This is a genomic window from Vescimonas coprocola, from assembly GCF_018408575.1.
In the GTDB taxonomy this organism is placed as follows: Bacteria; Bacillota; Clostridia; order Oscillospirales; family Oscillospiraceae; genus Vescimonas; species Vescimonas coprocola.
In genome coordinates this window covers 1198531-1425253 of sequence record NZ_AP023418.1, presented here as the reverse complement: position 1 = coordinate 1425253, position 226723 = coordinate 1198531, and the positions used below count along the sequence as shown (strand labels likewise).

The following is a 226723-nucleotide window of genomic DNA, read 5'->3' as shown; positions in this document are numbered from 1 at the left end:
ACGGCATCAAGTACCACCGCACCAAGAGGGACTATCACGAGATGCAGACGGTTTCCGACGAGCTTTGCCGGGAATACGGACTGTCGGTGATCGAGCATCCGCAGCAAGGTCAAGGCAAGCAATACGGCGAATGGCGTGCCGAGCAGGAACAGCGCCCCACTTGGCGTGGGCTGATCCGCACCGACATTGACGAGGCGATACGGCAGGCCATGACCGAGCGGCAGTTTTTTGATGCCTTGCGGAAAAAGGGCTATACGGTAAAAGTCGGCAAGGATATTTCAGTCAGGCCGCCGGGAAAGGAACGGTTCGTGCGCCTGATGCGCAATTTCGGTGAGGACTACGCTCTGGATAACATTCGCAAGCGCATTTTATCCCAAGGCCGCCCCGAACGAAGAACATCGGAGCAAAAGCCGGAGATCCTGCGGGTCAGGCTGATCGGCAGCTTGAAAACTGCCCGAAAACTGGCCGGCTTTCGGGCGCTGTATGTTCACTACTGCTATCTGCTGGGCATCTTCCCGAAGAACCGTCCGCAGCAAAGCAGAAAACGGATGCACTTTCTCTTGCGGGAGGATCTGTTGAAACTGGACGCCATCACCGCCGAAACAAGGCTGCTCATCGGGCATCGGATCGATACCGCCGAGCAGCTTTTTTGCTACCGTGACGAAGTGAGCGGGAAAAGCGAAGTTCTGACCGAGAAGCGCAAGCAGATCTATAAAGCAAAGCGGACGGCTGCGGTGAAGTCCGATCCTGAAAAGGCAGCGGAGGTCAAGACGCAGATCGCCGCACTTTCTAAAGAGCTTGCCGCACTGCGGAAGGAGGTGGTTTTATGTAACAGCATTGCCGAGCGTTCCGGCGTGATCCAAGAGAAAATCAAAGCTGTCCGTGAGGACGAGCACATCAAAGGAAAGGAGAAAACCAACCATGTACAATTCCGGTGACGCAGCGGAGCAAGTCGTGCGGATCAGCTTGGAGGGTACGGAAGTTGCCCTGAAGCTGACCGGCTCGGCGGCAAAGAATATCGCCGCCATGCTCTACGCTGTCTGGAAAAACCGAGATAAGAACAAGACCAAAGGCCACCAACGGCTCTCTGCCATGCTCAAAAGCGGCAAGGAACTGAAAGTGTTCACCGTCAGCGAGGAGCATCTGAAACAGTTTGCGTTGGAAGCCAAGCGGTACGGCGTTGTCTACTGCGCCCTGCGTGGTAAAGAGCGCTCTGCTGACGGTATGGTAGACATTATGGTGCGTGCCGAGGATGCGTCCAAGATCAACCGCATCGTGGAGCGCTTCAAGCTGGCGACGGTCGATACCGTTTCCATCAAGCGGGACATCGAGCAGACCAAGGCAGACAAAACCGCCCCGTCTGCGCCTGAACAGGAGAAGCCCGACAAGGCGGCGGACGACCGCCTGCTGGATGACCTGATGGGCGCACCCGTTCAAAAGGAGGAACGCGCATCCCCAAACCCTGCGGCGGCAAAGACGGAGAAATCCCGTCCGTCCGCGCCTACCTCCGAGAAGCAAAGCAGAACCGCCGAGGGTACTGCTAAATCTCCCGAAGAACGCCCCTCTGTCCGTGAGGAATTACGGGAAATCCGGGAGAGCAGGCAGAAAGAGGCGGCAGAGCCGAGCATTTCCGAACCCACCCCGGCGAAAGAGCCGAAAAAGCAGCCGGCCACTACCCACAAGCAGCCCTCCCGAAAGAAACCGAAAAAAGTAAAGGAGCGATAACCGATGAGCAATTTTGACGATATTTTTGAATCTGCCCCGCAGACCGACGAATTTGACAAGGAGGCGTGGGCGGCAAAGAAAAAGGCTGAGCGTGACGAGGTTTACGCTCTGGCTGACGCCACCGCCGAGGCCGTCTGCGCAGACGGCGGCAAGTTCCGTGACTATCTGGATGTGCAGGCGGCTTTCCGCAACTACTCTGCCACCAACGCCCTGTTGATCCTTGCCACGAAGCCGGGTGCCCGCAGACTGGGCGATAAAGACTTCTGGCGGGATCAGGGCGTGTATATCAAGAGGCAGGAGTTTAGCCGTCCCATCAAGATCGTCGAATCCAACGGCGAATACACCCGTGATGACGGCAGCATCGGCGTGTCCTACAACATCAAGCGGGTCTATGACATCTCGCAGACCACCGCCCGGACGAGAGCGCCGCAGGCGGCTTCCCATGATGCACGGGCACTGCTGAACGCCCTGATCTACAAGCGCCCTGCGCCGGTGCAGTCTGTGGACGAGCTGCCGAACGGCATGGATGCCGTGTATGACCGTGAACAAAACGCCGTTTTTGTCCGCCGCGGGCTTTCGGCAAACGACCTGTTCTGCGGCCTGTCCAATGCGCTGGCGCAGGCGGAGCTTGCCCGGACCGGCGAAGAATACACCGAGGAAAATGCCGGGTTCAAGGCGCATTGCGTTTCCTATATTCTCGGCAAAGAGTTCGGCGTGGATGTGAACGGTTATGCCTTTGAAGCACCTGCCGATTTTCTGCGCACCGATGACCCGCAGACGATCCGTGCCGAGCTGACCGACATCCGGGACACCGCCTATGACATTTCCGCAAGAATGATGCGGTCGCTAGAACAGAGCAAAACACCCCGCCAAAGTGAACAGGAGCGATGACCATGGGAAAACAGGAAAAGCGGGTATTGACCCTCGACCGCTATGAACACGGCGTTGTGGTCAATGCCCTCAATGAAATGCGGAACGATCTGCTGGAGGAAGAACGCCCCACCGACATTGTTGACGAAGTTCTTTTGAAGGTGATCGATGCCCCCGCAAAGAAGGTAAGGTGCCGAAGCGATGAAGAAAGAGAATAACCCTCTTGTCCTCTGCCTGTTCGGTATTCTCCCCGTGGTGTGGCTGGGGCTGCTGATCGCCCCTGCCGCCCACGGCGGCCTGCCGGAGATCGTCACCCGGTTTCCCGCAGTGATGAACGACCCGTTTCATATCGAGCTTTGCGGGGACAGTCTGAAAACTGTTCTCATTCTGCTCTGTGCCTATGGGCTTACGGTGGGTGTCATTCTGTCGTCCCGCCGCAATTACCGCCGAGGTGAGGAACACGGTTCGGCCAAGTGGGGCTCGGCCCGAACCGTCAACCGAAAATACCGGGCTGCTGCGCCGGAGGAAAACAAGATCTTCACGCAGAATGTCCGTATGGGTCTGGACGGACGGAAACACCGCCGCAATCTCAACACGGTCGTTGTCGGCGGCAGCGGCGCAGGTAAAACGAGATTTTACGCCAAACCGAATCTGTGTCAGGCCAACACGAGCTTTACCGTGCTCGACCCGAAAGGCGAGCTGCTGCGCAGTACGGGGCATCTGCTGCGGCAAAAGGGCTATGAGGTGCGGGTGCTGGATCTTCTGAACATGGAGAAAAGCCACTGCTACAACCCGTTTGTCTACCTGCGGGACGACAACGATGTGCAGCGGCTTGTGACCAATCTGTTCAAAAGCACCACGCCGAAAGGTAGCCAGTCCAACGATCCCTTTTGGGACACGGCCGCATCTATGCTCCTGCTGGCTCTCATTTTCTATCTGAAATACGAAGCACCGCCCGACGAACAGAATTTTCCGATGGTCATAGAGATGCTGCGCGCGGCGGATGTGCGGGAGGACTGCGACGAATACACCTCGCCGCTGGACGAGCTGTTTGAGCGGTTGGAGATGCGGGAGCCCGACCATATCGCCGTGAAGTATTACAAGGACTACCACTCCGGCAGTGCTAAAACGCTGAAATCCATTCAAATCACGCTGGCGGCGAGGCTCGAAAAATTCAACCTGTCCTCGCTGGCGGCATTGACCGCTACGGACGAGCTGGATCTGCCGTCCCTCGGAGAAAAGAAGGTGGCGCTTTTTGCCCTGATCCCCGACAATGACACCAGCTTTAACTTCTTGGTCAGCATTTTGTACACCCAGCTTTTTCAGCAGCTATTCTATCTGGCCGACCACAAATACGGCGGCAGTCTGCCCGTTCCCGTTCATTTCTTAATGGACGAGTTCAGCAATGTCAGCTTGCCGGAGGACTTCTCCAAGATCCTTGCGGTCATGCGTTCCCGCAATGTGTTCGTGTCGATCATTCTGCAAAATGTGGCGGCGCTCAAGGCGCTGTTTGAAAAGGAATGGGAGTCGATACTCGGCAACTGCGATGAGTTTCTTTATCTCGGCGGCAACGAAACTTCGACCCACAAGCTGATCTCGGAATCCTATCTCGGCAAATCCACCATCGACACCAACACCTACGGCAAATCATCCGGGCGCAACGGCAATTACAGCACGAACTATCAGATCAGCGGCAGAGAACTTCTGATGCCGGACGAAGTGCGTATGCTGGACAACCGATATGCTCTTTTGTTTATCCGTGGTGAGCGGCCGGTGATTGACGAGAAATACGACATTCTGAAACACCCGAACATTGCGCTGACCGAGGACGGCGGCGCAGCGCCCTATGAACACGGCGGGACGGAAAATGCCGTTGCAACGCTCTCGTTTGCAGGCGCTGCCGCCGAAACCGTATCCGCACCCAATGAACCCACACCCGATTATGAGCTTCTGTCCGACGAGGATATAGAGGCTCTTTTTTAATTCAATTCTCAAGGAGGATAAACCCATGAAGAACACCAAAAAGACCGCAAACAAGCTGCCTGTGCCCGGCAAGGTCAGAAAGGGCTTTCGTTTCTACTGCGCCGCCGTACTGTCGGTCGCCCTTGTGTTCGGCTGCTCCGTGACGGCCTTTGCCGCCAATGACCCGATCGCCGTTGTGAACAACCTGAGCGATTTCATTTTCGGTCTGATCCGTGCGGTCGGACTGATCCTGCTCGGCTGGGGCATCGTGCAGGTGGGACTTTCGTTCCAGTCCCACGATCCCAGCCAGCGAAGCAACGGCTTTCTCACCCTTGCGGGCGGCATCGTCATCACCTTTGCCAAAGAGATCCTCAACCTGATCACGGGCTGAAAAGGAGGCCGCAGATGGAAAAGTGTCAGTGCTATATCCACTCTCTGAAACAGGGAGAAACCCATGTGCTCGGTGAGGCGACGATCCTCAAACGCATCGGGGACAACGACTACCTTGCCGAATACAACGGCGTGAAGTGCCACGCCATATTCAATCCCTTTGCCGGGCGCTACTTTGTAGACGATGTGTACGGCGTGATCCGCAGTTCGCCCGACCGGGACAGCAGATAAATGATACGGCGCACGGGGCAGGTCATTTCGGCCTGCCCCCATTTGCCGGAAAGGAGGAAGCTGTGAAGAAATACAGCATTATTTACGCCGACCCGCCTTGGCGGTACAAGGTCTATTCTAAAAAGGGACTTGGGCGCTCTGCCGAATCCCACTACCCGACAATGGAGCTGGAAGATATACGGGCGCTGCCGGTCGGCACACTGGCCGCCGATGACTGCGTATTGTTTCTATGGACAACGATCCCGCTGCTGCACGACTGCTTTTCGGTCATGCGTGCATGGGGCTTTTCATATAAGACGGTGGCTTTCGTGTGGATCAAGCAGAACCGCAAGTCCGACAGTCTGTTTTGGGGTATGGGACACTGGACGAGAGCCAATGCGGAGTTCTGTATGCTTGCCACCAAAGGCCACCCGAAACGCCGCTCGGCCGGGGTGCATCAAGTCATTCTCTCCCACATTGAGGAACACAGCAAAAAGCCGGAAGAAGCAAGGCGGCGCATTGTCGAGCTGATAGGTGATCTGCCACGAATAGAGCTGTTCGCCCGTCAGAAAGCGGACGGATGGGATGTTTGGGGCAACGAGGTCGCCTGTAATGTTGCGCTGACGGGAGGTGAGCCGAATGTCGGATAACTGGGTCGTACAGAATTTGGAGAATGCGCTTGAAACATGGAATGAAAAGCTGGCAGAGATATGGCAGCTCATTACGCAGTCGCCGGAGCAATTCAAGGGCGGCACGATCTGGAATGTGATCGTCGGCATCCACGGTGCGGTGCAGGCCATCGGGCTTGCGCTGCTCGTTTTGTTCTTTGTGGTGGGCGTGATGAAAACCTGCGGCAGCTTTGCGGAACTGAAGCGGCCGGAACACGCCCTGAAAGTGTTCATCCGCTTCGTCCTCGCCAAAGCCGCCGTCACATACGGCTTGGAGCTGATGATCGCCCTGTTCAATATCGTGCAGGGGCTGATCTCTACCATCATGAACGCCGCAGGCTTCGGCACAGCGCAGGAAACCGTGCTGCCTGCCGAGATCGTGACCGCCGTGGAGAATTGCGGCTTTTTTGAAAGCATCCCATTGTGGGCAGTGACCTTGATCGGCGGGCTATTCATTACGGTCTTGTCGTTTATCATGATCATGACCGTGTATGGCAGGTTTTTCAAACTTTACCTTTACACGGCCATTGCGCCGGTCCCGCTCTCGGCCTTTGCGGGTGAGCCGTCGCAGAACATCGGCAAGAGCTTCATCAAGAGTTATGCCGCCGTCTGCTTGGAGGGTGCGATCATCGTACTGGCCTGCATCATCTTCTCCCTGTTTGCATCCAGCCCGCCCGTGGTCGATCCCGACGCTGCGGCGGTAACGCAGGTGTGGTCGTATGTGGGCGAACTGATCTTCAATATGCTGGTGCTCGTCAGTGCTGTCAAAATGGCCGACCGTGTTGTTAGAGAAATGATGGGATTGTAATCTGAAACTAGGCGTTTTCTTATGCCCAAATCATAGGAGGTATTATTTTGGAAGTAAAGATCAACAGGGAGATCCGCAATTACACGGAGTCTCTTATTTTTGGCCTGTCTTTGCGTCAGTGTGTTTTTTCGGCGCTGGCTATCGGCGTGGCTATTGTATTGTACTTTGTACTGAAACCCCATGTGGAAACGGAAACCGTATCCTGGATGTGTATTCTGGGAGTGGCACCCTTTGCGGCTATGGGCTTTATCCGTTACCATGGCATGAACTGTGAACAGTTTCTGTGGGCATGGTTCCGCTCTGAAATTCTGGAACCGAAGCGGCTTTCTTTCAGGCCGACCAATTATTACTATGAGGCGCTGAAAGGCACCCTTGCAGAACACGAAAAAGAAATACTGTCCGGAAAGCCTGCACACAAAGCAAGGAAGCGTAAGGCTGGGAAAAAGGAGGAACACCATGCTTAAAACACTTACGACACTATTCAAGCAGGATAAAGAGCGATACACTGTGCCGCGCCGGGTGCAGGATACGATTCCCATCAGACGCATCTGGAATGATGGTATCTTTCTTGCTGGGAATCGCTACTGCCGTACCTGGCGATTTTCAGATATTAACTATCAGGTGGCCAGTGAAGAGGATAAGAAGGTCATGTTCCTGGATTATTCCGAGGTGCTGAACAGTCTGGAGGCTGGCTTGATTGCAAAGATCACGGTTAATAACCGTAGCCTGAACCAAGCAAGCTTTGAGCAGGACGTGTTGATGCCGCTGCGGAATGACAGGCGGGACGGCTACCGCATGGAGTATAACGGCGTCATTTCGGCAGCGGCTGCCGGAGGAAATGGAATTGTGCAGGAAAAATACATCACGATTTCCGTTTGCAAAAAGAGCATCGAAGAAGCCAGAAGCTATTTTGGCCGTGTCGGAGCAGACTTGAAAGCGCATTATACGGCCTTGGGTTCTAAATGTGTGGAGTTGGATGCCACGGAGAAGCTGCGTGTGCTCCATGACTTCTATCGCCAGGGGGAGGAGGCGGATTTCCATTTTGATGCACAGGATATGATGCGCAAAGGCCATGATTTCAGAGACTATATCTGCCCGGACTTCATCGAGAAGCACAGCGACTATCTTATCCTGGGCGGTAAGTTCTGCAGGGTATTGTACCTCAAGGACTATGCCAACTATATCAAGGACTCTTTCATTTCGGAATTGACCGATCTGAATCGCAACATGATGCTTTCTCTGGACATCGTGCCTATTCCTATGGATGAAGCAGTGCGGGAAATCGAGAACCGTCTGCTGGGCGTAGAGACCAATATCACCCAATGGCAGCGCCGTCAGAACGCAAACAACAACTTTTCTGCGGTCATTCCCTACGATATGGAGCTGCAAAGAAGGGAAAGCAAGGAGTTTCTGGATGATCTGACGGCCCGTGACCAGCGCATGATGCTGGGCATTCTGACCATGGTGCTGACTGCCGATACCAAAGAACAGCTCGACATGGATACTGACCAGATCCTCTCTCTGGCCCGTCAGAAGATGTGCCAGATGGCAGTGCTCAAATATCAGCAGATGGATGGACTGAATACGGTCTTGCCGATTGGAACCAGAAAGATCAATACCTTTCGCACGCTTACCACGGAGTCTCAGGCGGTATTTATGCCCTTTAAGGTGCAGGAGATCCAGGACAAAGGTGGTATCTATTTCGGAGAAAATGCCATTTCGCATAACCTGATCCTCTGTAATCGAGAAAGGCTCTTGAACCAGTCCACGTTTATTCTGGGTGTCCCTGGTTCCGGCAAGTCCTTTGCGGCCAAGGAATTGATCGCTTTCCTGATTCTGAATACCGAGGATGATATTCTGATCTGCGATCCGGAATGCGAGATGGTTCCGCTGGTGGAGGCACTGGCAGGCGATATTGCAGCTATTATCCACATGAAGGCCGGCGGCAGAGATCGTTTGAATGCCATGTATATGGTAGAGGGCTACGGCGAAAACAATCCCATTGTGGAGAAATCTCAGTTTATTATGTCCTTGGTGGAGCAGATCGACAAAAGCGGCATCGGCCCTCAGCACAAGTCTATTATCGACCGATGTGTGGCCGCAGTATATCAGGAAGCAGCGGAAACCGGCATTGTGCCGACGCTCTGTACGCTCCGTGAAAAGCTGCTGGCACAGCCGGAGGAAAAGGCAAAGGAGATCGCACTGTCCCTGGAGCTTTATACAACTGGTTCTCTGGATATCTTCGGACATACCAGCACGGTGTCTCTGGATAAGCGCATTACGGTCTTTGACATTCGTGATCTGGGCGCACAGCTTAAACCCGCGGGTCTGCTGGTCATTACGGATACGATCCTCAACCGTGTTACGTTGAACTGGAAGAAGGGCAAGCGCACCCATGTATTTATTGACGAATTCCATGTGGTTTTTGAGAACGAACACAGCGGAATCTTCTTTAATTCCGCATGGCGTCAGTTCCGTAAACGCAATGCGTACCCGACGGCGATCACCCAAAACGTTGAATATCTTCTGGACTCTGTGCAGGCCAGCACCATGCTCTCCAATTCGGAGTTCATTATCATGCTGAATCAGGCGGCGTCCGACCGCAAGAAGCTGGCAAAGCTTTTGAATATTTCCAGTGAACAGATGAGCTATGTCACCAACGCAGATGCAGGCTGCGGCCTCATTAAGTATGGCAGCGCTCTGGTTCCTTTTGAAAACCATTTTCCTCACGGCACCAAGCTTTACCAGCTCATGACTACCAAGCCTGGAGAAGGTGTTTTCGGCAGCAGCGCATCTTGAAGAAAGGTGAATCAATAATGAAAAGACAATATCTGACGATCAGGGCGGCCACATGTGCCGCCCTTTTTCGTTTCTTTGTAATTTAGAGGTGCAGAACGGAGGTGAAGCCATGCCTGACATCAAAATGCGAGATGTGGTTAAGGGAACGGTAAAGGTGATCGACAAGTCGGTGGTGGCCGCCGAGCGGATGAAGGACGCCTATGTCCGCACCAAGGACAAGGCCGAGCACGACATTTTGGCGGCGGAATCCACGCCCGAAGAATACGCCGCCGACCGTACCTTGACCGGGACGGGAACAGTAGTTCACGAAGCTGCCCATGGGTTGGACAAGGCTGGCCGTAAGGGTATGAATACCACCGAGGAGAACATCTCCAAGGCAAAAGACTATTTTCGGCGGAGAAAGGCAGACTTGCCGAAAAAGCAGGCACAGGACGCCATGCGGCGGGTGCGCCGCTCGGCCAATGCCACGCAAAAGACAATCAGGATGGTAGACCGCAGCGATAGAACCATCAAGCAGACGGCAAAATCTACGGGCAAGGCGGCAGTCAAGACCACGCAGAAAACCATCAAGACCGCCGAGCAGACCGCCCAGACGACCATAAAAACGGCGCAGGCTGCGGAAAATGCGGCCAGAAAGTCCGCTCAGATGACGGTAAAAACAGCGCAGAAAGCGAAGCGTACCGCTAAAGGTACTGCAAGAGCAGCGGGCCATGGCGTAAAGGCTGCCATGAAAGCCACGGCTGCTGCAGTCAAAGCCATTATTTCCGGCACAAAGGCTTTGGTCGCTGCCATCGTTGCAGGCGGCTGGGTGGCCATTACGGTCATTCTTCTGATTTGCCTGATCGCTTTACTTTGTGGATCTGTCTTTGGAATTTTCTTTTCCAGTGAAGATGCCGGGACTGGAATGCGGATGCAGACCGCTGTGCAGGAGATCAATGCGGAATATGACGCGAAGTTAGAGGCTGCAAAAAGGTCTGCGTCCTATGACAATATGGAGATCAGCGGTGGTCGAGCCGTGTGGAAGGATGTGCTGGCGGTCTATGCGGTGAAAACCAATACCGACGAGAACGATCCCCAAGAGGTTGCCACGATGGACGAGAGCAAGAAAAAAATCCTTTCGGACATCTTCTGGGAGATGAATTCCGTATCTTCCCGCACAGAAAGTCATTCGGAAGCGGAGGTCACCGAGACGGATGACGGAAACGGCAATATCGTCCAAACGGAAACGACAGTTACAAGAACTACGTTATATATCACGGTTTCCCACTTGATGGTGGATGAAATGGCTGACCGGTATGGCTTTGATGCGGAGCAGCGGGAATACCTTGCCGAACTGCTCAAGAATGAAAATAATTCTATTTGGGCGGCAGTGCTTTACGGCATCCGGTACAGTGATGACCAGATCGTTACCGTGGCACTTTCTCAGGTGGGCAATATCGGCGGTCAGCCCTATTGGTCATGGTATGGGTTGGGGGGCGTGTAGAGTGGTGTGCCTGCTTTGTGAGTTGGTGCGCCAACGAGTGCGGCTACATCGACAGCGGTGTTATCCCGAAGTTTGCAGGCTGTGTTAGTGGCGTTCAATGGTTCAAAGATCGAGGACAGTGGTTGGATGGCTCTGCGGAACCGGTTCCTGGTATGATCATTTTCTTTGACTGGGATAATCGTGGCAGCTCCGGCCCCCAGGATGGAGAGGCTGACCATGTAGGTATCGTGGAGAAATGTGAAAACGGCATTGTCTATACCATCGAGGGGAATTCCGGTGACAGCTGCAGACAGAACCAATATCCCGTGGGCCATTATGAGATCCTCGGATATGGCGTTCCAGCGTATTAAATTTTCTGATGCAAGACACAAAGAAATATCGGTGAGCTTCCAGAAGGCGGCGGGGATACCCTTGCCGCTTTTCTATTATGCGCAGTAGATAGCAAATAAAATCAGCCACGATCAAGTGATCGTGGCTGAACAAACCTCAATTTCTTTTCGTGGAGTTTTTCACTCCACGAGTACCTATGACGATAGATACCCGTAGTAGTTTTATGTATTGTACCATGTTTCCTTTGGAAATTCAAGAGGAAACTGCCATTTTTACAGGGTTTTTCCAAAATTTTGTCGAAAGGGCACATCCAGAAAGCAAACCGAAAGCGATCAGAACCGCCATTTACTTCTTTTTACATTTTCTCCGCAGGTTTTCCGCAGTCAAATCGGCAGTCAAAATGCGAGAGGGAGCAGATAAAGCTAAAATATAACCAGCATTTAAGTGCCAGATCAAAGGAGGAAATCACAATGGCAAAAGGCGAAAATATCTTTCGACGCAAAGATGGGAGATGGGAGGCCAGATACATCAAAGGCCGTGAGCTGGATGGCAAGATTAAATATGGGTTTTGTTACGGTAAGAGCTACCGCGAGGCAAAGGAGAAAGTGACGCAGTGTAAAGCGGATGTGCTTGCCGGAAAAACGGCATCGCAATCTGCTTTACACCATCGTTTAGCATTTTACTGCGATGAGTGGCTGCGGAAGAAGAAAAAGAAAGTTCGAGAATCTACCTATATAAAATACACTACAAATTTAGAAAAACACATTAAGCCCAGGCTTGGCAACTGTTATCCACAGGGGTTCACTTCTGACAATGCAGATGACTTTACAGATGCTCTTTTGTTTGAGGACGAGCTTGCAGCAAAAACAGTCCATGATATTTTGGTGGTGCTGCATGGTGTTCTGCGGTACACAGCCACACAGCTCCCAGGTTATTCGGCAATTAATATCAACTATCCGCAGGAGATCTATACGGAAATGCGCGTCCTTTCCTGCGATGAGCAGGAACAGCTCATGAAGTATCTGCTGACGGATACAGATCCCTGTAAATTTGGGCTCCTATTTATGCTGATCACCGGTGTGCGCATCGGTGAACTGTGTGCTCTGAAATGGAGCAACATTGACTTGAAGGCGAACACGGTCCATATTGCCGCTACACTCCAGCGGCTGCATAATACGACGGCAGATGGTGGCAGCCAAACCCATATTGTGATCGGAGCGCCCAAAAGCAAGAAATCGATCCGTACCATTCCGCTGAACGATTATGACGCTGCGCTTTGCCGCAGGTTCGCTGGCAGGGACGATACATATCTCCTTACCGGAACAGAGAACTATATGGAGCCGCGCATGTTGGAGTACCGATTCCAGAAGTATACGCAGGAATGCGGCTTGGAAGGTGTTCATCCCCATACGCTTCGGCACACCTTCGCTACGAGGGCGGTGGAAGCAGGATTCGATATCAAATCACTGTCCGAGATCCTTGGTCATTCCTCGACGGCTATTACCTTGGAGCGGTATGTCCACTCCTCGCTGGCCTTGAAACGCACCAACATGGAAAAGCTGGACAAAGTGGCGGGATTTTGATCTCTCCGCAGTCAAAAAAGTGTGTCAATCTTTATGTGCGATGGCGAAAGCCCTGATGGGAAAAGGGCTTTCGCCATCTCTTTCGAGGAGTGAAAAACTCCACGAAAGTGGTGTGAACACATGGTTTCAGCCAAAGCGTGAAGGATATATTCTGAGGTTTGGAGGAACCATGCTTGCCCGGTAGCTATTATACCGCAGTTATATCAAATTTACCCAATGAGTGTAAGGAAATAGCTCTTGGGATATTTTTGGAGAAGAAAGTAAATAGGAGAAGTCTTATCCACAAAGAAAGGAACCGAATTTAATGCAGCTCAATATCACAACGGACTATGCGATCCGCATTGTCCTGTGTGTCGCCATCCAGCATCAGGCATCGGCGGCATCTGTTTGTCTGGCTATGGGTATCCCTCTGGAATACACCCGAAAGGTCGCCCACCAGCTAAAGGAAGCAAATATCCTGCATGTCGATCGTGGAAGCCATGGCGGCTATTCATTGGCCCGAAAGCCAGAGGATATTTCACTTTTCGACATCGTGGATTACATGGAAGGAACTACCCGCATCAACCGCTGTTTGGAGCCGGATCACTTCTGCTCCAGAAACGGCACGGAAACCTGCCCAGTACGCAAGTATTATGAGGAGCTGCAAAGTAAGTTTGATGAGACACTTCACTCTGTGACGATCGCACAGCTGACGGAAAGTTGTGGCTGACCGGGGCCGCTACGTTTTTTGCACTCAGCTGGTACATGACCGAGAAACGGGCGCCAAAGTTTACCGCACTGGGAACAGGTGACGCGAGCGCACAACACGGTGGCTCTACCTCCGTAAATCGAATGCTGCGAATAAGAAAGGCGGCTGACGGACTCACTTACGGGCGTGTTAGCCCAAGGTGAAAGGGGTCAGGCCATTACTCTCTTATTCTAACAGCTTCGGCTTTGAGATGGAAAAAGACGCGGCTGGCGGCCGTGCCTTAAATCTTAATTATCATTGTAGGAGGTGTTCCTATGGTGTTTGAAACTGCGTTGTTTGGATACCGAAAGACTGTTGTGGATGCGTATATGGAAAAGCTGGTTCAGCAGAGCTATGACCAGGAAGAACGCATCAGGCAGTTGGAAGAAGAACTCCATAGGGCTACTCATGAAATTTACAGCTTGCAGGATGAGATTCGGGTTCACAAGGAAATCAACAGGGCAATCTCTAAATGGAAAAATAAAGAAGACTGAACGGTAGGATTCAGAAATATGGGTAAACAAAAAACGAAAGACGTGATGCCGGTCAACTGGAGGATAGATGCCGTATGCGCTGCAGCCCAGAAAGCCGGAAAAGGATACGCAAAATTTGTTGCGGAGGATTTAAGCGCAGATCCGGATCTTTATCAAAGGATACTGGATGAATTCAGAGAGGCTTTTCTGCTCAAGCGAGAGTGGGAGGCGGAGAGAGTCAGACGCGCTGCGAAAGAAAGAGTCAAGGCCAAAGGTAAAAAGCGCGGATCCTCAACGGAAACACTTCTCTAGCAGATCCCAACTTAGCTGCAGAAAATAGCGCTCTATGTAAAATGCAAAATGGAGGATTGGATTTATGGATGAGTTCAAAAAAACAAATATTGTAAACTTTCCAAAGCAAGGGCCTGCCGAAAAGATCACTCCACTGCGTACATGCCATACGCTTCCGCAATCTGCCCGAAGTTTCTTTTTGAATATCAAGGAAATGGAAAACGGACACTTTTCCGGAGAAATCTTTAATCTGTTTTACGAAGATGCCATTCCTTTTTGTGGCTTGGATGAGGCAATCCTGCGCATGAATCAAATGATGGATGAGCTGAGTAGCCCACAGGCATCGACAGCGCTTCGCAGTTTTTGCGATAGAAAAAAGGAAGCCGAGTCAGAAGTGGCACTGTATCAAAGGCGTGAGCAGATACTGGAGCGGTACTATGAGAAGGAATTTATGCAGTCGCGGCTATCCCGTAAGCCACAGATCCAAATTGAAGTTTTGTATCGGCAGAACGCTACATGGCAAGGCAGGATCTCTTTGATGCGTCCGTTTGAACCGAGATGCAAATGCTTCCGCTCTGTGCTGGAGCTGATACACCTGATCCATTCGGTATATCAGCAATGACCGTTTGAAAACGGAGATTTGGCTATTCACATTGGAAATAGTTTTTAATAGGAAATCAGGAGGAACAGGAACATGGCACGAGGCAAATACAAACGAAAGCGGGAACGCAGCCGCATGAGGGCGACTATGATCGAAGAGCTGAACCTTCCGGCACGGATCGTGAACCGCCTGAGAGGCGCGAATATCTTTACGCTGGCTGATTTGGTTACATATTCCGAAAAAGAACTGGCCACGCTTCCCGGCGTTGGAAAGGTGGCCCTGGAGGGCATCGTGGAGGCCGTGCAGCAACACGGAGCACATCTAAAGGACGAGTAATTCGTGCTTGCGGTGTTAGATGGAGCATTTGGCGTATGAGCCATGAAAAACGAGAATGAGGAGCAACGAATATGATTTGCGGTATAGAGACTTATGATACCAATGAGTATCATTACCGGATCAAAGCTATAGAACGGTTCTGCATTCACTTTCCACGACCGCCGAACCGGCTTTTCTGTCCATCAGAACATGTGATGGAGAAGCTGTCGTGCGGCGAGGAAAGCAGCAGCTCTGCGAGAGGGTCCGCGGTGCTGCTGTGTCGGAGTCCATAGCGGACTTTCCGGTTCAGGAGACACCATCCCCAATGGGATGGATATGGTTTGTCCAATAGAAACACCAAAGAATACTTTTTAGGAGGTAATTACTATGAACAAAACTGAGCTGGTCGCCGTCGCGGCAGAAAAGACGGCACTGACCAAGAAGGACGCGGAGGCCGTCATCACGGCGGCTCTGGATGCAATCGCTGAAGCCCTGCGGGGCGGCGATGATGTGAGACTGGTAGGCTTTGGCACCTTCGGTGTGCGGGAGCGTGCTGAGCGTACTGGCAAGAACCCCCGTACCGGGGAGCTTGTAAAGATCCCTGCGGCCACGATCCCCACCTTCAAGCCCGGTAAGGCTTTGAAGGATGCCGTCGTAAAGTAAGAGGGGACTTTTGGTGTGCTGCGGTACACCGATGAAATATTGTATGAGAAAGGAAAATACAGAATGTACAAATCAAAACATAAAGAAAAAATGGCTTTGTTCTCAGGCAAGCGGATAGCGGCGTTTGTGCTGGCATTCCTGCTTTGTGTTGGAACGCTGCCCATTAACTCCTTCGCAGTCGAGGGAGACGACATGAGCCAGGATGCACCGGCGGCAGCCGATGCGACGCTAATACCCCTTGTCGGATTGGCGCTGTCCGGCGGCGGAAAGGCCAGCGCGGACATTGAAGCGGGGCAGTTCTGGTTCGAGGTGACTCAGACCGGCGGAGATCCCACTGCTGTCAGCGGCGTGCCTACGGGTCTGGTCACTACGAAGGCGGGCGTTCCCCACTGCGCGGCTGTGGACATCGAGGTCGGCACCTGGACCTTTACCAAGGTGGGTACTTATACCTTCACCGTCGTTGAACAGACGCCTCCCGCAGGCTATGCCGTGGGTGGTGATGCGACCAGGACCTTCAATGTAAAGGTGGAACAGAAGGATGGCCGGCTGTATGTCTCCGCTGATAGTACTGTGTTCCCTGAGGTCGTGTTCTTCAACACCTATACCTATCCCGATGCCGTCAAGGATACCGTTTCCGGTTCCGTGACCCTGAAGGCCGTGGATGGGAACAAGGCCTTTGGCGACGGTGACTTCTCCGTGAAAATCACTGAGAATGCCGCCAATGACACTACCGGCTATACCGGCTTTGTCGCTGGCGACAAGGACGTCTCCGCTGACGGTAGCTTCTCCTTCGACGAGATCAGCTTCAGCAAGGTGGGCACCTACAAGTTCACGGTGACGCAGAACAACAAGGGCGCTGCCGGCTACACCTATGACGATGCTTCTTATGAGGTCACCGTTACCGTTGAACTGGACACTACCACCAACACGCTGAAGAAAAATGTCACCTATACCAAGAACGGTGTTGAGGCAACGGATATCATCTTCAACAACTATACCTATCCCCCCCATGTCATGCGGGATACCACCTTTGGTTTTGTGACGCTGAAGGGCTGGGATGGGTACAAGGCCTTTGGCGACGGTGACTTCTCCGTGAAAATCACTGAGAATGCCGCCAATGACGCTACCGGCTATACCGGCTTTGTCGCTGGCGACAAGGACGTCTCCGCTGACGGCAGCTTCTCCTTCGATGAGATTAGCTTCAGCAAGGTGGGCACCTACAAGTTCACCGTGACCCAGAACGATAAGGGTGCAGCTGGCTACACCTATGACGATGCTTCTTATGAGGTCACCGTCACCGTGGAACTGCACAAGGTCCTCTTCCTGCTGCAGAAGACTGTCACCTACACCAAGAACGGCCAGCCCGTTGACAAGCTCGAGTTCAACAATACCTATACTTCTCCTGACGCCATCACGGATACCACCATCGGTTCCGTGACTCTGAAGGACGAGGACGGTAACGACAAGACCTTTAACGACGGCGACTTCTCCGTGAAGATCGTGGCCAACGATGCCAATGATACCACCGGCTATACCGGTTTCGTCGCTGGCGATAAGGATGTTGCTGCTGACGGCAGCTTCTCCTTCGACGAGATCAGCTTCAGCAAGGCAGGTACCTATAAGTTCACCGTGGCCCAGAACGATAAGGGTGCAGCTGGCTACACCTATGACGATGCTTCTTATGAGGTCACCGTTACCGTGGAGCTGGACAAGGCCACCAACACCCTGAAGAAGACCATCATCTACACCAAGGACTATGTTGATGAGGTAAGGGAGGTCGTGTTCAACAATACCTATGCGACCCCGGCTCCTTCCGACATCACCTTCAGCGGCAACAAGACGCTGAAAGAGAATGGCGTGGATAAGGCCATGGAGGAAGGTCAGTTCAGCTTCACCATCGAAGCGGACGCTTCTACCGATGCGACCGGTTACACCGGCTTTACCGCCGGAAGCCAGGATGTGGCGGCCAACGGCAGCTTCTCCTTCGGCACGGTCAGCTTCACCAAGGTTGGCGTGTATAAGTTCACCATCTCTGAGGTGGATAAGGGCGCGGCTGGTTATCACTATGATGCCAATGCTGTGACCGTGACCGTCACCGTGGAGCTGGATACTGCAACCAACACCCTGGTGGCGACTGCGACCTATGAGAAGGCCGGTGAGACTGCGGACGGCATCACTTTTGCCAATACCTACGATACCCCCGATGCTGTCGATCAGGACCTGACCGGTAATGTAAGCCTGGGTGGCGACCGCAAGACCAGCGACATCAAGGCCGGCGACTTCACCTTTAAGGTAACGCCGGATGCCGGCAACGACGAGAGCGGCTATACGCTCCCGAACACGGCGGCAGCTTCCAAGGACGGCGGCGACATCGACTTCAGCAAGATCACCTTCACCAAGGAAGGTACTTACAAATTCACTATTTCCCAGGATAACCTCGGGAAAGAGGGATACACCTATGACGACTCCACCTATGTGGTGACCGTTACGGTGACGCTGGATAAGGCTACAAACAAGCTGGTTCCGGTGATCAAGCTGGAAAAGGTCAAGGATGGCGTGACCACTGCTGTGGATGCGATCAGCTTCGCAAACAGCTATAAGAAGCCCACTCCTGCCAATCCCAGTGTTGAGCCTTCCAAGCCTTCCGACAGACCTCAGACTGGAGATACCACCAATGTGGCTGTTTGGGGCGGCCTGTTCCTGCTCAGCGCTGCCCTGCTGGTCGTGTGCTGCATCGCAGGCTGGAAGAGAAGAAAGACATCCAACACCAAGTAAGACAGAGGAACAACCCAATACCTCTATAACAAGCGGGCGGTGACGGCGATATGCCGCCTGAAAAGAGAATAGCCGATCCGGCAGCAATCTCCGTCACCGTTTTGAGGGCGCTCAGTAAGTAGTTACACTTGCTGAGTGTCCTCTTTTTTATCCTCACAAAAGCAGCTCTGTTTCATCCGCACGGCGGCAAGGTGAGAACATGAGAGAGAATGTAGGAATGCTCCAGGTGTTGAAATAGCCGAAGAGGCTCATAACAGCAAACAGTCATGGCGTTGCTGTTTCGACTGGCACAATTCAAGATACACTCTATCAAAAGTCAAGGAAAGAACTGAAAAAACGAAGCCTTTGCTTGGCTTAGCTTTCTGCGGCCTTTCAACGCTGACACAACGGCGCTGCGGAACATTTACAGGCTGTCGCAGCCCTCCGCCTGATTTGGATTTTCCAAAAATTCAAATCGAAACGGAGGGAAACACAATGGATGAAAATCATCCAAAACGAAGAAAGGACAAATATAATCCCTATACCATCGGCACGACCGAGGACGGACGCCACTGGCTGACCTTTTCGGATGGTCAGGGTGATCGGCATCATTTTGAGATCAGCGCTGCCGTATTTGCACTGTTCGATTCCTTTGAGCTGGACGATCTCTCCTATCTGAACGAGATGGATCGTCACTATGAGCAGTCAGAACTCACGGAGGCATCGTTGTATGACCGGGCAGTGCATCGTCCGGCGACGGTTGAAGAAAGTGCCTTGCAGAGCATGGAATATGCGCGGTTACATAGGGCAATTGCAAAACTGCCAGAAATACAAAAGCGGAGGTTGATCCTCTACTATTTTCAGGGATTGACCTATGAGCAGATTGCAGAAATGGAGGGATGCACCAAACGGGCAGTAAAATTCAGCGTAGACATCGCCGTGGAAAAGCTCAAAAAGTTTTTCAAAAATTTTTGAGTTCAGACTACACAAATAGCCTTTAAGTGAGGAAACAGGTGGAGAGGTACGAAAACTCTCTGCCTGTTTTCCTTTTTGGCAAACAGGTGTGATCCTTGACAACCGAATACCCATTCGTCAAGCACATTCCTATTGCCATTGCGAAAGCATGAGCCACATTAGCGGCTGCGTCACGATCCGTATTTCGGGGAGCGAGAAACAGTCGGCTATCACGGGCGGGCGGCTTCCGCCCCGGCGACGACCGGCAATAGGGCTAACGATACTCCCGTCCAGCCATAGTCCGAGCGTGATAAGCGGCATTTCGACCGTGAAGCCGTCGCAGGCAGTGGGGGCGGTCATGAGAGAACCTCGTGAGGGTGAAATTCCCGTGGAGCCGACAGCCATCGGCCGCTTGATGACTTCCCAATAGAAAATCGGGGTGTCGAGGACAAATAGATTTTCTTCAAAATACCACGGTCAAGCGACAGGACGGGTCTGACGAAACGGAGAATGTTATATCTCTCACCGACCTTGATTCTGTTCTGCCGCTTGACCTCTACATAGGCGGGAACGCCTAAATACACAAAGGAGGTCATCACAGAATGAACCACACATATTTGCGCGGCGATATGTATTACGCCGATCTGGGCCGGGGCATCGGCTCCGAGCGGGAGGGCTACCGCCCCGTCGTGATCATTCAGAACAATGTAGGGAACAAACACAGCCCCACGGTTATTATCGCTTCCATCACGAGCAAAACCGGCGTGAAAGCCAAACTTCCCACCCATTACTACATCGACGCCGAGGACGGCTTGGAGCTGCCCTCTATCGTCCTGCTGGAACAGTTGCGCACCGTCGATAAGCGCCGCTTGGGAAACTTCATCGGGCATCTGTCCGAAAAGCACATTTGCGGCATCAACCATGCACTGGCGGTCAGCATCGGTCTGATCGAAAGCGTCCCGAAAAAACTGATCCTCTGCCTTTGCAGCACCTGCGCCGATAATTTCTACGGCACGGGTGCTTATTATTTGCGCAGGATCGACCCGCTGCAGGCAGCGAAGGACACTTGCACCTACTGCAATCAGCGGAAAGGGTATGACTACGAGCTTGTGCCGAAAAGACGGTAAGGAGGCGGCCTATGGAATCACAGACAGCCTACAAGCTGCTATTTACGGATTATCCCGATGTAGTCAATGTTGAGCAAATGTGTGAAATGCTCGGCGGCATCTGCGATAAAACTGCCTATCGGCTTTTGAAGTCCGGCAAGATCAAGAGCTTTATTGTCGGTCGCCGCTATCGAATCCCGAAGCTCAACATTCTGGAATACTTGGACTTGATAGAAAAATCTACTGCGTAAAACCTCGTTTGCACATTTGGCCTGTGAAGTTCTTTCTGCTACAATGTGAATGTCAATGGCAGATGGATCTACGCTGTACCATTCAAAGGAGGTTTTATTATGGTAGCAGGACATCTGCGAGAAAAAAACGGGTACTATCATATGGTGCTGAACTATGTGGACGAATACGGTAAACGGCACACACCGTCGAAGTCCACGGGCCTAACCGTAAAGGGAAACAAAAAGCGTGCCGAAAAAATGCTTTCCGAAGCTCGTGCCGCAAAAGAAGCCGAATTAGAGGCAAGAGCAATCGAACGCAGCACAGGCAAAGCCCCCGCAGGCACAATTCTTTTTACGGCATTTCTGCTCGACTGGCTGGATATGACAAAAAAGAATGTGGAGGAAACAACTTACGGAGCGTATTCTATGACGATAAAAAGCAAAATCATTCCGTACTTTGAGGAACACCACCCCGGACTGGCTCTGTGCGAGGTCACGCCAAAGCACATACAGGATTACTACACCTATGAATTGACGGTACGGGGCGTTTCTGCCAATACGGTCATACACCGTCACGCCAATATTCGTAAAGCCTTGCAACACGCTTTCAAACTCGGCCTGATCGACTCGAATCCAGCAGATCGGATTGAACGGCCAAAAAAGGAAAAGTTCGTAGGCAGCTTCTATGAGGAGGATGAACTGAACCATCTTTTTGAAGTTGTCCGTGGCGACCCCATTGAGCTTGGCGTGATCCTCGGTGCATTTTACGGCCTGCGCCGCAGCGAGGCCGTAGGCCTGAAATGGGATGCCATCGACTTCAAGAAAAAGACCATTACGATTCGACACACCGTTACGCAGGCGACCATAGACGGCAAGAGCAAGATCATTCAAAAGGACAGGACAAAGACAAAGGCCAGCTATCGTAGCCTGCCGCTTGTGCCGCCATTTGAGGAATTGCTGCATCGTCTGAAAGCAGAACAGGAGCTGAACCGAAAGCTGTGCGGGAAATCTTATTGCAGGAAGTTTGTCGATTATATCTATGTCAATGAAATCGGTGAGCTTGTGAAGCCCGGATATATCACACAGCATTTCCCGCTGATCCTGCAAAAGAACGGTATGCGGAAGATCCGTTTCCATGATCTTCGTCATAGTTGTGCAAGTCTGTTGTATGCAAACGGTGTCAGCCTGAAAGAAATTCAGGAGTGGTTGGGTCACAGCGACATTTCGACCACCTCAAACATTTACACGCACTTGAATTTCACTTCAAAGGTTGCGTCTGCCAATGCGATTTTGGGCGTATATCCCTCCGCTTAATGTGCTATGTCCCTCCAATGTCCCTCCGAAAATCAGCCCGAAAACGGCAAATTTGCTGATGAGCGAGGGACATACATAAGAATATAGAGCATAAAGAAAAGCCCGCAAACCCAGCTATATCAAGGGTTTGCGAGCCATTCGGTGTGGTGCCGGTGGCGGGGGTCGAACCCGCACGGGTTATTAGCCCAACGGATTTTGAGTCCGCCTCGTCTGCCAATTCCAACACACCGGCATCTATTATTTTAAGTCATCTCCCGATGCCCCAACCGAGAAAACGGAGGGACATCATGGAGGGACATTAAAACCAAATTACATATTCAGTTTTGAAAAAGCCTTGCAAAATCAAGGGTTTCCGCCAAGGCGGTATGAAGCGGCGAAGTGGATTTTGAGTCCACTACGTCTACCAATTCCATCACACCGGCAGAGGAGACTCTACTATTATAGCCGAAGCGGCGGCGGATTGCAAGAGTAATTTTCCCGCCCATCACTCCGCAGCTACGGCCAACAGCTCCGGAACGGTGTCCACGATGCACCGGGCGCCGGCCTGCTCCAGCAGCGCCCGCCCCCGGAAGCCCCAGGCCACTGCCGCCAGCGGAAGTCCTGCCCGGTGAGCCATCTCCACGTCTACCTCGCTGTCGCCCACATACAGGGCGTGCTGGGCGTCCACCCCCAGCTGCTCCATGGCGCTCCACACCATCTCCGGTGCGGGCTTGGAGGGGATACCGTCTCGCTGCCCCAGTGCTGCCAACCCCGGAAAGAACCGGGCCGCCAGCGTGCGGGTGGTCTCGTCCGGCTTGTTGGATACCACCGCCAGCTTCAGCCCCCGCTGACGCAGCTGCTCCAGCAGCTCCGGGATGCCCGGATAGGGGCAGGTGCGGATGCAGTTGTGGGCCTGATAGTAGGCCCGATACTCCGCCAGCACCTTCTGCTCCTGAGGATATCCCTCCGGCAGCGCCCGGTGGATCAGCGGCCCGGCGCCGTTTCCCACGAAGCGCCGCACCTCCTCAAGGGTCCGCAGAGGCAGCCCGTGAGCCGCCAGCACGTGGTTTACGGCGTCCTGCATATCCGTCAGGGTGTCCAGCAGGGTGCCGTCCATGTCAAATAGGATCGCATGATATCTGCCCATGGCCGCCCTCACCCCCGGATCAGGGTGGCCAGACCGGCGTGGGCGGCGGCCTGCTCCGCCTCCTTCTTGCTGTGGCCCTGACCCTTCCCGATGGGCTGCCCGTTCAGCAGCACACGGGAAGTGAATACCTTGGCGTGGTCCGGACCGCTGGCGGAGACCAATTCATATTGCAGCGTCTGGTTGCTGCGCCGCTGCACCAGCTCCTGCAGCTCCGTCTTGTAGTCCCGGCGGCGCTCCTCCACATCCGTCTCCCGCTCCTTATCCAGCAGGACCCGGTGAATGAGCGCACGGGCCGCCTCCAACCCGCCGTCCAGATACACGGCGGCAAAAACGGACTCCGTGGCGTCCGCCAGTATGGACGCCCGCTGCCGGCCTCCGCCGGCCTCCTCGCCCTTGCCCAGCTTCAGATAGGATCCCAAGTCGAGACTCTGGGCCACCTCGTGCAGACTCTCCTCGCAGACCAGTGCGGCCCGGATGCGGGTCAAGTCCCCCTCCGGCAGATCCGGGTGCTTGCGGAACAGATAGTCCGCCGTCACCAGACCCAGCACGGCGTCCCCCAGAAACTCCAGCCGCTCATTGCTATGAATGCCCAAGCTGCGGTGCTCATTGGCGTAGGAGCTGTGATATAAAGCGCCTTCCAGCCGCTTCCGATCCCGGAAGGTATAGCCCAGACGCTCCTCTAAAGTACGCATTGCATAACTCCTTTCCGGCCGGAAAAGAAAGCCCCGTGGACAAACTCCAACGGGGCGTTCTTTCTTCACGGTCGTGTCAGCTCATCTTATTGTACAGATAACGAACGCAGTCACCGACGGTTTTCAGCCCGGTCAGGTCGTCCTCGTCGATCTCACCGACGTTGAATTCTTCTTCCATGGCCATTACCAGCTCCACCAGATCCACAGAGTCAGCGCCCAGATCATCCACAAAGGAGCTGTCCATGCTGATCTCGTCAGCATCAATGGCGAACTGTTCAGCGATCAAATCCTGCATCGTCTTGAAGATGTCTTCCATCGTCATAAGATGATTCCCCTCCTTTCGGGTATCGCTCTGAAAGATAATACGGCAATTACCGCCGTGTGTCAACACCTTTTCTGTGAATATTTTCTCGAAGTGGAGTTTATTCCCGTTCCACCTTCATCAGGGCCACATTTTCCTCGATATCCCTGATAATGCCGCTGCGGGCCACCTGCACCGCCTGCCCCATGGCGTTTTCGATGGCCTCGGCGTTGGAGGAGCCGTGGGCCTTGATAACCGGCCGGGAGATACCGATGAAGGCGGTACCGCCCACCTTATTGGGGTCCAGCCTGGCCTTGAAGGCGTTGAGCCCCGGCATGACGCACAGGGCCGCCAGCTTGGTCAGCAGGTTCTTCTTGAACATGGCTTTCAGAGCGCTTCCGGCGAAAGAGCCTACGCCCTCCATGGTTTTCAGCAGCACATTGCCGGAGAAGCCGTCGCAGACGATGACGTCGCACCCGCCCTTGATGGCCTCCTTGGCCTCAATGTTGCCGATGAAGTTCAGGTGTCCCGCCGTGTGGGCCTCCCGCAGCCAGCGCAGGGTCTCCTTCTGGAGATCGGTGCCCTTGCTGTCCTCGGTGCCGATGTTCAGCAGTCCCACACGGGGCCGCTCTACCCCAAGCACCCGGTGGGCGTAGTAGCTGCCCAGATAGGCGAACTGTACCAGATATTCCGGGGTACACTCGGCGTTGGCGCCGCAGTCGATGAGTACCGCCTGACCGGTGGTGGTGGGAATTACCGGGGCCATGGCCGCCCGACGGATGCCCCGGATGCGCTTGACGATGAGGGTAGCGCCGGTGAGCAGAGCGCCGGTGCTGCCGGCGGAGACCATGGCGTCGGCCCTGCCGTCCCGCAGCATGGTCAGTCCCACGCCCATGGAGGTGTCCTTCTTCCGGCGGAACACCGTGGCGGGGTCGTCACACATCTCCACCGTCTCAGTGGTGTGGACGATCTCCATGCCCTGGGGCAGCGTCTTTTCGCCGCAGGCCTCCAGCGCCTGCAAAATAGCGGTGGTGTCGCCGGTGAGGGTGACGTCCACGCCCCAGCGCTTCTGACCGGATAGCGCACCCTTGACGATTTCCAGCGGGGCATTGTCGCCGCCCATGGCGTCGATGATAAGCTTCATGACAGGATCTCCTCCCTCCGGGCTTCGATGATGGCCAGCGAGCGCTGGCTCAGCTCGGCATTCTTGTTGCGCTTGCCCTTGACCCGGTGGTCCAGCGGCGGGATGATGCCGAAGTTGATGTTCATGGGCTGGAATACCCCCACGGTCTGATTGCTGACATACAACCCCAGAGCGCCGATGGCCGTTTCCTGCGGGAAGTCGATGGGAGCCTGCCCCTTCAGGCGACGGGCCGTCTCCACGCCCACCAGAAAGCCGCTGGCGCAGGACTCCACATAGCCCTCTACGCCGGTCATCTGTCCGGCAAAAGCGATACGGGATTGGGACTTCAGCCGGTAATACCGATCCAACAGCCGGGGGGAGTCCAGATAGGTGTTGCGGTGCATGACGCCGTAGCGCAGGAACTGAGCGTCCTTCAGAGCGGGGATCATGGTGAATACCCGCTTCTGCTCCGGCCACCGCAGGTGGGTCTGGAAGCCCACCAGATTGTAAATGGTACCGTCGGCGTTGTCCCGCCGCAGCTGTACCACGGCGTAAGGCTCCTTCCCGGTCTTGGGGTCCGGCAGGCCACGGGGCTTCAGCGGCCCGAAGCGCAGGGTGTCCTCACCCCGGCGGGCCATGACCTCCACCGGCATACAGCCCTCAAAGACCTGCCCATCCTCGAAGCCGTGGACCTCCGCCTCCTGGGCGGTGGTCAGCTCCTGCCAGAAGGACAGATACTCCTCCTTGGACAGGGGGCAGTTGATGTAGTCCGGAGTACCCTTATCATAGCGGGAGGCGAAGTAGGCGCTGTCCATATCCACGCTGTCAAAGCTCACCAACGGAGCGGCAGCGTCGAAGAAGTTCAGAGTGGTCTGCTGTCCGTCTCCCAGCAGAGCCAGCAGGCGGTTCGCCAGAGTGTCGGAGGTCAGCGGCCCGGAGGCCACCACCACTTGCCCCTCCGGCAGCTCTGTCACTTCGCCGGGGACCACGGTGATGAGGGGGTGATTCCGGATCTCCTCCGTTACCATCCGGGCAAAGCCCTCCCGGTCCACCGCCAAAGCGCCTCCGGCGGGGACGGCGGTGGCATCGGCGCAGCGGAGGATCAGGCTGTCCAGTCGCCGCAGCTCCTCCTTCAGCAGGCCCACGGCATTTTCCAGCCCCGCTCCCCGTAGGGAGTTGGAGCAGCAAAGCTCGGCAAACCATGGGGTCACATGGGCGGGGGTCATCTTCTCTGGCTTCATCTCCCGCAGGGTCACGGGGATGCCCCGCCGGGCCAGCTGCCAAGCACATTCGGAGCCGGCCAGACCGGCGCCGATCACAGTTACAGGCTCCATTTATTCCTCCGTTTCAGCGTCAGCCTTCTTGGCGGCAGACGTGGTAGCTTTCTTAGTAGCGGCCTTTTTGGCCGTGGTGGTTTTCTTGGTAGTTGCGGCTTTCTTAGTGGTAGCCTTCTCGGCCGCCGCCTTTCTGGAGGCCGTCGCTTTTTTGGCTGCGGCCTTCTCCACTGCCGTGGATGCTTCGGCAGCCTCCTCCGTAGAGGGCTGTTCCGCAGCGGCCTTCGCCACGGCGGAGGCAGGCTTTTTGCTCGCCGTCTTGGCCGTGGATTTTTTGGCGGCGGTTTTGGCCGTGCCGGTTTTCTTAGCGGTGCTTTTCTTTGCCGCAGTTTTCTTGGCTGTGGCGGTTTTCTTGGCGGCGGGCTTGTCAGATGCCTCCGTTTGGACAGTTTCGGACGTCGGCTGACCGTCCGCTGCGGTACCATTTGTCCCGCTTTCCGTCCCATCGGACGCAGCAGTCCGCTTGGGATAGCCTCGCTGATCCTCCGGCAGGAAATTTTCGCACGCCGGGTTGATGCAGAAGGGACGCTTGAACCCCCGGCCGGATTTCTTGAACATGGTGTGGCCGCAGACAGGGCAGTCGTCCTTCACCGGTACGTCGAAGGTAACGAAGGAGCAGGCGGGGAACTTTTCGCAGCAGTAATAGTTATACTGCTTGCCGGATTTCTTGCTGACACCGGTGCGCTTCATGAGCCGGCCGCCGCACACAGGGCGGCGGCCCGGCATCTCCACCACCAGAGGCTTGGTGAACTTGCACTCCGGGTAGCCGGGGCAGGCCAGGAACCGGCCGAACCGGCCGGACTTGATGACCATGTTCCTGCCGCAGAGGTCACACTTCTCCTCGGTGACCTCGTCGGGGACCTTCAGATAAACACCCTCCATGTCCTTCTCCACCTGATGGAGATTGGACTCAAAGCCACCGTAGAACTGGCGCAGCAGCTGCTTCCACGGCAGCTTGCCGGACTCCACCTCATCCAGCTCCTCCTCCATGTGGGCGGTGAACTTCACGTCCACGATGTCCTTGAAGCGGTCGCACATAAGGCCGTTGACCACGTCGCCCAGCGGCGTCATTTTCAGGTACTTGCCGTCCTTGATGACGTACTCCCGGTCCAGAATGGTGGACACCGTGGGCGCATAGGTGGAGGGGCGGCCGATGCCGTTTTCCTCCATGGCCCGGATGAGAGAGGCATCGGTGAACCGGGCGGGGGGCTGGGTGAAGTGCTGGGCCGGGTCAAAGCCCGTCAGCGTCACCACCTCGCCCTGTGCCAGCGGGGGCAGGGCGGGGGCCTTTTCCTCCTTCTCGTCGTCCCGGCTCTCCTCGTATACGGCGGTATAGCCGGCGAACTTCAGGCTGCTGGCGCTGGCCCGGAAGCTGTGGGCTCCGGCGCCCAGCTCTACGCTGACGCTGTCATAGATGGCGTTGGACATCTGGCTGGCCAGAAAACGGCTCCAGATCAGGCGGTACAGCCGATACTGCTCGCTGGTAAGATCGCTCTTGACCCGCTCCGGGGTCAGATTCACGTCGCTGGGGCGGATGGCCTCGTGGGCGTCCTGCGCCCCGGCCTTGGTCTTATACTGCCGGGGGGCGGCGGGACAGTAGCCTGCGCCGTAGCGCCCGGTGACGAAGCTGCGGGCCGCTGCCTGCGCCTCGTCGGAGATCCGCAGGGAGTCAGTACGCATATAGGTGATGAGGCCCACGGTACCCTCACCGGTGATGTCCACGCCCTCATACAGCTGCTGGGCGATGGCCATGGTGCGCCGGGGAGTCATGTTCAGCTTCCGGGAGGCATCCTGCTGCATGGTGGAGGTGGTGAAGGGCGGGGCGGGGGAGCGCTGCTTATCCGTGCGCTTCACGCTCTTGACGGCGAAAGGCAGATCCTGCACCTCCGCCTGAATGGCGCTGACCTCCTCCTGAGAGACGGGCTCATATTTCTTGCCGTCCTTGCCGTAATATCTGGCCCGGAAGGGGACGCCGCCGTCGTTTTTCAGCAGGGCGTCCAGCGTCCAGTACTCCTGGGGGACGAAGTCCTTGATCTCCTTCTCCCGGTCTGCCACCAGACGCATGGCCACCGACTGCACCCGGCCTGCCGACAGGCCCCGCCGGATCTTTTTCCACAGCAGGGGGGACAGCTCATAGCCCACGATGCGGTCCAGAATACGCCGGGCCTGCTGGGCGTCCACCAGATCCTGATCGATCTCACGGGGGTGGTGGATGCTCTCGGTGACCACCTTGCGGGTGATCTCATTGAAGGTGACACGTTTGGCCTTTTCGTCGCTGAGGTCCAGCAGGTTCTTCAGGTGCCAGCTGATGGCCTCACCCTCACGGTCCGGGTCGGTGGCCAGATATACGGTGTCGCTGGCCTTGGAGAGTTTTTTCAGCTCATTGATAAGCTCCTCCTTACCCCGGATGGGGCGGTAGTTGGGCTCGAAGTCGTGCTCGACATCCACGCCCAGCTTGCTTTTGGGCAGGTCACGCAGATGTCCCATACTGGCCCTGACCTCGTAATCCGGTCCCAGATACTTGCCGATGGTCTTGGCCTTGGCAGGGGACTCCACGATCACCAGATTTCGGGCTGCTTTTTTTGCCATGTTCTTATCCTTCCTTTTTACAACCGGATCTCCACCGTGCGGACGAAGCGCCGTGCTCCGTGCTGCGTGGCATATCCGTCGATCTCTAATACCGTCAGGGCTGACAGCACCCGCCGAATGGGCAGGTCGGCCCGCTCCGCCACGTCATCGGTGAGCAGAGGGGCATCGGTGGTCAGCACCTGTAGGATGCGGATCTGATCGTCCGTCAGACCCGCCGTATCCGCCGTCAGGTCCAGTACCGGCAGGGCGGGGGGAGTTTCCTTCTTCTCCGGCTTCGCCGTGGACGATTCCTCCGCCCTTTGAGCGGGGAGACTGTCCTGCTCCGGCACCGGAGGAAGATTCTCCGGCGAGGGGCGCAGCCGGTGGGGGAACCGGCTCCGGTACCCCTCCAGAATGTCCCAGCCGCAGGTCACAAGTCCTGCGCCGTCCCGGATGAGGCGGTTGCTGCCCCGGCTGTTGGGGGCGTCGATGGGGCCGGGGACGGCGAACACGTCCCGTCCCTGTTCCAGCGCCGTATTGGCGGTGATGAGAGCGCCGCTGCGCTCCGGGGCCTCCACCACCAGCACCGCCAGACTCAGGCCGCTGAGGATGCGGTTGCGGACGGGGAAGTGGCTGCCCATAGGCTCCGTTCCCGGCGGGTACTCGCTCAGCAGCACGCCGGTGGCGGCGATGTCCTCGTAGAGCCGCCGGTTCTCCGCCGGATAGACCACGTCCACGCCGCCGCCCAGAACGGCCGCCGTAAAGCCGCCGGCCCGCAGAGCGCCCCGGTGGGAGGCACCGTCGATGCCCCTGGCAAGGCCCGACACCACCACGGCACCCTCCTTCGCCAGCTGGTAGCCCAGCTCCTCGGCGGCGGAGATGCCATAGGGGGTACACGTCCGGGTACCCACCACGGAGACGGCGGCCTCCTCATCGAACAGGGGCATCCGGCCCCGTCCGTACAGCGGCACCGGCGGGTCATAGATGTTCCGCAGCCGGTCCGGGTAGAGGGCGTCCTGCATGGTCAGCAGGAAGATATCCCCCTTGGCGCAGCGGGCCAGCACGTCCTCGGCCCGGTCTGTGGACTTGTCCGACAGCAGCGCCGCCTGAGAGGAGGACAGCCCCTCCACCGGAGGGAGATCCTCCGGCTGGGCGTAGTATATGTCCTCCGGCGAGGGGAAATGCTCCAGAAGCAGAAGCTTGCTGCGGTTGGTCAGCCCCGGCAGGGTGGTGAGCCATACCCAGTATTTCAGAGCAGCCATGTGAGATCCCTCCTTATCGCCAGCTCTCCCACAGCAGCACCGCTGCGGCAATGGCCGCATTCAGGGATTCGCAGCGGTCCGACATGGGAATACGGATGGTTTGATCGCACAGGTCCAGCACCTCCCGGCTCAGGCCACGGCCCTCGCTGCCGATGGCCAGCGTGCAGCGTGTGTAGTCCGCCTGCCGGGCGTCCACGGTGTCCTCCCGCAGGGCGGCCCCGTACAGGGGCAGGCCGCTGCGGTGCAGCAGGGCCGCCAGTTCCTCCGGTGAACCGAAATAGATGGGGCGGCGGAACACGGCCCCCATGGAGGAGCGCACCGCCTTCCAGCCGTAGGGGTCGGCGCAGCCGCCGGTAAGCAGCAGGCCGTCGGCGTCGAAGGCGTCCAGCGTCCGCAGGATGGTGCCTACGTTGCCGGGGTCCTGCACCCCGTCCAGCAGCACATACCGCCGGCCGGTGAGGGACCGGGGCAGGGGAGCCTGAGGCAGGCGGCAGGTGAAAAGCACCCCCTGAGGGGTCTTTACCGGGGAGATGGAGGCCATGACGTCCTCCGGCACCTGCACCTGTCGGATGTACTCCGGAAGCCGGGGCAGGGGGGAGATGGTCACCACGGCGGTGATCTCCGCCTGCCACAGCAGGGCCTCCTGCAGCAGCTTGGGGCTGTCACAGAGAAATTCCCCCGTCGCCCGCCGGTAGGCGGCGGAGCCGACCAGCTTGCGAATATGGCCCATGAGGGGGTTGTGACGGCTGGTGATATGCTCCATAGGGATTCCTTTCCCGGCGTTTTCATGCACCGAAGGGATGATTTGACACCTTATTCTAAAGGATTCCTTCGGCAATTTCAAGCCCTTTCTGCCGGGAAGGGCAAAAAAGAGGGAATTTTCCACGGAATATTCCCAAAAACTTCTTGACTTTTGGCGGATATCCGGTATAATAATTAGGCCTGCGTATGCAGGTAAATCCTTGCTCTCACCGCAGCGTGAGGGCCATAAGTCCAAAAGGAGGTGCAAAAAGTATGGCTAAGATTTCCGCCAACTATGAGGTCGTTTACATTCTCGACCCGGCACAGGGTGAGGAGGCTATTGCCGCCAATGTGGCAAAGTTCCAGGCTCTGGCTGAGCAGCACGGCTGCTCCGACGTGGTCGTGGATGAGTGGGGCAAGCGTCGTCTTGCTTACGCCATCGATTACAAGACCGAAGGCTACTATGTGCTGATGAGCTTCACCAGCGCACCGGAATTCCCCAAGGAGCTGGATCGTATCCTGGGCATTACCGAGGGCGTGATGCGTTCCATGATCGTCTGCAAGGACGAGTAAGGGGGAAGCACAATGCTGAACAAGATTTTCATCATGGGTCGCCTGACCAGGGACCCGGAGCTGCGGCGTACTCAGAGCGGTACGGCGGTCACCAGCTTCTCTTTGGCCGTGGATCGGGACTATAAGTCCCAGAGCGGCGAAAAGGAGACCGATTTCATCGATGTGGTGGCTTGGCGCAGCACGGCGGAGTTCGTCTCCAAGTATTTCACCAAGGGCCGCATGGCCGTGGTGGAGGGGCGGCTCCAGATCCGTGACTGGAAAGACAAGGAGGGCAACAACCGCAGAAGTGCGGAGGTGGTTGCCGACAATGTCTATTTCGGTGACAGCAGACCCGGCGGCGCCGGTGGGAATAACAGCGGTTATTCTCAGGCTCCTGCCTACGGTGCTCCCGCCGGAGGGTATTCCGCCCCGGTGGGCGGCCCGTCCGATTTTGCCGAGATCGACGAGGAGGACGGCGACCTGCCGTTCTGATGTGCCAAGGCACATGAAATCTTTATAAGGAGGAATTTTCCATGGCTATGGAACGTGAAAATAGAGCGCCCCGTGGCAACGGCCGTAAGCGCCGCAAGGTTTGCCAGTTCTGCGTGGATAAGTGCGAGCATATCGATTATAAGGATGCCGCCAAGCTGCGCCGCTTCATCAGCGAGCGCTCCAAGATCCTGCCCCGCCGTACCACCGGTACCTGCGCTATGCATCAGCGTCAGCTGACCGAGGCCATCAAGCGTGCCCGTCAGATCGCTCTGCTGCCCTTCGTTACCGAGTAAGTTGGTCATCAAAAAGAGCCTGCCAGCCGGCAGGCTCTTTTTTGTTCCAAAGTCGAAGACTTTGGAACAGAGGGGGTGATTTGGCCCGATGGGAGATCAGGACAGCAGCGCCTGAATTTCAGACAGACTCCGGGCGAAGTGGATGCCCTGTTGGCGCTCCGGGGAGGAGAGCCCGGAGGCGATCATATGGTCCAGAAGGGCTTTCAGGTGGCGATAGTAGCCGTCCAGATCGTAGAGGATGCAGGGGGCGGACAGCTGGCCCAGCGATACCTGCGACATGACCTCCGTGATCTCCTCCAGTGTGCCGGTGCCGCCGGGGAAGGCGATGAAGGCGTCCCCCAGCTGGATCATTCTGCTCTTACGCTCCGCCATGCTTCGGGTGACGATGAGTTGGGTCAGGCCGTCGTGCTGCAGGTCCTGCGCCATGAAGCACTCCGGCTCCACGCCGATGACGCTGCCCCCCTGCGCCAGTGCGCTTTGGGCCAGCAGGCCCATGAGTCCGGTTTTGGAGCCGCCGTAGACCAGTGTGTGGCCCGCGGCACCGATCCATGCTCCCAGTTCCCGGACGGCCTGCGCCAGATGGGGGTCGGTGCCGCAGCTGGCGCCCAGATATACGGTGATGTGCATAGGCGATACCTCCGTGGGTGATTTGTGTCAGTATAGCACGATATGGAGAGAAAAACAAGGACAGGCGGGAGCCTGTCCTTGTGTGAAGTGCGGGGATATCAGCCCCAGAGGGCGGTGAGCATGGGGATGATCTGCTTTTTCCGGCTCATGACCTTGGGCAGGAACAGGCTGTTGTCCTTGGGCTCGGCGGAGAAGGCATTGCGGATGACGTCGTCGCTGCCCACATACAGCAGCTGCGTACCCTCCATCAGCACGTCCGTCAGCATCAGGATCACCATGTCGTAGTGGTGCTCCGTCTGATCGTGGCGCATAGCCTCCAGAAACTCCTCCCGGCGCTGGAGCATATCCTCGGAATCCAGACAGGTGATCTGGCCCACGCCCAGATTCTGCTCGGCAATGTGGAACTCCTTGAAGTCGCTGTGCAGCAGCTCCTCGGCGGATTTACCGTCAAAGCTGCCATCGAAGAGAAGCTTGCCCAGCTCGTTGAGGGAGACGTTGGCAATGCGGGCCATGCGCTCGGCCATGGCCACATCCCGCTTGGTGCAGGTGGGGGACTTGAACATGACAGTATCGGACAGAATGGCTGCTGCCATCAGGCCTGCCATAGCCGGGGAGGGCATGACGCCGTGCTCCTGATACATTCCGGTGATGATGGTATTGGTGCTGCCCACCGGCTCGTTGCGGACCCGGATGGGCTGGGTGGTCTGGATATCCGCCAGACGGTGGTGGTCGATGATCTCCAGAATCTCCGCCTGATCCAGACCCTGTACGGCCTGCGCCCGCTCATTGTGGTCCACCAGCACCACACGCTTGCGCCGGGGGCGCAGCAGGTGATACCGGGACAGGGTACCGACGACCTTCTCGTTCTGGTCCAGCACCGGGTAGCAGCGGTAGCGGCTCTTCAGCACCACTTCCCGCACATCGTCGATGTAGTCCGACAGATGGAAGCAGACGATGTCGTCAGTGTGGCAGGGGCGGGAGATGGGGATGGCCTGATAGATGAGACGGGCCACCCGGCTGGCATCGTAGGGGCTGGAAATGATGCAGGTATTTTGAGCGTCTGCCAGCAGCGTTTGATCTACCTCCGTCTGGCACAGGATCAGGCAGCCTACATTGGTCTCCAGCGCCCGGCGGATCATGTCCGGCTGGTCGCCGCACAAGACGATATGCTCCCGACCGTTCCACAGCAGATTCTCGCAGCTCTGGGGCAGGGCAATGACCACGTCGCCGGTAACAGAGTCCACCAGATCACCGGTGTCGTTGAGCACACGGCCCTCGATGACGCTCAGAAGATTGAACAGGGGCAGTGCCTCCACGCGTGGCTCACTGATGGTGTTCATGCTGTAGGTGGCGATGTCGCCGGCGGAGAGGGTCCCATACAAGGTGCCGTCCTCGTTGACCACGGGGATGGCGGATATCCGCTGTTCCCGCATGATGTGCCATGCTCGGTCCATGGTGACGGTGGCGTTCAGGGCAGGCGGCGTATCATAATCCAGATCCGCCACCTGTGTGCGGACATTTTGGATCAGCTGGGGTGGCTGGAGACCGAAGCGATCCAGCAGACGCTGGGTCTCGTCGCTGACGTGGCCCAGATAGGCTGCCACGTAGTCCCGGTCGCCCAGAGCATTCCGCAGAGCGGCATAGGACATGGCAGCCACGATAGAATCCGTGTCGGGGTTCCGATGCCCGACCACATAGATCTCGTTCATACAATAGCTCCTTTTTTGTTCCGTGGGAGTGATTCATGTACTGATTATAATTATTATACGGCGTAAGGGAAATTTGTCAATGCGGGGATATGCCGGAAAAGAGGAGAAAAAAGGCTTCCAAATCCGGCAAAGCGGCGAAAACGTGGGAAAAGCGGCACTGTGCGTCGGTTGTATACAATGTGCGGGGATGTGTTGCTGTCTCTTGACCTTTTGAAAAAGCGGCGGTATAATAAACGGACTGTAAAGAAATTTTATCCAAAGGAGAGGGGTGCCGAATTGAAGAGCAAAAACCAGAGCATGGACATGACGCAGGGCGTCATTTGGAAGCAACTGGCGTATTTTGCCCTGCCGCTGTTTTTAGGCAATCTCTGTCAGCAGCTGTATAACACGGCGGACAGCATCATTGTAGGAAAATTTGTGGGCAAGGACGCCCTGGCGGCGGTGTCCAGCAGCGGGAACCTCATCTTTATGATGACGGGCTTTTTTATGGGCCTGTTTGTGGGGGCCGGCGTTATCATCAGCCGCTATTTCGGCGCCAAGTGCTATGATCGGCTGGAGGCGGCGGTGCATACCGATCTGGCCTTCGCCATGGTCTGCGGCGTTTTGCTGATGCTGGTGGGCATCTTCCTGACCCCCCAGATCCTGGTGTGGATGCGGACGCCGGAGGACGTGCTGCCCCAGTCCATCCAATATTTCCGATTGTACTTCATGGGCAGCCTCTTTATGATCGTCTACAACGCCTGTATGGGCATTTTGCAGGCGGTGGGCGACAGCCGCAGTCCCCTGCGCTACCTCATCATCTCCTCCATCACCAATGTGACGTTGGATCTGATCTTCGTGGGAGCGCTGAAATGGGGTGTCAACGGCGCCGCCATCGCCACGGTGGTGAGCCAGATGGTCAGTGCTGTGCTGTGCTTCCGGAAGCTGATGCAGGCGGACGGCCCCTATCGGCTGGTTCCCAAGCGCATCCGCTTCGAGCTGCCGATGCTCAAGCAGATCACGGCGCAGGGCATCCCCTCCGGTGTGCAGAACTCCATCATCGCCATCGCCAACGTGGTGGTGCAGTCCAACATCAACACCTTCGGCTCCGATGCCATGGCGGGCTGCGGCTCCTACGCCAAGGTGGAGGGCTTTGTGTTCCTGCCCATCACCTCCTTTGCCATGGCACTGACTACCTTTACGGGGCAGAATCTGGGCGCAGGGCAGTATGAACGGGCCAAGAGGGGGGCACGGGTGGGCTTCACCTGCTCCATGCTGCTGGCGGAGCTTATCGGATTGACACTACTGCTGGTGGCCCCCTATGCCATCGCCCTGTTCAATGATGACCCGGCGGTCATCGCCATCGGCGTACGGCAGACCCGGACGGAGGCGCTGTTCTACTTTGCACTGGCCTTCGCCCACAGCATCTCCGCCGTGATGCGGGGAGCGGGCCGGGCCAAGATGCCCATGTACACCATGCTGGTGTGCTGGTGCGTCATCCGTGTGACGTATATCACGCTGGCGCTGAAGGTGTGGCCGGATATTATCACCATCTTCTGGGCATACCCCATTACGTGGTGTCTCAGCTGCGTGGTGTTTCTGCTGTATTATCTGAAGGCCGACTGGGTCCATTCGTTCCAGAAGATGCACTGAAGCCTTTCACATAAGCAAAAGGGACGTCCGGATAACCGGACGTCCCTTTTGCTGTCATAAATTCTTCACCTGTAGGGCACGGATGGCATTCAGCACGGCGATGACCATGACGCCCACGTCGGCAAAGATGGCTGCCCACATATTGGCGATGCCCATGGCGCCCAGTACCAGACACAGGCCCTTGATGCCCAGCGCAAACACGATGTTCTCGTACACGATCCGCAGGCACTTGCGGGAGATGCGGATGGCCTTGGCGATCTTCAGAGGATCGTCGTCCATCAGCACCACGTCCGCCGCCTCAATGGCGGCATCGGAGCCCATGGCACCCATGGCGATGCCGATATCGGCACGGGACAGCACCGGGGCATCGTTGATGCCGTCGCCCACGAAGGCCAGCTTGCCGTCGGCGTTGCTCAGCAGGCGCTCCACCTGCGCTACCTTGTCCGCAGGCAGAAGCTCGCTGTGTACCTCGTCCACGCCCAACTCTTCGGCCACGTGGTCGGCCACCCGCCGGATATCGCCGGTGAGCATGACGGTCTTTTCCACGCCCGCCCGCTTCAGGGCGGCAATGGCCTCCTTGGCGTGGGGCTTCACCACGTCGGAAATGACGATGTGGCCGGCGTACTGACCGTCGATGGCCAGATGGATGATGGTGCCGACGCTATGGCAGTCGTGCCACGCAATGCCCAGCCGGTCCATGAGCTTGCTGTTGCCCACGGCTACGTCGGTGCCGTCCACCTTGGCGGTGATGCCATTGCCGCTGATCTCCTGCACGTCCGTGACACGGTGGCGGTCGATCTCGCCGCCGTAGGCACGCTGGAGGCTCTTGCTGATGGGATGGGAGGAGGCGCACTCCGCCAGAGCGGCGTACTCCAGAACCTTCTTCTGGGGCATGGTGTTGTGGTGAACGCCGGTGACGTCAAAGACGCCCTGGGTCAGGGTGCCGGTCTTGTCAAAGACCACCACACGGGTTTTGGAGAGGGTCTCCAGATAGTTGGAGCCCTTCACCAGCACACCGGCCCGGCTGGCACCGCCCAGTCCGGCGAAGAAGCTCAGGGGGATGCTGATGACCAGCGCACAGGGGCAGCTGATGACCAGGAAGGTCAGGGCGCGGTAGACCCAAGTGCCCCAGTCGCCGCTGAGGCCCATGACCAGCCGCACCACCGGCGGCAGCACCGCCAGCACCAGAGCGCCGATGCAGACGGCGGGGGTGTAGATGCGGGCAAATTTGGAGATGAAGTTCTCGGAGCGGGATTTGTGGGAGCTGGAGTTCTCCACCAGCTCCAGAATTTTGGAGACGGTAGATTCACCGAAGGCCTTGGTGGTGCGGATCTTCAGCACGCCCGTCATATTGACGCAGCCGCTGATGACCTCGTCGCCGACGGCGGCATCACGGGGCAGGCTCTCACCGGTGAGGGCGGCGGTATTCAGGGTAGAGCTGCCCTCCGTCACTACGCCGTCCAGCGGGATCTTCTCGCCGGGCTGCACCACGATGATGCTGCCCACAGCCACGTCATCCGGGTCCACCTGCACCAGCTTGCCGTCCTGCTCAATGTTGGCATAATCCGGGCGAATGTCCATCAGGGCGGTGATGCTGCGGCGGCTCTTGCCCACGGCGTAGCTCTGGAACAGCTCGCCGATCTGATAGAACAGCATCACGGCCACGGCCTCCAGATAGTCGCCGCTTTTCTCGTAGACGGCCAGTGCAATGGCACCCACGGTGGCCACCGCCATCAGGAAGTTCTCGTCGAACACCTGGCCCTTGATGATGCCCCGGAAGGCCTTGCGGAGAATATCATAGCCGATGATGAGATAGGCAGCCAAATACAGCACCGTCCCGGCCACGCCGCCGATGGAGAAGAGCTTCACCACGGCCACCAGCACCGCAGTGGCAATGATGCGCCAGAGGACCTTCTTCTGCTTCTTTGTCATGTCGGTCACGTCCTTTCATAAAACGTGCCGGAGGTCCTCCGGCACATTTCGCTTCTTACAGATAGATCTCGCAGTCGTCCTCGACCTTTTTGCAGTTTTTCAGTACCGCCTTCATGACGGTCTTGGGGTCGCTGCCCTCGGCAAACTCCACGATCATCTTCTGGGTCATGAAGTTCACCACGGCGTCCTGCACGCCCTCGGTCTTTTTGGTGGCCTCCTCCATGAGGTTGGCGCAGTTGGCACAGTCCACTTCGATCTGATAGGTCTTTTTCATAAAAATGCTCCTTCCGTGCGGCGGCTTTCAACCATTAAGCACTTGTTTAATCTTGATGATTGTACTATAATAGATGCCGACGAGAAAGTCAATGCGGAAAGACGCTTCCCTTCCAAACGGGCGAAAAGTCCTTCCAAACGGAACAGAAAGGCGGGAGAACCATGGGGGAACTGCCCCATCATCACGAGAACCAGCAACGGTTGGAGCGGCTGCGAAGCTTCATTCAGGAGCCGGAGAGCTTTCAGGAGGTGGCCAATCTCTGCCGCCTGCTGTCGGATAACAGCCGGGTGCGGATCTTCTGGCTGCTGTGCCACTGTGAGGAGTGCGTCATGAATCTATCGGCGCTGGTGGGTATGAGCAGCCCCGCCGCCTCCCACCATCTGCGGCAGCTGAAGGACAGCGGCCTCATCGTCAGCCGCCGGGTGGGGAAGGAGGTCTACTACCGGGCGGCGGATACGGAGGTGGCCCAGCTGCTGCACCAGATCATCGAGCGCACGGTGGAGGTGACGTGTCCCCAGTCGGACAGCCAGCTGGTGTCCGGTGCGCCCCATCTGCCACCGCTGGATCAGCACGACTACTGCGGTAGCTGTCCGGCGGAGCAGCTGGAGGTCATCCGGCAGGTCCATCGGTTCCTGACGGAGCATCTGGACAGCCGCATCACCATCGAGCAGCTGTCCCGGCAGTTTCTCATGAACCCCTCCACCATGAAGGAACTGTTCAAGGAGGTGTACGGCAGCTCCATCGCCGCCCATATCCGCCAGCACCGCATGGAGCGGGCCTCCGCTCTGCTGCTGGAGAGCGACGACAGCGTGGCTCAGGTCGCCCGGACCGTGGGCTATGAGAGCCAGAGCAAGTTCACCTCGGAGTTCAAAAAAGCATTTTCCATGTTGCCCACGGAGTATCGAAGGCTCCATAAGCAGGCGTAAAAAAGATGCGGAAGTCATATGGCTTCCGCATCTTTTTTATAGGGATCATCTCTTTTTGGCACGGGCCAGAGAGAAACCGAACACGATGCCGCAGAGACCGCCCACGATGTGGGTCATCTGGGAGATGTTGTCGCTCTCGGAGAGACCGTCCACCACCTCGTTGCCCAGATACAGGGCCACCACCAGCAGCATGGTCAGAGGGATGCCGCCCCGGCGCATCTCGGTGAAGGAGTTCAGCACGATCATCATGAACACCACACCGCTGGCTCCCAGCAGCGCCGTACCGGGGAAGAAGATGAACTGCACCAGTCCCGTCACCAGAGCCGTTACCAGAATGGTCATCAGCAGGTTGCGGCTGCCGTACTTTTCCTCCAAGCCCGGCCCCACCAGCAATAGCAGCAGCATATTGTTCATGTAGTGGCTGTAACCGGAGTGGCCCAGCACATGGCCGAAGAAGCGTACATAGGTCAGCGGGTCCGCCAGCGACGATCGGTATACACAGAAGAACCGGGTGGTGCTGACGCCGCCTGTCCAGCCGTCCAGCAGCAGGACCAGCAGGCTCAGCAGGGCAAACAGCAGCACCACCGGGGCATTGAATCGGATCACCAGTTTTTTCACGCATCATACCTCTTTCCAAATGGGAATGTTTCGATTATAATAGATTTATCCAAATTTGTAAACCGAGGGGGAAGCATTGTTGAAAAAAGCTTGGAAGATCGTGCTGGCTGTGGTGCTGGCGCTGCTGGTGGTGGTGCTGGGGTACGTGGCCTATGTGTTCATCGACTATCACCGCATCGGGAATCAGGAGCTGACGGTGGAGCGGAACGCCGCTGCCACCGTGGAGGCGGGGAAGGAGTACGGCATCCTCTCCTATAATATCGGCTTCGGCGCTTATGAGGACGATTACAGCTTCTTCATGGACGGCGGCACGGAGTCCCGTGCATGGTCTGAGGAGCGGCTTACCGCCAATATCGAGCGCATCGGGGCGTTTTTGCAGCAGCAGGATGCCGACCTGTACCTGTTGCAGGAGGTGGACCGGGACTCCACCCGCAGTTACCACGTGGATGAGGGCACCATGCTGACGGCGCAGCTGCCGGGGCTGGGTTATACCTGGGCGCAGAACTACGACTCGCCGTATCTGTTCTACCCGCTGGACCAGCCCCACGGCAAGTCCGTGTCGGGTCTGCTGACCCTCTCCTCCTTCGGCATCACCGAGACCCGGCGGGTGGAGCTGCCCATCGAGGCCGGTGTGATGAAGCTGGTGGATCTGGATCGGTGTTACAGCGTCCACCGCATCCCCGCTGCCGACGGCCGGGAGCTGGTGCTGTATAATGTCCATCTGTCCGCCTACACCTCCGACGGTACCATCGCTGTGGAGCAGCTGGAGCTGCTGCGGGCGGATATGCAGGCGGAGTATGAAAAGGGCAACTGGTGCATTGCCGGCGGCGACTTCAATAAGGATCTGCTGGGCCAGTCGGAGGAGATCTTCGGCGGTTCTGCCGAGGGCTACACCTGGGCGCAGCCCCTGCCGGAGGGTATCTGGGACGGCACCAATCTGTCGCTGGTGGCTCCGCTGGACGAGACGGACCCCGTCCCCAGCTGCCGCAACGCCGACGCTCCGTATCACGAGGGACAGTACGTGCTGACGGTGGACGGCTTCGTGGTGTCGGACAACGTCACCGTGGAGCAGGCTGTGGTGGAGGACACGGGCTTTGCGTGGTCGGATCACAATCCGGTGTCCATGCGTTTTGTGCTGAACTGAGCGAAAGAGGGAGGGCGTCTGCGCCCTCCCCCCTCGGTGGAGGAAGGCATATCAGCGGGAACGAAAATTTCCCTGAAAATTATTGCAATTAGGTGTTGACAAATGCGGACTTTTGTATTATACTGACCAAGTCAGTTGCGGTGAGCAAGCGACGCAAGTGAATATGGGGGTATAGCTCAGCTGGGAGAGCGCTTGAATGGCATTCAAGAGGTCAGCGGTTCGATCCCGCTTATCTCCACCAAAACAGGGTATTTTCGATGAAAATACCCTGTTTTTATAACTTTTTGAAGGATATTATTTTCCTAAAACTTGCGCTACTACCAATCTACTACCAATGCCCGAAACGGCTACAAAGCGTCGGTGATGCGGCGGAGACTATCCACATCCACGTCCTGATAGTGCCGGAGCATTTCGGCGGAGGTATGGCCGATGAGACGCAGCTTGTCCTTGTCGGGGGCCGGCACGTCCTTAAGCAGCGTGGCAAAGGTATGGCGGCAGCTGTGGGGCGTGTAGCGGTGACGAATGACGCCGTTGCTCTCCTCCATGGGATTGTCAAAGCCGATGGCGTCCAGAGCGGCGTAAAATGCTGTCCGGTAGTCTCGGAGACTCAGGCGTCCGCCGGAGGCGCTGACAAACACAGGCCCGGAGGTACGACCGCCCACCAGCCGGTCAATGATGGGCTGGATCTTGGGCGAGATCGTGACGATACGGCTGCGGCCCGCCTCCGTCTTAGCGCCGCCAACAAAGCTCCGCAGTCGGGGGTCGTAGTCCTCGATATCCAGCGCCAGCAGCTCCGAGGGCCGGAAGCCGAGATAGCATTGGGCCACGATGTACTCCCCGTAGGGGATAGACGCCCCGGCCTGCTGGAGGGCCTGCACGGCCTCCATGGGAAGCGCACGCTTCTCCTCGGACACGCCGCCGCCCACGATGAGATATTCCCCCAGATTCAGGGTGGCCAGATGTCGGGGGATGGCGTACTTGTAGAGCAGGCCGCAGAGGGCCTTCATGTTCTCCCTGGTGCGCTTCCCGGCGGGGCAGTCATCCATGCACTCCTGCAGGTCGTCCACGTCGATGTCGGCCAGCTGAGCACTCCAGAGGGGGCGGAAGTGCTTGATGGCGGCACGGTAACAGCCGAGGGTGGACTCACCGGCCCGGTGGGTGGGATACCACTTGTCGTACAACTCTTTGTAGGTGATGTGCCGGCTGCGCTCCTGTGCCGGAGTGACGGCCAGCAGCGGCAGATACTCCAGCGCCTCCTTTTTGGTGCGGAAGCCGGACTTGGAGCGAGTCTTGCGGTGGATGCTGCCGTCCTCGGCGGTGTACCAGCCGCAGATCCGCACGGCGATCCATGTCTTGCTGGGTAGCTGGTAGACGCTGCCGGTGCCATTGCCACGGCTCCGGGGGCGGCGGGTGATATCCTGCTTGGCCCCACAGGACAGGCAATACTTGGAGCCGTCCGGCAGGGCGGTGCGGCATTTGCGGCAGACCATAGGCGTTCCTCCTTCTATCATTTCAGCCGTTCCGGTGTTCGACCGGGGCGGCTTTTTTCATGCCCCGGCGGTGCATAGCTGCCAGTGCCGGGGAGATACTAACACTATAGGACAGCTCCGGGCATGGTGTCAAGGGCTCCGGCGGCGGGATAGGTGTAGTATATCACGATATTTTGGACTGAATCCCGGCCAAAATGGGACACAACGCCCAATATGTGCTACAATGGCGGCGGAATGAGGAAAACAATCAAAAGGGAGCGAGAGCGATTGGAACTCTCACAGCGCCAGCTGGCGGCGCTGGTAGGCGTCGGGAAAACCACCATCGGAGAGATAGAGAGGGGGGAGAGACTGCCGAACGTGGTAACGGCTATCCGCATTGCCAAGGCGCTGCACACCACCGTCGAGGAGTTATGGAGCGAGGACTATTATGGACAATAGACAGATGTGGATGGAACAGATCCTCCGGTTGTTGGAATTGGCCACGGAGGAGCAGCTACGGGTCCTTTACACGGCGGCGCTGTACATAGTGTGAGGGCGGCGGCAGAATCCCAAACGCTTGGGATTCTGGCAAGAGAGGGGCGGCGGGACCGCCCCTTTTCTTTTTGAAAAAATACGTATAAATACGTAAGAAACTATTGACATACGTGCGAATACGTGCTATAATACATAACAGAAAGGAGGTGAGACAGTGCGATATGCCGAGCTGACAAAAGAGCTTCGGGCGGCAGGTTGCTACATACTCCGACACGGAAAGCAGCACGACATATGGTATAGTCCGATTACCGGGAGACAATTTTCAGTGCCACGGCACATGAGAGAAGAAGTCCCAGCTGGAACGCTCAAGTCCATTCGGAAGAGTGCGGGGCTGTAAAAGGCCCCGCCCCCTTCCGGGGCATAATACATAGAAACAGAAGCAAGAGCAACGAGAACAAAAACCACAAGATTAGGAGGAACATTATGGCCAAATATGTGTATCCGGCAGTTTTTACACATGAGGCGGAGGGGGGCTATTCCATCACCTTCCCGGATTTGCCGGACTGCGCCACCTCGGCGGAAACGCTGGAGGAGGGAATTGAAATGGCGGCGGATGCGCTTTGCCTGATGCTGTACGACATGGAGGAGGGCGGAGCCGTTCCGCCGGAGCCCTCCGATGTAAGGAGTATCGTCTGCGCCGAAAACCAGTTGGTGACGCTAATCCGCTGCGACACCATCGAATATCGGAAGTTTTTTGACAACCGAGCGGTGAAAAAGACTCTGACCATTCCGGCGTGGCTGAACACTATGGCGGAAAGACAGGGGGTCAATTTTTCCATGATCCTGCAAAATGCACTGAAAGCGGAGCTGCATATTTAACGGATGACAAGCAAGAGAGCGGAGACCGGGCGGTCTCCGCTCTCTTTTGCTGTGCTCAGACATTCAACTGCTGCGGTAGGCGACAAGGTCCACATCTACCAGTGACACAATGCCGCCGGTGGGACAATCCACGTGCTGACTGGGGGCGGGGAAGGGCTTTCCATCGTCCTCCATATCGATCCCCACCAGGCCCATAGCATCACGGGCCATGGCAATGGCTTCCGCCAGATCTTCGCCTTGGGTATTGATCTCCAGATCCGGCACGTAGGCCATATAGCCGCCTGCCGGGTCCTCCGTAAAGATAACGGGATATACAAGTTTCATGCGATTACCTCTTTTGCCTTATCCGAGGTGCAACTGGGTACGCAGGGCATCTTGCAGCACCTGAGAAAAGTTTACATTCCGCTCCAGCGCAGCGGCATTAAGCCAAGCGGGGAGGGTGACGGTGCGGTTGACGCTGCGGTTGACCCGTGCCAAGCGGACGGAGGGCATATACACATCCACAAGGACGGCCCGTTCGCCGTCCTCCAGCTTTACATCGGCCAGAGGGGTGGGGGCGGGGATATCCTCGCCGTCCTCCTCCAGTCCGCAGAGGACGCAGCCCAGCAGTTCCCGTGCGGACAGCAGCGCATCCGTATCGTCGGTGCCGCTGGTGGCAACATCCAAATCGGGGAAGGTGACGGCGATCTCCTGATCCGGAGCATAGCTAAAGACAGCGGGATAGAAATAGCGTTCGACCTGTTTCATAAAATGACCTCCTATTCGAGTAAGTCAGGAGGTCTGGGTTACCGGAACAGTAACCCAGACTGTCGTTCAATGCTGGCGAGGGTTTTACGGGGGATGTCCTTGTCGGGGTGCTTAACAGTAACACGGCCCTTTTTGGTGGGGTGCTTGAACTGGTGGTGGCTGCCCACTACATTGACCTCGAACCAGCCATCCGCCTTCAGCAGTTGAATAACCTCCCTTGACGAGTAGCTCTTCATAAGTATTTCCTCCTGACAATGATATAATAACACATATAATTATATTTGTCAATAGGGAAAACAAATATTTTTACACACATTTGAAGCAAGAGAGCGGAGACCGGGCGGTCTCCGCTCTCTTATTTTGCGTCGGTGGGGGGCTCTTCGGGCTGCTCCTGAAGCAGCTTACGGGCCATCTCTTCCATGAGCTGCCATTGCTCCGGGGTGAGGCGGGCCAGGACGGAGACAAAGCGCCGCTGGAACTCGCTGGAGGGGTCCCGGATCACCGTGGCGGCGAAGCGCATGATCTCCTCCTCACGGGATAGGTGCATCAGCATCTCACCCTCACCGGTGCGAAGCCAGCGCTCGTTGACGCCGAACTCCCGGCAGATGTCCACGATGGTGCGGTCGCTGGGTGTTCCGTCCTTTGCGAGACGGGAAATGTGCTGCTGCGAAACGTTAATCCTTTCGGCGAATGCCGTTTTGGTAAGTCCGCTGGCCCGGATCACCTCCGCAATGCGGGTATTGATTTCGCTCATAATTCACCTCCTTGTCATCATTAAACCACGGAATATAACATCTGTCAAGAATTTTCACACTTGAGGAGTAAAATAATGATTGACAGTACGCATTAAGTGCGGTAATGTACAACTAAGGTGTGGCGCAACACACCTGCCGGGCACCTGCTACTGCTTGTGATTGCGTTTGATGCGCTGGTTGTAGAACTCCCCGACAGAGTCTGCGTGTATAAATTCCAAATACAGTTCCGGGCGGATGTTGTTGTAAGTATAGACCCGGCCGGACTTCGTGCGGACGAAAAGCTGATCCCGGAAGGGCAGATAGCCAACATGGGATATGTAGGAGGATTCTACAGCATAGAGCGTAATCACTTGCCCGTCATGGTAATAGGGGCAGGTGCTGGCCGGGTTGAGCTTGGAGGGCGGTTTCGGGTCCGGCCTGATTTTAATAGGCGGTTTGGGACCGGGCGCGGAGGATAGCTCCGGCGCAACCTTCAGAGGTTTATTCTCCGCCTTGTGCTGCAACGCAGGGCGGGGAATGGACTTCACTTCCGGAGTCGGAAGCGGCTTCGGCGGTGTGGGTTTTGGCTTGGGTTTTGGCTGATTGCGCAGGCGGCGAACGCAGAGAAATTCCGTGGGGAGCTTAACTGCGGCATAAGAAAAGATACAGCAGGCGAGGATCGAGAATATAAATTCAAATTCCGTAAAGCACGAATAGAGAATACTTGCGATTGAAATTGCCCAGCCTGCAATTTTCTTGGCATTTCCGGGGTGATTACGGACAGGATGATACCGCAAATACGCACATATTCCCCAGAACACACAATTTGTGGCGAGGACAAGCAGACACAAGCCGCCGCAACTCACAAAGAGCACATAGGAAAGGCCGACAACGGAAACGAGGTTCGCAAAAGCAACGACACCGATGATGGCGGCGTACTTTGGCGTTATGCCAAAGCGATAATTGAATCTACTGTGCGTTTTGGAGTAGTTGTCAACGAAGGGAAGACACATAATGCCGGAGATGACTGAAGCGGTGAGACATATGAAATAAAAGATTATGAGCGGACTGCCCCACACATCGGATAGAAAAGCGGGCGTGCTGTCCGAACCTGCTGAATTGCCTGGACTGCCGCTGTTCCAGCTGGTTCGATCATCGAAGTCGTAAGGGCATTTCCCGTCGGTGTGCTGATGGGCTGGGTAGCCATGGTGATAGTGATATTCCCCGGTGGAGTGGTCATAGTGGCCGCCGTTGGCGTCTGTGTCTCCGGGGTGGGCAAGGGCGACCGTGCAACAGGACAAAAGCAGGATGCAGGCGAAAATGGGAATCAGATACCGTTTTCGCATGAAAATACCTCCCTTTGACGACATCATACCACATCGGCAAGGGAGGGGGCAAGGACGAACTGAAAGGGGGGTGAGGACATGAGCGTTGGAGAGCGGATCCGGCAGCTTCGATGGAAGAAAGGGGTGAAGCTGGGGGAGCTGGGAGCGAAGGTAGGCCTGACGGCGGCGGCCATGAGCCGGTACGAGCTGGGACAGCGGAGGATATCCGTGGAGCTGGCGGCAAGGATTGCCGAGGTGCTGGGTGTGCCGATACAGGCGCTTCTTCCCACAGAGCGAGGCGGCGGGAGCGGCCAGAGGGGAGAGCGGACAATTTCCATTCTGACGGCGCTGCTGCACTACCACGAGAGCGTGGAGGCCGCCATTGCCGGAGAAGCACCGGCGGCGGGACCGGTGGATGAATACGCCGAGGCGCTGCGGGAGGCCATCCGGTGCGTCGAGGAGGTGCATAAAGCATAAAAAGACCTCCCCTGTGCAGATGTGAACCGCACCAGATTATGCGGACAGCACTAAAAGCCCCCATGTAGGATATTGAGTTTTAAGCGGAGTGGCGCAGCGACAGCGGTGCCACTCCCGTTTTTGTTTGGATGCGTTCGTGGTTATAGAAGTAAATATACCTGTCGATCAGTTCGTTTGCTTCTTGGAGCGTCTTTGGCTTGTGGCGGTAGATGCACTCTGTTTTCAGAATGGAGAAGAAATTTTCTGCCATGGCATTGTCATAAGGATTTCCTTTCCTTGACATGGACGGCGTTATGCCGTAAGATTGTGTTAGCTTGAAGTATGCTTGTGATGTGTATTGAAAGCCTTGGTCGCTGTGGAGCTGCAACTCCGCAGCGACTTTCTCTTTCTTCATTGCCAGACGAATCGTGTCCAGAACAAGATTCACAGTCTGCCGACTTGCAGTCTTGTAGGCCACAATACTGTTGTCATACAGATCTCGGATCATGGACAGATATAAAATGCCTTCTTTTGTGTGGATGTAAGAAATGTCCGTGACCCATTTCTCGTTTGGCCTGACCGCCCGGAACTGTCTGTTCAACAGATTTTCATATTTGTGTACCTGCTGACCAAGATTTACCCATTGGCGGCGTCGGCGAACCTCAGACAATAATCCATATTTTTTCATGATTCTGAGCACAGTCTTCGGATCTCTTTGAATATTTCTGCCTTTTAACCACTTCCATACACGTCGATAGCCATAGGTCTTATCTGTCCTGCGCTGACATTCCTCGATTTCCTTTGCCACAACAGCATCGCGATCCGTCTCTCCCAGACGCTTTTTAAAGCAGTAGTAACCACTTCTGGATACCCCGAAGAATTTGCACATAACAGATATTGGGTATTCTCCCCGGTGACGGTGAATGACGGCGTACTTTGCCTTTGGCCTCACTTCCTTTCTGTGGACTGCAGAAAATCCTGCAGTAATTTCACTTCCATCTTGAGCCGCTTATTCTCATACTTATATTCCTGCAGCGTCTTTGCAGGCTTCCTGCCACGAAACTTCGGCGCACCCTTGGCGGCTTTTTTGCGTTGCCGCTTCAGCAGATTGTGAACCGGACGGTCTCCCTCCAAGCCAAGTTCCGCTTCGATTTCCCTGTGGCTCTTCCCTGATTCTAACATCTTTTCTATGGTCGGTAGTAGAACCTGCATATTGGTGTATCTTCGTTTGCTCATAATGAATCCCCCCTGATGTACTTATTATCCTACATCAGGGGGGATTTTGTCTATTGTCCTGTTTTACTGGTTCTGTTCAATGCAAGGGGAGGGGGGTTACTTCTTATCGGAGGGAGATTCCCTATACTTTGGGATTTCGGTCAATTCCTCTATGCGCTTGGCGGCCTCCTCCTGACCCTGCGGATTCAGGAGCTGGTAGGCTTGACGGACCCGAAAGAGGTTGTCATCGAGCGTATCAAAGAGCGCATCGAAATTGCGAAAGAGAATACAAAAAGGAAAGAACGGCTGCTGCGAGGTCGTTGTGGAGATGGAACATACCGGGAAAAGAAAAGCCGATAACGTAACCACGCTGGTCAAACTCCACGTCATACTCCTTACCGACTTCGATCTTTCGTTAATTTGCAGCACGCAGCGCAGCCGCTGCCTATTTGCAATATAATTGTAAATCAACATCCATCCGATAATCGGGAAAAGGGCTTGCTTTTTCCGACGGCGGTGGGTATAATATTACATTGTTTTAGCGGGTCATCCCGCCGTATTTTTGTAACGTTACAAGGAGTGTGAGACAATGACCGAGGAACGAAACACCGCCGCCCCTGAGACGGAGGAGAGCAGAAACTTTATTTTGAACCTAATCGACCAGGACATCGCAGAGGGTGGTCAGTTCCAGGGACAGACCGTCCACACCCGGTTTCCGCCGGAGCCCAACGGCTATCTGCACATCGGACACTGCAAGGCCCTGTGCATCGACTTCGGCACCGCCGAGAAGTTCGGCGGTCTCTGCAACCTCCGCATGGATGACACCAACCCCGCTAAGGAGGACACCGAGTACGTGGACGCCATCCAGCAGGATATCCATTGGCTGGGCTTTGACTGGGGCGACCGCTTTTTCTACGGCTCCGACTACTTCGAGAAGGACTACGAGTATGCCGTGGAGCTCATCAAGAAGGGGCTGGCCTACGTCTGCGAGCTGACGCCAGAGGAGTTCAAGGCCAACCGGGGCGACATCGGCATCCCCGCTACCTCCCCCTATCGGGATCGGCCCATCGAGGAAAATCTGCGGCTGTTCGAAAAGATGAAGAACGGTGAGGTGGAGGAGGGAAAGATGACCCTCCGGGCCAAGATCGATCTGGCCAGCGGCAATCTGAATCTCCGTGACCCCATCATCTACCGCATCCGCTTCATCAATCACCACCGGCAGGGTACCAAGTGGTGCATCTACCCCATGTACGACTTTGCCCACCCCATTCAGGACGCTCTGGAGGGTATTACCCACAGCCTGTGCTCGCTGGAGTTCGAGTCCCACCGACCGCTGTATGACTGGGTGGTCAGCAATGTCTCCATCCCCTATCACAAGCCCCGGCAGATCGAGTTTGCCCGTCTGGGCATTGACCACACGGTGATGTCCAAGCGCAAGCTGCGTCAGCTGGTGGAGGAGAAGCTGGTCTCCGGCTGGGATGACCCCCGGATGCCCACCCTGTGCGGCCTGCGCCGCCGGGGCTACACCGCCCGCTCCATCCGCAATTTCTGCGAGCGCATCGGCGTGGCTAAGTCCCCCAACACCGTGGAGTACGGCTTTCTGGAGCATTGCCTGCGGGAGGATCTCAACGCCACGGCCCAGCGCACCATGGCGGTGCTGCACCCGGTGAAGCTCACGGTCACCAACTATCCGGAAGGACAGAGCGAGACCTTCACCGTGGAGAATAACCCCACCGATCCCACGCAGGGTACCCATGAGATCACCTTCGGCCGCCACCTGTGGATCGAGACGGAGGATTTTCTGGAGATGCCTATTCCCAAGTATAAGCGCCTGTACCCCGACGGCCCGGAGTGCCGTCTGAAGGGTGCCTACCTCATCCGCTGCACCGGCTGCGTCAAGGATGAGAACGGCCACGTGACGGAGGTGCTGTGCGAGTACGACCCCAACAGCCGGGGCGGCGACCCCGCCGACGGGCGGAAGGTCAAGGGCGCTACCCTCCACTGGGTGGATGCCGACAACTGTCTGGATGCCGAGGTGCGGCTGTACGACAACCTGTTCTCCGATCCCCAGCCCGACGGCCCGGACAAGAATTTCCTGGACTGCCTGAATCCCGACTCCCTGATGGTGCTGCGGGGCTGCAAGGTGGAACGCAGCATGGCCGCTGTGGCAGAGGAGTTCGACCGCCGGGAGAACCGTACCGGCGTCAACGCACCCACCTTCCAGTTCATGCGGACCGGCTATTTCTGCATGGATAACCGGGACTGCACGGCGGAGCATCTGGTGTTCAACCGCAGCGTTTCTCTGAAGGACAGCTTCAAGAAGTAAAGAGGAGCTGTCGGAAAACAAACAAAGGCCCGGAGGTCACAGACCTCCGGGCCTTTTGGCTAAAGCCCCTTGGGGGGTTATTTTTTCGGTTCAGCAGCCGCATCACCGTCATCACGGCACCGAACAACACACCGGACACCGTCCAGATGACACAACTCCGCTCCGGCGGCACCTCCAGCGGCTCCTTCTCCAGAAAGGCGTACTCCTTTTCGCCGCGGGACAGGAACAGCGCCACGGCCACGGCCACCAGCAGAGCGCACAGTCCGGTTGAAGTGAGATAGCATGGAGCTGCCGGGGAGTGCAGCGGTGCAGCCGTAAAGGGGCAGATGACAAACAGCGAGGGCCAACGGCCCTCGCTGCTTGTTGCTGTTTACTTTTTCTTGCCGCCGTGGGAGGCCTTCATGCGCTTTTCGTGGTTGAGGATGGTCTTGCGGATGCGGAGATTCTCCGGTGTGACCTCCAGCAGCTCGTCGTTGGCCAGAAACTCCAGACACTGCTCCAGACTCAGACGGCGGGGCGGCACCAGCCGCAGGGCATCGTCGGAGCCGGCGGCCCGCATATTGGTCATCTGCTTCTTCTTGCAGACGTTGACGGTGATGTCCTCCTGCTTGGGGCTGACACCCACCACCATGCCCTCGTAGACCTTTACGCCGGGGCCGATGAACAGGGCGCCACGGTCCTGCGCATTGAACAGACCGTAGCTGACGGACTCGCCGGTCTCGAAGGCCACCAGAGAGCCGGTGTTGCGCCGGTTCAGGTCGCCCTTATAGGGGGCGTAGCTGTCGAACACGGAGGCCATGATGCCCTCGCCACGGGTATCCGTCAGGAACTCGTTGCGGTAACCGAACAGGCCGCGGGCGGGGATCAGAAACTCCAGCTTCATGCGGCTGCCCACGGGGGTCATCTCCAGCAGATCGCCCTTCCGGGCGCCCAGCTTCTCGATGACGGCGCCCACGGACTCGCTGGGGACATCCACCACCAGCCGCTCGATGGGCTCACACTTCTTGCCGTCGATGGTCTGGTACAGCACACGGGGGGGAGAGACTTGGAACTCATAGCCCTCCCGGCGCATGGTCTCAATGAGGATGGACAGACTCATTTCGCCACGGCCCGCCACGTTGAAGGCGTCGGTGGCGCCATCCAGCTCCGTGACCCGCAGGGAGACATCCTTCAGGGTCTCACGGAACAGCCGCTCCCGCAGCTGGCGGGAGGTGACGAACTTGCCCTCACGCCCGGCATAGGGGGAGTCGTTGACGGAGAAGGTCATCTCCATGGTGGGAGCGGAGATCTTCACGAAGGGCAGAGGCTCCACACAGGAGGTGGCGCAGATGGTATCACCGATGGTGATATCGGGGATGCCGGACAGGGCGATGATGTTGCCGGCGGTGGCCTCGGTGATGGGCTTCTTGCCCAGTCCCTCGAACTCGTACATGGAGACGGCCTTGGCCTTCTTGGCGGGGGCGTCGGGGTCGTGGTAGTTGCAGACGGCGATCTCCTGATTCTGCTTCAGCACACCACGCTCGATGCGTCCAATGGCGATGCGCCCCACGAACTCGTTATAGTCGATGGAGGACACCAGCATCTGGAAGGGCTGATCCAGATCCGCCTCCGGGGCGGGGATGTAGCTGAGGATGGTGTCGAACAGGGGCTTGAGATCCGTGCCGGGGACGTCGGGGGAGTAGGAGGCCACGCCCTGACGGGCCGAGCAGAACAGCATGGGGGAATCCAGCTGCTCCGGGGTGGCGTCCAGATCCAGCAGCAGCTCCAGCACCTCGTCGATGACCTCGTGGATGCGCTGGTCGGGGCGGTCGATCTTGTTGACCACCACGATGACCCGGTGGCCCAGCTCCAGCGCACGGCTCAGCACAAAGCGGGTCTGGGGCATGGGCCCCTCAGCGGCGTCCACCAGCAGGATAACGCCGTTGACCATTTTCAGGATGCGCTCCACCTCACCGCCGAAGTCGGCATGGCCCGGCGTGTCCACGATGTTGATCTTGGTGTCGCCGTACTGGATGGCGGTGTTCTTGGCCAGAATGGTGATGCCACGCTCACGCTCCAGATCGTTGGAGTCCATGACACGCTCCACCGTCTCCTGATTCTCCCGGTACACGCCACCCTGCTTGAGCATCTGGTCCACCAGCGTGGTCTTGCCGTGGTCCACGTGGGCGATGATGGCTACGTTTCTCAGTTTTTCGTTCTGCAAAGGAAAAACCCCTTTCTTTTCGTGGGTATAGTTTTACATCAACCTTAACAGTATATGCTCTTTTGGAGCCGGATGCAAGAGGTTTTTCACGCTTTCCGGCATTTTTTGTCAGTCCAGCTTCCCTCTGGCGTGGAGGACGTCATCCTGTGTGAGGGTCATCAGGTCCTCCTTGGTGACGGTCTCCATGGCGGCCAGACGGTTATTCTGGGCCACCAGAATGTGCTCAAAGATGTTCCGCACGCCACGGGCGTTGCCGAAGGTCTCCGGGTCGCCGTTTTCCTCGGTGATGTAGTCCCGCACCAGCTCCTCCACGCCGTCCGACAACTGATAGCAGCCCTTTTTGCACTGCATCTTGAAGATATCCAGCATCTCATCGGGGGTGTAGTCCTCGAAGAGCAGGAAACGGTTGAAGCGGGATTCCAGTCCGGGATTGGAGTGGATGAACCGATCCATCAGATCGGTGTAGCCCGCCACGATGACCACCAGATCGTCCCGGTGATCCTCCATGGCCTTGAGGATGGTGTCGATGGCCTCCTGACCGAAGTCGTTCTCGCTCTTACCGTTGAGGGCATAGGCCTCGTCGATGAACAGCACGCCGCCCAGCGCCTTCTGGATGACCTTTTGGGTCTTGATGGCGGTTTGGCCCACATATCCGGCCACCAGACCGCTGCGGTCCACCTCTACCAGCTGGCCCTTGGAGAGGATGTCCAGACTCCGGTAGATACGGGCCATCATCCGGGCCATCATGGTCTTGCCGGTGCCGGGGTTGCCGGTGAACACCATGTGCAGGGACATATCCGTGGTGGGCAGGTCGTGCTGGCGGCGAAGCTTGTAGACGGAGGCCATGTTGATGAGGTTGCGGACCTCCTCCTTGACGGTGGCAAGGCCGATGTAGCTGTCCAGCTCCGCCTGCAGGTCCTTCATGTCCTCCTTGGGCAGGGGCTCCACCACCTCCGTTTTCTCAGCCTTGGCGGCAGGCTGACCGCCGGCGGTCTTGCCATCGGACGGCTGGGCGGGCATTTTGCCGTCGGCGCTGCCTACAGGCTTCCCGCCGGAGGGCGGGGCGGAGGGGGACTTGGGGGACAGGACACCCTCGAAGGGAGTGCCCCAAAAATCGTCGCCCATGCTGCGGAGGTTGCGCTCCGTCATGGTGCGGATGACCTCCAGCTGCTGGAGGATGATCTCGTCTTTTTTATCCATTGTCGATTACTCCTTTGTCGAGAGTTTGATATGGGCCATGGCCCGGAACAGCAGAGAGGAGACGAAGCCCGTAAGGGTCCCCGTCAGCAGGGAGATGCCCAGCAGGAAGGGAAGGTAGCCCAGTACGGCGGTGTTGCCCAGCGTGATGAGGGCAGCCGCCATCTGGCCCAGGTTATGGCCGGCAGCGCCGCCGATGGAGACACCGTAGATGGACAGGCATCTCAAGCGGCGCAGGAGGATCATCACCAGCATGGCGGTGAGGCCCCCCAGCAGGGAGAAGAGCATGGCGGAGGCGTTCCCGGCGAAGAGACCGCCCAGCAGGCACCGGGCCGTGAGAATGGCCAGCGCCGGGAGAGCGCCCAGCTGATACAGGGCGAACACGGTGACGATGTTGGCAAGGCCCAGCTTCACGCCGGGCAGGGGGATCAGCAGCGTCACGGGAAAGAGGTTTTCCAGCGTGCTGAGCCCCAGTGCCAGCGCCGCCAACACGGCGCACAGAGCCAGCTGTCGGGTGGAGATATGTTTCATGCGCCGCCCCCTATCCCAACACCACATCGGCATCCGATGTGCCGCCGGTGAGCTGGATGACCACCTGCTCCGGCAGGCAGACGATGCTCTGGCCAGAGCGGGTGATGCGGCCGGTGTGGACGCAGTCCTGCCCCGGACAGTCGCTGTGGACAACGCAGACGCCGCCGCTGTCCACCTGAATCTCCAGATGATAGTCGCCGTCGATGGCGACGGTTTTTGTCTCGGTCAGGCCGGTGAGGCGGATGGTCTGAACCAGAGCGCCCCGGTGGGTGATGGTGACGGTCTGGGGTGCGCCGGTGCGGCGGCCGTAGAAGCACAGAGCCGTCACGATGGCCAGAGTGGCCACCAGCGCTGCCACTGCACCGTCCCAGAGGGTGGGGCGAAGCTTAGGGGAGAATGGATGCGTATTCATAGCCGCTGCCCTCCGTGGGAGTGATTTTTTCGGAAAGACCGGGGGTGTACAGCACCTGTCCGGCGGTGGTGATCAGGATCATCTCGAAGCCGCCGTGGGTGCGCCAGAAGGCCTGCGCCCCGGCACTGCCCATCACATAAAGGGCAGTGGAGTAGGCGTCGGCCATGGTGCCGTTGTCACAGAGGATGGAGACGGACAGCAGGTCACTCTCCACGGGATAGCCGGTCTTGGGGTCCAGAATATGCTGGTAGACCGTGCCGTCCGGGGCGGTGTAGTAGCGCTGATAGCCGCCGGAGGTGACGGCGAAGGAGTCCGTCAGGGCCACGGTGACGGCGTAGCCGTCGGAGCGGGGGTCCTGAATGGCCACCACCCACGGCTGCCCGTTGGGCTTGGAGCCGCAGACGTAGACATTGCCGCCGAGGCTGATGGTGCCGGAGGTAATGCCGTGCCGGGCGAAAATGGCAGCCACCCGGTCGGAGGCGTAGCCCTTGGCGATGCCGCCCAGGTCGATGGCGCAGCCGTCGTCCAGTGTGGCGGTGTCCCCTGACAGGTGCAGATGCTCCGGCCCCACCAGTGGCAGCAACACATCGATCTCCTGTTGGGTGGGGATGCGGGGGCTGTCGGTGGTGATGCCCCATAGGGAGACCAGCGGGGCGATGGTGATATCGAAGGCGCCGTCGGTGGCGGCGGTATAGGTCTGGGCCTGAGCCAGCAGGGAGGCCGTTTCCTCGGAGACGGTAACGGCGCCGCCGGCGTTGATCTGAGAAATCTCGCTGGTGTCGATGGTGCGGGACAGGAGTCGCTCCAGACGGTTGATCTCCCGGCTGGCATCCGTCAGGGCGGCTGCTGCGTTTTCACCGTAGGCGGTGAGGTCCATCACCGTGTCCATGGCGAAAAGCTGGACGGACTCCGGCTGCTCTCCGCCGCAGGCGGTGAGGGACAGCACCATGCATAGGGCCAGCAGAAGGCAGAGCAGTCGTTTCATAGCTCCTGCCGCCCTTCCAGCGCACGGGTGAGAGTGGCGTCGTCGGCAAACTCCAGATGTCCGCCCACAGGGATGCCGTAGGCCAGACGGGTGACCTTCACGCCGAAGGGCTTCAGCAGCCGGGCCAGATACAGGGCCGTGGTCTCGCCCTCGGTGTCAGGGTTGGTGGCCATGATGACCTCCCGGATGCCGCCCTGCGCCACCCGATCTACCAGCGGCTTGATCTGGAGGTCGTCGGGACCCACATGGTTCATGGGGGACAGAACGCCATGGAGGACGTGGTAGCGGCCATGGAACTCTCTGGCCCGCTCCATGGCGATGACATCCCGTGGATCCGCCACCACGCACAGCAGACTTTCGTCCCGCTTGGGGTTGGCACAGATGGGGCAGGGACCGCCGGCGGTGAGGTTGCGGCAGATGGGACAGAGGGTCACCTTCTGCTTGGCCTCCACGATGGCGTTGGCAAATTCCTGCGCCTGCTCCATGGGCAGATTCAGCACATGGAAGGCCAGACGCTGGGCGGACTTGGAGCCGATGCCCGGCAGACGGGCGAACTGCTCCACCAGTTTTTCAAGGGGCGCAGGGAAATATTCCATAATATAATGTCCTTTTCAGTGAAGATATTGCGTAAATGCAGAGGATCAGCCACGAAGCTCCCGGATGCGGGCGGGGATGTCCTCTGCCTTATAGACGGAGGAGCCGGCCACCAGCACGTTGGCGCCACTGGCGGTGCAGAGCTTGCAGGTGACGGGGTCCACGCCGCCGTCTACCTCCAGCTCGCAGGCGGGATTCATGGCGTCGATGTAGCGGCGGATCTCCTGCACCTTGGGCATCATGTCGGCCATGAACTTCTGGCCACCGAAGCCCGGCTCCACGGTCATGACCAGGATCAGCTCCACCTCGTTGATGAAGGGCAGCACGGCGGAGGCGGGGGTCTTGGGCTTTACCACCACACCGGCCTTCTTGCCCTTGGCGTGAATTTTGACGATAGCGGAGTGAATATTCTCCTCCGTGTCCGCCTCCACATGGCAGGTGATGAGGTCACCGCCTGCATCGCAGAACTGCTCCACATACCGCACGGGACGGTCGATCATCAGGTGGACGTCCAGCGGCAGATCCGTCACCGGGCGGATGCACTTTACCACCGGGATGCCGATGGAGATATTGGGGACGAACAGGCCGTCCATGACGTCCACGTGGACATAGTCGGCGTCGGAGATGCGCTGGATGTCACGGCCCAGATGGGCGAAGTCGGCGGAGAGGATGGAGGGGGCGATCTTGATCATGATGACTGTCCTTTCTGCGGAACCGCTGGCTCCGCTGCGGCATAGGATACCATAAGCGGCGCAGGGCCGGGCGGGAGGGACGCCCCCGCCGCAGCCGCACCCACAGCGTCCGGCTGCCGCTTTTCAGATAGGGGGTCGGCGGAGCGTTCTGCCGGCCCCCGTTGTGCATAGTTCATATTCTATTATTATATCAATTTCCGTCATTGATTGCAACGCAGAAAACGGATTGTCCCGGAGAAATGCGGAAGAAAGGCGGGGCAATCATGACCAATCTGTAAATTCTGCACAAGAGGGCTTTACCTTTCCTCACTTTTCGGCTAAAATAGCATCGTCAATTTCTGAGGACGTTATCTCTTCAGAGGAAAGAGGCGAGCGTATGAGTTTCTTCCAACGGGTCGGCAACGCTATGGCCCGGTTCATGTACGGCCGCAACGGCGGAGATCGGCTGGGACTGGCCACCATCTGGACGGCCATTGTCATCGACGTGGTGTGTCTGTTCATCAAGGGGTATCAGGTGCCGTATCTGATCCTGTCCACCCTGTCTACGGCCATGGTGCTGTGGGCGCTGTGGCGGATGTTCTCCCGGAATCTGGCCAAGCGCCGGGCGGAGAATGCGTGGTTCATGAGCAAGGTGTGCTGGCCGGTAAAAAATGCCTTCGGCCTGACCCGGACCCGGATGCGGGATCGGGAGCACAAGTACATTGCCTGCCCCAAGTGCCGGACGGTATGCCGGGTTCCCCGTGGGAAGGGACGCATCGTCATTACCTGTCCCAAGTGCCGGGAGGAGATCCATACCAAGAGTTGAATAGAAGCTGCTGCAAGGCCCGTTTCCTGTGAGGGAAACGGGCCTTCTGGTGTGTTTGGGGGGCGTTCTGCCTTTGGCGGGTGGCGTTCTTCTTTTGTGTCTCCGACGGGTGCCTTTCTTTCAATAGCGAAAGAAAGGCACGAAAGAACGCCACTTGAAACCTAAGGTTTCAAAACTTCCTCTTTTGGTGTACAAGAGTTTCATCCTAAAATTTGCCGAAGCAGAGAATTGACGTATTTCTACTATCGCTGCCGCTGCATTGAAAAATTGAGGGAGTCTGCTGTCCTACCGTGGAATCCGCTCTCGGCGGTAGACCCACACGCCTCTTCGCCAGAGCGGGAGCGGCAGCGGGTCTGTTGCTAAGTCGATTCCCTTTACGACTGATAACAAACGAGGCTCTTGCGTGTAAAGGAAGTCCAGAAACCATTGGTTTCTGGCGGCTCTTTTGCCCACTTTTCCGGCTACTGGGAAAAGTGGGCTGTCGGAGACATAAATCGTAATAGCCACTACCGGCAGAAGGTTACCCGTGGGAGACAAAAAAGAAAGCTGCCTGTCGGATATAAAAAGGCAATGGAATACAAGTGAATTTCCGCAAAAGGGGGCGAACCAGACAAACGCCCGCTGCTCTGGTAAACCAGAGCAGCGGGCATTTGCACGTCACAGCACCTTGCTGAGAAAATCCTTCAGGCGGGGATCCTGGGGATGGTCAAAGAGGTCGGCGGGGGCGCCCTCCTCCAAAATTCGGCCGTCGGCCATGAACACCACCCGGCTGGCCACCTCACGGGCGAAGCCCATCTCGTGGGTCACCACCACCATGGTCATGCCGTCGGCGGCCAGCGAGCGCATGAGGTCCAGCACCTCACCCACCATCTCCGGGTCCAGCGCAGAGGTGGGTTCGTCGAACAGCAGCACCTCCGGCTCCATGGCCAAGGAGCGGACGATGGCGATGCGCTGCTTCTGTCCGCCGGAGAGCATATTGGGGTATTCATCGGCCTTATCCGCCAGACCGATGCGCTCCAAGAGGGTCATGGCCTGCTGCCGGGCCTCCTGCGGCGTTTTCTTTTTCAGGGCCACCGGGGCCATGGTGATGTTTTGCAGCACGGTCTTATGGGGAAAGAGATTGAAGTGCTGGAACACCATACCCATTTTCTGACGGTGAAGGTCGATGTTCACGGATTTGTCCGCCAGATCCGCACCGTCGAAGTAGATGGCGCCGGAGGTAGGCTGCTCCAGTAGGTTCAGGGAACGCAGGAGGGTAGATTTGCCGGAGCCGGAGGGGCCGATGATGGCCACCACCTCGCCCCGGTAGACTTCCAGATCACAGTGATCCAGAGCCACCACGCCGCGGCGGAACTCCTTGGTCAGCTGCCGGACGGAGATGAGTGCATTATTGCTTGTCGCCACGACGCATCCTCCTTTCAATGGCCTCAATGCCCTTGGAGGCCGGGTAGTTGATGCAGAAATATACCAGTGCCGCCAGCGTGTAGGGGGCCAGCGAGATGCCGGTGGAGCCGGCGATGGTCTTGGCGGCGAACATCATCTCCGCCATGCCCAGCACGGAGCAGATGGAGGACTCCTTCACCATGGTGACCATCTCGTTGGCCAGCGCAGGCAGGACGTTCTTCACCGCCTGCGGCAGCACCACCAGACGCATACTCTGCCATTGGGAGAGGCCCAGAGAACGGGCGGCCTCCGCCTGCCCCTTATCCACGGCCAGAATACCGGCACGGAAAATTTCCGCCACGTAGGCGGAGCTGTTCAGGGCCAGCGCCACCACGCCGGGGATGAAGCGGCTGATATCCACGAAGCCGAAGAGGGTCAGCCGGGGCAGGGAGATGGCGTAGAACAGGCCGTAGTAGATGATGGACAGCTGCACCAGCATGGGGGTGGAGCGGAATACGGCGATGTAGGCGCCGGAGAGCCAGCGCACCGGCTTTTTCCGGCTCAGGCGCATAAGGGCCAGCCCCAATGCCGGGAGAATGGCCAGCAGCACGGACACCACGGCCAGCAACAGGGTGTACTCGATGCCACGGACGAAAGCGGTGCCGTATTTGGGCAGGAAGGAAAAGTTGAAGAAATCGGTGGGATTCATGTCGGTGAACAGGTCGCTCCACCACATGGGCGTCATCTCCTTTCAGATGGAAGAATACCCGGCGCTGCGCCCAGTGCGGGGCACTGGGCGCAGCGGGGAGGGTGCAGTTTCGGATCAGTTGGGGTCCACGGCCTTGGCGGCCAGCTCGTTGGCGGCATCGATGAAGCTCTGCATCTTGTTCTCGCTGTTGAGCTTGGCGATAGCGGCGTTGATGCCGGGCAGCAGACCCTTGGGATCGCCCTTGGCCACGGCCACGCAGTAGGCAGATGCCTCGCCCAGTTCGCTGGAGGCACCGGCAATGACCAGATCGGGGTTGGATTCGGCATATTGCTGCGCCACGCCGCCGTCCACCACGATGGCGTCCACCTTGTCGTAGGTCAGGTCATTGATCAGATCCAGCACGGACTGGAGAGACACGGCGTTGGCACCGGGCATGGAGTCGGCGATGATATCCAGCTTGGTGGTGGCAGCCTGTGCGCCCACGGACTTGCCGGCGAAATCGGCCAGCGTCTTGAACTGGTCGGCCTTGTCAGCCTTCACCAGAATGGCCGGGGGAATATCGTTATAGTAGGGGTCGGAGAAATCGGCGTTCTCCAGACGGTCGGGGGTGGCCTCCATGGCGGCCAGCACCATGTCGAAGTCGCCCTTGCCCAGAGAGGTCAGCAGGTACTCGAAGGCCATGTTCTCCACCTGAAGGGAAAGACCCATGTCGTCGGCAATGTACTGAGCCACGGACACGTCGATGCCGGCGTAGGTCAGTTCACCCTTGTCATCGGGATACATGAATTCGAAGGGGGCGTAGTCGGCACTGGTCCCCAGGATCAGGGCGGTTTTCTTGTCGTTGCTATCGTCGTTGCTGTCGGGGTTCTTGTTGCCGCAGGCGGCCAGAGACAGGATCATGGCGGCGGCCATCAGAAGGGCCAATACTTTTTTCATTTCTCATACCTCACTTTGTATTCGTTGTGCCGCCTGTGCAGGCGGCCTTGTGGATGGAAGGCTCCGGGCGTTCCGGAGGATGTGGTTATGATACAACGGAGATGAATAAAAGTCAAGTGTAAAATGAATAAAATTACAGCAAAAACGAGAGAATCATGCAAACTGCTCGCTTCCGAACTGAATATTGCGGAAGAAAGAAGCGAATTGCACAAAGGAAATGCAGCGAAAATGAATAAAAATACGAATATACGGAGGCGAAAGAAAAAGTAAGAGAGCCGCCCGCAGGCGGCTCTCTTAGGATGTCTCTATGTGACGCTTCAGGGGAGGATGCGTCCGGCCCCCAGATAGCAGGCAGCGTAGTAGCTTTCGTAAAGGGAGTTGACCTTCACACCGCCGGAGGAGCTGGCGTGGATGAACTGACCGCCGCCCAAATAGATGCCCACGTGGCTGATGCCGCCGAAGGTATCGAAAAACACCAGATCACCAGCCTGCCGCTCCTCGGAGGAGACAGATGTGGCGGTGTAATACTGGTCGCTGGCCCCGTGGGACAGGGAGTAGCCGAACTTGGCGAATACAGCCATGGTGAAGCCGGAGCAGTCGGTACCGGAGTAGCTGGAGCCGCCGTAGACATAGGGCGTTCCCAAATAGGTGTAGGCGTAGGCGATGAGCTCCTCCCGCACGGTGTTGGTGGCGGAGGTACCCTCATAGTCGGCATAGTGGACCGGCTGGGCATACTCGGCGGGGATGTAGCCGGTGGACTGGCCGAAGGTGACCTGGTACCAGCCGTCCTGATAGTCGTTGAGGCGGGCCACCTTGCCGCTGTCGATGGTGAGGGAGGTGGCGGTGTCGTTATCGGCAGCACTGCGAAGCCGAACGGCCTCGGTGAGCTGCACGCCGTCGTACTCGCTTAGCAGGCTCTGACGGGCGGCCTCCTTGGCGGCGGCGTCAGCGGCGGCTGCGGCGGTGTCCGCCTGCTTGCGGCGGGCGGCGTCCTCCTGGGCCTGACTGGTCTTGAGGGCCTCGGTGGGCAGCTGGGAGAGGGAGATGGTCTCCTCCTCCGGCAGGCCCAACTCCAGCGCCAGAGCCAGACCCTCGCCGCTGGGCAGGACATTGCTGGAGCGGCTGGTGAGCCCGGCGGCATCCAGCGCCTCCACAGCGGCGCTGTACTGCACCTCCTGTTGTACGGTATCACGTTCATCGGCGCTGGCGATCCAGATGCTGGACACCAGCAGCGCAACGGCCAGATAGAGACAGGCAAATTTTCTGGACATATGCTTTTGCCATCCTTTCTGCGTTGGTTTTGGAAAACTACGAGAGATATCATACCACAACTCTATCAAAAAAGCTACACAAAAATTACAAATTGATAACAAAATTTTCAGAATGGTAAAAAACGCCCGGAAATTTTGGGCAGGATGCACAAGGCACTGTGACGGAAATGGGACATATAGATGGGAAAGTGTCGGGAAAAGCAAAGGGGAGCCTACGGCGGAAACGACCGTTGACTCCCATATTCTGTGAAAAAGAGGCCCGGCGGCGGGCGAAAAGGTTACAAGAGACGGCGCTGCCCCTCAGACCTTGGCGGGCCAGCGGGCCATAAGACGGCCCAGCAGCACATCATAGACGAAGAACAGGGCGACGCCCATGGCGATGGTGGCGGCCAGCAGCCAGCGGCCGGTGGCTGCGAACTCCTCTACCACGGCGGGCAGGCAGAATACATAGAGGATCAGGGCGTACAGCGCCGCCATGGAGACGGCGGCCCACAGAAGCTTCAGCGTCAGGGAGAGAAGGCGGCTGCGGAGGGCGTCCAGTCGGGGCTTCAGCAGGGGGTAGTAGCCGGTGAAGCAGAACAGCAGCGATACCTCCTTATCCGGGCACAGCAGCAGACCCAGCAGGGCGATGGCCCCATAGCAGCACCATGCGTACCGTGGGCGGGAGCGCACCGGCAGCAGGGCGATGGAGGCCAGAATGGGGCAGATATACAGGGCAAAGGGGACGATGCCCCCCAGACACAGCAGCACCACGCCCAAGGCGGTCAGTACGCCGCACAGGGCCAGCAGGCGGGTGGTTCCTTTCATGGCTTCACGTCCTTTCCCCTCTACTATAACATAGGAGCGGGCGGGGCTGCAACGGAGAAAAACGGGGGAGGTGTCCTAAAAGCTGGCGCTTCACTGCGGAAAATTTTTCCTGCGGCGCAAAAGCGGCGGCGTGACAGTCGTGCGGGATGATTGCCATGTCTGGCGGAATTTAACGCCGATGAAACCGGCGGCTGCGGCGCAAAGTAATGGTGTCGCCGGCGACGAAAACAAAAAATAAGAGGTGATCCGATGCATGAAACGCAAGCAAGGCGAGGCGTGCGGCGGGGCGCTGCCGTACTGCTGGCGATGGTGCTGGCCCTGTCGTTGGGATGGCAGCGGACGTGGGCTGATGAGGGGCGGCAGTTGATCCCCGTGGGCAAGGCCGTGGGCATCAAGCTGTTTGCCGACGGTGTACTGGTGGTATCCGTGTCGCCGGTGCAGGGAACGGAGGAGACTCGCTCCCCGGCCAAGGAGTGCGGCCTGAAAGAAGGAGATATCCTGCTGACCTTCAATGGTGAGAAGATCCGCTCCACAGAGCATTTACAGGCCATGCTGGCGGAAAACGGCGAAACGGCGGCGGAGCTGACGGTGCAGCGGGACGGGAAAACGCTGGAGGTGACGGCCAGTCCAGTGGTTTGCGAGGACGGCGGCATCCGGTTGGGTGCGTGGATCCGGGACAGCATGGCGGGTGTCGGCACGCTGACCTACTATGATCCCGCCACCGGTAGTTACGGCGCTCTGGGCCACGGTATCACGGATGTGGACACGGCGGAGCTGATGCCGCTGGCCAGCGGCTCTATTATGGAGACTATGGTGAAGGCGGTGAAGAAGGGCCAGCGGGGCGACCCCGGCGAGCTGAAGGGGGACTTTACCGTGCAGCGGGATGTAGGCACGGTGACGGTCAACAGCAACGAGGGCATCTTTGGCACGGTGGAGGATGCGGGTTTTATCTCCGGCGAGGCGGTATCGGTGGCAGAGCCGGAGGAGGTACACGCCGGGGAGGCGTCTATATTATGTACCATTTCCGGCAGCGATACCCGTGCCTATGAGGTGGAGATCCTGCGAGTGAACCCCCGGAGTCGGGACGGCCGGGATCTGTTGCTGCGGGTGACGGACCCGGAGCTGCTGGAGACCACTGGAGGCATCGTGCAGGGGATGAGCGGCAGCCCCATTTTGCAGGACGGACGGTTGGTGGGAGCCGTGACTCATGTGCTGGTGGCAAACCCGGCGGAGGGATACGGTATCTTCCTGGAGAATATGCTGACCACGGCGGGATAAGCGCCCTGTGAGACAGGAGGCCTGGAGCATCGGCTCCGGGCCTCCTGCGCCGGGTTTACCGGGATTTTCTCTGCAAAACGATTGACAGGCGGGGCGGTGGAGCTTATATTGTACCGTAAAGGATCCATAGAAGCTAAGACATAGCGGACAGAAAACACTCGATAGAAAGAGAAAAGGACGGGGAGAGCGATGAAATACGCATTTTGTGGCGGCAAGCTACTGGACGGCACACGGGAGATGCAGCCCCGTGAGGGACTGGTGCTGCGGACCGACGGCGACCGTATCACGGACATCGTACCGGAGGGGACGGATCTGACGGGCTATGAGGTGGTGGACCTGAAGGGCGGCTATCTGATGCCGGGACTCATCAATATGCACGTCCATCTGGCGGGCAGCGGCAAGCCCCAGAAGAAGCAGCGGGACAACGAGAAGCTGGTAAAGACCATCCTCTCCACGGGCCTGACCCGGAAGGTGGCCTACGGCATGGTGGCGGGCTTTGCCAAGGACGAACTGTTCTCCGGCGTCACCACCATCCGTACGGTGGGCGGTCTGGCGGACTTCGACACCCGGCTGCGGGACGATATTCGGGCCGGACGGAGGGTGGGACCCCGCATCCTGGCGGCCAACGAGGGCATCTCCGTCCCCGGCGGCCACATGGCCGGGTCTGTGGCGGTGGCGGCCCACACCATCGACGAGGCACTGGCCCAGTTGGAGAAGGGACGGCAGCAGGGCGTGGATCTGGTGAAGCTGATGATCACCGGCGGTGTGCTGGACGCCAAGGAGAAGGGCGTGCCGGGCGAGCTGAAGATGCCGCCGGAGATGGTGAAGGTGGTGTGCGAGAGGGCGCATGAGATGGGCTACACCGTGGCGGCCCATGTGGAGTCGCCGGAGGGCGTACGGGTGGCACTGGAGAACGGCGTGGACTCCATTGAGCACGGCGCCAAGCCCGATGCGGATATCCTGCGGCTGTTCCGGGAGCGGGGGGCGTTTTTGTGTACCACCATCTCCCCGGCCCTGCCCTATGCGCTGTTTGACCGGTCCGTCTCCAACGCCTCGGAGGTGGAGCAGTACAACGGCAACGTGGTGTTCGAGGGCATCATCGAATGCGCCAAGGCGGCGCTGGAGCAGGATATCCCGGTGGTGCTGGGCAACGACGTGGGCTGTCCGTGGATCACCCAGTACGACTTCTGGCGGGAACTGTACTACTTCCACAAGTATGTGGGGGTGTCCAACGCCTTCGCTCTGTACACCGCCACCGGCCGCAGCGCCCATCTGGCGGGTATCGGTCAGGAGACCGGCACGCTGGAGCCGGGAAAGGCGGCGGACCTCATCGTTACGGCGGCGGACCCACTGGCCGACCTACGGGCGCTGCGCCATGTAGAGCTGGTCATGTCCCACGGGCAGCTGCACCGTGCGCCGCAGGTGAAGCACCGGAAGAACGTGGAGGCGGAGCTGGATCGGTTCCTGTAAGGGGAGATATCTGACAGACGTCGAAAATTGAATAAAGCGTGAGTTACAATATCGCCCGGCATTGAAAGCACGCCGGGCGATATTTTTGTTGTATTTTTCATCGGCTTTAACGGGTTTTTGATATGAGATGCGTTTTTAAGAGGATTTTTCGACACAATAATCTTGAAACTATCAGATAAATATGATAAATTATACACAAGCTGCACGACAAATGGGAATGGCTGGAGAACATTTGGGGGCGGCGGAGCAAACTGTGGAAAAGGATTGGATGCGATGGAAAAAAGGACGAGAGTGCTGCTGGCGGATGCGAATGAGGAGTTTCGCATTTTGCTGAGGCAGCTGCTGGAGGAAACCGGCGAATTTGAGGTGGCGGCGTCCACCGGCGACGGGCCGATGGTCATGGAGCTGGTGCGCCGCACAAAACCGGAACTGATCCTGATGGACGTGGTACTGCCGGGGCTGGATGGCTTCGGCATCCTGCGCCAGCTGGCAGAGGAGCCGGGAGAAAGGAAGGTGATCGTCATATCCGCATTTTGCAGCCAGCAGGCCGTGAGCCGGGCGGTGGAACTGGGCGTGTATTTCTTCTTGCCCAAGCCCGTCAACGAGGAGTCTCTGCTGGAGCTGATGCGGCAGGCGGTACATCCGGAACAAGAGGAGCCCTACCACTCCCCGGCTTTAGAGGGGATGGTAACGGCCATCATTCATGAGATCGGCGTACCGGCCCATATCAAGGGCTATCAGTATCTGCGGGAGGCCATTTTGCTGGCGGTGGACGACATGGACGTCATCAACGCCGTCACCAAGGTACTGTACCCGGAGGTGGCACGGCGCTTTTCCACCACTCCCAGCCGGGTGGAGCGGGCCATTCGCCACGCCATTGAGGTAGCATGGGATCGGGGCGACCTGGAAACCCTGCAGAAGTACTTTGGATACACGGTGAATTCCGCCAAGGGCAAGCCAACCAATTCGGAGTTCATCGCCATGATCGCTGACCGACTGCAGCTGCAGCGCAAGAAGAAGCGGGCATGAGGGGCGCATAGGATAAGGAAAACAGAGTGTCCGCCTCCTGCGGTCTGCATGGGGCGGGGCTTGAGAGGGAGAGGCGCTGCCTCTCCCTCTTTTGTGGCGGCGGGGCTGTTGAAATTTCCCGAAAGCTGTGCTATATCGAGCCATCAAGTCGCATTTAGCTGCGAAGGAGTTTTTTCAATGAGCCGCATAGCTGCCGGGTCTGCGGAGGGTGCGGAGCAGGGGTACCGTCCCTACCTCTAGCCGCTCTGCTGATGAAAAGCCGTCGGGCCTACGGTAGAGAGACGAAGCAGCGGCAGTGATCCATCCGCTGCAAAAAACCGTCCCCTGTGCAAAGACAGCACAGGGGACGGTTCTTTGATATGGAAGGGGTCAGGCGGCCAGAATTTCAAACTTCAGCACGCCCTCGGCGGCGGTGATCTCGGTCATCATCTCCTCCAGCGACTCGTGCATCTCGCTGGTCTCGGCGGTGACGGTGACACCGGCGCAGCCGTTGGTGGGAATGGTCTGGTTGATGGTCAGTATATTTGCCCCGGAATTGGCAAAAATAGACAGTATGTTGGACAGTACACCCGGCGTATCCTTCAAGAGAGTATAGAAGGTGATGATGCGCCCGGCCTTCATGTTCTGGAAGGGCTGCACCGCATCCTTATATTTATAGAAGGCGCTGCGGCTGATGCCGGCCTTGCAGGCGGCCTCGCCCACGGTGTCGGCCTCGCCTACCTGAAGCATCCGCCGGGCCTCCGCCACCCGCAGGAATACCTCCGGCAGGGCGTCCGCCGCTACGATGTAAAACTTTTCATTTGCCATGATCTTACACTCCTTTTGCCGGTCCGGGGACGGGCGGGATTTCTCTCCTCTGCATCATACCATGTATTTGGAGAAAATACAACTGTTTTTATAAGAAAGAGGGGACGGTTTTGCGGGATCCGAAGCTGACGTTTCTCATCCGATGCGCCTATGGGGCGGTCTGGCTGGCGCTTATATGGCTGATGGTGCGGTATGTGCTGGTGTGGCTGCTGCCGTTCTTCATTGCACTGGCGCTGGCGGCGCTGCTGGAGCCGGCGGTGGTACTGTGCCGGAGACGGCTGCATCTGCGGCGGGGCTTTACAGCCACGGTGCTGAGTCTGGTGGTGCTGGGAACGGTGGCGGCGGGACTGGTGCTGCTGGCCATGGTGCTGCTGCGGCAGGTCTGTGAGCTGTCGGGTCGGCTGCCGGGGTATCTGGAGGCTCTGCCCCGGTGGACGGAGCTGGTACGGGGCAGGGCGCAGCAGCTGTGCGCTGCCTGCCCGGAGGGACTGCGGAGCTGGCTGGAGGCTCTGCTGGATGGGCTGTCGGCTCAGCTGGCGGAGCTGCTGGAGAGCATGGGCCAGCGGTGCCTGCGGGCGGTGACGGCGGCAGCGGCGGCGCTGCCGCAGGCGGTGCTGTTCTGCGCTACCACGCTGCTGGCGGTGCTGTTCACCGCCGGAAGCTATCCCCGTATCCGGGCGTTCCTCCGGCGGCAGCTGCCGGAGGACAGGCTGCGGCAGGCCAGGGGCGTCAAGGCGGACCTGCTGGCCACCTTGGGAAAGTGGTGCAAGGCCCAGTGCATCCTGCTGGGGGTCACCTTCTGTGAACTGCTGACGGGATTTCTCCTGCTGCGGCAGGGATATGCCCTGTTGCTGGCGGCACTGATCGCCGTCATCGACGCCCTGCCGGTGTTCGGCACGGGGACGGTGCTGGTGCCGTGGGGGGCGCTGTGCCTGCTGACAGGGAACGTCCCCAAGGGGCTGGGGCTGCTGGCCCTGTACGGCGTCATCTCGCTGGTGCGGAGCGTGCTGGAGCCTAAGATCATGGCGGCGCAGGTGGACCTGCCGCCGCTGGCGGCGCTGGCGGCCATGTATGTGGGCTTCTGCGCCTTCGGCGTGGCTGGGATGGTGCTGTGTCCCATGGCGCTGCTGTTTGTCAAGCAGCTCCATGACAGCGGGTGGCTGCGGCTATGGAAATAGTGCTTTTCACTGGGGAAAAGGTGTGATATAATGTCCCGTAAGCGATATGCTGTACGGGAGGGATGAGATATGAGCAGGCAGCGTAAAGCGGATCTGTTGCTGGTACTGGCCACCGGATTCTGGGGAGTGTCCTACTACCTGCTGGACCTGTGCCTGACGGAGCTGCCGCCGCTGACCCTGAACGCCTTTCGTTTTTTGACGGCGTTTTTCGTGCTGGGGGCCATCTTCTTCCGGAAGCTGCGGGGCATCTCCCGGCGGACGCTGCTTGCCAGCATCCCCATCGGGCTGTGCCTGGTGCTGACGTACATCGGCTGCACCTATGGTGTGCTGTATACCTCTCTCTCCAACGCAGGCTTTATCTGCGCTCTGCCGGTGGTGGTGACGCCGCTGCTGGAGTGGCTGTTTCTGCGGAAGCGGCCGGATCGGCGGCTGGCGGTGGCGCTGGTGCTGTGTACCGTGGGCATGGGGCTCATGACCCTCAACGGGGCGCTGCGCCCGGCGCTGGGAGATATCATCTGCCTGCTATGCGCCGTAGCCTACGCCGGGGATCTGGTGCTGACGGACCGGGCGGTCCACGATCCGCAGGTCAACGCCCTGCAGCTGGGCATTTTGCAGCTGGGGGTGGTGGGCTTCGTGATGCTGGGACTGGCCTTCCTGCTGGAGAAGCCCTGCCTGCCACAGACCCCTGCCGTGTGGGGAGCGGCCCTGTTTCTGGGGGTGTTCTGCTCCGGCGTGGGCTTCGTCATCCAGACGGTGCAGCAGCAGTACACCTCCGCCAGCCATGTGGGGCTGATCTTCACGCTGGAGCCGGTGTTCTCTGCCATCGTGGCGTATTTCTTTGCCCATGAGGTTTTGCAGCTGCGGGGCTACATCGGGGCGGCGCTGATGATGGTGAGCCTGCTGGTGATGGAGCTGGACTGGAAGAGCCTGCTGCGCCGGAGGGAGTAAGGGGCTTGCATCCGCCGCAGCGGCGTATTATAATGACGGGGCGCAGCATACAGCTCCGCAAGCGCTTGCCGAAAAGCAGGTTTTCGGCGGGAAATGAAGGAGGAATCTGAATATGATCCATCCCACTGTGGATATCCATACGTATCTCAAGCCCGGTGTCCGGGTCCATCTGGCGGGCATCGGCGGCGTGTCCATGTGTCCGCTGGCGGAGGTGCTGCGGGGCATGGGACTGACGGTGCAGGGCTCGGATATGTCCGAGAGCGATACCGTCCGGCACCTGCGCTCACTGGGCATCGACGTGGCCATCGGCCACTCGGCGGAGAATCTCAAGGACTGCGATCTGGTGATCCGCACCGCCGCCATCCACGACGAGAATCCGGAGATCTCCGGGGCCATCGCACGGGGCATCCCCGTATATGAGCGGGCGCAGGCCTGGGGCGCCATCATGCAGAAATACGCAAATGCCGTGTGCTTCTCCGGTACCCACGGCAAGACCACCACCACCTCCATGGCAACCCATATCTTCATGGAGGCCGGAACTGATCCCACGGTGATGATCGGCGGTACGCTGCCGCTGCTGCACTCCGGCTATCGGGTGGGGCAGGGGGACACCATCATTCTGGAGTCCTGCGAGTACTGCAACTCCTTCCTGAACTTCTTCCCCACGGTGGCGGTGATCCTTAACGTGGAGGAGGACCATCTGGACTTTTTCAAGGATCTGGCGGATATCGAGCACTCCTTCCATGCCTTTGCCGATCTGGTACCCCAGCGGGGCTACATCATCTCCAATGCCGACGACGCCGGCGCACGGGACTCTGTGAAGGGACTGCGGCACCCGGTGTTCACCTTCGCCGTGCAGGATCGGACGGCGGACTGCGTGGCGGACAACGTGTCCTTCTTCGACGGCTGCCCGGTGTTCGATGTGGTGATCCACGGGGAGGTCTATGCCCATGTGGAGCTGAAGATCCCCGGTAAGCACAACATCCTCAACACGCTGGCAGCGGCGTCGGCCGCGTATGTGCTGGGTCTGCCCGGCGAGGCGGTATCCCGTGGGCTGGAGACCTTCCACGGCGCAGGCCGCCGCATGGAGCACAAGGGGACATATCACGGGGCGGAGGTCTACGATGACTACGCCCACCATCCCGGTGAGCTCCATGCTCTGCTGACCACCGCCCGCACCATGGGCTATCAGCGGGTCATCTGTGCCTTCCAGCCCCACACCTACTCTCGCACCAAGGCGCTGTTTTCCCAGTTCGTGGAGGAGCTGAAGCTGCCGGATGTGACGGTGCTGGCGGAAATTTACGCCGCACGGGAGCAGAACGACATCGGCATCTCCTCGCAGGATCTGGCACGGGAGATCCCCGGCGCCATCTACTGCTCCAGTCTGGAGAAGGTGACGGATACGCTGGCCTCTTTGGCCCAGCCCGGCGACCTGATCCTGACGGTGGGGGCCGGAGACATTTTCCGGGCCGGGGAAAAGCTGCTGGAAAGGGCGTGAGAGCATGAACGTATCGCCTGTGTATCACGGCGCCCCGGCGGAGAGCCGGACGCCGGTGGAGGACCGCACCTATGCGGCGCTGACGGCGCTGGGCATCCCCTTTGACCGGGTGGATCACGATCCGGCGGAGGACATGGCGGACTGCGCCGTCATCTCTCAGGCGCTGGGGGCGGACATCTGCAAGAATCTGCTGCTGACGCCCCGGAACCGGTCGGCTTTTTACCTGCTGGCCATGCCGGGGGACAAGCCCTTTGTGACTAAGGACCTGTCCAAGCAGATCGGCTCCTCCCGGTTGAGCTTTGCCACGGCGGAGGATCTGGAGCAGCTGCTGGGTGTGCAGCCGGGCTCGGCGTCGGTGCTGGGACTGCTGAACGACACGGAGCATCGGGTGACGCTGGTGCTGGATCGGGCGGTGGCGGAAAGCCGGTGGTTCGGCTGCCATCCCTGCCGCAATACCAGCTCCCTGCGGCTGCGGACAGAGGATGTGCTGGAGAAATTCCTGCCCCACACCGGCCATGTGCCGCTGGTGGTGGAGCTTTGACAATGAAATTGTGCGCTGGGAGGGAACACCATGTACCCTTCTGGCGCTGATTTTTTCCACAGGCGGTGAACTTCCCCGTTGACATAATGCAATAAATGGGATATGATGATATTATCATGAGAAAAATGGGGCATGGTCGGCATTTTGTCGGTGTCCCGGCGGATATGCGGTGGTCAGATAGGGAGGAGCACCCATGGGAAAGTATGTACGGATATTGTGCGGCATGATGGCGGTGCTGGTGGCCGCCACGGCGCTGGGCCTGTGGCAACTGGCGGAGGCTCCGCAGTATGTGGCTGCGGCGGAGAGCCGGGGACAGGCCAAGCCGGTGAGCTTCGGTACGGACACGGCGCTGGTGCCGGTGCATCTGGAGAGCCAGACTCAGGAGGAGCAGCTGGTGCTGCGGGTCCTGGCAGCGGACACGGAGGAGCCGGTGCGGGGAGCGCTGTTCGTGGTGGAGCTGATAGACGGCGACGGGCAGAAAACGGTCTGTAAGGACTGGGATCTGGACGGCGTCATCACCACGGAGGCCATGCCGGAGGGGGACTATACGGCCCACCTGCGGACGCTGGCGGGCTTTCTGATGCCGGAGGACACCGTGGTGACGGTGGAGCCCATGAAGCGAGAGGTCATCGACGTGTCGGATCAGGTGGTCTCCTCCGACGAGGTGGACTCCCGCACCGAGGACGGACAGTACGGCGACAAGAAGCCGGACGATGCCGGCAGCGGCTCCAGCGAGGAGCTGCCGCCCTCCATCGACACCCCGGACCCGGAGCCGGAACCCACCCCGGAGCCGGAACCCACCCCAGACCCGAAGCCCACCCCCGATCCGGACCCGGAGCCCACACCGGAGCCCACACCGGTGAAGCGGGGCTGGCAGACGGAGGACGGCGTGAAGTACTATTATAGTGCCGCCGGTGAGCGTGTCACCGGCACGCAGGTCATCGACGGCACCGCCTATCGGTTCACCCCCGGCGGGGCGCTGATGGGCCGCATCGGCATCGATGTGTCCGAGTGGCAGGCCAATGTGGACTGGCAGAAGGTGAGGGCCTCCGGTGTGTCCTATGTGATCCTGCGGCTGGGCTTCCGGGGCTACGGCACCGGACGTCTGGTACTGGATAGCTCCTTCCGCAAGAACATCGAGGGCGCCCGTGCGGCAGGCTTGCAGGTGGGTGTTTACTTCTTCAGTCAGGCCGTCAATGAGAAGGAGGCCATTGAAGAGGCCAGTATGTGCGTGCAGTACGTGCAGGGCTATCAGGTGGATATGCCCATCTTTATCGATCTGGAGGATGTTTGGGATCCGGATGACGGCTCCGGCGGACGGGCCAACAACTTGTCCGTGACGCAGCGCACCAGCGTGGCCAGAGCGTTCTGCGATACGGTGCGAGGTGCCGGGTACAAGGCAGGCATCTATGCCAGCTATTACTATCTGCTGGATCGGATGCACATAGGCCAGCTGGAGGGGGATAACTACATCTGGATGGCCAGCTATGCCGATTCCACCGGCTATCCCCGCAGCCACGATATGTGGCAGTACACCGACAACGGTCGAGTGCCGGGCATCACCACATGGGATGGACGGGCCGCCAGCGTGGATATGAATGTGTGGTACGAGTAAGTGATTTTGAACAGAAACGGAGGCGGACGCTGCGGCGTCCGCCTCCGCCGTGCTGCTGCGTAGTGAGATTTTTTCAAAAATTTCCGCAGAAAAAGAGGAAATCACCACCCGAATGGGTATAAGAAATTAGAAGTCGTTTTTCCGACGGTCTGGGCCGGAGAACGCACGACCCTCCGGCGCACCGTGCCGGGGGAAAATTCAGCGGAGAGGAGGGAGCCGGATGCCGTTTCCCCAGAATTTTCTGGACGAGCTGCTGGCCCGCAGCGATATCGTGGATATCGTGGGCAGCTACGTCTCGCTGACGCCCAAGGGCGGCAGCTACTGGGGCTGCTGCCCCTTCCACAACGAAAAGACTCCCTCCTTCCATGTGCTGCCGGACAAGCAGTTTTACCACTGCTTCGGCTGCAAGAAGGGCGGCGGCGTCGTGAACTTCGTCATGGAGATGGAGGGACTGACCTATCCGGATGCCATCCGCTTTCTGGCCAAGCGGGCCAACCTCCCGGTACCGGAGGAGAGCAGCGACGGAACGGAAAAGCTCCGCAGCCGGATGCTGGCGCTGAACCGGGATGCCGCCCGGTACTATTACAGTGTGCTCCAGTCCCCGGAGGGGGCGGCGGTGCAGGCGTATCTGGACAAGCGCCGCATCCGCCGGGGCATTGCCGTGCGGTTCGGTATGGGGGCGGCCCCGGACAGCTGGGATGCCCTGCTGACGGCCATGACCCACAAGGGCTACACCAAGCAGGAGCTGATCTCCGCCGGTCTGGCGGTGAACGGGAAGAACGGACGGCTGTATGACAAGTTCCGCAACCGGCTGATGCTGCCGGTCATTGATGTGCGGGGCGACGTGGTGGGCTTCGGCAGCCGTGTGCTGGACAAGTCCGAGCCCAAGTATATGAACACCCCGGAAACACTTACATACAGCAAGCGCCGTATTCTGTACGGCATGAATCTGGCTAAGAAGTCCAAGCGGTCCAATATCATCCTCTGTGAGGGCAATCTGGACGTGGTGACGCTGCATCAGGCGGGCTTTGACAATGCCGTGGCCTCCATGGGTACGGCGCTGACTCAGGAGCAGCTGCGGCTCCTCAGTCGCTACACCAAGGAGCTGGTGCTGTGCTACGACAACGACAACGCCGGACAGCAGGCCACCCGCCGGGCGCTGGAGCTGCTGAACAACTCCGAGTTTTCCGTGAAGGTCCTGCAGCTGCCCCGGCGGCTGGTGGACGGGGAGTACATCAAGCAGGATGCCGACGACTTCATCAAGTTTCAAGGGCCGGCGGCCTTCGAGCGGCTTTTGACCGGCAGCGAAAATGGCGTGGAGTTCCGACTGGATCAGATCGCCGGGAAGTACGACCTGACGGATGACACCCAGCGCATCGCCTATGCGCAGGAGGTCAGCGAGGAGCTGGCCAAGCTGGAGAACGCCGTGGAGCGGGAGGTATACACCACCCGTGCCGCTCAGGCGGCGGGCCTGACGCCTGAGGCCATGCGTCTGGAGGTGGAGCGTACCCTGCGGCGAAAGCTGGGCAAGGAGCGCAAGGCCCTCCGGCGCCGGGAGCTGAATCCCGCCGTGTCGGTACAGCCCCAGGAGCGAGGTATCCGCTACACGAACGTGCGGAGCGCCATGGCGGAGGAAGGGGTGCTGCGCCTGCTGCTGAAGGACGAGAGCGTCTTTCCGGAGGAGGCGCCCCTGCGGCAGGAGGAGTTTTCCTCGCCGCTGCTGGGCCGGGTGTTTGACCGCCTGTGGCAGCTGCGGCAGGAGGGACGGCCCCTCAGCGTGGCCGGACTCAGCGGAGAGCTGTCCGGCGAGGAAATGAGTCATCTCACCGGCGTATTGCAGAAGCCGGAGGCCACGGCCTCGGCCCAGCGGGCGCTGGCGGATTATATACGCATCATCCGGGAGGAGGCGCAGAAGCGGAACGCACAGGGCGATCCCCTTCTGGCGGCTCAGGAGAAGTATAAAGAAAAAAAGGGTTACGGAGGAAAGCAAGCATGAGTGAGAAGTTGAATCAGCAGCTGGAGCAGCAGGATCTGGAGGCCATGGCCGACCAGCTTTTGGCGGAGGATGCCGCCAAGCGGGAGGAAGAGGACTCCAAATCCCGCAAGAAGCTGGACGATAAGACCATTGCCGCCCTTCCGGCGGCGACCCTCATCACCGCAAACGAGAAATTGAAGGATCTGCTGGCCAAGGGCTGCAAGACCGGGAAGCTGGACCCCGGCGAGCTGTCGGACGTGGTGGATACCATGGATCTGGACGGCGACCAGATGGACCGCATCTACGATTCGCTGGCGGATCTGGGCATCGAGGTGGGCAGCGATGAGTTCCTGACGGACCTGCCCGATGACGGGGAGCCGCCTCTGGAGGAGATCGCCGAGATCGAGGAAGAGGAGCTGGTGGACCCCAACACGCTGGTGGACAGCTTCAACATCGACGACCCCGTGCGGATGTATCTGAAGGAGATCGGTAAGGTGCCGCTGCTGACGGCGGACGAGGAGATTCGTCTGGCTACGGCCATGTCCGCCGGCAACGCCGCCAAGGAGCGTATGGCGGCAGCGGAGAAGGAGGGCGAGATCATCCCGGAGGAGGAGCTGGCCGCCCTGAAAAAGGACGTGAAGCAGGGGGAGAAGGCTAAGCAGAAGCTGGCGGAGGCCAACCTGCGTCTGGTGGTGTCTATCGCCAAGCGGTATGTGGGCCGTGGGATGCTGTTTCTGGATCTGATCCAGGAGGGCAATCTGGGCCTGATCAAGGCCGTGGAGAAGTTCGACTACACCAAGGGCTATAAGTTCTCCACCTACGCCACGTGGTGGATCCGGCAGGCCATCAGCCGGGCCATTGCCGATCAGGCCCGCACCATCCGCATCCCCGTCCACATGGTAGAGACCATCAACAAGGTCATCCGGGTGTCCCGGCAGCTGATGCAGGAGCTGGGCCACGACCCCTCGCCGGAGGAGATCTCCGAGGAGATGGGGATGCCCGTGGACAAGGTGCGGGAAATTCTGAAGATCGCACAGGAGCCGGTGTCGCTGGAGACGCCCATCGGCGAGGAGGAGGATTCCCATCTGGGAGATTTCATCCCCGACGAGGGGGTGTCCGAGCCCAGCGAGGCCGCCAGCTTCACCCTACTGAAGGAGCAGCTGGTGGATGTGCTCAGCACCCTGACGCCCCGTGAGGAGAAGGTGCTGAAGCTACGCTTCGGCATTGAGGACGGACGCACCCGCACGCTGGAGGAGGTGGGCAAGGAGTTCAACGTCACCCGTGAGCGCATCCGTCAGATCGAGGCCAAGGCTCTGCGGAAGCTCCGTCACCCCTCCCGCAGCAAGAAGCTGAAGGATTTCCTGAACTGAGGTGAGCGGGCATGATCGTTTCCTTTGATCGTCTGCCGGAGCAGCTGGTGTCCGGCTTCAAGGGCGGGGACGGTGTGGTGTCCGTCCGGGCCTATGACGATGACATGGGCCGCATTTTGCAGCTGACGGTGCCGGTGGGTGGCAGCATCGGCCCCCACACCCACACCGACAACTGCGAGGTGATGTGCATCGTCTCCGGCACGGGGCTGTGCCATGACGACGGCACGGAGGTGACCCTGACTCCCGGTATGTGGCACTACTGTCCCCAAGGCCACAGCCACAGCGTCCGCAACACCGGCGAAGAGCCGCTGGTGATCCGTGCGGTGCTGCCCAAGGGCAGATAATGGGGATTTAGACGAAATCCGGAGGAAATGCTTCGGGAATTTTGGAACAATCGGGGAAATCCCAGAAAAGACTTGACAAGAGGGGATGGGAGGGGTACAATGCCACCATCCCAAGAGTGCTTGAGGAAAGGACGGACGGCACCATGAAGAAGCTGCGTACCAACATGATGATGCTGGGGATGTGCATGGGCTCCATGTGCATGCGTCGCTGCGCCAATTCGGTCGTCTGCTTTCCGGCATCTGTTCTGTGACCCGTCACCGGGTGAACCAAGCTAACGAACAGCGGAAGGTCGCATGACCTCCCGCTGTTTTTATTTTGCCGAAAAGGAGCTGATCCCTTTGATCCTGCTGACCCAGCGAATGTGTCCTCTGGACACGGTATCTGTTATGAATCACACAGGCGAGAGGGGCCGCCGGACTGTCCCCATACAATAATCAACTATTCAAGAGAGAAGATTAAGGAGAAATCATCATGAAACATTCCGTATTTGCAAAGATCGTCACGCTGGCTCTGACGCTGGTACTGGTTCTGAGTCTGGCCGCCTGCGGCAAAAAGTCCGACAGCGGCGTGAAAATTCTGGTCCCCAACGACACCACCAACGAAGCCCGTGCGCTGCTGCTGCTGCAGGAGAACGGCATCATCACCCTGAAGGACGGCGCCGGCATCACCGCCACCAAGAACGACATTGTGGATAATCCCTACCATGTGGAGATCGTGGAGGCCGAGGCTGCTCAGCTGCCCTCCCTGCTGGCGGATGCCGAGTACGCCGTCATCAACAGCAACTACGCCATCAACGCCGGCCTGAACCCCGTGAAGGACTCCCTGCTCATCGAGGGCTCCGCCTCCGCCTATGCCAACATTCTGGCCGTGAAGGAGGGTACCGAGAACACCGATGCCGTTAAGGCGCTGAAGGCTGCTCTGGAGAGCCAGCAGGTGGTGGACTACATCAACCAGAAGTATGACGGCTCTGTGGTGTCCGTGGTCACCAATCCCACTGATGGCTATGATGCCTCTGTGAATTATGATGCGCTGAACGGCACCACCATCTCCGTCGCCGCCTCCCCCACGCCCCACGCCGAAATTCTGGAGGTCGCCAAGCAGATCTTGGCAGCCAAGGGCGTGACGCTGGACATTCAGGTCTACAACGACTATGTGGTACCCAATACCGTGGTGGATGACGGCACCGTCACCGCCAACTACTTCCAGCACCTGCCCTATCTGGAGGACTTCAACGCTCAGAACAACACCCACATCGTGTCCGTGGGCGGCATCCACGTGGAGCCCATGGGCCTGTACGGCGGCAAGCAGACCACGCTGGACGCCATCAGCGGTAAGTAAGAGAGAGGAGGGGAGACGTCTGTGATCGAATTAAAACACGTCAGTAAGACCTTTGACTCCGATTCTGGAGGGGTAGATGCGTTGAAGGACGTCTCCCTGACCATTGAGGACGGGGACATCTACGGCATCATCGGCATGAGCGGTGCCGGTAAGAGCACGCTGGTGCGGTGTATCAATCTGCTGGAAAAGCCCACGGCGGGCGAGGTGGTGGTGGACGGCCAGCGGCTGGACACCATGACTCCGGCGCAGCTGCGGGCGGCCCGTCGGGAGATCACCATGATCTTCCAGCGGTTCAACCTGCTGATGCAGCGCACCTGCCTGCAAAACGTGTGCTTCCCCATGGAACTGTCCGGGGTGAAGAAGGCGGACGCCGTCCGCCGGGCCAAGGAGCTGCTGGAGCTGGTGGGCCTGCCGGATAAGGCACAGGCCTACCCGGCGCAGCTGTCCGGCGGCCAGCAGCAGCGCATCGCCATTGCCCGTGCGCTGGCTACCCAGCCCAAGGTGCTGCTGTGCGACGAGGCCACCAGTGCTCTGGACCCCAATACCACGCACCAGATTTTGGAGCTGATCCGGGACATCAATCAGAAGTTGGGCATCACTGTGGTGGTCATCACCCACCAGATGAGCGTGGTCAAGACCATCTGTAATCATGTGGCTATTCTGGATGGCGGCGTGGTGGCGGAGAAGGGGCTGGTATCCGAAGTGTTCGCCGCTCCCAAGTCCGCCGCAGGACGGCGGCTGGTGTTCCCCGGCGGCGCCGATGCGCTGGTGTCCGACCCGCAGGCGGTGCGCCGGGTGCGGCTGACCTTCCGGGACAGCGTCACCACCGGCACGCCGCTGGTGGCGAGACTGGCCTCCGAGGAGGGCATCCTCTGCACGGTGATCTCCGCCTCCACCCAGAAGCTGTCGGAGGAGGTCTATGGCAGTATGCTGCTGGGCATCCCCAGCGGCCAGTTCCAGCGGGCCATGGATTATATCGATACCATGAGCAACATTCGGGTAGAGGAGGTAGACGGCCATGTACAGTGATCTGTTTTCGGCAAGCTCCGTGCAGGATCTGATGGCGGTGCTGCCCAGCCTGCCCTACGCCATTTGGGAGACATTCTATGTGACGGTGCTCAGCACCCTGTTGTCGCTGGTGCTGGGGCTGCCGCTGGGCGTTCTGCTGGTGGCGGGGGAGAAGAACGGCGTGCTGCCGCTGCCCCGCTGGCTGCTGCAGGTGCTCAATGTCATCATCAACCTCCTGCGCTCGGTGCCCTTCCTGATCCTGATGATCATGGTGTTCCCCCTGTCCCGGCTCATCATCGGCACGGCGGTAGGTACCACAGCCACCATCGTTCCGCTGGTGGTGGCGGCCTTCCCCTTTGTGGCCCGTCTGGTGGAGAGCAGTCTCCGTGAGGTGGACCCCAACATCATCGAGGCGGCCCAGAGCATGGGTGCTACACCCCTGCAGATCATCTGCAAGGTCATGATCCCGGAGAGTGTGCCGTCCCTGATCCAGAACGTCACCATTGCCCTGACTACCATTCTGGGCTACTCCGCCATGAGCGGTATCATCGGCGGCGGCGGTCTGGGTAAGATCGCCATCGACTACGGCTACTATCGCTACAAGTATCTGGTGATGCTGGTGGCGGTGGTGATCCTGATCCTGCTGGTGCAGCTGTTCCAGAGTCTGGGTACGTGGCTGGCCCGCCGCAGCGATAAGCGGCTGAAAAGGTGAAAAATTGCATAAAGTATGAAAAAGGCGACCGTGGTACATCGTACCACGGTCGTCTTTTTCATCATGTCGAGACATCAGCCCCGCATTTTTGCCTCGATGGCCTTGCCGGTGGGGGTGTCCGCCAGACCGCCCAGCGCTGTTTCCCGGAACTCCACGGGGATGCGGCGGCCCACCTCGCCCATGGTGTCGATGACCTCGTCCACGGGGATGCGGCTCTCAATGCCCGCCAACGCCATATCCGCCGCACTGACGGCGTTGACGGCACCGACGACATTGCGCTTGACGCAGGGAACCTCCACCAGACCTGCCACCGGGTCGCAGATCAGACCCAGCAGATTCTTCAGAGCCATGGCCACAGCGTGGCAGATCTGCTGGCCGCTGCCGCCCCGGAGGGCCACCAAAGCCCCCGCCGCCATGGCACTGGCGGTGCCGATCTCCGCCTGACAGCCGCCGGCAGCACCGGCGATACAGGCCCGATAGGCGATGACGGCACCGATACCGCTGGCTACATACAGTGCCTCCAGAATCTGGCGCTGGTTCAGCTCCTCATACTTGCACAGGGGCAGCAGCACTGCCGGCAGCACGCCGCAAGCGCCTGCCGTGGGGGCCGCTACAATGCGGCGCATACAGGCGTTGGACTCCGCCATGCTGAGGGCCTCTGCGATGACCTCGCTGACGTAGCCGCCGGACATGGCCTTGCCCCGGATGGCGTACTGCTGCATTTTCAGACCGTCGCCCCCCACCAGCCCGCTGACGCTGCGGCGGTCGCCGGTATAGCTGTCGGAGGCGTCTACCATGGCCTGCCATGTGGTGAGCATCTTGGACAGAGAGGATTCCCGGCTCACCTGCCGCTCCTCCATGTCCGCTGCCAGCACCACCTCCCAGAACTCCTTGCCCTCCTGCTCCATGCAGTGCAGGATATCCGCCATCGAATCAAGAGACATGGTCCTCGTCCTCCTTATCATAGTAGGTCACCGACAGGATGCCCGGCAGCTCCGCCAGAAAGCTCACCTGATGGGGCTTGATGTGCTGATCCGTTTCGATGACCATCAGGGCGTCACCGCCCCGCTTGTGGCGGCACAGGCTCATATTGGCCACGTTGATCCGCAGCTGGCTGAGAATGGTGGTGACGGCGGCCAGAGCACCGTTTTCATCGTGGTTGCGGACCACCAGCGTGTTGTAGTCTCCGGTGAAGCTGACGTCAATGCCGTCCAGCTTGTTCACCACGATGCGGCCGCCGCCGATGGAGGCGGCTTGCAGCTCCAGCTGTTTGCCGTGGGCGTCCCGGACCTCGATGACCGCCGTGTTGGGGTGGGCGTCCCGCAGGTCGATCTTATCCACGGTGAAGTGCAGACCCGCCTTCTCCGCCTCCTGAAAGGCGAAGGGGATCCGCATATCGTCGGGGTTCATGCCCAGCAGACCCGCCACCAGCGCCCGATCGGTGCCGTGGCCGGAGCCGGTCTCGGCAAAGGAGCCGTGGAGGTGGATCCTGGCCTCCATCGGCTCACCGCCCAGCAGTGTACGGGCCATCTTGCCGATGCGGGCCGCTCCGGCGGTGTGGGAGCTGGAGGGACCCACCATCACCGGGCCTAAAATATCGAAAATGTCCATGTAACATGGCCTCCTGTCGTGATATGTACCATACGTTCGGTATCATACCACATCCCAATGCAAAAAGCGAGAGGGTTTCAGAAAAATTTTCAGCTTTGGGCAGGGCATATCATTTTTCTTGTTTTTTCGCCCGGTACGGAGTATGATGGAGACAGTATCATGCAGAGAGGAGCACTGCCTATGAAGATCGCACTGGTGGATGATGATCCCAGGGCTCTGGCGCAGCTGGAGCAGTATCTCACCGAGCAGCTGGGTCGGGAGACGGAGATCTCCCGCTACGGCAGTGGGGAAGCGCTGCTGGCGGACTGGCGGCCCGGCGCCTTTGAGCTGGTGGTGCTGGATATCTACATGGGCGGCGCCACAGGCATGGAGGTGGCCCGGCGGCTGCGGGCTGATGACGGACAGGTGCGGCTGGCCTTCGCCACCTCCAGCAACGACTTCGCCAGCGAGAGCTATGAGGTGGGGGCCTGCTACTATCTGCGAAAGCCCTTCCGGCCGGAGGGAGTCCGGGCCATGCTGGAGCGGCTGGATCTGGAGGCGCTGGAGCGCTCCCGCCGGCTGCGGCTGCCGGACGGCAGTCAGGTGGTGCTGCGGAGCATTCGCTACGCCGCCTCCGACGGCCACCGGGTGACGCTGCACTGCAAGGATGGGGACCGTACCCTGCGGACCTCCTTTGCTGCTGTGGAGCCGCTGCTGTGCGCCTATCCGTGCTTCTGCGGCATCTGCCGGGGCGTGGTGGTGAACTTCCACGAGGTGGCCGGCCGGCAGGAGGACGTGTTCCTGCTGAAGGACGGCACCCGTCTGCCCATCAGCCGCCGGAGGTTACGGGAGGTGCAGGAGGCATACTCCGCCTTCCGCTTTGACCGGCTGCGAAAGGACGGTGTCGACTGATGCCGCCGCTGTATCGGATGCTGGAGGTCTGCGTTTATTCGCTGACGAACTTCCTGCCCTTTCTGGCCATGGCCCTCTATCCCTTCCGGCGGAGACTGCGGTTTTCTCCGGCGGTGGCGGCGGCGCTGGTGGCAGTGCTGACGCTGCTGCAAATGGGACTGGGCCTGTGCGCTGCCTTCTTCACGCCGGGGCGGGGCAGCCTTCTCAGCGCCGTCAGCACGGGGCTGTACGCCGTGTTCTACTTTCTGGCGGTGCGGGCCTATCCCGGCAAGACGCTGTTTACCCTGCTGATGATCTCTAATCTGGCCAATCTGGTGGTGATCGCCGCCAAGTGCCTGGAGGGACAGATGTTCCCGGCGCTGGCGGTGCAGTCCTACCGATGGTCCTTCGCCCTGATGATGCTGGCGGTGGAGGCGGTGCTGTTCCTGCCGCTGCTGCTGTATGTCCGGAAGGTCTATACTCCCGCCGTGGAGCAGGAGACATCGGGGCTGGCATGGCGCTATCTGTGGCTCATCCCCGCCACCTTCTATCTTATCTGGTACTACGTCATTTACGGCAACACCAACCTGACAGGGCTGGAGATCGCCCTGCGGCCCAGCAGCACCATCGTGCTGCTTTTCATCAACACCGGGGCGGCGCTGGTGTACTATGTGGTGGCCCGACTGGTGCTGGAGCAGGAGAAGCTGGTTGCCCTGCAGCAGAAGAACTATGCGCTGGCCATGCAGAGCCTGCAATACGAGAACCTGCAGGAACGTATTGCCGAGGCCCGGCAGGCCAAGCACGATGTGCGCCACCACATCGCGCTGCTGCAGGATTGCCTCCGGCGGAAGGACTACGACGCCATGCAGGCGTATCTGGATCGGTATCAGGAGACGCTGCCCGACGCCCGGCAGCTGCAATTCTGCGGCAATGCCGCCGTCAATGCCGTACTGTCCTACTTTGCCCAGCAGGCGGCGGCCCAGCAGGTGGAGTTCTCCGTGAAGGCCCAGCTGCCGGAGTATACCGGCGTCGCTGACCCGGATCTGGCGGTGCTGTTCGGCAATCTGCTTGAAAACGCCCTCACCGCCTGTATGCAGGAGGCATCGCCCCGCATTGTGGTCCGCATTACCGCCGATGCCCACACCCTCTGCGCCGCCGTGGACAACACTTTCACCGGCACAGTGCGCCGCACCACCGGTGGATTCCTCTCCACCAAGCACGCCGGACTGGGGCTGGGGACGGCCTCCGTCCGCAGCATCGCTGAGAAGTACCACGGCGTGTGCCGACTGGAGCCGAGAGACGGAATGTTCTGCGCCTCCGTGCTGCTGGAGCTGCCACAGGAGAAGCTGTGAAGAAATGCTCATGTACGGTAAGGAAGCAAGCAACCGAAAACAAGAGATAGACCGCCAGCACTACACTATTCCGAACCAAAGACCAAAAGATAAGCATTGTGGGAAAATCTAAACTTTTGGATTTTCCTACAATGCCGACTACGGCGGAATCCCTCCCACTCCTTATATCTTTCTTTCCGTATACATTGAATTTGTATTTAGTAAATGCTATAATGTCCCTATTCAAATTATAAATGTGTTGAATTAGTTACATGTACATATTTTTTGTGCCGGAGGAAGTGAAATGAAACAAAAAATTTATCTCATTACAGGCTTAATGGCTTCTGGAAAATCTACAGTTTCCGATTTACTGGCAAAATCAATAGAAAAATGCGTCCATCTTCGTGGTGATGTGTTCCGAAAAATGATTATTTCAGGCAGAGAAAATATGTCAGCTACCCCATCAGCGGAAGCAGTCCGCCAGCTGTACCTTCGATACAAATTGACTGCTGATGCGGCAAGGTCATACTTTGACAACGGCTTTTCTGTAGTGATCCAAGATAACTACTACGGTGATGAATTAAACCGAATGATAAATTATCTGCATAAATACCCTGTTGAGGTTGTCGTTCTTTGTCCAGATGTGGAAACAATAAAAGAAAGGGAACGATACAGGGAGAAAACAGGCTATTCCGGCTTTACGGTTGAAACCTTATACGATACATTTATGCAGACAACACCACGGATCGGCTTTTGGTTGGACAATTCCAACCAAACACCACAGCAGACAGCAGAAAACATTCTGAACGCTAGGAAGCCGGTATGATTGTTACATATAAGGGGAAGAAAAATTTCTTTTAGGTACTTGCTTTCCTAAAACTGATGTGATATAATAGCTTCATTCCAGAAAAGGAGTAAAAAATATGCGGCAAGGTATTCTTAAATAAAACTATAATCAAATAGTGGGAACAAAGAATTATGATAGCTCCTTTTGTGGGGGCTTGGTTTTTTGTACCCAATTTAAGAATACTTTTGCCTTATCAATTTTGACATATTCAAAAAACAGCAATCACAAATAGGTGTATGCTGTATATGTGTATGTCCGCAAATTAGAATCCCCAGTGGTAAAAGTATTTTACTGCTGGGGATTTTTATGCCCTTTGGGGCTGTAAAGGGAGGACAATCACATGAAAATAATCAATATTGGAATTCTTGCCCATGTAGACGTTGGAAAGACGACCTTGACGGAGAGCCTGCTATATGCCAGCGGAGCCATTTCAGAACCGGGGAGCGTCGAAAAAGGGACAACGAGGACGGACACCATGTTTTTGGAGCGGCAGCGTGGGATTACCATTCAAGCGGCAGTCACTTCCTTCCAGTGGCACAGATGTAAAGTTAACATTGTGGATACGCCCGGCCACATGGATTTTTTGGCGGAGGTGTACCGCTCTTTGGCTGTTTTAGATGGGGCCATCTTGGTGATCTCCGCTAAAGATGGCGTGCAGGCCCAGACCCGTATTCTGTTCCATGCCCTGCGGAAAATGAACATTCCCACCGTTATCTTTATCAACAAGATCGACCAGGCTGGCGTTGATTTGCAGAGCGTGGTTCAGTCTGTTCGGGATAAGCTCTCCGCCGATATTATCATCAAGCAGACGGTGTCGCTGTCCCCGGAAATAGTCCTGGAGGAAAATACCGACATAGAAGCATGGGATGCGGTCATCGAAAATAACGATGAATTATTGGAAAAGTATATCGCAGGAGAACCAATCAGCCGGGAAAAACTTGCGCGGGAGGAACAGCAGCGGGTTCAAGACGCCTCCCTGTTCCCAGTCTATCATGGCAGCGCCAAAAATGGCCTTGGCATTCAACCGTTGATGGATGCGGTGACAGGGCTGTTCCAACCGATTGGGGAACAGGGGGGCGCCGCCCTATGCGGCAGCGTTTTCAAGGTTGAGTACACCGATTGCGGCCAGCGGCGTGTCTATCTACGGTTATACAGCGGAACGCTGCGCCTGCGGGATACGGTGGCCCTGGCCGGGAGAGAAAAGCTGAAAATCACAGAGATGCGTATTCCATCCAAAGGGGAAATTGTTCGGACAGACACCGCTTATCAGGGTGAAATTGTTATCCTTCCCAGCGACAGCGTGAGGTTAAACGATGTATTAGGGGACCAAACCCGGCTCCCTCGTAAAAGGTGGCGCGAGGACCCCCTCCCCATGCTGCGGACGACGATTGCGCCGAAAACGGCAGCGCAAAGAGAACGGCTGCTGGACGCTCTTACGCAACTTGCGGATACTGACCCGCTTTTGCGTTGCGAAGTGGATTCCATCACCCATGAGATCATTCTTTCTTTTTTGGGCCGGGTGCAGTTGGAGGTTGTTTCCGCTTTGCTGTCGGAAAAATACAAGCTTGAAACAGTGGTAAAGGAACCCTCCGTCATTTATATGGAGCGGCCGCTCAAAGCAGCCAGCCACACCATCCATATCGAGGTGCCGCCCAACCCGTTTTGGGCATCCATAGGACTGTCTGTTACACCACTCTCGCTTGGCTCCGGTGTACAATACGAGAGCCGGGTTTCGCTGGGATACTTGAACCAGAGTTTTCAAAACGCTGTCAGGGATGGTATCCGTTACGGGCTGGAGCAGGGCTTGTTCGGCTGGAACGTAACGGACTGTAAGATTTGCTTTGAATACGGGCTTTATTACAGTCCGGTCAGCACGCCGGCGGACTTCCGCTCATTGGCCCCGATTGTATTGGAACAGGCATTGAAGGAATCGGGGACGCAGCTGCTGGAACCTTATCTCTCCTTCATCCTCTATGCGCCCCAGGAATACCTTTCCAGGGCTTATCATGATGCACCGAAATACTGTGCCACCATCGAAACGGCCCAGGTAAAAAAGGATGAAGTTGTCTTTACTGGCGAGATTCCCGCCCGCTGTATACAGGCATACCGTACTGATCTGGCCTTTTACACCAACGGGCGGAGCGTATGCCTTACAGAGCTGAAAGGATATCAGGCCGCTGTCGGTCAGCCGGTCATCCAGCCCCGCCGTCCAAACAGCCGCCTGGACAAGGTGCGCCATATGTTTCAGAAGGTAATGTAAAGATACATAATCGTCAAGACGGCAACAATCAGAAGTTATGGAGGGTAACAATGGAATATAGTAAGGAAGATTTAATGGAAGCAAAAAAGCAAATTTTGGGAGTGGGAGAGAACATGGGAACAGAGGAAAGTAAAAAAATCTGGGAGGAGAACGCACAATTTTGGGATAATGCAATGGGTGACGAATCTAATGAATTTCACAGAGAGGTAGTGCGTCCCAAAGTAACGGAACTTCTATCTCCTAATCCTGCGGATTACATTTTGGATATTGCGTGTGGCAATGGAAATTATTCTTCGTATCTTGCACAAAGAGGCGCTTCGGTTGTCGCTTTTGATTACAGCAAAAAAATGATAGAATTGGCTAAAAGACGGCAATCACAATATGCAAAACAAATTGAATTTTGTGTGGCGGATGCGACCGATAGAAAAAGTATATTAGAATTAAAAAGAAATCGAGCCTTTACGAAAGCAGTTTCTAATATGGCAATTATGGATATTACGGATATTGAACCACTTCTTATGGCTGTTTATGAACTGTTGCAGGAAAGCGGAATTTTTGTCTTTGCAACGCAACACCCTTGTTTTATCACGTTGACTGAAAAATATATGACACCGCACAGTTACTATGGTATAGCGATTGAAGGGCAACCGGAGGAGCAGATTTATTATCATCGTTCCATACAAGATATTTTTAACCTTTGTTTTAGAGCTGGATTTGTCATTGATGGATTTTATGAAGAATGTTTCAAAAACAACAAAGAAATTCCTATGGTAATGATAGTAAGGCTTAAAAAGGTAAAACGTGATAGCTTAAAATAAATTCAAGTTTGCCGGATAAATAGCAAACCTGGCCGAGCCAGTCAACGGTCAAGATGAACGGGCTTCGCCCGCCGTTGACAGCCCCGCCCGGTTTTGCAGTTAGGCAGTCAAGGAGCGACAGCCTAAAGTGCTGCCGCCCCTTACTATCATAAAAAGCAACTACTAACCAGCCACAGCCCTTTTGGGAGGAAAGGGGGATTTTCCATGACCTGTACAGAAGAATATCGGGAACATATCGAGTACACTTTCCATGCCTTTTGCAAAGTCGTTATCCGAAATGCAACGATCAACGCAGCGAGGACACGGAGCAGGAAGCACAAAAGAGAAATATCCCTTGAATACCTCACAGACGAAAAGCACTACCCTTTAGGCACGACAGATGAATATTTCCAAGCCCCGGAGCCGGACGAGGAATACATACTTACCCTTTGCGGCGATACGGTCATTTTCAGCAGCGGCTTACTTGCGGAAGCCCTGTCACGGCTGGACGAACGGGAGCGGGAAATGATTTACCTGTCCTTTTTCAAGCGTATTCCACAGCACGAAATTGGCAGACAGTACGGGCGCAGCCGCAGCACAGCGGGCTACCATATCCGAAAAGTCCTACGGCAGCTCCAAGCGGAAATGGAGGGAATGGCATATGAGAAATAATAGGCTTCTCCCCTATGAAACAATCGTCCAAGCCACCAGCGGGGAGCCGGAAGCGGTGGGAACTGTATTGCAGTATTACCGCCGCCGCATACAATGTGCCGCCCGTGTGAATGGACGGGTAGACCAAGATACAGAGGACTACATCACCCAGACGCTTCTCACAGCTATTTTCAAGTTCCGCTTTGGGAGATAGCCCTACCGCCTACAACTGAATAACCGCCGCTTCGCCGGCAACCAGAAAGCAGTAAATCTATTCAACAGATTTGCTGCTTTTTTTCGTTCCTGTTTGGCATTTTTGAAAATCCCCAGTATGAAAAAACAAAAGGGAAAATTGCCGCCGCAGTTGGCAAAATCCCTTACTTATCCGTGGAGGGTATCAAAGAAAAAAATACTGCCATTGTCCGCCTTTTTCGGCTTGCGTGGTGTTGTAGGGAATAAGGGGAAATTCTAAAAATCTCCGTCCATTTTGCTTTGCGTGGTGTTGTAGGTAGTGAAAGGAAAATTTTCAAGATATGCCGGAATAGCGGGTAGCAAAGCCCTTTTGAAACGTCTTGTTAGCGGAAAGTACGGAAGCCGGGGAACGCCGGAGTTTTTCAGAGCAAGATTCTACCGCAGTACCAAAATTCGCTTATCGCTCATTTTGCCCCTGCGGGAATCTTGTTGGGGAGTGCCTTCCCCAAACCCTGCTTATGCGGCTTACGCCGCTGGAAAATCCCTCAAAATAATTTTTCGGATTTTTCAAAAACAGTTCCGCTTTACACCCTGTTTTTCTCCTATTAGTGAGAGGACACCACGCACAGCCGAAGGAGGTTTTACCATGCGAAAACGATATAACACGCCGCACCGCAGCCGGGTAGTCAAGACACGCATGACCGAGGAAGAATACGCCGAGTTTGCGGAAAGGCTTTCTGCTTACAACATGAGCCAAGCCGAGTTTATCCGGCAAGCCATAACCGGGGCAGCCATACGCCCCATCATAACCGTTTCCCCCGTCAATGACGAGTTGCTTGCCGCTGTCGGGAAGCTGACCGCCGAATACGGCAGGATCGGCGGCAACTTAAACCAGATAGCCCGGACGCTGAACGAGTGGCACAGCCCCTACCCGCAGCTTGCCGGGGAGGTACGGGCGGCGGTTTCCGACCTTGCTGCCCTAAAGTTTGAAGTCTTGCAGAAAGTGGGTGACGCTGTTGGCAACATTCAAACATATCAGCTCTAAAAATGCGGACTATGGCGCAGCGGAAGCCTATCTCACATTTGAGCATGACGAGTTTACCATGAAGCCCACCCTTGATGAAAACGGGCGGCTGATACCGAGGGAGGATTACCGCATTTCTTCCCTCAACTGTGGGGGCGAGGATTTCGCTGTTGCCTGTATGCGGGCTAATCTCCGCTATGAGAAAAACCAAAAACGGGAAGATGTGAAAAGCCACCACTATATCATCAGCTTTGACCCACGGGACGGGACAGACAACGGCTTGACCGTAGACCGGGCGCAGGAGCTGGGCGAGCAGTTCTGTAAAGAGCATTTCCCCGGACACCAAGCCTTAGTCTGCACCCACCCGGACGGGCATAACCACAGCGGCAATATCCATGTGCATATCGTCATCAACTCCCTGCGGATTTATGAAGTCCCGCTTCTGCCCTACATGGACAGACCAGCCGACACACGGGAGGGCTGCAAGCACCGCTGCACCAACGCCGCTATGGAATATTTCAAGAGTGAAGTCATGGAGATGTGCCACCGGGAGGGGCTTTACCAAATCGACCTCCTAAGCGGCAGCAAGGAACGGATAACCGAACGGGAATACTGGGCGGCAAAGAAAGGACAGCTTGCCCTTGATAAAGAGAACGCTGTCAGAGAAGCCGCAGGACAGCCGACCAAGCCCACCAAGTTTGAAACGGACAAGGCGAAGCTGCGCCGGACGATACGGCAGGCACTTTCCCAAGCTGGCAGCTTTGACGAATTTTCTTCCCTTTTGCTGCGGGAGGGTGTGACCGTCAAGGAGAGCCGGGGGCGGCTTTCCTACCTCACGCCGGACAGGACAAAGCCTATCACAGCCCGGAAGCTGGGGGACGATTTTGACAAGGCTGCTGTCCTTGTCCTGCTTACGCAGAACGCCCACAGAGCCGCCGAACAGAGCAAAGCCATACTCGAATACCCTGCCGCGGTTAAAAAGCTGTCACAAGGGGAAAAAACCACAAAAACCACCCCGGCAGACAACACCTTGCAGCGCATGGTTGACCGGGAAGCCAAGCGAGCCGAGGGCAAGGGCGTGGGCTATGACCGCTGGGCGGCAAAGCACAACCTAAAGCAAATGGCAGCTACCGTTACCGCCTATCAGCAGTACGGCTTTTCTTCCCCGGAGGAACTGGACGAAGCCTGTTCTGCCGCCTATACCGCCATGCGGGAAAGCCTTACAGAGCTGAAGCAGATGGAAAAGACGCTGAACGGGAAAAAGGAGCTGCAACGGCAGGTGCTTGCCTATTCCAAGACCCGCCCTGTCCGGGACGGGCTGAAACAGCAGAAAAACGCCAAAGCAAAAGCAGCCTACCGTCAGAAGTACGAAAGCGACTTTATCATAGCAGACGCAGCCGCCCGCTATTTCAGGGAAAACGGCATTTCCAAGCTGCCGAGCTATAAAGCCCTGCAAGCAGAGATTGAAACCCTTATCCAAGAGAAAAACAGCGGCTACAACGATTACCGGGCAAAACGGGAGGAATACCGCCGCTTACAGACTGTCAAGGGCAATATCGACCAGATTTTACACCGGGAGCGCAAGCCTGTGAAAAGGCAGGAACAGGAACGATAAAAACCGCCCCAAAATGTACCCGAACCTATACAGAACAAGGGGGCTGCCCCGTACCCTATCCGCAAATACCAAAGGATTTTTTAACGGGCTTATAGGGCAGAAAAAACCCGAAAATGATACCGAGATGATACAGAATTACCGCCGATACCGCCACACCAGCGGAAACGGCAGAAAGGAGCGCACCCATGCCAAGAATGAGCAAGAAACGGCGGCTGGAATGGTCTTTTTTCCTGCGGCAAGTGAAAGTCGGGAATTCCACCTGCGATCGTATCACATACAATGACCTCTGCCGGGGCTGTACCCATAGCTGCAAGCAGAGCTTCCGGGCGGTTATCATACTCTGCCCCCACTACTACTCCAAACGCCGGAAAAAGGAGGACAGGGACAATGGCAGATAACCGCAAGTATTACTACCTCAAGCTGAAAGAGAACTTTTTTGACAGCGACTCCATTGTGCTGCTGGAAGATATGAAAGACGGGATTTTATACTCCAATATCCTCTTGAAGCTGTACTTAAAATCGCTGAAAAACGGCGGGAAATTGCAGCTTGACGAGCATATCCCCTACACAGCGCAGATGATAGCGACACTGACCCGCCACCAGATAGGGACGGTTGAGAGGGCTTTAGAGATTTTCCGGCAGTTGGGGCTTGTGGAGCAGCTTGACAGCGGGGCTTTCTATATGACCGACATTGAGCTGATGATAGGACAGTCCTCTACCGAAGCCGAGCGGAAACGGGCTGCAAGACTGGAAAACAAGGCACTTTTACCGCCCCGGACAAAAGGCGGACATTTGTCCGACATTCGTCCACCAGAGATAGAGATAGAGTTAGAGAAAGAGATAGAGATAGAAAAAGAGAGAGAGGGAGAAACGGGACACCCCGCCCCCGCCGCTTATGGCAGATACAACAATGTGATACTGACCGATACAGAGCTTTCCGGGCTAAAAACAGAGTTGCCCGACAAGTGGGAGTATTATATTGACCGGCTTTCCTGCCATATCGCTTCCACCGGGAAACAGTACCACAGCCATGCAGCCACCATTTACAAGTGGGCGCAGGAGGACGCTGCCAAAGGCAAGGCTGCCCCGAAACAGGGCATACCCGATTATTCATGCAAGGAGGGCGAGAGCTTATGAAAAACGGAATTGAAGCTATGATTACGGACATTACAGCCACTACCGCCGAAGCGGAGGACTACACAGGCGAGGACGGGCTTTTATACTGCGGTAAGTGCCATACGCCCAAAGAAGCCTATTTTGCAGAGGGAAAGACTTGTTTCGGGCGTGACCGCCACCCGGCAGAGTGCGACTGCCAGCGGGCAGCCCGTGAAAAGCAGCAAGCCGCCGAAAGCCGACAGAAGCACCTTGAAAAAGTGGAGGACTTGAAACGCCGGGGCTTTACCGACCCTGCTATGCGGAACTGGACATTTGAGCATGACAACGGCAGAAACCCGCAGACCGAAACCGCCCGCTTTTATGTGGAGAGCTGGGAAACCATGCAGGCTGAAAATATCGGCTACCTGTTTTGGGGCGGCGTGGGGACGGGAAAAAGCTACCTTGCCGCCTGTATCGCCAACGCCCTTATGGAAAAAGAGGTTGCCGTCTGCATGACAAACTTTGCAACGATACTGGGTGACCTTGCCGCCAGCTTTGAGGGCAGGAACGAATATATTTCCCGCCTTTGCAGCTACCCTCTGCTGATACTTGATGATTTCGGTATGGAGCGAGGAACAGAATACGGGCTGGAACAGGTTTACAGCGTGATTGACAGCCGTTACCGAAGCGGCAAGCCGCTGATCGCCACGACCAACCTCACGCTGGAGGAATTGCAGCACCCGCAGGACACGCCCCACGCCCGTATCTATGACAGGCTGACTTCCATGTGCGCCCCCGTCCGCTTCACGGGCAGCAACTTCCGAAAGGAAACCGCACAGGAAAAGCTGGAACGCTTAAAGCAACTGATGAAGCAGCGAAAGGAGAGCCTATGACAGAAACGAAACAGACAAGCACCACCAAAACAGACCGCCGCCCGGACTGTGTGACGGAAATCCGCATGGGCAACTCCGTCCTTACCGTTTCCGGCTTCTTCAAGCAGGGCGCAACCGACACCGCAGCCGACAAGATGATGAAAGTGCTGGAAGCGGAAGCTGCTACACAAAAAACGGCGATTTGACCGACCATAAAGAAGCAGATTTGACGCTTTTGCCGCTATACAGACAGCCGCCCCATGTGGTACAATCAAGGTACGGAATAGTGGGGCTGGCTGTCGGAAACGGAGGATTTTATGTTAAGACAGACCAACCAACAACCAATTACCGCCCTTTACCCAAGACTATCCCATGAGGACGAGCTGCAAGGCGAAAGCAATTCCATTTCCAATCAAGAGTTACTATGTAGAGGGTGGTTTCTCCCACCTAATACATATGACTGCGGCTCATTTGTGGTGAATGGAACAGCAGTTGTAGGAAAGGAGACAAAAAACTTATAACCGCTGCAAATCAACACAAAAAGGAGCTGAACTTTATGAAATCTCTATTTGAGGAAATGGGCGGCACTTACCGTCAGGAGGGTGATTATCTTATCCCGAACCTTGCGCTGCCGGACGAACCAGAATACCAGATCGGCAAGTACGGGCGTATGCGCCGCAACTATCTGAAAGAACATCGTCCGGTTCTCTATGCAAGCCTGCTCACAAGCGGAACGCTGCATCGGCACCTTGCCGAGATCGACCAAGCCTGCAACGAGCGTATGGCAATCATCGTTTCCGATATGGCAAGGCAGGAAGATGTGACCGAAGCGCTCAAAGCCGCCGACCAAATGGAATGGGTGCGCCGCATGAACAGCATCCGCAGCCGTGCTGAGGAAATTGTTCTGACTGAACTTGTATATAACTGATGAACGCCCGTTATTGGCTGCATGGCCGATAACGGGCGTTCTCTTATTCTTTGGGCAATACGAACCTATATTTGCCCTTGCCTTGACCGGCAACAGGTTCTATTAGTCCTGCGCTTTTGAGCTTATCTATCAATGCACCTGCCGGTGAGGAGGTTACACCCGCGAGATTCATAATATCCGCTCGTGCAAATGCAGCGTCAAAACCAAATTTATGATACAGCTTTAGCATTGTTTCCTTGGTGCTTGCTTTCGCTTTCAGCCCTAAAAGGAATGTTTCAAACAGCTGGTTTTTCTCAGAAACAACTGCTTTCTGCTCATCAAACAACTGGTTTTCATCCGAAATACTCGTTTTATCAATGGATTGCCCATAATTCAGGTTGTACAGCGTCACTTGGAATGAGGTAACATCCGAGTAGAATTTAGGCTCCAACTCAGCACGGTAGTTGTGGGCGGCATGATAGGATTCCGTGATCTTCTTAAAACCACTGCCCTGCCGCTCCATATAGCCCAATCTGCCGAAAATATCTGCAAGGACGGGATTGCGTCGTGTGGAGGAAATGCTGGACAGGTCTCGTTCCTGTATTCGCGTACCGTCGGGCATACCACCGGGAGAATAAATGGTAAGGCGGTCATCGTAAATATCAATGTGTACCTCGCTGCCCAATATCAGATAGTCGCGGTGGATCAGCGCATTGACAAGCGCCTCAAAAACGCTTCGTTCGCAGTAGTCGGGCATCTCAACACGAGAATCGGCAGTTTTCTTCCAGCGCGTTTTCATATTCCGCTTGACAAAGCTGACACCCTCATTGAGCAGGATGATCAGGCTACCGGAGAATTCTGCGCTGTCAAGTGCATCCACCATGCCGCCGCTTTTATCAAGGCCGTTCCAGCGTGTGCAGAACAGGCGGGAATGCCGGATGGGAGAATCATCTGCAAGCAAAGCGCCCGCATTGGTCAGCTTGCCGTGTTCGTCCCGCATATCGAAGGAATCGAACAGCTTTTCTTCCATGCTGTTGCCCGTCCAAGCCTTATACCGTTCGCGCAGCTTGGAAAAAAGCGTAATCCTTGAAATCATACTCGGAAACCAGTTCGTCATAAGTGCGGTGCATTCCCTTGAGAATCAGTTGGTTCAGCGCATAGGACGGGGCGATCACGCTTTCATTGCCGATGCGGATATACGCCTCCATAATGCCGTCCGCTTTGTAGTAATACGGTGTGGAGCGCCCTGCTGACACAGACAGCACAAGAATGTCCTTGCCGTCCTCCCGCTCCGGTGCGAGGACAAAACTCGGATAAGGCGTGATACGCTCTTTGATCAACCGGCTGATTGCCTCTGCATCGGTCTGTGCATCGTCTAAGCCGACAGCATTTCTGTCATTATCAATACCAAAAAACAGCGTACCGCCAATTCCGTTTGCAAACGCACTGACGCTTTTGAGCCAGCTTTTCGGCTTCTTTACCTCCAGCGCGACCTTGAAATCACATTCGGTCGCTTCTGCGATCCAGCGGTCAATCATCATTCTCACCGTCCTGCCCCTTATTTTTTTCTCTGCTCTTATAGACATTATACTGATTCTTGCAGCGGGGGACTGCAAAAATGCGGAATTGGAGCGACTGCTCAGAAACACCTTCTGGCAGTGCTTGCACAGCCGCAGGGGCTTCTCTCCATCCACCAGCAGGAAGCTGAACATCATCTGGATGCCCAGCAGCAGGGAGTGGAAAATCCCAATAGATGGTCGGCTTTGTCCAACAGCTCAATATGATAGCTGGGCGCAATGCCGCCGAAAGGCAGCCATGGCCTTTGCGATACAGATTTCCGTGTATCCTCATCGATGCAGGTCGTAGTCGTTGTAGTACAGAAATAGATGTGGTCAGCGTAAAGGCCCAGTCCTTGAACTGCTGCGCCACCCAGTCATAGGCTTCAGCATACTCTCGCTGGAAGCTCATGGTTTCTTTCGCCATGGGTTCACTCGCATGAAAGGTCATGGTCAGCGCCACCATCATGTTGTCGCCGGACACGCTCCATCTGGACTCACGCCCTTCTTGACCAGATCCAGCTGGTCAAAGGGATAGAATAGCGCCAGATAGTCCTCGGTTTCCATGGATTCTGCCTTGATGAAAGTGGTTTTTCGGCAGATAGACCGCCTCATAATCCATGAAAGGACGGCGTGGTGGGCAGCGCTGTCATCAGGCCCAGCAGACCGTAATGGGTTACAAATTCCAGAATGGCCTTCTGCACCTCGTCCTCCGGGCTGCGGTTCATCATCAGCATTCCCACATTCAGCGCATCCAGCACGATTCCCGGCGCTTCCTTCAAGGGATTATATATGTCGGGCTTGGCATTCTTCCCCGGCGTGATATACCGCTTGCCGTCTGCGGCTGTTTTCAGTTCATAGCGGTCATACCGTACCCAATGGGAACGGGACTGCTCAAAGAGATTCTTCATGGCGCTGTTCCTCTCAACTCGTAATCCAACTATATATTAACCGTATTACTATTGTATCAACCGTCCTTGTCATCGTCAAGGGCGGCTTTCTTTTTTCTCGGTTTGGTTTTGTTTTCCCGGCGGATCACGGCATCTTTGCCCATGGTTTGCAGCAGTGCTTCATATTCCTCTACGAACTCGCGCTCCCGCAGAGTAATGCTGTAGTCCCTTTCCAGCTTTTCACTCAGATGCTCATACATCCGCCTTTGCAGCTTTTTCTGAATGGTCATACGCAACTTTCGGATATTCCGGTCGGACTGCCCACGGATGGCAGCAAGCCTTGTGGTGCTGTATTGCTTGACGAACAGGTAATACAGTACCTCCTTCTGTTCATCACTGAGGGTGAAGAAGAGCTTGGAGAGAAAACGGTTTGCTGTCAGCTCATGCAGCTCGTAGGGACAGGAGAAGATGATGTCGAGAAAATTTCCCTGACAGAGCTGGCGGAACCTTGGCAGATTCATCCAGAGGGGAGCAATTCTCGGCTCTGGCACGGCCTGAAACTCCAACGGCACATCCCCGCGCAGGTTTTCGTGGTCACGCTCCCGGCGTTCCCGATTTCTGTCCAGCTTGTTCCACTCGTCTACCACAGTCAAAAAATCCGATTCCGTCCGGGCTGCTTCCTCCAGCCGCCGCACAGCCTCTGCGCGAATTTCCCGCTTGAGCCGTTTTTTCGCTGGTGGGCGCGGCTTCCTCTTCCTCGTCCTCCAGCTCGGCGGCATAGTTTCTGGGATGCTCGTCCTGCTCCAGCTCGCTTTCCAGCTCCAGCGTGCGTTCCTCTGCAAGCGCTTCCTCCAGCGATTCGTTCTCCGGCGCACCGTCCGACGCATCCTCCCAATCGGCGAAGCTATCCTCATCCATTTCAAGGTCGGCTTCCTCTATTTGCTCCTCGGTATCTTCTTCCTCATCGGAAAAATCATCATCCCACAGCAGTTCATCCTCCCATGATTCCACGACAGCTTCACCTCCTCGAAAAAATATTTTTCTTTTTCTCAAAAAACAGTTCCGATTTACACCCCGTATTTCTCCTATTAGTAGAGGAAGTAATCTTAACGCAAGTTACACAGGTTACTCTCCGAGCCATCAACGAAGAAAAGGAGGATATGGGGGCATGGAAAACCAACAGAAAGACACGGTTGGCTTACAGTCAACGGAACCGGATTTATTATATCAAAAACCAGCAAATTACGCAAGGAGGAAGCCTATGGAGCAAACGCAACAGGAACAGTTCATCATTCGGCGCATCGGCGGCACCACCTATAAGGTAAGGGTCGCATTCAGCGAAACAGCAGCGGAGACTATGGAGGAAAAGATTCTGCGGATGATCCGCAATGAGGGGGTTACAAATGACGGTACTTGTGGTATAATGGAAGCACCACAAATGAGCCGTCAGTCTGAAAGGAGCGCCGAATGCGCATGAAACAGACTGAGGAAAAGATCACCGCTCTGTATGAGCGGCTGAGCCGTGACGATGACAATGCTGGTGATAGCAACTCCATCGTGAATCAGAAAAAAATACCTCGAAAGCTATGCCCAGCAGAGAGGCTACGCCAACTGCCGCCACTATACCGATGACGGATGGAGCGGCGGTAATTTTGACCGTCCCGCATGGAAACGGCTGGTGGCGGACATCGAGGCCGGAAAGGTTGCCCATGTCATTGTCAAGGATATGAGCCGGGCCGGTCGTGATTACCTGCAAACCGGCTTTTACACGGAGGTATTCTTCCGGCAGCACGGCGTCCACTTTGTGGCGATTGCCAACGGCGTGGACAGCGACGATCAGAACAGCGATGAGTTTGCGCCCCTTCCTCAACATCATGAACGAATGGTATCTGCGCGACCTGAGCCGCAAGCAGAAAACCGCCATCCGTGTCAAGGGGGGGAATCCGGCAAGCCCACCACCAACTGCGCCATTTACGGCTACAAGAAAGATCCGGAGAACAAATACCACTGGCTGATCGACGAGGAAGCGGCTGCCGTGGTGCGGCGTATTTTCCGATTGACCATCGAGGGCAAAGGTCCCTATGACATCGCCCGCATTCTGTTCGATGACAAGATCGACACCCCTGCGGTCTACTTCGGCAAGCAAAACAAGGGCATCTGGAAAAGCAAAGAGGAATTTTCCAATCCCTATAACTGGAGCGGCTATGTCGTGGGACAGATCCTCTCCAAGCCGGAGTATATGGGGCATACGGTGAATTTCCGCTCCCACAAGCAGTCCTATAAAGATAAAAACGCCGTAATGAATCCCAAGGAGGATTGGCTGATCTTTGAAGATACCCACGAGGCCATTGTGGACAGAGAAACATGGGAGCTTGCCCAGAAGCTCCGCAAGACGCCCAAGCGCATCGACACGCTGGGGGGGAAGCGAATCCGCTGACCGGCCTTTTGTACTGCGCCGACTGCGGCGAGAAGATGTATAACCACCGCTCCAAAGGCGGCACAGAGAACAATCCCTATCCATCTGACTTCTTCGATTGTTCCTCCTATACCCTCGCCCATCAGAAAAGAACTGCCGCCTGCTGCGGCCACTATATCACGACCAAAGCTCTGCGCACCCTGATTCTGGACACCATCCGCACGGTCAGCACCTTTGCAATTTCCAATCAGGCGGCGTTTATGGAAAAGGTGCGCTCTGCCTCCCAGCTCCGGCAGGTGGAAGCGGCCAAAGATGCCAAGCGAAAGCTGAGCAAGGACAAAAAGCGTATTGCTGAGCTGGACACCATCATCAAAAAGCTCTATGAATCCTTTGCTGTCGGGCGCATTACCGATGAGCGCTTTGACAGTCTGCTGGCAGATTACGAAGCCGAGCAGAAAGCGCTGCAAGCCTCTGTCGCAGAAGCAGAAGAAAAGCTGTCCGCTTTTGCGGAGGACGCCGCCCGTGTGGAGCAGTTTCTGGAGCTGGCAAGGAAGTACACGGACTTCTCCGAGCTGACTACACCCATGATCAACGAGTTTATTGAGAAAATCATCGTCCACGCCCCGGAGCGTATCGACGGTGACCGGGTGCAGGAGGTGGAGATCCACCTTCGCTTTATCGGGCAGTTTGAGCTTCCCGCACCGGAGCTGACCGAGGAAGAAATCAAGCGGCAGGAGCAGCTCAAGCGACATCGCATTAAAAGCCGGGAACGGTATCAGAAAATCAAGGCTGGTGAACACGCTGTCGGTCAGCCTTTCATGCTGACCTGCAAGTGCTGCGGGCAGGAATTTGCATCCAAACGGACGAACACCCTGTTCTGCGGCCCCAACTGCCGGGCAAAATTCTACCGGCAGGAGGCGGCAGAAAGCCGCAGCCGGGAGTGTACCTGTGAAAACTGCGGCAAGGTGTTTCCTACGACACGAAGCAGCGTCAAATACTGCTCCGATGCTTGCCGGTATGCAGCACAGATCAAGCGGCAGGGCGCACGGAAGAAAGCCTTGCGAGAAGCCAAGAATGAGGAAGAAATCAAAACATCATAAGAAAAGACACAGACGGCGGCTTGCCCCAGATCGGGCAGGCCGCCGTTTTTGCGCAGAAATGGAGGTATCATGCGTATTTTTGAAATCGTAAAAGAAAACATCAATCTGCGGGAAGCGGCAGAGCTGTACGGGATCGATGTGAACCGATACGGCAAAGCCCTCTGCCCGTTTCACAATGACCGACATCCCAGCCTGTATGTGGCCGACGACCACTATTATTGCTTCGCCTGCGGGGAGCACGGGGATGTGATCGACTTTGTGGGCAGGCTGTTTCAGCTTTCACCCTACGATGCGGCACGGAAGCTGATGACAGATTTTCATCTCAGCCCGGACAAGCCGCCCAGCGCAGCAGCGCTTCACGCAAAACGCATCCGAACAGAAGCACAGCAGCTCATGGAAAACGAGCGGCTGTGCTTTTCTGTTCTGTCTGATTACGCCCGTGTGCTGCGGAACTGGAAGGTGCGGTATGCGCCGCAGTCACCTGATCAACCTGTTCACGCACGGTTTACGGAAGCCTGTCGCAAGCTCGATGAAACGGAATACTATCTGGATATTTTGTGCGCCGGGGATTCCCATGAACGCGCCGAAGTGGTGCAGCACCAGATGGAAGACGGCAAGCTGGACAGGCTGCGAAGAAGATTAGAGGAAATTCACAAGGAGGAATTGGAAGATGGAAATGACACCGCAGGCGTGGCCTGACTGGTACGATGGCAGGCATATCAATGAAGTGCTGTTCTGCCAGCAGTTTTTGGACAAGCACCCCATGAAATGTGTGCGCGGGCGGCTGTTCACCGTGGACGGTCTCATCGAGGACGAAGGGCAGATCGGTAATCTCATTCTGGAGGAAATCTCCGGAGTTCTGACCTCCGGACTGTCCAAAGTTGTGACAAATCTGCTTGCCAGCATCAAGCTGCAAGCGTATTCACCGCCGTTGCCCATTGAGACCGACCGTATCCATGTTTCCAACGGAACGTATTTCATAGACGGCAGCTTTACCGCCGTCAAGAGCTACTGCAACAACCGACTGACGGTTGCCTACAACCCTGACGCGCCCACTCCGAAAAAGTGGCTGCAATTCCTGTCCGAGCTGCTGCAACCGGAGGACATTCCCACCTTGCAGGAGTTTTTAGGCTACTGTCTGCTGCCAACCACCAAGGGACAGAAGATGCTCATGCTCATCGGCAAGGGCGGCGAGGGTAAAAGCCGCATCGGTCTTGTCATGCGCTCGCTGCTGGGCGACAGCATGAATACCACCAGCATCCAGAAGGTGGAGAGCAACCGGTTCAGCCGTGCGGATTTGGAAAACAAGCTCCTGATGGTAGATGACGATATGGATATGAGCGCTCTGCCCAAGACCAACTATATCAAGTCCATCGTGACCTCCGAGTGCAAGATGGATATGGAGCGCAAGGGCGTTCAGAGCTACCAAAGCCAGCTCTATGTGCGTTTTCTTTGCTTCGGCAACGGTGCGCTGACCGCCTTACACGACAAGTCCGACGGTTTCTTTCGCCGCCAGATCGTGCTGACCACCAAAGACCGGCCCGCAGGCAGAGCAGACGATCCGTTTCTGGTGGACAAGCTGCTGCGGGAAAAGGAGGGCATCTTCCTCTGGTGTCTGGAGGGGCTGCACCGGCTGATCGGGGACAACTATCAGTTCACAGTCAGCTCAAAGGCCAAAGAAAATATGGAGACGGTCAAGCGCAGCAGCAACAATGTGATTGAGTTTCTGCAATCCGAGGGCTATATCCGCTTTCGGGCAGACAGCGAGGCCAGCTCCAAGGCGATCTATGAAGCCTACACAAGATGGTGCGACGATAATGCGCAGAAGCCCATGTCTGCCAACCGGGTCAGCTCTGAGCTTGCACAAAATGAGCGGCTTTACAACGTGGAGGCCACCAACAATGTCCACGTCGGCGGCAAGCGGGTGCGTGGCTTTATGGGCATTGAGGTAGTCAATCCGCTGCCGTATTGAAAACGAGAAACGGACTTCAAAATTGCCGTACACGCCGTACACTCTGTACGGCTGTTTTTGATTCCATCCTAAAAAACCCGCTTTTGCTTGTGCGCACCGTAAAGCATTTCACGGCAGCGTGTAAAATCTGTCGCCAAATCGGCGGCCGGTACGCAAAACCGGCGTACAGAAGCGTACAGAAGGCGGGCTTGCCGTACCAAACCGTACACCGACGGCTCTATTTTGCTATTCCAAAATCAATGCTTGTGAAATCCGTGAAGATTTTTGCCGCAGGTCGAACGGACTGCACCATCCGGTGATTTACCGAAGCGCGAAGGCGCTGCACCTGACGGCGGCATATTCTGCCGTTCCGTATGCTCTCACACAGAACGATGAAGCCGATAGGGCGAAGTTGTGAACAGGGCATCACGGACGGAAATCTGAGCGGATTTGCGGCATGGCAGATTTTTCACTGCAAAGCGCACACAGTTCACTTACTCAAAAACCAATATCACGAAAAATGGAGGTAAAAAGTTGATGAAATCCAATCTGAGAAATGAGATCAAGTCGTACATCGTCCGTCAGGGCATGACCATGCAGGAGGTGGTCGATCTGCTGCGGGACGAACACGGCTGGTCTGACAGCGTATCAAACCTGTCCAATAAGCTCCAGCAGGAATCCCTGCGCTATGTCGAAGCTGTCCAGCTTGCCGACGCGCTGGGCTATGAAATCGTCTGGCAGAAACGAAGATAAGGAGGGCTTTCGCATGATGACAGATGCGGAAAAGAAACTGTTGCAGGCACAGCACCGGTTGGAAGAAGCGCAGGCGCGGGATCGGGTCAAGGAGCGCAAAGCCAGAACACGCAGGCTCATTCAGGAGGGCGCAATTCTGGAAAAGGTGCTGCCAGAAGTGCGGACGATGGAGCCGACTGTACTGGAGGATTATCTGATACAGAAGCTGCCGCAGCACGATTGAATCTGCTGGGAGGTCTCCGGGAAACCGGGGACCTTCCTCTTTTTTCTCCCAAAGGGCGCACTTACTCACCACCCCGAAGGGGCGGTGGTATGCCTGCGGCATCGTGCGCTCTCCGAGGGGGATGTCGCTTTCTGCGGAAAGCGACAGACAATGCCACAGCATTTGCGGATGCTGCTGTCATCGTCTGCGCGATTGGGCAAATACCGTCGCTTCAACCGACGCTATTTTCCAACCGCCTGCGCAAACCTGCCACCGGCAGCTTTGCCGCAGAAATGGACAGGCGTTCAGCCCGTCCATTTTCTCTTTTACAAAAGAGAAACAGAAAAAAGAAAACGAGGTGAACGAACAATGGCAATTTACCATCTGGAAGCGAAGGTGGTCAGCCGGGGTGCGGGACGCTCCGCTGTGGCCGCCTCCGCTTATCTGAGCTGCTCCCGCTTGTATAACGATTACGACGGGATACAGCATGACTACACAAAAAAACAGGGACTTGTCTGGCAGGAAGTGTTTCTGCCGGAATATGCCCCGCAGGAATGGCAAGATCGTGAAAAGCTCTGGAACGCCGTGGAGGAAGTGGAGACAGCCAAAGACAGCCGTTTGGCACGGGAATTTGTCGTTGCCTTGCCCATAGAGCTGAACCGTGAGGAGCAGATTGAGTTGCTGCAAGAATTTATCCGGGAGCAGTTTGTGGCCGATGGAATGTGCGCCGACGCAGCCATCCACGACACCGACGGTCGCAACCCTCATGCCCACATTCTCTTGACGGTGCGCCCGTTGGATGAGCAGGGACACTGGCAGTACAAGACCGAGAAGGAATATCTCTGCATGAGAAACGGTGAGGAACGAGGTTTTACTGCCGCTGAGTTTAAGGCGGCACAGAACGAGCGATGGGAGAAACAATATCCCTACAAGGTCGGCAAAAAGAAGGTGTATATGGTTCCTTCCGAGGCCGATGCGCAGGGGCTTGCCCGTGCAGATAAGCACCCCAAAAGCACCCGCTACGGCAGACAGAATCCCTATCTCCGAGCGCTGGAACAGTGAGGAGCAGCTTGCGGCATGGCGGGCTGCATGGGCGGATGTGACCAATCTCTATCTGGAGCGCGCCGGACGGGCGGAGCGAATCGACCACCGCAGCAACGCAGCCAGAGGTCTGGATGAGCAGCCTACCATCCATGAGGGAGTGACCGCACGGGCGCTGGAGCGGAAAGGGATCATCTGCTGACCGCTGCGAGATCAACCGGCAGATCAGGGCGGACAATGCGCTGCTGCGGGAGCTGAAAGCCGAAATCAAGAAGCTAGCCGCACTGGTCGCTCGTACTGTCCCCGCCATTGCGGAAGGGCTGGAAAAGCTACGCAGCCGTGTGCTGATCTTCTGTTATCAGCTCTCGCATATTCGCAGCGGCAAATCGCATATTCAAAAATCTCTCGCCGTATGGAAGCCGGAGCTGGAGCGTTACACCGGTCTGGTGCAGCAAATCAAGAAAAAGAGCAAGGAGCGCAAAGCGCTGGTTGCTGAGAAAAAGGAATTGCCAATATACCATGTGAAACGCCACAAAACGCTGGCTGTCTGCATTACCGAGCTGACAGAAGATTTGGAAGAACTCCGTTCCGAAAAGGCACTCCTTTTGCAAAGATTTGAGTATGCGGAGGATGCAGGCGCTGAGGCGTTCCGCAAGGATATTGCCACCATGGAGGCCGGTCTAAAAAAGCTGGAGGCGCAGGAGCAGAAATACTCTGCCGAGTTGGATAAGGCTTTGGATGAATACGCTGAACTGAAAGCGCAGGCTGCGGATTTTGACCCGGTAGAGCTGTACAAAGCACGGCAGGTCATTCGCCCTGCGCTGGAAAAGGCAGTCAAAAAGCAATTAGAGGACACCATGCAGGAGAAGCCATCTCTTATTGTGCTGCTCAGCGCCAAGCAGGAAGCATCGCGTCTGCTTGGAGAGGACACAGAAGAACGGCAAGTGCGACAGCTCATTATGCGGCGGCAGAAAGAACAGAGAACAGTTCCGCAAAATCAGTCCAAGAAAAAAGAGCATTGGGAGAGATAACGTCAGGCGGCGGCATCGTAGCAGTCGCCGCCCATATTATTCGATCTCCTGCTCCAACTCGGTAAACAGATTTGACGCAAAAAACTCCTGAATCGTGATACCCAAGCCATCGCATAGCTTTTTGATGGTTGAAATCGTTGCACTGTTGTTGCGTCCTCTGACAATATTATTGACAGTCGATTGCGTGACACCGCTCATGTTGCACAGTTTGTTGATGGAAATATCCCGCTCCCGACATAACTCTATAATTCTCTCTTTAACAGCTTCTCCAATATTCATAGTACTTTCTCCTTTTATAGAGAAAGCATATCCGAATGCACTTGAAAAGATTAACCCTTTTGAGTTATAATTATCTCAAAAGGGTTAATCGGGAAATTTTGGCGGCTGGCTTACAATCTATTCATTCAATGGATTGGAGGTCGGATTATGAACTATGGCTATGCGAGGGTCTCGTCAAAGGAGCAAAACGAGCAGCGTCAAATGATTGCGCTGACGGCGTTTGGGATCGCCAAAAAGAATATTTACATGGACAAGCAGTCCGGAAAAGACTTTGACCGTCCCCGATACAAGCGTCTCGTAAAAAAGCTGCACCCCGGCGATCTGCTGGTCATTCAGAGTATTGACCGGTTGGGCCGCAACTATGGGGAGATTCTGGAGCAGTGGCGAGTCATCACCAAGGAAAAGCGGGTGGACATCGTTGTTCTGGACATGCCTCTGCTGGATACGCGGGCCCGGGGCCAAGACTTGACGGGTACCTTCATCGCCGACTTGGTGCTGCAAATTCTATCCTATGTGGCGCAGACAGAGCGGGAGATGATCCGCAAGCGGCAGGCAGAGGGAATTGCAGCAGCCAAGGCCCGGGGCGTGAAGTTCGGGCGGAGGCCGCTGCCCTTGCCAGAGTCATATGAAGATGTGCGTCAAAAATGGGAAAGCGGCCAGCTCTCAGCCAGAGCCGCCGCCATCGCATTGGGCGTGTCGCACAGTACATTCTTAAAATGGACACGATACAAGTAGGGATTGGATGGAAAAGTACAAATGGTCTTCCAATGGCAGGTTCATAGGTATAATCCGCCTTTCTGCGAAAGGCACCGACGGGGTTATGAAACCGAGGGGTGCTTAAGAATCGAGTTCAAGCCTCATAAGAACAAGCGTTTGCCAGCCGCTTCTTGCACGGAAACCTCTTGGATTGCGACCATATTCCTGAAATCCGACCGATTCATACAGCCGGACAGCAGATGCGTTCTCTGCTACGACCTCCAGCTCTATTTGCAGGTATCCCGCTTGCTTCGCGCATTCGATGCACGCAAGCGTAAGAGCCTTCCCGATGCCGCGCCCCCCAGTAGGCTTTTTTCAATGGCGATGCCGAAGTCCGCACGATGGCGAATCTTTTCCTTGTCATCAATCGGATCAATGCCCGCTGTTCCGGCAATCCTGGCGTCAACGAACGCCGCAATTTCGATGGCATTTTTTGCTTTCGCTGCGCGCCTTCAAAAATTTTGCTTCCTCTTGGACGGTGAACGAATTTTCCTCCGGATAGGTCAGAAAATAGTCCGTTTCTGCATGCGTGAGATCAAAAGTGCGGAGCACTTCGGCGGCATCAGCTTCACCCGCTCCGCGAAGAAGGCATTTCGCGCCGTCCTTTAAGATAATTTCTTTTTCGTATTGCAATGGTTATTGCCTCCTGCTATCTTTTCGACGGCATCGCATGCTTGCATTTCGCTACAATCAGTTTTACAAGCCCGCCAGCGCCAGGAATTTTTTATCCGACTGAATACTCTGTGTCAGAAACTGACCGTCCCGGAACAGGGCATAGGTCGTGACCGGTGCGGGTACATTCTGTGCAGATTCTTTGTCAGTGATATGGATGGCCTTGAACGGGATACCATGTTCCTTCGCCACCTCCTGCACCCTTGGTACCCAATAATAGGTGTAGGGACACTGATCGGTGTAATACAGAACAAAACCGTTATCTTCAATCGCCGGATGCTTCGCGCATTCCCGGAACTTCGGCATCTGTGCAGTCGGTTCAATGGAAAGGTACATGAGATTGATCCCGCAGTCGGATATGTCTGCCACACGGAACCCTTTGTAGGCAAGGAATTTCGGGTCAGCAAGAAATTCCCGCTTCCTGCCCTCCGCGCACAGAATGCAAATACCTTTCTTCCCCTGCGCCTTGGCATCACGGATGCACGCCTCCAGCAGATCATTTGAGTATCCGTGTCCCTTCATGGAACCGGATACCCAGAGACAGTCAATGTAGAGATAGCCGTCTGCCTCAATAGGCACCCATGCGTTTTCAGCCGGAATGTATTCGATAAAGCATTTACCGCGTTCTTCGCTGCGATAGAAAACAAGTCCATCATCAAAGCGCTGCCGCAGCCATTCTTTTTTTGCGACGCTCTGCTTACCGGACATGGCGCAGCAGATATGTTCCTTGTCAATATTTTCTTTTGTGATCCGAATATAGTTCATCGGTTATTCCTCCAATGCCGTTGTTCTTTCGTTTTGGCGATGGCAATTCATCGAACATTGCCTCAAAGAGCTCTGTAAGAAACACTTTGCTATCAACTTCATCCACCAGCAGCATTTCTTTCGCTCCCTCATACGGGAGCTCACAGATTGCCGCAGGCATAAGTTCCAGAGCGGATCTTGTTTTCTTTACAAGCAGTCGATCATCATAGATTCCACCGACGATTTTACCTCGGTAATAGAGGATAAATTCTCCCATCATAGGACGGTAAGAAATATCGTCCAGATCGGATAGCTGTTCCAGAATGAAATGAAGATACTCTTTACCGGATGCCATTTTTTTCCTCCTGTTCAGAACAGTTGCCCCTGTCAGCTTCCGCTTTTCCTTCTTCGGAAAAGTCGCTTCAAATCGTTCAAAGCCCTCCGGGTCTTTCTCACAGACAAAATATCCCACTGGGTCTTTGTAGGTGCCGGAGATACCGTCCAAAAAACCGGGCGTCAGCTCCTTGATGAGAAAATAATCCGCTTCAGGGTCGTCGGCATAGCGGATACCCTTTATTTTGGCAGGCACAAAGCCGGACTTGCCGTAAAAGTCAATATTGCCGGTGATGGCAAGTGCTCCTGCACCCATTTCCTTGGCTTTTTCCATGGAATAGTCCAGCAGCTTCTTTCCGTAGCCCTGCCGCTTGTATGCGGGCGCAATGCCGATGGGGCCGAAGGTCATGATCGGCACCTTTCTTCCGTCATCGCAGTCGATTTCCGACCACACGTAGATGACCTGCCCGATCAGCTCGCCGTCCAGCTCCATGACGAAGTCCAGCTCCGGCACAAATGCCGGGTCATCCCGATAGCAGTGCAGCACATAGTACTCCATGCAGCCGGGGCGGTAGACATTCCAAAAGGCCTCGCGGGTCAGGTTTTCAACATTGCGATAGTCATCTTTGGTTTCCAAACGAATGGTGATCTTCTTTTCTGACATGGCGTTTCTCCTTATCTCTTGTCAATAATTTTGTCGATCAGCCCGTAAGCAAGGGCTTCCTGCGCCGACATGTAGTTGTCGCGCTCCGTATCGGCGGCAACCTGTGCAAAGGTTTTTCCCGTATTCTCGGAAAGAATGCGGGTCAGCCGCTGTTTGGTTTTCTGCATTTGTTCGGTCACGATCTGAATATCCGTGACCGGGCCGTGTACGCCGTTCCCAGCGATCAGCGGCTGGTGGATCATGTTTTCCGCATTCGGCAGTGCGATCCGCTTGCCCTTTGCGCCGCCTGCTAACAGGAAAGCGCCGAAGCTCGCGGCCAGACCGATGCAGATGGTGGACACGTCGCACTTGAGATACTGCATGGTGTCGTAAATCGCAAACCCGGCCGTGACCGAGCCTCCGGGGCTGTTGATGTAGAACTGAATATCCTTGTCTGGGTCTTGTGCTTCCAGAAACAGCATCTGCTCGACGATGGAACTGGCGGATGCGTCCGTTACTTCCTCACCGAGAAAAACAATTCGGTCGGAGAGGAGCCGGGAAAAAATGTCGTAGCTACGTTCGCCGCGACTGGTTTGTTCGATCACATAGGGAATGATGCTCATATATGTTTACTCCTTGATTTCTTTTGGTTTCATACAAAACAGGTGAATGCCAAGCGCCGCATTGAAGCCTGTTGCAGCAAACACGCTGAAACGCTCGACCACGCCGAAATACTCGGCAGGGACGATTTTCATACCCATTGCGCCCACAAGCATCATGGCCAATGCGACAGCGGCGCAGACACCATAAGAACGACAGTTTTTGCTCTTGGCTCCTGCGACGATGATCATGGTCAGTGATACGATGGACAGCAGCACCACCAAAGCGGTTGTGACCATGTGCATCACATCCTGAAAGGCCCCGGCATAGCCGCTGCTACTGAGCGGGAACATCCGATACCCGACCGCCGAGATCCACTCCATGATGGCGAACAGATAAATGCCCGAACGGAGCAGCTTGGTTTTCTGTCCTTGGATGCCGATACAGACGACGGTCGCGCAAACGACCTCGCACGCATTGTAAAGGGCGCTCAGCTGATTCCAGAGTGCCAGCGATGGCGCATTGGCGGCACTCAGGTCGCTGACAGCCTGTGCCATCCAGTTATAGCCGGGATAGGTCAGCGGCGCAAACACGACCGCCGCCGTGTACGAAAGAAAGCTGACAACGCCCAGCAGCCCTAATTTTTGAGTCAAAGATCGCTTCATTTTATCGCTCCCTGTGCTTATCAAGTTTGGCTTTCCCAAAAGCACCGATAGGGCTGAAAGCCTGCTGCCGCATAGAATTTCTGCGCCGACTCATTGAATGTCCAGACATCCAGTGTCACCTGATCAAAATCTCGATGTTTTGCTTGCGCTTTGCAAATGTCAGCAAAAGGATTGAATCGACACGGTGAGATGTGCCGCATGGGCAGCGCAAAGATCACAAGCCCGATCCACGAAAAGGATACCTTCAGATTCATAAAGCAACACCGGCTTTCACAGCAAATTCAGGCAGCTTTGCGGGCTTTCCATAAATGGCAATCAGCGCGCGGAACTCCCGGCGGAACGCCTCACGCAGCTCTGTCTCCGTCAGGTGCAGATGATCCGTATTGGCGAGAATCGCCAGTCCGTAGGTAAAGTAGATCATATCCTGATGAAAGCGGCGTGCGACGTCCTCCGCATATCCGAATTCATCGACGATCACGCCGATGACCTCCTGCATCAGAACATCGCTTTGATATGCCCCTGGCTGTTCGCCCTCCAGATAGAGCCAGCGGAACAGCTGCTTTTCCTCGGCAGCGAATTTGACGAAGCCCATGCCGTAGCTGCTGTAGCGGCTGTCGCTCCCCTCGTGGGCGCACAGAGAATCCCGCACGCGCTGTGTGTGCAGTTCGATCGCACGCTGCGTCAGCGCGGCCTTCAGTTCGTCCATGTTCTTGAATGAAAAGTAGATCGGCTGCGTGGAGCAGCCCAGTTTTTTGGCGACGCTGCGGGCGTTGATGGCAGAAAAACCGTCGTCACGCAATACCTCCACCGCAGCGTCGATGATCTGTTCCTTTGAAACTTTTCTGACTGCCGGCATAAGCACCATCCTTGTATAATAACACTGCGTTATATATAACGCAGTGTTATTATATCTTGTGGGACGTGATTTGTCAAGCAGCATGTTATTCTCCTGTTTCAATGGAGAAAACCCGGAAGTTCCACCCGGCATAGCTTGACACCGCCGCGGTAAAATGCTATAGTAACGACGGTCATCCCATGATCATAGAACATTCATTGTCCTATAAAGAATGCAGCACATGGGAGTTCAACACAAGGGAGGAATGTATAACATGAAACGAGTGATCGCACTGCTACTGACGCTGGTCATGCTGCTGGGCCTGGTGCCCACGGCTCTGGCCGCCGAAGCCGCCGCCCCCGACGGGACCGTGGTGAAGGCGGAGGAGGTCAGCGGCACCCCCCGGCTGGACGCCATGGCGGAGAACGGCTCTGCGGCGGAAACCACCCAGCCCACCGGGCATCAGCCCGATGATATGGTGACCATCCTCGTGGAGCTGGAGCGCGCTCCCGTGCTGGAGGGCTTTGCCGCGAAGAAAACGGCTTCCACCAGCTCTGCCGGTGCGGAGATCGCCGCCTATCTTGCCGGCGGCCGCGCGGAGAAACAGGATGCCGCCATTCGCCGGGATCAGAAAAAGGTCTTTGCCGAGATCCAGGCGGCCCAGCCCGCCGCTCTCCAGGCGGAGGGCACCTGCACTGCCTGTGCCCCTGAGCTGATGGAGCAGTGGACGGTGCTCTTTAACGGCATGGCCGTCCGCGCCCCCTATGGCATGCTGGATACCATCCGCAATCTGAAGGGTGTGAAGTCCGCCCATGTGCAGCATGTTTACAGTCAGCCCACCTCTCCGGCCACCAATGCCGGTGTGGCAGGCTACAGCTATGACATGGTCCACCTGCAGGAGGTCTGGAACAAGGGCTACACCGGCAAGGGAATGCTGGTGGCCGTGGTGGATTCCGGCCTGGACATGGAGTATTCCAGCTGGTGGAGCGATGAGGAGGGCGCCAACGTCACCGGTCTGCGCCGGGTCCACGAGGCCTTCCGGGACGACTCCTTCTACTCCCAGCTCAGCAACAGCGACCTGCGCTATACCAAGGAGTCCCTGCTGGCCTTCCTGAACGGCCGCCAGCTCAATGCCAATAGGCTGAGCCCCGCCTCCAACGAGGCCATGTACAAGACCCGCAAGGTCCCCTTCGCCTTTGACTACGCCGGAGACGCCGACCCCTATACCGGCGAGATCATCAGCGGCGACGTCAACGTCCGCAACAGCGGCAGCAACCACGGCACCCACGTCTCCGGCACCGTGGCGGGCTTTGTCCAGAGCCAGGAGGGCGAGGTCCTCTTTTCCGGCGTAGCCCCCGATGCCCAGCTGATGATGATGAAGGTCTTTGCCGACGGCGGCAACTCCGGCGCCACGGAAAGCGCCATTCTCAACGCCCTGGAGGACGCCATGACCCTGGGCGCCGACGCCGTGAACCTGTCTCTGGGCTCCGACAACGGCTTTGCCTATGACGACACCGCCATCCACGGCGTTTATGCCCGGCTGGAGCAGGCCGGCGTCATCCTGATGACCGCCGCCGGCAACAGCGAAAACTCCCCCGCCCAGGGCAATGAGCGGGGCGGCCTGAACCTGGCGGAGGACCCGGATATCTCCATGATGTCCTCTCCCGCCGTCTACCCCTCCAACCTGGCGGTGGCCTCCATCAACAGCACCATCAACATGCAGAGTGTGCTGAGCTGGACCGACGCCCAGGGCCAGAGCCATACCGTGCCCTTCTCCGACCCCAACGAAGTGGCCATGAAGGGGAAGTTCCCCGAGAGCCAGAGCTTCGTTGTGTATGACGCGGGCTACGGCACCTACATGGACTACTACAACGCCGGATTCAGCAACGGCTACAACGGCGGCAAGACGGGTATTGCCCTGGTCAAGCGCGGCAGCGCAGACGGCAGCACCCTCTCCTTCGCCGACAAGATCAACAATGCCAGCAGCTTCTCCGGCACCAACTACATGGGCGAGAGCTACGGCGTGCTGGCTGTGCTGGTTTATGACAGCGACCCCGCCGCCACCACGCTTATCAACATGAACACGGACAACACCTCGCTGACCTCCGCCTTTATTTCCGGCGTGGACGGCGCGGCCATGATCGATGCGCTGAACGCCGGGCAGGAGGTCCGCATCACCGTTCACCAGCAGGACCAGCTGTCCGACTGGGAGGAGGGCGGCCAGATGTCCTCCTTCACCTCCTGGGGCAGCGGCTCCGGACTGGAGCTGAAGCCCGAGATCACCGCCCCCGGCGGCAACATCTGGTCCACCGTGATGGACAGCAGCTATGTGGAGGGCGCCGGGAAGTACGATGACTATACCGGGTCCTACAGTCTGATGAGCGGCACCTCCATGGCGACGCCCCATATGGCGGGCCTGGCCGCGCTGGTGGAGCAGTATGTCAAGTCCCAGCATCCCCAGCAGGACGCCGCCGCCAGCGCCGACCTGACCAACCATCTGCTGGTGAGCACCGCCGTGCCCCAGCAGGAGAACGGCGTATACGTCTCTCCCCGCCGCCAGGGCGCCGGCCTTGTGAACGCAGCCGCGGCCATTTCCACCCCCTGCCTACATCGATGTGGACGGCAAGCTGGTGGGCAAGCTGGAGCTGGGCGACGATCCCGGCTGGAGCGGCAGCTATGATCTGGACTTCCGGGTGGAGAACCTGGGCAGCGACGCCCTGAGCTACAGCATGAAGGCCGTGCTTCTGCGGCCGGATACCGCAGAGCAGGACGGCAAGACCATGGTCCTTGCCAGCGATGTGCTGATCCGTGAGGTGGATCTGGGCAGCGTCAGCGTGCCCGCCGGCGGCACACAGGTCAGCCGGACCGTTTCCCTCACCGCTTCCGACATCGCCGCCATCCGCGACCTGTTCCCCAACGGCAGCTATGTGGAGGGCTTTGTGATCCTCACCGCCGCCGACGGCTCCGCGCCTCAGATCGGCATGCCCCTGCTGGCCTTCCTGGGCGACTGGACCTCTGCCCCCATCCTGGACCGCGCCAACTGGTTCGACGAGCCCCAGGACGGCGAAAACGTGATGAACAACGACTGTACCCTGGGCGTCAACGTGGTGGGCAGTACCATCCGCAGCGCCGGGGAAGTGGTGAACTTCCTGAACCTGGGCCAGAACATCTTTGATACCGACATTGCCGCCGAGAGCAAGCAGACAGTTTTCCACCAGGAGAACTTTGCCATCTCCCCGGACGGCAGCGGCTATTTCGACGCCATTGACGACCTTGAGCTCTATCAGCTGCGGGATGCCAAGCTCTTTGTCACCGAGGTCCGGAACAAGAACACCAACGAGCTCTATTTCCGCACCTTCAACACCTATGTGCCCCGCAGCGTCTATCAGGCCGGCTACGGCGTGGTCCTGCCCATGTCCCTTTACTACTTCACGGATGCCTGGGATGGAACGGACCTGAACGGCGACGTCCTGCCCAACGGCACCCAGTGCGTTTACACCATTACCGCCTATGGCGAGGGTGACTACGGCGACACCGTGGACAATGAGGAGCTGGGCCGCCCGGTGACGGACTTCGAGTCCTTCGTGGACGGCAAGGAGCCCACCTTCAACGGCCACAAAATGGACAAGACCGGCGACGTGCTCTCCTTCGACGTGCTGGTGGACACCCAGGCCCCCAAGCTGGAGAACAACGCCGTGACCTTCTATCAGAAGGATGGCCGCACCTATATGCAGGGCACCGTCTATGACGAGGACGGCTCCCTGGCCTCCGTGGCGGTCCACGCCCAGGTGAGCCGGACCTATACCGACTCCACCGGCCGGGAAATCACCGAGTACAACATCGATCTGCTGAATCCCCTGTATTCCCAGAGCATTTATGACGCCGATACCCACACCTTCACCTTCACCGCAGATGTGACGGAGTATCGCGGCAGCTACAACTGGACCGGCAACGTGTATCTCTCCTGCGGCGACTATGCGGCCAATGACCGCACCTATGCCATCAAGGTGGACGCCTCCCAGGGCCTGACCCTGTCCCAGACATCCGCCCGCCTGCACCCCGGCCAGAGCTTTGACCTCAGCGTGAACAACAACACCGGCTCCACGGCGCCCATCACCCGCACCTCCAGCAACCCCGAGGTGGCCACGGTGGATGAGTTCGGTCATGTGGTGGCTGTGGCTCCCGGCCAGGCCATCATCACCGTGTCCAACGGCACCTACTCCGCCCTGTGCGTCATAGCGGTGGAGGCATCCTCCACGGAGGTGAAGGACTTCAAGCTGTCCATGGACCACTTCTCCGGCCTGAAGCCCAACGGCGCCATCACCGTCCGGGTGGTGGACCTGCAGCCCGCCGATGTGGAGATCTATCAGAATCAGTGGCTGGTATATGAGGACGACGAGGACTGGGCGGGCCTGGTCAGCGTCTCCCAGAACAGCAGCGACGCGCTGGAGGGCCTTATCGACCTGAACTATCAGGCCTCCGCGGACAAGATCCCCTCCGGAACCGGCCATCTGGACGTCACCATCAACGGTGTTACCCGGACCATGACCTTTGACTGGGAGGACGTCTATCAGACCTCCGACCAGGAGGACCTGCAGTCCGACGCCTACTACAACGAGCAGACCTATTACGTCACCGCCGGTGAGACCGCCAGCCTCATCGCCCGGTACCGCCAGACCCACTCCTTCTCCGATGTGAAGCTGTACACGGCCCAGGGGTATGTTTCCGGCGGCAGCGACAATCCCACCACCGCCGCCACCGGCCTGGTGCTGGACGGCCCGGACTTTGTCCTCTCCGGCAGCGAGCCCTGGCGCGGCAGATTGGTGAACACCGAGGGCTATGCCCTGCCGGAGTCCATCCATGTGGTTTACCGCTATGATTACGGCTATGAGTATGAGCTGACGGAAAACGCCATGTACAATGGCTATACCTATGACCGTACCACCGGCGATATCGTCGTGTCCGCCCCCTACGGCTCCTCCACCACGGTGGTGATCCGGGCAGACGGCACGGAGAAGGCCGGTAATCCGGCGGGTGCCCTCTCCGGCGTCACCTATGACCGTCCCGACAGCACCTACGGTCCCTTCAACTGGACGGTGACGGAGGGCGGCGGCAAGCTGGAGACCGCCGAGGACGTCAACGTTAACGGCACCCGCAAGAACGTTGCCTATTACACCCCCTCGGAGCCCGGCGTCAGCTATCTGACCGCCACCACCAAGGACGGGCAGTATCATGTGAACTTCGCCGTGGTCTGCCTGCCGGTGCAGGCCAATACCCTGCGCCTGGATGATACCCGGGCCACCCTGCATCCCCTGGAGACTCTGGCGCTGAACGCGACGCTGACTCCTACCCCCACCCGGGCGGAGGACGCCGCGCTGACCTGGACCTCCTTCAACCCCGAGGTAGCCACCGTGGATGAAAACGGCGTTGTCACCGCCCACAAGCCCGGCTACGCTTACATCAAGGTGTCCACCGATATCAACACCAGCGTCACCGCCTACTGCGTGGTGGAGGTATTGCCTGGTCAGGGCTATACCGTGACTCTGGACGCCAACGGCGGCATGGTGAAGCCCGACTCCGTCAGCGTCCAGTACGGCATAGCTGTGGGCCAGCTGCCTGTGCCCGTCCGTGAGGGCTATACCTTCGACGGCTGGTATGACGAAAACGGTGCGCAGTACACCGAGGACACCATATATGCCATCGCCGGAGACGCCACCCTCACTGCCCGCTGGACCGCCAATATCTACGAGATCACCCTGGACGCCAACGGCGGCGTCACCGACGTGGCCCTGGTCCAGGTGACCTTCGGCCAGGCCGTGGGCGCCCTGCCCACACCTACCCGGGAGGGCTATGTGTTCCTGGGCTGGTTCGACGAGGTGGGCAGCCGCTATGATGCTTCCACCGTCTACAGCACAGCCGATGGTGTGACCCTCACCGCCCGCTGGGGTCAGGAGGACAGCACCTTCACCATTACCCTGAACGCCAATGGCGGCAAGGTGGAGCCCTCTGCTCTGGCGGTGGTATACGGTCAGGCTGTGGGCACCCTGCCCGTACCCACCCGGGAGGGCTATACCTTCGGCGGCTGGTACGACAAGGACGGCAACCGCTACGACGCCTCCAGCGTGTACAGCGTCAAGGGTGACACGACCCTGACGGCCCGCTGGATCGAAAACAGTGTCCAGACCGGCGACGGGTTCCCCATCTTCCTGCTGAGCGGCGCGATGATGGCGGCTGCCGCAGGCGCTGTGATGCTCCTGCTGAAGCGGCGGAAGCTCATGGGCGAATAAACAGACCGGAAGTGCTTCTGCACAGGCTGTTATAAAGGCTCTCCGGCACATGTGCGCCGGAGAGCCGGGAAACGAAACAAGCCAAGGCCGGCAGGTCAATGACCTGCCGGCCTTGGCTTGTCAAAAATCCTTAATGGGACATTCTCCGCTGGGGAGCGGCTCCATCAAAGCGCTGCGGACACGGGCGGAGTGAATCCGCCCTGCGGCAAGGTTTTGCTGCGCAAAACGCTTGGGACGCAGCTGCGCTGTGGGGGAAAAGCAGCGGACAAACGCCGGATGGCGAAAGTTTTACCGCTCCTCTCGGAAGTAGCTGAGGCCCAGACTTGCAGGCGGCTGCTTTTCCATGTTGTTGCGCAGGCTGGAGATCACCAGCACCACCACGGTGACCACATACGGCAGCATCTTGTACAGCTCCTTCACGGCCATCTGGCTGCCGGTGGGGATGTACAGATACAGGATGTACAGGCCGCCGAACAGGATGGAGGCCAGGACACTGACATTGGGACGCCAGATGGTGAAGATCACCAGGGCGATGGCCAGCCAGCCGCGGTCGCCGAAGGCGTTGTTGGACCACACGCCGCTGGCGTAGTCCATCACGTAGTACAGGCCGCCGAGACCGGCGATCATGCTGCCCACGCAGGTGGCCAGGTACTTATACCGGGTGACGTTGATGCCGGCGGCGTCGGCGGTGGAGGCGCTTTCACCCACGGAGCGCAGGTGCAGGCCGGGGCGGGTGTGCTTCAGGAAATAGGAGGACAGCAGGGCCAGGATAATGGCCAGATACGCCAGGAAGCCATAGGACAGGAAGATCTGGCCGAACCAGCCCAGACTCTTGGCAAAGGGCAGGGACTTGGCAAAATAGCCGCTGGTGGCGGACAGGGCAATGGAGGGGACCTCACTGCCGGTGAGCTTGATCAGGGAGCCGCCGAAGAAGTTGCCGATGCCCACGCCGAAGGTGGTCATGGTCAGACCGGTAACGTTCTGGTTGGCCCGCAGGGTCACCGTCAGGAAGCAGTACAGCAGGCCCATCAGCAGAGAGCCCAGCAGGGAGCACAGCATGGGGATCAGAATGGCCAGAAAGCCGCTCATCTGGTCGGCGGGCACGGCCTGCTCATAGAAGAACGCGCCGATGACGCCGCAGATACCGCCCACATACATGATGCCGGGGATACCCAGGTTCAGATTGCCGGACTTCTCGGTGAGGATCTCGCCGGTGCTGCCGTACAGCAGGGGGATACCCTGCATGACCGCGCGGGGGGATGAAGGATACAATATCAAAATTCATTTTCTCACGCCTCCTTCTTTCCGGAAGAACGGAACTGGACCTTGTAGTTGATGAAGAACTCGCAGCCGATGATGAAGAACAGGATGATGCCCGTCAGGATATCGGAGAAGGAGCGGTTCAGGCCGAAGGCCGTGGAGATCTCGCTGGCGCCGCGGCTGAGGACCACCAGCAGCAGGGACACGAAGATCATGATAATGGGGTTGAATTTCGCCATCCAGGACACCATAACGGCGGTGAAGCCGCGGCCGTCCACGATGGTGGTGGTCATGGTGTGGTCGGTGCTGGAGGTCAGCAGCAGACCGATGAGGCCGCACAGTGCGCCGGACAGGGCCATGGTCCGGATAATGACCCGGTCCACCTTGATACCGGCATAGCTGGCGGTGCGGCGGCTCTCGCCCACCACGGCGATCTCATAGCCCTGCTTGCTGTAGTTCAGATAAATGTACATCAGACCCGTCATCACGGCTACCACCAGAATGGCCAGCAGATACTTCTGGTTGCCGATGGTGGGCAGCCAGCCGGCCTGGGAGTCCTGGTTGATGATGCCGATCATACTGAATCATGGTGCTCATGCCTGATCATCTCCCTTCATTAAAATATAGACATACCACAGCAGCATTGCTGCCGCACATACACCTATGAGTGCAATTAGCATTTGCATAAGATTCATCCTCCTTTTTTGCTGTCCCCAATATCATAAAACCTTTCCTCTAAAAATGGCATTAGTCATCTTTTGTGCGTTTAAAGATGAAATAAAGATTACAACCAACCCAAAAGCCATGCCATAGGAAAGGCGATAACGATCGTACTGATACAGACACACGCCAAAACCAGTAAGGGCATTCCAACAAAGATGGAGATGAAGCCAAGTAGCGGATGATGCCAAATAAAGCGCTCCGCTTTTGCGTCAAATCTCTGTTCAAATCTTCTCGCCGCATTTGTAATGCTCATAATTGTTCACCTCATTTCTTTCTTGCAAGGCCATAATACCGCTTAAAGTATTAAGTGGGGAAAAGGGTCCTGCAATCGAAACTAAGACTGTATAAGTCTTTAAGAAAAAAGAGTCAGACCCGGAAGAGGACTGACTCATTCATATAATGATTTTGAAATTGTATTTTCGAGAAGAGAATACCCTTGACAAATCTCGTCTCAGAAGCGTATCCTTGAAACCTATGCAAAGCAGAACGGCTTTTCCAATCTGCGCTGGTACACGGACGACGGTTATTCTGGTGCGAACTTTCAAAGACCCGGTTTTCAAGCCATGCTTGCGGACATTGAAGCCGGAAAAGTCGGGACAGTTATCGTAAAGGATATGTCGAGGTTAGGGCGAAACTACCTGCAAGTGGGAATGTACACGGAAATGATTTTCCCACAGAAAGGTGTCCGCTTCATCGCTATCAATGACGGAGTGGACAGCGCACAGGGCGACAATGACTTTGCCCCGCTGCGGAATATCTTTAACGAATGGCTGGTGAGAGATACGAGCAAGAAAATCAAAGCAGTAAAACGCTCAAAAGGCATGAATGGCAAGCCCATCACAAGCAAGCCTGTGTATGGCTACCTCATGGACGAGGATGAAAATTTCATTATTGACGAGGAAGCTGCACCCGTAGTCAAGCAGATATACAACCTCTGTCTTGCCGGGAATGGTCCGACCAAGATAGCCCGTATGCTCACAGAGCAGCAAATCCCCACGCCGGGAACGCTTGAATACCGCAGGACGGGCAGCACCCGCCGCTACCACCCCGGCTATGAGTGCAAGTGGGCGACCAATACCGTAGTGCATATCCTTGAAAACCGGGAATACACAGGCTGTCTGGTAAATTTCAAGACAGAAAAACTTTCTTACAAAGTCAAGCACAGTGTAGAAAATCCCCCGGAAAAGCAAGTGATTTTCGAGAACCACCACGAGCCTATCATAGACACCCAAACATGGGAACGGGTGCAGGAGCTTCGCAAACAGCGCAAACGCCCAAACCGCTATGATGAAGTGGGTTTGTTCTCCGGCATACTGTTCTGTGCGGACTGCGGCAGCGTGATGTATCAGCAGCGATACCAGACGGACAAGCGCAAGCAGGACTGTTATATCTGCGGCAACTACAAGAAGCGCACCCATGACTGTACGGCGCGCTTTATCCGCACCGACCTCTTGACCGCTGGTGTACTCTCCAATCTGCGGAAAGTGACCAGCTATGCGGCAAAGCATGAAGCCCGGTTTATGAAACTCTTGATTGAGCAGAACGAGGACGGGGGCAAACGCAGGAACGCCGCCAAGAAAAAGGAACTGGAAGCCTCCGAGAAACGCATAGCCGAGTTATCCGCTATCTTCAAGCGGCTGTATGAGGACAGCGTGACCGGGCGCATATCAGACGAGCGTTTCACAGAGCTGTCGGCAGACTATGAAGCAGAGCAACGGGAGCTGAAAGAAAGAGCCGCTGCTATTCAAGCGGAGCTTTCCAAAGCACAGGAAGCCACCGTGAACGCAGAAAAGTTTATGAATGTTGTCCGGCGGCATACCAGCTTTGAAGAACTTACCCCTACTCTGCTGCGGGAGTTTGTAGAGAAAATCGTTGTGCATGAGTGCAGCTATGACGAGAACAAGACCCGCAGACAGGACATTGAGATTTATTATTCTTTTGTTGGCAAGGTGGACTTGCCCGAATAACCGCCCGACCTATCCGACACAATGCGCAAGTGCCGGATAGGAACGGCAAAATTTTTTACACTTCTATTACTTCTTTATCGCACATCAGTAAAGACCGCCGGGATGTCTTACGGAGACATCCCGGCGGTCTTTTTGTATGTCCGTTTATTCCGCCACTACCGGCGCATCCAGCCAGTAGATGACGTAGCACTCCTGCATTTCCCCCATGAAGAAGAAAATGTTCTCCCCCATCTGGATATGCTCCCCGAAGGCCAGATCCGGCACGAACAGACGGCCGCTGGTGCGGCCATGCCCCTTGATGGTGAAGCCCTCCGGTGTGGGATGCTTCCGCAGCTCGTTGGCGGCCTCCTCCAGCCCCGGAAAACGCAGCGTCCGCTCCAACTCCGCCAGCTGCGTGGCCCCATTGATGTACACCAGATTGTTTTCATCCTTGAACCAGTTGATACGCATACGTACCTCCTAAGATGTAGTGTCTCCAGTATACCACAGCTTTTTCCGCTTGTCAGCAAAAATTCCCGTCATGGGCCGTGGGCTTCTGTTCCCCTGCGTTCTGCCATGGGAAAAATTCACAAAAAATGGTAAAAAGCCATTGAAATTTTTATCGTTCGATTATATAATCAAAGAGAAATCAGGCAGAGATGCTCCGCAACGACGAAAGGAAGCGTATGAAAAATGCTGACGGACAAGGAGCTGGCCGCTGTGCCGGAGGAGCTCCTGGAGGATCTGCTGCGCTACTCGGAATACGGCTGGCGGGAGAGACGCATTGCCACGCTGCTGGCCCGCCGCTATCCGGTGGCGCTGACGGAGGCGGACGTGCGGAAGCTGCGCCGCCTGGGGCAGAAGAAGCTGCGCCAAGCCTGAATCGGCAGAGGGAGGCCCCGCAGGGCCTCCTTCTGCTGCGGATGTATAGCTGCTGAACAGGACCCCCCGGAGGGGGCGGCTGGGCCGCCTCCTCCGGGGGGGTTGCGTATGGCCTGCGTTACAGGTTCTTCTCGTAGGACTCGATCATCTTCTTGACCATCTGGCCGCCCACGGAACCGGCCTCACGGGAGGTCAGGTGGCCGTTGTAGCCCTCCTTCAGGTTCACGCCCACCTCGTTGGCAGCCTCCATCTTGAACTTATCCATGGCGGCACGGGCCTCGGGGATATTCAGCTTGTTGTTGTTCTTACTGGACATTGTGTCGTTCTCCTTTCATGTCTGATTTGCGCTTTTGCGCTGGTTGGGTATCGCACACATAGCTTTTCCCAGCGGTGGACGAATATGCGATGCGGCGGCTGGTAATTTTTGCAGGGATCGCAGAGGTATTTTCCCCTGAAAGCAAAAGAAGCGGCCAAGGGAAAGATGCTTGACCAATCGGCCATATCCAGCAATAATGACTGATATAGACAACAAAACACGAATTCAGAATAAACCGGTCCACCTTAAAGTTTGTCATTGACCGATGCTGACGGATGTGTTGTAATCGGCGCATCAAATGATGAACGGCATAGGAGTTGCCTGTGGCGCAGCGGAGGCATTGATCTGCCGGCAAGAAACGGGTCTGGCGGCCATCATATGCACCATGCAGGTGGAGGACGTGGCGGTGATCGATCTGGAGGGCAATCACATTGCCGGGTGCCTGAACGCCTTCACACGGGACATGATCTCCGGTCGTGGCTTCATCGGCATCGCCGCCCAGAGCCTTGGCACGGGCCGCCCCGTCTTGCCCCCGCAGCTGGCTGCCATGCTGCCCTGCGTCATCACCAAATCGTGGGGCTGATGCTGGCCGGTATGCGGAAAAAACACGCCAAATACACACCTCTCCGGTTCCACGGATGCGGCCCCTCGCTCCTGAAGCAAAAAGGACCCCGCAGGCACTGCCTGCGGGGTTTCGTTCTGTTGTGATTTTACGCACCTGCGTGGCGCAGGGCCAGATCGCAGACGGCGGCAGCGGATGCGGTAGGGAAGTCCGCCCGACGGGCCACCATGCTCCGGGGGTCGATGGCCCCGGAGAGGATGCCCTGCAGCATGGGCTGGAGCTCTTCGTCGCTGCTGACCGCCAGCGCACAGCCGTGGCGGGTCATGAAGTCGATGTTGTGGCTCTCGCAGCCGGGGACGGCGTTGAGGTACAGCAGCGGCGTTCCAGCGGCCACGGCTTCGGCGGTGGTGAGGCCCCCGGCCTTGGTCAGCAGCAGGTCCGAGGCGTACATATACCGGAACATCTCGTGGGTATAGCCCAATACCCGCACCCGATCCACAGGGCGGAAGAAATCGCTCTGCATCTGCTGATACATCCGGTGGTTGCTGCCGCAGATGGTGACCAGCAGATCCTCCGGCCCCATGAGCTCCGCTACCTTCTGAGCGGTGGTACGCAGGGGTCCGGCGCCCATGCTGCCGCAGGCCAGCGTGAGGATGCGGCCATCCACCGGAAGATTCAGCGCACGGCGGGCCTCCTCCCGGCTCTCCGGATGCAGGAACTGCTGCCCAACGGGGATGCCGGTGGGGAAGAGCCGCTCCTGCGGCAGTCCGGCGGTCACGAACTCCGGGATCAGGTCCCGGTGGGGGATGCACAGTCCGTCCACCTGCAGATCCCCCACACCGGGAGAGCAGGTGAAGTCCGTGGCCACGAAGTAGGTGGGGATGCGGACGCCATAGCTGCATCGCAGCTCCGTCATCATCATGGCGGGGAACAGGTGGACGCAGATCACAGCGTCCGGTGCCTGATCGATCAGCTCCTCATACAGAGGGCCGATGCCCCGGATACTTTGCTCATAGAACAAGCTGGAGGGGTGCTTCTCCTCCCGGCGATAGCCTGCGCCGTAAATTTTGGGGGCATAGCGATAGGCAAAGTCGTGGCCGTGGCTGATGAGGTCGGCCGTGGACTTGGGCAGGAATTGCAGGGCGTCATAGGTGCGGCTCTCCACACTGCGGGCCTCCAGCTCCTGAGCCAGCGCCGCAGCGGCAGAGTTGTGTCCTCCCCCCGTGGAACAGGAGAACAGAAGCACTTTCATACAGGTTTCCTCCTTGTTTTCTCCGCAAGCTTTTGCAGTCTCGGCCGGTTATAGCGCTGGATGACGATGAAGCTCACGTTTCCCAGCACATTATACACCAGCCACAGCAGCGCCGCCCAGCCGCTGCGCCACAGGGGAAAAATTCCAGCCGACAGCAGCGTCAGCGCCCAGTGGACGCACTCGGCCACGCAGGTCTCCTGCACCAGTACCGCCGGGTCGCTGCCCAGATCCTTTCGGACCATGTCCGGCATCAGGCGGCTCATATCCGGCAGATGATCCTTCCACTTCCGGATACCCAGCTTCAGATAGATGCGCCCACCCTTTTCCCAAGGGGCGGAACGCCATGGGGCCTTTTCGGCGCAGAACCATTTGCGGGGCAGGGCCTGCCCCAGCGGGTGTGCCGCCACCCCCAACGCCGCCAGATACAGCGCACAGCGCCAGAAACCGTGCATTTCTCCATCCGCCCCTTTCCTGCGATCGCCGCCCTCCTGCGGCGTGTCAAACTACTGTTATTTTAACAGACATAGTGATGAAAATCAAGCTGACGGGCCAATAGTGTCCTGTATATTTACAGAATAGACACAATTGAAGCTGCCTGAGAAACAAAGGAAAATAAGAGGAATACTCCGTCGGTTGACAAGCAGAGTGGGATGTGGGAAAATAGACGGGATCAACGAAGGAGAAGAGTAGACATGAAGAGACGGATCCTATGGCTGCTTCTGTGTATGCTGCTGTGTACGACGATGGCGGCCTGCGCCCGGAGGGAAGCGCCCCAGCTGCCGACGGCGGAGGTGCAGACCCAGCCGGAGACCCCAGAACCAACGCAGGAGACCGAGCCTTCGCAGGCCCCGGAGGAGCCGGATCAGGCAGTCTCGGCCCACGGCTCTGCCGCTTACATCCATGGCCGGACGCTGGTGGTATCCATTTTTGCCGACGATGCCGCTACCCATTGGGACGAGACAACGGACGCTGCCGATATAGACCAGACGCAGGAGCACCTCCGCATCGCCACGGAATGGCTGACGGATGCCGTAAAACCATACGGCGTCACGGCCGAATTTCTCTACGACTGGAAGGAGGACCCCGATCTGCGGTACAGCGCCAAATTCACCGAGACGCTGGTGCGTGCAGACGGCTCCATGTACGATGTGCAGGCCGGTTATATTCAGGAGAACATCCCCACCGAGGAGCTGAAGCGTGCGTATGACGCAGACAATGTGGTGTACTTTTTCTTTTTCAACACGCCCTATGAGGGAACGCCCAGTCCCTGGTCGCTGGGACGGCTGAACAGTCAGGCCTGCGACACGGAGCTGGTCAATCTGTTTCTCCGGGCGGCAGGCCCTGTGGATGAGCCGCCATCTGCCTACGCACATGAGCTGCTCCACGCCTTCGGGGTCCCGGATCTGTACTATACCGGGGGGCTGATCCCACAGGCTTACGTGGACTACTGCAAGGAGACGGGGTCACAGGACATCATGTATACCATCAACGGCGATATGGATCGCATCACCGGCCAGCTGACGGAGCTGGATGCCTATTATCTGGGGCTGACCGCCCGCCCGGCTGAGGCCGACCGGTGGCAGCTGGGCCTCAGTGAGTACGAGGGGGAATGATGCTGCCAGCGATACCATCGATGGCAGCGAATCAACAAAGAAGCGGAAGGCGAGAGCCTTCCGCTTCTTTCGTTATGACTTGTAGTGGTGGGCGTCCTGCAGCACCATGTCCTTGACCTTCATGAGCCGGGTGGTGTTGCCCCGCTCATTCTCCTCCAGCTTCATGGTGATGTAGCGGATGTTCCGCTGATTTTCCGGGATCACCACATACTCCAGTGCGTTGACCCGGCGGCGGGTGCGCTCGATGTCCTGCGCCAGCAGCTGAACGGTCTTTTCCGCCTGCGCCAGCTCCAGCAGATCGCTGTACACCCGGTTCAGGGCCTGCAGAGCATCGTCCAGCTCGCCGCTGGTCTGGGCAAAGCCATAGCAGGCCAGATCCGGCTGAGCCTCCTGCTCCGCCCGATGGAACACCGGCACGGCGATGCTCATGATGTTGCGCTGGTCCACCGTCACCTCTGTGGAGAGCCGGGGGGCCATCAGCGCCTGCTCCAGCATCTCCGGGGACATGACGGCGCTGGCTACGGTGAAGGCGGCGTTGGCCTGCGCCAGCCCCTCCTCCACCCGCTTACGCAGCTGACGGGTGCGGCGCACCTCCTGCATGAACTGCTTCATGAGGCCGTCCCGCTTGTCCTTGAGGAGCTTGTGGCCCCGGAGGGCCGTTTTCTGCTTGGCCTTCAGCCGGGTCAGCTCCATGCGGGTGGGATTGATGGTCTTTCCCGCCATAGCGATCAGTCCTCCTTGGGCAGATACTTATCCACCATGTCGCCCTTGATGCGCTTAAGCTCCTCACGGGGCAACAGGCGCAGCAGCTCCCAGCCCAGATCCAGCGTCTCGGTGATGGAGCGGTCGGTGTCGAAGCCCTGCGAGACGTAGCGCTTTTCAAATTCGTCAGCGAACTTGGCGAACTTCAGATCCGTATCCGTCAGGGCGGACTCGCCCAGAATGGTCATCAGCTCACGGGCCTCCTTGCCGGAGGCGTAGGCAGAGAATAGCTGGTTCATAGTAGGGGCGTGATCCTCACGGGTCTTTCCCTCGCCCACGCCCTTGTCCTTCAGGCGGGACAGACTGGGCAGCACGTCGATGGGGGGCTGAATGTTCTTGCGGTACAGGTCACGGGACAGGATGATCTGTCCCTCGGTGATATAGCCCGTCAGGTCGGGGATGGGGTGGGTCTTGTCGTCCTCCGGCATGGTCAGAATGGGGATCATGGTCACGGAACCGGGGCAGCCCAGCTGGCGGCCCGCCCGCTCATACATAGTGGCAAGGTCCGTATACAGGTAGCCGGGGTAGCCACGGCGGCCGGGAACCTCCTTCCGGGCGGCGGATACCTCCCGCAGCGCCTCGGCGTAGTTGGTGATGTCCGTCAGGATCACCAGCACGTGCATTCCCTTTTCAAAGGCCAGATACTCGGCGGCGGTGAGGGCCATACGGGGCGTGGCGATACGCTCTACGGCAGGGTCGTCAGCCAGATTGGTGAACAGCACCGTCCGATCGATGGCGCCGGTGCGGCGGAATTCGGAGACGAAGTACTCCGACTCCTCAAAGGTGATGCCGATGGCGGCGAACACCACGGCGAAGGGAGTGGAGTCATCCAGCACCTTGGCCTGCCGGGCGATCTGAGCCGCCAGACGGGCGTGGGGCAGACCGGAGCCGGAGAAAATGGGCAGCTTCTGGCCACGCACCAGCGTATTCAGACCGTCGATGGCGGAGATGCCCGTCTGGATGAACTCATTGGGGTAGTCACGGGCGGCGGGATTCATGGGCAGACCGTTGATGTCCAGATACTTCTCCGGCAGCAGAGCGGGGCCGCCGTCGATGGGCTGGCCCATGCCGTCAAAGACACGGCCCAGCATATCCTCGGACACTGCCAGCTGCAGGGGATGCCCCAGAAAACGGATCTTGGAGTCCCGCAGGTTGATGCCGGCGGAGTTTTCAAACAGCTGCACCACGGCCCGGTCGCCGTTGACCTCCAGCACCTTGCACCGGCGCAGAGTGCCGTCGGACAGCTGGATCTCCGCCAGCTCGTCATAGGTGACGCCCTCCACCTGATCCACCACCATCAGAGGTCCGTTGACCTCCCGGATGGTGCGATATTCCTTCATCATTGCTCCTCACCCGCCTTTCGCTCCAGCTCACGGATCTGGCTCTGCAGGTCCGCTTCGATCTTGTCATAGGCGGAGCGCCAAGTGCTCTCCTCCTCGTATTTGGCCCGGCCGATCTCCTCACGGGCCGGCAGATGGGCCAGATCCCGGACGGTGACGCCACGGGTCAGGGCCTGACGCCCCAGCGTCTCATAGCCTAAAATCAGGGACATGAGCCGCTCCTGCCGGTCGAAGCCGGTGTAGGAGTCCACATCCATGAAGGCGTTCTGCTGCAAAAAGTCCTCCCGCAGCATCCGGGTGACCTCCAGCGTCAGCTGGTCGTTGGGACTCAGGGAGTCCTTGCCCACCAGCTGGACGATCTCGTTGAGTTCATTCTCCTCCTGCAGCAGGTGCATGGCGTGGTCACGGTTCTGCATGAACGCCTGTCCCAGATGCTCATCGAACCACGGGCGCAGGGAGTCCAGATACAGGGAATAGGAGTTCAGCCAGTGGATGGCCGGGAAGTGCCGCCGATAGGCCAGCGACGCATCCAGCGACCAGAACACCTTCACGATACGCATGGTACCCTGAGCTACCGGTTCACTGAGGTCGCCGCCGGGAGGCGACACGGCGCCCACCGCCGTCAGGCTGCCGGTGCGCTCCTCGCTGCCCAGACACTGCACCACACCGGCCCGCTCATAGAACTGGGCCAGACGGCTCACCAGATAGGCAGGGTAGCCCTCCTCGCCGGGCATCTCCTCCAGACGGCCGGACATCTCACGCAGGGCCTCGGCCCAGCGGGAGGTGGAGTCTGCGATAACGGCCACGGCGTAGCCCATGTCCCGGAAATATTCAGCGATGGTGATGCCGGTGTATACGGAGGCCTCACGGGCGGCCACGGGCATATCCGAGGTGTTGGCGATCAGCACCGTCCGCTTCATCAGCGTCTCGCCGGTGCGGGGATCCGTCAGCTCCGGGAACTCCCGCAGCACGTCCGTCATCTCGTTGCCACGCTCGCCGCAGCCGATGTAGACCACGATGTCCACGTCCGCCCACTTGGCCAGCTGATGCTGCACCACCGTTTTCCCGGAGCCGAAGGGACCGGGTACGGCGGCGGTGCCGCCCTTGGCCACGGGGAACATGGTGTCGATGACCCGCTGGCCGGTCTGAAGCGGCGCAGAGGGCGGGAATTTCCGCCGATAGGGCCGCCCCACACGGACGGGCCACTTCTGCACCATGGTCAGCTCCTTCAGGGAGCCGTCCGCCAGACGCACCTTGGCGATGACGTCCCGGATGGTGTATTCTCCTGCCTCTGCCACCCACTCCACGGTGCCGTCCATGCGGTGGGGGACCATGATCTTGTGGAGCACCGAGGCCGTCTCCGGCACGGTACCCAGCACGTCCCCGGCCACCACGGCGTCGCCGACCTTGGCCACCGGGGTGAAATCCCACTTCTTATCCTCCGGCAGCGGCGGGGCCTGAATACCACGGGGGATGTGGGCCCCGGCCATGCTGCGGATCTCCTCCAGCGGGCGCTGGATGCCGTCATAAATGCTCTCGATCAGCCCCGGCCCCAGTTCCACGGACAGGGGAGCGCCGGTGGTGACCACCTCCGCACCCGGCCCCAGACCGGAGGTCTCCTCATAGACCTGAATGGACGCCCGGTCGCCGGTCATATTCAGTATCTCTCCGATCAGCTGCTTGGGACCCACACGCACCACGTCCGCCATGTTGGCGTCCGCCATGCCGTCGGCTACCACCAGCGGCCCGGAGACTTTGATTACTTTGCCCATAGTTACGCTCCCTTCAAGTGATGTCTGCGCCCACGGCACGCTCCACGGCGTTGTGCAGCGCAGTCTCCCCCAGCCCAAGGGAACCACCCTTGCCGGGGATCAATACGATGGCGGGGGTCAGCGCCTCCTTATAGCGGTCGATCTCCTCCTGCAGGGGAGCCGCCAGCGCCTCCGTCAGGAACACCGCCGCACAGCCCTCCTCCGCAGCCTTACGGAGCAGATGGCGGGCCTCGGTGCTGTCCTCCACGGTGTGGACCTCCAGCCCCAAAGCCCGGAAGCCCAGCACACTGTCCCGGTCACCGATGACGGCGATCTTAGCCATAAATATCACGCAGCCTTTCCCGGATGGCGTCGGCGGACAGTCCCGCCCGGCGTCCCGTCATGATGGTGCGGACGGCGGTAAGCTCCGCTTCCGCCGCAATGAGATACCCCAGTGCCGTCTCCACGCCGAAGGGGGTGCGGCGGGCCTTGGCCGCCAGACGCAGCACGGCGTTGTCGCACTGCTTTTCCAGCGCCGTCATGCTGCCGCCTCCGGCGCAGATGCCCTCCGCCAGACCGGCGGCCTCCCGCAGAGGCGTGGCGGCATACAGCTCCCGCAGATCGGCAGGGGCGGCCTCCTCCAGCGCTGTCGGAGGAACGCTGCCGCCCTCCAGCAGCACCTTGTGCAGAAAGTCCGGCCCTTTTCTCAGCCGGTGGGCCCGCACGGCGCTGCACAGGTTCACGCCGTCGATGCGGGTGCGGAGATAGTCCGTCAGGGCGGGACAGTCCACCGCATCCGCCAGCCGGGTCAGCTCCCGGAAGCAGGTGCCGTCCAGCACAAGATCGCACTCCTGACCGTTGCCGGTCTCCGCCAGAGCCTGACGGGCCTGCTGTACGGCCTGCGCCGTCTCGGCAGGGAGGAAGTCCCGCAGCTCCCGCTGCCGGTAGTCCGACAGCAGCTGCTCCGGATCCCACCGGCCTCCTGCCATCAGCAGGCGGCGGCAGTCCTCGCCCCGGCTCTTTACCAATACCTTCAGATTGTGATAGTCCGTGGGCAGCCGGAAAACGTCTAGGATCCGTGCATCGGGCATATCCTTGCCCAGACGGGCGAACAGCTCCTCCCGCCGCCGGCCAACGGCCTGATCCAGCGCCGCCTCCGACTCCGGGTCAAAGGCGGGCCAGCCCATCTCCTCCAGCACACGGGCCGCATCCCGGTCCGTCGGAGCCGACAGCAGCTGCTCCCGGCGCTCCGGGGTCAGCAGCCGAGTCTCCCAGCTGTGGATACAGGCGCTGAGATACAGATATTCCGTATCATGATACTTCTTGGTCAAAGGGCAGCCCCCTCTCAGTCAAACAGAATGGCGGCGACCTCGCCGGACATCTCCTGCCGCAGCTGCCGCAGGATCTCCGGGAAGGTGCAGCTGCACTCCACGCTGCCCTGCTTGAGGATCAGCCCTCCGCCGGTGGGACGCTGCTCCGCAGACAGGCGGAAGTGCCGTCCCTGAGCGTTGGCGCCCTCCAGCACCTGCTGCCCCAGCGGTGCGTCCTCCGGGGAGAGGATGATCTCCTCGGTGCCGGCTCCGTTTTTCACCGCCAGCTGCACCAGCAGATGCACATATTTCTCACGGGGCAGCTGCGTCAGCTGCTGCCGGGCCTGTCGGAAGGTATCGTCAATGAGCTGCTGCTTGCAGGCGAGGAGCTGCTCCCGGCGGGTGCGGTCGGCGCCGCTCTGGGCTCTCCGCTGATCCTGCTGGGCATCACGGGCGGCCTTTTCCTGATCCGCCTGGCGCAGCTGCCGGGCCTGGTCCTCGTACTTCTCCGTGATCTCCTGTGCCTGGCGGCGTCCTGCCGCCGTCAGGGCTTCTATCTGCCCCTGTGCATCCGTCTGGATGCGCTGGGTGATCCGTTCCAGTCCCTTCATGGCCTGCTCCGTTTTACAGAATGTTGGTAGCCAGCATGATGGTAGCCACCAGGGACAAAATGGCGTAGAACTCCACGATACCGCAGAAGATCAGGCCCTTGGTGGCGGCCTCCGGGTGCTTGGCCACGATACCCACGGAGGCGGCGGCCACACGGCCCTGGAACTTGGCGGAGAGCCAGCCGCCGATGGCGGTGGGGATGCAGGCGGCGAAGAAGGACATGCCCTGAGTCAGCGTCAGATCTACGGGAGTGCCGCTCATGAGACCTACCTGCAGCAGGACGATGAACAGGGCCACGAAGCCATACAGACCCTGCGTACCGGGCAGCACCTGCAAGATCAGGCACTTGGTGCTCTTGTCGGGATCCTCGCTGACCAGACCGGCGGCGGCCTCACCCACGAGACCGGTACCCTTGGCGGAGCCCACGCAGCACAGACCCACCGTCAGCGCCGCACCCAGAATGGCGAAACCCATGCCGCCGATGGCGTTCAGAAAATCATACATATCAATTATCCTCCTTCATAACTTCAACATATTGTGTTTCTACGGACAGCGGCCTGTAGCTCTTGCCGCCCTCCTTGTAAAACCGACCGAAAAATTCCAGAAACTGCAGACGCATATCGTGGACGTAGCAGCCCAGCAGGTTCAGCGCCAGATTCAGGGCGTTGCCGATGAGGGCAATGACCACGAAGCCCACCACGTTTCCGGTGGTGGCACCCAGCATATTGAACACCTGCGCCAGCACGGCGCCCGACAGCATCAGCGCCATCAGACGCACATAGGAGAGGATATCGCTGAAAAAGCCTGTGACGCCGTTATATACGGCGCTCACCAGCCCCGTGACCTTGCCGAAGCCCTTCTTGCCCCGACCGGAGCCGTATACCAGCATCAGCACGCCGATGACCAGCACCACCGGCACACCGGCCACGCTGCCCACCTTCAGCAGCGCCATGGCCCCGCCGGCCAGAATGACCCACCATGTGATCTCGTCCCACAGGGCGTCGGCAAAGTGGCCGTCCCTGGTTTTCTTCACCACGCTGATGGTCATGCCGGTGAGGATCTGGCTGCCGCCCAGCACCATGGAGCCGACCATGATGGCCATGGTGTCGTTCAGCGGCGAGAAGAGGCTGGGCAGCTCGAAGGTGCTGGCCGGGTCAATGACCTTGCACAGCTGGGGGATGAAGTCCCCGAAGAAGCCGCCGGTGAGGGCGCCGAAAATAAAGGTCACGATGCCGCACCACAGGATCAGCTCGATAAAGCCCCGTTTGCTCTCCGGCGGTCGTGCCTTTTTCAGGTACAGCAGCGGCAGAAAGATCATCAGAAGGCCGTAGCCCATGTCCGCCATCATCATGCCGAAGAACAGGATGAAAAACGGGGCCATGACCGGGTTGGGGTCCACGCCGTCGTAGGCGGGCATGGAGTACTGCTCCGTGATGCAGGTCATGCACCGGGTGAGCCAGTTGCTCTTCAGCGTCACCGGCACCTCCGGATACTCCTCCTCGGTGGGGACCCGCAGATCCCACGCACAGGAGTAGCCCTCCAGCAGCTGCTCCAGCCGGGCGGTGTCTGCCTCCGGCACCCAGCCCTCCAAATAGAAGATATGTCCGTCGGTGAGGAGCCGCTGGCGGTTATCCTCCCGCTGGATCTGCAGCTTCAGCCGGTCCAGACCCAGCCTCAGCTCCGGCTGACGGCCTCCCAAGGCGTCCAGCGCAGCGTCCTCCGCCCGGCGATCCTGCCGGGTTTGCTCCTCCTCATCGTCCAGCCGCTGCAGGTTCTCCTGCACCGTACCGGTGAGGGTACCGAAGGAGGCCGCCGCAAAGCCGAAAGGCCGCAGCACCTCCAGCACTGCGCTCTCCGCCGCCTGATGTACCAGCAGCAGAAGATACTGCTGCTGCGGCGACAGGGATACCTGTACCAGCTCCGCCGGCTGTTCCTCCAGAGCGTTTTTCGCCTGCTGAAGCTCCGAACGCAGGGGCATGGTGCCGGGGATCACCGACAGCTGGCCGCTGCGGTGCAGCTCCAGCGGCACGTCCAGCTCCGCCCACGGCTCCAGCGACAGCCGCTGGGCCTGAATACGCTGAAGCTGGGAGGTCAGCTGCTCCTTGCGGGCCGTATGGCCCAGGATCTCCGCTGCCAGCGCCTGCTGCTGCCGCAGTGCCGCCTCATCCAGAAACTGACTCTGGCTGATGCGGGGGCGGGGGGCAAACAGTCCGGTCTTTTTCAGACCCCGGCTGCCCAGCGCCGACAGCGCCGCCTCCATCTGGCGGGAGGCCTCCCGCCAGCGAACCAGCTCCGCCGGTTCCGGATGCAGCAGCACCGCCCAGTCCGGATCCGCCGCCAGATCCTCCGTCTGCCGGATCTCCAGCCGACCGAACCGCAGCAGCGCATCCATCAGGGACTGCCGCTCCTCCTCCATCGCCAACAGGTGCAGCCGCTGCATTTTCACAATGGCCACTACTCCTGCACCACCCTTCTCAGAATGGTGTCTACCGCCTGAGGCATCTTGGCCCCGGCCCGCTGCCGCAGGGCGTCACAGTCTGCCTGAACCTCCCGCAGCGCCTGCTGCCGGGCTGCTTCGGCGTCCTCCGCCGCCTGCCGGCGGCGCTGGGTCTCCAGCTGCTGCAAGTCCCGGCGTGTCTGTTCCACCAGCGCACGTCCGGAGCGTTCCGCCTCCTCCTGCATCTGCTGAGCCTGCTGGGCCGCCTGACGGACGGAGGCTTCCGTCTCCTGCTCCACCTGCGATACCTGCTTCACCAGCTCCAGATACATGGTCGTCACCGCCTTTCCTTGTGAATGGATCTATAAGCATATGCCGTCCGGCCCTTGTAACGGCCCGTTCGGCAGAGGCTGACTTGAAATTGTCCGTTATCTTAGCACATCTTAATGTGAAAATCAACACATTGTCTGTTAATTTGCAAAAATAATTTATTTGTATAAAAATGGGACTTTTTCTGAATGATAAGAAAAAGTCCCATTGTGAAAAACTATTGTACCACAGCGCCAAAGGCAGACACGCCCAGCACGCTGAGGATGCCCATGATGCACCCGGCCAGCAGCACACCGCCCATGCAGGCCAGCACGCTCTTCTTAAAGCCCATATCCAGCAGAGAGGCCGCCAGAGTTCCCGTCCACGCACCGGTGCCGGGCAGGGGGATCCCCACGAACAGCAAAAGAGCCCAGAACAAGCCCCGGCCGGCCTTCGCCTGAAGCTTTTGGCCGCCCCGCTCACCCTTTTCCAGACAGAAGGTGAAGAACCTTCCGATGACAGGCTTATCCTTGCCCCAAAGAAGGATCTTCCGGGCGAAGAGATAGATAAACGGCACCGGCAGCATATTCCCCACGATGGCAATGAGATACGTCAGCCACAGCGGCATCCCGTAGGCCACGCCGTAGGGGATGGCGCCCCGCAGCTCGATGAGGGGGACCATGGATACCAGAAAAACGATGAGTCCGTGTTTCATATGCTTCCTCACAAGATTGCCGGACCCATAGACCGGCAGCGTAATTTCATGATAGAGTATTATACCATAGTCTGCCCCGTATGACAAGGCTGCATTCCGTTTGCCGGGAAACTTCTGTGGGAGGGGTATAGAACCGCTGCAAATCTTTATGCTTTTTTCCACAAATTATTCCATAGTTTCTGTCGACAGCCGGAGTTTTTTACGTTATACTATATCCTGTTGAATCAAATAAACTGGGAGGGAATGCGTTTTGAGCGTTTCTGATTTCATTTCCCTGCTGGGCGGCGTGGCCCTGTTCCTGTTCGGTATGTCCATCATGGGCGATGCCCTGAAGAAGGTAGCAGGCAATCAACTGGAGCTGGTGTTGTATAACCTCACCAGCACGCCCATCAAGGGGGTCCTGCTGGGGACCGGTGTCACGGCGGTGATCCAGTCCTCCTCCGCCACCTCGGTGATGGTGGTGGGCTTCGTCAACTCCGGCATGATGAAGGTCAATCAGGCCATCGGCATCGTGCTGGGCGCCATCTTGGGCACCAGCGTTACCGGCTGGGTGCTGTGCCTCAGCAACCTCTCCGGCGGCGGCTGGGTGGCCCTGCTGAGCACTTCCACTCTGACGGCCCTGATGGCCACCATCGGCACCCTGCTGCGGATGATCAGCAGGAAGCAGACCACCCGCCATGTGGGGGAGATCCTGCTGGGCTTTGCCGTGCTGATGTACGGCATGACCGCCATGAGCGGCGCCGTGGAGCCCCTGCGGGAGAGTGCGGTGTTCATCAACGCCATGACCTCCTTCGCTAACCCTCTGCTGGGAATTCTGGTGGGCATCGTGTTCACCAGCGTCATCCAGAGTGCCTCCGCCGCCGTGGGTATCCTGCAGGCGCTGGCCGCCACCGGAGCCGTCACCTTTGAAATTGCCCTTCCTATTATCATGGGGATTGCCATCGGCGCTGCGGTGCCGGTGCTGCTGTCGGCGCTGGGTGCCAACGTCAGCGGCAAGCGCACGGCCTTCGTCTATCTGCTCATCGACGTGCTGGGTGTGGTGATCTGGGGCTGCATCTTTTATGCCGTCAATGCCGTGGTGCATTTTGACTTCATGGATACCACCATGACCACCGTGTCCATCGCTCTGGCGAACACCCTGTTCCGTCTGGCCACGGTGGTGGCCCTGATGCCCCTCATCGGCCTGCTGGAGAAGCTGGTATGTATGCTGGTGCCGGACGACTCCGAGAGCAGCCGGGAGCGCCAGAAGATGGACCGTCTGGAGGAGCGCTTCCTGCAGCACCCGGCGCTGGCCATCGAGCAGAGCCGTCAGGTCACCGACGCCATGGCTCAGTGCGCCATGGAGAATCTGCTGGCCGCCATGGCGCTGGTGCATCAGTACAGCGACAAGGGCTTCCGGGCCGTGGCGGAGACAGAGTCCACCGTGGACCGCTATGAGGACCGGCTGGGTACCTATCTCATGAAGATCACCGGTAAGGAACTCACCGCCCGTCAGAGTGAGGAGGTATCCAAGTATCTGCATACCATCTCCGACTTCGAGCGCATCTCCGACCACGCCCTGAACATCTCCGAGGTGGCGCAGGAGATCCACAGCAAGGGCATGGCCTTCTCGGAGGAGGCCAGCCGGGAGCTGAAGGTGATGGAGGATGCCGTCTCCGAAATCCTCTACCTCTCCATCCACGCCTTTGTGGAGGGGGATCTGGCCGCCGCCAGCCGGGTAGAGCCGCTGGAGGAGATCATCGACGGCCTGTGCGACGAGCTGAAGCTGCACCATGTGGACCGTCTGCAAAAGGGCGTGTGTACCCTGAGTCAGGGCTTCGTGTTCAACGATCTGCTCACCAACTATGAGCGGGTGGCGGACCACTGCTCCAATATCGCCGTGGCCATGATCGAGCTGGAGTCTGACGCCTTCGATACCCACGAGTATTTGAAGAGCGTCAAGGATATGAAATCCGACTCCTTCGCCCGCTATTACGAGGAATACAGCAAAAAATTCACTTTGTAAGACATGAAAAAGCACCGACAGAGGACAAGGAAACACCCCTGTAAGGGGGCGGGGAGACAGCTGCCGGTATGCCTGTCGGCAGCCGTCTCCGCATTGGCCATCAAAGACAACCCCCGGCTCTGCCGGGGGGAAAAATAGCCTATGGCGAGGGGAAAAGTAGACAAGAAAAAGTCTCCGAGTTAGAGTAAAGAAAGAGGTTTACCGACCAAAGCTTACAAAAACAAGGAGACTAATACATGAAAGAAGTAGATGTAAGTAGTTTAGAACATACCAGCTGGCGTTGCCAATACCATGTGGTGTTTGCGCTGAAATATAGGCGGATGGAGGTTTACGGAAAGATAAAAGAGGACATAGGGATCATACTGCGGAAGTTGTGCCAGCAAAAGAGCGTAGAAATCATAGAAGCACAAGCATGCCCAGACCACATCCACATGTTGATAAGCATCCCGCCGAAGTACAGCGTATCCCAGATTATGGGATACCTGAAAGGAAAGAGCAGCCTGATGATATGTGACCGACATGCCAACCTGAAGTATGAGTACGGGAATAGACACTTTTGGGCAAGAGGGTATTTTGTGGATACGGTAGGCCGAAACAAGAAAGCGATAAAGGCGTACATAGAAACAGTTGGAGGAGGACAAAATGTCTGACCAGATTAGCATAAAGGAATTTATAGACCCGTTTACGGGTAGTAAGAATCCCAAGGCATAGATAAAAACCCCTTAAAGGGTAGCCCGAGAAAGGAATGCGGTCGGCAGACCTTTCGGGCCCCTTAAGGGGCTTCGTCCGTAATGGGCCCTTATAGGGCCTGGTCAAACCTCCGGCTTAGCCGGAGGTTTTGATTTGCTTTCGATCAAAACTCCCACCGGCCACCGCTTGCTATGCGGAAAAAAACATGGTATAATAAAAAATCAAATCTGCATCGCCTTTTGCGCTGCGGCAAGTATATGAACAGGAGATTCAGCGCACCATGACCACCAAGGATTTTCAGACCAAGCGGCCTCTGGCCATTTTCCTCAGTTATTTCCGGCCCCACCGCCGGCTCTTCGCATTGGATATCATCTGCGCTTTCATGATCTCTCTGGTGGATCTGGCCTTTCCCCTGATCTCCCGTACCGCCATGTACCAGTGGCTGCCCCAGCAGCAGTACCGCACTTTCTTCATCGTCATGGGTATTGTGGTGCTGGCCTTTGTGCTGCGCTCCTTTCTGTGCTTCGTGGTGGGCTATTGGGGCCACACCTTCGGCATCCGGGTGGAGGCGGATATCCGCCGGGATCTGTTCCGCCATATGCAGGAGCTGGGCTTCGACTTCTACGACCGCAACCGCACCGGCCAGCTGATGAGCCGCCTGACCTCCGACCTGTTCGAGGTGACGGAACTGGCCCACCACGGCCCGGAGGATCTGTTCATCTCCGCAGTGACCATCGTGGGCGCCCTGATCGTCATGTTCTCCATCCAGTGGCGTCTGGCGCTGGTGGTGAGTCTCATCATCCCCATTTTCATGGTGGTGGTCATGTACCGCCGCCGCCAGATGAGCGCCGCCTCCCGCGCGGCCAAGCAGAAAACCGGCGTCATCAACGCCGAGATCGAGTCCGGTCTCTCCGGTGTCCGCACCACCAAGGCCTTCGCCAATGAGGAGAAGCAGCAGACCCGATTTGACGGCGCCAACGAGATATTCAAGACCGCCAAGCGTGGCTTTCATAAAGAGATGGGCCTTTTCAACGCCAGCATGGAGTTCTTCATCTGCATCCTGTCCGTGGCGGTCATCGCCGTGGGCGGCTGGCTCATCATGAAGGGGCAGATGGACTATGTGGGGCTCATTACCTTCAGCCTGTATATCACCACCTTCATCAGCCCCATCCGCAAGCTGGCCAACTTTGCCGAGATGTTCTCCAACGGCTTTGCGGGCCTTCACCGGTTCATTGAACTGATGGCCACGGAGCCCACCATTCAGGACGCCCCCGACGCCGTGGAGCTGTCGCAGGTTCGGGGCGAGGTGGAGCTGGATCATGTCAGCTTCACCTATCCGGGCAGCAGCGAGGTCCTTCACGACATCGATCTCACCGTGGCCGCCGGGGAGACGGTGGCCATCGTAGGCCCCTCCGGCGGCGGCAAGAGCACCCTGTGCCAGCTGGTACCCCGGTTCTATGACGTCACGGAGGGCAGCATCCGGGTGGATGGGCTGGACGTGCGGCAGGTGACCCAGCGCTCCCTGCGCCGGGCCATCGGCATCGTGCAGCAGGACGTGTTCCTCTTTGCCGATACCATTCGGGAGAACATCCGCTACGGCCGCCCCGACGCCACCGACGAGGAGGTGGAGCAGGCGGCCCACCGGGCGGAGCTGCTGGAGGATATCCGGACCATGCCTCAGGGCTTCGACACCTATGTGGGGGAGCGGGGGGCCATGCTCTCCGGCGGCCAGAAGCAGCGGGTGGCCATCGCCCGCATCTTCCTGAAGGACCCGGCCATCCTCATTTTGGACGAGGCCACCTCGGCGCTGGACAGCGTCACCGAGGCAAAAATTCAAGGGGCCTTTGACCAACTGAGCCAGGGCCGCACCACCCTCATCATTGCCCACCGGCTCTCCACCATCCGCTCCGCCCACCGGATTCTGGTGGTGCAGGACGGCCGCATTGCCGAGCAGGGCAGCCATGCCCAGCTGCTGGCGGAGAACGGGGCCTACGCCCGGCTGTACCACACGCAGAATCTGGGGGAGAACCATGGATAAACGGGCTCTGTTGGACCGACTGGCGGCAAACGGTGACGAGCGCCTGCTGCTGGGAAGGGTCTGGGATAAATACGAGCAGTGCCGCCGCAGGAACATCCCGGTGGTGACGGGCTTCCTCTCCCCGGCGGAGCAGGAGCTGGTGCGCCGCCTGATGGGGGCGCTGGATGTCCGGGAGGGCTGGCTTCTATGGGGTGGCTACGACACCGCCCAGCGGCGGCAGGCCCACTTCCTGCCGGATTGGCAGACGGAACCGGACTTCGAGGCCGTGGCCGCTCTGCGGGCCACCTTCTATGAACCCAACAGCCTGACCCACCGGGACGTGCTGGGCAGCCTGATGGGGCTGGGTGTTACCAGAGAATCCGTGGGGGATATTCTGGTGGCAGAGCAGTCGGTGGATGTGCTGGTGACGGAGCCGGTGCGCCGCTTCCTGCTGGATAGCTGGGACAGCGCCGGCCGGGTACGGCTGAAGGTGCAGCCCATCGGTCCCACGGAGCTTCAGGTGCCGGAGGAGAAGGTGAAGCTGCTGCGGGATACCGTGTCCTCCCTGCGGCTGGACAGTGTTCTGTCGGTGGGCTTTTCCCTGAGCCGCAGCAAGGCGGCGGAGGCCGTCACCTCCGGCAAGGTGCAGGTGAACTGGACGGACTGGCAGAAGCCGGACCGGCAGGTGGTGCAGGGCGACGTGCTGACTCTCCGGGGCCTTGGTAAGTGCGTGCTGGAGGAAGTGGGGAATCAGACGAAAAAGGGAAGGGTGTTTATCACCGTCAAGCGCTACCTCTGACGGCACCGTCCCGACTGCGGATATCCTGCTGCGGATCATTTTGCTGCGGATGGCTTATTTGGGATATTTTGTGGACATTGCGGATATTTTGGACATTTTGTGGACGTTTTACGGACATTTTTCGGTATATGGATTCGTCCGATTTGGGCGGAAAGGCGGGTAAATATCATATGGATCAGAAGAAGATAGACCGGATCAATGAGCTGGCAAAGAAGGCCAGGACTCCGGAGGGGCTGACTCCGGAGGAGACGCAGGAGCGGGCTGCCCTACGCCGGGAGTATATCGACACCGTGGTGGGGAATCTGGCACGGGAACTGGATAACACCTGGGTGGTGGATGAGAACGGCAACAAGCGCAAGCTGAGAAAGCGGGGAGAGGAGAACACCCATGACTGACAAGGACAACAGCCAGACCGGAGAATATAGCTACACCTATTCTTACAGCTACTCCAAGGAGGGCGGCGAGAAAAACGTCGAGGTCCATACCGGCGGCTCCTCTGCCGCTACGGCCGGTGAGGCTGCGGCCGACAGTACGGGAAAGACAACTGCCGACGAAAGCAGCAGCGGTAAAAGCGCCACCGGGAAAACAACGACCATCAAAAGCACCACCGGCAAGACTACCACACGCTCCCGCAGCACGACCACCAGCTCCCGAAGCAGCACCAGCTCCCGCAGTAAGAACGACAACTCCGGGATAGATCTGGGCTTCTGGATCATGACAGGTATCTTTTTCTGCACCGGCCTGTGGCCGGTGGGCCTGATCATGCTGATTTCCAAGCTGTCGGACCCCAAGCGGCGAAAGGCTGCCGCCAAGACCGCATCCACCACGACCAGGAAGGCCAGTGCCGCCATCCAGAAGGCCACCCAGACGCCCCAATATTCCGCCAAGAGCGCCAAGAGGATGAAGATCGCCGGTATTCTGCTGACCATCGTGGGCGCCGTGGCGTTCTTCAACGGCGTGGCGGATAACCTGTTCTGGCTGGAGGACGGCTTCCAGCTGCACTATGTGAAGTACTTTTTAGAGGGCCTGTTCTATCCCACGGGCCTGTTGGCCGGCGGCATCGGACTGCTGATCGGCAGCGGCTCCATGACCCGCCGTCACCGGCGCTACGCCTCCTATCTGCGGATCGCAGGCAAGCGCAGCAGCATCTCGGTCGCCAGTCTGGCCCGTGCGGCGGAGGTATCCGAGCGCCGGGCGGAGCGGGATCTGCAGGCCATGCTGGAAAAGGGCCTGTGGGGCGAGGAGGCCTATCTGGATCTGGGCCGGGGGATGCTGTTCCGCAGCCATGAGGCGGCGGAGGATCAGGGACGGCAGGAGCGGCAGCGCGAGGCTCCGCAGGTGCCGCAGGAGGCGGAGGAGGGCTACTCCGGGATGCTCCGCAGCATCCGCCGCTCCAACGACCGTATCGCAGACCCGGAGCTGAGCCGGAAAATCGACCGGCTGGAGGAGATCGCCGGGAAGATCCTGAAGCTGGTGGAGGAGGACCCCGCCAAGAAGAATCAGGCAGCCACCTTCCTGAACTATTACCTGCCCACCACGGAGAAGCTGCTGGACTCCTATGCCGACTTCGAGGAGGCGGGGGTCAGCGGCGAGAACCTTACCCAGGCAAAGGAGAAGATCCGCCGCACCATGGACAGCATCATGGCGGGCTTCGAGCGCCAGCTGGATGCCCTGTACCACGCCGACGCCATGGATGTGGACAGCGATATCCGGGTGATGGAGACCATGCTGCGCCGGGACGGCGGCAGCGTGGAGGAGGACTTCGGGCTGGGCGGTACGGCGGTGGCCACGCAGGAGGATCTGTAAAGGCGGGAGATATGTTCTGCCTGCGTCGTCCGGCTGCACCGGTTCCACGGCAAGAAAGGCTTTTTACAAGAGACCGGCATCCCTGCCGGTCTCTTGTTCTATGCGGAGATGGGTTCCCAAGCAAAAAGTCTGTCGAAGATTCCGTTTGTGCCTTCAGCGGTCCATGATCCTTCTCTTTTTTGTTGTCTCCGACGGGTAACTTTCTTTCAATAGCGAAAGAAAGTTATCAAAGAACGCCACTTGAAACCTAAGGTTTCAAGACTTCCTCTTTTGTGTGCAAGAGCTGCATCCTGAATCCCGCCGAAGCAGGGAAGTGGCGTATTTCTACTTACGCTGCCGCTACGTGGGCAGTTGAAGAAGCCTGATGCTCTACCGTGGGGGACGGATTGCCACGGGCGGTGTGAGCGCTGGCTTCGCAATGGTGGGCTATATTTGTGAAGGTAGCTTTCAGCGGTCCATGATATTTCTCTTTTTTGTTGTCTCCGACGGGTAACTTTCTTTCAATAGCGAAAGAAAGTTACCAAAGAACGCCACTTGAAACCTAAGGTTTCAAGACTTCCTCTTTTGTGTGCAAGAGTTGCATCCTGAATCCCGCCGAAGCAGGGAATTGGCGTATTTTCTACTTACGCTGCCGCTACGCTGGGTGGTTGAAAGAGATTTCTGTTCTACTGTGGGGACGGGGAGTGTGAGCGCTGGCTGTGGGAATCCCTACTCCCAACCATAGACCCACACGCCCCTTCGCCGGAGCGGGAGCGGGGCTGTTGCTGAGTCAATTCCCTTGGCCCATAACGAATGCAGCGCTTGGAGGTAAAGGAAGTTTTGAAACCATCGGTTTCAAACGGCGTTTTTTGCATACTTTTTGTCGCTGTTGACAAAAAGTATGCCGCCGGAGGCAAACAAGAAACTACTGCTGGGAAAAGAGGGCCGTCGGAGGCACGGTCCCTACAAAAGAAAATCACCCGCTGGAGCGAAAAAGAAAACCTGCAAAGAGGGAACGGATTCCCACGACCAGCCTGCGGACTGGTCTCGGAATGACGGATTTAGCATATGAGAGAATTTTCAGCGGCCCAATAAAGTCTACACTTCCTTGCATGGTGTCATTGCGAGGAAACCGCCGAAGCGCCGCCTGTGGCGGATGAAGCGAGGTGGTTTCGAGGAAGTGTCCCGATTTTCACGCCACAACGTGGCTGGAAATCGGCTGACACGACGGTGTGTGCTTTTGCCCACTTTTCCAGATGGTGGGAAAAGTGGGCCGTCGGAGGCACGTTCCCTACAAGAGAAAATCACCCGCTGGAGCGAAAAAGAAAACCTGCAAAGAGGGAACGGATTCCCACGACCAGCCTGCGGACTGGTCTCGGAATGACGGGTTTAGCATATGAGAGAATTTTCGGCAGCCCAATAAAGTCTACACTTCCTTGCATGGTGTCATTGCGAGGAAACCGCCGAAGCGCCGCCTGTGGCGGATACAGCGAGGCGATTTCGAGGAAGTGTCCCGATTTTCACGCCACAACGTGGCTGGAAGTCGGCTGACACGACGGTGTGTGCTTTTGCCCACTTTTCCAGCTGCTGGGAAAAGTGGGCCGCCGGAGGCACGGGCCCTACAAAAGAAAATCACCCGCTGGAGCGAAAAAGAAAACCTGCAAAGAGGGAACGGATTCCCACGACCAGCCTGCGGACTGGTCTCGGAATGACAGGCTTAGCATATGAGAGAATTTTCAGCGGCCCAATAAAGTCTGTGCCTTTTTGTGTCAATCCGTTCTCCACGGTAGAATGGCGGCCATTCCGGCGAAAAGAAAAAATAGTGCTTGCTTTTTGTCGCCGGGGCGTATATAATGGGGGCAAGTCAATAAAAGGACAGAGCGTCCGGCGCCTTGTGCGTCGGCGGCGGAATCGGGTGAGAAGCCCGGCGAGTTGGTCACTGTGATGCCTGCTGAGACAGGATAAGTCAGATACACCGAGCTCTGTGCCTTGGTTTTGCCATCACCGAAGCCGAATCGTGAAACGCTTTGCAGCTTGCACGGTCCCGCTTGGATCGTGCTTTTTTGTTGCGCAAAAGCGAAAACAGGACTTTCTGCCATGGGCAGGGGGTGCTTTTCGTGCGGTGCCGGCAGCCACAGGCCCGCATGGAACAAAAACGCAAGCCGAGGGGCGGTCAAACCGTCCATTTCCATAAGGGCAGGAGGGGTTTCAGCCACCCCTCCCGCCTCCTTCTTATGTGTACTGTATTTTTTGGGCATCCGCCTTCAAAATAAATTTGTAAAAGAGAGGACAAAAACGAATGAAGAAACGCATTGTATCGCTGCTTCTGACGCTGGTGATGGTACTGTCTCTGGTACCCATGAGCGTTTTTGCGGCGGACAACCACGACGGACAGGTTCATGTCATCGTGGAGAACACCACCTACCCGGAAGCCGAGGGCGCTCCCTGGGAAGGGACACTGGTGGAGGAATGGATAGATCTGAATGAAGATTCTACCATGATGGGCTGTGTGGTAGAGGCACTGGAAAAGAACGGCTGCGAGCAGACAGGCGCCGAGAACAACTACATCAGCTCTATCGAGGGTCTGGGTGAATTCGACGGCGGCTCCATGTCCGGCTGGATGGGCACCCTGAATGATTGGTTCACCAACCAAGGCTTTGGGGCCTTCACCGTGGCGGACGGAACGCTGGGATCCGGCGACGAGATCCGGATCATGTATACCCGCAATGGCTACGGCGCCGACCTGGGCGGCAGCTGGGACAATCACATCAAGACGGTGAAGGCCCTGACCTTCAGCGCCGGTGAGCTGTCCCCCGCCTTCGACCCGGACACCCATGAGTATACCCTGACGGTGGACAAGGGGACCGACAGCGTGCTGGTCACCCCCACCGCCAGCAACAAGAACTATCAGGTCAGGACCTATGTGGGCGAGACGGAGTATAAGCGCACGGCGATGGTTCCCACTGTGGACGGTACCACCATCACCGTCAAGTGCGGCGACCCCAGCTGGCCCAATATGAACAACGACAATGAGCCGGCACAGGTCTACACCGTCAACGTGAAGGTGAAGTCGGACGACAAGCCTGTTACTCCCGCCAACACCAAGGTGCTGGTTCGGGCGCAGGACGGCGGCGCATGGCTGCACCAGCCCATGGTGAGTGAGCTTACCGGCGGTGAGGCGGAGAAGTACGGCTACACCGACAAGGTGGAGGGCGTTTCCGCTCTGGATGCGCTGGTGGTCTCCCACGAGCTGACCTTCGGCGACGACTTTACCCCGGAAACCGCCAAGGATTTCCTGGAGGTCAGCAGCAGCGGCTTTATCACCAAGCTGTACGGCACGGAGACCTATGTCTGCGGCTTCTATGTCAACGCCGGCTATCCCAATGACGGCACCAAGGCACCCTCCGGCCCCGGCTATAATGGCACCACGGTGGTCAACACCAAGCTCAAGGACGGCGACACCGTGGATTTCTTCTTCTATGCCGACGAGGATGCTTATTCCGACTACTATACGTGGATCGATGTCCCGGAGACCATGGTGACGGGTGAGGCCATCACCGTGACGGTGAAGGGCTTCTATGCCGTGGAGGGCTATCGCTATAAGGATGCTGCGGAGCTGAAGGCCGCTGCCCGGCCCCTGGAGGGCGTGGGTCTGGCTTGGGTGGACGCAGACGGCTACATCAAGCCCATCAAGGATGTTGTGACGGACAAGGACGGTCAGGCCACCTTCACCGTGGGCAGCGAGGCCACCGGCTATCTGGTAGCCCAGAGCGGCGATGACGTGTACGCTCTGATGAATCCCAGCGACTACATCCGCAAGGTGGCGGGCAAGCCCGTGGAGACGCTGGGGCTGACCATCCGCTCTCAGGCGGACAACGCCTATCTGCACAGCATCAGCGAGGTGCAGGTGGCCAGCAATACCGCCGAGAAGTACGGCTTCACCGACAAGGTGGAGGGCGTCTCCGTGCTGGATGCGCTGGTGGCGGCCCATGAGATGGTTTATGGGGATAAGTTTACCCCGGCAACGGCCAAGCAATATCTGGTCATTGATCCCAACACCGATTGGGAGAGCAAGGTCTTTGGCCGTGAGACCGGCTTCCACGGCTTCTATATCAACAACGATTTCCCCACCAATGAGGCAGGCACTGCCCGGCCCAAGGTGACGGATACCAAGCTGCTGGACGGCGATGTGCTGGACTACTTTGTGGGCAGCGACGCCGAGAACCAGAACGACTACTACACCTGGCTGGACGTTCCGGCCACCATGACCTCCGGTGAGGACATCACCGTTACCGTCAAGGGCGTGAAGGCACTGGATCCCGACGCCACGCAGGCCAATGCCCAGCCGCTGGAGGGCGTAGGCCTGGCATGGCTGGATATGACCACCGGCACCATTAAGCCCATTGACGGCGTGGTGACCGATGAAAACGGCAAGGCGACCTTCACCGTGGTGGAGGGTGTGGCGACCGGTTATCTGGTGGCCACCACCGCCACCTATCACACGCATACGACCTATGCGCTGATGAACCCCAGCGCTCCCATCCAGATGGTCACCGGCAACGCACATACTGTGGAGCTGAAGGGCCTGCACAACGCACAGCTGAACAGCCTGAAGCTGTACACCTACAAGGATGGCGTGAAGGGGACGCAGGATCTGCTGTCCGGCATCAGCACCGAGGCGGACGGCTACGGGCTGAAGTACACAGCAAAGCTGGCCTCCGGCACCTATTGGGTGGAGGGCTACGACGCCAACAAGGACTGCAACGGCGGCATGGAGATGGTCATCGCTGATGATACCACCTCTGTTTCCGTACAGCGTGCCTATGAGATCTATGCCCGCAACAGCGGCTGGGTGGCAGGCACCGACTACACCATCGACTATCAGCTGACCACCGCCGACGGCGTGAAGCGCACTGCCACGCTGGGCAGCGGAACCGTTTACGGCAACCTCCGCACCACGGGTATCTTCGTGGAGACGGATACCGTGACGGTGAACCTGATCCCCTCCGAGGAGCACACTGCGAATTACAACGTTGGCACCAAGACCGTTGTCACGAAGGTGGGCGGCGGCGCTCAGTCCTTCGATATCTCCGTACCCAAGGCCTTTGCTGTGAAGGTGACGGCTCCTGCCGGCTCTACCGTCAGCGTGGGTACCTTCGGCAACTACTATACCTATGAGTTCCTCCGTCCGCAGGAGAACAGCATCTCCACTCAGGACGGCGACACCGTCACCGTGACCTATCGGGTGCCGGAGACCAGCCTGAACCACTTCGTTCGGGTGCAGAATCCCGACGGTGTGACCTATTGGGACTTCAACAAGTGGACCGCCGATCAGGATATCGTCGTGACCCGTGCCGATCTGCATATGGACGACGATTTCAACAAGGATACCGTCAGCCGGTTCGATAAGAATACCTACGATCTGGGCAACGTGTATCTGAACATCAACGCCAAGGGCTACATGAACATGAACGCCGGCGACACCTATGAGTTGGATGTGTTCCGTAACTGGCAGGCCATTGAGGGCTTCATGAACGCCAAGATCGCCCTGCCGGATGCCCACTACGAGGTGGTGGACTTCGACGGTAAGCCCAGCGACGTGGTGAGCATCGCTCCCAATGCCGACAACAGCTGCCTGGCCTATATGACCGCCAACCATCAGGGTACGGCGCTGGTGAAGGTCACCTACGACGCCATGACCCATAAGCAGGGGCAGAGCAGCACCGCCGATAAGACCTTCTCCGCCATCTGGCCGGAGTTCACCGGTGTGTTTGTGGTGTCCGTGGGTGCTGACGGCACCGCCATCCAGACCAATATGCTCATGGATCGTATGGATGTCGGCGTCACCAAGGACGAGCAGAAGCAGCTGGATGCCGAGCACGACATCCTGTTCTATCTGGGCACCGACGGCGCCAGCTACACCTTCACTCCGGAGAGCGGCTGCACCGTTACCGTGGCCCGCTCCACCGTGGGTAAGACCATGACCTTCAACGGCTTTACCTCCGAGGGGGTCACCGTGGACGCCGAGACCGGCGCCGTGACGGTGGCGAACCTCACCACCGGCCGCCATATCGTCCGGGTAGAAAAGGACGGCGTGGCCACCTATCAGGTCATCACCGCCCGTGGCGTCAGCTACAAGCTGTTGGACGCCGAGGGCAATGAGCTGCCGGAGAATGCCGAGGTCAAGCCCGGCGAGACGGTGCAGCTGCAGTTTACCGGGCTGGTGAGCCCCAAGGAGAAGATGGCGGGTGTGTATAACCACAACTTCTCCCTGTACTACACCGACGGCGACGGCAACTCCTTCCAGTCCAATCCCGGCAGCTACTACGGCGTGTATGACTTCAGCGGCAACCCCGCCCGTCAGCGCATCTCCATCACCGTTCCGGCGGATCAGGAGGGCCTGACCTATGAGCTGAACGGCGCCATCAAGGTGGGCGGCTACCCCGGCAAGCCCACCCATCGTATCGTGACCTACGCCGAGGGCATGGGGATGCAGCACGGTACCGCCACCGCCAGCGTGCTGGCTCAGCTGCCTCAGGTGACCTTGAAGCTGCCCGGCTATGCCGCCGACGCTGTGGAGAAGCTGATCGATGCTATCGGTACGGTGACCCTCGACAGCGAGGAGGCTATCAAGGCTGCCCGTGGTGCTTATGATGCTCTGACCGAGGAGCAGAAGGCTCAGGTGGGGAACTACCAGACCCTGCTGGACGCCGAGGCCAAGCTGGCCGACCTGAAGGCTGTCGACGCTGTGGAGAAGCTGATCGATGCCATCGGTACGGTGACCCTCGACAGCGAGGAGGCTATCAAGGCTGCCCGTGACGCTTATGATGCTCTGACCGATGCCCAGAAGGAACTGGTGGGGAACTACCAGACCCTGCTGGACGCCGAGGCCAAGCTGGCTGATCTGAAGGCTGTCGACGCTGTGGAGAAGCTGATCGATGCCATCGGTACGGTGACCCTCGACAGCGAGGAGGCTATCAAGGCTGCCCGTGACGCTTATGATGCTCTGACCGATGCCCAGAAGGAACTGGTGGGGAACTACCAGACCCTGCTGGACGCCGAGGCCAAGCTGGCTGATCTGAAGGCTGCCGACGCTGTGGAGAAGCTGATCGATGCCATCGGCACGGTGACCCTCGACAGCGAGGAGGCTATCAAGGCTGCCCGTGATGCTTATGATGCTCTGACCGACGCACAGAAGGAGCAGGTGGGGAACTACCAGACCCTGCTGGGCGCCGAGGCGAAGCTGGCCCAGCTGAAGAAGGATGCTGAAAAGCCCTCTCAGCCGGAGCAGCCTGATAAGCCCGCTACCGGCGATGCCGGTGTGGCGCTGTGGCTGACGGTCATGTGCATGACCACTCTGCTGGGCGCTGCTCTGGTGGGCAAGAAGCGCAAGGCGTAACCTAAAGCGAATAAGAAGTCCCCGGCCAGTGGCCGGGGGCTTCTTGCTGCATAGGTTGCAGCCAAAAGAGAATATAAAAAGAAGGCATCTGCATTTGGACAGATGCCTTCTTTTGGAGCTTGTGGCCGGACTCGAACCGGCGACCTGCTCATTACGAGTGAGCTGCTCTACCAACTGAGCCACACAAGCAAAATAGGAGGGTGGGGCTATATACTGCACCGCACGCAGGGCACAGCCACGCCTTGTATTGTGCCACATTTTCGGGGATTTGTCAACTAAAAATTCCGGGGTGAATAATACATAACGTAATCGGCACCAAAGTTTTGCGACAAAAGAAACCCCGGTGCGTACAGAATCCACAAAGCCCGTCCAAAACACCCCAAAAGCCCCTTTGGAAAATGGTGCGGAAAAGAGGAGAGAATCCATGAAAAACCGGACTTTTTTACACGGCGACAGGATGGGGGAGGATTCGCCTGAGTTTTACATAATTCATTTGTAAATAAACCTTTACAAAGAGTTATTCACATTATCCACAGACTTTTCCACACCGGAAAAAACCTTGTCGGAAAAAGGTTTTCCACATTATGCACCGGTTTTTCCACAGGGCGCAAACGCAGTTTTACACCGGAACAGAAAGGTGAATATAATTTACATAATGTAAAAATGTAAAGGCGTTTTTCCTGTGAGTAGACGGGGAGTTACCATAACTTGGAGAGAGCCGAAAAGAAGGGGAGCGGCCATACAGAGGTCGCTCCCTTTCGTGCAATTTTATCCACGATCCAGATCCCGTGTGGCGTAGGCGTTCAGGGAGAGATCCGCCGTATGTCCCGCCAGATACTCATAGTAGCCCTGTGCGCCGATCATAGCCCCGTTATCGCCGCACAGCCGCAGAGGCGGCAGGTACAGCCGGCAGCCCGCCTGACGGCAGGCCCGCTCCAGATCGCCCCGGATGATGGAGTTGGCGGCCACGCCTCCGGCGGCCACGATGGTGCGCCGTCCGGTACGGCGGGCGGCCTCCATGGCACGGGGGACCAGCTCGTCGCTGACGGCCTGTGTGAAGTCACGGGCCAGCGCCGCAGCATCCAGAGGCTCGCCCTTTTGCTGGGCATTGTGGGCCAGATTCACCACCGCCGTTTTCAGACCCGAAAAACTCATATCCAGTTCCGCTCCCTCCACATGGACACGAGGCAGGGTATACTTGCCGCCGGGGGACTGCTGGGCCAGAGCATCCATGGGCTTGCCGCCGGGGTAGGGCAGGCCCAGCACACGGGCCGCCTTGTCGAAGCACTCACCGGCAGCGTCGTCCCGTGTGGCCCCTAAGATCGCCATGTCCGTATAGTCCCGGACATCTACGATGAGGGTGTTGCCGCCGGAGATGGCCAGCGCCAGAAAGGGTGGCTCCAGCTCCGGGAAGGCCAGATAGTTGGCGGCAATGTGGCCACGGACGTGGTGGACCGGGATCAGCGGCACGTCCAGCGCATAGGCCACGGACTTGGCGAAGCTGACCCCCACCAGCACGGCGCCGATGAGGCCGGGGGCATAGGTGACGGCCACGGCGTCCACGTCGCTCTTGGTGAGCCCGGCATCGGACAGCGCCTGATCCGTCAGGCCGGCAATGGCCTCCACGTGCTTGCGGGAGGCGATCTCCGGCACGACGCCGCCGTAGAGGGCGTGCATATCCGCCTGAGAGAGGATGGCGTCGGAGAGGACCGTGCGTCCGTCCCGCACCACTGCCACGGCAGTCTCGTCGCAGGAGGATTCAAAGGCCAGAATGTTCATTGTGCCGCCTCCTCGTCAAAACGCCGGGTGAGGATCAGGGCATCCTCCTTGGGGAGGTCATAGTAGTTCTTGCGGCGGCCAGCCTCCTGAAAGTCGAAGCCCTGATACAGGGCGATGGCGGCGGTGTTGGAGGGGCGTACCTCCAACGTCAGAAAGGCCAGATGGTTGGCCTCAGCGAAGTTGAGAAAGACCTGCAGCAGCTGCCCGGCGATGCCCCGGCGGCGCTGTTCCGGGAACACCGCCACGTTGGTGATATAGCCCTCGTCGGCAGCCACCAGCAGCCCGGTATAGCCCAGCACGTCGCCGGTGACGGCGTCCTCCGCCACCAGAAAGGCAGCGCACTGGTTTTCCAGCTCCTCCGCCAGCATCTTCCGGGACCAGGGGCGGGAGAAGCAGATGCGCTCCAGTCGCTCCAGCGACTCCAGATGGTCGGCGTTCATGGGTACGATCTTGATGTTGTTCATAGGATGACCTCGATATCTGTCAAATTGTTCAGCCCTTGGCGGAGAGCCAGTCGGGGCCGCTGTGGGCATCGGCGGGCAGGGGGACGGACAGCTGGGCGACACCCTGCATTTCCTCTTGTAAAAGGGCCTCGACACGGGGGGCCTCCGCTGCCGGACACTCCACGATGAGTTCATCGTGGACCTGCATGATGAGCCGGGCGGCCAGACCCTCGCCGGAGAGCCGATGCTCCACCCGGATCATGGCCAGCTTCATGATGTCCGCTGCCGTACCCTGAATGGGCATATTCAGCGCCACCCGCTCCCCGAAGGAGCGGAGGTTGAAGTTAGAGCTCTTCAGCTCCGGCAGCGCCCGACGCCGCCCGAAGAGAGTGGCGACGTAGCCCTGCTGCCGGGCCTGCTCCACCACCTCCGTCATATACCGGCGGACGCCGGTGTAGGTGGCGAAGTAGCGCTCCATATACTCCTTGGCCTCGGCCACGGTGACGCCGATATCCTGAGACAGGGAGAAGGGGGAAATGCCGTAGACGATGCCGAAGTTCACGGCCTTGGCCCGTGAGCGCATCTGGTGAGTCACCTCCTCCGGCGGTACGTGGAACACCTTGGAGGCGGTGAGGGTATGGAAGTCCTCCCCGGAACGGAAGGCCTGCTGCATCACCTCGTCGCCGGAGATGTGAGCCAGCAGCCGCAGCTCGATCTGGGAGTAGTCGGCATCCACCAGCAGATTCCCCGGCGCCGCCACGAACATCCGGCGCATCTGGCTGCCCAGCTCCGTGCGGGTGGGGATGTTCTGGAGGTTGGGCTCCGTGGAGGACAAGCGGCCGGTGGCCGTTACCGTCATCTGGAAGCTGGTGCGGATGCGGCCGTCGGCGTCGATGACCTTCAGCAGACCGTCGGCATAGGTGCTTTTCAGCTTGCTGTACTGCCGGTATTCCAATACGTCCGCCACAATGGGGTGCTGCCAGCGGAGCTTTTCCAGCACGTCGGCGTTGGTGGACCAGCCGGTTTTGGTTTTCTTGCCGTGGGGCAGCTGGAGATCCTCAAAGAGCACCTTGCCCAGCTGCTTGGGGGAGTTGATGTTGAAGGGAGCCCCGGCGGCGTCATAGATCCGCTGCTCCAGCTGGCGGATGGTGCCGGTGAGGCTCTCGCCGAAGTCCGACAGCGCCTTGGCGTCCACCAGAAAGCCCCGCTGCTCCATCCGGGCCAGTACCGGGCAGAGAGGCAATTCCACGGTGTGATACAGCTCCTTCATGCCCAGCTCCTCCAGCTTGGGGGGCAGGGTCTCATACAGGGCCTCCACGGCGGAGCAGTAGCTGTGGAGGGCCGCCCACGCCGAAGCGGTATCCGCCAGCGGGGCAAAGGCATCCGGCTCCAGATGCAGGGGCTTGGGCAGTTCTTCATTATAGTAGGTCACGAACAGCCGCTGGAGGTCGTAGCTTCCGGCGGTGGCATCCAGCAGGTAGGCGGCCAGCGCCGTATCGAACCCATAGCCCTCTATGGGGAGGTCCTGCTCCAGCAGCGCCCGCATGGTGTCCTTGATGTGGTGACCGACTTTTCGGATATCGGCGGAGAACAGGGCGGTCAGCAGGGCGTGCCAGTCGCCGGTATAGCGGTTCTGGTCCAGCTCGGCTGCGGCGGAGGTGTGCGATCCGGTATCCCACTGGACGGAGAGAACGGAGAGGTCCGGTAGGGCGTAGACGGTCACATAGTCCGCCTGACGCCACTGGGCCAGCAGGGCCTGGGCCTGCTGCTCCGTCTCCAGCGGCTCCACGGTGACGGTATACTCCGGGGCGGCCTCGGTGTCCCGGTGGGGGGTGAGGCCATACCGGTCGATGAGCTTCTGAAACTCCAGCTTCAGCAGCAGGTCATAGAGCTCCGGAGCAAAGGGGCGGCGGAGGTTGTCCTCCGGGGTGAAGTTCAGCGGGGCATCGGTGACAATGGTGGCCAGATACCGGGAGTGCTCGGCGCTCTCCCTGCCCTCCTGCAGCTTTTTGATGACGCCGGGCTTGGCGTCGATCTCCGGCAGCAGGCGGTACAGCTCCGCCACGGAATGATACTGCTGCACCAGTGCCATGGCGGTCTTTTCCCCCACGCCGGGGACGCCGGGGATGTTGTCGGAGGCGTCGCCCATGAGGGCCTTCAGGTCGATCATGTGGATGGGGGCGAAGCCGTACTGCTCCCGGAAGGTCTCCTCCGTCATGTCCTTGGTGGTGGTCTGGCCCATGCGGGTGGACACCAGCTTCACCTTGGTGTGGGGGGTGATGAGCTGGAGACTGTCCTTATCGCCGGTGACGATGACGCAGTCCCAGCCGGCCGCCTCGCAGCGGCGGCTGATGGTGCCGATGAGATCGTCGGCCTCGTAGCCGGTGAGGTCGTACTGGGGGATGTTCATGGCGGAGAGCACCTGCTTCAGATACGGCAGCTGCATGGCCAGCTCCTCCGGCATCCCCTTGCGCTGGGCCTTGTAGCGTTCATCCGCCTGATGGCGGAAGGTGGGCTCCCGGCGGTCGAAGGTGACGCACAGCGCCTCCGGCTGCTCCTCGTCCAGCAGCCGCTGGAGGGTGGTGAGAAAGCCATAGATGGCATGGGTATATAGCCCGTCCCGTGTGGACAGGGGGCGGATGCCATAATAGGCCCGGTTGACGATGCTGTTGCCGTCGATGACCATCAGTTTCATGGAGGGTCCTCCTTATACTTCTTGGCATATTCCATTTTATTATACGCCAGTTTCTCCCATAAAACAACCTCCGCCGTGGAGCGGGACAGAGGTTTTCCGGTATTTTACATGGAATGGGGCGGAAAAGAGGGAGAATTTGTTTTTCCTCTTTCTTTTTCCGGCGAAATACGCTATAATCTATATTTGACTGAAATTTGACCGGAAGGGGTATGTAGATATGTCCGCAGAGCTGTTACAGCTGCTCAACGGCGTTCAGACCATGTCCATCGTGGGAATGTGCAAGAATGCCGGAAAAACCACCATGCTCAACTGGATGCTGCACCACGACCGCCTGCAGGGGACGCTGGGCCTGACCTCCATCGGCCGGGACGGCGAGTCCACCGACGTGGTCACCGGCACGGAGAAGCCCGGCATCTTCGTGCGGGAGGGGACTCTCATCGCCACCGCCAAGGATATGCTGCGGCTGGGGGACACCACGCTGGAGATCATGGAGACCACCGGCATCCCCACACCGCTGGGGGAGGTGGTGATCTTCCGGGCCCGCAGCGACGGCAATGTCCAGCTGGCAGGGCCGTCCATCACCACGCAGCTCAAGGAGGTCTCCCGGCTGTTCTTCGAGATGGGGGCCGACAAGTCCATCATCGACGGCGCTCTGGGCCGCAAGTCTCTGGGCGCACGGGCTGTGGCGGAGGGGGTCATTCTCTGCACCGGGGCCTCATACCACATGAGCATCGACAAGGTCGTGGCCGACACCGCCCATGTGTACCGGCTGATGAATCTGCCCAAGGCGGAGACTATGCCCCCGGAGATGGAGGAGAGTCTGGAGAAGTGCCTGAAGGATCACGGCGAGGCTCTGATCTCCGGGGCGCTGACGGATACCATGGTGATGCCTCTGCTGCGCTCCGGTGTGCTGCGGAATACCCGGCTGGTGGTGAAGGACCCCAGCAAGGTACTGCTGAGCAGCGATGCGCTGGATAAGCTCCAGACCCGTCAGGTGCGGCTGGAGACGGAGGAGGCCGCCCGGACCCTGTGCGTCACCATCAACCCGGTGTCCGCCTACGGCTGGAAGTTCGACAAGGATGAATTTATGACACGGATGCGGGAGGCGGTGGATGTCCCCGTCATCAATGTGAAGGAGGAGCTGACATGATCAATATTCGCTTTGAAGAGAGGGAAAAAATCGGCTTGCAGTATGCGCTGGAGACTCTCCACGGGTGCAGCCCCTTCGGTCAGGAGAAGATCCGCAAGCTGCGCTACTACTCCCCCGACGAGCGGGAGGAGCTGGAGACGGAGCTGTATAACGTGGAGCAGGCCGCCAAGGCGGCGGATGCCCTGAAGCCCCTGTACGACAGGATCGGGCTGATGCTGTGCCAGATGAAGGATATTCGTGGCTCTCTGCGCCGGTGCCAGGCGCTGGAGATCCCGGATCATGTGGAGCTGTTTGAAATCAAGGTATATCTCCAGCGGCTGGAGAGCCTGATCCCCCTGTTCCAGCAGGTGTGCCAGACTACCCACTTTAAGGCGCTGGCCTTCCATGATCCGGCGCAGGCGCTGGAGATCCTGGATCCGGACAAGACCCGCAGCCGTGGCTTCTACATCCCCGACAATGCAACGCCCAAGCTGAGGGAGATCCGTGCGGCCAAGAAGCAGATCGAGGAGCAGCTGCACCATGCACAGACCGATGCCGAGAAGGAGGAGCTGCGCTCCCGCCGGACCCGTGTCTGTGCCGAGGAGGACAGCGAGGAGACCAAGGTGCGCCGCAGCATGGGGCAGGCGCTGGCTCCGCTGGCAGGAGATCTGCTGGAGGACGCCGACACGGCGGGCCGGCTGGACTTCATCATCCAGAAGGCGCTGTTTGCCGTGCGCTACGGCGGCGTGCGGCCGGAGATCACGGAGACGGAGTTGGAGCTGACGGATATGATCAATCCCGAGCTGTGCGACCTGCTGGAGCAGAAGGGACGGTCCTTCGTGCCGGTGTCCATCCGGCTGGAGCAGGGGGCCACCGTTATCACCGGCGCCAACATGGGCGGTAAGTCCGTGGTGATGAAAACCGTGGCTCTGAACGTGCTGCTTTTGCAGGCGGGCTTTCTGGTCTGCGCCAAGAAGGCCCGGATGCCGCTGTTTTACAGCGTGAAGATGCTCTTTGACGACTTGCAGTCCATCCAGTCGGGCCTGTCCGGCTTCGGCTCGGAGATCGTGCAGTTCCAGAAGGCGCTGGAGGAGGTGGAGCAGGGCTACTCCCTGTTCCTGCTGGATGAGTTCGCACGGGGCACCAACCCCGACGAGGGCGCCGTCATCGTGCAGGCAGTGACCAAATACCTCAACGAGGTGAAGGCCATCTCCCTGCTGACCACCCACTACGACAAGGTGGCAGAGAACGCCCGGCTGCACTATCAGATCATCGGACTGCGGGACGTGGATCCGGAGCAGATCCGGCAGGAGCTGGCGGCTACCGGCGACGACGGCATTCAGGTCATCGCACGGCACATGAACTACGGCCTGTACCGGGTGGAGGGGAAGTCCGACTGCCCCAGAGACGCCCTGAACATCTGCCGGATGCTGTCGCTGAAGCCGGAGATCCTGGAGAAGATCGAGCAGGCGTATTAAGATGCCGGAGGCTCTCTGCGGTGGTTGGCCGCTGCTGCGTGCGGCGTCTGTGGGGCGGTATGCGCCGCCGGAGGGCGGAGAAATGGAAAGAATGCCCAATAAAGGCGGGGGGGGGGGATACCCTCCCGCTTTCGCTGTATTCGTGGGATATCGCTTTGTGCATAACCCATAGAAAACGATGCAGAAATTTTATCTCATGCACAAAAAATCTCTGTCTTTTTTGTCACAATGCCACCTTGACAAAGCCCCGGCGGAGACGATATAATGAGGACCGTAGAAGTTCATACCGCAATCAATAGAGGTGCGGGGGACAGGGTACTGCTTCGTGAGGACAGACACTCGCAGAGCGGGGCAGGAAGGGGTCCTTCGCCGAAAGGGCATGACGGGTCTGATGTCATGGCCTTGGGGTCGGGGTGTAAGCGCCGGCACTGTCATGTCGAAAGACGTGGAGCGCTATTGGTCAGCCTTGACCGATAGCGCTCTTTTTATGCCCGAAAGAGCGGTATGGCCACAGCGGCGGAACTTCATGAAAACGACCCAAATTTATGAAGGAGGAAAAACTTATGGAAAAGATCACTTCTACCCTGCGGCTGCGTATGAGCGCAAAGGATGCTCACTACGGCGGAAATCTGGTGGACGGCGCACACATGGTGCATCTGTTCGGTGACGTGGCCACCGAGCTGCTCATCAAGTGCGACGGCGATGAGGGCCTGTTCTGCGCTTACGACATGGTGGAGTTCAAGGCTCCCGTGTACGCCGGCGACTACATTGAGGCCTATGGCGAGATCGAGAAGATCGGCAACACCTCCCGCACCATGCGCTTCGAGGCCCGCAAGGTCGTCGTTGCCCGCACCGATATCAGCGCTTCCGCTGCTGACGAGCTGGACGAGCCCATCGTTGTCTGCGTGGCTCACGGCACCTGCGTGACCCCCAAGGACTGCCAGCGCAAGAAGATCGAGAAGTAAGGGAGCGGCAAGATGGAGAAGCTGATTATTACTGCTGCTATCTGCGGCGCTGAGGTCACCAAGGAGCAGAACCCCGCTGTGCCCTACACCGTGGAGGAGATGGTCCGTGAGGCCAAGTCCGCCTACGAGGCCGGTGCAGCCATCCTGCACATCCATGTCCGTGAGGACGATGGCACGCCCACTCAGGGCCGTGAGCGCTTCCGTGTGGTGATGGACGCCATCCGCAAGGAGCTGCCCGATGTCATCATGATCCCCTCCACCGGCGGCGCTGCCGGTATGACCCCGGAGGAGCGTCTGCAGCCCACTGAGCTGTTCCCCGAGATGGCCACTCTGGACTGCGGCACCTGCAACTTCGGCGACGAGATTTTCGACAACACCATGCCCACCATGCGTGCCTTCGGCAAGCGTATGCTGGAGAACAACATCAAGCCCGAGTACGAGTGCTTCGAGCTGGGCCACATTGACACCATCCTTGGCATGGCCAAGAAGGGTGAGGTGCCTGCCCATCCCATGCAGTTCAACTTCGTGCTGGGCGTCCACGGCTGCACTCCCGCAACCGTGGAGAATCTGGCCTTCTTCGCCAGCAAGATCCCCGCTGGCTCCACCTGGACCGTGTCCGGCGTGGGCCGTTCCGCCTGGACCATGGCCGCAGCGGCCATCGCCATGGGCGGCAACGTCCGTGTGGGCTTCGAGGATAACATCTATCTGGGCAAGGGCCAGAAGGCTGCTTCCAATGGTGAACTGGTGGCGAAGGTCGTCCGCATCGCCAAGGAGCTGGGCCGTGAGATCGCCACTCCCGCTGAGGCTCGTGAGATCCTGAGCCTCAAGCCCCTGAAGTAAAAAACACTCTTTCATTCATACATTTATTTAGGAGGAAAAATATTATGGCAGAGCTGAAAGGCAACAAGTACGGTACTCATCGTGTTATCGAGCCCAAGGGCGTTCTGACCCAGGCTGCTTGGAAGGTCGATAACGATATGTCCAAGGTCTACTCCAACGAGATCGTCTGCGACGTGACCTCCCTGAACATCGACTCCGCTTCCTTCACTCAGATCGCTGAGGCTTGCGGCGGCGACGAGAAGAAGATCGGCGAGATGATCCTGGGCATCGTTGCTGAGCGTGGTAAGCAGCAGAATCCCGTGACCGGTTCCGGCGGTATGTTCAAGGGCGTTGTCTCCCACATCGGTGAGGATCTGAAGAAGAAGCCCGGCTTCGACCTGAAGGAAGGCGACAAGATCGTCTCCCTGGTGTCCCTGTCCATGACCCCGCTGCGCATCGACAAGATCCTGGCCATCCACAAGGATATCGACCGTGTGGACATCGAGGGCAAGGCTATCCTGTTCGAGTCCGCTCTGTATGCCAAGATGCCCGAGGATATGTCCGAGCCTCTGGCTCTGGCTGCTCTGGACGTGGCCGGCGCTCCTGCTCAGGCCCGCAAGCTGCCCCACGAGGGTGACAGCGTCCTGATCCTGGGCGCCAACGGCAAGTCCGGCGTGCTGTGCGGCTGGGAGGCCATGAAGAAGGTCGGCCCCAAGGGCAAGGTCGTGGGCGTTGTCCGTAACCCCAAGCAGGTTCCCGGTCTGCTGGAGCTGGGCGTGTACACCGACGTGATCGTCGCCGACTGCACCAAGCCCGTTGAGGTCATGGAGGCTGCTCTGGCTGCCAACGACGGCAAGGAGTATGACCTGTCCATCTGCTGCGTGAACATCGAGTCCTGCGAGATGTCCGCCATCCTGCCTGTCCGTGATGACGGCGTGGTGTACTTCTTCTCCATGGCTACCTCCTTCACCAAGGCTGCTCTGGGCGCTGAGGGTATCGGCAAGGATGTCACCATGATCATCGGCAACGGCTACACCAAGAACCACGCCAACATCACTCTGGATGTTCTGCGTGAGAATCCCAAGCTGCGCAAGCTGTTCGACGAGAAGTACTGCTAAACTGCGATGATATGCTTTACCTACAGGGGCCTTCGGGCTCCTGTAGGTAAGCATCTTATTCGGAGCCCCCTGCCTTCGGGAGATCCGAACGCTGCGTGCGGCTTGAGGAGGCGGTACGCAGAGTTGAGGAGAAATGGAAAATGCGTGGAGCACCACGCAGGTTAAATAACGGTGTGCAGAGGTCTGGCCCGTTGAGGAGCGGGAAGGACGCTGCTGGCCGGAACAGTTGCCCGTGCGCCCAGTGCGACGGGAAAAGCTAACCGATATTTTTAATATTTGAAGGAGAAAACGAATATGAAGACTCGCAATGGTCTGTTCGCTGACGTTCCCGAAAATCTGTGGAATGACTGGCATTGGCAGGTCGCCAATCGTGCTGAGACGATTGAGGATCTGAAGAAGTACATGAACCTGACCCCCGATGAGGAGGCCGGTGTTGCCAAGACGCTGGGCAAGCTGCGTATGGCAGTTACTCCTTATTACCTGTCCCTGATCGATCTGAACGACCCGTTCGATCCCATCCGTAAGATGGCTATCCCCCGTGCTGAGGAGCTGGAGTATGCCGATTACGAGGATGCCGATCCCCTGCACGAGGATACCGACTCCCCCACCCCCGGCCTGACCCACCGCTATCCCGACCGTGTGCTGCTGCTGATCACCGACCAGTGCTCCATGTACTGCCGTCACTGCACCCGTCGTCGTTTCGCCGGCCAGAATGACTGCGAGGTGCCGATGGCTCAGATCGACAAGTGCATCGACTACGTGGCCGCTCATCCTGAGGTCCGTGACGTGCTGCTGTCCGGCGGTGACTCCCTGATGGTCTCCGACGAGACGCTGGAGTACATCATCAAGCGTGTGCGTGCCATTCCTCACGTGGAGATCGTCCGTCTGGGCTCCCGCACCCCCGTGGTGTGCCCCCAGCGTATCACTCCTGAGCTGTGTGCCATGCTGAAGAAGTATCATCCTGTGTGGCTGAACACTCACTTCAACACGCCCAAGGAGTTCACTCCCGAAGCCGCCAAGGCCTGCGCCATGCTGGCTGATGCCGGTATTCCTCTGGGCAACCAGTCCGTGCTGCTGGCCGGTGTCAACGACTGCTCCCACGTCATGATGGAGCTGGTTCACGGCCTGGTCAAGATGCGTGTACGTCCTTACTACATCTACGCCTGCGATCCTTCCCTGGGTCTGAGCCACTTCCGTACTCCCGTGTCCAAGGGCATCGAGATCATGGAAGCTCTGCGTGGTCATACCTCCGGCTATTGCGTGCCCACCTTCGTGGTGGATGCTCCCGGCGGCGGCGGCAAGACTCCTGTCATGCCCAACTACCTGATCTCCGAGACTCCCCGCAAGGTTATCCTGCGTAACTTCGAGGGCGTTATCACCTCCTACACCCAGCCTGAGCACTATGTTCAGGATTGCCACTGCGATGTCTGCATGGGCAAGAAGAAGGCTGAGAAGACCGGTGTGGCATGGGTCGCCGAGGGCACCAAGCAGCGTTATCTGGAGCCCACCAAGCTGCTGCGTAACGAGCGTCACGTCAAGAAATAAGAGGTAAAAATATGGAAAGCAAACTCGGCTTGAATATGGAGCTGGTCAATCAGGCCCGTCAGTCTGCCGCCAAGGTGGCCGACGACGTTCAGGTCTTTATCGACCAGCACACTACGGTCACCGTTGAGCGTGCCGTCTGCCGTCTGCTGGGTGTCGATGGCGTCAACGATATGGACGTCCCCATGCCCAACGTGGTGGTGGATCATCTGCTGGCAGTTTCCCTGCTCCCTGCAGGCGCTGCTTGGGCTATCGGCAATGCCATGGTAGAGACCGGCAAGGATCCTCAGGCTGTGGCTGAGGCCGTCGACAGTGGTGAGCTGGATCTGTCCAAGGTTCCCGCTCACTCTGACGAGGAGATCCGTGCCGTGATTGACCCCGTGGTTCGTGCAACGGTGGAGCGCATCAACAAAAACGTTGCCAAGCGCAACGCTTACCTGAAGGAGTGGGGCGACAGAGAAGGTCCCTACCTGTACATCATCGTGGCTACCGGTAACATCTACGAGGATATCATCCAGGCCAAGGCCGGCGCCAAGCAGGGCGCAGATATCATCGCCGTGATCCGTACCACCGGTCAGTCCCTGCTGGACTATGTGCCTTACGGCGCTACCACCGAGGGCTTCGGCGGCACTTACGCCACCCAGGAGAACTTCCGCCTGATGCGTGCGGCTCTGGACGAAGTGGGCGAGGAGCAGCACCGCTATATCCGGCTGTGCAACTACTGCTCCGGTCTGTGTATGCCTGAGATCGCTGCCATGGGCGCTCTGGAGCGTCTGGATGTCATGCTGAACGATGCTCTGTACGGCATTCTGTTCCGTGATATCAATATGCAGCGCACCATCGTGGACCAGTTCTTCTCCCGTGTTATCAACGGCTATGCCGGCGTTATCATCAACACCGGTGAGGACAACTATCTGACCACCGACGACGCTATCACCAGCGCTCACACGGTGCTGGCTTCCCAGTTCCTGAACGAAGCCTTCGCCAAGACCGCCGGTATGCGTGAGGAGCAGATGGGTCTGGGCCACGCATTTGAGATGGATCCCGCCGTGGAGGATACCTTCCTGTACGAGCTGGCTCAGGCTCAGATGGCCCGTGAGATCTTCCCCAATGCGCCGCTGAAGTATATGCCTCCCACGAAGTTCATGACCGGCAACATCTTCCGTGGCCACATCCAGGATGCCCTGTTCAACATGGTCACCATCCTGACCGGCCAGAAGCTGTGCCTGCTGGGCATGATGACCGAGGCTATCCACACTCCGTTCATGTCCGACCGTGCTCTGTCGATCGAGAATGCTCAGTATATCTTCCGTACCATGAAGGATCTGGGCAGCGAGCTGACCTATAAAGAGAACGGTATCATCCGCAACCGTGCCAACGAGGTGCTGACCAAGGCCACCGATCTGCTGAAGGAGATCGAGAAGCTGGGCCTGTTCACCACCATCGAGAAGGGTATCTTCGCCGATGTTAAGCGTCCCAAGGACGGCGGCAAGGGCCTGGCCGGTGTTGTGGTCAAGGACGACAAATACTTCAACCCCTTCGTTGAGGTCATGAAAGGTAAGGTGGCGGCAGAATGAGCAGCGGACTGTATAATACCCACAAAATCGACTTCGATACCACGCTGGACCTGACCCGCCTGAAGCCTTACGGCGATACCATGAACGACGGTAAGGTGCAGACCAGCTTCACCCTGCCCATCAAGGACGATGAGCGTGGTGAGGAGGCTGCCCGCCAGATCGCCAAGAAGATGGGTCTGGAAGAGCCCAACGTGGCCTACCACGCCCCTCTGGACAAGGAGTTCACCTTCTACGTGGTGTACGGCAGCTGTGTCCACTCCGTCAACTACGAGGATATCCACGTGATCACCGTGGAGTCCGACGTCATGAGCATGGAGGACACCAACGACTACATCCGTGAGCATATCGGCCGCAAGGTCGTTATGGTGGGTGCTTCTACCGGCACCGACGCCCACACCGTGGGCATCGACGCCATCATGAACCGTAAGGGCTTCGCCGGCCACTATGGTCTGGAGCGTTACGAGATGATCGAGGCCTACAACCTTGGCTCTCAGGTCCCCAATGAGGACTTCATTAAGAAGGCTCTGGAGCTGCACGCCGATGTTCTGCTGGTCTCCCAGACCGTTACGCAGAAGGACGTTCACATCCAGAACCTCACCAACCTCATTGAGCTTCTGGAGGCCGAGGGCCTGCGTGACAAGTTTGTCGTCTGCTGCGGTGGTCCTCGTATCACCCACGAGCTGGCTAAGGAGCTGGGCTATGATGCCGGCTTCGGTGCCGGTAAGTACGCCGACGACGTGGCTTCCTTCGCTGTGACCGAGATGGTCAAGCGGGGCATGAAGTAAATCCAACCTGTGCAGACGGTCATGGGGCATAGTCCCCATGACCGTCTGATGCGGCATAGCGCCGTTTTCCTGCATTTTTTCCTGCACGTTCTCTTGCAATTTTCGCCTTCATGTGTTATGATATCAAGGTGTGATAAAATTTTGACGATTTTAGAGAACGAAAATAAACAAGGAGGAACTGAAATGGCAAAGAAACCTGTTATCACTGCCAAAGAGGCAGCGGCAATGATCCCCGATGGCGCCACCATTATGTGCGGCGGCTTCCTGGCCTGCGGTCAGGCCCGGGCGATCGTGAAGGAGCTGGTGGCTCGCGGTACCAAGGATCTGACCCTCATCGCCAACGATATGGCCCGTGCGGTGGGCCCCAAGGGTGAGGAGTTCTTCGGCATTGCCGAGCTGATCCACAATCATCAGGTCAAGCGTGTGATCGCTACCCACGTGGGCATGACTCCCGAGGTGGGCCAGCAGAACACCGAGGGTACTCTGGAGGTCAATCTGCTGCCCCAGGGCACTCTGGCCGAGTGCATCCGTGCCGGCGGCGCCGGTCTGGGCGGCGTCCTGACCCCCGTGGGCGTCGACACTCTGGTGGAGGACAGCCCCTTCTGCCTGGGCCGTCAGACCATCGACGGCAAGGATTATCTGCTGATGAAGCCCATCCACGCCGACTTCGCCCTGCTGGGCACCTACAAGTGCGACGAGTACGGCAACTGCTGGTACAAGGGTACCATGCGGAACTTCAACGTGGTCATGGCTACCGCCGCTGACACCGTTATCGCTGAGACCGAGTATCTGGTTCCCGTGGGCGAGATCGAGCCCGAGAACGTTCATACCTATGGTATGTGCGTGAACTACATCGTGGAAGGAGATAGAAAGTAATGGAAAAGTCCGAGATCAAAGGCTTTATCGCCAAGCGCTGCGCCAAAGAACTGAAGAACGGCGATGTCGTCAATCTGGGCATCGGCCTGCCCACCTTGATCCCCAACTACCTGCCCAAGGATGTGGAGCTGATCATCCACGCTGAGCTGGGTATCGTTTCCGCCGGCGCTACCCCCAAAGAGGGCGACGCCAACTATGATCCCTACCACGTCATCGATGCCGGTGGCGGCGTTGCTTCCGTGGCTTACGGCGGCGGCTTTATCGATTCCGCTACCAATTTCGGCCTGATCCGCGGCGGCCATGTGGACGCCTGCTTCCTGGGCGCTCTGGAGGTGGATGCCCAGGGCAATCTGGCCAACTGGATCATCCCCGGCAAGAAGATGCCCGGCATGGGCGGCGCTATGGACCTGTGCGTGGGTGCTAAGCACTGCATCGTCTGCATGGAGCACACCGCCAAGGGCAACCCCAAGATCTTCGAGAAGTGCCGTCTGCCCCTGACCGCTTCCCACTGCGTCAACAAGATCATCACCGAGATGTGCGTGCTGGAAGTGACCGATAAGGGTCTGCTCATGACCGAGATCAACCCCGAGTTCACCGTGGAGCAGGTGCAGGCCGCTACCGCTGCCCCCATCACTGTCTCTGAGAACCTGAAGAGCATGGTGGACTAAGTCTCCGCATCGGGAACAAAATGTGCAAAAAGACACGGCAGAGTTCTGCCGTGTCTTTTCTCGTGCCAGGGCGTGCTGATACAGGCAAGGAGGGCCGGATATGAAGCTCCGCATCATCGGCGGCAGCGGGAAAACGTATCTGGCCCGGCGGCTGGCGCAGGAATATGACATTCCTCATGTGGAGTTGGACGAGCTGCAGTGTGCCAGCGGTGCCACATTGCTGCGGGGTCTGCGGTAGCTCTTGAATTTGTTCACATCCAGCATGGACTGTACCCGCACCCAATCGCCGCCTGCGATGATGCCGGGATGCTTGCCCACCGCCACGATCCATTCCTCCATGGGGCGGATCTGGTTTGCCTTGCCGGGGCGCTGGAGCGAGCGGTTGTACACCATGATGCCGTGCTCACCGTCGAATTCTGTGCGCTCGGCAAAGTCGCCGATGTTGCGGCTGATGCGGTCGAGGCGGTAGACCACGATGGCGGCAAAGGCGATCTTCTGGGAATCCTTCATCATTTTCTTGAACTGCGGGCGCTCCAGGTTGCCGCCGGAAAAGTCCTCGTAGACCAGCACGTTTTCCGTCGCTTCCTCGCCAAAGTGCATGGCGATGTACTGGCGGCACCTCGCATGATTCATTAGGCTGATAGATATATTATATCGGATCGGAATCCGTTTGAAAAGGTACCCAAGGGAAGGATCTGAAAAATGTTGTATATCCGGCTTGGCTGGGATGTTTTTGCAGAATAAGCCAATCACACAGCAGCCCTCACGGCATAACCGTGAGGGCTGCTGTGCAGCTATATGTCCTCAGGCTTGGAAATGGCCGCAAAGGACTTTTTTTCATTTTGTTCATCAAGGGAGAGGATGCGCACCTCCAGGCCGGTAATATAATTATCCGGGTGTCCCTCGCAGCACTGATCCACGATATTGGGGGTGATCACACAGTCATCCACCGGCAGCTTCCGGCGGTAAGCTTCACCAAACAGGCGGTCGATGGAGTCCTGAATGGTGAGATACGGTCCGTAATGATAGCCGCAGAGATAGTCCTCGGCAGGAATATAGGAAACGGGCTGTTCGGCCATCAAATCCGGCAGGCGGCGGGCCTCGTCGGGAGTGTCTTCATAGAGATAAGCGCCGAACCATTTTCGCTGTCCCTGATAAAAGCCTACGGTGGGATAGAAGTAAAACAGCTCATGGGTAAAAAGGTTGATTTCCTCGCCGATGTGCAGAAAGGCGCGACGCGGGAAGGTGCGAACATAGAATTTATCCCGCTGGCTGACCGCCTGTTCCCTCTCGATAAACTCCACCTTCTGCTGGATGATTTGGATGGTGGCATTCAGCTCATCGCATTGACGGCGCAGCTGCTGCGCCTGCTGGGAGAGCATTTGCAGGTTATCACGAAGACCGTTGCTGTGGAGAAAAGCCTTGATCTGGGCAAGGGAGTAGTCCAGTCGCCGCAGGTATCGGATCGTGGCCAAGGGATAGACCTGATCGAAATGGTAAAAGCGGCGGTTGTTTTCGCTGTTGCGCACCTGCGGCACCAGCAGACCCTTGGTATCATAATGGCGCAGCAGTTGGACATCCATGTTGAATATGTTGGCAAGCTCCCCGATCGTCAAGAATTCTTTCATAAAACCTCCCATTTTCCCGCTATGTAACGCTAGGATTTTGTAAGAACACTAGAAAATCCAGAAAAATCAAAATTAGGGCTTGAACCTATAACCGTTATAGGTTGTAAGGTAAGTATATCATTTACGAAGCAATTTGACAAGTATCTGGATGGAGGGATCTCATGCAAACCTATTTGAAGAACGGTTACATCGTCTCCATGGATCAGCAGGACACCGTTTTTGACGGTGGCGGTGTGCTGGTGGAGGATGACCGCATTACGGCGGTTGGTAAGGTAGACCCCAGGCTGGTGAAGCCCGACGCAGAGGTCATTGACCTGCAGGGCAAGTATGTACTGCCCGGGTTTGTGAACACTCACGTACACACCTCCCAGCAGATTTCCCGCGGAGTGGGCGATGATGTTGATTTCATCTGCTGGCTTCATGACCGGATGTGGCCCTTTGAGAGCAACATGACGGAGGAGGACTCTTATGTATCCACGCTGATGACCAGTCTGGAGCTGATTCGCTCCGGCGTGACCTCCTTTGCAGAACCCGGCGGACAGTTCGTCTCCGGCATGGCCCGCGGTACGGCGGAATCCGGTCTGCGCGGTAAGCTGGCCAAATCTGTGATGGACTGCGGCGAGGGACTGCCGGAAATCTGGCAGCGCACCATGGAGCAGGAACTGGAGCAGCAGGTGGTGGATCTGGAGAAATTCCACAATACCGCCGACGGAAGGGTACAGGTTTGGTTTGGACTGCGTACCATTTTCAACAACACCGATGAGCTGTGCGTCCGCACCAAGGAACTGGCGGATAAATACGGCGTCGGTATCCACATGCATGTGGCTGAGGCCAAGGAGGAAAAAGAATATACCTATGCCCGCTGGGGTGAGGGTACAGTGAAGCATCTGGAGCGGCTGGGCGTACTGGATAAAAATTTGCTGGCCGTTCACACAGTATGGCTGACGGACGAGGAACTGGAACTATTCAAGAAGCGGGAAGTAAAGATTTCTCACAACCCGGCTTCCGCCATGCGTGTGCTGGGCTTTGCACGAATCCCGAAGATGCTGGCTATGGGACTGCGGCCCTCCATCGGTACGGACGGCGCTTCTTCCTCCAACCATATGGACATGGTGGACGAGATGTGGCTGACCAGCCTGATTCACAAGGGCTGGCGTCTGGACCCCACGGTCGTTCCCTCACAGGATATTCTGCGGATGGCCACCAAGTGGGGTTCCCGTGCGCTGCTGGACGAAGACCTGTATGGCAGTCTGGAATGCGGCAAGAAGGCGGATCTGATCGTCATTGACCCCCACGGCCCGTCTATGATGCCGGTGAATGACAAAATCGCCGCACTGGTGACGGCCATGCATTCGGCCAACATCCAGTCCACCATGTGTGACGGCAAGTGGCTGATGCGGGACCGGAAGATCCTGACGCTGGACGAGGAGGCCATTCTGAAGGAGGCCTGCGACCGGGCAAAAGCCATCTACAAGCGGGCGGGCATTGAGCTGCCGGATCGCTTCCCGGTGGTGAAGGTTTAAAGGTTTTACCGGTGCGAGGCACCAGAACATAGAAGAAACAGCAGCAAGCGGAATTTTGTGTTTAGTATGGAGGTACAGCATGAATCAGAAATTACTGTCCGTTGCGAAAGGGGAGACTCCGGCCGATCTGGTGATCCGGAACGGCAAGGTAGTCAATGTCTATTCCGGTGAGATTTATGACGGTGGTGTGGCCATCTGCGGCGACACCATCGCCGCCGTGGGCGATGTGGAATACTGCATCGGTGAAGGCACCCGGGTGGTGGATGCGGAAGGAAAGTATCTGACCCCGGGCTTTTTGGACGGGCATATCCATCCGGAAAGCTCGTCACTGGCAATCCGTCCCTTTGCCGAGGCGGTGCTGGCACACGGCACCACCGGCATCATGACAGACCTGCATGAGGTGGGCGTGGTGTCCGGGTTGGAGGGCATCGAGGCCATCCTGAAGGAAGCAGAAGCCACAGACCTGAAAATCTATTTCGTGGTGCCGTCCCATGTGCCGTTTTCTCCCAATCTGGAAACCAGCGGCGGCCGCTTTAACCCGGAGATCATCCGCAAGGCACTGAAGCGTCCGGATGCGGTGGGCCTGTCCGAGTGTGTTGGCCCCTATATCACGGCGGGCTTCCCCGATTTGCTGGAGTCCTTTGACGCAACGCTGTCGATGCCCGGCAAGACGCTGCAGGGCCATCTGCCGGATATGTACGGCCCGGCTATGAGCGCCTGCATCGCCGCCGGCGTATCCACCGACCACGAGTCCTTCTGCGAAAAGGATGTGTTTGAGCGGCTGCGCAACGGCTGCCACCTGATGATGCGCGAGGGCAGCGCTGCTCGGAATATGCCGGTACTGCTGAAGACCGTGATGGAAAATCATCTGGACACCGCCATGGTCAGCATCGTTACCGACGACCTGCACACGGTGGACCTGCAGGAGCGGGGCCATCTGGACGATTCTCTGCGCACGGCGCTGGGCATGGGGCTGGACTTTGTCAAGGCTATTCAGATGGTTACCGTCAACTGCGCACGGGCGTTCAATCTGGATCGGGAGATCGGCGGACTGGCCCCCGGACGCCGGGCGGACATCAATATCACCACCGGCCCGGAGGATTTCCGCGTGCTGACCACCTTTGCCGGCGGCCGCCAGATTACGGACGACGGCAAGCTGTTGGTACACTATGAGACGGCAGAGCATGAGCCCTGTGTGCTGAACACCATGCACCTGAAGAACCCCATCACGGCAGACAGCTTCAAGATCCATGCCCCTGCAGGCGCCAAGAAGGTGAAGGCGCTGGTGATGGATACGCTGCCCTACATGCCCTTCACCAATCGCCGGGATGTGGAGCTGCCGGTGGTAGACGGCGTGGTGCAGTGCGATGTGGAGCAGGATGTGCTGTACATTGCGCAGGTAGAGCGCCATGGCAAGAACGGAAATGTGGGCAAGGCCTTTATGGGCGGCTTCCATATCCGGGGCGGCGCAATGGCTTCCTCCGTGGGCCACGACAACCACAACATCATTGTCATGGGCGACAGCTTTGAGGACATGGCACTGGCGGTGAACCGCTGCGTGGAGCTGGGCGGCGGACAGGTGATCGTCCGGGACGGCAAGGTGGCCGCCGAGGTGGCGTATCCCATCTGCGGCTTGCTGAGCGACCTGCCGCTGGAGGAACTGGCGGAGAAGAAAAAGGAACTGAACCGGGTGGCTCACGAAATGGGCACGGAAATTGCCATTCCCTTCATGTTCCTCAGCTTTATCTGTCTGGCGGCTATCCCCGCTTACGCCATTACCGACTGCGGATTTATTGATGTGGTGCAGCAGAAGGTGATCGACCCCATTCTGGAGGTCGTGGAATAAAACCGAATTCCCTGAAAAACCAATTTACAAAAGAGCACAGAGAGGAGCAACATGAAGAACGATTTTTTTAAGCTGAAGGACCACGGTACCACCGTCCGGCGGGAAGTGCTGGCAGGTATCACCACCTTTATGACCATGGCCTATGTGCTGGCAGTGCAGCCTTCAGCCATCTGTGGCTTCGGCCCCGATCCCTACATCACGGATATAAACGGCATTGTCATCAGCAAGTCGGCGCTGCTGGTGATGTGTGCGCTGGTCAGCGGTATCATCACCCTGTTTATGGGCCTGTATGCCAATTTGCCGCTGGCACTGTCTACCGCTATGGGCAGCAACTTCATTCTTGGCGGGCTGGTCAACAGCGGCACGGTATCCTTCGGCTGGGCCATGGCACTGCTGCTGTGCTCCGGTATCCTGTTCATTCTGGTGACGGTTCTGGGCGTGCGAAAAATGGTGGTGGATCTGCTGCCGAAAAACCTGAAGATTGCCATACCAACCGCCGTGGGCTTCTTTATTGCCTATCTGGGCTTTAAAAACACCGGCCTTGCCACTTTCAGCGACAGCGGTCTGGCTTTGGGCGATTTTACCCAGCCTGCGGTGCTACTGGCCTTGATCACCCTGGCAGTGATGGGCGTGCTGACGGCCTACAAGGTGCGCGGCGCTATTCTGATCGGCATCATTGTCGGCACCATCATCAGCATTCCTATGGGTGTGTCTACGCTGCCTGCTGCGCTGGTGTCCCTGCCGGATATGAGCGAAATCGGCAATCTGGTGCTGTGCTACGACTTCAAGTCCGTGTTGGCTGACATCCCCGGCGCACTGGTGTGGATCTTCATCCTGTTTACCAGCGACTTCTTTGCTACCTTCGGCGCACTGATCGCCGTGGGCGCCCAGACCAATATGCTGGATGAGAATGGCAACTTCCCCCAGATTGAAAAGCCCTTCCTGGTGGATGCTGTTGGTACCGTGGTGGGCTCCGGCACCGGATGCACCACCATCTCCACCTTCATTGAATCCACCATCGGCGTGGAAGCTGGCGGTCGCACGGGCCTGACGGCGATTGTCAGCGGAGTGCTGTTCCTGGTGTGCATTTTCCTGTCCCCGCTGTTTTTGATGATCCCCACTGCCGTGACCGGCGTGGCGCTGATCTTCGTGGGCTTCTCCATGCTGTCGGGCTTTACGAAGCTGGACTTCTCCGACTTCAAGAGTTGCTTCGGCCCCTTCGCGATGATCCTGTTCGGCACCTTTACCGGCGACATTGCTGCGGCGATCTGCCTGGGCGTGCTGACGGACGTGCTGATCAAGGTGCTGACAGGCGATGCAAAGAAGGTACACCCGGTGCTGTACGTGCTGTGCATCCCGCTGGTGCTGTATTTCATCGTGTAAAAACCGGATAACAACGTAACTTCCCGGCATACCCGGATAAGCAGGTCTGATTGTGCGGAGTAGCGCAGCGTAAGCTGCGCTACTCCGGTTTTTATTGGGATATGTATGCAGAACAGTAATAGATTTAGCAATCATGGGTAGTATCTCTTACTAATATCCTACAATCATTCTACCGAAATAATTTTTGGCGTTCAAGACCCTGCTTGAAATACCTCTCCCGTGTGGATTTGAAGATTTGCACGCTTCCCTGTTCCCATCGATCAATAGTCCGCCACGTCACGCTGGCGAAGTCCTTTTTGATAACGATACCACCGCCGTTTGTTCCACTGTAATAGTATGGCTTTGCCGATCATGACGGCGATGGCCAGCGCCACCACAGTCAGGGGAAAGACCACCGTATTAGCGGCATTTCCGTAGGAACCCAGATAGCTGGCGCTGGCGATGAAGATCTGATCCACGATGTTGTAGAGCGCCCCCACCAGTAGGGAGGTGACGCAGGGGATAGTGGTGCATGAGCCGCCCGACGGGCTCGGTCTCCAGAAATTGTGTGTTGTGTTCCATAGATGTGTCCTCTCTTTCGGCGTGATAAAATGCGTAAGTCCCGGAAATCCGGACTTACGCATCTCTGCTGCACGATTTGCCTATGGAATTCCGCAAAAAACGTGCGGCGCTTCTGCAACCGGATTTACGCAGAAACGCCACACGTTGTAAGACGATTATAACAGATGGGGGGAAGCTTTTCAAATGTTTTTGCCGCTGCCCTTACGCCGTCGTATCCCGGCGGAAGCGGCGCATGAGGATCAATGCCATGGCAAAGCACAGAAGCTCCGAGCAGAGGGGGGCGAACCAGATGCTGCTGCCGCCCCAGAGCGCCGCCAGCAGGAGCAGCGCCCCGGCCTGCAGCACCAGTCCCCGGCCCATGGAGATGCACAGGGCGGAGCGGGGCCGCTCCACCGCCGTCAGGAAGCCGCCCATGAGGATGTTGAAGCCCACCAGCAGATACGATAGAGCGTATCGCCGCAGCGCCCCGGTGGAGGCGGCGTTCAGCAGAGGCTTCTCCGAGCCGAGGAAGATATGTACCAGCTGCGGGGCCAGCAGGAAAATACCGGCAAAGCAGACCGCCGTCATGATGGCTACGGTGATCAGGCCGTACCGCAGCAGCCGGCGGTACTTCTCCGAGTCCTTGCGGCCGTACTGGAAGCTCACCAGCGGCTGGGAGCCCTGAGACACACCCAGCATGATGTTCACCACCAGCGTATTGGTGTAGGCGATGATGGTATAGCTCACCAGCCCGTCGGTGCCGATGCAGCGGAGGATCACGTGATTGAAGAGGAAGATCATCACGCCATTGCACAGCTCCGTGACACCGTCCGCCAGGCCGATGGGGATCAGGCGGCGGTAGATGGAGCCCTCCGGACGGAAGCGTACCAGATGGAAGGTGGTGTGCTTGCCGAAGAAGTGGGTGATGTAGATGATGCAGGTCAGCAGCTGGCTCAGGCCTGTGGCGAAGGCGGCGCCCCATGCGCCCCAGTTCAGCACAAAGATGGCCACATAGTCCAGTACGCAGTTGGTGAGGCAGCCGATGCACACCGTGAGAATGGCCAGCATGGGCCGCCCGTCGGTCTTGACCAGGATCTCCAGATTATACGACACGATGAAGCAGATGGCAAAGGGAGCCAGCCCCCGCAGATACGACATGGTGTAGCCCAGCGTCTCCTCCTCTGCCCCCAGCAGCAGGGCAAAGGGCTCCAGAAAGACCAGCACCAGAGCGGTGATGGTCAGGCCGATGATCGCCAGCAGCACCAGATTCTGGGAGAACAGGCGGTTGGCGTGCTCCCGGTTGCCCTGCCCCAGATAGATGGAGAGGATGGTGCTGGTGCCTACGGCGAAGGTGACGGCGATGGAGAACATGACGTTGGTGAAGGGGACGGCCAGATTCACCGCCGCCATGGCGTAGTCCCCTACACCCTTGGCCACGAACAGGCCGTCCACGATGGAGTACAGGGAAAAAACCATGAGGGAGGCCACGGTGGCCGAGGAGAAGCGTAGAAACTGTGCCAGCAGACTGCGCTGATCTTGCATTTTCGATGAGATTCCTTTCCATTCAGCGGCGTACCGCATATATCCCGCCGAAGCGGGTGTACCGTCTATTATAGCCGAAATTTTCCTTTCGGTCAAGACGGGGGCGCCTACATCCCACAGCAGAATACGGCAAAATGTACAGGAGGTGCGGTGCGTCCATTGGAGATTTTGTGCGATGGGGACAGCGTCCTCCGTTCAGGAGGCGTAAAGGATGCGGCGGAGACGAAAAGAGGGACGCCCTGACGGGCGTCCCTCTCAAGACTGCCGAAAAACCCTTCGTTTTTTTCGGCAAAAGGATTGCAGTCTGCTGCGCGCATAATTTGTGTGCCATAGGCGCACAAATTCCACACTTGCAGCCTGAGAAGTATTTTCTCTCACGCACATGTCGCAAGAGAAAATGATTTTACTTCTTTGCCGCCTGCGGGCGGCAAACTCTGCGAGGCTTTTTTGATACACTGAAGAGGGACGCCCTGACGGGCGTCCCTCGATGTAGGAAAAAGTGAACAGCGAAGATACTCAGGAATCCGACTTCCCGGCGAAGATGACACCCAGCGTGATCAGGACGGCACCGATGATGCACATGAGGGAAATTTTCTCCCCCAGCAGCAGCCAGCCCGCCACCACAGTGACGAAAGGAGTGGCATAGAGGTAGTTGTTGGTGATGACCACGCCCAGCCGCTTGAAGGCAATGTTCCAGATGGCGAAGCACACGGCGTTGCCGAACACGCCCAAGAATAGCCAGCTCACCAGAATATTGGGCTGGGTGAACAGGGGCGTCAGGCTGGGCAGGCCGTCCGTCAGCAGCACCAGCGGCAGGGAGGTCAGGAAGGCCCACAGAAACACCCGGCGGGTCACAAGGAAGTTGTCGTAGCGCTCAGTATACTTCTTGACGAGGATGGAGTACACCGCCCACATGAGGGCGGCGGCCAGAGCCAGCAGGTCGCCCAAGGGGCTTAGATGGAAGGACAGGGTGCCGTTGAGCACCACCATCACCACGCCAGCGATGGCTACCACGGCGCCGATGTAGACCCACTTGCCCAGCTTCTCCCCCCTGCGGGAGAACAGCTGCGCCAAAATCACCGTTAGGATAGGGGACATGGATACCAGAATACTGACGTTGGCAGCGGAGGTATGGGCCGAGGCGGTATTCTGCAGGAAGAAGTAGAAGCTGCCGCCGGTGATGCCGATGAGGATGAACATCAGCTCATCCTTCCACGGGAGCTTCATGGTCTTGGGTCGCAGCGCCCACAGAGCCAGATACGCCAGCCCCATCCGCAGGGGGATGATCTGGGTGGGGGTATAGGCCGTCAGCATGACCTTGGTGAGCACGAAGCAGCTGCCCCACACCAGAGTAGTAAAGATGGCATACAGATGCCCCATGAGCTTTTGACGATTTGACATGATCCACACTCCTAACACACAAATGCTGCGCTGATGCAGCGCTTAATCTTCGGGGATGACGGGGGTCTGACCCGCCATGACTTGTGCAATGAGATCCTTGGCCACGTTCACCGTGTCATAGTCGGGCCACATGACCCACAGGGCCTGACCGGGCATGGAGTAGCACTCCTCCGTGCCGCCGTAGCCGGTGACGGAGTAGCTGGTGATGTTCCAGCCGGACATATCCGACAGCTGCATTTTTACCAGACTGCTGATGTCCTCATAGGGCATATTGGTGATCATGGTGTCCGCCACGGCATCCAGCACCTCGCCGTAGGTGGAGAGGATGGCGGGAGAGGTGGCCTTGTTGAAGATGGCCTTGATCATGGCCATCTGGTTGCGGCCACGCTGGTTGTCACCGTCAGAGAAGGAGTAGCGCTCCCGGCAGAAAGCCAGAGCCGCCTGCCCGTCCACGTTGTAGTTCATCCCCTCGGTGAAGGAGAAGTAGTCGTCATAGAGATTACCGTTCTTATCGGGGATCTGCATGACCTTGGTGGTGAAGGTCTGCTCGGAGTAGACGTCTACGCCGCCCAGAGCATCCACGATCTTGGTCAGGCCGTAGAAGTTGACACGGGCGTAGTACTGCGTTTCCACACCGTAGAGATCGTCCAGCACCCGCATGGACTCGTCGATGCCGTACATACCGGCGTGGGTCAGTTTATCCAGCTGGCCGTTGAAGCTCAGGGGCAGGAAGTAGTCACGGGGGGTATTTAGCAGCAGAATTTGCCGGGACTTGGGATTCACCACCGCCAAAATGTTCACGTCACTGAGGCTCTGGATGTTGACATCGGAGTTCCGGGCATCAATGCCGCTGCAATAGACCACGAAGGGCTCCACGGTGATGGACTCGTTGGGTACCACCGGGGCGACCTCCTTGGTGAAGTCGAACTGCTTGAGGATACGGGTGTAGTTGTCGAAATCCGTATAGCCCTCGGTCTGCTCCAGAATGGGCAGATAGCCGTCGTTAAGGATAATGGCGTCCACCTCGCCGTCATACAGAGCGTCCGCCAGCTGGGGCACAGAGGCGTAGGCCTTGGAGGTGGGATTCAGATCGGACAGGGTTTTGAGCACCTCGGCGGTGTTCTCCTGATCGGCGTTTTCCAGCACGCCGAAGGTATAGCCCACGGCATCCTCGATGGAGCTGGCCTCGTTGTCCTTCAGGACGATGATGTCGATGGTCTGCTTCTCCGCCATCTTGCCCACGATGCGGGTGACGGCACTTTTGAGACTGCCGCCGGCCACGGCGCCGTAGATCATTCCGGCGGACAGGATCACAGCCAGCACGCCGCAGCCGATCTTGGCGGCATGACCACCCTTGGAGGGGCGGCGGGGCAGCTGCACCACGGCGTGGCCGCTATTGAGGATCAGGATGCCCGCCATCAGCAGCAGCAGATATTTGTTGTCCAGCATATCCAGATTCAGGAGCTGGCCCAGCAGCACCAGACTGCACACCATCAGCAGTCCCAGCGCAATCAGGCCGAACCAGTCCATCCACGCCATACGGCGGCTGCCGGAGGTGTCGCTGTGCGTTTGTTTGGAAGTCATAGCATTTCTCCTTACTTCAGAGATGACGGCCCGCATGGTCTTATGACCGGCCGCAATCCCCTATTATATAGGATAGATAGTAGAATTACCAGAGATTTTTGCGAAAAAACCGGGGAAATATCAAATTTTCCGGAAAGACGGGGGAAATCAGCCATTGATGAGCTCCCGGATCATCCGGCGAGCGGCGGCGACGGAGCTCTCATCCGGCACCAGCACGCTGAGGGGGAAGCCGGTGGTGAAGCAGTCCTGCATATCCGTGGTGCCGGAGAGGGTGTAGGTGCTGATGTCCCAGTCCACCTTGTCCTCCAGCTGCAGCTTCACCAGCTTCAGGATATCCTGCTGGGGCATATTGGTCAGCACGGAGTCGGAGACGGCCTTCAGCACATCCTGATACCCGGAGAGAATGGCGGGGGAGGTGGCCTTGTCAATGATGGCCTGCAGCACCGCCATCTGGTTGCGGCCCCGCTGCACGTCGCCCTGAGCGAAGGCGGAGCGCTCACGGGAGAAGGCCAGAGCCTCCCGGCCGTTGAGGTGATTGACGCCCTCGGTGAAGGTAAAGGCCTCGTCGTGATAGCCACCGTCGCCGTTTTCGTTGGGCATCTCCATGGCGACGGTAGTGAAGTCCACCGGGGAGGTGACATCGATGCCGCCCAAGGCGTCCACGATATCCATAAGGCCGCTGAAATTCACACGGGCGTAGTAGTCGGCCTTCACCCCCAGTAAGGTGTTCAGGGCCTCGATGGGCTCGTCCATGCCCTTATCACTATATACGCTGAAATGGGTCAGCTTATCCATCTCTCCGTTGAAGGGCAGGGGCAGATAGTAGTCACGGGGGACATTCACCAGCAGAATTTTATGGGTGGAGGGGTTCACCACCGCCAGAATGTTGGCATCGCTGCGAGTGTTGAGCAGGGTATCGGAGATGCGCTCGTCGGTGCCGCTGCAATAGACCACGAAAGGCTGACGGGAGATGTTGGCATTCGGGGCGATGGTGTCGGACTCGTGTGTCACGTCGTATGTATAGATCTCACGGGTGCGGGACGTAAAATCCTTGTAACCGTCGGTCTGCTTCAGGGTGGAGACCATGCCTTTGCCCAGGATGACGGCGTCTACTTCCCGGTTGTACAGAGCGTCGGCCAGAGCCGTGGGAGTGTCGTAGGACTTGGTCTTGACCTGCCCCAGTCCCTCCTCCAGATGCGTCAGAAGGGCATCGGTGGTGTCGGTATCCGTCTGAGCCAGATAGCCGTAGGTATAGCCGAAGGTATCACCGATCTCCTGAGCGGAGTCGTTTTCCCGGACCCGCACCACCACGGTCTTGACGCTGCCGGTGCTGGACACACGGGAGAGAGTCTCCAGCACGGCGTTGGTGGCCACGGTGGCGTAGATCATGCCCGCCGACAGTACCAGCGCCACCAGGCCCAGAACAAGCTTCCAGAGCTTGTTGCGCCAGCGGGGCAGTTGGGTCACGGCGAAGAGAACGTTCAGTCCCGCCAGCACCGACAGCAGGAGCAGCGTCAGCTTCTGGGTCAGCACGCCGGTGGTCAGCAGCCGGGCCGCCAGAAAGCCGCTGGAGATCAGCAGCAGGAAGAAGGTGAGTATACCGAACCGATCCGCCCCGGTGCGGCGGCGGGGGGAACCGTAGCCGCCGTAGGAGCGGGAGGAATAATGTCTGGACATAGAGGAAAAACTCCTTTCCGAAAATCAGCAAGGCACGACAGGATAGCCTACCGGCCGAAGGCACATAGTCTCTCTATTATAAAGCGGCGGCGACAGGAAATCCAGTGTAAAAGGTTACAGATTTGTGAACTTTACGGCGAATGCGGCGGATGTGACAATTTTGTTATCCGGGGATTTCCCGGCGGAAACGGTTGAAGCGGCGGCGGGAGTGTGGTATAATCATCGAAGCGGCCACGGGCCGTTACAGAAAAATAAGCCGCCGCCCCTGCGGAATGGAGGCGGCGTATTTCAGGAGGATCACCATGAAGGCAGCACTGGTCATTATGGCGGCGGGACTGGGTTCCCGCTACGGTGGAAATAAACAGGTGGACGGCGTAGGACCTCAGGGGGAGATGCTGATGGAGTATTCCATCTACGATGCCGTTCGGGCGGGCTTTACCAAGGTGGTGTTCATCATCAAGCCCGATATGCGGGAGCTGATGGATCGCCTGTGGGGGGACCGCACACTCATAACAAAAACAGGAGAGCCGCTGGAGGTCTGCTACGCCATGCAGGACTTCACCAGCATCCCGGACTACTACACCATTCCGGCGGGCCGCACCAAGCCCTTCGGCACCGCCCATGCGGTGCTGTGCGCCCGGCCCTATCTCTCCGAGCCCTTCTGCGTCATCAACGCCGACGACTACTACGGCGTGGATGCCTACCGGGCCATGTATGAGGAGCTTCAGCGCCTGCCCCGGCAGGGACGGGCTACCATGGTGGGGTATCTGCTGAAAAACACCGTCAGCGCCAACGGCACCGTATCCCGTGGCGTGTGCCGGGTGGAGGACGGCTGGCTCCGTGGCATCCATGAGACGCTGAAGATCCAGCTGTTCCCGGACGGCTCCATCGCTGATGTGGCGGAGGGCCAGCACCGGGAGCTGGCGCCGGACACGGTGGTGTCCATGAACTTCTGGGGCTTCATGCCCTCCATCTTTCAGGAGCTGGAGGCCTACTTCGACCACTTCCTGCGCTGCGAGGCCGGGGACAACATCAAGGCGGAGTGCCTGCTGCCGGGCATGGTGGGAGACCTGCTGGAGCAGGGACGGCTGGAGGTATCCGTGCTGCACTCGGCAGACCGCTGGTTCGGCATGACGTACCACGAGGACCGGCAGGCGGTGGCGGCGGAGCTGCAGAAGCTCCACGCCGGCGGTGTGTATCCACCCACCCTGCGGGCCTGAGAGGGGAGAGCGACACATGAGCGACTATTACGATCAGACCCCGGAGCAGCGCCGTCAGCTGCGGGCGCAGCGGAATCGGCGGCGGCAGGCGCAGGTGCGTCGGCGGAAGCTGCTGCTGGGCCTGCTGGTGCTGGCGGTATTGGCTGTGGTGCTGATACTGGTGCTGCGGGGCTGCGGCAAGGATAAGGAACCGGCGCAGCCTACCCCCAGCGAGAATGTGGACAAGCCCGATACCCCAAACACTCCGGCGGAGCCTTCGGATAGAGAGCAGAACCAGAAGCCTGACGACCAGCAGAGCAACGGGGAGCAGGAGATCCCGTGGAATCTGACGCTGGTGAACCGGTGGAATCCCCTGCCGGAGGGCTGGACCGTGGACGAGGTGGAGCTCTCCAACGGCTGGGCGGTGGACAGCCGCTGCTACGACGCCCTCCAGCAGATGATGGACGCCTGCCGGGCGGAGGGGCTGCATCCCGTGGTGTGCTCGGCCTACCGGACGCAGGCCGTGCAGCAGAACATCTTCGACCAGATGAAGCAGTCCCTGTTGGATCAGGGGTACAGCGATGCCGACGCCGAGACGGAGGCGGGCCGTCAGGTGGCCGTTCCCGGCACCAGCGAGCATCAGCTGGGGCTGGCGGTGGATATCGTGGATCTGGATCACCAGCTGCTGGACGAGAGTCAGGAGCAGACGGCGGTGCAGCAGTGGCTTATGACCAACAGCTGGCGCTACGGCTTCATTCTGCGCTATCCCACCGCCAAGACGGAGACCACCGGCATCATCTATGAGCCGTGGCACTACCGCTATGTAGGACAGGAGGCCGCTGCGGAGATCTATCAGCAGGGTGTGTGCCTGGAGGAGTATATCGCCGCCAAATACGGTGCTTGACCGGAGGGAAGAGGAATGAGATTGAGAAAGTAAGCAGCTCACATTTATATAAAGGAGTTGCTGATGGATGCATATCGAGGAATATACCACTTATCAGGAGTCGGAGGTGCTGGCTCTGTATGGAAGCGTCGGATGGACGGCCTATACGGAGCAGCCGGAGGCGCTGCGCCGAGGCTTTGCCGGGTCGCTGCTGACATTGGCCGCCCGTGAGAACGGGACGCTGGTGGGGCTGCTGCGGGCTGTGGGTGACGGCTGTACCGTGGTGCTGGTACAGGACCTATTGGTGCGGCCGGATCACCAGCGGCGGGGAATCGGCACGGCGCTGATGCAGGCGGCGCTGGAGCGCTTCCGATCGGTGCGGCAGGTGCAGCTGCTGACGGACGACACGGAGAAAACCAAGGGGTTCTACCGGTCGCTGGGTCTGCTGACACTGCCGGAGCTGGGGTGCTGCGGCTTCATGCGCCCGTAAAACCACATGGGGGAGGGTGTCCTTGGACACCCTCCCCCATGCTTTGTCCTGTGTACCGGGCGGTCAGCGCCGGTTCTGGTTCTGCTGCTCCTGCTGATTCTGATTCTGGTTTTGATTCTGGTTCTGATTCTGCTTGTTCTGCTTCTGCTGATTCTGGTTCTGCTGATTCTGGTTCTGCTGATTTTTGCCGGACATCGAGGCACCTCCTTCCGTATCTGCGATACAGCTTCAGTTTGCCCGAAAACCGGCGGAGCATACATCCTCCCGTGAAAAATTTCCGGCGGCAGATAAAAAATCCGCTTGACAGGCGGTAGGAGCGATGGTATACTACTGGAGAAAACAAAGAAGGCAGGATGCATCCGCCTCACCTCCAGCAAAGGCAAAGAGGTCAACAGCGAGTATGGTGGCGGCCCGGAAGGGGCGCAGGCTTTGTTGTGCGGATGCAGCTTTGCATCCGTGTTTTTATTTTCTGAAGGAGGTGCTTCGGTTATTAGCAATGTAGTGCATCAACTCAACGAGGAGATCCGTGACAAGGAGATCCGCCTCATCGGTGAGACCGGTGAACAGCTGGGTATCATGTCCTCCGCCGACGCTCTGCACATTGCGGACGAGCGGGGGCTGGATCTGGTGAAGATCTCTCCCCAGGCGACCCCGCCGGTGTGCAAGCTCATGAACTACGGTAAATACCGGTTCGAGCAGAGCAAGCGGGAGAAGGAAGCCAGAAAGAACCAGCACGTGGTGGAGATCAAGGAGATCCGGATGTCTCCGGGCATTGACGTGGGGGATTTCAACACCAAACTGAAAAATGCCCAGAAGTTCCTGACGGAGGGGAACCGGGTGAAGGTCTCTGTTCGCTTCCGTGGCCGTGAGATGGCACATACCGAGATCGGCCGGGAGCTTCTGAAGAAGTTTGCCGAACAGTGCGCCGAGGTCGCCACCATGGATAAGGCCGCCAAGCTGGAGGGCCGGAATATGTCGATGTTCCTCTCTCCCAAGACCGGCAAGTAAACAAAAGTTCTGCTTGCCCCCGGCAAGAGAATAGATGGAAGGAGTAAAAATTATGCCTAAACTGAAGACTCACAGCGGCGCCAAGAAGCGCTTCAATCTGACGAAATCCGGCAAGGTCAAGAGAGCTCACGCTTTCAAGAGCCACATCCTCACCAAGAAGGACACCAAGCGTGGCCGTCGCCTGCGGTCCGGCACCTACGCCGACTGCACCAACGAGGCGACCATCCGCAAGATGATCCCCTACAAATAAGAGACGGAATCGTTAGAATAGGAGGCAATTAAGATATGGCACGTGTAAAAGGCGCTATGATGGCGCGTAAAAGAAGAAATAAGACGCTGAAGCTGGCCAAGGGCTACTGGGGCGCTAAGTCCAAGCACTTCAAGATGGCCAATGAGCAGGTCATGAAGTCTCTGACCTACGCCTATGTGGGCCGCCGCCTGAAGAAGCGGGACTTCCGTCAGCTGTGGATCACCCGCATCTCCGCCGCCTGCAAGATCAACGGCATGAACTACTCTACCTTCATGCACGGTCTGAAGGTGGCCGGCATCCAGATCAACCGCAAGATGCTCTCCGAGATGGCCATCTACGATGCCCCGGCGTTCGCCGCCCTGTGCGACATCGCCAAGAAGGCGTAACTGTCTTAAAAAGCACGTCGCATATGCGGCGTGCTTTTTCCTGTGGCAAAGGGCGGAAATATCTGGTATACTATCAGGGAAACACATCATCGATGGTACCAAGAGAAAGGAGCATTTCCATGTACTGCACGAGAAAGGTAAATGACGATTACACGTGGGTAGGCGCCGACGGGCGGCGGCTGGCCATGTTTGAGGGTGTGTTCGATGTACCCAACGGCATCTCCTTCAACAGCTATCTGCTGAGGGATGAAAAGACCGTGCTGTTTGACACGTCGGATGCGGCGGTGCGCCGCACCTTCCGGGAAAATCTCCTCCATGCGCTGGAGGGGCGGTCGCTGGACTACGTGGTGGTACACCACATGGAGCCGGATCACACGGCGGAGCTGGAGGAGCTGGTGCTGCGCTTCCCGGAGGTGCAGATCTATTGCAGCGCTATGGCCAAGACCATGATGACCCAGTTCTTCGGCCCCGGCTTTCAGGAGCGCATCCATGTGGTGAAGGAGGGGGATACCCTCTGCACCGGGCGGCACACGCTGCGCTTTATTGCGGCCCCCATGGTCCACTGGCCGGAGGTACTGATGACCTATGATGAGACGGATCGTCTGCTGCTGACGGCGGATGCCTTCGGCTGCTTCGGGGCCTTGAATGGCCGGCTGTTTGCCGATGAGGTGGACTTCGACCGGGATTATCTGGACGAGGCCCGGCGGTACTATACCAATATCGTGGGCAAATACGGCTCTCAGGTACAGGCGGTGCTGAAGAAGGCGGCAGAGCTGGACATCGCCATGCTGCTGCCCCTCCACGGCTTTGTGTGGCGGAAGGAGTTGGGGTATCTCCTGCACAAGTACGACCTCTGGAGCCGCTACGAGCCGGAGGAGCGGGGGGTGCTCATCGCCTATGCCTCCGTGTATGGCAACACGGAGAACGCCGCCAACATTCTGGCCTGCCGGCTGTCGGAGCGGGGTGTGAGGGTGCAGATGTTCGATACCTCCGTGACGCCTACCTCTTACATTCTGTCGGCAGCCTTCCGTTACAGCCATCTGGTGTTTGCTGCCACCACCTACAATGCCGGGGTGTTCATCACCATGGAGGAGCTGCTCCATGATATCGCTGCCCACGATCTCCAGAATCGACGGGTGGTGCTGCTGGAGAACGGTTCCTGGGCCCCGGCCAGCGGCAAGGGGATGCAGAAGATCCTCCAGCCTCTGAAGGGGTGGCAGCAGATGGAGGACACCTTTACCATCCGCTCCGCCCTGCGGGAGGATCAGACCATGCAGCTGGAGCGGCTGGCGGCCACGCTGGCGGCGGACGTACAGGCTGCGGCCCCGGCGGAGGAAAAGCCGGAGGGGCAGCACCGCTATGTGTGCAAGGTCTGCGGCTATGTATACGAGGGGGACTCCCTGCCGGAGGATTATAAATGCCCCCTGTGCGGCGCCGGTGCGGAGTATTTCAAGCAGGAGTCGTAAAGAGCGCTTTTCCCCATGAAAAAACAGCAGGATGGCCATGCCGTCCTGCTGTTTTTATATCATTCCTCGGAAGAAGCTTCCGCCGGAGCAGCCTCCGCAGGTTCCTCCTCCAGCTCCGTCCACGGCTCCATGGTAGCCACGCAGCGGTTGATGTTCTTCCCCAGCTCATAGAACTTGGCCTCGTAGTCCGTCATGACTCCCACGGGGCCGTTGGCGTGGAGGTCACGGGTCACCTCCGACAGGGCGAAGCCGTATTGGGGGATCTCCTCCACGGACCACTGGAACAGCTTGTCGTTGTCCGTCTTGAAGTGGATCTGCCCGCCCATAGGCAGCACCTGCCGGTAGCACTTGAGAAAATTGCCGTGGGTCAGACGGCGGCGCTTCTGGTTGCTCTTGGGCCACGGGTCGCAGAAGTTGATGTACAGCCGGTCCACCTCCGCCGGGGCAAACATATCCGGCAGCAGGGCGGCGTCCCCCACCACGAAGAATACGTTGTGCAGCCCCGCCGCCTGCGCCCGTTCCATGGCCACCACCATGGCGTCCGGTACCTTCTCCACGGCGATGAGCAGAACATCCGGCTCCGCTTGGGCCGTACCCACGGTGAAGCGCCCCTTGCCGCAGCCCAGTTCTACCCGCAGCTCACGGGCATCGGGCATCAGCTCCCGCCAGTGGCCCCGCATGGCGAAGGGGTCCTGTACCTGACAGGCCCGGCAGGCCTCCATCCGGGGCAGTAGATTCTTCTTTTTCCGCATACGCATGGTGTCGTTCCTCCTGAAAAACGCCGCATGGCGATGGTATCCGACTACCCAATATACCGGTTTTCCGGTGAAAAAGCAAGAGGGAACGCCGGAAAATCTCTCCCGGCAAGGGAGAGCCGCCGAAGCGACGTTTTCGTAGGACGGCGCATCGAAGAACAGGTGCGGCAAAAAGATGGAAAAGTACGCAAAAAATCCGACGAAATTTGTGACTTCCTCTAAAAAGCAAAAAGCCGGGTGAGAAGTGCTTGATAAATTTTAGACGAACGTCTATAATGGATAAGGTATATGAGAAGGCGCATTTTGCGGGTGAAACACCCCTGTAGAAAGCGCTTTTTCCCATGACGCTGCCGCTGCTTCGGCGGCGGCTGCCACAGTAAGGAGGAACCATTGTGACGAACGTACTGTTGGAGAAAAAAGGTCCATATGCCGTGGCCACCATCCACCGTCCGGAGGCGCTGAACGCCCTGAATTCTCAGGTGCTGGCGGATCTGGCGGAGTTGCTGGACACCGTGGAGGCCGACGAGGAGATCCGTGTACTGGTCATCACCGGCGCCGGGGAGAAAGCCTTCGTGGCGGGGGCCGACATCGGCGAGATGAGCACCCTCACCAAGGCCGAGGGCGAGGCCTTCGGCAAGAAGGGCAACGACGTATTCCGCCGGCTGGAGACGCTGCCCATCCCCACCATCGCCGCTGTCAACGGCTTTGCACTGGGCGGCGGCTGCGAGCTGAGCATGAGCTGCGACATTCGCATCTGCGCCGACACCGCCGTGTTCGGCCAGCCGGAGGCCGGTCTGGGCATCACCCCCGGCTTCGGCGGCACCCAGCGGCTGGCCCGTCTGGTTGGCCCCGGTATGGCCAAGCAGCTGATCTACACCGCCAAGAACATCAAGGCCGACGAGGCCCTGCGGATCGGGCTGGTGAACAGCGTCTATCCGGCGCAGGAGCTGCTGCCCGCAGCGGAGAAGCTGGCCGGGACCATCGCCAAGAACGCCCCCATCGCCGTGCGGGCCTGCAAGAAGGCCATCAATGACGGCCTGCAGGTGGACATGGATCGGGCCGTGACCATCGAGGAGAAGCTGTTCGGCAGCTGCTTCGAGACGGCGGACCAGAAGGAGGGCATGGGCGCTTTTCTGGAAAAGCGCAAGCACGAGCCCTACCAGAACCGGTAAAGCTCTGTCAGAACGTTGTTTTCCGGGCATAGCGCCCGGTGGGCAAACCAAGGACCCTATATATTCTAATTAGGAGGAATCATTATGAAGATCGCTGTTTTTGGTGCAGGTACTATGGGTAGCGGTATCGCTCAGGTGTTTGCCGGCAAGGGCCACACCGTCCTGCTGTATGCTTCCAGCACGGCCAGTGCGCAGCGCCACAAGGATAAGCTGGCTGCTTCTCTGAATAAGCGTGTGGCCAAGGGCAAGATGGCGCAGGAGGCCGCTGACGATCTGATGAGCCGTGTGCTGGTGGAGGAGTTCGAGGCCGCCGCTGACGCCGATCTGGTCATCGAGTGCGTGGCTGAGAACATGGCCGTGAAGAAGGAACTGCTGGGCCGTCTGGACGCTCTGTGCAAGGATGAGGCCATCTTTGCCTCCAACACCTCCTCTCTGTCCATCACCGAGATGGGTCAGGGCCTGAAGCACCATCTGATCGGTATGCACTTCTTTAACCCCGTGCCTGCCATGAAGCTGGTAGAGGTCATTGCCGGCGGCAATACCCCCGCTGAGCTGGTGGACTACATCAAGAACCTGTCCACCGAGATCGGCAAGACCCCCGTGGTGGTCAACGAGGCCCCCGGCTTTGTGGTCAACAAGATCCTTATCCCCTATTGCAACGAAGGCGTTTGCGTTCTGCAGGAGGGCGTTGCCTCTGCGGAAGATATCGATATTGCCATGCAGCTGGGCTGCAACCACCCCATGGGTCCCCTGCATCTGGGTGACCTCATCGGCTGGGACGTGGTGCTGAATATCATGGATGTGCTGTTCAACGAGACCCACGACAGCAAGTATCGTGCAAACGTATTGATTCGGAAGATGGTTCGCGCCGGCAAGTTGGGCATCAAGTCTGGCGAGGGCTTCTTTAAGTATACCAAGTAAAATTTCGTAAAGGAGAAAAGAGTATGGACTTCCATCTGACTAAGGAACAGCTGCTCGTTCGCAAGATGTACCGCGAATTTGCAGAGAACGAAGTGAAGCCCCTGGCCGCCGAGATCGACGAGGAAGAGCGTTTCCCCATGGAGACCGTCGAGAAGATGGCGAAGCTGGGCATGATGGGCATTTACTTCCCCAAGGAGTATGGCGGCGCCGGCGGCGACGTCCTCTCCTATGCCATGTGCGTGGAGGAGCTGGCCAAGGTCTGCGGCACCACTGCCGTTATCGTTTCCGCTCATACCTCTCTGTGCTGCGCTCCCATTTTCGAGCACGGCACCGAGGCTCAGAAGCAAAAGTATCTGCCTGACCTGCTGTCCGGCAAGAAGATCGGTGCTTTCGGCCTGACCGAGCCCGGCGCCGGTACCGACGCTCAGGGCCAGCAGACCACCGCTGTACTGGACGAGTCCGGCGAGAACTACATCCTCAACGGCTCCAAGTGCTTCATCACCAACGGCAACGTGGCTGATACCTTCGTCATCATCGCCGTCACCGGTAAGACCACCGACAAGCGTGGCCGTGCCATGAAGGAGATTTCCGCCTTCGTGGTGGAAAAGACCGACCCCGGCTTCACTCAGGGTAAGCACGAGAAGAAGATGGGTATCCGCGGCAGCTCCACCTGCGACCTGATTTTCGAGGACTGCGTCATCCCCAAGGATCGTATGCTGGGCAAGAAGGGCCAGGGCTTCAAGATCGCCATGCAGACTCTGGACGGCGGTCGTATCGGTATCGCCTCTCAGGCTCTGGGTCTGGGCGAGGGCGCCGTGGAGGAGGCCGTCAAGTACACCAAGGAGCGTGTCCAGTTCGGTAAGCGTATCTCCCAGTTCCAGAACACCCAGTTCCAGCTGGCCGAGATGCACACCCGGATGCAGGCTGCTCAGTTCCTGGTCTACTCCGCTGCCATGAAGAAGCAGAACCACGAGCCCTACTCCATGGATGCCGCCATGGCCAAGCTGTTCGCTGCCGATGCCGCTTCCGACGTGACCCGTCGTGCCGTGCAGCTGTTCGGCGGCTACGGCTACACCCGTGAGTATCCCGTGGAGCGCATGATGCGTGATGCCAAGATCACCGAGATCTATGAGGGCACTTCCGAGGTCCAGCGCATGGTCATCGCCAGCCATCTGGGCGTTAAGTAATTGAGGAGGTATAAGGCAAAATGAAAGTTATTGTTACTGTGAAGCAGGTTCCCGATACCTCCGGTAAGGTGGCTGTGAACCCCGATGGTACTCTGGACCGTGCGTCCATGCAGACCATCATCAACCCCGATGATATGAACGCCGTCGAGGCTGCTCTGGCCCTGAAGGACGAGCTGGGCTGCAAGGTCGTGGCCTTCACCATGGGTCCCCCTCCCGCCGAGGGTATGCTGCGTGAGCTGATGGCCATGGGCGTGGACGAGGGTGTCCTGATCACCGCCCGTGAGTTCGGCGGCTCCGATACTTACGCCACCTCCCAGATCATCGCCGCCGGCATCGACACCTACGGTGTGGATGAGGACGACGTCATTCTGGCTGGCCGTCAGGCCATCGATGGCGATACCGCTCAGGTCGGCCCCCAGATCGCTGAGAAGCTGCATCTGCCTCAGGTCACCTATGCCGGTGAGATCAAGAAGGAGGGCAACACCTTCATCGTCAAGCGTATGCTGGAGGATGGCTACATGACCGTCAAGGTCAACACCCCCTGCATGATCACCTGCATCAAGGAGCTGAATCAGCCCCGTTATCTGTCCGTTGGCGGCGCCTTCGAGGCTTACAGCAAGCCTCTGGTCACCATGACCTACGAGACGCTGAAGGATCACCCCCTGATCGATGCCACCACCATCGGTCTGAAGGGCTCCCCCACCAACATTCTCACCTCCTTTACGCCTCCTCAGAAGGGCGCCGGCATGATGCTTGAGGGCGCCGGCAAGGAGACCACCGACAAGCTGGCTGGCATTCTGGCCGCCAAGCATATCATCTAAGGAAGGAGATAAGAAAATGGCTTTTAATAGTGCTGATACCGCTGCCTTCAAAAACGTCTGGGTTTTCTGCGAGCAGCGTCAGGGCAAGATGATGCCCACTACCTTTGAACTGATCTCCGAGGGTCGGAAGCTGGCTGACGAACTGGGCGTTGAGCTGTGCGGCATTCTGCTGGGCGACAACGTGGACGGCATCGCCAAGGAGCTGGGCGGCTACGGTGCCGACAAGGTCTATGTCTACAACAGCCCCCTGCTGAAGGACTACACCACCGATGCCTACACCAAGGTCATCACCGATGCCGTGGAGGAGATCAAGCCCGAGATCCTGCTGTTCGGCGCTTCCAATATCGGCCGTGATCTGGCCCCCCGCTGCGCAGCTCGCCTGCACACCGGTCTGTGCGCCGACTGCACCCATCTGGACATCGATATGCCCATCTACAAGAACTTCCTGCGTGAGGCTTCCACGCTGGCTGAGGAGCGTATCGAGAAGCTGGGTACCGTGAAGATCAACGGTCAGGATCACGATGTCTCCCGTGACATCAAGATGACCCGTCCCGCTTTCGGCGGCCACCTGATGGCCTCCATCTTCTGCCCCCGCTTCCGCCCCGCCATGGCCACCGTGCGCCCCGGCGTTATGAAGAAGCGTGAGTTCTGCGCCGACTGCGCCGAGAAGGTTGAGATCCTGCATCCCGCTTTCGAGCTGTCTGCCAGCGACATCAAGACCGAGGTGGTGGAGACCGTCAAGGCTGCCAAGAAGCTGGTGGACCTGATCGGTGCCGACTTCATCGTGTCCGTGGGCCGTGGCATCAGCAAGGATGTCGAGGGCGGCATCAAGCTGGCTGAGGAGCTGGCTGAGGTCCTGGGCGGCGTCGTGGGCTCCTCCCGTGCCTGCGTGGACGCCGGCTGGATCACTGCTGACCATCAGGTCGGCCAGACCGGTAAGACCGTCCATCCCAAGGTCTATGTCGCCCTGGGTATCTCCGGCGCCATCCAGCACAAGGCTGGTATGCAGGACTCCGAGTGCATCATCGCCGTGAACAAGAACGAGAACGCTCCCATCTTCGAGGTGGCTGACTACGGTATCGTTGGTGACCTGTTCAAGGTCGTTCCCGAGCTGATCGAGTCCATCAAGGCTGCCAAGGCTGCTCAGTAATCGATCCCCTTTACGAATCAAGAAGGGCTGTCCCGCTGTGGGACAGCCCTTCTTTCATTGCTTGGATCATGGTCAGATGGTGATGTGCCAGTAAGTAACGGTATCCTCTATATCCATTTCCGCCAGATAACCACCTACTCCGTCAGAGCAGAATACCGTGGGCCAGTTTTGATAGGTGGCAAAGTCGTTGATCACAAGGGGATCGGTCTGCTGCGTATCTGGATAGAGGATATGGGCAGCAAAGGCATCGTCCACGTACATACAACTGCTGCCGCTTCCGGCCAGACGCCACAGGGACACTGCGGAATCGGCGGTGGCTACCTTTCCGTCGCTGATGCGGATCGTCACATAGGAAAATTTTTGAGTCTCCGGGTCACCCAAACCGCACACCATGTACTCGCCCGTTATGGCAAAGGTCGTGACCTGCTGCGAAAGCTCCTTCTGGTACAGAATACCGGATGCATTGCAAAGGAACGCCGTCCAGTAGGCGTCGTCATTGGTAGAGGCCAAAAAGGCGAATTGCGTACCATTGGTGCAAACGGTTACATCGGACATGGTGTAGTCGGTGAGGTTCAGCACGCTGGAAACGGCACTGCCGTCCACACGATATACGGATATGCCGGTATCCTCTGATTGCAGATACATGGGCTGACCGTTCAGGCAGAACAACGCAGGGACCTGATCATAGGAAGCGGCTTGACCGGAGGCGAGGGTGCTTTTCCCTGTGTCTGTGGAGCGGATCAGAGACCATTTGAGGCCGGAATCCACGGCTTCATAGTCCACGTACAGAACATCGGACCCGTCCAGAACGGCGGAGATGATATAGGCCGGGGAGGAAACGGGAAACTGCTTGGTGGTCCCGTCCGAATAGTTCCAGTAAAGCAGATAATCGGTATTATAAAGGGGGCCGGTCTGAGCCGTGTTGCGATGCCCGACAGCCAACAGGACACTGTTTTCCCCGCAGCACTGTATAAGGGTGGCGGCCTCATCCTCGGAAAGCTCCAATGGCGAGGTGAGCCGCTGCACCGTGGGGGCGGGAATCTGTTCCGGCGCCTTGGAGCAGGCGGAGAGGGGAATGGCGCATATCAGGAAGAGAAGAACGATAATTTTTTTCATGTGAGGGCCTCCTTTCTCAGTTGTGGCTACATTATATAAAAAACATTTATATTTGTCAACGGTTTTTGTGAAATACATATTCCATCACAATTAAACATAACGAAATTGTATGCAAAATTGCACAAGAGGGGCCGCCATGTGGGGCGGCCCCTCTCTTTTACCACGAAGCTCTCCAGCCCTTCGGTCATGCGGATGTGGAAGAACATGGAAAATGATAAAGAATCTGCAAAGAAATAAAAATTCATAATTTCATAACACTTCCATAGTGCTCCGGGGGTTGCAATTCCCGAAACGGAGTGCTACAATAGGCGTCGCTTGAAAGATAGAATCCTAAAAAGAGGCGAATTTCCTATGGTAGCTGAACTGGCAGCGTTGGTAATTTTTGTCATCATGTTCCTGCTGATCGTGCTGGACCGCATCCCCCGCCAGTGGGTGACGCTGGGCTGCGGCGCACTGATGCTGGTGCTGGTATTCGGCATCTGTATGCACGACGGCGGGGCCATCTGGGATACTCTGAACCTGTCCGCCTTCGGCCAGAGTACCTTCTGGTACGGCGCATCGGAGTCCTCCGGCGGCATCAACTGGTCCACCATCGTGTTCATTGCGGGCATGATGGTGATGGTGGAGGGCATGGGCCGTGTGGGTATCTTCCGCTGGCTGTGCCTGAAGCTGGCCAAGGCGGTTCATTACCGCACCGTGCCGCTGCTGGTGTGCTTCATGGTCATGGCAGCCGTGCTGTCCATGTTCATCGACAGCATCACCGTCATTCTGTTTCTGGCCGCCGTCACGGCGGAGCTGGGCCGCACCCTGCGCTTCGACCCGGTTCCCATGATCCTGGCGGAGATATTCTGTGCCAATCTGGGCGGCAGTGCCACCATGTGCGGCGATCCCCCCAACATCATCATCGGTACCTCGCTGGGTCTGACCTTCTTCGATTTCCTCACCAACACCGGGGTCATTGTGCTGATCTGTCTGGTGGCCACGGTGGTGTACTTCTACTTCTGCTTCCGCCGCATCCTGCGGGAGAGTGAGAGTCAGCGCCCCACGGATATCACCTATCCAGACGCCGCCTCCGCCATCACGGATCGGCGGGCCTTCATCGCCTGCGGCGCCGTGTTCCTGCTGGTGGTGGTGCTGCTGGTCACCCACGCACAGACGGAGCTGACGGTGGCCACCATCGGCTGCATCGCCGCCGTATTGATGGCGCTGGCCACCCTCTGCACCTCCGGAGGCCATGCGGCAGCGGGGCTGTTTGCCAAGGTGGACTACCGCACGCTGCTGTTCTTCATCGGCCTGTTCGTGGTGGTCAGCGGTTTGGAGGACACCGGCTGTCTGGATGTGCTGGCCGGCTGGATCAGCCGCATCAGCGGCGGACACGCCGCTGTGATGGTGGCCATCATCCTGTGGCTGTCAGCTGTGTGCAGCGCCTTTGTGGATAACATCCCCTTCTCCGCCACCATGGTGCCGGTGATCCAGTCCATGTCCCGGTCGCAGGGCGTGGACCTCTCCCTGCTGGCGTGGGCGCTGTCCATCGGCACGGATCTGGGCGGCAGTGCCACCCCCATCGGAGCCTCCGCCAATGTGGTGGGTACCTCCGTGGCCGCCAAGAACGGTCACCCGGTGACATGGGGTACCTACTGCAAGTACTGCGCCCCGGCCACGGTGCTGGTCATCACCATTGCCATGGTCTGCCTCTTCGTGCGTTATCTATAATATAATAGGTATTATAAAAGCATCCCCGGCCTGTTTTACAGACCGGGGATGCTTCATGATGCAAATCAAAACTCCGGATAGCCGTCCTTCAGATGCTCGTCGTAGATGGCACGCTCACCGCCGATGAACTTGGGCCGCACACGGGCCGCCAGCAGGATGGCGCTGCCGATATGGTTCTGGGGCAGGCGCACCGGCACCGCCACCTTCTTCAGGTGCATCCCGATGAGGGTACCGCCGATATCCAGACCGGCGTCGGCCCGGATCTCCTCCAGCGCCACCGGATGCCGGAAGTTCTGGTAGGCGGCGGTGGCGAAGGAACTGCCCGCCTTGGGTTGGGGCAGCACATTGACGATCTCCGCTCCCGGCACCGCCTCATGCTCCACGATCAGCGCACGGTTCAGGTGCTCGCAGCACTGGGCGGCGATGTAGACGCCCATGGGGGCAAACACGCTGTTGAGTCCGTCGAAAATGGCCTGTGCGATCTGGGGCGTGGACCAGCTGCCCACCTGATGCCCCACCACCTCGCTGGTGCTGCAGCCCACCACCACAATGTGGCCCCGCCGCAGCCGGGCTGCCTCCGCCAGCTGCCGTGCGGCGTCCGCCGCCTCCTGCCGCACCTGTTCCAGCAGGTCGGTGCGCTCTACCTCATGAATGATCCCAGCCATAGCTATCTTCCTTTCCTCGCATGAACGAAAAGCGGCGGATGATCGCTCCGCCGCTTTTCGCAAAAGCAATTCTGCACCTTCAGTGTACCACGTCCGGCGCCATTTTGCAACCGTTCTTACGCCAGCTTTTCCAGCGCCTTACTGCGCTTGAGTACCACCAGCAGCACCAGACCAATGACCATGCCCATAGCGCCCTGCACCAGATTGCCGGGGATGCTGGCCGCAGCGCCCCAGCCCTTGCCCAGCAGCAGGGAGGCGTAGCCGAAGTAGCCCACCACCATGATGACCTCGCTGACCACGGCGCTGATGACGTAGGAGGCCTTGCTCTCCTTCATGGCCTTGACGATGAGGGCCGCCACCAGAGCCATGCAGCCCTTGATAATCAGCGTGCCGGGCGCATAATGACCGTAGCCGCCCAGCAGGTCCACCAGCATGGAGCCGATGCCGCCTGCCGCAGCGCCCCACCACGGGCCGAGGATCCAGCCGCTCAGCAGCACGATGCAGTCGCCCAGATTCACATAGCCCTGCATGGGGGAGGGAATCTGTACGATGGAGGTGGCCACATAGGTCAGTGCGGCCATCAGGGCCGCCAGAACCAGTTTCTTGATGTTCGCATCTCTCATGGGAAAAATCTCCTTGCTTTTATGTACTGTCTGTATTATAGTAGAAATTGGTATTATTGAAATGCCCATATCGATATTATCGGATAATACCAGATGGAGGAGCCATGCTGACCTATCCCCTGAGCAAAGAGAGCGGCCGGAGCCTGTATGAGCAGTTATATGAGGGCATCCGCCGGGATATCCTGTCCGGGACGCTGCCGGCCCACCAGCGGCTGCCCTCCAAGCGGGCGCTGGCCCAGCATCTGGAGGTCAGCATCATCACCGTGCAGAATGCCTATGAGCAGCTGGCGGCGGAGGGCTACATCTACTCGCAGGAGAAGCGGGGCTACTACGTCAGCCCCGTGGAGCGCCCCTTACAGGCGGCGGCCCGGCAGCCTGCCCCGCTGCCGCCGGAGCCGGAGCAGAAGACCTATTTTCTGGACCTTGTGACCAATTCCATCGACCGGGCGTATTTCCCCTTTACCGTCTGGGCCCGCCTCATGCGGGAGACGCTGCTGGAGCGGGACAAGGCCCTGCTGCAGGCCGCCCCCTACAACGGGGCGGAGGAGCTGCGCCGGGCCATCAGCGACTATCTGCGCCAGTTCCGCGGCATGAACGTGGACAGCGGCCAGATCATCGTCGGCGCCGGTACGGAGTTTCTGTATTCGCTGCTGATCCAGCTGCTGGGCCGGGAGAAGTGCTACGCCGTGGAGGACCCCGGATACAGCAAAATTGCGGAAATTTACCGCAGCCATCAGGTGAATCTGCGGCAGGTGGGACTGGATGAAAAGGGCCTCTCCACCCGGCTTCTGCGCCGTCAGGAGGCGGACATCGTCCATCTTTCTCCCTCCCACCACTATCCCACGGGTATCGTCATGCCCATCGGACGGCGGCAGGAGCTGCTGCGCTGGGCGGAGGAGCAGGAGGGACGCTGGATACTGGAGGATGACTACGACAGCGAGTTCCGCTTCGTGGGCCGCCCCATCCCCACGTTGTTCTCCATCGACGAGGCCCAGCGGGTCATCTACCTGAACACCTTCTCCAAGACCATCGCCCCCTCCATCCGCATCAGCTACATGATCCTGCCGCCCCGACTCATGGAGGTCTATCGGGAGAAGCTGGGCTTTTACGCCTGCACGGTGTCGGGCTTCGAGCAGTATACTCTGGCCAAATTCATGGCGCAGGGCCGCTATGAGCAGCACCTGAGCCGCATGAAGGCCCGCTACCGCCAGAAGCGGGACGCCGTCATCGCCATGCTGCGCTCCAGCCCGCTGGCGGACCGGGTGGAGATCATGGAGCAGGACGCCGGTCTGCACTTTCTGGTGCGGCTGGATACCCGTCTGCCGGATGCGGCGCTGCGGAGCCGGGCGGCGGAGCAGGGGGTGCGTCTGGCGTTGCTGTCGGACTATTACAGCGTCCCGGAGACAGCGCCCCAGCATATCGTGGTGGTAAACTATTCCGGCATCGACCTGGAGCGTCTGCCGGAGGGACTGCGCCGTCTGGCGCAAGCTTGGGAGGAATAACGATGTACGATGAATTGACCCGTGGCGACGTGCAGAAGATGCAGGAGGAGATCGACTACCGGACGCAGGTGCTGCGTCCCAAGCTCATCGAGGACGTGCAGACGGCACGGGCCTTCGGTGACCTCAGTGAGAATTTCGAGTATAAGTGCGCCAAGCAGGAGAAGAATCGCAACGACAGTCGCATCCGCTACCTGCAGCGGATGATCAAGACCGCCCGCATCATCGACGACCGCTCCGGTCAGGACACGGCGGGCCTCTACGACACCGTGGAGATCTTCATGGAAAACACCGGCAAGAGCCGGAGGATCCAGCTGGTCACCACCCTGCGGCAGGATGCACTGAAGGGCCTCATCAGCAAGGAGTCCCCGGTAGGGAAGGCCGTGCTGGGCCGCCGGGCCGGGGACCGGGTACAGGTGGATATGGGCGGCGGCCGCAGCTACTGGATCACCATTCGTTCCATTGAAAAAGGCACTGACGACGGCTCCATCCCCATCGGCAGCTTCTAAAAATGTATCCAATATTGTCCTGTATACTTCTTTTGGATTTTATTCAGAATGCCACAAAACATGTCGTTATGCACATAAAATACATGAAATATCAGACAAAATGCATATTGATTTTGAACACAATAAAATATATAATGAAGATACAACTTAGAAAGGAGGATCCTAAATGAAATCTTTGCACAAATTCACTTCCCTCGCATTGCTCATGCTGTTTGTTAGTATGTTCTTTGTCGAAGACGCATTTGCGTGTAGCGGAGCATACTATGGATGGAAATGGGCAAACAACAAGAACGCAACAGGACTGACGGCAAAGATGTGTTCAAGAGATTTTTACTATAACTTGGATGCATCAAAGAGTATTTTTACTTGGAACAATATTTCGTCAAAAGTAAAAATCAGCCAGTACACTTTCTCAGGAGATTCGGATAACACAGGGGACATTAATTTCCATTCGGTTGAGTTGACGGGTACTACGATTGGGCGAGCACATTTGTATAAAAAGAATGTACTTGGAGGATATAGTGAAATTGATATTAGTTCCTCCAGCGCGCAAGTTGTTCAGGCTCGCATAGATTTAGACCCGTCACTCTTAGATGCGAGTAATTCCACGCAAAAAACAAAGACGGTAATTCATGAAACAGGACATGCGTTAGCTTTGATGCATCCACTTTTGAATAATTGTACAGCCCGTGCGGTGATGCAGCAATCCTCCAGTGGTTACGCAAATACAACGGTCAATCAGCATGACAAGAATAATTTGATTGCGAAATGGGGGTCTTGAGTGATGAAAAAGAGTCTCACGTTTTGTTTGCTTCTCCTTCTCCTGATCACTTGCACCGCCTGCGGCCAGCGCCAGACAGTACAGCGGATGGCGGCGGACCGCATCACACAGGCCGAGAGTGTTGCTCAGCTTCAGGAGGTCAGCGACCTCATTGTGGTGTTCACACCGGAGCGTCAGGAGAACATCCTGTCCTATTTCAGTGACGGCAATGTCTCCGGCGGCTATACGAGGACCACCGGCACGGTATCGCAGGTGCTGAAGGGGGAGCCCCCGGAGCAGCTGGTCATCACTGAGGAGTGCTATCTGGTGGACAATGTTCTCTGGACGCAGGGCGGCTACCTCCCCATGCAGGAGGGCGAGTCCTATCTGCTGTTCCTCACCGCCTACGACAGGGACTCCGTCTACGCCGGGATGTACTTCCCCACGGAACTGGAGAAGGGCAAGTATCCCCTGACGGACGAACCCCTTACCGCCTCCGACTCCGCTGATGCGTGGGAGGTATATGTGATCGAGGGAGACGACCTGCACGACTATCAGGACTGGTATCAGCAGATCACCGCCCTGTATCCGGAGCTGTTTTAACGACCCCAAGTCCTCTATATATGATAATGTAAAAGCCCATCCGGCCCGCATTCAGCGGGCCGGACGGGCTTTCTGAAATTCTACGCTGCTTCTCGGTGCTCTTAGCCTGGAGGCCAGGTCATATCCCGGCCGGACAGCACATGGAAGTGCAGGTGGTGGACGCTCTGCCCCGCCTGCTCCCCGATGTTGGATACCACCCGGTAGCTTTCCAGTCCCTTCTCCCGGCACAGTCTTGCGATGACCTCGAAGATGTGGGCCACCACGGCGCTGTTGCCGCCGTTCACCTCCGCCACGGAGGCGATGTGGGCCTTGGGGATCACCAGAAAATGGGTGGGCGCCTGAGGGGCGATGTCATAAAAGGCATAGCACAGCTCGTCCTCATACACCTTGTTGGAGGGGATCTCCCCACCGGCAATGGCGCAGAACAGGCAATCGTTTTTCATAGGATGCTCCTTTCGTCTCAGCCCAGCTTCTCGGACACGAAATCGTCCACGGAGGCCAGCGCATCGTCCACCTTCAGGGGATCGCTGCCGCCGCCCATGGCGGAATCCGGCTTGCCGCCGCCTTTGCCGCCGCAGATGGCGGACACGTGCCGCACCAGATCACCGGCCTTGATGCCACGGGCCACCGCCTCCTTGCCGCACACGGCCAGGAAGGTGATCTTCTCGCCGTTGATGCTGGCGATGACCGCCACGGCCTTGGGGTCCTTATCCCGCAGGAAATCGCCCATGGTCCGCAGCTCGGCGGTGTCCACGCCGTTGCGGGTGGTGGCGAGAACATGGAGGTCCTTCACCGTCTTGGCGGAGGCCAGGAACTGCCGGGCCTCACCCAGAGATGCCTCGGCCTTGAACTTCTCCAGCGCCTGACGCAGCTGCTTCATCTCGTTGGCCTGCTGCTCCATCCGCTCCAGCAGCCCGGAGGGGGCGGTTTTCAGGAACTGGGCCGCCCGGCTCAGCACGCCCTGACTGCTCTCCATAGCCTTCAGGCTCAGCTTGCCGCAGGTGGCCTCGATGCGGCGCACGCCGGAGGCGACGCTGCTCTCACTCTTGATGCGGAAGGGACCGGCCTTGGCGGTGTTGTCCACATGGGTGCCGCCGCAGAACTCCACGGAGAAGTCGCTCATCTCCACCACCCGGACGGTCTCGCCGTACTTCTCACCGAACATGGCCACGGCGCCCTTCTTCTTGGCCTCTTCGATGGGCAGCGCCTCCGTCACCACGGGATAGCCCTCCAGAATGGCGTCGTTCACCAGTTCCTCCACCTGCCGCAGCTCCTCCGGGGAGATGGCCTCAAAGTGGGTGAAGTCGAAGCGTAGGCGGTCCGGCTCCACCAGAGAGCCCGCCTGATGGACGTGGTCACCCAGCACCTTTTTCAGCGCCGCATCCAGCAGGTGGGTGGTGCTGTGAGCACGCTGGATGGCCTTGCGGCGCTCCATGTCAATGGCGGCGTGAACGGTGTCTCCCACGTGGAGCACACCCTGTGCCAGACGGCCATAGTGCATGAACTTGCCGCCCTTGTTTTTCTGTACGTCCGCCACGGTGAACACCACGCCGTCGGCGGTGATGGTGCCGTGGTCGGCCACCTGACCGCCCATCTCGGCGTAGAAGGGGGAGTGATCCAGTACCACCACGGCCTCGGCCCCGGCGGCCACCTCGTCCCGCAGCTCCTCATCGGCCACGATGGCCACGATCTTGGCGTCGCACTCGCTGTGGTCATAGCCCACGAACTCCGTGGCCGGCACGTCCTTGCCGAACTCCACACCGGCCCAGCCCAGATCGCCCAGTGCCTTCCGGGCCTCACGGGCCCGCTCCTTCTGCTCCTTCATCAGCTTCTGGAAAGCGTTCTCGTCCACGCTGAGGCCCTCGTCCGCCGCCATCTCCATGGTCAGGTCGATGGGGAAGCCGAAGGTGTCATACAGCCGGAAGGCGTCGGCGCCGGAGAAAATTTTCTCCAGCTTCTGCTTGTGCTCTGCCAGCAGGTCGGAGAAGATCTTCATGCCGCCGTCGATGGTGCGGCCGAAATTCTCCTCCTCCGTGCGGATGACCTTGGTGATATAGGTCTGCTTCTCCCGCAGATCAGGATACTGGCCCTCATTTTCATGGATCACGGTGTCCACCACCTGATACAGGAAGGGATCGTTGACACCCAGCAGCTTCCCGTGGCGGGCGGCCCGGCGCAGCAGACGCCGCAGCACATAGCCCCGCCCTTCGTTGGAGGGCAGGATGCCGTCGCAGATCATGAAGGTGGCGGAGCGGATGTGGTCGGTGATGACCCGCAGGGACACATCCCGCTTCTCCGTCTCGCCGTAGTGAGCGCCGGTGAGCTCAGACACCTTGTGGGTGATATTCATCACGGTGTCCACGTCGAAGAGGCTGTCCACGTTCTGGCACACGCAGGCCAGACGCTCCAGGCCCATGCCGGTGTCGATGTTCTTCTGCTTGAGCTCGGTGTAGTTGCCGTGGCCATCGTTGTCGAACTGGGAGAACACGTTGTTCCAGATCTCGATGTATCGGTCACAGTCGCAGCCCACGGTGCAGCCGGGCTTGCCGCAGCCGTACTCCGGCCCACGGTCATAGTAGATCTCGGAGCAGGGGCCGCAGGGACCGGAGCCGTGCTCCCAGAAGTTGTCCTCCTTGCCGAAGCGGAAGATGCGCTCGGCGGGGATGCCTACCTCCTTGTTCCAGATGTCGAAGGCCTCGTCGTCGTTCAGATAGATGGAGGGGTACAGCCGGTCAGGCTCCAGCCCCACCACCTCAGTCAGGAACTCCCAGCTCCATGCGATGGCCTCATGCTTGAAGTAGTCACCGAAGGAGAAGTTGCCCAGCATCTCGAAGTAGGTGCCGTGGCGGGCGGTCTTGCCCACGTTCTCAATGTCGCCGGTGCGGATGCACTTCTGACAGGTGCAGACCCGGCGGCGGGGCGGCTCCTCCTCGCCCTTGAACCACGGCTTCATGGGGGTCATGCCGGCGTTGATGAGCAGGATGGACTTGTCGTTCTGCGGCACCAGAGAGAAGCTGGGCAGCCGCAGATGACCTTTGGACTCGAAGAACGACAGGAACATCTCCCGCAGCTCATTAAGCCCGTGATAGGGATGAGACATGATGCATTACTCCTTTTGCTTGCAATCGGAATTGCAGAATTTTCTTTTGTGGCAGATCTGTGACAGACCTCTGTGACCGGATGCCGTCACTCCTCTGCCTGCCAGCTGTCTGCCAGCGCCTGAAGCTCCCGCTCCAGACCGGCGAAGAACTGTGAGATGTGCAGCCCGTCTGCCAGGGCGTGGTTTACAAACAGCGACACCGGCAGGGTAGTGCGTCCATGCTTGGTGACAGCCTTGCCCCAGCTGATGCGGGGGTTGGAGTCGTCGGCGCTGACGGCGGGATGCTCCAGCTGGGAATAGTGCAGCCACGGCAGGCTGGACACAAAGAAGAAACTCAAAGCGTCTCCGTCCTCGGTGAGGGTACCCCGTCGAAGTACCTCCTCCTGTCGCCGCTGTCCCAGCGCCACGAACGCCTCATAGGGCAGATCCCCCTCCACCGTGCAGTATACGTATACCCCGTCGGGCTTCATGGCGGTGTAGGAAGGGGGACACCAGTTGTATTCCACCACGCTGCCGTCCGCCCGGATGCGGCGGCGCAGCTGGGGGACGGCGTTGGCGGCCCGTACCACGGCATAGAGGAAGCTCAGGAAGAAGGGCCGCCCCTGCCGCCGTGCGGCGAAGTCCGTGATGTCTACCTCCGCCGTGACTCCGGCGAAGGGAAAGAGCATTTGACGGAAATAGGCAAACTGCCCGCTGCGTGGGTCCTTGGTCATGTCGATCAGCTGATAACTCACAGGCCACCTCCTGTAAAACAGAACTTCGGGGGAAAATCGGAAACACCGGGACGCAGGAGGGCTGCCGAAAAAACAAAAAGCCCCCGCCCACACATAGGGGCGAAGACTTGCTTCACGGTACCACCCTAATTGAACGGCCAAGGCCGCCATCTCGGTCATCCGGTAACGGGGATGGGGCGTGCGGCTCGTCGCCGCCTGCTCGGAAGTGGCTGTCACACCGGCCGGACAAGGGGCTTCCACCGCTTCCCCTCTCGCTTTGGGCGGCACATGGCGGACTCGTTTCGTCAGCGCATTTCACGCTCTCTATTTTACCACAGATCCCGCCGTTGTCAACACAAGAAACGCCGCATTTTTGCGGGATTTTTATGCAGTTTTTCCCTTGCGGAAACGCCGCAGGCTGATATACTAACGAAGGATTATTTTGTCGTTATTTATAGGAGTTATACCATGACGGAACAGAAGCTTCTTCCTATCGATCATTGCCGCCACCTGGCCTTTGCTGCAATAGGCGGCTTTTTCGGCGGTTACGCCCTGCTGTGCCGCGGCGGGATACTGGGCAGTTCCCAGACCATGAATCTGGTGGAGCTGGTCATTGATGCCCTCTTTGGCCGGGGGAGCAGTGTGCTGCTGCACCTGCTGTGTCTGGTGATCTACGTGGTGGGCGTCATGCTCTCCGTCATCGTCCCCCACGTGTTCCATGTGGATATGCGGCGGCTGTCGCCGTGCATCACGGCGGCGGCGGCCATCGCCATGGGCTTTTTCCCGGCGGATATGACTCCGCTGGTGGCACTGTATCCGGTGTTCTTCTCCATGAGCATCCAGTGGAGCACCTTTGCCGGCGCCAGAGGCTTCCAGAGCGCCACGATCTTTAACAGCAACAACACCAAGCAGGCATCTCTGGCGCTGGCCCACTACCTGTGCGAGGGAGAGCGGGAGCAGCTGACAAAGCTGTGGTTCTACGGCTCCACTCTGCTGGCCTTCCACGCCGGAGCCGTCTGGAGTTGGCTGGCGGTGAAGTGGCTGGACGTGCGGGGCGTCTGGGGCGTGCTGCCCCAGCTGGCACTGGCCTACTATCTGGTGCTCCGGGAGGAGCAGGCGGAGCGTGTCCTGACCCCGGCACAGATCCGGGAGCAGGAGGTTCTGGGCGAAGCCGAGGAACTGGTGGAGGAAGCCCAAGAGATGGTGGAGGAGGAGAAGGAGGACTGATTCTCCCCAACGTGTCTCCACTCGCCGCATTCTGATCAAAACCTGAAAAGGCACGGGGCTGCACCGCAGCCCCGTGCCTTTTTCAAAGCGACGATCGATTTGTCGGAGACCCCTCACTCCTCCGCCATATCCCGCCGCAGCTGCGCCAGCACCTGAGGCGTATCCACATCCGTCAGCTCCGGAGCCGGGACCTCCCATAAGAGGAGGTCCTCCTCATGGCGGCGGATCACCTGATTGCCGCCGTGATCCCCCTGCAGAGCCAGCAGCTCCGGGAACAGCCGTGCCGGGAACAGGCAGGGGTTCCCCCGGATACCGTCGTGACCCAGCGCAGCGATGTGCTCCGGATGCTCCCGGTAAAAGTCCACTAGGCTCCCCACGCTCTCCCGGCGCAGCAGGGGCTGATCCGCCACCTGAAACAGCGCCGCATCCATCTCCGGCAGCTTCCCCAGCCCCAGCGAGATGGTGTGGCTGATGCCCCAGTCCGGATGCCGGTTGGGTACCGGCACGAAGCCCATGCGGTGGGCCAGCTCCAGCACCTCCGGGTACTGGCTCACCACCACCGTCCGGATGAACCGCTCCGCCGGCACAGCCTCCAGCGCCCGGCGGAACAGCGCCTTGCCCTGTACCTGCACCGCCAGCTTGTTCTCCCCGAAGCGCCGGGCATTTCCCGCCGCCATCACCACGCATCCGATCCGCAGCTGTGCCATGCCGCTCCCTCCTTTGTCCCGTCATTTTCTTACAGTATACCCGGAAATGCCCATTCCAGTCAACCACCGTTATCCTATAATTAGTATTACGAAAAGGACTATGCAAATGACGAATTTTATGCTATGATATCTTAAATTTATAGGTACTTTTGCCGGTAACTCCGGCTATCGCAGCGACGCTGACATAAGGAGGAACACTACATGGCTGAAGTAGGAAAAGCCGAGGTGCGGGTAGACGCCTTTGACAAGGCCACCGGCCGCACCAAATACTACGAGGACCTCATGCCCCGTGATGCACTGTATGTCCGCATCAAGCACGCCACTATCGCCCACGGCTTCGTCAAGTCGGTGGACACCTCGGCGGCGGAGCAGATCCCCGGCGTGGTGAAGGTGCTGACCTGTTTCGACGTGCCGGAGCACCCGTTCCCCACGGCGGGCCACCCCTGGTCCATGGACCCCGGCCATCAGGACGTGGCGGATCGCCACCTGCTGAACCGGCACGTCCGCTACTACGGCGACGACGTGGCGGTGGTCATTGCAGAAAACGAGGTGGCCGCCATGCAGGGCGTCCGGGCGCTGCAGGTGGAATACGAGGAGCTGCCCTTCGTGCTGGATGTGCAGAAGGCCATGGAGCCCGGCGCTCCCCAGCTCCACGAGGCCTACCCCAACAACATCCTCAAGCACACCGATATGAAGACGGGCGACTATCAGGCCGCCATTCAGGAGCCGGGCCTCATTAAGGTGGAGGGCTGGTACGAGACGCCCACGGTGCAGCATTGCCACATCGAGAACCACGGCTGCTTCGCCTACGAGGAGAACGGCCGCATCACGGTGGTATCCTCTACCCAGATCCCCCATATCATCCGCCGTGTGGTGGGACAGGCGCTGGGCCGCCCGTGGAGCGATATCCGGGTGGTGAAGCCCTATATCGGCGGCGGCTTCGGCAACAAGCAGGACGCCCTCTATGAACCCCTGTGCGCTTGGTGCTCCACGCAGGTCCACGGCCGCTGTGTCCGGGTGGACTGCTCCCGTGAGGAGACCTTCGTCTCCAACCGTGTGCGCCACGCCATCCGCTTCCACATCGTCTCGTGGCTCCGCAAGGACGGCACCTTCGCCGCCCGGAAGGTGGAGCTCTACTCCAATCAGGGATCCTATGCCTCCCACGGCCACAGCATCGTGGCCAAAGCCATGGACTCCTTCTCCCAGCACTATCCCTGTGACAACATGGAGTGCGATGCGTGGACGGTGTTCACCAACCGTCCCGCCGCCGGAGCCATGCGTGGCTACGGAATGCCTCAGGCCTCCTTTGCCGACGAGTCCAACGTGGACGAGTGCGCCAAGGCCGTGGGTATGGACCCGTTGGCCTTCCGGATGCAGAACCTCATGCCCAAGGGCTTCGAGGACAGCTTCTCCCACAACGTCAACTATGAGGATTCCTTCCGCCAGTGTCTGGAGGTTGGTAAGAAGTACATCGACTACGACCGCAAAAAGGCGGAGTTCGCCAAGGAGACCGGCCCCATCCGCCACGGCATCGGCGTGGCCACCTTCTGGTATAACACCGCCGTCTATCCCATCTCGTTGGAGACGTCCTCCAATCGGATGCTGCTGAATCTGGACGGCAGCGTCACCATGCAGTGCGGCGAGACGGAGATCGGTCAGGGCGCCGATACCGCCTATGCCCAGATGACCTCCGACGTGGTGGGTCTGGGCGATTACCGTAAGGTCCATGTGGTGTCCTGTCAGGATACCGACATCACGCCTACGGGCTTGGGTGCTTATGCCTCCCGCCAGACGTATGTGGCGGGCTTCTCCATCCGCCAGACGGGCCTGATGCTGAAGGAGAAGATTCTGGATTATGCCTCCAAGCTCACCCGTCAGGCGGTGTACAACATGGATATCGTGGACGGCAATATCGTCCGCAACACCGACGGCAAGGTGCTCATGAGTCTGTCGGAGCTGGCCATGCACGCCCAGTATGACCCTGCCGACTCCCAGCACATCACTGCCGAGAGTACTTATACCATCCGCAATAACGCCTATTCCTTCGGCTGCACCTTTGCCGTGGTGGAGGTGGACATCCCCATGTGCAAGGTGACACTTCAGGAGATCATCAACGTCCACGACTGCGGCAAGCTGGTGAACCCGGCGCTGGCAGAGGCGCAGGTCCACGGCGGTATGTCCATGGCCATTGGCTACGGCCTGTCGGAGCAGCTGCTGTTCGACGAAAAGACCGGCCGGCCCCTGAATAACAATCTGCTGGACTACAAGCTCTCCACCATCATGGATCACCCCCATCTGGAGGCGCAGTTCGTGGAGAACGCCGAGCCCACCAGTGCCTTCGGCACCAAGGCCTTGGGCGAGCCCCCGGCCTGCTCCGGTGCGCCCGCCATTCGCAACGCCATCTACAACGCCACCGGCGTGGCCATCGATCAGGACCCCATCACCCCCCACGTCCTCTTCCAGCGCTTCACGGAAGAGGGCCTGATCCGGGACTAAGGAGGAAATACCGCTATGTATGATATGTCAGCGCTCTATCAGGCGGAAAGCGTACAGGACGCCATCCGCCTGCGGCTGGAGCATCCCGAGGCCCAGATCATCGCCGGCGGCACCGACGTGCTGGTGCAGATGCGGGAGGGCAAGCGGGCCGGAAAGGCCCTCATCAGTATTCAGGGCTGCCATGAAATGCGAGGCGTGACGCTGGATGAGGAGGAGAACCTCCGCATCGGTAGTCTCACCACCTTCAGCCACATCACCGCCGATCCTCTGATCCAACAGTATATCAACGTGCTGGGCGAGGCGGTGGATATGGTGGGCGGCCCTCAGATCCGCAACGCCGGTACCATCGGCGGCAACACCTGCAACGGTGTGACCTCCGCCGACTCCGCCTCCACCCTCCACGCATGGGAGGCCATGGTGGAGATCACCGGCAAAAACGGCGTCCGCCGGGTACCCATTAAGGACTTCTACCTGAAGGCCGGCACCGTGGATCTGCGGGTGGAGGAGGGCGAAATTCAGACCGCCATCCTGATCCCCAAGGCATCCTACGACCGCACCTTCGGCCACTACATCAAGTACGCCATGCGCAACGCCATGGATATCGCCACGCTGGGAACCTCCGTTAACGCCCGGCTCAGCGAGGATAAAAAGACCTTCGACCGGGTGCGGATCGCCTTCGGCGTGGCGGGGCCCGTCCCTATGCGTGCGCCTCACGCCGAGGAGTTTATCAACGGCAAGCCCGTGACGCTGGAGAACATCGAGGGCTTCGGAAAAGCGGTGCTGGAGGACATCCATCCCCGTGACTCGTGGCGGGCCAGCAAGGCATTCCGCTCTCACATCGCCGTGGAGAGCGCCAAGCGGTGTCTCATGGAGTCTGTGAAGCTGGCGGGAGGTGAGCTGTAATGGCAAAGAATCAGTATCAGCTGGTGACCTTCTTCCTCAACGGCAAGGAGGTGGAGCGGATGATAGACGTCCGGGCCTCTCTGACGGATATGCTCCGCAACGACTTCTCCATGACCTCCGTGAAAAAGGGCTGCGAGGTGGGGGAGTGCGGCGCCTGCAACGTCCTCATCGACGGCGAGTGCTATAACTCCTGCCTGTATCTGGCGGTGTGGGCCGAGGGCAAGCATATCACCACGCTGGAGGGTCTCATGGGTCCCAACGGCGAGCTATCTGACATTCAGCAGGCCTTTATGGAGGAGACCAGCATCCAGTGCGGCTTCTGCATCCCCGGCTTCATCATGACGGCGGTGGAGATTCTGGATCGTGGGGTATACTATACCGACGACCAGCTCCGCAAGCTGCTGTCGGGCCACCTGTGCCGCTGCACCGGATATGAGAATATTTTCAAGGCGGTGAAGAAAACCATGCTCCGCCGTCTGGGTCGTCTGGACGACCCCTTCCTCAACACCTGACCGAGTGCTATCCCAAAACCGGATACCGGTCGATGATTCTGCCGGACACCGGCGGGATACTTGACCGATCCCGATGGGATACCAGCCGGACGATGGCCGGACACTGGCTGGATATCTGCCGGATACGGACGGGATACCTGTGGGACGGCTGCCGGACAGTCCGGTGGACGTCCACCGGACACGAACCGGACGACTCGGTGGACGTATAGTTCCGGCAGAATGGACACGCCCTGACAGGGGAATTTGCCCCGCCGCACGGAGGCAGCTGAACCGGTCGCCGAAAGGAAGAAAACTTCCAAATTATGGGAAAAGCCCCGCTTCGCCATCTGGCGAAGCGGGGCTTTGCTGTGTCCAGCAGGAATGGGGGGGCCGGGACTTGGCGGAAAAGTGTGAACGGAGCGTAAAGGCTGCGAAAGTTCACACTTTATTCATAATGATATGGTATATTATGTCCCACAATTTAGCGGATGGACGCCGTGAGGAGGGCTTGTATGAAAAAATTCCGGCTGAGGGATTACCTGCCGGTGCTGATCATGGTCCTGTGTGCGGCGATATTCGGCGTGCTGCTGGCTACCGGGGTCATGGATCTGGATACGGTGCCGCAGCTGGTGGCGGACCGGCCTGTGCTGGCGGTGCTGGTGGTGCTGGGACTATATGTGCTGAAGGGCTTTTCCGGAGTGGTGGTATACAATGCGCTGGTGGTCGTGGTGTCCATGGTGCTGCCGCTGCCGGCGGCGCTGGCCGTCAACGGCGTGGGGACGGCGGTGTGCTTATCCATCTCTTACGCCATGGGGCGGTTTACCAAGACGGAGAGTCTGGAGTCGGTGCTGGACCGGCATCCCAAGATCAAGCGCTATTTCAGCGCCACGCAGGAATATGGCTTTGCCATGTGCTTCGCCATCCATATGCTGGGGCTGAACATGGAGGTGCTGGGACTGCTGCTGGGGATGCTGCGGGTGGATTACCTGACGTATCTGGCGGGGTCGTGGTTGGCCATTGCGCCGGGGATGGTTTGTCTGGTCATCGCCGGAAATTCGCTGGATTTCAGTTCACCGGTGTTTTGGGTATTCCTGGCCATCAACACGGTACTGGTGGTGTGCAGCGTGGTGTACACCCTGCGAAAGCTCCGGGCCGCCAAGGCTAAAGGGGAGGAGCAGGAAGAATAGAGGGCTGCCGAACCGGCTGTGGCTTCGATATGAGCCAAAGATACAGGCGGCTGTTTAGAGGTGTCAGCTGCGCAGGGAGAGCGGCGGCTGGGCGACAGGGAGCGACGATGAAAAGCGGCACCTTTTGCAAGGACTGCCCATGGAATAGAGAAACCCCATAACAGAGACGAATCCCCCGAAGCGGTATGGTCGCTTCGGGGGATTTTTGGGATTATGGGAGATGCTTCGAGCGGGGAAGTGCCGGAAACGAATGGTGTACCGGAGCTAGACGGCATACCTGACCGGACGGGGGATACAGGGGCAGACAAGGGATCAGGCAGTATATCCGGGCAGAGTGTACCGGGACATATGAAACACCGGGATCAGGTGATGCCCGGTAATTAGACGGTATACCGGGGTCAGGGGACGGGGCGGAGGGATGGGAGGTCAGATGACGTAGTTGTCGCCCTGCGGAACGGCCATCAGGTCCGCCAAGGTGATGCCGGAGAAATATTTCCGGGTCAGGTCATAGTAGCCCTGCCACACCGAGAGGGTGCGGCACTCCCCGGCCCGCTGGCAGGGGGAGGCGTCCGTTTGCAGGCAGGACACCGGGGCCAGCTCGCCCTCCGTCACCCGCAGGATCTCCCACAGGTCGTACTGCTCCGGGTCACGGTTCAGCCGGTAGCCGCCGCCGATGCCGTGGCTGCTGTCCAGCAGGCCGGCGTTTTTCAGGGCGGGCATCAGCTTCTCCACATATTTCAGGGAGATGCTCTGCCGGGCGGCTACGTCCTTGATGGGGGTATAGCCCACGCCCCGATGCTCGGCCAGATCCAGCAGGATCCGAATGGAATAACGTCCTTTGGTGGAAATCATGGTGTATGCCTCCTCATTTATTCAGCCTATTATACCACTAAACTGGTAGGAAAAGCAAGCGCCGTGACAGTTGTCTTGCGGAAAATTTCGGGGCAGCTTTTCCGGAAAAAGCCCACCGGGGAGCGCAGCGGCTCTCCGGTGGGCGTTGATGATAGGAAAATTATTTGGTGTGGAAATAGAGGATGCCCAGCGTGCGGGGGCCGCAGTGACTGGAGACGGTGCAGCCGGCCCGTGTGTGCAGCACCTCGTCAAAGGGCTGGTAGCTGCGGACGGCGGCCTCCACCTGCGCCAGCTCCTCCGGGGTGAAGCCGCCGGATTCGGTGATGAAAATGCGGCGGGTGTCAATGTCATCCCGGCCCTTGAGCCGCTCCCGGATGTACTGGAGCAGGCAGCTCACATAGGGGCCACGGTACTTCTTGCCCACCATCATCTGGCCGTCCTTCACCTGAATGCAGGGACGCAGGTTCAGCATATTGGCCCCCAGCAGGGCCACGCCTGAGCAGCGGCCGCCCTTGTGCAGAAAGTCCAGCCGCTCCACCAGAAAGCTGACGTCCAGCAGCTCCCGGCGGCGCTCCATCTCGTGGGCGATCTCCTGAGCGGTGAGCTTGCCCTCACGGGTCAGCTGCACCGCCTCCAGCACCAGCTGGCCGATGCCGGTGGAGAGGCTGCGGGAGTCCACGGGGTAGACGTTCCCCACCTCCTGAGCGGCGATACAGGCATTCTGGTAGCAGGCGGACATATCGCCGGAGATGTGGAAATGCACCACGGCGTCGCAATCCTCCAGCTGGCGGCGGAAGAACTGGGTATAGTCGTACACCGACACCGCCGCCGTGCTGCACATTCCGCCGCCGGAATTGACGTGGGCGTAAATTTCGTCGGGGGTGATGTCCTTGCCGTCTACCAGAGACTGGCCGTCCCGGACGATGTACAGGGGGGTGATGCGGATGTCGTATTTTTCAATAAGCTCCGGGGACAGATCACAGGTGCTGTCAGCGGATATTCTAATATTCATGATTAGTAGATGCCTTTCTGTATATTATTAAATCTCGCAAATTGGAAACAGAAATATTATATCACACGAATCCTATCATGGCAATCCCCTTTTTGCAACGAAAAATGGCGGTTTTGTTCGGTATCCTGCACAAGTGCGGCGGGGCGTTCGGGAGGATGGACAGTGGGGGCGAAAAAGAAGCGGTACATGGCTTGCCATGTACCGCTGAGGGGGATAAGGGGTCAGTCCATAGTGGGGCGCTCGTCGCCCAGGAAGAACACGGCCACCGTGCCGGGGCCGCTATGGGAGCCAATGATGGTGCCGATGTCGCACAGGCGGATCTTGCCCTTCAGGTGGGGGAAGCGCTCCTCCAGCGCCGTGATGAGCAGGGCGGCGTCCTCCGGACACTGGGAGTGGCAGACGAAGCAGCGCTGGTCGTAGTCCCGGCCGCCCTGAGCGTGCTGCTCCATGACGTTCACGGTGGTCTCCACCGCCTTCTTCTTGCCCCGGACCTTGCTGTAAGCCTTGATGGCCCCCTTATCATCCAGCCGCATGATGGGGCAGATGTTCATGATGGTGGCCACCATGGCCGCTGCGCCGGAGACACGGCCGGTGCGGCGGAACTGGGTCATGTTGGAGGAGAAGAACTGGTGGTGGACCTTGTTGCGGTTTTCCAGCACCCACCGAGCCGTCTCCTCCAGCGTGGCGCCGCTGTCCCGCAGGTCCGCCGCCGCATCCACCAGCAGGCCGTAGCCGGAGGAGGAGCACAGGGAGTCGATGACCACGAGTTTCTTATCAGGGTACTTCTCCTGCAGGAGCTTGGCCGCCGCCACGGCGTTGTGGACGGAGCCGGACTGGCCGGAGGTGAAGGCGATGTGCAGCAGATCGCCCTTTTCCAGCTGGGCCTCGAAGAAGTCCAGATAGGTGCCGACATTGATCTGGGAGGTCTGGGGCAGCTTGCCCGCCTCCAGAAAACGGTAGAACCGGGGCAGAGCTTCCGGGTCACGGCCCATGTCGTCCACGTACTCCTGCCCGTCCACCACGTAGGTATAAAACAGCACGGGAATGTCTCTGCTCTGCATATAGGAATAGGGAAGGTCCACGGTAGAGCAGCAGCTGAGAATGAATTTACGTTCCATATGTCCTCCTCCGGTCAACACACAAAATAGGCACACTGACGGGGTATATTGCAACACACTGTCTATTATATCACATTTCGCCGCCGTGTCAACGAAAAGTCCCTGTGGTTTCCCCGTTGCAATCCGGGGCGCAGTCCGATATAATAAAGATTCAGATCATGATCCCGGAGGCGGCATATGTTCATTCTCACAGAGAAAAATCAGACGGCGGCGGTGCGGCAGGCGCTGCGGCAGCGGCTGAAGGACACCGGCGTTACGGTGGCGCATCCCGGCGGGGAGGTGCTGGTGCTGGAGGGGGAAACCTTTCGGCTGGACGGGGAGAGTCTGCGGCTTCTGCCCGGCGTACGGGCGGTACAGCGGCTGACGAAGCCGTATCCGCTGGCGGCCCGGACGGGGCATCCGGAGGACACGGTGGTATCCGTGGGCAAGGCCCGCATCGGGCAGGATTTCTGCCTCATTGCCGGGCCCTGCGCCGTGGAGTCGTCGGAGCAGGTGACCTCCATCGCCCGGCAGGTGTCCGCCGCCGGGGCGCAGCTGCTGCGAGGCGGCGCCTTCAAGCCCCGGACCTCCCCCTATACCTTTGGAGGGCTGGGGGCCGAGGGGCTGGAGCTGCTGTGCCGTGCGGGCCGGGAGACGGGCTTGCCGGTGGTGTCGGAGATCACCGATCCCCGGCAGCTGTCGCTGTTCCGGGAGGTGGACGTCTTGCAGGTGGGCGCACGGAATATGCAGAATTTCGAGCTGCTGCGGGAGCTGGGGCGGCAGGAGAAGCCGGTGCTGCTGAAGCGCAGCTTCGGGGCCACCGTGACGGAGCTATTGCAGGCGGCGGAATACATCCTTGCCGGCGGCAATGAGCGGGTGATCCTCTGCGAGCGGGGCATCCGCACCTTCGAGACGGACAGCCGGGCCACGCTGGATGTGGCGGGCATTGCCGCCCTGAAGGAGCAGTCCCATCTGCCGGTGCTGGCCGATCCCAGCCATGCCGCCGGGAGGCGGGGGCTGGTGGCTCCGCTGGCGCTGGCGGCGGCAGCTGCCGGGGCGGACGGACTGATGATCGAGGTCCATGACCGGCCGGAGGAGGCTCTCTCCGATGGACGGCAGGCCCTGACCTGCGGCGAATTTGCCCGGCTGGCCCGACGGGTGCAGGCACTGACGGCCCTGCTGCGGCAGGAGGAATGACAAAAGGTGAAACAGCCCTCACGGCGCTGCCGTGAGGGCTGTTTTTATGCGGAAAAGGACCCGGCGGAAAAGGCGGGTCCAAACCTACCATATCACGCCGAAGGCCGGGATGCAAGAGAAATTTTCTCCGGGAGGGAAATTTCAGAGGACTGCCCCATGCACAGGGGGCGGGAGGGGAAAAATCTTGATGATTCTGCGGGCTTGACGGCGTTTTTCTCCGGCGGTAAAATCGGTGGGTAAAAAATCAGAGGGCGGAGAAGCGCCCGCTGTCAAAAGGAGAGGGAGCCATGAAGTATATTTTTGTCACCGGCGGTGTGGTGTCCGGGCTGGGCAAGGGCATCTGCGCCGCATCTCTGGGGCGGCTGCTGAAGCAGTGCGGCCTGCGGGTCAGGAACCAGAAGTTTGACCCATACCTCAATGTGGACCCCGGCACCATGAGCCCCTATCAGCACGGGGAGGTGTTCGTCACCGATGACGGGGCGGAGACGGATCTGGATCTGGGCCACTATGAGCGGTTCGTGGACGAGGCGCTGGACGCCAACTCCTCCGTCTCCTCCGGGAAAATCTACTGGAGCGTATTGAACCGGGAGCGGCAGGGGGGCTATCTGGGCGGCACGGTGCAGATCATCCCTCACGTCACCGATGAGATCAAAAACCGTATCTATGCCATGGATGACGGGCAGACGGATGTGGTCATCTCCGAAATAGGCGGCACGGTGGGCGACATCGAGAGCCAGCCCTTTCTGGAGGCCATCCGGCAGGTGGCGGCGGAGAAGGGCAAGGAGAACGTGCTGTACATCCATGTGCCGCTGATCGTGTCCATCCCCGGCAGCGGAGAGCTGAAGAGCAAGCCCACCCAGCACTCGGTGAAGGAGCTGCTGAGCATCGGCATCCAGCCGGACATTCTGGTGTGCCGCACGGACAGCCCCATCACCGGGGACATCCGGCGGAAGATCGCCCTGTTCTGCAACGTGGAGGAGGACTGCGTCATCCCCAACGTCACGGCCTCCACCCTGTATGAGGTGCCGCTGCTGCTGGAGCGGGAGGGGCTGTGCCGGGTGGCCTGCCGCAAGCTGGGGCTTCCGGTGGTGGAGCCGGACATGGCCCGGTGGCGGGCCATGGTGGAGAAGATCCACGGGGTACACCGCCATGTGACCATTGCGCTGGTGGGGAAGTACACGGGATTGCACGATGCGTATCTCAGCGTGGTGGAGTCCCTGTTCCACGCAGGCACCGCCTGCGACGCAGAGGTGTCCATCCGGTGGGTGGACTCCGAGACCCTGACACCGGAGAACGTGGAGCAGATGCTGGCCGGGTGCGGCGGCGTGCTGGTTCCCGGCGGCTTCGGGGATCGGGGCATCGAGGGGATGATTCTGGCGGCTCAATATGCACGGGAGCATCAGGTGCCGTATCTGGGCATCTGCCTGGGGATGCAGATCGCCGTCATCGAGTTTGCCCGCCACGTGGTGGGCTGGGCCGACGCCCACAGCGCCGAATTCACCGCCATGACGGCCCATCCCGTCATTGACCTGATGTCCGATCAGGTGGGCGTTACCGCCAAGGGCGGCACCATGCGGCTGGGCAAGTACCCCTGCCGACTGGCGGAGGGGAGTCTGGCCCGGAGGGAGTACGGCACGGAGGATATCTCCGAGCGCCACCGGCATCGGTACGAGTTCAACAACCGCTTCCGCTGCGAGATGGAGGCGGCGGGGCTGCGGCTGTCGGGCCTGTCCCCGGACGGCAGCCTGGTGGAGATCGTGGAGGAGCCTGCCCACCACTGGTTCGTGGGGGCGCAGTTCCACCCGGAGTTCAAGAGCCGTCCCGACCGGCCGCACCCGCTGTTCCGGGGCTTTGTGCAGGCATCGCTGGAGACGGCGGAATAAAGCGTATCCGAAAAGCGGCAGGAGGAAGTGACCTCCTGCCGCTTGCGACTGTCGATAAACCCTCCGGTTTTTTCGACAAAAGGCTTGCAGTCTGCTGCGCACATAATTTGTGTGCCATAGGCGCACAAATTCCACACTTGCAGCCTGAGAAGTATTTTCTCTCACGCACATGTCGCAAGAGAAAATGATTTTACTTCTTTGCCGCCTGCGGGCGGCAAACTCTGCGAGGCTTTTTGCGGGGCCAAGGGGGGTGTGCTTTGAAGCGGAAGGGGCGGCTTTTTGTGAAAAAATCCCGGCTGTGCCTTGAAAGACGGAGGGAAATTGTGGCATAATGGAAAAAACAGCATCCATCCGGCGGGAGGTCACACCATGAACAGAAAACGCATCCGACAGATGAACACGGCCCTGCTGCGGCGGCTCACCGGCCGCCCTACGGCGGAGTATTTCAGCGGCCAGCCCCTGCTGGAGCGGCTGGAGAGCGAGAACTACATCCAGCGCTTTGCGCCCCTTTACGACGGCACCCGACTGCGCTGCGGCGACGTGCTGGAGCTGTGCCGCCCGGAGCTGGCGGAGCTTTCCGGCGGAGAGCCGGAGGGCGGGTGGCTGCGCTTTGCCTATGACTTTGCCCGGCGGCAGCTGTTCCCGGAGAAGGAGGCCCCTGCGGCCTATGACGCCGGGGCGGTGTTTTTCCTGTCGCTTTTGCAGGTGCTTTTTGCCGCCGAACGGGAGAAGCTGCCCTTTGACCCGGCATGGGATTTCGACTTTCTATCGGAGACAGAGGCGGCGGATTGCGCCTGCGGCGCCAGCTATCGACAGATGCTGCGGCAGTGGAAGCGGGAGTACGTCTATGAGATGATGCGGCTGGGGCTGGAGGTGACGCCCTACCGCACGCTGGAGCATATCGCCGGGGTGCATCACATCGCATTGACCTGCGGCCGGGCGCTGCGGCGCAGCGGCACGGCGGTGGATCTGGCGCTGGTATCCGGCAGCGCCGCCGGGCACGATCTTGGAAAGTTCGGCTGCCATCCGGGGGAGCGGGTGGCGTATCTGCACTACTACTACACGGATCTGTGGTTCCGCCGCCACCGGCTGACGGACATCGGCCATGTGGCCGCCAACCACTCGGTGTGGGATCTGGAGCCGGAGTATCTGTCGGCGGAGGCGCTGCTGCTGATCTATGCGGACTTCCGGGTGAAGCAGACCCACGACCCGGAGGGGCATGAGATCACCCACATCTCGTCTCTGGCGGAGGCCTTTGACGTGATTTTGAACAAGTTAGACGACGTGGACGGGGAGAAGCGCCGCCGCTACACCAGAGTTTATGCCCGCTTGCAGGACTTCGAGGCGTATATGATCCGCCGGGGGGTGGACGTGACCATGCAGGGGGCGGACACGCAGCCGCTGCCGGAGCAGGCGGTGGCCCTGATGGAGGATGCGGAGGTGCTGGAGTCCCTGACCATGCAGTGTGTGGCCCACAACATGGAACTGATGGACCGGCTTACCGGGCAGCGGAGCTTTGCCTCCCTGCTGGAGCAGGCCCGTGGCGAGACCAACTGGCGGCGGCTGCGGGCCTATCTGGGGGTGTTCGAGTCCTACTCCCTGTATCTGCACATTCCACAGAAGGTGCAGACGCTGGCCTTTCTCTATGAGCTGCTGATGCACCGTGAGGGGGACATCCGCCGTCAGGCGGCGGCTCTCATGGGGGAGATCATCGCAGGGTTCCACGCAGGCTACGCCAAGGAGCGTCCGGCGGACAGCCGTCCCGACCTGCGGACGGTGACGGATCTGGATCAGTGGAGACTGTATCTGGAGAAGATCATCTATCCGGATCACAAGCTGATGCCCCAGCACCGGGGGTGGATCCGGTTCACCCTGAAATTCTGCGTGAAGTCCCTGCTCTCCCGCTGCCCCGGACGGGAGGAGGGGTTTCTGGCGCCGGTGCTGGCGTATCTGCGGCGGCCGGAGCAGCTGGACGATCAGGTGGCGCTGCAGCTGCTGGATGCGGCGGCGGACCTGCCGCTGGAGCTGTGTACCCGGCCACAGCTGAATGCACTGCTCCGTGCGGCGGAGGTACTGTCCGGGCGGGAGAGCCTGACGGTGCAGGCGGCGGCCATGCTGCTGCTGGATCACGTCCACACCTCCATGCCCCGGCAGAAGCGGCCTCTGAAAATTTTGCAGGAGATGGACTGCGGCAATATGTCGCTGGCCCTGCTGCGGGAGGATATCTGCGCCGGAGGCTTGACCTTGCAGGAGACGCAGGTATCGGATATTTTTCTGGATAACCTCAAGACCGCCACGCCGTGGATCATCAAGCAGGTGAACCTGCGGCTGCTGACGGATGATGCACGGAACGACCACGGCTCGGCCCTGCACATCGCCACGCATCTTTCTAACCTCATCAAGGTCAGCGACCGGGTCACGGTGCGCCACGGCGCAGGACTGGCGCTGCTGGAGATCGCTCCCCGGCTGACGGTGGATCAGCGCAATGAGGTCTCAGTGGAGCTGTGCCGGGGGCTGGAGCTGGGGCAGCAGGAGTTCACCAAGTACATTCCCGACTATCTGGGGCGGCTTGCCCTGTGGCTGCCGCCGGAGCAGCTGGACGAGTGCCTGGCGGATCTGGGGGTGACCCTCAGCGCCTCCAGCAGCCGCATCGTGACTCCGGTGCTGGACACCGTGGGCGTCATCTATGAGGAGTACGACATCTATCACCAGAGATTCCCGGAGGAGCCAGAGGAGGCGTGCCTACGCCGCCGGGACCGGCTGCTGGGGATGCTGATGCGAGGACTGGCGGGCATCGACGGAGAGACCCGGCAGGAGGCCATGCTGGTGCTGGGACAACGGGTGTTCGGCTCGGCACAGCTCAGCAACGGCGAGAAGAGCCGGGCCTTCCCCCTGACGGCACGGAAGCTGCTGACCACCTGCCGTCAGGAGGACGGGGATGCACTGTCCTTCTACTATCGGGCCTCCATGCTGGGGCGGCTGTACCGCTTTTTGACGGCCCAGCGGCTGCGGGGCGGCTTCACCTTTGAAGCGCCACGGCCCATCGCCTTTTTCCCCGGTACCTTCGACCCATTCACCCTGTCCCACAAGGCCATTGTCCGAACCATCCGGGATCGGGGCTTCGAGGTACTGCTGGCCATCGATGAGTTCTCGTGGTCCAAGCGCACCCAGCCCTACCGCATCCGGCGGCGCATTGCCGCCATGTCGGTGGCGGACGAATTCCATGTGCAGATCTTCCCGGAGGACTTCCCGGTGAACATCGCCAACCCGGAGAACCTCCACCGGCTGCGGCAGGCCTTCCCCGGACGGAAGGTATCCATCGCCGTGGGAAGCGACGTGGTGGCTCACGCATCCTCCTATCGCAAGCCCGTGGAGCCGGACTCCATCCATACCTTTGACCACATCATCTTCCGTCGGCCCGGTCAGGAGGCCGGGGGCGGCTACGGCGGCATTTACGGCAAGGTACTGGAGCTGACGCTGCCGGAGCCGCTGGAGGAGATCAGCTCCACCCGCATCCGGGAGGCGGTGGACGCCAACCGGGACATCAGCAATCTGGTGGATCCGGCGGTGCAGGAGTTCATCTATCGGAGGGGGCTGTATCTGCGGGAGCCGCAGGACAAGCCCCTGCTGCGGACGGAGGATCTGGATTTTACCGACTATCCCCGGCCGGATGCGTCCATGGAGGCCATGCTGGAGGGGATCTGCCCCGCTGCCATGGTGGAGAAGCTGTGGCAGTGCGGCGACAGTCTCCTGCTGCTGCGCCACGGGATGCAGGGGCAGGTGCTGGGAGCCGTCAGCTACCGGCAGCTGGAGTCCCGTGAGCTGTATGACCGGCTGGGGAGTCTGGAGCTCTCCGGCTATGTGCGGCAGAAGGCCGGGGGTCGGGCGCTGCTCATCAGCGGACTGTGGGTGCCGGACGGCAGCCAGCAGCGGGAGCTGGGGCAGCTGCTGCTGACGGAGGTGTTTACCATGGCACTGGGGCGGGAGTATCCCTGCGCCCTGTACGATCCGCTGCCCGGTGCAGAGCACAGCTATGTGCTGAATTTGCTGCGGCGGCAGGGCTTTGTCCCGGCTCCGGTGTCGGGGCGGCCGGTGCTGGAGGTGGATATGCGCTGCCCCATCGTGCTGAGCCACAACGTGGACACCTCCATCAAGGCTCCGCTGGCCTCCATGCCCCGTGTGACGGCGGCGGTGGCCGTCGCCCATCGGCGCTTGCAGGAGGCGCTGACGGAGTTGCAGCCGGGGTCACTGGTGCTGAGCCTGTCGGCTGGGATCATCTATCACCGGCTGCTCCAGCGCATCACCGCACGCAACGGTGTACCCGCCGAGCCGGTGACGCCCCGGCGGCAGGGGCCGGATATCTGCGTCCCCTATGGAAAGCTGCTGCGGGGCGTGGCGGTGCCTAATACCGTCACCAAGACCCTGCGTACCGACAAGGTATATGAGGCGGATCTGTCGGACTATGCCATCGAGGCCTACCCGGAGTATTCGCCGCTGCCGGATCAGGTGCGGACCATCCGGGCCTTTGACCGGCCCGTTATCTTGGTGGATGATCTGCTCCACGACGGCAAGCGGCTGCGGAGTCTGTCGCCGCTGCTGAAGGAGACGGGGACGCAGGTGGATCTGGTGCTGGTGGGCTATCTAACTGGCATGGGCCGGGATCTGATGGAGGAGCTGGGGTATCCGGTGGAGAGCATCTACTATCTGCCCAATCTGCGGATGCGGTTCGTGGAGTCCACCCTGTACCCCTTCATCGGCGGAGACACCGTGCGGCGGCGGGATCGGCCCACGGAGGGGCTTCAGCCCTCTGTCAACCGCATCTTGCCCTACGCCTCCCCGGAATTTGCCCCCATTGCCCCGGATGTGGCGTGGCGGCTGAGCCTGTGCTGTCTGGAAAACGCAAGGGACATCCTGCTGGCACTGGAGGCGGAGTACCGCTCCCTCTACGCCCGGAACCTGACGCTGAACCGCCTCAGCGAGGCGGTGATCCTGCCCCTGTATCCGGATAAGGGCGGGTGCATGACCTATGATTTGAGCCGTACCGCCTCCACCTATCTGGAGGAGGACATCGAGCTGCTGAAGCGGGTGCGTCCCGCAGAATAAGGAGGCTAACGTGCGATACTATGACTGCGGCGGCTATCCCCTGTGCAGCCGGGAGGTGCTGGCGCTTCCGGCGCTGCACGCTCTGCCGGAGACGGGGGAGGTGCTGTTCGGATTTCACCGCACACCCGGTATCGGGCGGGATACCTTCCCGGTGACGGCGCCGTCCCTGCTGACCGCGGAGGAGGGGGTATCGACCCTTGTGACGGCGGAGGAGCCGGAGACAGATCCGGCGCTGGCGGCGGCCATAGCCGCCGGGCGTGTGCGGGCGGTAAATCTGGCCCACCCCCGACAGGAGGAGCTGCTGCCTCCCCTCCGGAGGAGGGAGCGTGTGCGGGTGAACCTGTTGGCGCTGGGCGATGTGGGCAGTACCCTTCTCATGGGGCTGCGGCTGCTGGGAGGCGATGTCATCGACTCCATCGGCATCTGCGACGTGCGGGAGAACGTTCCCCAGCGGTGGGAGATGGAGCTGAACCAGATCGTCTCACCGGAGGGGGAGAGATTGCCGCCGGTGGAGATCGTCTCCCCGGAGGAGGTGTTTGACGGGGATGTGTTCCTGTTCTGCGCCTCCCGGTTCGTGCCGGATACCTCCGTTACCTCCGGGGACGTCCGCATGGCCCAGTATCAGGTGAACCGGGAACTGGCGGTCCGCTATGCCCGCATGGCCCGGCAGCGGCGCTATGGAGGAATGTTCTGCGTGGTCAGCGATCCGGTGGATCCCCTGTGCCGGGCGGTGCTGGAGGAGAGCAACCGGGACGAGACGGGCCGGTGGGACGGCGGAGGGCTGTTTTCCCATCAGGTGCGGGGCTTCGGACTGGGGGTCATGCAGGCCAGAGCCATGTACTATGCCCAGAAGGAGCCACGGTTTGCCGCCTTTTTGACGGAGGGGCGCACCTACGGCCCACACGGGGCCGATCTGGTGGTGGCCAACTCCATAGAGCACTACGACGACGCACTGTCCCGTGAGCTGACGGAGCGGGTGGTCTCAGCCAATCTGGAGATGCGGCGGCTGGGCTTCAAGCCCTATGTGGCCCCGGCCCTCAGCTCCGGGGCGCTGAGCCTGCTGGCCTGTCTGCGGGGGCAGTGGCACTGCTCGTCCACCTATCTGGATGGGGTGTTTATGGGGGCCAGAAACCGGCTGCTCCCCACGGGGACGGAGCCGGAGCGGCTGCCCCTGCCGGAGGCCTTGCAGGAGCGTTTGAGAGATACCATGGAGCGCCTGCGGGCGATCCGATGAAGAAGGAGGGAGCGGGATGGCACTGACGGTGCTGCTGCCGGAGAATCCATACAGCCGGGAGCTGTTGGCGCTGCTGACACCGCTGCTGCCGCCGGACAGCCAGATCCGTGACCCGGATGCGGGGCTGGAGGGGCTGGCCGGACAGCGGCTGCTGTTTGCTCTGGCACTGGACGAGAGCGGATGCAGCGAGAGCGGGTATCGGATGCTGATGACCCTGCGGAGGAGCCGGACGCTGCTGGAGGGCTGCGTAGCGGGGCTGGTGGTGACGGGGCGGGGAGAGCTATACACCAAGGACGCCGCCCGTGATCTGGTGTTCGCCGCCAATCAGGCGGGCTGCGCCTTTCTGGGACGCCCGCTGGTGGAGGCCACCGGTTCCCTGCGGAACTTCCGGGTGCAGGCCCAGATCGGCGGCACCGATGAGGAGACGGCCTTCCGGGCCGCCGTATCGGAGCTGCTGGAGCGGCTGACGGCGTGGGAGGGGCCTGCCCCCGTGGGGCGGGTGCTGGCGCTGCACGCCTCCCAGCGCAGCACCTCCAACACGCTGGCGCTGTGGGAGATGGTGCGCCGATCCCTGCCGCCGGAGGTGCAGGTGCAGGAGATCTGCCTGCGGAACGGGACCATGGCCGACTGCAACGGATGCAGCTACACCGCCTGTATGCACTTCGGGGAGCAGGGCGGGTGCTTCTATGGCGGGCCGATGGTGGAGGAGGTGTATCCGGCGGTGCGCTCCTGCGACACGCTGGTGATGGTCTGCGCCAACTATAACGATGCCCTCTCCGCCAATCTCACCGCCTGCGTCAACCGTCTGACGGCCTTGTTCCGCCAGACCCGGTTCTATGACAAGCGGCTTTACGGACTGGTGGTGTCCGGCTACTCCGGCGGCGATCTGCTGGCCCGGCAACTGATCTCGGCGCTGAACATGAATAAGGCCTTCTATCTGCCGCCACGGTTCTGCCTGCTGGAGACAGCCAATGAGCGGGGGAGTCTGGTGCGCCTGCCGGGGATCCGGGAGAAGGCCCGGTGCTTTGCGCGGCAGATGATGGAATAAGGGCCGTCTGCGGACGGCTGATGGGAAAAAGCTGCCCCGCCTGCGATGCAGGCGGGGCAGCTTTTTATGCGGGATCGCAGTCCGGCGGGAGCAGGCGGCGCATATCCTCCGGCAGCGGGGCGGTGACATCCAGCCAGCGGCGGGTCACGGGGTGCAGGAGCCGGAGACGGTAGGAGTGCAGCGCCGGACGGGGGATGAGGGTGGGGGCCTCGGTGCCGTAGAGCCAGTCCCCGGCCAGCGGGTGGCCCACAGCGGAGAGGTGGAGCCGCAGCTGGTGGGTGCGGCCCGTCTGGGGCAGCAGCTGCAGCAGAGACAGCTCCCCCGGCAGCAGCGTTTCGTAGAGGGTTCGGGCGGGGAGTCCCATAGGGTCCACGGTGCGGCGGAGCAGAGAGCCGGGGTCCCGGCTGATGGGCAGATCGATGGCACCGGAGGAGGGCTGGGGCGTACCCAGACAGATGCCCCGGTACTCCCGGAGGAAGGAATCGGTGTGCAGCGACTCCATGCACAGGCGGTGGATGTAGCCGGTCTTGGCCACGGCCATGACGCCGGTGGTGCCACGGTCCAGACGGTTGACGCAGTGGAAGCTGTCGGTGCGGAGATAGTGGCACACGGCACCGGCTACGGTGACGGTCTCCTCCGTCAGGGCGGAGGGATGGATGGCGATGCCGGCGGGCTTATTCAGCAGGAGAAGATCCTCGTCCTCCCACAGAATATCCAGCGGATAGGCCACGGGGCGGATGTGGGGGTTTTCTCCCGGCAGGTCGGAGACGTCCGCCGCCAGCACGTCGCCGGCCTCTGTGCGGGTGGAGACGATGACGGGGATACCGTTCAGGGTGATGGCGCCGGGCCGCCATTTCAGCTTGGCCAGAAAGCTGCCGGAGATACGGAGCTGCCGGCGCAGCAGGGTTCGTACCGGCAGGCCGGCCTCCTGCGGGGTAACGGTGTGGGTCAAGAGACGCATGAAAAAACACCTCCTTGGGGATATTTTCAGTCTACCACATTTTCGGGAAATGTGGTAGACTGAACGCATCAATTTACAGAAAGCGGGGGATCCCTATGGCATCAAAAGTTTATTGGGCGGATCTGCGGGCGGATTTCCACGAGAATCTCCAGCAGAAGCTGACCCGCCTCATGAAAACCGCCGGGATGGGCGAAATCGACTTCGACCGGAAGTTCGTGGCCATCAAAATGCACTTTGGTGAACCGGGCAATCTGGCCTTCTTGCGGCCCAACTGGGCCAAGACGGTGGCAGATTTCGTGAAAGAGCGGGGTGGCAAGCCCTTCCTCACCGACTGCAACACCCTGTATGTAGGGGGACGGAAGAACGGGCTGGATCATCTGGATACGGCGTGTCTCAACGGCTTCAATCCCATGACCACGGGATGTCAGGTCATCATCGCAGACGGCATCAAGGGCAGCGACGAGGTGGCTGTGCCGGTGGTGGGCGGCCGGCTGGTGAAGGAGGCCAAGATCGGTCGGGCCGTCATGGATGCCGACGTGTTCATCTCCCTGACCCACTTCAAGGGCCATGAGGAGGCGGGCTTCGGCGGGGCGCTGAAGAACATCGGCATGGGCTGCGGCAGCCGGGCCGGGAAGATGGAGCAGCACAACGCCGGAAAGCCCCATGTGAACCATGAACACTGCGTGGGCTGCGGGATGTGTACCAGGATCTGCGCCCACAGCGCTCTGTCCGTTGCGGAGAGAAAGGCCAACATCGATCACAGCCGCTGCGTGGGCTGCGGCCGCTGCATCGCCATCTGTCCCCGGAACGCCATCCAGATCGACTGGGATGAGACGGTGACGAATCTGAACCGAAAGATCGCAGAGTACTCCAAGGCGGTGGTGGACGGGCGGCCCTGCTTCCATATCTCACTGGTCATCGACGTGTCGCCCAACTGCGACTGTCACGCCGAGAACGACGCCGCCATTGTTCCCAATGTGGGAATGTTCGCCTCCTTCGACCCGGTGGCACTGGATATGGCCTGTGTGGATGCCGTCAACGCTCAGCCGGTGATGCGGGGTTCTGCGGCCGACGGCGGTGACGTCCATGACCACGACCACTTCCATCGCATCCATCCGGAGACGGATTGGATGAGCTGTCTGGAGCACGCCGAGAAGATCGGCATCGGCACCAGAGCGTATGAGCTTATCAAGATCTGAAGAGTGCGATAGACGAAAGCGCCGCCCGGTGGGGCGGCGCTTTTGCTTCGGGAGGGTGTGCTGCTTACGGGCAGCGCACGCTATGGGGCTTTGCGGGTCAGTCCTCATGGGGCTTCGTCTCCTGATAGAGCATATTCCACACCACCTGATAGGCGTGGAGGGCCTGGGGGGAGTGGCAGACCATGGTGACGGACAGCTGCGGATGAAGGCGCAGGAAGTCCGTGATGGCCTTCAGGGCCACATGAGCCGCCTGCATCAGCGGATAGTGGTAGACACCGGTGCTGATGGAAGGGAAGGCCACCGTGCGGCAGCCGTTCTCCAGTGCCAGCGTCAGGCAGCTGCGGTAGCAGGAGGCCAGTTGGGCGGCCTCGCCGTGGCCGCCGCCCCGCCAGATGGGGCCGGGGGTGTGGATCACGTACCGGCAGGGCAGGTCATAGCCACCGGTGATGCGGGCCTCGCCGGTGGGGCAGCCGTTCAGCGTTTTGCACTCGGCCATGAGACCCGGCCCGGCGGCCCGGTGGATGGCACCGTCTACCCCGGCGCCGCCCAGCAGGGAGGTGTTGGCGGCATTGACGATAGCATCAGCGTGGAATTGGGTGATATCACCCTGCACGATGGAGAGATTCATGACGGCCTCCTAAGATGATATTTGACGTTTTCCGGAGCAAAGGAAATTGCGGCCAAGGAGAAAACAATGGACAAAAGGGAGCAGGTCAAACCGATAGACGGGGATTTATCTTCCGGCCAGGGAATTGTCCCACCCTATGCACGATGGTAGGACATGGTATCTTCATCGGCCAGCATCATTTGCCGAAACCAAAAGTCCTCATATTTGGGCTCATATAAAGCAAGCGTAATTACTTCCACAGACGCCGATTTGCCGAATGGATATTCAGTATAGCACACACGAACTTCGATCGCAAGTGATCGGCAGGGGGACGTATCCCTTATAAGCTGCATCCTGTTAAGGGACTTTACAAAAATGAACAAAACGTAAAAATCTGACGAATAACTTGGGAAATATTTACAGAGACGGGGAGATATGCTACAATGTGTCTAATAATACAAGACATGGAGGGATGACGGTGAAGAAGTTTGTACCGGTTTATGAGGGGGAGCTGCGCAAGCACAGCATTCAGGTTCCCCGCTGCATCAGCGAGTGCAGCGGCATCCGCATTTTCGGGCGGCGCATCAAGTCGCTGGTGTTTTCCACGGATGTGGCCATTATCAAGAACATCAACGCCGACGCCGTCATCGCCGTGTATCCCTTTACGCCCCAGCCGGCTATCACACAGGCCATTCTGTCGGTGTCGGAGGTGCCGGTGTTTGCCGGGGTGGGGGGTGGCCTCACCAATGGGCAGAGGTCGGCCAGCATCGCCGCCTATGCCGAGCATCAGGGGGCCTTTGGGCTGGTGTGCAACACCTTCATCACCGAGGAGGCCATCCGGGCCATCAAAGAGACGGTGGAGATCCCGCTGGTGTACACGGTGGTGTCGGAGCAGGCGGACGTGGCCGGGAAGCTGGCGGCGGGGGTGGATTTCCTCAACGTATCCGGGGCGGCCCGGACGCCGGAGATCGTGGCCCATATCCGGGAGCAGTTCCCGGAGGTGCCTATCATTGCCACCGGCGGGCCGACGGATGACACCATCCGGGCCACCATCGAGGCTGGGGCCAATGCCATCACCTACACGCCGCCCACCAGCGCCGAACTGTTTTCCGAGAGTATGCGGAAATACCGGGGCAGGTTTGCGTAAGAGGCTGCGAAAGAGCAGAAAAATGAAAGGATCAGCACCCACCCGCTTGGCGGGTGGGTGCTGATCTTGTTTCAGCGGGCCAGATATTGGCGGCAGCAGGTCTCGGCATCCTGTGCCAGGCGCTCCTCGTCCACCGTCATGAGATGGCCCTGGGCCACGGTGACACGGCCATGAACCACGGTGTAGTCCACC

The 226723-nt window shown here is 58.6% G+C and carries 223 protein-coding genes, 3 tRNA genes, 6 pseudogenes and 1 riboswitch (2 of these 233 running past the window's edge); of the genes and pseudogenes, 134 read left to right on the top strand and 98 right to left on the bottom strand.

Annotated features, from left to right (window positions below):
* From KJS28_RS07030 to KJS28_RS06915, 25 genes are all read left to right on the top strand, one after another.
* Nucleotides 1-938 carry the 3' portion of a relaxase/mobilization nuclease domain-containing protein gene (locus KJS28_RS07030; RefSeq protein ID WP_213540389.1) on the top strand. The gene continues 484 nt to the left of window position 1, outside the view, so only the last 938 of its 1422 coding nucleotides appear in the window; its start codon lies off the left edge, out of view; the stop codon is at nt 936-938.
* Complete coding sequence (locus tag KJS28_RS07025; protein WP_213540388.1) at nt 922-1725, top strand: PcfB family protein; 804 nt, start codon at nt 922-924, stop codon at nt 1723-1725. The genes KJS28_RS07030 and KJS28_RS07025 overlap by 17 nt, the downstream gene beginning before the upstream one ends.
* A 3-nt stretch (nt 1726-1728) precedes the next feature.
* Nucleotides 1729-2616 (top strand): hypothetical protein, encoded by an 888-nt coding sequence (locus tag KJS28_RS07020; protein ID WP_213540387.1) that lies wholly within the window; start codon nt 1729-1731, stop codon nt 2614-2616.
* Nucleotides 2617-2618: 2 nt separating this feature from the next.
* On the top strand, nt 2619-2813 hold the full coding sequence (locus tag KJS28_RS07015) for a hypothetical protein (protein ID WP_213540386.1): 195 nt from the start codon (nt 2619-2621) through the stop codon (nt 2811-2813).
* Entirely contained in the window at nt 2797-4578 is a 1782-nt protein-coding gene (locus KJS28_RS07010) for a VirD4-like conjugal transfer protein, CD1115 family (RefSeq protein WP_213540385.1), read from the top strand. The genes KJS28_RS07015 and KJS28_RS07010 overlap by 17 nt, the downstream gene beginning before the upstream one ends.
* A 25-nt stretch (nt 4579-4603) precedes the next feature.
* Nucleotides 4604-4948, top strand: coding sequence for a glutamyl-tRNA amidotransferase (locus tag KJS28_RS07005; RefSeq protein ID WP_213540384.1), 345 nt, complete (start codon nt 4604-4606; stop codon nt 4946-4948).
* Nucleotides 4949-4962: 14 nt separating this feature from the next.
* Nucleotides 4963-5178 carry a hypothetical protein gene (locus KJS28_RS07000; RefSeq protein ID WP_213540383.1) on the top strand — a complete coding sequence of 72 codons (216 nt, stop codon included), beginning with the start codon at nt 4963-4965 and terminating at the stop codon, nt 5176-5178.
* A 62-nt stretch (nt 5179-5240) separates the two neighbouring features.
* Nucleotides 5241-5807 (top strand): MT-A70 family methyltransferase, encoded by a 567-nt coding sequence (locus KJS28_RS06995; protein WP_213540382.1) that lies wholly within the window; start codon nt 5241-5243, stop codon nt 5805-5807.
* Complete coding sequence (locus KJS28_RS06990; protein ID WP_213540381.1) at nt 5797-6633, top strand: VirB6/TrbL-like conjugal transfer protein, CD1112 family; 837 nt, start codon at nt 5797-5799, stop codon at nt 6631-6633. The genes KJS28_RS06995 and KJS28_RS06990 overlap by 11 nt, the downstream gene beginning before the upstream one ends.
* Before the next feature lie 47 nt (nt 6634-6680).
* The gene (locus KJS28_RS06985) at nt 6681-7097 is read left to right on the top strand and encodes a PrgI family protein (RefSeq protein ID WP_213540380.1); all 417 of its coding nucleotides are present in this window, start codon (nt 6681-6683) and stop codon (nt 7095-7097) included.
* Nucleotides 7090-9432 carry a VirB4-like conjugal transfer ATPase, CD1110 family gene (locus KJS28_RS06980; protein ID WP_213540379.1) on the top strand — a complete coding sequence of 781 codons (2343 nt, stop codon included), beginning with the start codon at nt 7090-7092 and terminating at the stop codon, nt 9430-9432. The genes KJS28_RS06985 and KJS28_RS06980 overlap by 8 nt, the downstream gene beginning before the upstream one ends.
* A 109-nt stretch (nt 9433-9541) precedes the next feature.
* Nucleotides 9542-10915 carry a CHAP domain-containing protein gene (locus tag KJS28_RS06975; RefSeq protein WP_456341198.1) on the top strand — a complete coding sequence of 458 codons (1374 nt, stop codon included), beginning with the start codon at nt 9542-9544 and terminating at the stop codon, nt 10913-10915.
* Complete coding sequence (locus KJS28_RS12920; RefSeq protein ID WP_456341202.1) at nt 10891-11265, top strand: CHAP domain-containing protein; 375 nt, start codon at nt 10891-10893, stop codon at nt 11263-11265. Before KJS28_RS06975 ends, KJS28_RS12920 begins: the two co-directional genes overlap by 25 nt.
* A gap of 450 nt (nt 11266-11715) precedes the next feature.
* Nucleotides 11716-12828, top strand: coding sequence for a tyrosine-type recombinase/integrase (locus tag KJS28_RS06970; protein WP_213540378.1), 1113 nt, complete (start codon nt 11716-11718; stop codon nt 12826-12828).
* 304 nt (nt 12829-13132) lie between these two features.
* Nucleotides 13133-13537 carry an RrF2 family transcriptional regulator gene (locus KJS28_RS06965; protein ID WP_213540377.1) on the top strand — a complete coding sequence of 135 codons (405 nt, stop codon included), beginning with the start codon at nt 13133-13135 and terminating at the stop codon, nt 13535-13537.
* Between the two features lie 293 nt (nt 13538-13830).
* Nucleotides 13831-14049 (top strand): hypothetical protein, encoded by a 219-nt coding sequence (locus KJS28_RS06960; RefSeq protein ID WP_213540376.1) that lies wholly within the window; start codon nt 13831-13833, stop codon nt 14047-14049.
* Nucleotides 14050-14067: 18 nt separating this feature from the next.
* Nucleotides 14068-14340 (top strand): hypothetical protein, encoded by a 273-nt coding sequence (locus KJS28_RS06955; RefSeq protein WP_213540375.1) that lies wholly within the window; start codon nt 14068-14070, stop codon nt 14338-14340.
* A 64-nt stretch (nt 14341-14404) separates the two neighbouring features.
* Complete coding sequence (locus tag KJS28_RS06950) at nt 14405-14941, top strand: hypothetical protein (RefSeq protein WP_213540374.1); 537 nt, start codon at nt 14405-14407, stop codon at nt 14939-14941.
* A 72-nt stretch (nt 14942-15013) separates the two neighbouring features.
* Complete coding sequence (locus tag KJS28_RS06945) at nt 15014-15256, top strand: DNA-directed RNA polymerase subunit alpha C-terminal domain-containing protein (protein ID WP_228298349.1); 243 nt, start codon at nt 15014-15016, stop codon at nt 15254-15256.
* 366 nt (nt 15257-15622) lie between these two features.
* Nucleotides 15623-15898 carry a non-specific DNA-binding protein Hbs gene (locus KJS28_RS06940; RefSeq protein WP_213540372.1) on the top strand — a complete coding sequence of 92 codons (276 nt, stop codon included), beginning with the start codon at nt 15623-15625 and terminating at the stop codon, nt 15896-15898.
* Nucleotides 15899-16090: 192 nt separating this feature from the next.
* Nucleotides 16091-18673, top strand: a complete 2583-nt coding sequence (locus tag KJS28_RS06935) for a streptococcal pilin isopeptide linkage domain-containing protein (protein WP_213540371.1) — start codon at nt 16091-16093, stop codon at nt 18671-18673.
* Nucleotides 18674-19147: 474 nt separating this feature from the next.
* Entirely contained in the window at nt 19148-19627 is a 480-nt protein-coding gene (locus tag KJS28_RS06930) for an RNA polymerase sigma factor (RefSeq protein WP_213540370.1), read from the top strand.
* Between the two features lie 581 nt (nt 19628-20208).
* Nucleotides 20209-20733 (top strand): type II toxin-antitoxin system PemK/MazF family toxin, encoded by a 525-nt coding sequence (locus KJS28_RS06925; RefSeq protein WP_213540369.1) that lies wholly within the window; start codon nt 20209-20211, stop codon nt 20731-20733.
* An 11-nt stretch (nt 20734-20744) separates the two neighbouring features.
* Nucleotides 20745-20963 (top strand): helix-turn-helix domain-containing protein, encoded by a 219-nt coding sequence (locus tag KJS28_RS06920; protein ID WP_213540368.1) that lies wholly within the window; start codon nt 20745-20747, stop codon nt 20961-20963.
* A gap of 99 nt (nt 20964-21062) precedes the next feature.
* Complete coding sequence (locus tag KJS28_RS06915; RefSeq protein WP_213540367.1) at nt 21063-22256, top strand: tyrosine-type recombinase/integrase; 1194 nt, start codon at nt 21063-21065, stop codon at nt 22254-22256.
* A 144-nt stretch (nt 22257-22400) separates the two neighbouring features.
* On the opposite strand, the gene KJS28_RS06910 is transcribed toward KJS28_RS06915, so the two are convergent.
* The 9 genes from KJS28_RS06910 to KJS28_RS06870 all read right to left on the bottom strand — a co-directional run bounded on the left by KJS28_RS06910 (nt 22401) and on the right by KJS28_RS06870 (nt 31425).
* Nucleotides 22401-22488, bottom strand: a tRNA-Leu gene (locus KJS28_RS06910).
* A gap of 252 nt (nt 22489-22740) precedes the next feature.
* Complete coding sequence (locus KJS28_RS06905) at nt 22741-23382, bottom strand: HAD family hydrolase (protein WP_213540366.1); 642 nt, start codon at nt 23380-23382, stop codon at nt 22741-22743.
* Between the two features lie 8 nt (nt 23383-23390).
* A complete protein-coding gene (rnc, locus tag KJS28_RS06900; protein WP_213540365.1) occupies nt 23391-24074 on the bottom strand; it encodes a ribonuclease III in 684 nt (227 codons plus the stop codon).
* Between the two features lie 76 nt (nt 24075-24150).
* Nucleotides 24151-24396: an acyl carrier protein gene (acpP, locus tag KJS28_RS06895; protein WP_021858642.1), complete on the bottom strand. Its 246-nt coding sequence runs from the start codon at nt 24394-24396 to the stop codon at nt 24151-24153.
* A gap of 100 nt (nt 24397-24496) precedes the next feature.
* Complete coding sequence (gene plsX / locus KJS28_RS06890; RefSeq protein ID WP_213540364.1) at nt 24497-25519, bottom strand: phosphate acyltransferase PlsX; 1023 nt, start codon at nt 25517-25519, stop codon at nt 24497-24499.
* Nucleotides 25516-26832: a methylenetetrahydrofolate--tRNA-(uracil(54)-C(5))-methyltransferase (FADH(2)-oxidizing) TrmFO gene (gene trmFO, locus KJS28_RS06885; protein WP_213540363.1), complete on the bottom strand. Its 1317-nt coding sequence runs from the start codon at nt 26830-26832 to the stop codon at nt 25516-25518. The genes plsX and trmFO overlap by 4 nt, the downstream gene beginning before the upstream one ends.
* Entirely contained in the window at nt 26833-29421 is a 2589-nt protein-coding gene (topA, locus tag KJS28_RS06880; protein ID WP_213540362.1) for a type I DNA topoisomerase, read from the bottom strand.
* A gap of 17 nt (nt 29422-29438) precedes the next feature.
* Nucleotides 29439-30662: a DNA-processing protein DprA gene (gene dprA, locus KJS28_RS06875; protein ID WP_213540361.1), complete on the bottom strand. Its 1224-nt coding sequence runs from the start codon at nt 30660-30662 to the stop codon at nt 29439-29441.
* 13 nt (nt 30663-30675) lie between these two features.
* Nucleotides 30676-31425, bottom strand: coding sequence for a TrmH family RNA methyltransferase (locus KJS28_RS06870; protein ID WP_213540360.1), 750 nt, complete (start codon nt 31423-31425; stop codon nt 30676-30678).
* A 251-nt stretch (nt 31426-31676) separates the two neighbouring features.
* On the opposite strand from KJS28_RS06870, the gene rpsF reads away from it, so the two are divergent.
* Genes rpsF through rpsR form a run of 3 tightly spaced genes read left to right on the top strand, consistent with a single transcriptional unit; the run spans nt 31677 to nt 32740 of the window.
* Nucleotides 31677-31976 (top strand): 30S ribosomal protein S6, encoded by a 300-nt coding sequence (gene rpsF / locus KJS28_RS06865; protein ID WP_021858647.1) that lies wholly within the window; start codon nt 31677-31679, stop codon nt 31974-31976.
* 12 nt (nt 31977-31988) lie between these two features.
* The gene (locus KJS28_RS06860; protein WP_213540359.1) at nt 31989-32447 is read left to right on the top strand and encodes a single-stranded DNA-binding protein; all 459 of its coding nucleotides are present in this window, start codon (nt 31989-31991) and stop codon (nt 32445-32447) included.
* 41 nt (nt 32448-32488) lie between these two features.
* On the top strand, nt 32489-32740 hold the full coding sequence (gene rpsR, locus KJS28_RS06855; RefSeq protein WP_021858649.1) for a 30S ribosomal protein S18: 252 nt from the start codon (nt 32489-32491) through the stop codon (nt 32738-32740).
* 96 nt (nt 32741-32836) lie between these two features.
* Here the strand turns inward: rpsR and KJS28_RS06850 are convergent, their stop codons facing one another.
* Together KJS28_RS06850 and KJS28_RS06845 are read right to left on the bottom strand one after the other, a co-directional pair.
* A complete protein-coding gene (locus KJS28_RS06850) occupies nt 32837-33367 on the bottom strand; it encodes an LOG family protein (protein ID WP_213540358.1) in 531 nt (176 codons plus the stop codon).
* 98 nt (nt 33368-33465) lie between these two features.
* Complete coding sequence (locus KJS28_RS06845) at nt 33466-35076, bottom strand: putative manganese-dependent inorganic diphosphatase (protein ID WP_213540357.1); 1611 nt, start codon at nt 35074-35076, stop codon at nt 33466-33468.
* A 276-nt stretch (nt 35077-35352) separates the two neighbouring features.
* Between KJS28_RS06845 and KJS28_RS06840 the strand changes: the two genes are divergently transcribed.
* Entirely contained in the window at nt 35353-36708 is a 1356-nt protein-coding gene (locus tag KJS28_RS06840; protein WP_213540356.1) for an MATE family efflux transporter, read from the top strand.
* A gap of 54 nt (nt 36709-36762) precedes the next feature.
* On the opposite strand, the gene KJS28_RS06835 is transcribed toward KJS28_RS06840, so the two are convergent.
* Nucleotides 36763-38640, bottom strand: coding sequence for a heavy metal translocating P-type ATPase (locus KJS28_RS06835; RefSeq protein WP_213540355.1), 1878 nt, complete (start codon nt 38638-38640; stop codon nt 36763-36765).
* Between the two features lie 55 nt (nt 38641-38695).
* Nucleotides 38696-38914: a cation transporter gene (locus KJS28_RS06830; RefSeq protein ID WP_213540354.1), complete on the bottom strand. Its 219-nt coding sequence runs from the start codon at nt 38912-38914 to the stop codon at nt 38696-38698.
* A 161-nt stretch (nt 38915-39075) separates the two neighbouring features.
* Here KJS28_RS06830 and KJS28_RS12705 point away from each other — a divergent pair, with 161 nt between their 5' ends.
* Nucleotides 39076-39840, top strand: coding sequence for a metalloregulator ArsR/SmtB family transcription factor (locus KJS28_RS12705; RefSeq protein ID WP_213540353.1), 765 nt, complete (start codon nt 39076-39078; stop codon nt 39838-39840).
* A gap of 45 nt (nt 39841-39885) precedes the next feature.
* Here KJS28_RS12705 and KJS28_RS06820 read toward each other — a convergent pair whose 3' ends face one another.
* Nucleotides 39886-40458 (bottom strand): rhomboid family intramembrane serine protease, encoded by a 573-nt coding sequence (locus KJS28_RS06820; RefSeq protein WP_213540352.1) that lies wholly within the window; start codon nt 40456-40458, stop codon nt 39886-39888.
* A gap of 79 nt (nt 40459-40537) precedes the next feature.
* Between KJS28_RS06820 and KJS28_RS06815 the strand changes: the two genes are divergently transcribed.
* The gene (locus tag KJS28_RS06815) at nt 40538-41602 is read left to right on the top strand and encodes an endonuclease/exonuclease/phosphatase family protein (protein ID WP_228298348.1); all 1065 of its coding nucleotides are present in this window, start codon (nt 40538-40540) and stop codon (nt 41600-41602) included.
* Nucleotides 41603-41767: 165 nt separating this feature from the next.
* Nucleotides 41768-41843, top strand: a tRNA-Ala gene (locus KJS28_RS06810).
* Between the two features lie 106 nt (nt 41844-41949).
* Here KJS28_RS06810 and KJS28_RS06805 read toward each other — a convergent pair.
* Nucleotides 41950-43092, bottom strand: a complete 1143-nt coding sequence (locus KJS28_RS06805; RefSeq protein ID WP_213540350.1) for a tyrosine-type recombinase/integrase — start codon at nt 43090-43092, stop codon at nt 41950-41952.
* A gap of 213 nt (nt 43093-43305) precedes the next feature.
* Here KJS28_RS06805 and KJS28_RS06800 point away from each other — a divergent pair, with 213 nt between their 5' ends.
* The 3 genes from KJS28_RS06800 (at nt 43306) to KJS28_RS06790 (ending at nt 44445) form a co-directional block, all read left to right on the top strand.
* On the top strand, nt 43306-43530 hold the full coding sequence (locus KJS28_RS06800) for a helix-turn-helix transcriptional regulator (RefSeq protein WP_324614694.1): 225 nt from the start codon (nt 43306-43308) through the stop codon (nt 43528-43530).
* 250 nt (nt 43531-43780) lie between these two features.
* Nucleotides 43781-43963, top strand: a complete 183-nt coding sequence (locus KJS28_RS06795; protein WP_213540348.1) for a type II toxin-antitoxin system HicA family toxin — start codon at nt 43781-43783, stop codon at nt 43961-43963.
* Between the two features lie 86 nt (nt 43964-44049).
* Nucleotides 44050-44445, top strand: a complete 396-nt coding sequence (locus tag KJS28_RS06790; protein WP_213540347.1) for a type II toxin-antitoxin system HicB family antitoxin — start codon at nt 44050-44052, stop codon at nt 44443-44445.
* Between the two features lie 63 nt (nt 44446-44508).
* Here KJS28_RS06790 and KJS28_RS06785 read toward each other — a convergent pair whose 3' ends face one another.
* From KJS28_RS06785 to KJS28_RS06765, 5 genes are all read right to left on the bottom strand, one after another.
* Nucleotides 44509-44769: a type II toxin-antitoxin system HicB family antitoxin gene (locus KJS28_RS06785; protein WP_213540346.1), complete on the bottom strand. Its 261-nt coding sequence runs from the start codon at nt 44767-44769 to the stop codon at nt 44509-44511.
* A gap of 18 nt (nt 44770-44787) precedes the next feature.
* Complete coding sequence (locus KJS28_RS06780) at nt 44788-45192, bottom strand: type II toxin-antitoxin system HicB family antitoxin (RefSeq protein WP_213540345.1); 405 nt, start codon at nt 45190-45192, stop codon at nt 44788-44790.
* Nucleotides 45193-45230: 38 nt separating this feature from the next.
* Nucleotides 45231-45428, bottom strand: a complete 198-nt coding sequence (locus KJS28_RS06775; protein ID WP_213540344.1) for a type II toxin-antitoxin system HicA family toxin — start codon at nt 45426-45428, stop codon at nt 45231-45233.
* Nucleotides 45429-45547: 119 nt separating this feature from the next.
* The gene (locus KJS28_RS06770; protein ID WP_213540343.1) at nt 45548-45946 is read right to left on the bottom strand and encodes a helix-turn-helix domain-containing protein; all 399 of its coding nucleotides are present in this window, start codon (nt 45944-45946) and stop codon (nt 45548-45550) included.
* Between the two features lie 147 nt (nt 45947-46093).
* Nucleotides 46094-47272 (bottom strand): KTSC domain-containing protein, encoded by a 1179-nt coding sequence (locus tag KJS28_RS06765; RefSeq protein ID WP_213540342.1) that lies wholly within the window; start codon nt 47270-47272, stop codon nt 46094-46096.
* A gap of 78 nt (nt 47273-47350) precedes the next feature.
* On the opposite strand from KJS28_RS06765, the gene KJS28_RS06760 reads away from it, so the two are divergent.
* Nucleotides 47351-47728: a helix-turn-helix domain-containing protein gene (locus tag KJS28_RS06760; protein ID WP_213540341.1), complete on the top strand. Its 378-nt coding sequence runs from the start codon at nt 47351-47353 to the stop codon at nt 47726-47728.
* Nucleotides 47729-47807: 79 nt separating this feature from the next.
* Here KJS28_RS06760 and KJS28_RS06755 read toward each other — a convergent pair whose 3' ends face one another.
* Complete coding sequence (locus KJS28_RS06755; RefSeq protein WP_213540340.1) at nt 47808-48659, bottom strand: IS3 family transposase; 852 nt, start codon at nt 48657-48659, stop codon at nt 47808-47810.
* Nucleotides 48656-48943 carry an imidazolonepropionase gene (locus KJS28_RS06750; protein WP_213540339.1) on the bottom strand — a complete coding sequence of 96 codons (288 nt, stop codon included), beginning with the start codon at nt 48941-48943 and terminating at the stop codon, nt 48656-48658. The genes KJS28_RS06755 and KJS28_RS06750 overlap by 4 nt, the downstream gene beginning before the upstream one ends.
* 15 nt (nt 48944-48958) lie before the next feature.
* Between KJS28_RS06750 and KJS28_RS06745 the strand changes: the two genes are divergently transcribed.
* Together KJS28_RS06745 and KJS28_RS06740 are read left to right on the top strand one after the other, a co-directional pair.
* Nucleotides 48959-49282 (top strand): hypothetical protein, encoded by a 324-nt coding sequence (locus KJS28_RS06745; RefSeq protein ID WP_213540338.1) that lies wholly within the window; start codon nt 48959-48961, stop codon nt 49280-49282.
* Nucleotides 49283-49511: 229 nt separating this feature from the next.
* Nucleotides 49512-51248 (top strand): glutamine--tRNA ligase/YqeY domain fusion protein, encoded by a 1737-nt coding sequence (locus tag KJS28_RS06740; RefSeq protein ID WP_213540337.1) that lies wholly within the window; start codon nt 49512-49514, stop codon nt 51246-51248.
* On the opposite strand, the gene KJS28_RS06735 is transcribed toward KJS28_RS06740, so the two are convergent.
* From KJS28_RS06735 to rpe, 8 genes are all read right to left on the bottom strand, one after another.
* Nucleotides 51238-51483, bottom strand: a complete 246-nt coding sequence (locus KJS28_RS06735; RefSeq protein WP_213540336.1) for a hypothetical protein — start codon at nt 51481-51483, stop codon at nt 51238-51240. The genes KJS28_RS06740 and KJS28_RS06735 overlap by 11 nt on opposite strands.
* Nucleotides 51484-51618: 135 nt before the next feature.
* Entirely contained in the window at nt 51619-53451 is a 1833-nt protein-coding gene (gene typA / locus KJS28_RS06730) for a translational GTPase TypA (RefSeq protein ID WP_213540335.1), read from the bottom strand.
* A gap of 108 nt (nt 53452-53559) precedes the next feature.
* Nucleotides 53560-54651: an AAA family ATPase gene (locus tag KJS28_RS06725; RefSeq protein ID WP_213540334.1), complete on the bottom strand. Its 1092-nt coding sequence runs from the start codon at nt 54649-54651 to the stop codon at nt 53560-53562.
* 6 nt (nt 54652-54657) lie between these two features.
* A complete protein-coding gene (locus KJS28_RS06720; RefSeq protein WP_213540333.1) occupies nt 54658-55179 on the bottom strand; it encodes a Gx transporter family protein in 522 nt (173 codons plus the stop codon).
* Nucleotides 55180-55189: 10 nt separating this feature from the next.
* Complete coding sequence (locus KJS28_RS06715; protein WP_213540332.1) at nt 55190-55591, bottom strand: NusG domain II-containing protein; 402 nt, start codon at nt 55589-55591, stop codon at nt 55190-55192.
* Nucleotides 55566-56576 carry an FAD:protein FMN transferase gene (locus KJS28_RS06710; protein ID WP_213540331.1) on the bottom strand — a complete coding sequence of 337 codons (1011 nt, stop codon included), beginning with the start codon at nt 56574-56576 and terminating at the stop codon, nt 55566-55568. Before KJS28_RS06710 ends, KJS28_RS06715 begins: the two co-directional genes overlap by 26 nt.
* Nucleotides 56573-57172, bottom strand: a complete 600-nt coding sequence (recR, locus tag KJS28_RS06705; RefSeq protein WP_021858667.1) for a recombination mediator RecR — start codon at nt 57170-57172, stop codon at nt 56573-56575. The genes KJS28_RS06710 and recR overlap by 4 nt, the downstream gene beginning before the upstream one ends.
* Nucleotides 57173-57217: 45 nt before the next feature.
* Nucleotides 57218-57862 carry a ribulose-phosphate 3-epimerase gene (rpe, locus tag KJS28_RS06700; RefSeq protein WP_213540330.1) on the bottom strand — a complete coding sequence of 215 codons (645 nt, stop codon included), beginning with the start codon at nt 57860-57862 and terminating at the stop codon, nt 57218-57220.
* Between the two features lie 376 nt (nt 57863-58238).
* On the opposite strand from rpe, the gene KJS28_RS06695 reads away from it, so the two are divergent.
* Complete coding sequence (locus tag KJS28_RS06695; RefSeq protein WP_213540329.1) at nt 58239-58667, top strand: hypothetical protein; 429 nt, start codon at nt 58239-58241, stop codon at nt 58665-58667.
* Nucleotides 58668-59324: 657 nt separating this feature from the next.
* Here KJS28_RS06695 and KJS28_RS06690 read toward each other — a convergent pair.
* The 5 genes from KJS28_RS06690 to KJS28_RS06670 all read right to left on the bottom strand — a co-directional run bounded on the left by KJS28_RS06690 (nt 59325) and on the right by KJS28_RS06670 (nt 63773).
* Nucleotides 59325-60071 carry an amino acid ABC transporter ATP-binding protein gene (locus tag KJS28_RS06690; RefSeq protein WP_213540328.1) on the bottom strand — a complete coding sequence of 249 codons (747 nt, stop codon included), beginning with the start codon at nt 60069-60071 and terminating at the stop codon, nt 59325-59327.
* Nucleotides 60055-60786: an amino acid ABC transporter permease gene (locus KJS28_RS06685; protein ID WP_228298346.1), complete on the bottom strand. Its 732-nt coding sequence runs from the start codon at nt 60784-60786 to the stop codon at nt 60055-60057. The genes KJS28_RS06690 and KJS28_RS06685 overlap by 17 nt, the downstream gene beginning before the upstream one ends.
* A gap of 87 nt (nt 60787-60873) precedes the next feature.
* A complete protein-coding gene (locus tag KJS28_RS06680) occupies nt 60874-61695 on the bottom strand; it encodes a transporter substrate-binding domain-containing protein (RefSeq protein WP_213540327.1) in 822 nt (273 codons plus the stop codon).
* A 317-nt stretch (nt 61696-62012) separates the two neighbouring features.
* Nucleotides 62013-62966 carry a C40 family peptidase gene (locus tag KJS28_RS06675; protein ID WP_213540326.1) on the bottom strand — a complete coding sequence of 318 codons (954 nt, stop codon included), beginning with the start codon at nt 62964-62966 and terminating at the stop codon, nt 62013-62015.
* Between the two features lie 300 nt (nt 62967-63266).
* On the bottom strand, nt 63267-63773 hold the full coding sequence (locus tag KJS28_RS06670; RefSeq protein WP_021859224.1) for a hypothetical protein: 507 nt from the start codon (nt 63771-63773) through the stop codon (nt 63267-63269).
* A 249-nt stretch (nt 63774-64022) separates the two neighbouring features.
* Between KJS28_RS06670 and spoIVB the strand changes: the two genes are divergently transcribed.
* The 3 genes from spoIVB to spo0A all read left to right on the top strand — a co-directional run bounded on the left by spoIVB (nt 64023) and on the right by spo0A (nt 67550).
* Nucleotides 64023-65051, top strand: a complete 1029-nt coding sequence (gene spoIVB / locus KJS28_RS06665) for a SpoIVB peptidase (RefSeq protein WP_021859223.1) — start codon at nt 64023-64025, stop codon at nt 65049-65051.
* Between the two features lie 189 nt (nt 65052-65240).
* Complete coding sequence (locus tag KJS28_RS06660; protein WP_213540325.1) at nt 65241-66521, top strand: amidohydrolase family protein; 1281 nt, start codon at nt 65241-65243, stop codon at nt 66519-66521.
* A gap of 273 nt (nt 66522-66794) precedes the next feature.
* On the top strand, nt 66795-67550 hold the full coding sequence (spo0A, locus tag KJS28_RS06655; protein WP_213540324.1) for a sporulation transcription factor Spo0A: 756 nt from the start codon (nt 66795-66797) through the stop codon (nt 67548-67550).
* Between the two features lie 369 nt (nt 67551-67919).
* On the opposite strand, the gene KJS28_RS06650 is transcribed toward spo0A, so the two are convergent.
* Nucleotides 67920-68357 carry an ACT domain-containing protein gene (locus KJS28_RS06650; RefSeq protein ID WP_213540323.1) on the bottom strand — a complete coding sequence of 146 codons (438 nt, stop codon included), beginning with the start codon at nt 68355-68357 and terminating at the stop codon, nt 67920-67922.
* A 110-nt stretch (nt 68358-68467) separates the two neighbouring features.
* On the opposite strand from KJS28_RS06650, the gene ytvI reads away from it, so the two are divergent.
* The 11 genes from ytvI (at nt 68468) to KJS28_RS06595 (ending at nt 80885) form a co-directional block, all read left to right on the top strand.
* Entirely contained in the window at nt 68468-69535 is a 1068-nt protein-coding gene (gene ytvI / locus KJS28_RS06645) for a sporulation integral membrane protein YtvI (RefSeq protein WP_213540322.1), read from the top strand.
* A 69-nt stretch (nt 69536-69604) separates the two neighbouring features.
* The gene (locus KJS28_RS06640; protein ID WP_213540321.1) at nt 69605-70483 is read left to right on the top strand and encodes a DMT family transporter; all 879 of its coding nucleotides are present in this window, start codon (nt 69605-69607) and stop codon (nt 70481-70483) included.
* Nucleotides 70484-70595: 112 nt separating this feature from the next.
* The gene (gene murC / locus KJS28_RS06635; RefSeq protein ID WP_213540320.1) at nt 70596-71981 is read left to right on the top strand and encodes a UDP-N-acetylmuramate--L-alanine ligase; all 1386 of its coding nucleotides are present in this window, start codon (nt 70596-70598) and stop codon (nt 71979-71981) included.
* 4 nt (nt 71982-71985) lie between these two features.
* Nucleotides 71986-72522 (top strand): prolyl-tRNA synthetase associated domain-containing protein, encoded by a 537-nt coding sequence (locus tag KJS28_RS06630; protein WP_213540319.1) that lies wholly within the window; start codon nt 71986-71988, stop codon nt 72520-72522.
* A 193-nt stretch (nt 72523-72715) separates the two neighbouring features.
* The gene (locus KJS28_RS06625) at nt 72716-74137 is read left to right on the top strand and encodes a glycoside hydrolase family 25 protein (RefSeq protein ID WP_213540318.1); all 1422 of its coding nucleotides are present in this window, start codon (nt 72716-72718) and stop codon (nt 74135-74137) included.
* A 220-nt stretch (nt 74138-74357) separates the two neighbouring features.
* Nucleotides 74358-76133: a DNA primase gene (gene dnaG / locus KJS28_RS06620; protein WP_213540317.1), complete on the top strand. Its 1776-nt coding sequence runs from the start codon at nt 74358-74360 to the stop codon at nt 76131-76133.
* On the top strand, nt 76130-77482 hold the full coding sequence (gene rpoD, locus KJS28_RS06615; RefSeq protein WP_213540316.1) for an RNA polymerase sigma factor RpoD: 1353 nt from the start codon (nt 76130-76132) through the stop codon (nt 77480-77482). The genes dnaG and rpoD overlap by 4 nt, the downstream gene beginning before the upstream one ends.
* An 11-nt stretch (nt 77483-77493) precedes the next feature.
* The gene (locus KJS28_RS06610) at nt 77494-77826 is read left to right on the top strand and encodes a cupin domain-containing protein (RefSeq protein ID WP_021859212.1); all 333 of its coding nucleotides are present in this window, start codon (nt 77494-77496) and stop codon (nt 77824-77826) included.
* Between the two features lie 472 nt (nt 77827-78298).
* Nucleotides 78299-79165 (top strand): MetQ/NlpA family ABC transporter substrate-binding protein, encoded by an 867-nt coding sequence (locus tag KJS28_RS06605; protein ID WP_213540315.1) that lies wholly within the window; start codon nt 78299-78301, stop codon nt 79163-79165.
* Nucleotides 79166-79186: 21 nt separating this feature from the next.
* Nucleotides 79187-80194, top strand: a complete 1008-nt coding sequence (locus tag KJS28_RS06600) for a methionine ABC transporter ATP-binding protein (protein WP_213540314.1) — start codon at nt 79187-79189, stop codon at nt 80192-80194.
* Between the two features lie 31 nt (nt 80195-80225).
* Nucleotides 80226-80885, top strand: coding sequence for a methionine ABC transporter permease (locus tag KJS28_RS06595; protein ID WP_213542231.1), 660 nt, complete (start codon nt 80226-80228; stop codon nt 80883-80885).
* A gap of 74 nt (nt 80886-80959) precedes the next feature.
* On the opposite strand, the gene sdaAA is transcribed toward KJS28_RS06595, so the two are convergent.
* Both sdaAA and sdaAB read right to left on the bottom strand, forming a co-directional pair.
* Nucleotides 80960-81829, bottom strand: coding sequence for an L-serine ammonia-lyase, iron-sulfur-dependent, subunit alpha (sdaAA, locus tag KJS28_RS06590; protein WP_213540313.1), 870 nt, complete (start codon nt 81827-81829; stop codon nt 80960-80962).
* A complete protein-coding gene (sdaAB, locus tag KJS28_RS06585; RefSeq protein WP_213540312.1) occupies nt 81819-82496 on the bottom strand; it encodes an L-serine ammonia-lyase, iron-sulfur-dependent subunit beta in 678 nt (225 codons plus the stop codon). Before sdaAB ends, sdaAA begins: the two co-directional genes overlap by 11 nt.
* 180 nt (nt 82497-82676) lie before the next feature.
* Between sdaAB and KJS28_RS06580 the strand changes: the two genes are divergently transcribed.
* The 15 genes and pseudogenes from KJS28_RS06580 to KJS28_RS06515 all read left to right on the top strand — a co-directional run bounded on the left by KJS28_RS06580 (nt 82677) and on the right by KJS28_RS06515 (nt 94978).
* A complete protein-coding gene (locus KJS28_RS06580; protein ID WP_213540311.1) occupies nt 82677-83387 on the top strand; it encodes a LytR/AlgR family response regulator transcription factor in 711 nt (236 codons plus the stop codon).
* Nucleotides 83387-84718, top strand: coding sequence for a sensor histidine kinase (locus KJS28_RS06575; RefSeq protein WP_213540310.1), 1332 nt, complete (start codon nt 83387-83389; stop codon nt 84716-84718). The genes KJS28_RS06580 and KJS28_RS06575 overlap by 1 nt, the downstream gene beginning before the upstream one ends.
* A 283-nt stretch (nt 84719-85001) precedes the next feature.
* Nucleotides 85002-85523, top strand: coding sequence for a P-loop nucleotide/nucleoside kinase family protein (locus KJS28_RS06570; RefSeq protein ID WP_102732904.1), 522 nt, complete (start codon nt 85002-85004; stop codon nt 85521-85523).
* 361 nt (nt 85524-85884) lie between these two features.
* Nucleotides 85885-87804, top strand: coding sequence for a tetracycline resistance ribosomal protection protein Tet(W) (gene tet(W) / locus KJS28_RS06565; protein ID WP_213540309.1), 1920 nt, complete (start codon nt 85885-85887; stop codon nt 87802-87804).
* A 50-nt stretch (nt 87805-87854) separates the two neighbouring features.
* The gene (locus tag KJS28_RS06560; protein ID WP_213540308.1) at nt 87855-88622 is read left to right on the top strand and encodes a class I SAM-dependent methyltransferase; all 768 of its coding nucleotides are present in this window, start codon (nt 87855-87857) and stop codon (nt 88620-88622) included.
* 204 nt (nt 88623-88826) lie between these two features.
* Entirely contained in the window at nt 88827-89273 is a 447-nt protein-coding gene (locus KJS28_RS06555) for an RNA polymerase sigma factor (protein WP_003505338.1), read from the top strand.
* Nucleotides 89263-89466, top strand: coding sequence for a helix-turn-helix domain-containing protein (locus tag KJS28_RS06550; protein ID WP_003505336.1), 204 nt, complete (start codon nt 89263-89265; stop codon nt 89464-89466). The genes KJS28_RS06555 and KJS28_RS06550 overlap by 11 nt, the downstream gene beginning before the upstream one ends.
* 624 nt (nt 89467-90090) lie before the next feature.
* Nucleotides 90091-90489 (top strand): plasmid mobilization protein, encoded by a 399-nt coding sequence (locus KJS28_RS06545; protein WP_002569238.1) that lies wholly within the window; start codon nt 90091-90093, stop codon nt 90487-90489.
* Complete coding sequence (locus KJS28_RS06540) at nt 90461-92083, top strand: relaxase/mobilization nuclease domain-containing protein (protein ID WP_002569237.1); 1623 nt, start codon at nt 90461-90463, stop codon at nt 92081-92083. The genes KJS28_RS06545 and KJS28_RS06540 overlap by 29 nt, the downstream gene beginning before the upstream one ends.
* Before the next feature lie 185 nt (nt 92084-92268).
* On the top strand, nt 92269-92481 hold the full coding sequence (locus KJS28_RS06535) for a hypothetical protein (RefSeq protein ID WP_002569236.1): 213 nt from the start codon (nt 92269-92271) through the stop codon (nt 92479-92481).
* Nucleotides 92471-93220, top strand: coding sequence for a phage replisome organizer N-terminal domain-containing protein (locus KJS28_RS06530; protein WP_002569235.1), 750 nt, complete (start codon nt 92471-92473; stop codon nt 93218-93220). The genes KJS28_RS06535 and KJS28_RS06530 overlap by 11 nt, the downstream gene beginning before the upstream one ends.
* Nucleotides 93217-94071 (top strand): ATP-binding protein, encoded by an 855-nt coding sequence (locus KJS28_RS06525; protein WP_002569234.1) that lies wholly within the window; start codon nt 93217-93219, stop codon nt 94069-94071. Before KJS28_RS06530 ends, KJS28_RS06525 begins: the two co-directional genes overlap by 4 nt.
* Nucleotides 94068-94256: a transposon-encoded TnpW family protein gene (locus tag KJS28_RS06520; RefSeq protein WP_002569233.1), complete on the top strand. Its 189-nt coding sequence runs from the start codon at nt 94068-94070 to the stop codon at nt 94254-94256. The genes KJS28_RS06525 and KJS28_RS06520 overlap by 4 nt, the downstream gene beginning before the upstream one ends.
* Nucleotides 94257-94367: 111 nt before the next feature.
* Nucleotides 94368-94469 (top strand): annotated as a pseudogene (locus KJS28_RS12915) (recombinase family protein); the annotation flags it as partial.
* A 137-nt stretch (nt 94470-94606) separates the two neighbouring features.
* On the top strand, nt 94607-94978 hold the full coding sequence (locus KJS28_RS06515; protein ID WP_213540307.1) for a TnpV protein: 372 nt from the start codon (nt 94607-94609) through the stop codon (nt 94976-94978).
* Between the two features lie 43 nt (nt 94979-95021).
* On the opposite strand, the gene KJS28_RS06510 is transcribed toward KJS28_RS06515, so the two are convergent.
* From KJS28_RS06510 to KJS28_RS12790, 6 genes are all read right to left on the bottom strand, one after another.
* The gene (locus KJS28_RS06510) at nt 95022-95987 is read right to left on the bottom strand and encodes an ATP-binding protein (RefSeq protein ID WP_407701740.1); all 966 of its coding nucleotides are present in this window, start codon (nt 95985-95987) and stop codon (nt 95022-95024) included.
* 19 nt (nt 95988-96006) lie between these two features.
* Nucleotides 96007-96498, bottom strand: a complete 492-nt coding sequence (locus KJS28_RS12800; protein WP_407701739.1) for an AlbA family DNA-binding domain-containing protein — start codon at nt 96496-96498, stop codon at nt 96007-96009.
* Nucleotides 96488-96982 carry a hypothetical protein gene (locus tag KJS28_RS12910; protein WP_456341197.1) on the bottom strand — a complete coding sequence of 165 codons (495 nt, stop codon included), beginning with the start codon at nt 96980-96982 and terminating at the stop codon, nt 96488-96490. Before KJS28_RS12910 ends, KJS28_RS12800 begins: the two co-directional genes overlap by 11 nt.
* A 142-nt stretch (nt 96983-97124) precedes the next feature.
* Entirely contained in the window at nt 97125-97424 is a 300-nt protein-coding gene (locus tag KJS28_RS12905) for a hypothetical protein (protein WP_456341196.1), read from the bottom strand.
* 56 nt (nt 97425-97480) lie between these two features.
* Nucleotides 97481-98056 (bottom strand): sigma-70 RNA polymerase sigma factor region 4 domain-containing protein, encoded by a 576-nt coding sequence (locus tag KJS28_RS12795; protein WP_407701738.1) that lies wholly within the window; start codon nt 98054-98056, stop codon nt 97481-97483.
* Entirely contained in the window at nt 97998-98414 is a 417-nt protein-coding gene (locus tag KJS28_RS12790; RefSeq protein WP_407701737.1) for a hypothetical protein, read from the bottom strand. Before KJS28_RS12790 ends, KJS28_RS12795 begins: the two co-directional genes overlap by 59 nt.
* 250 nt (nt 98415-98664) lie before the next feature.
* On the opposite strand from KJS28_RS12790, the gene KJS28_RS06495 reads away from it, so the two are divergent.
* From KJS28_RS06495 to KJS28_RS12890, 9 genes and pseudogenes are all read left to right on the top strand, one after another.
* Nucleotides 98665-98880, top strand: a complete 216-nt coding sequence (locus tag KJS28_RS06495) for a transposon-encoded TnpW family protein (RefSeq protein ID WP_112091114.1) — start codon at nt 98665-98667, stop codon at nt 98878-98880.
* Nucleotides 98871-100919, top strand: a pseudogene (locus KJS28_RS06490) (DUF4368 domain-containing protein). The gene KJS28_RS06495 and the pseudogene KJS28_RS06490 overlap by 10 nt, the downstream one beginning before the upstream one ends.
* A gap of 69 nt (nt 100920-100988) precedes the next feature.
* Entirely contained in the window at nt 100989-101618 is a 630-nt protein-coding gene (locus tag KJS28_RS06485; RefSeq protein WP_071441610.1) for a CHC2 zinc finger domain-containing protein, read from the top strand.
* The gene (locus tag KJS28_RS06480) at nt 101590-102891 is read left to right on the top strand and encodes a DNA primase family protein (protein WP_213540305.1); all 1302 of its coding nucleotides are present in this window, start codon (nt 101590-101592) and stop codon (nt 102889-102891) included. The genes KJS28_RS06485 and KJS28_RS06480 overlap by 29 nt, the downstream gene beginning before the upstream one ends.
* 516 nt (nt 102892-103407) lie before the next feature.
* A complete protein-coding gene (locus tag KJS28_RS06475; protein ID WP_213540304.1) occupies nt 103408-103623 on the top strand; it encodes an LLM class flavin-dependent oxidoreductase in 216 nt (71 codons plus the stop codon).
* Between the two features lie 16 nt (nt 103624-103639).
* On the top strand, nt 103640-103846 hold the full coding sequence (locus KJS28_RS06470) for a DUF3847 domain-containing protein (protein WP_071441856.1): 207 nt from the start codon (nt 103640-103642) through the stop codon (nt 103844-103846).
* 348 nt (nt 103847-104194) lie between these two features.
* Entirely contained in the window at nt 104195-104887 is a 693-nt protein-coding gene (mobQ, locus tag KJS28_RS12900) for a MobQ family relaxase (RefSeq protein WP_456341195.1), read from the top strand.
* Complete coding sequence (locus tag KJS28_RS12895; RefSeq protein WP_456341194.1) at nt 104817-105068, top strand: MobA/MobL family protein; 252 nt, start codon at nt 104817-104819, stop codon at nt 105066-105068. The genes mobQ and KJS28_RS12895 overlap by 71 nt, the downstream gene beginning before the upstream one ends.
* 139 nt (nt 105069-105207) lie before the next feature.
* Nucleotides 105208-105897, top strand: a complete 690-nt coding sequence (locus KJS28_RS12890) for a hypothetical protein (protein ID WP_456341193.1) — start codon at nt 105208-105210, stop codon at nt 105895-105897.
* A gap of 36 nt (nt 105898-105933) precedes the next feature.
* On the opposite strand, the gene KJS28_RS06460 is transcribed toward KJS28_RS12890, so the two are convergent.
* A complete protein-coding gene (locus tag KJS28_RS06460; RefSeq protein ID WP_213540303.1) occupies nt 105934-106176 on the bottom strand; it encodes a helix-turn-helix domain-containing protein in 243 nt (80 codons plus the stop codon).
* Nucleotides 106177-106323: 147 nt separating this feature from the next.
* Here KJS28_RS06460 and KJS28_RS06455 point away from each other — a divergent pair, with 147 nt between their 5' ends.
* A complete protein-coding gene (locus KJS28_RS06455; protein ID WP_213540302.1) occupies nt 106324-106911 on the top strand; it encodes a recombinase family protein in 588 nt (195 codons plus the stop codon).
* A gap of 102 nt (nt 106912-107013) precedes the next feature.
* On the opposite strand, the gene KJS28_RS12785 is transcribed toward KJS28_RS06455, so the two are convergent.
* From KJS28_RS12785 to KJS28_RS06415, 9 genes and pseudogenes are all read right to left on the bottom strand, one after another.
* Nucleotides 107014-107223 (bottom strand): GNAT family N-acetyltransferase, encoded by a 210-nt coding sequence (locus KJS28_RS12785; RefSeq protein ID WP_407701758.1) that lies wholly within the window; start codon nt 107221-107223, stop codon nt 107014-107016.
* A gap of 111 nt (nt 107224-107334) precedes the next feature.
* On the bottom strand, nt 107335-107565 hold the full coding sequence (locus tag KJS28_RS12780; RefSeq protein ID WP_407701736.1) for a hypothetical protein: 231 nt from the start codon (nt 107563-107565) through the stop codon (nt 107335-107337).
* 63 nt (nt 107566-107628) lie between these two features.
* Nucleotides 107629-108369, bottom strand: coding sequence for an N-acetyltransferase (locus KJS28_RS06445; protein ID WP_213540301.1), 741 nt, complete (start codon nt 108367-108369; stop codon nt 107629-107631).
* On the bottom strand, nt 108335-108703 hold the full coding sequence (locus KJS28_RS06440) for a TfoX/Sxy family protein (protein ID WP_213541553.1): 369 nt from the start codon (nt 108701-108703) through the stop codon (nt 108335-108337). Before KJS28_RS06440 ends, KJS28_RS06445 begins: the two co-directional genes overlap by 35 nt.
* Before the next feature lie 243 nt (nt 108704-108946).
* Nucleotides 108947-109345: pseudogene (locus KJS28_RS12700) on the bottom strand (GNAT family N-acetyltransferase); the annotation flags it as partial.
* A gap of 11 nt (nt 109346-109356) precedes the next feature.
* On the bottom strand, nt 109357-109947 hold the full coding sequence (locus KJS28_RS06430; RefSeq protein WP_213540300.1) for an ATP-dependent Clp protease proteolytic subunit: 591 nt from the start codon (nt 109945-109947) through the stop codon (nt 109357-109359).
* Nucleotides 109948-109953: 6 nt separating this feature from the next.
* Complete coding sequence (locus tag KJS28_RS06425) at nt 109954-110589, bottom strand: DUF998 domain-containing protein (RefSeq protein ID WP_213540299.1); 636 nt, start codon at nt 110587-110589, stop codon at nt 109954-109956.
* A 20-nt stretch (nt 110590-110609) separates the two neighbouring features.
* On the bottom strand, nt 110610-110843 hold the full coding sequence (locus KJS28_RS06420) for a GNAT family N-acetyltransferase (RefSeq protein WP_213540298.1): 234 nt from the start codon (nt 110841-110843) through the stop codon (nt 110610-110612).
* Nucleotides 110840-111445, bottom strand: a complete 606-nt coding sequence (locus tag KJS28_RS06415; protein ID WP_213540297.1) for a TetR/AcrR family transcriptional regulator — start codon at nt 111443-111445, stop codon at nt 110840-110842. The genes KJS28_RS06420 and KJS28_RS06415 overlap by 4 nt, the downstream gene beginning before the upstream one ends.
* Nucleotides 111446-111698: 253 nt before the next feature.
* On the opposite strand from KJS28_RS06415, the gene KJS28_RS06410 reads away from it, so the two are divergent.
* Nucleotides 111699-114104 carry a S8 family serine peptidase gene (locus KJS28_RS06410; RefSeq protein WP_213540296.1) on the top strand — a complete coding sequence of 802 codons (2406 nt, stop codon included), beginning with the start codon at nt 111699-111701 and terminating at the stop codon, nt 114102-114104.
* Nucleotides 114055-117711: an InlB B-repeat-containing protein gene (locus tag KJS28_RS06405; RefSeq protein ID WP_213540295.1), complete on the top strand. Its 3657-nt coding sequence runs from the start codon at nt 114055-114057 to the stop codon at nt 117709-117711. Before KJS28_RS06410 ends, KJS28_RS06405 begins: the two co-directional genes overlap by 50 nt.
* 288 nt (nt 117712-117999) lie before the next feature.
* Here the strand turns inward: KJS28_RS06405 and KJS28_RS06400 are convergent, their stop codons facing one another.
* The 3 genes from KJS28_RS06400 to KJS28_RS06390 all read right to left on the bottom strand — a co-directional run bounded on the left by KJS28_RS06400 (nt 118000) and on the right by KJS28_RS06390 (nt 119947).
* Nucleotides 118000-118956, bottom strand: coding sequence for an ABC transporter permease (locus KJS28_RS06400; protein ID WP_213540294.1), 957 nt, complete (start codon nt 118954-118956; stop codon nt 118000-118002).
* Nucleotides 118957-119000: 44 nt separating this feature from the next.
* Nucleotides 119001-119549: an ABC transporter permease subunit gene (locus KJS28_RS06395; protein WP_213540293.1), complete on the bottom strand. Its 549-nt coding sequence runs from the start codon at nt 119547-119549 to the stop codon at nt 119001-119003.
* 206 nt (nt 119550-119755) lie between these two features.
* Nucleotides 119756-119947 (bottom strand): hypothetical protein, encoded by a 192-nt coding sequence (locus KJS28_RS06390; RefSeq protein ID WP_186871672.1) that lies wholly within the window; start codon nt 119945-119947, stop codon nt 119756-119758.
* Nucleotides 119948-120137: 190 nt separating this feature from the next.
* On the opposite strand from KJS28_RS06390, the pseudogene KJS28_RS06385 reads away from it, so the two are divergent.
* Nucleotides 120138-121661, top strand: a pseudogene (locus tag KJS28_RS06385) (recombinase family protein); the annotation flags it as partial.
* 144 nt (nt 121662-121805) lie between these two features.
* Here the strand turns inward: KJS28_RS06385 and KJS28_RS06380 are convergent.
* Nucleotides 121806-122111 (bottom strand): hypothetical protein, encoded by a 306-nt coding sequence (locus tag KJS28_RS06380; RefSeq protein ID WP_213540292.1) that lies wholly within the window; start codon nt 122109-122111, stop codon nt 121806-121808.
* 222 nt (nt 122112-122333) lie between these two features.
* On the opposite strand from KJS28_RS06380, the gene KJS28_RS06375 reads away from it, so the two are divergent.
* Complete coding sequence (locus KJS28_RS06375) at nt 122334-122522, top strand: hypothetical protein (RefSeq protein WP_213540291.1); 189 nt, start codon at nt 122334-122336, stop codon at nt 122520-122522.
* A gap of 118 nt (nt 122523-122640) precedes the next feature.
* Here the strand turns inward: KJS28_RS06375 and KJS28_RS06370 are convergent, their stop codons facing one another.
* Nucleotides 122641-122838: an alpha/beta-type small acid-soluble spore protein gene (locus tag KJS28_RS06370; protein WP_021859206.1), complete on the bottom strand. Its 198-nt coding sequence runs from the start codon at nt 122836-122838 to the stop codon at nt 122641-122643.
* Between the two features lie 298 nt (nt 122839-123136).
* Here KJS28_RS06370 and KJS28_RS06365 point away from each other — a divergent pair, with 298 nt between their 5' ends.
* Nucleotides 123137-123421: a hypothetical protein gene (locus tag KJS28_RS06365; RefSeq protein ID WP_213540290.1), complete on the top strand. Its 285-nt coding sequence runs from the start codon at nt 123137-123139 to the stop codon at nt 123419-123421.
* A 127-nt stretch (nt 123422-123548) separates the two neighbouring features.
* Here the strand turns inward: KJS28_RS06365 and KJS28_RS06360 are convergent, their stop codons facing one another.
* Both KJS28_RS06360 and KJS28_RS06355 read right to left on the bottom strand, forming a co-directional pair.
* Entirely contained in the window at nt 123549-124652 is a 1104-nt protein-coding gene (locus KJS28_RS06360) for an MGDG synthase family glycosyltransferase (RefSeq protein ID WP_213540289.1), read from the bottom strand.
* The gene (locus KJS28_RS06355; RefSeq protein WP_213540288.1) at nt 124649-125104 is read right to left on the bottom strand and encodes a glycosyl-4,4'-diaponeurosporenoate acyltransferase CrtO family protein; all 456 of its coding nucleotides are present in this window, start codon (nt 125102-125104) and stop codon (nt 124649-124651) included. Before KJS28_RS06355 ends, KJS28_RS06360 begins: the two co-directional genes overlap by 4 nt.
* Nucleotides 125105-125344: 240 nt before the next feature.
* On the opposite strand from KJS28_RS06355, the gene KJS28_RS06350 reads away from it, so the two are divergent.
* Nucleotides 125345-126265, top strand: coding sequence for a hypothetical protein (locus KJS28_RS06350; RefSeq protein WP_213540287.1), 921 nt, complete (start codon nt 125345-125347; stop codon nt 126263-126265).
* 72 nt (nt 126266-126337) lie between these two features.
* Here KJS28_RS06350 and KJS28_RS06345 read toward each other — a convergent pair whose 3' ends face one another.
* The 10 genes from KJS28_RS06345 to KJS28_RS06300 all read right to left on the bottom strand — a co-directional run bounded on the left by KJS28_RS06345 (nt 126338) and on the right by KJS28_RS06300 (nt 135498).
* Nucleotides 126338-126988: a V-type ATP synthase subunit D gene (locus tag KJS28_RS06345; RefSeq protein ID WP_213540286.1), complete on the bottom strand. Its 651-nt coding sequence runs from the start codon at nt 126986-126988 to the stop codon at nt 126338-126340.
* 5 nt (nt 126989-126993) lie between these two features.
* Nucleotides 126994-128370 carry a V-type ATP synthase subunit B gene (locus KJS28_RS06340; protein WP_213540285.1) on the bottom strand — a complete coding sequence of 459 codons (1377 nt, stop codon included), beginning with the start codon at nt 128368-128370 and terminating at the stop codon, nt 126994-126996.
* Nucleotides 128367-130139, bottom strand: a complete 1773-nt coding sequence (locus tag KJS28_RS06335; protein WP_213540284.1) for a V-type ATP synthase subunit A — start codon at nt 130137-130139, stop codon at nt 128367-128369. The genes KJS28_RS06340 and KJS28_RS06335 overlap by 4 nt, the downstream gene beginning before the upstream one ends.
* Nucleotides 130140-130152: 13 nt before the next feature.
* Nucleotides 130153-130461, bottom strand: a complete 309-nt coding sequence (locus KJS28_RS06330; RefSeq protein ID WP_021859198.1) for a V-type ATP synthase subunit F — start codon at nt 130459-130461, stop codon at nt 130153-130155.
* Nucleotides 130454-131449: a V-type ATPase subunit gene (locus tag KJS28_RS06325; RefSeq protein WP_213540283.1), complete on the bottom strand. Its 996-nt coding sequence runs from the start codon at nt 131447-131449 to the stop codon at nt 130454-130456. The genes KJS28_RS06330 and KJS28_RS06325 overlap by 8 nt, the downstream gene beginning before the upstream one ends.
* A gap of 14 nt (nt 131450-131463) precedes the next feature.
* Nucleotides 131464-132039, bottom strand: coding sequence for a V-type ATP synthase subunit E (locus KJS28_RS06320; RefSeq protein WP_213540282.1), 576 nt, complete (start codon nt 132037-132039; stop codon nt 131464-131466).
* Nucleotides 132040-132052: 13 nt separating this feature from the next.
* Complete coding sequence (locus KJS28_RS06315) at nt 132053-132541, bottom strand: V-type ATP synthase subunit K (RefSeq protein ID WP_021859195.1); 489 nt, start codon at nt 132539-132541, stop codon at nt 132053-132055.
* Nucleotide 132542: 1 nt separating this feature from the next.
* Nucleotides 132543-134492, bottom strand: a complete 1950-nt coding sequence (locus tag KJS28_RS06310) for a V-type ATP synthase subunit I (protein WP_213540281.1) — start codon at nt 134490-134492, stop codon at nt 132543-132545.
* The gene (locus KJS28_RS06305) at nt 134492-134806 is read right to left on the bottom strand and encodes a V-type ATPase subunit subunit G family protein (protein WP_021859193.1); all 315 of its coding nucleotides are present in this window, start codon (nt 134804-134806) and stop codon (nt 134492-134494) included. Before KJS28_RS06305 ends, KJS28_RS06310 begins: the two co-directional genes overlap by 1 nt.
* Before the next feature lie 215 nt (nt 134807-135021).
* On the bottom strand, nt 135022-135498 hold the full coding sequence (locus tag KJS28_RS06300) for a COG2426 family protein (RefSeq protein ID WP_021859192.1): 477 nt from the start codon (nt 135496-135498) through the stop codon (nt 135022-135024).
* 250 nt (nt 135499-135748) lie between these two features.
* Here KJS28_RS06300 and KJS28_RS06295 point away from each other — a divergent pair, with 250 nt between their 5' ends.
* The 6 genes and pseudogenes from KJS28_RS06295 to KJS28_RS06270 all read left to right on the top strand — a co-directional run bounded on the left by KJS28_RS06295 (nt 135749) and on the right by KJS28_RS06270 (nt 142815).
* Nucleotides 135749-137503, top strand: a complete 1755-nt coding sequence (locus KJS28_RS06295; protein ID WP_213540280.1) for a Na/Pi cotransporter family protein — start codon at nt 135749-135751, stop codon at nt 137501-137503.
* 236 nt (nt 137504-137739) lie between these two features.
* Nucleotides 137740-138214: pseudogene (tnpA, locus tag KJS28_RS06290) on the top strand (IS200/IS605 family transposase).
* A gap of 259 nt (nt 138215-138473) precedes the next feature.
* Nucleotides 138474-140231, top strand: coding sequence for an ABC transporter ATP-binding protein (locus tag KJS28_RS06285; protein ID WP_213540279.1), 1758 nt, complete (start codon nt 138474-138476; stop codon nt 140229-140231).
* A complete protein-coding gene (locus KJS28_RS06280; protein ID WP_213540278.1) occupies nt 140224-141009 on the top strand; it encodes a YlmH family RNA-binding protein in 786 nt (261 codons plus the stop codon). The genes KJS28_RS06285 and KJS28_RS06280 overlap by 8 nt, the downstream gene beginning before the upstream one ends.
* 170 nt (nt 141010-141179) lie before the next feature.
* Nucleotides 141180-141404 (top strand): DUF896 domain-containing protein, encoded by a 225-nt coding sequence (locus KJS28_RS06275; RefSeq protein ID WP_213540277.1) that lies wholly within the window; start codon nt 141180-141182, stop codon nt 141402-141404.
* Entirely contained in the window at nt 141397-142815 is a 1419-nt protein-coding gene (locus KJS28_RS06270; RefSeq protein WP_213540276.1) for a 5-bromo-4-chloroindolyl phosphate hydrolysis family protein, read from the top strand. The genes KJS28_RS06275 and KJS28_RS06270 overlap by 8 nt, the downstream gene beginning before the upstream one ends.
* A 1748-nt stretch (nt 142816-144563) precedes the next feature.
* Here the strand turns inward: KJS28_RS06270 and KJS28_RS06265 are convergent.
* A complete protein-coding gene (locus KJS28_RS06265) occupies nt 144564-145010 on the bottom strand; it encodes a hypothetical protein (protein WP_213540275.1) in 447 nt (148 codons plus the stop codon).
* Nucleotides 145011-145093: 83 nt separating this feature from the next.
* On the opposite strand from KJS28_RS06265, the gene KJS28_RS06260 reads away from it, so the two are divergent.
* Nucleotides 145094-150193, top strand: a complete 5100-nt coding sequence (locus KJS28_RS06260) for a cadherin-like beta sandwich domain-containing protein (protein WP_213542186.1) — start codon at nt 145094-145096, stop codon at nt 150191-150193.
* 113 nt (nt 150194-150306) lie between these two features.
* Here KJS28_RS06260 and KJS28_RS06255 read toward each other — a convergent pair.
* The 4 genes from KJS28_RS06255 to polA all read right to left on the bottom strand — a co-directional run bounded on the left by KJS28_RS06255 (nt 150307) and on the right by polA (nt 155110).
* Nucleotides 150307-150382 (bottom strand) — tRNA-Thr (locus tag KJS28_RS06255).
* 579 nt (nt 150383-150961) lie between these two features.
* Complete coding sequence (gene tsaD / locus KJS28_RS06250; protein ID WP_213542185.1) at nt 150962-151972, bottom strand: tRNA (adenosine(37)-N6)-threonylcarbamoyltransferase complex transferase subunit TsaD; 1011 nt, start codon at nt 151970-151972, stop codon at nt 150962-150964.
* Nucleotides 151969-152436 carry a ribosomal protein S18-alanine N-acetyltransferase gene (gene rimI / locus KJS28_RS06245; protein ID WP_213542184.1) on the bottom strand — a complete coding sequence of 156 codons (468 nt, stop codon included), beginning with the start codon at nt 152434-152436 and terminating at the stop codon, nt 151969-151971. Before rimI ends, tsaD begins: the two co-directional genes overlap by 4 nt.
* A gap of 28 nt (nt 152437-152464) precedes the next feature.
* Nucleotides 152465-155110, bottom strand: a complete 2646-nt coding sequence (gene polA, locus KJS28_RS06240) for a DNA polymerase I (RefSeq protein WP_213542183.1) — start codon at nt 155108-155110, stop codon at nt 152465-152467.
* 217 nt (nt 155111-155327) lie between these two features.
* Here polA and kamB point away from each other — a divergent pair, with 217 nt between their 5' ends.
* From kamB to KJS28_RS06185, 11 genes are all read left to right on the top strand, one after another.
* The gene (kamB, locus tag KJS28_RS06235; RefSeq protein ID WP_213542182.1) at nt 155328-156260 is read left to right on the top strand and encodes a lysine 5,6-aminomutase reactivase subunit KamB; all 933 of its coding nucleotides are present in this window, start codon (nt 155328-155330) and stop codon (nt 156258-156260) included.
* On the top strand, nt 156257-157717 hold the full coding sequence (gene kamC, locus KJS28_RS06230; RefSeq protein ID WP_213542181.1) for a lysine 5,6-aminomutase reactivase ATPase KamC: 1461 nt from the start codon (nt 156257-156259) through the stop codon (nt 157715-157717). The genes kamB and kamC overlap by 4 nt, the downstream gene beginning before the upstream one ends.
* Nucleotides 157718-158005: 288 nt before the next feature.
* Nucleotides 158006-158181: riboswitch (Lysine riboswitch) on the top strand.
* 108 nt (nt 158182-158289) lie between these two features.
* Nucleotides 158290-158682: a 3-aminobutyryl-CoA ammonia lyase gene (kal, locus tag KJS28_RS06225; protein WP_213542229.1), complete on the top strand. Its 393-nt coding sequence runs from the start codon at nt 158290-158292 to the stop codon at nt 158680-158682.
* Nucleotides 158683-158694: 12 nt separating this feature from the next.
* Nucleotides 158695-159522 (top strand): 3-keto-5-aminohexanoate cleavage enzyme, encoded by an 828-nt coding sequence (gene kce / locus KJS28_RS06220; protein ID WP_021859458.1) that lies wholly within the window; start codon nt 158695-158697, stop codon nt 159520-159522.
* Nucleotides 159523-159566: 44 nt separating this feature from the next.
* Nucleotides 159567-160619 (top strand): L-erythro-3,5-diaminohexanoate dehydrogenase, encoded by a 1053-nt coding sequence (gene kdd, locus KJS28_RS06215; RefSeq protein WP_021859459.1) that lies wholly within the window; start codon nt 159567-159569, stop codon nt 160617-160619.
* 294 nt (nt 160620-160913) lie between these two features.
* A complete protein-coding gene (kamA, locus tag KJS28_RS06210; protein ID WP_213542180.1) occupies nt 160914-162164 on the top strand; it encodes a lysine 2,3-aminomutase in 1251 nt (416 codons plus the stop codon).
* Nucleotides 162165-162175: 11 nt separating this feature from the next.
* Nucleotides 162176-163738, top strand: a complete 1563-nt coding sequence (kamD, locus tag KJS28_RS06205) for a lysine 5,6-aminomutase subunit alpha (protein WP_213542179.1) — start codon at nt 162176-162178, stop codon at nt 163736-163738.
* The gene (gene kamE / locus KJS28_RS06200) at nt 163735-164523 is read left to right on the top strand and encodes a lysine 5,6-aminomutase subunit beta (RefSeq protein WP_021859462.1); all 789 of its coding nucleotides are present in this window, start codon (nt 163735-163737) and stop codon (nt 164521-164523) included. Before kamD ends, kamE begins: the two co-directional genes overlap by 4 nt.
* Before the next feature lie 183 nt (nt 164524-164706).
* Entirely contained in the window at nt 164707-165399 is a 693-nt protein-coding gene (locus KJS28_RS06195) for a CoA transferase subunit A (RefSeq protein WP_021859463.1), read from the top strand.
* Nucleotides 165399-166067 carry a 3-oxoacid CoA-transferase subunit B gene (locus KJS28_RS06190; RefSeq protein ID WP_021859464.1) on the top strand — a complete coding sequence of 223 codons (669 nt, stop codon included), beginning with the start codon at nt 165399-165401 and terminating at the stop codon, nt 166065-166067. Before KJS28_RS06195 ends, KJS28_RS06190 begins: the two co-directional genes overlap by 1 nt.
* 100 nt (nt 166068-166167) lie before the next feature.
* Nucleotides 166168-166305 carry a P-loop NTPase family protein gene (locus KJS28_RS06185; RefSeq protein ID WP_213542178.1) on the top strand — a complete coding sequence of 46 codons (138 nt, stop codon included), beginning with the start codon at nt 166168-166170 and terminating at the stop codon, nt 166303-166305.
* Here KJS28_RS06185 and KJS28_RS06180 read toward each other — a convergent pair.
* Nucleotides 166242-166700 carry a recombinase family protein gene (locus KJS28_RS06180; protein WP_213542177.1) on the bottom strand — a complete coding sequence of 153 codons (459 nt, stop codon included), beginning with the start codon at nt 166698-166700 and terminating at the stop codon, nt 166242-166244. The two genes, KJS28_RS06185 and KJS28_RS06180, sit on opposite strands and share 64 nt — an antisense overlap.
* A gap of 161 nt (nt 166701-166861) precedes the next feature.
* A complete protein-coding gene (locus KJS28_RS06175) occupies nt 166862-167695 on the bottom strand; it encodes a MerR family transcriptional regulator (protein WP_213542176.1) in 834 nt (277 codons plus the stop codon).
* Nucleotides 167696-167856: 161 nt separating this feature from the next.
* On the opposite strand from KJS28_RS06175, the gene KJS28_RS06170 reads away from it, so the two are divergent.
* From KJS28_RS06170 to KJS28_RS06160, 3 genes are all read left to right on the top strand, one after another.
* Nucleotides 167857-169218, top strand: coding sequence for an amidohydrolase (locus KJS28_RS06170; protein WP_213542175.1), 1362 nt, complete (start codon nt 167857-167859; stop codon nt 169216-169218).
* Between the two features lie 79 nt (nt 169219-169297).
* Nucleotides 169298-171064 (top strand): adenine deaminase, encoded by a 1767-nt coding sequence (locus KJS28_RS06165; protein ID WP_213542174.1) that lies wholly within the window; start codon nt 169298-169300, stop codon nt 171062-171064.
* 51 nt (nt 171065-171115) lie between these two features.
* The gene (locus KJS28_RS06160) at nt 171116-172447 is read left to right on the top strand and encodes an NCS2 family permease (protein ID WP_213542173.1); all 1332 of its coding nucleotides are present in this window, start codon (nt 171116-171118) and stop codon (nt 172445-172447) included.
* Nucleotides 172448-172791: 344 nt separating this feature from the next.
* On the opposite strand, the pseudogene KJS28_RS06155 reads toward KJS28_RS06160, so the two are convergent.
* The 5 genes and pseudogenes from KJS28_RS06155 to KJS28_RS06135 form a co-directional block, all read right to left on the bottom strand.
* Nucleotides 172792-173008, bottom strand: a pseudogene (locus KJS28_RS06155) (MATE family efflux transporter); the annotation flags it as partial.
* Nucleotides 173009-173209: 201 nt separating this feature from the next.
* Nucleotides 173210-174529: an MATE family efflux transporter gene (locus KJS28_RS06150; RefSeq protein ID WP_213542172.1), complete on the bottom strand. Its 1320-nt coding sequence runs from the start codon at nt 174527-174529 to the stop codon at nt 173210-173212.
* A gap of 516 nt (nt 174530-175045) precedes the next feature.
* The gene (locus KJS28_RS06145; RefSeq protein ID WP_021859472.1) at nt 175046-175930 is read right to left on the bottom strand and encodes a DMT family transporter; all 885 of its coding nucleotides are present in this window, start codon (nt 175928-175930) and stop codon (nt 175046-175048) included.
* Between the two features lie 42 nt (nt 175931-175972).
* On the bottom strand, nt 175973-177514 hold the full coding sequence (locus KJS28_RS06140) for an LCP family glycopolymer transferase (protein WP_213542171.1): 1542 nt from the start codon (nt 177512-177514) through the stop codon (nt 175973-175975).
* A 147-nt stretch (nt 177515-177661) separates the two neighbouring features.
* Entirely contained in the window at nt 177662-179191 is a 1530-nt protein-coding gene (locus KJS28_RS06135; protein WP_213542170.1) for an LCP family protein, read from the bottom strand.
* 302 nt (nt 179192-179493) lie between these two features.
* Between KJS28_RS06135 and KJS28_RS06130 the strand changes: the two genes are divergently transcribed.
* From KJS28_RS06130 to KJS28_RS06120, 3 genes are all read left to right on the top strand, one after another.
* On the top strand, nt 179494-180411 hold the full coding sequence (locus KJS28_RS06130; protein ID WP_021859475.1) for a nucleotidyltransferase family protein: 918 nt from the start codon (nt 179494-179496) through the stop codon (nt 180409-180411).
* A gap of 16 nt (nt 180412-180427) precedes the next feature.
* Nucleotides 180428-181294, top strand: coding sequence for a M15 family metallopeptidase (locus tag KJS28_RS06125; protein WP_213542169.1), 867 nt, complete (start codon nt 180428-180430; stop codon nt 181292-181294).
* 67 nt (nt 181295-181361) lie between these two features.
* Nucleotides 181362-181763 (top strand): GNAT family N-acetyltransferase, encoded by a 402-nt coding sequence (locus tag KJS28_RS06120; protein WP_213542168.1) that lies wholly within the window; start codon nt 181362-181364, stop codon nt 181761-181763.
* Between the two features lie 63 nt (nt 181764-181826).
* On the opposite strand, the gene KJS28_RS12645 is transcribed toward KJS28_RS06120, so the two are convergent.
* The gene (locus tag KJS28_RS12645; protein WP_267873555.1) at nt 181827-181958 is read right to left on the bottom strand and encodes a hypothetical protein; all 132 of its coding nucleotides are present in this window, start codon (nt 181956-181958) and stop codon (nt 181827-181829) included.
* Between the two features lie 306 nt (nt 181959-182264).
* Here KJS28_RS12645 and infC point away from each other — a divergent pair, with 306 nt between their 5' ends.
* The 4 genes from infC to KJS28_RS06100 all read left to right on the top strand — a co-directional run bounded on the left by infC (nt 182265) and on the right by KJS28_RS06100 (nt 184873).
* Nucleotides 182265-182771: a translation initiation factor IF-3 gene (gene infC / locus KJS28_RS06115; protein ID WP_021859479.1), complete on the top strand. Its 507-nt coding sequence runs from the start codon at nt 182265-182267 to the stop codon at nt 182769-182771.
* A 52-nt stretch (nt 182772-182823) separates the two neighbouring features.
* Nucleotides 182824-183021: a 50S ribosomal protein L35 gene (gene rpmI, locus KJS28_RS06110; protein WP_021859480.1), complete on the top strand. Its 198-nt coding sequence runs from the start codon at nt 182824-182826 to the stop codon at nt 183019-183021.
* A 35-nt stretch (nt 183022-183056) separates the two neighbouring features.
* Nucleotides 183057-183407, top strand: a complete 351-nt coding sequence (gene rplT / locus KJS28_RS06105; RefSeq protein WP_021859481.1) for a 50S ribosomal protein L20 — start codon at nt 183057-183059, stop codon at nt 183405-183407.
* A 119-nt stretch (nt 183408-183526) separates the two neighbouring features.
* Complete coding sequence (locus KJS28_RS06100) at nt 183527-184873, top strand: oxygen-binding di-iron domain-containing protein (protein WP_213542167.1); 1347 nt, start codon at nt 183527-183529, stop codon at nt 184871-184873.
* Between the two features lie 59 nt (nt 184874-184932).
* On the opposite strand, the gene trmB is transcribed toward KJS28_RS06100, so the two are convergent.
* On the bottom strand, nt 184933-185631 hold the full coding sequence (gene trmB / locus KJS28_RS06095; RefSeq protein WP_213542166.1) for a tRNA (guanosine(46)-N7)-methyltransferase TrmB: 699 nt from the start codon (nt 185629-185631) through the stop codon (nt 184933-184935).
* Nucleotides 185632-186020: 389 nt separating this feature from the next.
* On the opposite strand from trmB, the gene KJS28_RS06090 reads away from it, so the two are divergent.
* The 5 genes from KJS28_RS06090 (at nt 186021) to acrA (ending at nt 190879) form a co-directional block, all read left to right on the top strand.
* Nucleotides 186021-186800, top strand: a complete 780-nt coding sequence (locus KJS28_RS06090) for an enoyl-CoA hydratase-related protein (protein WP_213542165.1) — start codon at nt 186021-186023, stop codon at nt 186798-186800.
* Nucleotides 186801-186884: 84 nt separating this feature from the next.
* A complete protein-coding gene (locus KJS28_RS06085; protein ID WP_213542164.1) occupies nt 186885-187721 on the top strand; it encodes a 3-hydroxyacyl-CoA dehydrogenase family protein in 837 nt (278 codons plus the stop codon).
* 23 nt (nt 187722-187744) lie between these two features.
* The gene (locus KJS28_RS06080) at nt 187745-188908 is read left to right on the top strand and encodes an acyl-CoA dehydrogenase (protein WP_021859486.1); all 1164 of its coding nucleotides are present in this window, start codon (nt 187745-187747) and stop codon (nt 188906-188908) included.
* A gap of 20 nt (nt 188909-188928) precedes the next feature.
* Complete coding sequence (acrB, locus tag KJS28_RS06075; RefSeq protein WP_021859487.1) at nt 188929-189729, top strand: acryloyl-CoA reductase electron transfer subunit gamma; 801 nt, start codon at nt 188929-188931, stop codon at nt 189727-189729.
* A 16-nt stretch (nt 189730-189745) separates the two neighbouring features.
* Entirely contained in the window at nt 189746-190879 is a 1134-nt protein-coding gene (acrA, locus tag KJS28_RS06070; RefSeq protein ID WP_213542163.1) for an acryloyl-CoA reductase electron transfer subunit beta, read from the top strand.
* A 72-nt stretch (nt 190880-190951) separates the two neighbouring features.
* Here the strand turns inward: acrA and KJS28_RS06065 are convergent, their stop codons facing one another.
* Nucleotides 190952-191995 carry a hypothetical protein gene (locus KJS28_RS06065; RefSeq protein ID WP_213542162.1) on the bottom strand — a complete coding sequence of 348 codons (1044 nt, stop codon included), beginning with the start codon at nt 191993-191995 and terminating at the stop codon, nt 190952-190954.
* Between the two features lie 351 nt (nt 191996-192346).
* On the opposite strand from KJS28_RS06065, the gene KJS28_RS06060 reads away from it, so the two are divergent.
* Nucleotides 192347-193708: an ArsB/NhaD family transporter gene (locus KJS28_RS06060; RefSeq protein ID WP_213542161.1), complete on the top strand. Its 1362-nt coding sequence runs from the start codon at nt 192347-192349 to the stop codon at nt 193706-193708.
* 65 nt (nt 193709-193773) lie between these two features.
* On the opposite strand, the gene KJS28_RS06055 is transcribed toward KJS28_RS06060, so the two are convergent.
* Together KJS28_RS06055 and KJS28_RS06050 are read right to left on the bottom strand one after the other, a co-directional pair.
* The gene (locus KJS28_RS06055; protein WP_213542160.1) at nt 193774-194373 is read right to left on the bottom strand and encodes a TIGR01440 family protein; all 600 of its coding nucleotides are present in this window, start codon (nt 194371-194373) and stop codon (nt 193774-193776) included.
* 116 nt (nt 194374-194489) lie between these two features.
* Nucleotides 194490-194996: an ECF transporter S component gene (locus KJS28_RS06050; protein ID WP_213542159.1), complete on the bottom strand. Its 507-nt coding sequence runs from the start codon at nt 194994-194996 to the stop codon at nt 194490-194492.
* Nucleotides 194997-195100: 104 nt separating this feature from the next.
* Here KJS28_RS06050 and pdxR point away from each other — a divergent pair, with 104 nt between their 5' ends.
* From pdxR to KJS28_RS06030, 4 genes are all read left to right on the top strand, one after another.
* Nucleotides 195101-196498, top strand: coding sequence for a MocR-like pyridoxine biosynthesis transcription factor PdxR (gene pdxR / locus KJS28_RS06045; protein ID WP_213542158.1), 1398 nt, complete (start codon nt 195101-195103; stop codon nt 196496-196498).
* A gap of 2 nt (nt 196499-196500) precedes the next feature.
* A complete protein-coding gene (locus KJS28_RS06040; protein WP_021859494.1) occupies nt 196501-197004 on the top strand; it encodes a GreA/GreB family elongation factor in 504 nt (167 codons plus the stop codon).
* Nucleotides 197005-197170: 166 nt separating this feature from the next.
* Nucleotides 197171-197785 (top strand): zinc metalloprotease, encoded by a 615-nt coding sequence (locus KJS28_RS06035; RefSeq protein ID WP_213542157.1) that lies wholly within the window; start codon nt 197171-197173, stop codon nt 197783-197785.
* A gap of 3 nt (nt 197786-197788) precedes the next feature.
* Entirely contained in the window at nt 197789-198367 is a 579-nt protein-coding gene (locus KJS28_RS06030) for a hypothetical protein (protein WP_213542156.1), read from the top strand.
* A gap of 101 nt (nt 198368-198468) precedes the next feature.
* On the opposite strand, the gene KJS28_RS06025 is transcribed toward KJS28_RS06030, so the two are convergent.
* The 3 genes from KJS28_RS06025 to KJS28_RS06015 form a co-directional block, all read right to left on the bottom strand.
* Entirely contained in the window at nt 198469-198810 is a 342-nt protein-coding gene (locus KJS28_RS06025; RefSeq protein WP_213542155.1) for a histidine triad nucleotide-binding protein, read from the bottom strand.
* 17 nt (nt 198811-198827) lie between these two features.
* Nucleotides 198828-201467, bottom strand: a complete 2640-nt coding sequence (gene alaS, locus KJS28_RS06020) for an alanine--tRNA ligase (RefSeq protein ID WP_213542154.1) — start codon at nt 201465-201467, stop codon at nt 198828-198830.
* A gap of 86 nt (nt 201468-201553) precedes the next feature.
* Entirely contained in the window at nt 201554-202201 is a 648-nt protein-coding gene (locus KJS28_RS06015) for a CatA-like O-acetyltransferase (RefSeq protein WP_213542153.1), read from the bottom strand.
* Between the two features lie 447 nt (nt 202202-202648).
* On the opposite strand from KJS28_RS06015, the gene KJS28_RS06010 reads away from it, so the two are divergent.
* Nucleotides 202649-203407: a YoaK family protein gene (locus KJS28_RS06010; protein WP_213542152.1), complete on the top strand. Its 759-nt coding sequence runs from the start codon at nt 202649-202651 to the stop codon at nt 203405-203407.
* A 113-nt stretch (nt 203408-203520) separates the two neighbouring features.
* Here KJS28_RS06010 and KJS28_RS06005 read toward each other — a convergent pair whose 3' ends face one another.
* Nucleotides 203521-204114 (bottom strand): nucleotidyltransferase family protein, encoded by a 594-nt coding sequence (locus KJS28_RS06005; protein ID WP_213542151.1) that lies wholly within the window; start codon nt 204112-204114, stop codon nt 203521-203523.
* A gap of 201 nt (nt 204115-204315) precedes the next feature.
* On the opposite strand from KJS28_RS06005, the gene xdhA reads away from it, so the two are divergent.
* The 4 genes from xdhA to KJS28_RS05985 all read left to right on the top strand — a co-directional run bounded on the left by xdhA (nt 204316) and on the right by KJS28_RS05985 (nt 209191).
* Complete coding sequence (gene xdhA, locus KJS28_RS06000; protein WP_213542150.1) at nt 204316-206610, top strand: xanthine dehydrogenase subunit XdhA; 2295 nt, start codon at nt 204316-204318, stop codon at nt 206608-206610.
* 15 nt (nt 206611-206625) lie between these two features.
* Nucleotides 206626-207513, top strand: a complete 888-nt coding sequence (xdhB, locus tag KJS28_RS05995; RefSeq protein ID WP_213542149.1) for a xanthine dehydrogenase subunit XdhB — start codon at nt 206626-206628, stop codon at nt 207511-207513.
* Nucleotides 207513-208025, top strand: a complete 513-nt coding sequence (gene xdhC, locus KJS28_RS05990; protein ID WP_021858071.1) for a xanthine dehydrogenase subunit XdhC — start codon at nt 207513-207515, stop codon at nt 208023-208025. The genes xdhB and xdhC overlap by 1 nt, the downstream gene beginning before the upstream one ends.
* Nucleotides 208026-208516: 491 nt before the next feature.
* Entirely contained in the window at nt 208517-209191 is a 675-nt protein-coding gene (locus KJS28_RS05985) for a VTT domain-containing protein (RefSeq protein ID WP_213542148.1), read from the top strand.
* 426 nt (nt 209192-209617) lie between these two features.
* Here KJS28_RS05985 and KJS28_RS05980 read toward each other — a convergent pair whose 3' ends face one another.
* From KJS28_RS05980 to KJS28_RS05970, 3 genes are all read right to left on the bottom strand, one after another.
* Entirely contained in the window at nt 209618-210043 is a 426-nt protein-coding gene (locus KJS28_RS05980) for an RrF2 family transcriptional regulator (protein ID WP_021859026.1), read from the bottom strand.
* 160 nt (nt 210044-210203) lie between these two features.
* On the bottom strand, nt 210204-211055 hold the full coding sequence (locus KJS28_RS05975; protein WP_213542147.1) for a DegV family protein: 852 nt from the start codon (nt 211053-211055) through the stop codon (nt 210204-210206).
* A 221-nt stretch (nt 211056-211276) separates the two neighbouring features.
* The gene (locus KJS28_RS05970) at nt 211277-212173 is read right to left on the bottom strand and encodes a DegV family protein (protein WP_213542146.1); all 897 of its coding nucleotides are present in this window, start codon (nt 212171-212173) and stop codon (nt 211277-211279) included.
* 177 nt (nt 212174-212350) lie between these two features.
* On the opposite strand from KJS28_RS05970, the gene aroF reads away from it, so the two are divergent.
* The 5 genes from aroF (at nt 212351) to KJS28_RS05945 (ending at nt 222617) form a co-directional block, all read left to right on the top strand.
* A complete protein-coding gene (aroF, locus tag KJS28_RS05965) occupies nt 212351-213349 on the top strand; it encodes a 3-deoxy-7-phosphoheptulonate synthase (protein ID WP_213542145.1) in 999 nt (332 codons plus the stop codon).
* A gap of 287 nt (nt 213350-213636) precedes the next feature.
* Nucleotides 213637-215232, top strand: a complete 1596-nt coding sequence (locus tag KJS28_RS05960; protein ID WP_213542144.1) for a CTP synthase — start codon at nt 213637-213639, stop codon at nt 215230-215232.
* A gap of 369 nt (nt 215233-215601) precedes the next feature.
* The gene (locus tag KJS28_RS05955) at nt 215602-220335 is read left to right on the top strand and encodes a nicotinate-nicotinamide nucleotide adenylyltransferase (RefSeq protein ID WP_213542143.1); all 4734 of its coding nucleotides are present in this window, start codon (nt 215602-215604) and stop codon (nt 220333-220335) included.
* Between the two features lie 10 nt (nt 220336-220345).
* Complete coding sequence (locus KJS28_RS05950) at nt 220346-221569, top strand: Rossmann-fold NAD(P)-binding domain-containing protein (RefSeq protein ID WP_213542142.1); 1224 nt, start codon at nt 220346-220348, stop codon at nt 221567-221569.
* Nucleotides 221570-221585: 16 nt separating this feature from the next.
* Entirely contained in the window at nt 221586-222617 is a 1032-nt protein-coding gene (locus KJS28_RS05945; protein ID WP_213542141.1) for an NAD(P)H-dependent oxidoreductase, read from the top strand.
* Between the two features lie 64 nt (nt 222618-222681).
* On the opposite strand, the gene KJS28_RS05940 is transcribed toward KJS28_RS05945, so the two are convergent.
* Complete coding sequence (locus KJS28_RS05940; protein WP_213542140.1) at nt 222682-223578, bottom strand: RluA family pseudouridine synthase; 897 nt, start codon at nt 223576-223578, stop codon at nt 222682-222684.
* Nucleotides 223579-223673: 95 nt separating this feature from the next.
* On the opposite strand from KJS28_RS05940, the gene KJS28_RS05935 reads away from it, so the two are divergent.
* Nucleotides 223674-224777, top strand: a complete 1104-nt coding sequence (locus tag KJS28_RS05935) for a DUF362 domain-containing protein (protein ID WP_213542139.1) — start codon at nt 223674-223676, stop codon at nt 224775-224777.
* 97 nt (nt 224778-224874) lie between these two features.
* On the opposite strand, the gene KJS28_RS05930 is transcribed toward KJS28_RS05935, so the two are convergent.
* Nucleotides 224875-225405, bottom strand: coding sequence for an O-acetyl-ADP-ribose deacetylase (locus KJS28_RS05930; RefSeq protein WP_213542138.1), 531 nt, complete (start codon nt 225403-225405; stop codon nt 224875-224877).
* Between the two features lie 451 nt (nt 225406-225856).
* Here KJS28_RS05930 and KJS28_RS05925 point away from each other — a divergent pair, with 451 nt between their 5' ends.
* Nucleotides 225857-226531 (top strand): beta/alpha barrel domain-containing protein, encoded by a 675-nt coding sequence (locus KJS28_RS05925; RefSeq protein ID WP_213542137.1) that lies wholly within the window; start codon nt 225857-225859, stop codon nt 226529-226531.
* Between the two features lie 71 nt (nt 226532-226602).
* On the opposite strand, the gene KJS28_RS05920 is transcribed toward KJS28_RS05925, so the two are convergent.
* On the bottom strand, nt 226603-226723 hold the final stretch of the coding sequence (locus KJS28_RS05920) for an 8-oxoguanine deaminase (RefSeq protein ID WP_213542136.1). The gene runs 1235 nt beyond the window's last position; 121 of the gene's 1356 nt are visible here — the last part of the coding sequence; its start codon lies beyond the right edge, outside the window — the gene reads right to left on this strand; the stop codon is at nt 226603-226605.

What these genes read in the sequence shown, in the direction of transcription:
- KJS28_RS07025 (WP_213540388.1), top strand. Translation starts at nt 922, where the DNA reads ATGTACAATTCCGGTGACGCAGCGGAGCAAGTCGTGCGGATCAGCTTG.
- KJS28_RS07020 (WP_213540387.1), top strand. Translation starts at nt 1,729, where the DNA reads ATGAGCAATTTTGACGATATTTTTGAATCTGCCCCGCAGACCGACGAA.
- KJS28_RS07015 (WP_213540386.1), top strand. Translation starts at nt 2,619, where the DNA reads ATGGGAAAACAGGAAAAGCGGGTATTGACCCTCGACCGCTATGAACAC.
- KJS28_RS07010 (WP_213540385.1), top strand. Translation starts at nt 2,797, where the DNA reads ATGAAGAAAGAGAATAACCCTCTTGTCCTCTGCCTGTTCGGTATTCTC.
- KJS28_RS07005 (WP_213540384.1), top strand. Translation starts at nt 4,604, where the DNA reads ATGAAGAACACCAAAAAGACCGCAAACAAGCTGCCTGTGCCCGGCAAG.
- KJS28_RS07000 (WP_213540383.1), top strand. Translation starts at nt 4,963, where the DNA reads ATGGAAAAGTGTCAGTGCTATATCCACTCTCTGAAACAGGGAGAAACC.
- KJS28_RS06990 (WP_213540381.1), top strand. Translation starts at nt 5,797, where the DNA reads ATGTCGGATAACTGGGTCGTACAGAATTTGGAGAATGCGCTTGAAACA.
- KJS28_RS06980 (WP_213540379.1), top strand. Translation starts at nt 7,090, where the DNA reads ATGCTTAAAACACTTACGACACTATTCAAGCAGGATAAAGAGCGATAC.
- KJS28_RS06975 (WP_456341198.1), top strand. Translation starts at nt 9,542, where the DNA reads ATGCCTGACATCAAAATGCGAGATGTGGTTAAGGGAACGGTAAAGGTG.
- KJS28_RS12920 (WP_456341202.1), top strand. Translation starts at nt 10,891, where the DNA reads ATGGTATGGGTTGGGGGGCGTGTAGAGTGGTGTGCCTGCTTTGTGAGT.
- KJS28_RS06970 (WP_213540378.1), top strand. Translation starts at nt 11,716, where the DNA reads ATGGCAAAAGGCGAAAATATCTTTCGACGCAAAGATGGGAGATGGGAG.
- KJS28_RS06965 (WP_213540377.1), top strand. Translation starts at nt 13,133, where the DNA reads ATGCAGCTCAATATCACAACGGACTATGCGATCCGCATTGTCCTGTGT.
- KJS28_RS06960 (WP_213540376.1), top strand. Translation starts at nt 13,831, where the DNA reads ATGGTGTTTGAAACTGCGTTGTTTGGATACCGAAAGACTGTTGTGGAT.
- KJS28_RS06955 (WP_213540375.1), top strand. Translation starts at nt 14,068, where the DNA reads ATGGGTAAACAAAAAACGAAAGACGTGATGCCGGTCAACTGGAGGATA.
- KJS28_RS06950 (WP_213540374.1), top strand. Translation starts at nt 14,405, where the DNA reads ATGGATGAGTTCAAAAAAACAAATATTGTAAACTTTCCAAAGCAAGGG.
- KJS28_RS06945 (WP_228298349.1), top strand. Translation starts at nt 15,014, where the DNA reads ATGGCACGAGGCAAATACAAACGAAAGCGGGAACGCAGCCGCATGAGG.
- KJS28_RS06940 (WP_213540372.1), top strand. Translation starts at nt 15,623, where the DNA reads ATGAACAAAACTGAGCTGGTCGCCGTCGCGGCAGAAAAGACGGCACTG.
- KJS28_RS06935 (WP_213540371.1), top strand. Translation starts at nt 16,091, where the DNA reads ATGAGCCAGGATGCACCGGCGGCAGCCGATGCGACGCTAATACCCCTT.
- KJS28_RS06930 (WP_213540370.1), top strand. Translation starts at nt 19,148, where the DNA reads ATGGATGAAAATCATCCAAAACGAAGAAAGGACAAATATAATCCCTAT.
- KJS28_RS06925 (WP_213540369.1), top strand. Translation starts at nt 20,209, where the DNA reads ATGAACCACACATATTTGCGCGGCGATATGTATTACGCCGATCTGGGC.
- KJS28_RS06920 (WP_213540368.1), top strand. Translation starts at nt 20,745, where the DNA reads ATGGAATCACAGACAGCCTACAAGCTGCTATTTACGGATTATCCCGAT.
- KJS28_RS06915 (WP_213540367.1), top strand. Translation starts at nt 21,063, where the DNA reads ATGGTAGCAGGACATCTGCGAGAAAAAAACGGGTACTATCATATGGTG.
- KJS28_RS06905 (WP_213540366.1), bottom strand. Translation starts at nt 23,382, where the DNA reads ATGGGCAGATATCATGCGATCCTATTTGACATGGACGGCACCCTGCTG.
- rnc (WP_213540365.1), bottom strand. Translation starts at nt 24,074, where the DNA reads ATGCGTACTTTAGAGGAGCGTCTGGGCTATACCTTCCGGGATCGGAAG.
- acpP (WP_021858642.1), bottom strand. Translation starts at nt 24,396, where the DNA reads ATGACGATGGAAGACATCTTCAAGACGATGCAGGATTTGATCGCTGAA.
- plsX (WP_213540364.1), bottom strand. Translation starts at nt 25,519, where the DNA reads ATGAAGCTTATCATCGACGCCATGGGCGGCGACAATGCCCCGCTGGAA.
- trmFO (WP_213540363.1), bottom strand. Translation starts at nt 26,832, where the DNA reads ATGGAGCCTGTAACTGTGATCGGCGCCGGTCTGGCCGGCTCCGAATGT.
- topA (WP_213540362.1), bottom strand. Translation starts at nt 29,421, where the DNA reads ATGGCAAAAAAAGCAGCCCGAAATCTGGTGATCGTGGAGTCCCCTGCC.
- dprA (WP_213540361.1), bottom strand. Translation starts at nt 30,662, where the DNA reads ATGGCTGCTCTGAAATACTGGGTATGGCTCACCACCCTGCCGGGGCTG.
- KJS28_RS06870 (WP_213540360.1), bottom strand. Translation starts at nt 31,425, where the DNA reads ATGGAGCATATCACCAGCCGTCACAACCCCCTCATGGGCCATATTCGC.
- rpsF (WP_021858647.1), top strand. Translation starts at nt 31,677, where the DNA reads ATGGCTAAGATTTCCGCCAACTATGAGGTCGTTTACATTCTCGACCCG.
- KJS28_RS06860 (WP_213540359.1), top strand. Translation starts at nt 31,989, where the DNA reads ATGCTGAACAAGATTTTCATCATGGGTCGCCTGACCAGGGACCCGGAG.
- rpsR (WP_021858649.1), top strand. Translation starts at nt 32,489, where the DNA reads ATGGCTATGGAACGTGAAAATAGAGCGCCCCGTGGCAACGGCCGTAAG.
- KJS28_RS06850 (WP_213540358.1), bottom strand. Translation starts at nt 33,367, where the DNA reads ATGCACATCACCGTATATCTGGGCGCCAGCTGCGGCACCGACCCCCAT.
- KJS28_RS06845 (WP_213540357.1), bottom strand. Translation starts at nt 35,076, where the DNA reads ATGAACGAGATCTATGTGGTCGGGCATCGGAACCCCGACACGGATTCT.
- KJS28_RS06835 (WP_213540355.1), bottom strand. Translation starts at nt 38,640, where the DNA reads ATGACAAAGAAGCAGAAGAAGGTCCTCTGGCGCATCATTGCCACTGCG.
- KJS28_RS06830 (WP_213540354.1), bottom strand. Translation starts at nt 38,914, where the DNA reads ATGAAAAAGACCTATCAGATCGAAGTGGACTGTGCCAACTGCGCCAAC.
- KJS28_RS12705 (WP_213540353.1), top strand. Translation starts at nt 39,076, where the DNA reads ATGGGGGAACTGCCCCATCATCACGAGAACCAGCAACGGTTGGAGCGG.
- KJS28_RS06805 (WP_213540350.1), bottom strand. Translation starts at nt 43,092, where the DNA reads ATGGTCTGCCGCAAATGCCGCACCGCCCTGCCGGACGGCTCCAAGTAT.
- KJS28_RS06800 (WP_324614694.1), top strand. Translation starts at nt 43,306, where the DNA reads ATGTGCTACAATGGCGGCGGAATGAGGAAAACAATCAAAAGGGAGCGA.
- KJS28_RS06790 (WP_213540347.1), top strand. Translation starts at nt 44,050, where the DNA reads ATGGCCAAATATGTGTATCCGGCAGTTTTTACACATGAGGCGGAGGGG.
- KJS28_RS06785 (WP_213540346.1), bottom strand. Translation starts at nt 44,769, where the DNA reads ATGAAACTTGTATATCCCGTTATCTTTACGGAGGACCCGGCAGGCGGC.
- KJS28_RS06780 (WP_213540345.1), bottom strand. Translation starts at nt 45,192, where the DNA reads ATGAAACAGGTCGAACGCTATTTCTATCCCGCTGTCTTTAGCTATGCT.
- KJS28_RS06775 (WP_213540344.1), bottom strand. Translation starts at nt 45,428, where the DNA reads ATGAAGAGCTACTCGTCAAGGGAGGTTATTCAACTGCTGAAGGCGGAT.
- KJS28_RS06770 (WP_213540343.1), bottom strand. Translation starts at nt 45,946, where the DNA reads ATGAGCGAAATCAATACCCGCATTGCGGAGGTGATCCGGGCCAGCGGA.
- KJS28_RS06765 (WP_213540342.1), bottom strand. Translation starts at nt 47,272, where the DNA reads ATGCGAAAACGGTATCTGATTCCCATTTTCGCCTGCATCCTGCTTTTG.
- KJS28_RS06760 (WP_213540341.1), top strand. Translation starts at nt 47,351, where the DNA reads ATGAGCGTTGGAGAGCGGATCCGGCAGCTTCGATGGAAGAAAGGGGTG.
- KJS28_RS06750 (WP_213540339.1), bottom strand. Translation starts at nt 48,943, where the DNA reads ATGAGCAAACGAAGATACACCAATATGCAGGTTCTACTACCGACCATA.
- KJS28_RS06745 (WP_213540338.1), top strand. Translation starts at nt 48,959, where the DNA reads ATGTACTTATTATCCTACATCAGGGGGGATTTTGTCTATTGTCCTGTT.
- KJS28_RS06740 (WP_213540337.1), top strand. Translation starts at nt 49,512, where the DNA reads ATGACCGAGGAACGAAACACCGCCGCCCCTGAGACGGAGGAGAGCAGA.
- KJS28_RS06725 (WP_213540334.1), bottom strand. Translation starts at nt 54,651, where the DNA reads ATGGATAAAAAAGACGAGATCATCCTCCAGCAGCTGGAGGTCATCCGC.
- KJS28_RS06720 (WP_213540333.1), bottom strand. Translation starts at nt 55,179, where the DNA reads ATGAAACATATCTCCACCCGACAGCTGGCTCTGTGCGCCGTGTTGGCG.
- KJS28_RS06715 (WP_213540332.1), bottom strand. Translation starts at nt 55,591, where the DNA reads ATGAATACGCATCCATTCTCCCCTAAGCTTCGCCCCACCCTCTGGGAC.
- KJS28_RS06710 (WP_213540331.1), bottom strand. Translation starts at nt 56,576, where the DNA reads ATGAAACGACTGCTCTGCCTTCTGCTGGCCCTATGCATGGTGCTGTCC.
- recR (WP_021858667.1), bottom strand. Translation starts at nt 57,172, where the DNA reads ATGGAATATTTCCCTGCGCCCCTTGAAAAACTGGTGGAGCAGTTCGCC.
- rpe (WP_213540330.1), bottom strand. Translation starts at nt 57,862, where the DNA reads ATGATCAAGATCGCCCCCTCCATCCTCTCCGCCGACTTCGCCCATCTG.
- KJS28_RS06695 (WP_213540329.1), top strand. Translation starts at nt 58,239, where the DNA reads ATGAGTTTCTTCCAACGGGTCGGCAACGCTATGGCCCGGTTCATGTAC.
- KJS28_RS06685 (WP_228298346.1), bottom strand. Translation starts at nt 60,786, where the DNA reads ATGTGGTGGAGCGACCTGTTCACCGACATGAATCCCACCGATTTCTTC.
- KJS28_RS06680 (WP_213540327.1), bottom strand. Translation starts at nt 61,695, where the DNA reads ATGAAAAAAGTATTGGCCCTTCTGATGGCCGCCGCCATGATCCTGTCT.
- KJS28_RS06675 (WP_213540326.1), bottom strand. Translation starts at nt 62,966, where the DNA reads ATGTCCAGAAAATTTGCCTGTCTCTATCTGGCCGTTGCGCTGCTGGTG.
- KJS28_RS06670 (WP_021859224.1), bottom strand. Translation starts at nt 63,773, where the DNA reads ATGAAAGGAACCACCCGCCTGCTGGCCCTGTGCGGCGTACTGACCGCC.
- spoIVB (WP_021859223.1), top strand. Translation starts at nt 64,023, where the DNA reads ATGCATGAAACGCAAGCAAGGCGAGGCGTGCGGCGGGGCGCTGCCGTA.
- KJS28_RS06660 (WP_213540325.1), top strand. Translation starts at nt 65,241, where the DNA reads ATGAAATACGCATTTTGTGGCGGCAAGCTACTGGACGGCACACGGGAG.
- spo0A (WP_213540324.1), top strand. Translation starts at nt 66,795, where the DNA reads ATGGAAAAAAGGACGAGAGTGCTGCTGGCGGATGCGAATGAGGAGTTT.
- KJS28_RS06650 (WP_213540323.1), bottom strand. Translation starts at nt 68,357, where the DNA reads ATGGCAAATGAAAAGTTTTACATCGTAGCGGCGGACGCCCTGCCGGAG.
- KJS28_RS06640 (WP_213540321.1), top strand. Translation starts at nt 69,605, where the DNA reads ATGAGCAGGCAGCGTAAAGCGGATCTGTTGCTGGTACTGGCCACCGGA.
- murC (WP_213540320.1), top strand. Translation starts at nt 70,596, where the DNA reads ATGATCCATCCCACTGTGGATATCCATACGTATCTCAAGCCCGGTGTC.
- KJS28_RS06630 (WP_213540319.1), top strand. Translation starts at nt 71,986, where the DNA reads ATGAACGTATCGCCTGTGTATCACGGCGCCCCGGCGGAGAGCCGGACG.
- KJS28_RS06625 (WP_213540318.1), top strand. Translation starts at nt 72,716, where the DNA reads ATGGGAAAGTATGTACGGATATTGTGCGGCATGATGGCGGTGCTGGTG.
- dnaG (WP_213540317.1), top strand. Translation starts at nt 74,358, where the DNA reads ATGCCGTTTCCCCAGAATTTTCTGGACGAGCTGCTGGCCCGCAGCGAT.
- rpoD (WP_213540316.1), top strand. Translation starts at nt 76,130, where the DNA reads ATGAGTGAGAAGTTGAATCAGCAGCTGGAGCAGCAGGATCTGGAGGCC.
- KJS28_RS06610 (WP_021859212.1), top strand. Translation starts at nt 77,494, where the DNA reads ATGATCGTTTCCTTTGATCGTCTGCCGGAGCAGCTGGTGTCCGGCTTC.
- KJS28_RS06605 (WP_213540315.1), top strand. Translation starts at nt 78,299, where the DNA reads ATGAAACATTCCGTATTTGCAAAGATCGTCACGCTGGCTCTGACGCTG.
- KJS28_RS06595 (WP_213542231.1), top strand. Translation starts at nt 80,226, where the DNA reads ATGGCGGTGCTGCCCAGCCTGCCCTACGCCATTTGGGAGACATTCTAT.
- sdaAA (WP_213540313.1), bottom strand. Translation starts at nt 81,829, where the DNA reads ATGTCTCTTGATTCGATGGCGGATATCCTGCACTGCATGGAGCAGGAG.
- sdaAB (WP_213540312.1), bottom strand. Translation starts at nt 82,496, where the DNA reads ATGGACATTTTCGATATTTTAGGCCCGGTGATGGTGGGTCCCTCCAGC.
- KJS28_RS06580 (WP_213540311.1), top strand. Translation starts at nt 82,677, where the DNA reads ATGAAGATCGCACTGGTGGATGATGATCCCAGGGCTCTGGCGCAGCTG.
- KJS28_RS06575 (WP_213540310.1), top strand. Translation starts at nt 83,387, where the DNA reads ATGCCGCCGCTGTATCGGATGCTGGAGGTCTGCGTTTATTCGCTGACG.
- KJS28_RS06570 (WP_102732904.1), top strand. Translation starts at nt 85,002, where the DNA reads ATGAAACAAAAAATTTATCTCATTACAGGCTTAATGGCTTCTGGAAAA.
- KJS28_RS06560 (WP_213540308.1), top strand. Translation starts at nt 87,855, where the DNA reads ATGGAATATAGTAAGGAAGATTTAATGGAAGCAAAAAAGCAAATTTTG.
- KJS28_RS06555 (WP_003505338.1), top strand. Translation starts at nt 88,827, where the DNA reads ATGACCTGTACAGAAGAATATCGGGAACATATCGAGTACACTTTCCAT.
- KJS28_RS06550 (WP_003505336.1), top strand. Translation starts at nt 89,263, where the DNA reads ATGAGAAATAATAGGCTTCTCCCCTATGAAACAATCGTCCAAGCCACC.
- KJS28_RS06545 (WP_002569238.1), top strand. Translation starts at nt 90,091, where the DNA reads ATGCGAAAACGATATAACACGCCGCACCGCAGCCGGGTAGTCAAGACA.
- KJS28_RS06535 (WP_002569236.1), top strand. Translation starts at nt 92,269, where the DNA reads ATGCCAAGAATGAGCAAGAAACGGCGGCTGGAATGGTCTTTTTTCCTG.
- KJS28_RS06530 (WP_002569235.1), top strand. Translation starts at nt 92,471, where the DNA reads ATGGCAGATAACCGCAAGTATTACTACCTCAAGCTGAAAGAGAACTTT.
- KJS28_RS06525 (WP_002569234.1), top strand. Translation starts at nt 93,217, where the DNA reads ATGAAAAACGGAATTGAAGCTATGATTACGGACATTACAGCCACTACC.
- KJS28_RS06520 (WP_002569233.1), top strand. Translation starts at nt 94,068, where the DNA reads ATGACAGAAACGAAACAGACAAGCACCACCAAAACAGACCGCCGCCCG.
- KJS28_RS06515 (WP_213540307.1), top strand. Translation starts at nt 94,607, where the DNA reads ATGAAATCTCTATTTGAGGAAATGGGCGGCACTTACCGTCAGGAGGGT.
- KJS28_RS06510 (WP_407701740.1), bottom strand. Translation starts at nt 95,987, where the DNA reads ATGGAAGAAAAGCTGTTCGATTCCTTCGATATGCGGGACGAACACGGC.
- KJS28_RS12800 (WP_407701739.1), bottom strand. Translation starts at nt 96,498, where the DNA reads ATGATGATTGACCGCTGGATCGCAGAAGCGACCGAATGTGATTTCAAG.
- KJS28_RS12910 (WP_456341197.1), bottom strand. Translation starts at nt 96,982, where the DNA reads ATGATGGTGGCGCTGACCATGACCTTTCATGCGAGTGAACCCATGGCG.
- KJS28_RS12905 (WP_456341196.1), bottom strand. Translation starts at nt 97,424, where the DNA reads ATGAAGAATCTCTTTGAGCAGTCCCGTTCCCATTGGGTACGGTATGAC.
- KJS28_RS06495 (WP_112091114.1), top strand. Translation starts at nt 98,665, where the DNA reads ATGGAGCAAACGCAACAGGAACAGTTCATCATTCGGCGCATCGGCGGC.
- KJS28_RS06485 (WP_071441610.1), top strand. Translation starts at nt 100,989, where the DNA reads ATGCGTATTTTTGAAATCGTAAAAGAAAACATCAATCTGCGGGAAGCG.
- KJS28_RS06480 (WP_213540305.1), top strand. Translation starts at nt 101,590, where the DNA reads ATGGAAATGACACCGCAGGCGTGGCCTGACTGGTACGATGGCAGGCAT.
- KJS28_RS06475 (WP_213540304.1), top strand. Translation starts at nt 103,408, where the DNA reads ATGAAATCCAATCTGAGAAATGAGATCAAGTCGTACATCGTCCGTCAG.
- KJS28_RS06470 (WP_071441856.1), top strand. Translation starts at nt 103,640, where the DNA reads ATGACAGATGCGGAAAAGAAACTGTTGCAGGCACAGCACCGGTTGGAA.
- mobQ (WP_456341195.1), top strand. Translation starts at nt 104,195, where the DNA reads ATGGCAATTTACCATCTGGAAGCGAAGGTGGTCAGCCGGGGTGCGGGA.
- KJS28_RS06460 (WP_213540303.1), bottom strand. Translation starts at nt 106,176, where the DNA reads ATGAATATTGGAGAAGCTGTTAAAGAGAGAATTATAGAGTTATGTCGG.
- KJS28_RS06455 (WP_213540302.1), top strand. Translation starts at nt 106,324, where the DNA reads ATGAACTATGGCTATGCGAGGGTCTCGTCAAAGGAGCAAAACGAGCAG.
- KJS28_RS06445 (WP_213540301.1), bottom strand. Translation starts at nt 108,369, where the DNA reads ATGAACTATATTCGGATCACAAAAGAAAATATTGACAAGGAACATATC.
- KJS28_RS06440 (WP_213541553.1), bottom strand. Translation starts at nt 108,703, where the DNA reads ATGGCATCCGGTAAAGAGTATCTTCATTTCATTCTGGAACAGCTATCC.
- KJS28_RS06430 (WP_213540300.1), bottom strand. Translation starts at nt 109,947, where the DNA reads ATGAGCATCATTCCCTATGTGATCGAACAAACCAGTCGCGGCGAACGT.
- KJS28_RS06425 (WP_213540299.1), bottom strand. Translation starts at nt 110,589, where the DNA reads ATGAAGCGATCTTTGACTCAAAAATTAGGGCTGCTGGGCGTTGTCAGC.
- KJS28_RS06420 (WP_213540298.1), bottom strand. Translation starts at nt 110,843, where the DNA reads ATGAATCTGAAGGTATCCTTTTCGTGGATCGGGCTTGTGATCTTTGCG.
- KJS28_RS06415 (WP_213540297.1), bottom strand. Translation starts at nt 111,445, where the DNA reads ATGCCGGCAGTCAGAAAAGTTTCAAAGGAACAGATCATCGACGCTGCG.
- KJS28_RS06410 (WP_213540296.1), top strand. Translation starts at nt 111,699, where the DNA reads ATGAAACGAGTGATCGCACTGCTACTGACGCTGGTCATGCTGCTGGGC.
- KJS28_RS06400 (WP_213540294.1), bottom strand. Translation starts at nt 118,956, where the DNA reads ATGCAGGGTATCCCCCTGCTGTACGGCAGCACCGGCGAGATCCTCACC.
- KJS28_RS06395 (WP_213540293.1), bottom strand. Translation starts at nt 119,549, where the DNA reads ATGATCGGCATCATCAACCAGGACTCCCAGGCCGGCTGGCTGCCCACC.
- KJS28_RS06390 (WP_186871672.1), bottom strand. Translation starts at nt 119,947, where the DNA reads ATGAGCATTACAAATGCGGCGAGAAGATTTGAACAGAGATTTGACGCA.
- KJS28_RS06380 (WP_213540292.1), bottom strand. Translation starts at nt 122,111, where the DNA reads ATGCGTATCAACTGGTTCAAGGATGAAAACAATCTGGTGTACATCAAT.
- KJS28_RS06375 (WP_213540291.1), top strand. Translation starts at nt 122,334, where the DNA reads ATGCTGACGGACAAGGAGCTGGCCGCTGTGCCGGAGGAGCTCCTGGAG.
- KJS28_RS06370 (WP_021859206.1), bottom strand. Translation starts at nt 122,838, where the DNA reads ATGTCCAGTAAGAACAACAACAAGCTGAATATCCCCGAGGCCCGTGCC.
- KJS28_RS06365 (WP_213540290.1), top strand. Translation starts at nt 123,137, where the DNA reads ATGATGAACGGCATAGGAGTTGCCTGTGGCGCAGCGGAGGCATTGATC.
- KJS28_RS06360 (WP_213540289.1), bottom strand. Translation starts at nt 124,652, where the DNA reads ATGAAAGTGCTTCTGTTCTCCTGTTCCACGGGGGGAGGACACAACTCT.
- KJS28_RS06355 (WP_213540288.1), bottom strand. Translation starts at nt 125,104, where the DNA reads ATGCACGGTTTCTGGCGCTGTGCGCTGTATCTGGCGGCGTTGGGGGTG.
- KJS28_RS06350 (WP_213540287.1), top strand. Translation starts at nt 125,345, where the DNA reads ATGAAGAGACGGATCCTATGGCTGCTTCTGTGTATGCTGCTGTGTACG.
- KJS28_RS06345 (WP_213540286.1), bottom strand. Translation starts at nt 126,988, where the DNA reads ATGGCGGGAAAGACCATCAATCCCACCCGCATGGAGCTGACCCGGCTG.
- KJS28_RS06340 (WP_213540285.1), bottom strand. Translation starts at nt 128,370, where the DNA reads ATGATGAAGGAATATCGCACCATCCGGGAGGTCAACGGACCTCTGATG.
- KJS28_RS06335 (WP_213540284.1), bottom strand. Translation starts at nt 130,139, where the DNA reads ATGGGCAAAGTAATCAAAGTCTCCGGGCCGCTGGTGGTAGCCGACGGC.
- KJS28_RS06330 (WP_021859198.1), bottom strand. Translation starts at nt 130,461, where the DNA reads ATGGCTAAGATCGCCGTCATCGGTGACCGGGACAGTGTGCTGGGCTTC.
- KJS28_RS06320 (WP_213540282.1), bottom strand. Translation starts at nt 132,039, where the DNA reads ATGAAGGGACTGGAACGGATCACCCAGCGCATCCAGACGGATGCACAG.
- KJS28_RS06315 (WP_021859195.1), bottom strand. Translation starts at nt 132,541, where the DNA reads ATGTATGATTTTCTGAACGCCATCGGCGGCATGGGTTTCGCCATTCTG.
- KJS28_RS06305 (WP_021859193.1), bottom strand. Translation starts at nt 134,806, where the DNA reads ATGTATCTGGAGCTGGTGAAGCAGGTATCGCAGGTGGAGCAGGAGACG.
- KJS28_RS06300 (WP_021859192.1), bottom strand. Translation starts at nt 135,498, where the DNA reads ATGAAACACGGACTCATCGTTTTTCTGGTATCCATGGTCCCCCTCATC.
- KJS28_RS06285 (WP_213540279.1), top strand. Translation starts at nt 138,474, where the DNA reads ATGACCACCAAGGATTTTCAGACCAAGCGGCCTCTGGCCATTTTCCTC.
- KJS28_RS06280 (WP_213540278.1), top strand. Translation starts at nt 140,224, where the DNA reads ATGGATAAACGGGCTCTGTTGGACCGACTGGCGGCAAACGGTGACGAG.
- KJS28_RS06275 (WP_213540277.1), top strand. Translation starts at nt 141,180, where the DNA reads ATGGATCAGAAGAAGATAGACCGGATCAATGAGCTGGCAAAGAAGGCC.
- KJS28_RS06270 (WP_213540276.1), top strand. Translation starts at nt 141,397, where the DNA reads ATGACTGACAAGGACAACAGCCAGACCGGAGAATATAGCTACACCTAT.
- KJS28_RS06260 (WP_213542186.1), top strand. Translation starts at nt 145,094, where the DNA reads ATGAAGAAACGCATTGTATCGCTGCTTCTGACGCTGGTGATGGTACTG.
- tsaD (WP_213542185.1), bottom strand. Translation starts at nt 151,972, where the DNA reads ATGAACATTCTGGCCTTTGAATCCTCCTGCGACGAGACTGCCGTGGCA.
- rimI (WP_213542184.1), bottom strand. Translation starts at nt 152,436, where the DNA reads ATGAACAACATCAAGATCGTACCCATGAACGCCGACCATCTGGAGTCG.
- polA (WP_213542183.1), bottom strand. Translation starts at nt 155,110, where the DNA reads ATGAAACTGATGGTCATCGACGGCAACAGCATCGTCAACCGGGCCTAT.
- kamB (WP_213542182.1), top strand. Translation starts at nt 155,328, where the DNA reads ATGTCCGCAGAGCTGTTACAGCTGCTCAACGGCGTTCAGACCATGTCC.
- kamC (WP_213542181.1), top strand. Translation starts at nt 156,257, where the DNA reads ATGATCAATATTCGCTTTGAAGAGAGGGAAAAAATCGGCTTGCAGTAT.
- kce (WP_021859458.1), top strand. Translation starts at nt 158,695, where the DNA reads ATGGAGAAGCTGATTATTACTGCTGCTATCTGCGGCGCTGAGGTCACC.
- kdd (WP_021859459.1), top strand. Translation starts at nt 159,567, where the DNA reads ATGGCAGAGCTGAAAGGCAACAAGTACGGTACTCATCGTGTTATCGAG.
- kamA (WP_213542180.1), top strand. Translation starts at nt 160,914, where the DNA reads ATGAAGACTCGCAATGGTCTGTTCGCTGACGTTCCCGAAAATCTGTGG.
- kamD (WP_213542179.1), top strand. Translation starts at nt 162,176, where the DNA reads ATGGAAAGCAAACTCGGCTTGAATATGGAGCTGGTCAATCAGGCCCGT.
- kamE (WP_021859462.1), top strand. Translation starts at nt 163,735, where the DNA reads ATGAGCAGCGGACTGTATAATACCCACAAAATCGACTTCGATACCACG.
- KJS28_RS06195 (WP_021859463.1), top strand. Translation starts at nt 164,707, where the DNA reads ATGGCAAAGAAACCTGTTATCACTGCCAAAGAGGCAGCGGCAATGATC.
- KJS28_RS06190 (WP_021859464.1), top strand. Translation starts at nt 165,399, where the DNA reads ATGGAAAAGTCCGAGATCAAAGGCTTTATCGCCAAGCGCTGCGCCAAA.
- KJS28_RS06185 (WP_213542178.1), top strand. Translation starts at nt 166,168, where the DNA reads ATGAAGCTCCGCATCATCGGCGGCAGCGGGAAAACGTATCTGGCCCGG.
- KJS28_RS06180 (WP_213542177.1), bottom strand. Translation starts at nt 166,700, where the DNA reads ATGAATCATGCGAGGTGCCGCCAGTACATCGCCATGCACTTTGGCGAG.
- KJS28_RS06175 (WP_213542176.1), bottom strand. Translation starts at nt 167,695, where the DNA reads ATGAAAGAATTCTTGACGATCGGGGAGCTTGCCAACATATTCAACATG.
- KJS28_RS06170 (WP_213542175.1), top strand. Translation starts at nt 167,857, where the DNA reads ATGCAAACCTATTTGAAGAACGGTTACATCGTCTCCATGGATCAGCAG.
- KJS28_RS06165 (WP_213542174.1), top strand. Translation starts at nt 169,298, where the DNA reads ATGAATCAGAAATTACTGTCCGTTGCGAAAGGGGAGACTCCGGCCGAT.
- KJS28_RS06160 (WP_213542173.1), top strand. Translation starts at nt 171,116, where the DNA reads ATGAAGAACGATTTTTTTAAGCTGAAGGACCACGGTACCACCGTCCGG.
- KJS28_RS06150 (WP_213542172.1), bottom strand. Translation starts at nt 174,529, where the DNA reads ATGCAAGATCAGCGCAGTCTGCTGGCACAGTTTCTACGCTTCTCCTCG.
- KJS28_RS06145 (WP_021859472.1), bottom strand. Translation starts at nt 175,930, where the DNA reads ATGTCAAATCGTCAAAAGCTCATGGGGCATCTGTATGCCATCTTTACT.
- KJS28_RS06140 (WP_213542171.1), bottom strand. Translation starts at nt 177,514, where the DNA reads ATGACTTCCAAACAAACGCACAGCGACACCTCCGGCAGCCGCCGTATG.
- KJS28_RS06135 (WP_213542170.1), bottom strand. Translation starts at nt 179,191, where the DNA reads ATGTCCAGACATTATTCCTCCCGCTCCTACGGCGGCTACGGTTCCCCC.
- KJS28_RS06130 (WP_021859475.1), top strand. Translation starts at nt 179,494, where the DNA reads ATGAAGGCAGCACTGGTCATTATGGCGGCGGGACTGGGTTCCCGCTAC.
- KJS28_RS06125 (WP_213542169.1), top strand. Translation starts at nt 180,428, where the DNA reads ATGAGCGACTATTACGATCAGACCCCGGAGCAGCGCCGTCAGCTGCGG.
- KJS28_RS06120 (WP_213542168.1), top strand. Translation starts at nt 181,362, where the DNA reads ATGCATATCGAGGAATATACCACTTATCAGGAGTCGGAGGTGCTGGCT.
- KJS28_RS12645 (WP_267873555.1), bottom strand. Translation starts at nt 181,958, where the DNA reads ATGTCCGGCAAAAATCAGCAGAACCAGAATCAGCAGAACCAGAATCAG.
- rpmI (WP_021859480.1), top strand. Translation starts at nt 182,824, where the DNA reads ATGCCTAAACTGAAGACTCACAGCGGCGCCAAGAAGCGCTTCAATCTG.
- rplT (WP_021859481.1), top strand. Translation starts at nt 183,057, where the DNA reads ATGGCACGTGTAAAAGGCGCTATGATGGCGCGTAAAAGAAGAAATAAG.
- KJS28_RS06100 (WP_213542167.1), top strand. Translation starts at nt 183,527, where the DNA reads ATGTACTGCACGAGAAAGGTAAATGACGATTACACGTGGGTAGGCGCC.
- trmB (WP_213542166.1), bottom strand. Translation starts at nt 185,631, where the DNA reads ATGCGTATGCGGAAAAAGAAGAATCTACTGCCCCGGATGGAGGCCTGC.
- KJS28_RS06085 (WP_213542164.1), top strand. Translation starts at nt 186,885, where the DNA reads ATGAAGATCGCTGTTTTTGGTGCAGGTACTATGGGTAGCGGTATCGCT.
- KJS28_RS06080 (WP_021859486.1), top strand. Translation starts at nt 187,745, where the DNA reads ATGGACTTCCATCTGACTAAGGAACAGCTGCTCGTTCGCAAGATGTAC.
- acrB (WP_021859487.1), top strand. Translation starts at nt 188,929, where the DNA reads ATGAAAGTTATTGTTACTGTGAAGCAGGTTCCCGATACCTCCGGTAAG.
- acrA (WP_213542163.1), top strand. Translation starts at nt 189,746, where the DNA reads ATGGCTTTTAATAGTGCTGATACCGCTGCCTTCAAAAACGTCTGGGTT.
- KJS28_RS06065 (WP_213542162.1), bottom strand. Translation starts at nt 191,995, where the DNA reads ATGAAAAAAATTATCGTTCTTCTCTTCCTGATATGCGCCATTCCCCTC.
- KJS28_RS06060 (WP_213542161.1), top strand. Translation starts at nt 192,347, where the DNA reads ATGGTAGCTGAACTGGCAGCGTTGGTAATTTTTGTCATCATGTTCCTG.
- KJS28_RS06055 (WP_213542160.1), bottom strand. Translation starts at nt 194,373, where the DNA reads ATGGCTGGGATCATTCATGAGGTAGAGCGCACCGACCTGCTGGAACAG.
- KJS28_RS06050 (WP_213542159.1), bottom strand. Translation starts at nt 194,996, where the DNA reads ATGAGAGATGCGAACATCAAGAAACTGGTTCTGGCGGCCCTGATGGCC.
- pdxR (WP_213542158.1), top strand. Translation starts at nt 195,101, where the DNA reads ATGCTGACCTATCCCCTGAGCAAAGAGAGCGGCCGGAGCCTGTATGAG.
- KJS28_RS06040 (WP_021859494.1), top strand. Translation starts at nt 196,501, where the DNA reads ATGTACGATGAATTGACCCGTGGCGACGTGCAGAAGATGCAGGAGGAG.
- KJS28_RS06035 (WP_213542157.1), top strand. Translation starts at nt 197,171, where the DNA reads ATGAAATCTTTGCACAAATTCACTTCCCTCGCATTGCTCATGCTGTTT.
- KJS28_RS06030 (WP_213542156.1), top strand. Translation starts at nt 197,789, where the DNA reads ATGAAAAAGAGTCTCACGTTTTGTTTGCTTCTCCTTCTCCTGATCACT.
- KJS28_RS06025 (WP_213542155.1), bottom strand. Translation starts at nt 198,810, where the DNA reads ATGAAAAACGATTGCCTGTTCTGCGCCATTGCCGGTGGGGAGATCCCC.
- alaS (WP_213542154.1), bottom strand. Translation starts at nt 201,467, where the DNA reads ATGTCTCATCCCTATCACGGGCTTAATGAGCTGCGGGAGATGTTCCTG.
- KJS28_RS06010 (WP_213542152.1), top strand. Translation starts at nt 202,649, where the DNA reads ATGACGGAACAGAAGCTTCTTCCTATCGATCATTGCCGCCACCTGGCC.
- KJS28_RS06005 (WP_213542151.1), bottom strand. Translation starts at nt 204,114, where the DNA reads ATGGCACAGCTGCGGATCGGATGCGTGGTGATGGCGGCGGGAAATGCC.
- xdhA (WP_213542150.1), top strand. Translation starts at nt 204,316, where the DNA reads ATGGCTGAAGTAGGAAAAGCCGAGGTGCGGGTAGACGCCTTTGACAAG.
- xdhB (WP_213542149.1), top strand. Translation starts at nt 206,626, where the DNA reads ATGTATGATATGTCAGCGCTCTATCAGGCGGAAAGCGTACAGGACGCC.
- xdhC (WP_021858071.1), top strand. Translation starts at nt 207,513, where the DNA reads ATGGCAAAGAATCAGTATCAGCTGGTGACCTTCTTCCTCAACGGCAAG.
- KJS28_RS05985 (WP_213542148.1), top strand. Translation starts at nt 208,517, where the DNA reads ATGAAAAAATTCCGGCTGAGGGATTACCTGCCGGTGCTGATCATGGTC.
- KJS28_RS05980 (WP_021859026.1), bottom strand. Translation starts at nt 210,043, where the DNA reads ATGATTTCCACCAAAGGACGTTATTCCATTCGGATCCTGCTGGATCTG.
- KJS28_RS05975 (WP_213542147.1), bottom strand. Translation starts at nt 211,055, where the DNA reads ATGAATATTAGAATATCCGCTGACAGCACCTGTGATCTGTCCCCGGAG.
- KJS28_RS05970 (WP_213542146.1), bottom strand. Translation starts at nt 212,173, where the DNA reads ATGGAACGTAAATTCATTCTCAGCTGCTGCTCTACCGTGGACCTTCCC.
- aroF (WP_213542145.1), top strand. Translation starts at nt 212,351, where the DNA reads ATGTTCATTCTCACAGAGAAAAATCAGACGGCGGCGGTGCGGCAGGCG.
- KJS28_RS05960 (WP_213542144.1), top strand. Translation starts at nt 213,637, where the DNA reads ATGAAGTATATTTTTGTCACCGGCGGTGTGGTGTCCGGGCTGGGCAAG.
- KJS28_RS05955 (WP_213542143.1), top strand. Translation starts at nt 215,602, where the DNA reads ATGAACAGAAAACGCATCCGACAGATGAACACGGCCCTGCTGCGGCGG.
- KJS28_RS05945 (WP_213542141.1), top strand. Translation starts at nt 221,586, where the DNA reads ATGGCACTGACGGTGCTGCTGCCGGAGAATCCATACAGCCGGGAGCTG.
- KJS28_RS05940 (WP_213542140.1), bottom strand. Translation starts at nt 223,578, where the DNA reads ATGCGTCTCTTGACCCACACCGTTACCCCGCAGGAGGCCGGCCTGCCG.
- KJS28_RS05935 (WP_213542139.1), top strand. Translation starts at nt 223,674, where the DNA reads ATGGCATCAAAAGTTTATTGGGCGGATCTGCGGGCGGATTTCCACGAG.
- KJS28_RS05930 (WP_213542138.1), bottom strand. Translation starts at nt 225,405, where the DNA reads ATGAATCTCTCCATCGTGCAGGGTGATATCACCCAATTCCACGCTGAT.
- KJS28_RS05925 (WP_213542137.1), top strand. Translation starts at nt 225,857, where the DNA reads ATGACGGTGAAGAAGTTTGTACCGGTTTATGAGGGGGAGCTGCGCAAG.